At 49.4% G+C, this 230,686-nt stretch carries 178 protein-coding genes, 10 tRNA genes, 1 other RNA gene, 1 pseudogene and 1 riboswitch (1 of these 191 running past the window's edge); of the genes and pseudogenes, 112 read left to right on the top strand and 78 right to left on the bottom strand.

Going from position 1 to position 230,686, the window contains the following annotated elements; all coding sequences use genetic code 11:
- Window positions 1–223: the 5' end (the start) of a transposase gene (locus tag J7438_RS01165; protein WP_209275097.1), read on the bottom strand. The gene continues 758 nt to the left of window position 1, outside the view; the window shows 223 of its 981 coding nt (coding positions 1–223); it begins with the start codon at window positions 221–223; its stop codon lies off the left edge, out of view.
- Window positions 224–457: 234 nt separating this feature from the next.
- On the opposite strand from J7438_RS01165, the gene J7438_RS01160 reads away from it, so the two are divergent.
- Complete coding sequence (locus tag J7438_RS01160) at window positions 458–808, top strand: hypothetical protein (protein ID WP_209275096.1); 351 nt, start codon at window positions 458–460, stop codon at window positions 806–808.
- Between the two features lie 341 nt (window positions 809–1,149).
- Here the strand turns inward: J7438_RS01160 and J7438_RS01155 are convergent.
- Window positions 1,150–1,236, bottom strand: a tRNA-Leu gene (locus J7438_RS01155).
- A gap of 327 nt (window positions 1,237–1,563) precedes the next feature.
- On the opposite strand from J7438_RS01155, the gene queA reads away from it, so the two are divergent.
- From queA to J7438_RS01125, 6 genes are all read left to right on the top strand, one after another.
- Entirely contained in the window at window positions 1,564–2,592 is a 1,029-nt protein-coding gene (gene queA / locus J7438_RS01150) for a tRNA preQ1(34) S-adenosylmethionine ribosyltransferase-isomerase QueA (RefSeq protein WP_209275106.1), read from the top strand.
- Between the two features lie 175 nt (window positions 2,593–2,767).
- The gene (tgt, locus tag J7438_RS01145) at window positions 2,768–3,883 is read left to right on the top strand and encodes a tRNA guanosine(34) transglycosylase Tgt (protein WP_503003877.1); all 1,116 of its coding nucleotides are present in this window, start codon (window positions 2,768–2,770) and stop codon (window positions 3,881–3,883) included.
- A 187-nt stretch (window positions 3,884–4,070) separates the two neighbouring features.
- Entirely contained in the window at window positions 4,071–4,418 is a 348-nt protein-coding gene (gene yajC, locus J7438_RS01140) for a preprotein translocase subunit YajC (RefSeq protein ID WP_101746272.1), read from the top strand.
- A 144-nt stretch (window positions 4,419–4,562) separates the two neighbouring features.
- On the top strand, window positions 4,563–6,431 hold the full coding sequence (secD, locus tag J7438_RS01135; RefSeq protein WP_209275094.1) for a protein translocase subunit SecD: 1,869 nt from the start codon (window positions 4,563–4,565) through the stop codon (window positions 6,429–6,431).
- A 1-nt stretch (window position 6,432) separates the two neighbouring features.
- Complete coding sequence (secF, locus tag J7438_RS01130; RefSeq protein ID WP_503003876.1) at window positions 6,433–7,359, top strand: protein translocase subunit SecF; 927 nt, start codon at window positions 6,433–6,435, stop codon at window positions 7,357–7,359.
- Between the two features lie 108 nt (window positions 7,360–7,467).
- Window positions 7,468–9,816, top strand: a complete 2,349-nt coding sequence (locus tag J7438_RS01125; protein ID WP_209275093.1) for an AAA family ATPase — start codon at window positions 7,468–7,470, stop codon at window positions 9,814–9,816.
- Window positions 9,817–9,877: 61 nt separating this feature from the next.
- Here the strand turns inward: J7438_RS01125 and J7438_RS01120 are convergent, their stop codons facing one another.
- Window positions 9,878–10,696 carry an inositol monophosphatase family protein gene (locus J7438_RS01120; RefSeq protein WP_209275092.1) on the bottom strand — a complete coding sequence of 273 codons (819 nt, stop codon included), beginning with the start codon at window positions 10,694–10,696 and terminating at the stop codon, window positions 9,878–9,880.
- Between the two features lie 252 nt (window positions 10,697–10,948).
- On the opposite strand from J7438_RS01120, the gene J7438_RS01115 reads away from it, so the two are divergent.
- From J7438_RS01115 to J7438_RS01105, 3 genes are all read left to right on the top strand, one after another.
- Entirely contained in the window at window positions 10,949–11,722 is a 774-nt protein-coding gene (locus tag J7438_RS01115; protein WP_209199816.1) for an RNA methyltransferase, read from the top strand.
- Between the two features lie 34 nt (window positions 11,723–11,756).
- Window positions 11,757–12,575, top strand: coding sequence for a serine O-acetyltransferase (gene cysE / locus J7438_RS01110; RefSeq protein WP_286196282.1), 819 nt, complete (start codon window positions 11,757–11,759; stop codon window positions 12,573–12,575).
- A gap of 203 nt (window positions 12,576–12,778) precedes the next feature.
- Window positions 12,779–12,854 (top strand) — tRNA-Val (locus J7438_RS01105).
- Window positions 12,855–12,947: 93 nt separating this feature from the next.
- Here the strand turns inward: J7438_RS01105 and J7438_RS01100 are convergent.
- On the bottom strand, window positions 12,948–14,909 hold the full coding sequence (locus J7438_RS01100) for a hypothetical protein (protein WP_209275091.1): 1,962 nt from the start codon (window positions 14,907–14,909) through the stop codon (window positions 12,948–12,950).
- A gap of 450 nt (window positions 14,910–15,359) precedes the next feature.
- Between J7438_RS01100 and iscR the strand changes: the two genes are divergently transcribed.
- The 17 genes from iscR (at window position 15,360) to J7438_RS01015 (ending at window position 30,327) form a co-directional block, all read left to right on the top strand.
- Window positions 15,360–15,830 carry a Fe-S cluster assembly transcriptional regulator IscR gene (gene iscR / locus J7438_RS01095; RefSeq protein ID WP_209199586.1) on the top strand — a complete coding sequence of 157 codons (471 nt, stop codon included), beginning with the start codon at window positions 15,360–15,362 and terminating at the stop codon, window positions 15,828–15,830.
- 109 nt (window positions 15,831–15,939) lie between these two features.
- Complete coding sequence (locus J7438_RS01090) at window positions 15,940–17,154, top strand: IscS subfamily cysteine desulfurase (RefSeq protein ID WP_209199587.1); 1,215 nt, start codon at window positions 15,940–15,942, stop codon at window positions 17,152–17,154.
- A 46-nt stretch (window positions 17,155–17,200) separates the two neighbouring features.
- Window positions 17,201–17,605 carry a Fe-S cluster assembly scaffold IscU gene (gene iscU, locus J7438_RS01085; protein ID WP_066016291.1) on the top strand — a complete coding sequence of 135 codons (405 nt, stop codon included), beginning with the start codon at window positions 17,201–17,203 and terminating at the stop codon, window positions 17,603–17,605.
- Window positions 17,606–17,705: 100 nt separating this feature from the next.
- Entirely contained in the window at window positions 17,706–18,041 is a 336-nt protein-coding gene (iscA, locus tag J7438_RS01080) for an iron-sulfur cluster assembly protein IscA (RefSeq protein ID WP_101746263.1), read from the top strand.
- Window positions 18,042–18,219: 178 nt separating this feature from the next.
- Window positions 18,220–18,762 carry a Fe-S protein assembly co-chaperone HscB gene (hscB, locus tag J7438_RS01075; RefSeq protein WP_209275090.1) on the top strand — a complete coding sequence of 181 codons (543 nt, stop codon included), beginning with the start codon at window positions 18,220–18,222 and terminating at the stop codon, window positions 18,760–18,762.
- Window positions 18,763–18,783: 21 nt separating this feature from the next.
- A complete protein-coding gene (hscA, locus tag J7438_RS01070) occupies window positions 18,784–20,661 on the top strand; it encodes a Fe-S protein assembly chaperone HscA (RefSeq protein ID WP_209275089.1) in 1,878 nt (625 codons plus the stop codon).
- Window positions 20,662–21,000, top strand: a complete 339-nt coding sequence (gene fdx / locus J7438_RS01065; RefSeq protein ID WP_209199591.1) for an ISC system 2Fe-2S type ferredoxin — start codon at window positions 20,662–20,664, stop codon at window positions 20,998–21,000. It abuts the gene before it with no gap.
- Between the two features lie 65 nt (window positions 21,001–21,065).
- Window positions 21,066–21,269, top strand: coding sequence for a Fe-S cluster assembly protein IscX (gene iscX / locus J7438_RS01060; RefSeq protein WP_209199592.1), 204 nt, complete (start codon window positions 21,066–21,068; stop codon window positions 21,267–21,269).
- A 175-nt stretch (window positions 21,270–21,444) separates the two neighbouring features.
- Window positions 21,445–21,876, top strand: coding sequence for a nucleoside-diphosphate kinase (gene ndk / locus J7438_RS01055; RefSeq protein WP_209275088.1), 432 nt, complete (start codon window positions 21,445–21,447; stop codon window positions 21,874–21,876).
- A 117-nt stretch (window positions 21,877–21,993) separates the two neighbouring features.
- Window positions 21,994–23,157: a dual-specificity RNA methyltransferase RlmN gene (gene rlmN / locus J7438_RS01050; RefSeq protein WP_286196278.1), complete on the top strand. Its 1,164-nt coding sequence runs from the start codon at window positions 21,994–21,996 to the stop codon at window positions 23,155–23,157.
- A gap of 98 nt (window positions 23,158–23,255) precedes the next feature.
- The gene (pilW, locus tag J7438_RS01045) at window positions 23,256–24,017 is read left to right on the top strand and encodes a type IV pilus biogenesis/stability protein PilW (protein ID WP_209199595.1); all 762 of its coding nucleotides are present in this window, start codon (window positions 23,256–23,258) and stop codon (window positions 24,015–24,017) included.
- The gene (locus tag J7438_RS01040; RefSeq protein WP_209275087.1) at window positions 24,010–24,975 is read left to right on the top strand and encodes a RodZ domain-containing protein; all 966 of its coding nucleotides are present in this window, start codon (window positions 24,010–24,012) and stop codon (window positions 24,973–24,975) included. The genes pilW and J7438_RS01040 overlap by 8 nt, the downstream gene beginning before the upstream one ends.
- A gap of 202 nt (window positions 24,976–25,177) precedes the next feature.
- On the top strand, window positions 25,178–26,455 hold the full coding sequence (gene hisS / locus J7438_RS01035; RefSeq protein ID WP_209275086.1) for a histidine--tRNA ligase: 1,278 nt from the start codon (window positions 25,178–25,180) through the stop codon (window positions 26,453–26,455).
- 77 nt (window positions 26,456–26,532) lie between these two features.
- Window positions 26,533–27,234 (top strand): YfgM family protein, encoded by a 702-nt coding sequence (locus tag J7438_RS01030; RefSeq protein ID WP_209275085.1) that lies wholly within the window; start codon window positions 26,533–26,535, stop codon window positions 27,232–27,234.
- A 4-nt stretch (window positions 27,235–27,238) separates the two neighbouring features.
- A complete protein-coding gene (gene bamB / locus J7438_RS01025; RefSeq protein WP_209275084.1) occupies window positions 27,239–28,405 on the top strand; it encodes an outer membrane protein assembly factor BamB in 1,167 nt (388 codons plus the stop codon).
- A 153-nt stretch (window positions 28,406–28,558) separates the two neighbouring features.
- Window positions 28,559–29,983 carry a ribosome biogenesis GTPase Der gene (der, locus tag J7438_RS01020; protein WP_209275083.1) on the top strand — a complete coding sequence of 475 codons (1,425 nt, stop codon included), beginning with the start codon at window positions 28,559–28,561 and terminating at the stop codon, window positions 29,981–29,983.
- A gap of 20 nt (window positions 29,984–30,003) precedes the next feature.
- Window positions 30,004–30,327 carry a cupin domain-containing protein gene (locus tag J7438_RS01015; RefSeq protein ID WP_209275082.1) on the top strand — a complete coding sequence of 108 codons (324 nt, stop codon included), beginning with the start codon at window positions 30,004–30,006 and terminating at the stop codon, window positions 30,325–30,327.
- Here J7438_RS01015 and xseA read toward each other — a convergent pair.
- Window positions 30,317–31,678, bottom strand: a complete 1,362-nt coding sequence (gene xseA, locus J7438_RS01010; RefSeq protein ID WP_209275081.1) for an exodeoxyribonuclease VII large subunit — start codon at window positions 31,676–31,678, stop codon at window positions 30,317–30,319. The genes J7438_RS01015 and xseA overlap by 11 nt on opposite strands.
- Window positions 31,679–31,807: 129 nt before the next feature.
- On the opposite strand from xseA, the gene guaB reads away from it, so the two are divergent.
- The 5 genes from guaB (at window position 31,808) to J7438_RS00985 (ending at window position 40,987) form a co-directional block, all read left to right on the top strand.
- The gene (gene guaB, locus J7438_RS01005; RefSeq protein WP_209199603.1) at window positions 31,808–33,277 is read left to right on the top strand and encodes an IMP dehydrogenase; all 1,470 of its coding nucleotides are present in this window, start codon (window positions 31,808–31,810) and stop codon (window positions 33,275–33,277) included.
- Window positions 33,278–33,407: 130 nt separating this feature from the next.
- Entirely contained in the window at window positions 33,408–34,985 is a 1,578-nt protein-coding gene (gene guaA, locus J7438_RS01000; RefSeq protein ID WP_209275080.1) for a glutamine-hydrolyzing GMP synthase, read from the top strand.
- A gap of 144 nt (window positions 34,986–35,129) precedes the next feature.
- Window positions 35,130–35,300: riboswitch (Lysine riboswitch) on the top strand.
- Between the two features lie 138 nt (window positions 35,301–35,438).
- Window positions 35,439–37,031 carry a Na+/H+ antiporter NhaC family protein gene (locus tag J7438_RS00995; protein WP_209275079.1) on the top strand — a complete coding sequence of 531 codons (1,593 nt, stop codon included), beginning with the start codon at window positions 35,439–35,441 and terminating at the stop codon, window positions 37,029–37,031.
- Window positions 37,032–37,103: 72 nt separating this feature from the next.
- Window positions 37,104–37,526 carry a CesT family type III secretion system chaperone gene (locus tag J7438_RS00990; protein ID WP_209275078.1) on the top strand — a complete coding sequence of 141 codons (423 nt, stop codon included), beginning with the start codon at window positions 37,104–37,106 and terminating at the stop codon, window positions 37,524–37,526.
- Window positions 37,527–37,582: 56 nt separating this feature from the next.
- Window positions 37,583–40,987: a glycosyltransferase gene (locus J7438_RS00985; protein WP_209275077.1), complete on the top strand. Its 3,405-nt coding sequence runs from the start codon at window positions 37,583–37,585 to the stop codon at window positions 40,985–40,987.
- A 1-nt stretch (window position 40,988) separates the two neighbouring features.
- Here J7438_RS00985 and J7438_RS00980 read toward each other — a convergent pair whose 3' ends face one another.
- Genes J7438_RS00980 through sctD form a run of 4 tightly spaced genes read right to left on the bottom strand, consistent with a single transcriptional unit; the run spans window position 40,989 to window position 43,354 of the window.
- Entirely contained in the window at window positions 40,989–41,363 is a 375-nt protein-coding gene (locus J7438_RS00980) for a tetratricopeptide repeat protein (RefSeq protein WP_101746243.1), read from the bottom strand.
- Window positions 41,364–41,392: 29 nt separating this feature from the next.
- A complete protein-coding gene (locus tag J7438_RS00975; RefSeq protein ID WP_209199608.1) occupies window positions 41,393–41,662 on the bottom strand; it encodes an EscF/YscF/HrpA family type III secretion system needle major subunit in 270 nt (89 codons plus the stop codon).
- A gap of 14 nt (window positions 41,663–41,676) precedes the next feature.
- Window positions 41,677–41,949: a hypothetical protein gene (locus tag J7438_RS00970; RefSeq protein WP_209275076.1), complete on the bottom strand. Its 273-nt coding sequence runs from the start codon at window positions 41,947–41,949 to the stop codon at window positions 41,677–41,679.
- Window positions 41,915–43,354 carry a type III secretion system inner membrane ring subunit SctD gene (sctD, locus tag J7438_RS00965; RefSeq protein ID WP_209275075.1) on the bottom strand — a complete coding sequence of 480 codons (1,440 nt, stop codon included), beginning with the start codon at window positions 43,352–43,354 and terminating at the stop codon, window positions 41,915–41,917. The genes J7438_RS00970 and sctD overlap by 35 nt, the downstream gene beginning before the upstream one ends.
- Window positions 43,355–43,660: 306 nt before the next feature.
- On the opposite strand from sctD, the gene J7438_RS00960 reads away from it, so the two are divergent.
- Entirely contained in the window at window positions 43,661–45,343 is a 1,683-nt protein-coding gene (locus J7438_RS00960; protein ID WP_209275074.1) for an AMP-binding protein, read from the top strand.
- A 148-nt stretch (window positions 45,344–45,491) separates the two neighbouring features.
- On the opposite strand, the gene J7438_RS00955 is transcribed toward J7438_RS00960, so the two are convergent.
- The 9 genes from J7438_RS00955 to acs form a co-directional block, all read right to left on the bottom strand.
- The gene (locus J7438_RS00955) at window positions 45,492–45,890 is read right to left on the bottom strand and encodes a hypothetical protein (protein ID WP_209275073.1); all 399 of its coding nucleotides are present in this window, start codon (window positions 45,888–45,890) and stop codon (window positions 45,492–45,494) included.
- 134 nt (window positions 45,891–46,024) lie between these two features.
- Window positions 46,025–46,603, bottom strand: coding sequence for a DJ-1 family glyoxalase III (locus J7438_RS00950; RefSeq protein ID WP_209275072.1), 579 nt, complete (start codon window positions 46,601–46,603; stop codon window positions 46,025–46,027).
- A gap of 282 nt (window positions 46,604–46,885) precedes the next feature.
- Window positions 46,886–47,767, bottom strand: coding sequence for a patatin-like phospholipase family protein (locus J7438_RS00945; RefSeq protein WP_209275071.1), 882 nt, complete (start codon window positions 47,765–47,767; stop codon window positions 46,886–46,888).
- Window positions 47,768–47,801: 34 nt separating this feature from the next.
- Window positions 47,802–47,878 (bottom strand) — tRNA-Met (locus tag J7438_RS00940).
- A 54-nt stretch (window positions 47,879–47,932) separates the two neighbouring features.
- Window positions 47,933–48,009 (bottom strand) — tRNA-Met (locus J7438_RS00935).
- Between the two features lie 54 nt (window positions 48,010–48,063).
- Window positions 48,064–48,140, bottom strand: a tRNA-Met gene (locus J7438_RS00930).
- Window positions 48,141–48,196: 56 nt separating this feature from the next.
- Window positions 48,197–48,273: transfer RNA gene (locus tag J7438_RS00925), tRNA-Met, on the bottom strand.
- A gap of 56 nt (window positions 48,274–48,329) precedes the next feature.
- Window positions 48,330–48,406: transfer RNA gene (locus tag J7438_RS00920), tRNA-Met, on the bottom strand.
- A gap of 124 nt (window positions 48,407–48,530) precedes the next feature.
- Window positions 48,531–50,480: an acetate--CoA ligase gene (gene acs / locus J7438_RS00915; protein ID WP_209275070.1), complete on the bottom strand. Its 1,950-nt coding sequence runs from the start codon at window positions 50,478–50,480 to the stop codon at window positions 48,531–48,533.
- Between the two features lie 364 nt (window positions 50,481–50,844).
- Here acs and J7438_RS00910 point away from each other — a divergent pair, with 364 nt between their 5' ends.
- Window positions 50,845–54,348: a PAS domain-containing hybrid sensor histidine kinase/response regulator gene (locus J7438_RS00910; RefSeq protein WP_209275069.1), complete on the top strand. Its 3,504-nt coding sequence runs from the start codon at window positions 50,845–50,847 to the stop codon at window positions 54,346–54,348.
- Here the strand turns inward: J7438_RS00910 and J7438_RS00905 are convergent.
- Complete coding sequence (locus tag J7438_RS00905) at window positions 54,345–55,013, bottom strand: response regulator (RefSeq protein WP_209275068.1); 669 nt, start codon at window positions 55,011–55,013, stop codon at window positions 54,345–54,347. The two genes, J7438_RS00910 and J7438_RS00905, sit on opposite strands and share 4 nt — an antisense overlap.
- A gap of 168 nt (window positions 55,014–55,181) precedes the next feature.
- Here J7438_RS00905 and J7438_RS00900 point away from each other — a divergent pair, with 168 nt between their 5' ends.
- Window positions 55,182–55,910: a hypothetical protein gene (locus J7438_RS00900; RefSeq protein WP_209275067.1), complete on the top strand. Its 729-nt coding sequence runs from the start codon at window positions 55,182–55,184 to the stop codon at window positions 55,908–55,910.
- A gap of 90 nt (window positions 55,911–56,000) precedes the next feature.
- Here J7438_RS00900 and J7438_RS00895 read toward each other — a convergent pair whose 3' ends face one another.
- Window positions 56,001–56,660, bottom strand: coding sequence for a lysophospholipid acyltransferase family protein (locus J7438_RS00895; RefSeq protein WP_209199619.1), 660 nt, complete (start codon window positions 56,658–56,660; stop codon window positions 56,001–56,003).
- 246 nt (window positions 56,661–56,906) lie between these two features.
- On the opposite strand from J7438_RS00895, the gene dinB reads away from it, so the two are divergent.
- On the top strand, window positions 56,907–58,034 hold the full coding sequence (gene dinB / locus J7438_RS00890; protein WP_286196276.1) for a DNA polymerase IV: 1,128 nt from the start codon (window positions 56,907–56,909) through the stop codon (window positions 58,032–58,034).
- Here the strand turns inward: dinB and J7438_RS00885 are convergent.
- The 9 genes from J7438_RS00885 to nhaC all read right to left on the bottom strand — a co-directional run bounded on the left by J7438_RS00885 (window position 58,018) and on the right by nhaC (window position 69,035).
- Window positions 58,018–58,638 carry a paraquat-inducible protein A gene (locus J7438_RS00885; protein ID WP_209275066.1) on the bottom strand — a complete coding sequence of 207 codons (621 nt, stop codon included), beginning with the start codon at window positions 58,636–58,638 and terminating at the stop codon, window positions 58,018–58,020. The genes dinB and J7438_RS00885 overlap by 17 nt on opposite strands.
- A gap of 100 nt (window positions 58,639–58,738) precedes the next feature.
- Complete coding sequence (recJ, locus tag J7438_RS00880; RefSeq protein ID WP_209199622.1) at window positions 58,739–60,475, bottom strand: single-stranded-DNA-specific exonuclease RecJ; 1,737 nt, start codon at window positions 60,473–60,475, stop codon at window positions 58,739–58,741.
- 99 nt (window positions 60,476–60,574) lie between these two features.
- Window positions 60,575–61,813: a hypothetical protein gene (locus tag J7438_RS00875; RefSeq protein WP_209275065.1), complete on the bottom strand. Its 1,239-nt coding sequence runs from the start codon at window positions 61,811–61,813 to the stop codon at window positions 60,575–60,577.
- 101 nt (window positions 61,814–61,914) lie between these two features.
- Complete coding sequence (gene thrC, locus J7438_RS00870) at window positions 61,915–63,303, bottom strand: threonine synthase (RefSeq protein WP_209275064.1); 1,389 nt, start codon at window positions 63,301–63,303, stop codon at window positions 61,915–61,917.
- Between the two features lie 246 nt (window positions 63,304–63,549).
- Entirely contained in the window at window positions 63,550–64,854 is a 1,305-nt protein-coding gene (locus J7438_RS00865) for a homoserine dehydrogenase (protein ID WP_209275063.1), read from the bottom strand.
- Window positions 64,855–64,945: 91 nt separating this feature from the next.
- Window positions 64,946–65,206: a hypothetical protein gene (locus J7438_RS00860; RefSeq protein WP_209275062.1), complete on the bottom strand. Its 261-nt coding sequence runs from the start codon at window positions 65,204–65,206 to the stop codon at window positions 64,946–64,948.
- Between the two features lie 426 nt (window positions 65,207–65,632).
- Window positions 65,633–66,034, bottom strand: coding sequence for a hypothetical protein (locus J7438_RS00855; protein ID WP_209275061.1), 402 nt, complete (start codon window positions 66,032–66,034; stop codon window positions 65,633–65,635).
- A 375-nt stretch (window positions 66,035–66,409) separates the two neighbouring features.
- Window positions 66,410–67,423 carry a type I asparaginase gene (locus J7438_RS00850; RefSeq protein WP_209275060.1) on the bottom strand — a complete coding sequence of 338 codons (1,014 nt, stop codon included), beginning with the start codon at window positions 67,421–67,423 and terminating at the stop codon, window positions 66,410–66,412.
- Between the two features lie 181 nt (window positions 67,424–67,604).
- Window positions 67,605–69,035 (bottom strand): Na+/H+ antiporter NhaC, encoded by a 1,431-nt coding sequence (gene nhaC, locus J7438_RS00845; RefSeq protein WP_209275059.1) that lies wholly within the window; start codon window positions 69,033–69,035, stop codon window positions 67,605–67,607.
- A 281-nt stretch (window positions 69,036–69,316) separates the two neighbouring features.
- Here nhaC and J7438_RS00840 point away from each other — a divergent pair, with 281 nt between their 5' ends.
- A complete protein-coding gene (locus J7438_RS00840) occupies window positions 69,317–70,549 on the top strand; it encodes a cation:dicarboxylate symporter family transporter (protein WP_209199630.1) in 1,233 nt (410 codons plus the stop codon).
- Window positions 70,550–70,635: 86 nt separating this feature from the next.
- Here the strand turns inward: J7438_RS00840 and recD are convergent, their stop codons facing one another.
- The 4 genes from recD to J7438_RS00820 all read right to left on the bottom strand — a co-directional run bounded on the left by recD (window position 70,636) and on the right by J7438_RS00820 (window position 80,063).
- Window positions 70,636–72,639 carry an exodeoxyribonuclease V subunit alpha gene (gene recD, locus J7438_RS00835; protein ID WP_209275058.1) on the bottom strand — a complete coding sequence of 668 codons (2,004 nt, stop codon included), beginning with the start codon at window positions 72,637–72,639 and terminating at the stop codon, window positions 70,636–70,638.
- Entirely contained in the window at window positions 72,633–76,370 is a 3,738-nt protein-coding gene (gene recB / locus J7438_RS00830; protein WP_209275057.1) for an exodeoxyribonuclease V subunit beta, read from the bottom strand. The genes recD and recB overlap by 7 nt, the downstream gene beginning before the upstream one ends.
- Complete coding sequence (gene recC, locus J7438_RS00825) at window positions 76,367–79,696, bottom strand: exodeoxyribonuclease V subunit gamma (protein WP_209275056.1); 3,330 nt, start codon at window positions 79,694–79,696, stop codon at window positions 76,367–76,369. Before recC ends, recB begins: the two co-directional genes overlap by 4 nt.
- Before the next feature lie 79 nt (window positions 79,697–79,775).
- On the bottom strand, window positions 79,776–80,063 hold the full coding sequence (locus J7438_RS00820) for a hypothetical protein (protein WP_209199634.1): 288 nt from the start codon (window positions 80,061–80,063) through the stop codon (window positions 79,776–79,778).
- A 133-nt stretch (window positions 80,064–80,196) separates the two neighbouring features.
- Here J7438_RS00820 and J7438_RS00815 point away from each other — a divergent pair, with 133 nt between their 5' ends.
- Window positions 80,197–86,004, top strand: a complete 5,808-nt coding sequence (locus J7438_RS00815) for a transporter substrate-binding domain-containing protein (protein ID WP_209275055.1) — start codon at window positions 80,197–80,199, stop codon at window positions 86,002–86,004.
- A 61-nt stretch (window positions 86,005–86,065) separates the two neighbouring features.
- On the opposite strand, the gene ygfZ is transcribed toward J7438_RS00815, so the two are convergent.
- Window positions 86,066–87,112, bottom strand: a complete 1,047-nt coding sequence (ygfZ, locus tag J7438_RS00810) for a CAF17-like 4Fe-4S cluster assembly/insertion protein YgfZ (protein WP_209275054.1) — start codon at window positions 87,110–87,112, stop codon at window positions 86,066–86,068.
- 122 nt (window positions 87,113–87,234) lie between these two features.
- Here ygfZ and J7438_RS00805 point away from each other — a divergent pair, with 122 nt between their 5' ends.
- Together J7438_RS00805 and J7438_RS00800 are read left to right on the top strand one after the other, a co-directional pair.
- A complete protein-coding gene (locus J7438_RS00805) occupies window positions 87,235–87,501 on the top strand; it encodes an FAD assembly factor SdhE (protein ID WP_163370676.1) in 267 nt (88 codons plus the stop codon).
- Window positions 87,502–87,538: 37 nt separating this feature from the next.
- Entirely contained in the window at window positions 87,539–87,940 is a 402-nt protein-coding gene (locus J7438_RS00800) for a hypothetical protein (protein WP_209275053.1), read from the top strand.
- Between the two features lie 122 nt (window positions 87,941–88,062).
- Here the strand turns inward: J7438_RS00800 and nadB are convergent, their stop codons facing one another.
- Window positions 88,063–89,688 (bottom strand): L-aspartate oxidase, encoded by a 1,626-nt coding sequence (nadB, locus tag J7438_RS00795; protein ID WP_209275052.1) that lies wholly within the window; start codon window positions 89,686–89,688, stop codon window positions 88,063–88,065.
- Window positions 89,689–90,267: 579 nt separating this feature from the next.
- Between nadB and rpoE the strand changes: the two genes are divergently transcribed.
- From rpoE to acpS, 13 genes are all read left to right on the top strand, one after another.
- Window positions 90,268–90,855 (top strand): RNA polymerase sigma factor RpoE, encoded by a 588-nt coding sequence (gene rpoE, locus J7438_RS00790; protein ID WP_209199639.1) that lies wholly within the window; start codon window positions 90,268–90,270, stop codon window positions 90,853–90,855.
- Between the two features lie 59 nt (window positions 90,856–90,914).
- The gene (locus J7438_RS00785; RefSeq protein ID WP_209275051.1) at window positions 90,915–91,619 is read left to right on the top strand and encodes a sigma-E factor negative regulatory protein; all 705 of its coding nucleotides are present in this window, start codon (window positions 90,915–90,917) and stop codon (window positions 91,617–91,619) included.
- A gap of 4 nt (window positions 91,620–91,623) precedes the next feature.
- A complete protein-coding gene (locus J7438_RS00780) occupies window positions 91,624–92,625 on the top strand; it encodes a MucB/RseB C-terminal domain-containing protein (protein ID WP_209275050.1) in 1,002 nt (333 codons plus the stop codon).
- Window positions 92,626–92,711: 86 nt separating this feature from the next.
- Entirely contained in the window at window positions 92,712–93,200 is a 489-nt protein-coding gene (locus J7438_RS28145; RefSeq protein ID WP_209275049.1) for a SoxR reducing system RseC family protein, read from the top strand.
- Between the two features lie 228 nt (window positions 93,201–93,428).
- Window positions 93,429–94,766: a DegQ family serine endoprotease gene (locus J7438_RS00770; protein WP_286196273.1), complete on the top strand. Its 1,338-nt coding sequence runs from the start codon at window positions 93,429–93,431 to the stop codon at window positions 94,764–94,766.
- A gap of 270 nt (window positions 94,767–95,036) precedes the next feature.
- Entirely contained in the window at window positions 95,037–96,818 is a 1,782-nt protein-coding gene (gene lepA / locus J7438_RS00765) for a translation elongation factor 4 (RefSeq protein ID WP_503003879.1), read from the top strand.
- Between the two features lie 32 nt (window positions 96,819–96,850).
- A complete protein-coding gene (gene lepB, locus J7438_RS00760) occupies window positions 96,851–97,660 on the top strand; it encodes a signal peptidase I (protein WP_209275048.1) in 810 nt (269 codons plus the stop codon).
- Between the two features lie 21 nt (window positions 97,661–97,681).
- Window positions 97,682–98,056 carry a DUF4845 domain-containing protein gene (locus tag J7438_RS00755; protein ID WP_209199646.1) on the top strand — a complete coding sequence of 125 codons (375 nt, stop codon included), beginning with the start codon at window positions 97,682–97,684 and terminating at the stop codon, window positions 98,054–98,056.
- Window positions 98,053–98,739: a ribonuclease III gene (gene rnc / locus J7438_RS00750; RefSeq protein ID WP_209199647.1), complete on the top strand. Its 687-nt coding sequence runs from the start codon at window positions 98,053–98,055 to the stop codon at window positions 98,737–98,739. The genes J7438_RS00755 and rnc overlap by 4 nt, the downstream gene beginning before the upstream one ends.
- Window positions 98,740–98,754: 15 nt before the next feature.
- Window positions 98,755–99,726, top strand: a complete 972-nt coding sequence (gene era / locus J7438_RS00745; RefSeq protein WP_209275047.1) for a GTPase Era — start codon at window positions 98,755–98,757, stop codon at window positions 99,724–99,726.
- The gene (recO, locus tag J7438_RS00740) at window positions 99,723–100,493 is read left to right on the top strand and encodes a DNA repair protein RecO (RefSeq protein ID WP_209275046.1); all 771 of its coding nucleotides are present in this window, start codon (window positions 99,723–99,725) and stop codon (window positions 100,491–100,493) included. The genes era and recO overlap by 4 nt, the downstream gene beginning before the upstream one ends.
- Window positions 100,494–100,537: 44 nt before the next feature.
- Entirely contained in the window at window positions 100,538–101,287 is a 750-nt protein-coding gene (gene pdxJ, locus J7438_RS00735) for a pyridoxine 5'-phosphate synthase (RefSeq protein ID WP_209275045.1), read from the top strand.
- On the top strand, window positions 101,288–101,662 hold the full coding sequence (gene acpS, locus J7438_RS00730; protein WP_209199651.1) for a holo-ACP synthase: 375 nt from the start codon (window positions 101,288–101,290) through the stop codon (window positions 101,660–101,662). It abuts the gene before it with no gap.
- A gap of 66 nt (window positions 101,663–101,728) precedes the next feature.
- Here the strand turns inward: acpS and J7438_RS00725 are convergent, their stop codons facing one another.
- Window positions 101,729–104,530, bottom strand: coding sequence for a response regulator (locus tag J7438_RS00725; protein ID WP_209275044.1), 2,802 nt, complete (start codon window positions 104,528–104,530; stop codon window positions 101,729–101,731).
- 75 nt (window positions 104,531–104,605) lie between these two features.
- Between J7438_RS00725 and cysM the strand changes: the two genes are divergently transcribed.
- The 4 genes from cysM (at window position 104,606) to mazG (ending at window position 110,389) form a co-directional block, all read left to right on the top strand.
- Window positions 104,606–105,487, top strand: coding sequence for a cysteine synthase CysM (cysM, locus tag J7438_RS00720; protein ID WP_286196271.1), 882 nt, complete (start codon window positions 104,606–104,608; stop codon window positions 105,485–105,487).
- Window positions 105,488–105,636: 149 nt separating this feature from the next.
- Window positions 105,637–106,974: a 23S rRNA (uracil(1939)-C(5))-methyltransferase RlmD gene (gene rlmD, locus J7438_RS00715; RefSeq protein WP_209275043.1), complete on the top strand. Its 1,338-nt coding sequence runs from the start codon at window positions 105,637–105,639 to the stop codon at window positions 106,972–106,974.
- 278 nt (window positions 106,975–107,252) lie between these two features.
- Entirely contained in the window at window positions 107,253–109,505 is a 2,253-nt protein-coding gene (gene relA / locus J7438_RS00710) for a GTP diphosphokinase (protein WP_209199654.1), read from the top strand.
- Window positions 109,506–109,582: 77 nt separating this feature from the next.
- A complete protein-coding gene (mazG, locus tag J7438_RS00705; protein ID WP_209275042.1) occupies window positions 109,583–110,389 on the top strand; it encodes a nucleoside triphosphate pyrophosphohydrolase in 807 nt (268 codons plus the stop codon).
- Window positions 110,390–110,437: 48 nt separating this feature from the next.
- Here mazG and J7438_RS00700 read toward each other — a convergent pair whose 3' ends face one another.
- A complete protein-coding gene (locus J7438_RS00700) occupies window positions 110,438–111,187 on the bottom strand; it encodes a type IV pili methyl-accepting chemotaxis transducer N-terminal domain-containing protein (protein ID WP_209275041.1) in 750 nt (249 codons plus the stop codon).
- Between the two features lie 108 nt (window positions 111,188–111,295).
- On the opposite strand from J7438_RS00700, the gene J7438_RS00695 reads away from it, so the two are divergent.
- The gene (locus tag J7438_RS00695) at window positions 111,296–112,003 is read left to right on the top strand and encodes a pseudouridine synthase (protein WP_209275040.1); all 708 of its coding nucleotides are present in this window, start codon (window positions 111,296–111,298) and stop codon (window positions 112,001–112,003) included.
- On the opposite strand, the gene J7438_RS00690 is transcribed toward J7438_RS00695, so the two are convergent.
- A complete protein-coding gene (locus tag J7438_RS00690; protein WP_209275039.1) occupies window positions 111,971–112,417 on the bottom strand; it encodes a GNAT family N-acetyltransferase in 447 nt (148 codons plus the stop codon). The genes J7438_RS00695 and J7438_RS00690 overlap by 33 nt on opposite strands.
- Complete coding sequence (gene trmJ / locus J7438_RS00685; protein WP_209275038.1) at window positions 112,410–113,150, bottom strand: tRNA (cytosine(32)/uridine(32)-2'-O)-methyltransferase TrmJ; 741 nt, start codon at window positions 113,148–113,150, stop codon at window positions 112,410–112,412. Before trmJ ends, J7438_RS00690 begins: the two co-directional genes overlap by 8 nt.
- 194 nt (window positions 113,151–113,344) lie before the next feature.
- Between trmJ and cydD the strand changes: the two genes are divergently transcribed.
- Window positions 113,345–115,153 (top strand): heme ABC transporter permease/ATP-binding protein CydD, encoded by a 1,809-nt coding sequence (cydD, locus tag J7438_RS00680; protein ID WP_209275037.1) that lies wholly within the window; start codon window positions 113,345–113,347, stop codon window positions 115,151–115,153.
- Window positions 115,146–116,837, top strand: a complete 1,692-nt coding sequence (cydC, locus tag J7438_RS00675) for a heme ABC transporter ATP-binding protein/permease CydC (RefSeq protein WP_209275036.1) — start codon at window positions 115,146–115,148, stop codon at window positions 116,835–116,837. Before cydD ends, cydC begins: the two co-directional genes overlap by 8 nt.
- A gap of 86 nt (window positions 116,838–116,923) precedes the next feature.
- Here cydC and J7438_RS00670 read toward each other — a convergent pair whose 3' ends face one another.
- The 5 genes from J7438_RS00670 to J7438_RS00650 form a co-directional block, all read right to left on the bottom strand.
- Window positions 116,924–118,582 (bottom strand): HAD family acid phosphatase, encoded by a 1,659-nt coding sequence (locus J7438_RS00670; protein ID WP_209275035.1) that lies wholly within the window; start codon window positions 118,580–118,582, stop codon window positions 116,924–116,926.
- A gap of 218 nt (window positions 118,583–118,800) precedes the next feature.
- Window positions 118,801–119,544 carry a YciK family oxidoreductase gene (locus J7438_RS00665; protein ID WP_209199661.1) on the bottom strand — a complete coding sequence of 248 codons (744 nt, stop codon included), beginning with the start codon at window positions 119,542–119,544 and terminating at the stop codon, window positions 118,801–118,803.
- Window positions 119,545–119,593: 49 nt separating this feature from the next.
- On the bottom strand, window positions 119,594–120,304 hold the full coding sequence (locus tag J7438_RS00660) for an HAD family hydrolase (RefSeq protein WP_209199662.1): 711 nt from the start codon (window positions 120,302–120,304) through the stop codon (window positions 119,594–119,596).
- Between the two features lie 61 nt (window positions 120,305–120,365).
- Window positions 120,366–121,082: a bifunctional 2-polyprenyl-6-hydroxyphenol methylase/3-demethylubiquinol 3-O-methyltransferase UbiG gene (ubiG, locus tag J7438_RS00655; RefSeq protein WP_209275034.1), complete on the bottom strand. Its 717-nt coding sequence runs from the start codon at window positions 121,080–121,082 to the stop codon at window positions 120,366–120,368.
- Between the two features lie 497 nt (window positions 121,083–121,579).
- Window positions 121,580–121,978, bottom strand: a complete 399-nt coding sequence (locus J7438_RS00650) for a hypothetical protein (protein ID WP_209275033.1) — start codon at window positions 121,976–121,978, stop codon at window positions 121,580–121,582.
- A 382-nt stretch (window positions 121,979–122,360) separates the two neighbouring features.
- Between J7438_RS00650 and gyrA the strand changes: the two genes are divergently transcribed.
- The 3 genes from gyrA to pheA all read left to right on the top strand — a co-directional run bounded on the left by gyrA (window position 122,361) and on the right by pheA (window position 127,307).
- Window positions 122,361–124,964 (top strand): DNA gyrase subunit A, encoded by a 2,604-nt coding sequence (gyrA, locus tag J7438_RS00645; protein WP_209275032.1) that lies wholly within the window; start codon window positions 122,361–122,363, stop codon window positions 124,962–124,964.
- A gap of 127 nt (window positions 124,965–125,091) precedes the next feature.
- The gene (gene serC / locus J7438_RS00640; protein ID WP_353620080.1) at window positions 125,092–126,222 is read left to right on the top strand and encodes a 3-phosphoserine/phosphohydroxythreonine transaminase; all 1,131 of its coding nucleotides are present in this window, start codon (window positions 125,092–125,094) and stop codon (window positions 126,220–126,222) included.
- Window positions 126,222–127,307, top strand: coding sequence for a prephenate dehydratase (gene pheA / locus J7438_RS00635; RefSeq protein ID WP_209275031.1), 1,086 nt, complete (start codon window positions 126,222–126,224; stop codon window positions 127,305–127,307). Before serC ends, pheA begins: the two co-directional genes overlap by 1 nt.
- Before the next feature lie 180 nt (window positions 127,308–127,487).
- Here the strand turns inward: pheA and J7438_RS00630 are convergent, their stop codons facing one another.
- The gene (locus J7438_RS00630; protein WP_209275030.1) at window positions 127,488–130,946 is read right to left on the bottom strand and encodes a hypothetical protein; all 3,459 of its coding nucleotides are present in this window, start codon (window positions 130,944–130,946) and stop codon (window positions 127,488–127,490) included.
- A 361-nt stretch (window positions 130,947–131,307) separates the two neighbouring features.
- Between J7438_RS00630 and J7438_RS00625 the strand changes: the two genes are divergently transcribed.
- From J7438_RS00625 to J7438_RS00565, 13 genes are all read left to right on the top strand, one after another.
- Complete coding sequence (locus tag J7438_RS00625; protein ID WP_209275029.1) at window positions 131,308–132,432, top strand: ankyrin repeat and SOCS box protein; 1,125 nt, start codon at window positions 131,308–131,310, stop codon at window positions 132,430–132,432.
- Between the two features lie 81 nt (window positions 132,433–132,513).
- Window positions 132,514–133,947, top strand: a complete 1,434-nt coding sequence (locus J7438_RS00620; RefSeq protein ID WP_209275028.1) for an ankyrin repeat domain-containing protein — start codon at window positions 132,514–132,516, stop codon at window positions 133,945–133,947.
- A gap of 81 nt (window positions 133,948–134,028) precedes the next feature.
- On the top strand, window positions 134,029–135,366 hold the full coding sequence (locus tag J7438_RS00615; protein ID WP_209275027.1) for an ankyrin repeat and SOCS box protein: 1,338 nt from the start codon (window positions 134,029–134,031) through the stop codon (window positions 135,364–135,366).
- A gap of 81 nt (window positions 135,367–135,447) precedes the next feature.
- Entirely contained in the window at window positions 135,448–136,809 is a 1,362-nt protein-coding gene (locus tag J7438_RS00610) for an ankyrin repeat domain-containing protein (protein WP_209275026.1), read from the top strand.
- A 207-nt stretch (window positions 136,810–137,016) separates the two neighbouring features.
- Window positions 137,017–138,135, top strand: coding sequence for a histidinol-phosphate transaminase (gene hisC, locus J7438_RS00605; protein WP_353620081.1), 1,119 nt, complete (start codon window positions 137,017–137,019; stop codon window positions 138,133–138,135).
- An 11-nt stretch (window positions 138,136–138,146) separates the two neighbouring features.
- Window positions 138,147–140,507, top strand: a complete 2,361-nt coding sequence (locus tag J7438_RS00600; protein WP_209275024.1) for a bifunctional prephenate dehydrogenase/3-phosphoshikimate 1-carboxyvinyltransferase — start codon at window positions 138,147–138,149, stop codon at window positions 140,505–140,507.
- The gene (gene cmk / locus J7438_RS00595; RefSeq protein WP_353620079.1) at window positions 140,500–141,195 is read left to right on the top strand and encodes a (d)CMP kinase; all 696 of its coding nucleotides are present in this window, start codon (window positions 140,500–140,502) and stop codon (window positions 141,193–141,195) included. The genes J7438_RS00600 and cmk overlap by 8 nt, the downstream gene beginning before the upstream one ends.
- A 264-nt stretch (window positions 141,196–141,459) precedes the next feature.
- Complete coding sequence (rpsA, locus tag J7438_RS00590; RefSeq protein WP_101749090.1) at window positions 141,460–143,139, top strand: 30S ribosomal protein S1; 1,680 nt, start codon at window positions 141,460–141,462, stop codon at window positions 143,137–143,139.
- Between the two features lie 340 nt (window positions 143,140–143,479).
- Window positions 143,480–143,779: an integration host factor subunit beta gene (gene ihfB / locus J7438_RS00585; RefSeq protein ID WP_209275023.1), complete on the top strand. Its 300-nt coding sequence runs from the start codon at window positions 143,480–143,482 to the stop codon at window positions 143,777–143,779.
- Between the two features lie 15 nt (window positions 143,780–143,794).
- Window positions 143,795–144,154 (top strand): LapA family protein, encoded by a 360-nt coding sequence (locus J7438_RS00580; RefSeq protein ID WP_101749092.1) that lies wholly within the window; start codon window positions 143,795–143,797, stop codon window positions 144,152–144,154.
- Window positions 144,147–145,319 (top strand): lipopolysaccharide assembly protein LapB, encoded by a 1,173-nt coding sequence (lapB, locus tag J7438_RS00575; RefSeq protein ID WP_209275022.1) that lies wholly within the window; start codon window positions 144,147–144,149, stop codon window positions 145,317–145,319. The genes J7438_RS00580 and lapB overlap by 8 nt, the downstream gene beginning before the upstream one ends.
- A 282-nt stretch (window positions 145,320–145,601) precedes the next feature.
- Entirely contained in the window at window positions 145,602–146,258 is a 657-nt protein-coding gene (locus J7438_RS00570; protein ID WP_209199675.1) for a hypothetical protein, read from the top strand.
- A gap of 64 nt (window positions 146,259–146,322) precedes the next feature.
- A complete protein-coding gene (locus J7438_RS00565; protein ID WP_209275021.1) occupies window positions 146,323–147,726 on the top strand; it encodes a hypothetical protein in 1,404 nt (467 codons plus the stop codon).
- Between the two features lie 33 nt (window positions 147,727–147,759).
- Here J7438_RS00565 and J7438_RS00560 read toward each other — a convergent pair.
- Window positions 147,760–147,835 (bottom strand) — tRNA-Asn (locus J7438_RS00560).
- 86 nt (window positions 147,836–147,921) lie between these two features.
- Window positions 147,922–149,100, bottom strand: coding sequence for a pyridoxal phosphate-dependent aminotransferase (locus tag J7438_RS00555; protein WP_353620078.1), 1,179 nt, complete (start codon window positions 149,098–149,100; stop codon window positions 147,922–147,924).
- 279 nt (window positions 149,101–149,379) lie between these two features.
- Here J7438_RS00555 and uvrB point away from each other — a divergent pair, with 279 nt between their 5' ends.
- Window positions 149,380–151,392 (top strand): excinuclease ABC subunit UvrB, encoded by a 2,013-nt coding sequence (uvrB, locus tag J7438_RS00550; protein WP_209275020.1) that lies wholly within the window; start codon window positions 149,380–149,382, stop codon window positions 151,390–151,392.
- A gap of 81 nt (window positions 151,393–151,473) precedes the next feature.
- Window positions 151,474–151,549: transfer RNA gene (locus J7438_RS00545), tRNA-Val, on the top strand.
- A 50-nt stretch (window positions 151,550–151,599) separates the two neighbouring features.
- On the opposite strand, the gene J7438_RS00540 is transcribed toward J7438_RS00545, so the two are convergent.
- Together J7438_RS00540 and J7438_RS00535 are read right to left on the bottom strand one after the other, a co-directional pair.
- The gene (locus J7438_RS00540; protein WP_209199678.1) at window positions 151,600–151,824 is read right to left on the bottom strand and encodes a hypothetical protein; all 225 of its coding nucleotides are present in this window, start codon (window positions 151,822–151,824) and stop codon (window positions 151,600–151,602) included.
- Window positions 151,825–152,354: 530 nt separating this feature from the next.
- Window positions 152,355–152,984 (bottom strand): hypothetical protein, encoded by a 630-nt coding sequence (locus J7438_RS00535; protein WP_209275019.1) that lies wholly within the window; start codon window positions 152,982–152,984, stop codon window positions 152,355–152,357.
- Between the two features lie 299 nt (window positions 152,985–153,283).
- On the opposite strand from J7438_RS00535, the gene purE reads away from it, so the two are divergent.
- The 3 genes from purE to J7438_RS00520 all read left to right on the top strand — a co-directional run bounded on the left by purE (window position 153,284) and on the right by J7438_RS00520 (window position 158,105).
- A complete protein-coding gene (gene purE / locus J7438_RS00530) occupies window positions 153,284–153,766 on the top strand; it encodes a 5-(carboxyamino)imidazole ribonucleotide mutase (protein WP_209275018.1) in 483 nt (160 codons plus the stop codon).
- 11 nt (window positions 153,767–153,777) lie between these two features.
- Window positions 153,778–154,926: a 5-(carboxyamino)imidazole ribonucleotide synthase gene (locus J7438_RS00525; RefSeq protein WP_209275017.1), complete on the top strand. Its 1,149-nt coding sequence runs from the start codon at window positions 153,778–153,780 to the stop codon at window positions 154,924–154,926.
- Between the two features lie 329 nt (window positions 154,927–155,255).
- Window positions 155,256–158,105: an FAD-dependent monooxygenase family protein gene (locus J7438_RS00520; protein WP_209275016.1), complete on the top strand. Its 2,850-nt coding sequence runs from the start codon at window positions 155,256–155,258 to the stop codon at window positions 158,103–158,105.
- 66 nt (window positions 158,106–158,171) lie between these two features.
- Here the strand turns inward: J7438_RS00520 and J7438_RS00515 are convergent, their stop codons facing one another.
- The 4 genes from J7438_RS00515 to J7438_RS00500 form a co-directional block, all read right to left on the bottom strand.
- Window positions 158,172–159,284, bottom strand: a complete 1,113-nt coding sequence (locus J7438_RS00515; protein ID WP_209275015.1) for a serpin family protein — start codon at window positions 159,282–159,284, stop codon at window positions 158,172–158,174.
- A gap of 100 nt (window positions 159,285–159,384) precedes the next feature.
- On the bottom strand, window positions 159,385–160,647 hold the full coding sequence (gene yjeH / locus J7438_RS00510) for an L-methionine/branched-chain amino acid transporter (protein ID WP_209275014.1): 1,263 nt from the start codon (window positions 160,645–160,647) through the stop codon (window positions 159,385–159,387).
- A 249-nt stretch (window positions 160,648–160,896) separates the two neighbouring features.
- A complete protein-coding gene (locus J7438_RS00505) occupies window positions 160,897–161,412 on the bottom strand; it encodes a hypothetical protein (RefSeq protein ID WP_209275013.1) in 516 nt (171 codons plus the stop codon).
- A gap of 51 nt (window positions 161,413–161,463) precedes the next feature.
- Window positions 161,464–164,076, bottom strand: coding sequence for a hypothetical protein (locus tag J7438_RS00500; RefSeq protein WP_209275012.1), 2,613 nt, complete (start codon window positions 164,074–164,076; stop codon window positions 161,464–161,466).
- A 343-nt stretch (window positions 164,077–164,419) separates the two neighbouring features.
- On the opposite strand from J7438_RS00500, the gene fabV reads away from it, so the two are divergent.
- The gene (gene fabV / locus J7438_RS00495) at window positions 164,420–165,622 is read left to right on the top strand and encodes an enoyl-ACP reductase FabV (RefSeq protein ID WP_209275011.1); all 1,203 of its coding nucleotides are present in this window, start codon (window positions 164,420–164,422) and stop codon (window positions 165,620–165,622) included.
- Window positions 165,623–165,767: 145 nt separating this feature from the next.
- On the opposite strand, the gene speG is transcribed toward fabV, so the two are convergent.
- Entirely contained in the window at window positions 165,768–166,316 is a 549-nt protein-coding gene (gene speG, locus J7438_RS00490) for a spermidine N1-acetyltransferase (RefSeq protein WP_163371517.1), read from the bottom strand.
- 340 nt (window positions 166,317–166,656) lie between these two features.
- Between speG and J7438_RS00485 the strand changes: the two genes are divergently transcribed.
- The 6 genes from J7438_RS00485 to J7438_RS00460 all read left to right on the top strand — a co-directional run bounded on the left by J7438_RS00485 (window position 166,657) and on the right by J7438_RS00460 (window position 173,029).
- A complete protein-coding gene (locus J7438_RS00485) occupies window positions 166,657–167,844 on the top strand; it encodes a thiolase family protein (RefSeq protein ID WP_209275010.1) in 1,188 nt (395 codons plus the stop codon).
- 122 nt (window positions 167,845–167,966) lie between these two features.
- A complete protein-coding gene (locus J7438_RS00480) occupies window positions 167,967–169,136 on the top strand; it encodes an acyl-CoA dehydrogenase family protein (protein ID WP_209275009.1) in 1,170 nt (389 codons plus the stop codon).
- A gap of 2 nt (window positions 169,137–169,138) precedes the next feature.
- Window positions 169,139–169,945: an enoyl-CoA hydratase gene (locus J7438_RS00475; RefSeq protein ID WP_286196262.1), complete on the top strand. Its 807-nt coding sequence runs from the start codon at window positions 169,139–169,141 to the stop codon at window positions 169,943–169,945.
- Between the two features lie 175 nt (window positions 169,946–170,120).
- Window positions 170,121–171,011 carry a 3-hydroxyisobutyrate dehydrogenase gene (gene mmsB, locus J7438_RS00470; RefSeq protein WP_209275008.1) on the top strand — a complete coding sequence of 297 codons (891 nt, stop codon included), beginning with the start codon at window positions 170,121–170,123 and terminating at the stop codon, window positions 171,009–171,011.
- Window positions 171,012–171,269: 258 nt separating this feature from the next.
- Window positions 171,270–172,520 (top strand): NupC/NupG family nucleoside CNT transporter, encoded by a 1,251-nt coding sequence (locus tag J7438_RS00465; protein WP_209199692.1) that lies wholly within the window; start codon window positions 171,270–171,272, stop codon window positions 172,518–172,520.
- Window positions 172,521–172,699: 179 nt separating this feature from the next.
- Entirely contained in the window at window positions 172,700–173,029 is a 330-nt protein-coding gene (locus J7438_RS00460) for a helix-turn-helix domain-containing protein (RefSeq protein ID WP_209199693.1), read from the top strand.
- An 84-nt stretch (window positions 173,030–173,113) separates the two neighbouring features.
- Here J7438_RS00460 and J7438_RS00455 read toward each other — a convergent pair whose 3' ends face one another.
- Together J7438_RS00455 and J7438_RS00450 are read right to left on the bottom strand one after the other, a co-directional pair.
- The gene (locus tag J7438_RS00455) at window positions 173,114–173,386 is read right to left on the bottom strand and encodes an HU family DNA-binding protein (RefSeq protein WP_101746299.1); all 273 of its coding nucleotides are present in this window, start codon (window positions 173,384–173,386) and stop codon (window positions 173,114–173,116) included.
- Window positions 173,387–173,651: 265 nt separating this feature from the next.
- A complete protein-coding gene (locus J7438_RS00450) occupies window positions 173,652–174,512 on the bottom strand; it encodes a universal stress protein (protein ID WP_209199694.1) in 861 nt (286 codons plus the stop codon).
- Between the two features lie 270 nt (window positions 174,513–174,782).
- On the opposite strand from J7438_RS00450, the gene J7438_RS00445 reads away from it, so the two are divergent.
- Window positions 174,783–175,460 carry an OmpW/AlkL family protein gene (locus tag J7438_RS00445; RefSeq protein WP_209275007.1) on the top strand — a complete coding sequence of 226 codons (678 nt, stop codon included), beginning with the start codon at window positions 174,783–174,785 and terminating at the stop codon, window positions 175,458–175,460.
- A gap of 494 nt (window positions 175,461–175,954) precedes the next feature.
- Window positions 175,955–176,134: pseudogene (locus tag J7438_RS27540) on the top strand (transposase); the annotation flags it as partial.
- A gap of 791 nt (window positions 176,135–176,925) precedes the next feature.
- On the opposite strand, the gene J7438_RS00440 reads toward J7438_RS27540, so the two are convergent.
- Window positions 176,926–177,633: a hypothetical protein gene (locus J7438_RS00440; RefSeq protein ID WP_209275006.1), complete on the bottom strand. Its 708-nt coding sequence runs from the start codon at window positions 177,631–177,633 to the stop codon at window positions 176,926–176,928.
- Between the two features lie 568 nt (window positions 177,634–178,201).
- A complete protein-coding gene (locus tag J7438_RS00435; RefSeq protein ID WP_209275005.1) occupies window positions 178,202–178,528 on the bottom strand; it encodes a hypothetical protein in 327 nt (108 codons plus the stop codon).
- A gap of 500 nt (window positions 178,529–179,028) precedes the next feature.
- On the opposite strand from J7438_RS00435, the gene J7438_RS00430 reads away from it, so the two are divergent.
- The gene (locus J7438_RS00430) at window positions 179,029–181,665 is read left to right on the top strand and encodes a hypothetical protein (protein WP_209275004.1); all 2,637 of its coding nucleotides are present in this window, start codon (window positions 179,029–179,031) and stop codon (window positions 181,663–181,665) included.
- A gap of 113 nt (window positions 181,666–181,778) precedes the next feature.
- The gene (locus J7438_RS00425; RefSeq protein WP_209275003.1) at window positions 181,779–182,075 is read left to right on the top strand and encodes a hypothetical protein; all 297 of its coding nucleotides are present in this window, start codon (window positions 181,779–181,781) and stop codon (window positions 182,073–182,075) included.
- Here the strand turns inward: J7438_RS00425 and J7438_RS00420 are convergent.
- Both J7438_RS00420 and J7438_RS00415 read right to left on the bottom strand, forming a co-directional pair.
- Window positions 182,067–183,023 carry a hypothetical protein gene (locus J7438_RS00420; RefSeq protein ID WP_209275002.1) on the bottom strand — a complete coding sequence of 319 codons (957 nt, stop codon included), beginning with the start codon at window positions 183,021–183,023 and terminating at the stop codon, window positions 182,067–182,069. The two genes, J7438_RS00425 and J7438_RS00420, sit on opposite strands and share 9 nt — an antisense overlap.
- Window positions 183,024–183,648: 625 nt before the next feature.
- Window positions 183,649–184,407, bottom strand: coding sequence for a hypothetical protein (locus J7438_RS00415; protein ID WP_209275001.1), 759 nt, complete (start codon window positions 184,405–184,407; stop codon window positions 183,649–183,651).
- Window positions 184,408–184,944: 537 nt separating this feature from the next.
- Here J7438_RS00415 and J7438_RS00410 point away from each other — a divergent pair.
- Together J7438_RS00410 and J7438_RS00405 are read left to right on the top strand one after the other, a co-directional pair.
- Window positions 184,945–185,625 (top strand): MiaE family protein, encoded by a 681-nt coding sequence (locus J7438_RS00410; RefSeq protein ID WP_209199709.1) that lies wholly within the window; start codon window positions 184,945–184,947, stop codon window positions 185,623–185,625.
- Window positions 185,626–186,017: 392 nt separating this feature from the next.
- Window positions 186,018–188,027 (top strand): ankyrin repeat domain-containing protein, encoded by a 2,010-nt coding sequence (locus J7438_RS00405; RefSeq protein WP_209275000.1) that lies wholly within the window; start codon window positions 186,018–186,020, stop codon window positions 188,025–188,027.
- 618 nt (window positions 188,028–188,645) lie between these two features.
- Here the strand turns inward: J7438_RS00405 and J7438_RS00400 are convergent.
- Both J7438_RS00400 and J7438_RS00395 read right to left on the bottom strand, forming a co-directional pair.
- Window positions 188,646–189,377 (bottom strand): UDP-2,3-diacylglucosamine diphosphatase, encoded by a 732-nt coding sequence (locus tag J7438_RS00400; protein ID WP_209274999.1) that lies wholly within the window; start codon window positions 189,375–189,377, stop codon window positions 188,646–188,648.
- Window positions 189,377–189,886, bottom strand: coding sequence for a peptidylprolyl isomerase (locus tag J7438_RS00395; protein WP_209199825.1), 510 nt, complete (start codon window positions 189,884–189,886; stop codon window positions 189,377–189,379). The genes J7438_RS00400 and J7438_RS00395 overlap by 1 nt, the downstream gene beginning before the upstream one ends.
- A 304-nt stretch (window positions 189,887–190,190) precedes the next feature.
- On the opposite strand from J7438_RS00395, the gene J7438_RS00390 reads away from it, so the two are divergent.
- Both J7438_RS00390 and cysS read left to right on the top strand, forming a co-directional pair.
- Window positions 190,191–191,861 carry a glutamine--tRNA ligase/YqeY domain fusion protein gene (locus tag J7438_RS00390; RefSeq protein WP_209274998.1) on the top strand — a complete coding sequence of 557 codons (1,671 nt, stop codon included), beginning with the start codon at window positions 190,191–190,193 and terminating at the stop codon, window positions 191,859–191,861.
- Between the two features lie 41 nt (window positions 191,862–191,902).
- A complete protein-coding gene (gene cysS, locus J7438_RS00385; RefSeq protein ID WP_209274997.1) occupies window positions 191,903–193,285 on the top strand; it encodes a cysteine--tRNA ligase in 1,383 nt (460 codons plus the stop codon).
- A gap of 244 nt (window positions 193,286–193,529) precedes the next feature.
- Here cysS and J7438_RS00380 read toward each other — a convergent pair whose 3' ends face one another.
- The 3 genes from J7438_RS00380 to J7438_RS00370 all read right to left on the bottom strand — a co-directional run bounded on the left by J7438_RS00380 (window position 193,530) and on the right by J7438_RS00370 (window position 197,386).
- Complete coding sequence (locus J7438_RS00380) at window positions 193,530–194,807, bottom strand: hypothetical protein (RefSeq protein WP_209274996.1); 1,278 nt, start codon at window positions 194,805–194,807, stop codon at window positions 193,530–193,532.
- A gap of 273 nt (window positions 194,808–195,080) precedes the next feature.
- The gene (locus J7438_RS00375) at window positions 195,081–195,812 is read right to left on the bottom strand and encodes a hypothetical protein (RefSeq protein WP_209274995.1); all 732 of its coding nucleotides are present in this window, start codon (window positions 195,810–195,812) and stop codon (window positions 195,081–195,083) included.
- A gap of 755 nt (window positions 195,813–196,567) precedes the next feature.
- Complete coding sequence (locus J7438_RS00370) at window positions 196,568–197,386, bottom strand: NUDIX hydrolase (protein ID WP_209274994.1); 819 nt, start codon at window positions 197,384–197,386, stop codon at window positions 196,568–196,570.
- A 55-nt stretch (window positions 197,387–197,441) separates the two neighbouring features.
- Between J7438_RS00370 and J7438_RS00365 the strand changes: the two genes are divergently transcribed.
- Window positions 197,442–198,155, top strand: coding sequence for an isochorismatase family protein (locus tag J7438_RS00365; RefSeq protein ID WP_209199741.1), 714 nt, complete (start codon window positions 197,442–197,444; stop codon window positions 198,153–198,155).
- A gap of 11 nt (window positions 198,156–198,166) precedes the next feature.
- Window positions 198,167–199,357 carry a nicotinate phosphoribosyltransferase gene (gene pncB / locus J7438_RS00360; RefSeq protein ID WP_209274993.1) on the top strand — a complete coding sequence of 397 codons (1,191 nt, stop codon included), beginning with the start codon at window positions 198,167–198,169 and terminating at the stop codon, window positions 199,355–199,357.
- A 13-nt stretch (window positions 199,358–199,370) separates the two neighbouring features.
- On the opposite strand, the gene J7438_RS00355 is transcribed toward pncB, so the two are convergent.
- Entirely contained in the window at window positions 199,371–200,684 is a 1,314-nt protein-coding gene (locus J7438_RS00355; protein WP_209274992.1) for an RNA ligase family protein, read from the bottom strand.
- A 206-nt stretch (window positions 200,685–200,890) separates the two neighbouring features.
- Between J7438_RS00355 and J7438_RS00350 the strand changes: the two genes are divergently transcribed.
- The 7 genes from J7438_RS00350 to J7438_RS00320 all read left to right on the top strand — a co-directional run bounded on the left by J7438_RS00350 (window position 200,891) and on the right by J7438_RS00320 (window position 207,052).
- A complete protein-coding gene (locus J7438_RS00350; RefSeq protein ID WP_209199747.1) occupies window positions 200,891–201,460 on the top strand; it encodes a hypothetical protein in 570 nt (189 codons plus the stop codon).
- Window positions 201,461–201,686: 226 nt separating this feature from the next.
- The gene (locus tag J7438_RS00345; protein ID WP_209274991.1) at window positions 201,687–202,247 is read left to right on the top strand and encodes a TMEM165/GDT1 family protein; all 561 of its coding nucleotides are present in this window, start codon (window positions 201,687–201,689) and stop codon (window positions 202,245–202,247) included.
- Between the two features lie 149 nt (window positions 202,248–202,396).
- Window positions 202,397–202,493: signal recognition particle sRNA small type (gene ffs / locus J7438_RS00340), an RNA gene on the top strand.
- 151 nt (window positions 202,494–202,644) lie between these two features.
- Complete coding sequence (gene dnaX / locus J7438_RS00335; protein WP_209274990.1) at window positions 202,645–204,771, top strand: DNA polymerase III subunit gamma/tau; 2,127 nt, start codon at window positions 202,645–202,647, stop codon at window positions 204,769–204,771.
- Between the two features lie 68 nt (window positions 204,772–204,839).
- Complete coding sequence (locus tag J7438_RS00330; protein WP_101746317.1) at window positions 204,840–205,166, top strand: YbaB/EbfC family nucleoid-associated protein; 327 nt, start codon at window positions 204,840–204,842, stop codon at window positions 205,164–205,166.
- 414 nt (window positions 205,167–205,580) lie between these two features.
- Entirely contained in the window at window positions 205,581–206,180 is a 600-nt protein-coding gene (gene recR / locus J7438_RS00325; RefSeq protein ID WP_101746318.1) for a recombination mediator RecR, read from the top strand.
- A gap of 17 nt (window positions 206,181–206,197) precedes the next feature.
- Window positions 206,198–207,052: a DUF72 domain-containing protein gene (locus J7438_RS00320; protein ID WP_209274989.1), complete on the top strand. Its 855-nt coding sequence runs from the start codon at window positions 206,198–206,200 to the stop codon at window positions 207,050–207,052.
- Window positions 207,053–207,121: 69 nt separating this feature from the next.
- Here the strand turns inward: J7438_RS00320 and J7438_RS00315 are convergent.
- Window positions 207,122–207,198 (bottom strand) — tRNA-Pro (locus J7438_RS00315).
- A 381-nt stretch (window positions 207,199–207,579) separates the two neighbouring features.
- Between J7438_RS00315 and lon the strand changes: the two genes are divergently transcribed.
- The 6 genes from lon to J7438_RS00285 all read left to right on the top strand — a co-directional run bounded on the left by lon (window position 207,580) and on the right by J7438_RS00285 (window position 216,762).
- Complete coding sequence (gene lon / locus J7438_RS00310; RefSeq protein ID WP_209201295.1) at window positions 207,580–210,003, top strand: endopeptidase La; 2,424 nt, start codon at window positions 207,580–207,582, stop codon at window positions 210,001–210,003.
- A gap of 705 nt (window positions 210,004–210,708) precedes the next feature.
- Window positions 210,709–210,981, top strand: a complete 273-nt coding sequence (gene hupB / locus J7438_RS00305) for a nucleoid-associated protein HU-beta (protein WP_209274988.1) — start codon at window positions 210,709–210,711, stop codon at window positions 210,979–210,981.
- Window positions 210,982–211,206: 225 nt separating this feature from the next.
- On the top strand, window positions 211,207–213,108 hold the full coding sequence (locus tag J7438_RS00300; RefSeq protein ID WP_209274987.1) for a SurA N-terminal domain-containing protein: 1,902 nt from the start codon (window positions 211,207–211,209) through the stop codon (window positions 213,106–213,108).
- Window positions 213,109–213,430: 322 nt separating this feature from the next.
- Complete coding sequence (locus tag J7438_RS00295; protein ID WP_209274986.1) at window positions 213,431–214,561, top strand: S-(hydroxymethyl)glutathione dehydrogenase/class III alcohol dehydrogenase; 1,131 nt, start codon at window positions 213,431–213,433, stop codon at window positions 214,559–214,561.
- 97 nt (window positions 214,562–214,658) lie between these two features.
- Window positions 214,659–215,495 carry an S-formylglutathione hydrolase gene (gene fghA, locus J7438_RS00290; protein ID WP_209274985.1) on the top strand — a complete coding sequence of 279 codons (837 nt, stop codon included), beginning with the start codon at window positions 214,659–214,661 and terminating at the stop codon, window positions 215,493–215,495.
- A 25-nt stretch (window positions 215,496–215,520) separates the two neighbouring features.
- Window positions 215,521–216,762 carry a hypothetical protein gene (locus tag J7438_RS00285; protein WP_209274984.1) on the top strand — a complete coding sequence of 414 codons (1,242 nt, stop codon included), beginning with the start codon at window positions 215,521–215,523 and terminating at the stop codon, window positions 216,760–216,762.
- A gap of 164 nt (window positions 216,763–216,926) precedes the next feature.
- Here J7438_RS00285 and J7438_RS00280 read toward each other — a convergent pair whose 3' ends face one another.
- On the bottom strand, window positions 216,927–217,229 hold the full coding sequence (locus tag J7438_RS00280; protein WP_209274983.1) for a hypothetical protein: 303 nt from the start codon (window positions 217,227–217,229) through the stop codon (window positions 216,927–216,929).
- Here J7438_RS00280 and J7438_RS00275 point away from each other — a divergent pair.
- On the top strand, window positions 217,216–217,530 hold the full coding sequence (locus J7438_RS00275; protein ID WP_209274982.1) for a hypothetical protein: 315 nt from the start codon (window positions 217,216–217,218) through the stop codon (window positions 217,528–217,530). The genes J7438_RS00280 and J7438_RS00275 overlap by 14 nt on opposite strands.
- Window positions 217,531–218,137: 607 nt before the next feature.
- Here J7438_RS00275 and J7438_RS00270 read toward each other — a convergent pair.
- From J7438_RS00270 to J7438_RS00225, 10 genes are all read right to left on the bottom strand, one after another.
- On the bottom strand, window positions 218,138–218,752 hold the full coding sequence (locus J7438_RS00270; protein WP_209274981.1) for a hypothetical protein: 615 nt from the start codon (window positions 218,750–218,752) through the stop codon (window positions 218,138–218,140).
- Between the two features lie 346 nt (window positions 218,753–219,098).
- Complete coding sequence (locus J7438_RS00265) at window positions 219,099–219,686, bottom strand: hypothetical protein (protein ID WP_209274980.1); 588 nt, start codon at window positions 219,684–219,686, stop codon at window positions 219,099–219,101.
- Between the two features lie 840 nt (window positions 219,687–220,526).
- Window positions 220,527–221,054, bottom strand: coding sequence for a hypothetical protein (locus J7438_RS00260; RefSeq protein WP_209274979.1), 528 nt, complete (start codon window positions 221,052–221,054; stop codon window positions 220,527–220,529).
- 86 nt (window positions 221,055–221,140) lie between these two features.
- Window positions 221,141–221,458, bottom strand: coding sequence for a HigA family addiction module antitoxin (locus tag J7438_RS00255; RefSeq protein WP_209274978.1), 318 nt, complete (start codon window positions 221,456–221,458; stop codon window positions 221,141–221,143).
- A gap of 207 nt (window positions 221,459–221,665) precedes the next feature.
- The gene (gene darG, locus J7438_RS00250) at window positions 221,666–222,682 is read right to left on the bottom strand and encodes a type II toxin-antitoxin system antitoxin DNA ADP-ribosyl glycohydrolase DarG (protein WP_209274977.1); all 1,017 of its coding nucleotides are present in this window, start codon (window positions 222,680–222,682) and stop codon (window positions 221,666–221,668) included.
- 4 nt (window positions 222,683–222,686) lie between these two features.
- Window positions 222,687–223,337: a type II toxin-antitoxin system toxin DNA ADP-ribosyl transferase DarT gene (gene darT, locus J7438_RS00245; protein WP_209274976.1), complete on the bottom strand. Its 651-nt coding sequence runs from the start codon at window positions 223,335–223,337 to the stop codon at window positions 222,687–222,689.
- A gap of 30 nt (window positions 223,338–223,367) precedes the next feature.
- Window positions 223,368–224,069 carry a M48 family metallopeptidase gene (locus J7438_RS00240; protein ID WP_209274975.1) on the bottom strand — a complete coding sequence of 234 codons (702 nt, stop codon included), beginning with the start codon at window positions 224,067–224,069 and terminating at the stop codon, window positions 223,368–223,370.
- 16 nt (window positions 224,070–224,085) lie between these two features.
- Window positions 224,086–227,445: a type I restriction endonuclease subunit R gene (locus J7438_RS00235; RefSeq protein WP_209274974.1), complete on the bottom strand. Its 3,360-nt coding sequence runs from the start codon at window positions 227,443–227,445 to the stop codon at window positions 224,086–224,088.
- 2 nt (window positions 227,446–227,447) lie between these two features.
- The gene (locus J7438_RS00230) at window positions 227,448–228,764 is read right to left on the bottom strand and encodes a restriction endonuclease subunit S (RefSeq protein ID WP_209274973.1); all 1,317 of its coding nucleotides are present in this window, start codon (window positions 228,762–228,764) and stop codon (window positions 227,448–227,450) included.
- Window positions 228,764–230,389 carry a type I restriction-modification system subunit M gene (locus tag J7438_RS00225; protein WP_209274972.1) on the bottom strand — a complete coding sequence of 542 codons (1,626 nt, stop codon included), beginning with the start codon at window positions 230,387–230,389 and terminating at the stop codon, window positions 228,764–228,766. The genes J7438_RS00230 and J7438_RS00225 overlap by 1 nt, the downstream gene beginning before the upstream one ends.
- Between the last annotated feature and the right edge of the window lie 297 nt (window positions 230,390–230,686).

Below are 230,686 nucleotides of genomic sequence, written 5' to 3'. Positions count from 1 at the left end.
CCACATGATAATGATTCGACATCACCGCATAAGCACAGACTTCCAGAGCAAAAATACCAGAAAGCGCTTTCAACCGATCAACCACCCACTGCCTGCGATGCTCAAAGTTTTTGCCTGAGAAATTGTCTTTGCCGCATAGGAAGGCTCTGCGAACACAGCGTGCCATGCAGTGGTAGTAGGGCGTACTGGCTGGATCTATGAGGTTTTTTCGGGCGGTCGTCATGTCATTTTTTTGGGTTACTGGGTAGATTTCCTTAATGCCCTTAAGAGGCTCCAGAAGAAAAATAGACAGTGTGGTCGATTAGTCAAATTTTTGGGTGTCCTTTATTTTACCAGAAGAAAAATAGACAGTGTGGTCGATTAGTCAAATTTTTGGGTGTCCTTTATTTTTGGTTTTGCACCGCAGCTGACTGAGGCCAGATTAACTGTTCGAAAAGTGTTTAACTCGTCACTGGAGATGGAGGAGATTGAAAAACGACTGCAGACCTATGCTTTATCAGAAAAAATTACGCCATTGCCGGAAATTGCCAGCAAGCTGGAGGTGGGTGTTAGCTTTCTTTCTTATCACTTTCCTGAATTGACTCGTGTTGTGGTGCAAAAGAATCAGGGCTTGCGAAAGGTAGAGAGTGATAAACGATACTATCAATTTACTGACGAGATATCGAAGATCATTGTAGATCTCGAGAAGGAAGGAGCTGTGCCCAGTTATAATAAAGTCAGGTGTCGTATGGTTGAGTATCATGGATTTCGATACAAAGATTTCACTCGATTATGGGGGCAGGCCATGAAGGAGTGGCAAGCCAGCTAAGCTCATATCTCTCCTCTAAGCGTTTCTTTTCACCTACCTCAATTTTTTTAAAAAAATCTCATCAAGCATTCATATTTGAGTGCTTTTTTTGTGCACCTAAAATTTACATTGGTATCTCAGGGTAAAATTCATCACGGAAAAACCAGCATAAATATCGTGAAAGTTCCCAGCATAAAGTTTGGTAAAGTGCAGGTATGAGAAGATGATAGTTCAAGCGAACCAGCAAATAGTTACCGAAAGTTCAAGAAATCAGGAAGGAGATCTGGTGATTACCACCACAAAGACAAAATAAGAGAGAATTTTGTTAGAAGTCACACAACTAGGCTAGAGCTTAATTTAATTGGTACCAGTGGTCGGACTCGAACCGACACGCCCGCAAAGGCAACGGATTTTGAATCCGTCATGTCTACCAATTCCATCACACTGGCATTTGATAAGGCTGAGCTTATGTCATCTGTTCGCTGATTTCAAAACTTTTCTCATTGAGTGAAAAGCTGAGTCTGGCTGGCGAAGTGGCGCTTGCTCAAGTGCGGCGAAGTATATCAAAGAGATTATTGAGATCAAGCAGTTATTGAACAGTGGGAGCAAAAAAGTAAGTTAAGTCCGTAACGTGGCATGGGTTAGCCCTCCTGACACTTCCTTCGTTTTGCAGTATCCTTCGGTGCTTTTTTAATATGACTGGTTTTTCTGTGCTTTTTTCCCATAAGAGGCGTGGGCTGCTTTTGGAAATGAAGACATTAACCACCGGATTGTCCATGCAAGTCAGTGATTTTGATTTTGATCTGCCCGATGAGCAGATTGCCCGGTTTCCTGCAGAGGATCGTACCGGTAGCCGCCTTCTGTGCCTTGATGGCAACAGTGGTGAGGTTCGGCATCAGCAGTTTTCTGATATAGAAAGTCTGCTTGAGCCCGGTGACCTGTTGGTGCTGAATAATACCCGGGTGATTCCGGCCCGTTTGTATGGTCAGAAAGAGACGGGTGGCAAAATTGAGGTGCTGATTGAGCGAGTGGTGGAGGATAACCTGGCGCTGGCCCAGGTTAGGGCCAGCAAGTCGCCAAAGCCGGGCGCTGTGTTATTGCTGGCAGATGGTGCGGTGCGTGTTGTTGTGGAAGGGCGTCAGGATTTTCTGTTTATTCTCCGGTTTGTAACATCGGTTTTACCGCTGCTGCTGGAACACGGCCATATGCCATTGCCACCTTATATTGATCGTGAAGATGGTGATAGTGATCGTCTGCGCTATCAAACGGTGTTTGCGGCAAGGGATGGCGCGGTTGCGGCACCAACAGCAGGGCTCCATTTTGATGAAGCATTGCTGGCGCGTCTTGAGGCCAAAGGCGTTCAGAAAGTATTTGTGACGCTTCATGTGGGCTCAGGAACGTATCAGCCGGTTCGGGTTGAAAAGATTGAAGATCATGTGATGCACGCGGAGTATATCGAAGTTTCTGAAGCTGTCTGTCAGGCGGTGCGGGAAACCCGGGCCAGGGGTAACCGTGTTGTTGCGGTTGGTACCACGTCGGTGCGCAGCCTTGAGTCGGCCTCGGCATCCGGTGAGATTGCCCCGTTCCAGGGGGATTCCAGCATCTTTATTTATCCGGGTTATGAGTTTCGCAGTGTGGATTTGATGGTGACCAATTTTCATCTGCCGCAATCCACCTTGTTAATGCTGGTCAGTGCTTTTGCCGGTCGGGAAAATGTGCTGGCTGCCTATAAGGAAGCCGTTGAGCAAAAGTACCGTTTCTTCAGTTATGGCGATGCCATGTTGCTGACCCGTAAGGCTGACTGAGAATGGTACGGCAAGAGATATAAAAGAAGGGAACCACAAAGGCACAAAGACACAAAGGTTTTTTTGTTTTTTCACAGCACACAGGAAAACGCTTTCTTTGTGCCTTGGTGTCTTTGTGGTTCACAGCTTGTGTTTTACCAAGAGCTATACAACATTCATGACAAGAGAATGCTTTATGCAGTTTGAGCAGCTGGCTACCGATGGCAAAGCCCGTCGTGGTCGGCTGACCTTTCCCCGTGGCACGGTTGAAACACCATGCTTTATGCCGGTGGGAACCTATGGCACGGTAAAAGGCATGTTGCCAAGGGATATTAAAGAGATCGGTGCAGAAATTATTCTGGGTAATACCTTTCATTTGATGCTGCGTCCGGGCACCGAAATTATTCAGAAGCATGGCGACCTGCACGACTTTAACCAGTGGCACGGTCCGATTCTGACGGACTCCGGTGGCTTTCAGGTTTTCAGTCTGGGCAAGTTGCGCAAAATTACCGAAGAGGGCGTTTCTTTCCAGTCTCCGGTGGATGGTTCCAGGGTGTTCCTGAACCCGGAGATTTCCATGCAGGTTCAGCGTGAGCTGGGTTCGGACATCGTGATGATTTTTGATGAGTGTACGCCGGGTGATGCTAATGAAGAGCAGGCGCGTACCTCTATGGAGCTTTCTCTGCGTTGGGCGGCTCGCTCCAAAGCGGCTCACGGTGAAAGTCCTTCTGCCCTGTTTGGCATTATCCAGGGGGGCATGTTTGAAGAGTTGCGTGATGTGTCCCTTGCAGGTCTGACAGAGATTGGCTTTGATGGTTATGCCATTGGCGGTCTTTCCGTGGGTGAAAGCAAAGAGGATATGATGCGTATTCTCTCCCATATCACCCATAAAATTCCCGGGACCCATCCCCGTTACCTGATGGGTGTTGGCAAGCCGGAGGATATTGTCGAGGCGGTTCGTCGTGGTGTCGATATGTTCGACTGTGTTATGCCAACCCGTAACGCCCGCAATGGTCACCTGTTTGTCGATGAAGGGGTGATCAAGATCCGCAACTCGGTTCACAAGATGGACGAGCGTCCGCTGGAAGCGCATTGTGATTGCTATACTTGCCAGAATTTCAGTCGCTCATATCTGCATCATCTGGATAAGTGTGGTGAGATTCTCGGCTCCATGCTGAACACCATCCATAACCTGCGCTATTACCAGCGAGTGATGGCCGGTCTGAGAGGCGCTATCGAAGAAGGTAAGCTGGAAGCGTTTGTTGCCGAGTTCTATCGCAAGCGAGGGCAGGATGTGCCTGACTGGGGTTGATATTTTCTGGATAGTCCCAACTAACAGTCTGTTCATGTAAATCCGGACAGGCTCCTGGGATTGATGCTTTTGGAATTGGGCTCTGCCACCGCTTTTGCCCGCTTTCGGCGCAAGGGTGGGTTCCGGACTGGTTGTTTTTCAGGTAAATTGCTGCGTCAACGGTAATAATACGATTAGGAGTATTGGAATGATTCCTTTCATCAGTCAGGCACACGCTGCTGCAGAAGGTGGTGCGGCTGCTGCGGCAGCTGGACCGGGTATGATCGGTCAGCTGGTGATGCTGGGTGGTTTTGTGCTGATCTTCTGGCTGCTGATCTGGCGCCCCCAGAGCAAGCGTGCCAAAGAGCACAAAAACCTGATTGCCGGTCTGGCCAAGGGTGATGAGGTGGTCACCACTGGCGGTATTCTTGGCAAAGTCAGCAATGTAACGGACGAGTTTGTGACCCTGCAGGTTGCCGACAATATGGAACTGAACTTCCAGAAAGGTTCTGTGGCCGCTACCCTGCCCAAAGGTACCATCAAGGCCATCAAGTAACTTTTAGAAAAGCAGCCTTTTTTGGCTGCTTTCTTTTACCAAATGGACTGTGCCATAGGCCTATGCCGGAAAAGACTTTCCCGGCATAGGCCGTATAACAATGCCGCTATTGCGCATCACTATTAAATCAGGAACCGGTGAGCCATGCTCAATCGCTATCCATTGTGGAAGTACCTGCTGATTCTGGTCATCGTAGGTCTCGGGTTTATTTATGCCCTTCCCAATCTTTACCCCGCAGACCCGGCAGTGCAGGTGACTGGTGCCAGTTCGTCCAGAGTGATGGATGAGCGCGTTCAGCAACGTGCTGAAAAGGCTCTGGCAGCGGCCAATGTTGATATCAAGTCTGTTGAACTTGACGACAAGGCATTGCTGATTCGTCTGAACCGTGCCGATCAGCAGCAGTTGTCGAAATCGCTGATCAAAGAAGCGCTTGGGGATGACTATATTGTGGCCATCAATCTGGCCCAGACGACGCCGGAATGGTTAACTTCTATCGGGGCCTACCCCATGAAGCTCGGGCTTGACCTGTCAGGTGGTGTTCACTTCCTGCTGGAGGTGGACACGGCGAAAGCCCTGCAGCTGAAAATGGATATTGCCACCTCAGAAATTCGAACTTCCCTGCGTAAAGAAAAGCTCCGCTATCGCACCATGCCTGAGCGTGCCGATGGTGCACGACAGCTGGCATTTAATGACGTGTCATCCCGTGACCAGGCAGCCCGCCTGATCAGTACAGATTTTCCTGATTTGACGGTTGAGAACGCTGACGTTAATGGTCGCCCTGTGCTTTCTTATCGCTACTCTGAAACGGCCATTAAAGAGATTGAAGATTATGCGGTGCGTCAGAACCTGACCACGGTCCGTAACCGTGTCAATGAGCTGGGTGTGTCCGAGCCATTGGTTCAGCGTCAGGGTCGTAACGGTATCGTTGTTGAGTTGCCCGGTGTTCAGGATACGGCAGAAGCCAAGCGTATTCTGGGTAAGACTGCCAACCTGCAGTTCCGCCTTGAAGCGCTGCCCAATGCTTCCAGGGCCAGTACTGAGTCGTTCAGTTTCCGGGATGCCCGTCGTCCTGCGGTGGATCTTGAGCGGGATATCATCATTACCGGTGACCAGGTGTCCAGCGCCCAGTCCAACTTTGATGCCCAGACCGGTCAGCCACAGGTTAATATCAATCTGGACAGTCATGGCGGTGCTGTAATGAACCGTGCTACCCGTAATAACGTGGGGCGTGCCATGGCGGTTATCTTTATTGAGCAGAAGCCTGTGACCAAAGTGGTCACCAAAACAGTCGACGGTAAGCAGGTAAAGGAAACAATCCCAGGTTTCCAGCAGGAAGAGAGTATTATCAGTCTGGCAACCATTCAGAGTGCATTGGGTAACCAGTTCCGTATTACCGGTCTGAACTCCACAGCCGAGGCTTCTGAGCTGGCGTTGTTGTTGAGAGCGGGTTCCCTGGCTGCTCCGATGTATTTCGCTGAGGAAAGAACGGTGGGTCCAAGCCTTGGTGCGGAGAATATCCAGATGGGTATTCATTCCACCGTTATCGGTCTGATTCTGTTGCTGATCTTTATGGTTGTGGTTTACCGGGTGTTTGGCGTGCTGGCGAATCTTGCCCTGGCCATGAATCTGGTGCTGCTGATAGCGGTGATGAGCCTGTTTGGTGCCACACTGACGATGCCGGGTATCGCCGGTATTGTGTTGACGCTGGGGATGGCGGTGGATGCCAATGTGCTGATTTTTTCCCGTATTCGGGAAGAGATTCGCGGTGGTCGGCCGGTGCAGCGGGCGATCCATGACGGTTTTGACCGGGCGTTTGTCTCAATCTTCGACGGCAATATCACCACGCTGCTGGTGGGGATCATCCTGTTTGCCGTGGGAACCGGGCCAATCAAAGGTTTTGCGGTCACCCTGTGTATCGGTATTCTGACGTCTATGTTCACAGCCATTGTTCTGACACGTGCTCTGGTTAACCTGACCCATGGCGGTCGTAACCTGAAGAAACTGTATATTTGAGGTGGCAGTGATGAATGATTTGAAAGTCATCAATTTCATGCGGCTGCGCTCCTACGCTTCGGTGCTGTCGCTGTTGTTAATGCTGGGCTCTGTTGGTGCTCTTGCGGTTAAGGGGATTAACTGGGGGCTGGATTTTACCGGCGGCACGCTGATTGAGCTGGTGTATGATCAGCCGGTTAAAACGGCTGATATCCGTGATCAGTTGGCAACCGCTGGTTATGACAACGTTGTCGTTCAGGAGTTTGGTTCCGCCGAGGATATTCTGGTTCGTATTCCCGGCGATGATCCGAAAATGGGGGCATCAGTTGCCGGTCTTCTGGGGCAGAACTATGACGGCAATGTTGAGGCTGTGCGCGTTGAGTTTGTCGGGCCTCAGGTGGGTGAGAGGCTGAGGGAGCAGGGCGGCCTTGGTATGCTGTTCGCCATGTTGCTGATTACGCTCTACATCGCTTTCCGCTTCCAGTTCAAGTTCTCGGTTGGTGCGATTCTGTCCCTGGCTCACGATGTGATTTTCACCCTGGGCCTGTTTGCCCTGTTAGGGCTGCAGTTTGACCTGACGGTGATGGCGGCGCTGCTTGCAGTGATTGGTTACTCACTGAACGACACTATTATTGTTTATGATCGAATCCGTGAGAATTTCCGCAAGCTGAGAAAAGGGGATGCCGATGAGGTGATCAATGTGTCATTGACCCAGACCCTGGGTCGTACATTGGCCACTTCCGGTACCACCTTGATGGTGTTGCTGGCCTTGTTCCTGTTCGGTGGTGAAATGATTCATAACTTTGCCCTGGCATTGATTGTGGGGGTGGGTGTTGGTACTTACTCCTCCATCTATATCGCTTCCAATATGCTGATCTACATGAGGATTAGCAGGGAAGATCTGATTGTTCCGGTGAAGGAAAATGAAGACTCTGAGCAGATGCCATAACGCATCGGGTTGAAGAGGTTAAAAACCGGCAATTTTGCCGGTTTTTTTTGGTCTATAGTAAATTTCCTGCAAGGCAGGGCATCCTGAATACCAATTAAAGAGGTTGCTATGTTTACGGGAAATAATTTTCATCCATTTCGTCATGATGTAACCGTTAACCATCGCGAAACTGATTCGGGTGCCCAGGGAGGTGCAGATGGTTCTTTTGATAGCCGCTCTGTTAGTCCTTCACAAGGCTCTGCTTCGCAATATTTACAATACATGAAAGATCGGGAGGTGCTATTTGGACGACCGCAGGAGCATTGTACCGGGGAGGGTGGTGACCGTCTCAGGCGTCATGACAGCATTATGCCGATATTGTCGGATAAGTTTGAGGCTAAACTGAGTGGCGGCATTGAGGCAGCAACAACAGACGGTGGTAGCAGATTAAACACCGACAGGTACAGGGACGTATGGCTTTCCGGGCCAGAACCGAACAGTGTGATTGTGGCAAATGGAACACCACTTGATTCTACCTATGCGTGTTTGAATGGCAGAAATGGCTCCACCCAGGTGGTAAAAGTATTGAAACGAAATGATGTTGCGCCTGAAACAGCCTATTTAACGCAGGTGATGAGAAGTAACTGCCAACTGCCTTCCTCTGAGATGACGATTGATTTAACGCCAGTGGTTGTCACTGATGACTGCTGGGATTCAGTGGCGCTCCATATTCAGCTTCTCACGACTGTCAAAAGTGCTCCCCGGGGCCCCGGTGGGCGCGAGCCAGTAATTAAGTCCTGGCAGGCTATTTCAGGGGCATTTCTGCGAATGTGTCACCGTTCCGGTTGTCCACTGCAGGACTCACGATCCTATTTATTCAAGGATGGTAACCATCTTTTGGTTGCCAGTGTAACGCTCAGATCCTCTGGAGATGTCCGGGAGTCTACTGTTGGCCTGCTGGCCAGGGATGCCCGGGTTTCGAGTATTACCGTCAATGCCAGTTTAAGAAAAAAGCTGAACATTACTGATATTCCTGCGGCCATAGATATCAAGAAGCTTGCGGAAAAGTTTGACTATAATGGTGAAGCTTACGGTATTGGTGGTGCGAACGAGGCTATTCGACAGTTTATAGATGCGTTTATCAGTCCACGACTAGTGCCGGATAAGCTGAAAAATGCCATGAAATGTCAACTGACCAGGGGCGGTATTCTTTCGGGGCCTCCGGGTACGGGTAAGACGCTGTTTATCCGGGTTATTGAGTCCTTGCTCAGGGAAAACGGCTTTACTGTCTCGACCCAAATCATTTCCGGGCCGGAGGTTTTTACCAAGTATGTCGGTGATTCTGAGCAGCGCGTCAGGGCGATTTTTTCCGATGACGGCCTGGAAAATAAACAGAGTCTTCGTCTGGTGTTAATTGACGAAATTGATTCGATGCTACCGGCCAGGGGGAGGGCGGGCGATAATGGCATCGGGGATAAAGTCGTTAATCAGTTTTTGACCTGCATGGATGGCGTTAATGTGCAAAGTGGCCTGATTGTGTTCGGCACAACCAATCGGCCAGACCTGATTGACCCGGCCGTGATGCGCCCCGGGCGCATGGATATGCAGATGAAGTTTAATTTGCCAGAAGGCGACCAGCGTCTTCAGATTTTAAAGATTCAGACCAGGAATCTGTCGGATGGCGGGATGTTGAATCCGGATGTCTCTCTTGAAGAGCTGGCGAAAAATACCGTCGGCTTCAGTGGTGCTGAACTTGGATCCCTGGTGGAGAAGGCCATGCAATCGGCTCTGCGCAGGGGGCAGGGGTTGGCAGAGAGTGACACTTTTTTTTGTCCTCAGGCGCTCAGTCAATTAGCGACACTGGATGTCAGTATGGCTGATTTCAAATGGGCTTTTACCCGGGTTCAGCCGCAGTTTGGGAAAAGTAATTTCATGTCCCTGGCGGGGAAAACCTTCGACTATGAGTGTTATTCACCAGAAATGGTCAGTGAGCTTAAGATGACACTGGCTGATTTTAAGCAGGATGATTCCTGCTCTACCATGCGTATCCTTATCATAGGGCCTCCGGGTAGCGGTAAATCAACACTGGCTGCCCTGGCGAACCATGAGTTTGGTGCGTTTTGCAGCTACGTGTCGGCCGCCGATGTGGTCAAATCCAGGGATCGCACCAGGCCGCTGAATGATGTTTTTGCTGAGCGGCGCAATCATCAGGCCAAGCCGGATTGTCATTATGCGGTGATTGTTGACGATTTTGATACCATGATTAATTACGATGGTACGTTCTATGACCGCGCCATGGTATCTGTGCTGGATGCCCATACCAAGCAATCTCTGCGGGGGGTGGGAGAAGGAAAATTGCTCACGCTGGTCACGGCGACAGAGGACGAAGATGAAGATGAAGAGGGAGGGGCTGATTTTCTTCCCCGTCTGTTTCCCGTACATCTGGTGTTCAGGACGATGGATGAAACGGATATCTAGAAAAGTGAGGCGACTTAGCCTCACTCTGCTTTCAATTACAGATAGGGATTATGGGCAGGGTTCAGTAGCGAAACATACCTTCAGTTACGAAAGGTCTTATGCGCTTCAACACCTCTTTGAAACAGCCGCTGTTACCGGCAACGATCTGGTTGTTCTTCATGTAGGTGTGGCCACCTTTGAAGTCACCAACCAGTCCGCCAGCTTCCTGAATCATCAGTACGCCTGCTGCCATATCGTAGTCCTGCAGGCCGATTTCCCAGAACGCATCCAGACGACCGGCAGCCACATAAGCCAGGTCGAGAGCTGCAGAGCCAGCGCGACGGATACCAGCAGTATCCCCCAGCAGGCTTCTCATCATGTTCAGGTAGCTGTCCAGGTGGTTGATGCCCGGGTTCATGAATGGGATGCCGGTACCGATCAGTGCGCCGTCCAGATTTCTCCGGTTGCCAACGCGAATGCGTTTGCTGTTCAGGATGGCACCGTGGCCACGGCTGGCACAGTATTCTTCCTCTTTGAGCGGGTCGAGAATAACGGCGTGTTCAAGGCGTCCGCGGTATTGAACCGCAATGGAAACCGCAAAATGAGGGATGCCATTGATGAAGTTGGTGGTGCCGTCAAGCGGGTCGATGATCCAGAGGTAATCTTTACCTTCACCCTTGCCTTCACGGTGTCCGCTTTCTTCACCGTAGAAGCCATGGTCAGGGTAGGTTTTGCTCAGAGAGGCGATAATAGCCTTCTCAGCAGCCTTATCCACCTCAGTTACAAAGTCGTTACGGCTTTTGAATTCGATATTAACGTGATCAAGATCTTTGTAGGCGCGGGCTATGATTTCGCCAGCCTGGCGTGCTGCACGCAGCGCCATATTAACCATCGGTTGCATAGGCTTAATTACATCTGAAATGTGAAAGATCGTTTGGGAAAGGGATTGTACCGGATTCAACGAACCGATTGTATCCTGGGCTGTGAAAATGACTGTCTTTCAGAGAGTGGCAACATTTTCACGAAAAAGTGGGGGCGCATTCTGACAGGATGAACTTTAACTTGCAATGGAGTATGTGTGTCTGCCTGTCGGTAGTTTTACTATAAGCTTGGCATTGGCCGTAATTTGAGTACACTGACTGGCTGATACTACATGAAGCTAGAGATTCCTGCGGTGCTCGACAATTTTTCCGAGAACATTTCCATAGTGCTGGTCAATCCTTCCCATCCCGGTAACATCGGGGCTGCCGCCCGTGCCATGAAAACCATGGGGTTAAGCCAGTTGTGTCTGGTCGCGCCGGATGACTTTCCATCAGGCACTGCAACAGCGCTGGCTTCTGGCGCTGACGATCTCCTGAGAAATGCCAGGGTTTGTGCAACATTGGATGAGGCTCTGGCGGATTGTCAGTTTGTGGTGGGTACCAGCGCCAGGGTAAGAGGTGTTTCTCTCCCGCTGGTGGACCCCCGAACATGCGCCCGGAGTATTATTGACGAAGCAGTGACCCATAAGGTCGCCCTGATTTTTGGCCGGGAAGATAAAGGCCTGACCAATGAACAGTTGCGACGCTGTCATCTGCAGGTGCATATCCCAACCAATGAAGAATTCAGCTCTCTCAACCTCGGGGCGGCGGTACAGGTACTCTGTTACGAGTTGCGGATGATGCAGTTGCTCAGTGCCGATGCCCTTGAGATGCCCGAGCCCCGCAGCCATGAGTTGGCAAATATGGAGGATATGGAGCGTTACTATGATCATCTGTACCAGGTGTTGCTGGAGATTGGTTTTCTCGATCACAGCAGCCACGAGAAGATTATGGCCAAATTGCGTCGCCTTTATGGGCGGGTTCGTCCGGATCGTGTTGAGCTGAGTATTCTTCGGGGGGTTCTGTCAGAAACCCAGCGATGTCTTGCCTCGAAAGAAACAGAATGAGCAGGGCAGGGATAATAACAGACAGGCGCAGACCATGTTTGAGCGAATAAAAGAAGATATTAAAACAGTAATGGATCGGGATCCGGCGGCACGGAATACCTTCGAGGTGGTTACCAACTACCCCGGGTTGCACGCGTTATTGCTGCACAGGGTGTCGCACAAACTCTGGACGTCGGGGTTTTTCTGGCTGGGGCGCATGCTGTCAACATTTAATCGCTGGTTAACCGGTATTGAGATACATCCGGGCGCTACCATTGGTCGACGCTTTTTTATCGATCATGGTATGGGGGTTGTTATTGGTGAAACGGCGGTCATACACGATGATGTCACTCTTTATCATGGTGTGACGCTGGGAGGAACTTCTCCCAATAAGGGCAAGGAACATCCGGCTAACCAGGGTAAGCGGCACCCGACGTTGGCTAATGGCGTTGTTGTGGGAGCTGGCGCAAAAGTGCTTGGACCATTTGTGGTCGGAGAGGGAGCCAGGGTTGGATCAAATGCGGTGGTTGTGCGTGCAGTGCCACCGGGGGCAACCGTGGTTGGTATTCCCGGCAGGATTGTAAAGAAGCCGGAGGTGGCGGATGGCAGCGGTGAGCGCCGTCATGCCAATGCGGAAAAGATGGCGGAGAAAATGGGGTTTGATGCCTATGCCGTCACATCTGAAATGCCTGACCCTACCGCCCATGCCATCTCGGCCATGCTGGATCATCTCCATGAAGTGGATTCCCGCTTTGATACTTTGTGCCAGGTGTTAAAAGACCATGGTCTTGAGTGTAAGGTGCGGCCATTGCCAGAGTTAAAGAAAGAAGACTTTGCACCTGTGAAAGAGGAAATTACTTCATCGCTACCATAGCTGTGAGTTTAATCTGACTGGCTTTCCGGTGATGATCTGGCTTTTTTCCTGGTTTGAGCGGGTTGCAAGTGGTGCTTTGTTTCAGAATAATTGTTCCGGTCCCGTGAGCAGTTCCTGAAACATTGCCGCAGCATTTTCTGCTGAAATTGTTGCGGCAAAGGTATTGCATTTTTTAGAAGTATTGATAATATGCGCGGCACTTCAGTCGGTTAGCTCAGTTGGTAGAGCACCACCTTGACATGGTGGGGGTCGCTGGTTCAAGTCCAGTACCGACTACCAGATTTTTATCTTTCCTCAGTAATATCCCTGCATAGCCAGCGATAGCCATTTTGACGACTGGCGTTGTTAATCTTAACTTCGTGTTGACTATTCTCAATCCTTTTGGATTCGTATTCCAAATTTGCAGTCTGGGTCGATGAAGTACGCAATCATCGCTTGCACATTTGGAAATCTTTTTGGGTTGACACAACTGTCACTGAGTTCGGCTATTGATCCATCGGTTCGTTTTACCAGTGTGCAGAAATGTTTAGCATTCTGGTCGACACAGACAGCCGTCCAATTCTGTTGCAATACCTTTGCCATTGATGATTTGGGAATGATGTCATAATTTACGTTTAGCTCATTTGGAATACCAAATAACCATGCAGGGAAAGTGTTTCCACGATCAATGTGATTATTAAATTTCTCTGGAAGGTGTCTGGTGCGATTGTCTGTTTGTTTTGTTGATAGTTGGTATTTATAGAAGCTGCTCCAGTCATTGGCCAGGTTAATAGCTTTTGCACGTTCTTTGCTTTCTATATCTTTTATTCTTTCTTCCTCACGATGCAGTGTATCTTCCAACTTGGCTAAATCTTGTTCATGTCCCGGTAGGAGTAGTTCATTAAGAAAAATAGACTCTGCTTTTTCATCTATCTTTTTTTTATAGGCTACTGGGTCTTTCTTTTTTAGGTCTTCAATAGTGGCACGTTTTTCTTTATTGTCGATAGCTGTTTGTCTTATTAGACTTTCAAGATCTGCCAGTTCCTTACGAAGATTTCTAAGGCTATTTTGAATTCTACGTTTTTCTTTAATCTCTTCGTTCGGTATAGGGTGTGTTTCCGGGCAAAGAGCATCCTCGCCAATAAGCTGGTAGGCAGTGACGAAAAAGAGATAATTCTGGTTATGTATTTCACACTGATTTTGTGAGATTGGCAGGCAATCATAGTCTCTGTTTTTAATCCCTTTCAGGGGAAGGTCTTCTGGTTTTGCGTCGGGTGATCTGGCTGCATGGTACATGCTTCTTTGCATTTCTTTTAATTTGTCTAAATCATTCTGCAGTTTCTGAGTGGTATTGCACCATTGACCGCTTTTGAATTGCTCGCGGTAGAGAGCAAATGTATTTTTGAGTGCGCTGCGAATACGTGATTTTGTCTCGGGGTCCCAGCGAGAAGCATTATCAGGGCCGGGAATGTTTATCAGATCAATTTCAGCATCGATATTGTCCAGGAATTGTTGGATTTGCCATTGCACCTTCCCTGAAGGGGGTTGTGCAGCAGTCATTGTCGGTCGTGTCAGTTTTTTTTCGCTTTGATATTCACGCGGTTCAAGGGGCTTTTGTTTGATGAGTGAGGTTTTGCGTGTTGCAAGAGGTTTTTTGTGAGGCGTGTGCGGTATAGATGCTTTTAGCAAACCTGGTGTTGCCTTGGCATGTTTCTTGGGAAAGGTCTTATCTTTGCCCCGTAACGCAGATTTGTCCCATTGGGTGGCAGATGTTGCTGTTGCCCATTCAGTGTAATGTTCTTTTATGGCTCTGTAATATGGTAGTTTGGCACAGGTTAAATCTATTTTGAACTCACCGTTTTTTCCGGGCATGTAGTGAATTTGCCCATCCAGCGATGTGATGGCTTCGGCATCATCGTTAAAGTACGCACTATCTGTCTGGTTTTCCAGAAGGCTTTTAAGTCTTTTGTAGTGTTCATCCGTCAGCAGGTTTTCAGATCTGGATGATGCATTGGCTGATGCCGTTTGTGGGCCTGGAGTCGGGTATTTTTCTTTTAGTGTTGCATCATTGGCTGGCCTGATCAGGGATTTGCTGGCGTTGTGCGGTGCAACCCTGAGTTGCGCGAGGGTTTTAATCTGTGGAGGGAGTTTGTCGTAAAATGCCTTCGCAAGCGCTAGATTGAGTGGGCTGTTTTTGTGTTCGCCAATCTCTTCGTTGACAATGCAGATAACCTTTCTTCTATTGCTTATCAGGCATGTGTTTTCAGTGTCCAGTCGATATGTATCGTCTAAAAGGCGTTGCTCGAGTTGTGCAGAATAGCTTTGGATCAGGGCTGTGTAGAATTGAGTATCCATTGTTGCAATCCTTGGGTAAATAATGGTTCTCGGTTGATTCCTTTGTGCGGGAGTCTCAATTTTTGACAAGTATTTTCTCTAAAAGATCCCTGGTTAACGCTTTTGTCAGTGAAACTAACTCTGCTGGAGGGGAATTTGCTGGTCAATTGTGGTGTGCCGGCTACTGGGAAAAGTGTCTTTGAAAGTTGGAACTGCTTTCTATAAAATGCCGAAAAATTATATTAATTTGCTTTTTAACATCTTTTTTATCTCCGATTTATTTGACAATTCGTTTAAGTTTTATCGCTAATAGTTGACTATTTTGCTAAGGTATTTCATAATGCATCGCAAGTACCTTGAGTCTGTAAATATTCTTCTGTCCGGGGAGTCACAGTTAAGAATCATGGGCTTAAGGTGATCATGAACGGATAAAGAGTGATAACTCTGCCTGAATAGCAAGAGAGATGCTGTATGAGATTGACGACCAAAGGACGTTATGCGGTGACCGCCATGCTGGATCTGGCACTTCATTCCGATCAGGGGCCGGTTTCTCTCGCAGATATATCGGATCGTCAGGAAATCTCTCTCTCTTACCTGGAACAGCTGTTTTCCAAGCTACGTCGTGGTGATCTGGTTTGCAGTGTGCGGGGGCCCGGGGGAGGCTACCGACTCAGTCGTGGTGCTGAAGCTATTTATGTTGCCCAGGTGATCGATGCTGTTAATGAGTCCGTAGACGCTACAAAGTGCAAGGGAGCAGGCGGTTGCCAGAAAGGTGTAACCTGTCTGACCCATCACTTGTGGCAGGACCTGAGTGAGCAGATTCATTCGTTTCTTGGAGGGATCAGCCTCGCTGATCTTGTTGCGCGCAGGGAAGTGCAAAGTGTTGCTATTCGTCAGGATGAGCAGCAAGACAACAAAATTGCCGCTGACACCATCCTGTAAGGCATCTTTTTACAGAGCTTTTAAAAAGATGCGTGTGTAGTGGCATGATGATTTTAACCCTTTGCGAATCAAGGGTATTGAGCGTACTGACCGCCTGGAGATGTACCAGATGAAATTACCTATTTATCTCGATTATTCCGCAACAACGCCGGTTGACCCGCGAGTGGCTGAGAAGATGATTCAGTGCCTCTCTCTTGAAGGTAATTTCGGTAACCCGGCCTCCCGCTCCCATGTTTTCGGCTGGCGTGCTGAAGAGGTTGTTGAAGATGCCCGTCGTCAGGTTGCCGATCTTATTCATGCTGATCCAAGAGAGATTGTCTGGACGTCCGGCGCTACTGAATCCGATAATCTGGCCATCAAAGGTGTTGCTCATTTTTACAGCAAAAAGGGCAAGCACATTGTCACCTCCCGAATTGAACATAAGGCGGTACTGGACCCTTGCCGTCAGCTGGAGCGGGAAGGGTTTGAAGTCACCTACCTGGACCCTGACAGCGATGGCCTGATCACGCCTGAAATGGTGGAAAATGCCCTGCGTGATGACACCATTCTGGTGAGTTTGATGCACGTCAATAATGAGATTGGTGTGATCAACGATATTGAAGCCATTGGTGATCTGACCCGTTCACGCAAGATCGTCTTTCATGTGGATGCAGCACAAAGTGTTGGCAAAATTCCATTGAATATGGAAACGATGAAAGTTGATCTGTTGTCCATTTCTGCCCATAAACTCTATGGCCCTAAAGGTATTGGTGTCCTTTATGTGCGCCGCAAGCCCCGAATTCGCCTGGAAGCCCAGATGCACGGTGGCGGTCATGAGCGGGGTATGCGCTCCGGTACTCTGGCCACTCACCAGATCGTTGGTATGGGTGAGGCATGCCGTATTGCTGCTGCGGAGATGGATTCAGAAAGAGCGCGTCTGGCTGTGTTGAAAGATCGAGTGCTTTCCCAGCTGTCCGACCTGGAAGAGGTTCATGTTAATGGCTCTCTTGAGCAGCGGGTTCCGGGTATTTTGAATATCAGCTTTGCCTTTGTTGAAGGGGAGTCTCTGATGATGTCCCTGAAGGACCTTGCTATCTCCTCTGGCTCGGCATGTACCTCCGCCAGCCTTGAGCCATCTTATGTGCTGAGGGCTCTGGGCTTGAGTGATGAGCTGGCTCATAGTTCCCTGAGGATCAGTCTGGGGCGCTTTACTTCAGAGGCTGAAGTGGATCATGCCGTAGCAGAGATCAGAGAAGCGGTTGCAAAACTGAGAGAGCTGTCACCGCTATGGGATATGTACAAAGATGGCGTTGACCTCAGTCAGGTTGAATGGGTCGCACACTGATTTTTTATGAAGTTTTGTCACAAACAAAACTTCAGAGGAGAGAAAAATGGCATACAGCGAAAAGGTTATCGATCACTACGAGAATCCACGCAACGTAGGTAAGCTTGACCAGGATTCTCAAAGCGTGGGCACTGGAATGGTGGGTGCTCCAGCCTGTGGGGACGTTATGCGTCTTCAGATTCAGGTTAATGATGAAGGCGTTATCGAAGACGCGCGCTTCAAAACCTATGGGTGTGGCTCTGCTATTGCTTCCAGTTCTCTGGCAACCGAGTGGATGAAGGGCAAGACGCTGGATGAAGCGGCAACCATCAAGAATACAGATATTGCCGAAGAGCTGGCACTGCCACCGGTTAAAATTCACTGTTCTGTGCTGGCTGAAGATGCTATCAAGGCGGCAATCGATGACTATCGGGCCAAGCAGAAGCATGATGACGCAGCTCCAGCTGCCTGATGCGGTTCTGGGTATTCATGTGCAGAAGTACTGTCTTTAAATAGTGCAGGAATATAGCCGGTGGAGTCGTTTGGTTTCCCGGAAGTGGATGGAGTTTTAAATGGCAATTACCGTAACCATTGCGGCTGCCCGTCACATCAAAGGGCAGCTTTCCCGCAGAGGCAAGGGACTCGGCATAAGGCTGGGTGTACGTACTTCGGGATGCTCTGGTATGGCCTATGTCCTGGAATTTGTGGATGTAGTTGATGAGGATGATCTGGTTTTTGAAGATCACGAAGTCAAAGTGTTTGTTGACCCGAAAAGTCTGGTTTATCTGGATGGCACAGAGTTGGACCTGGTAAAGGAAGGGCTCAACGAAGGTTTGCAGTTTAACAATCCGAATGCTGCCAGTGAGTGTGGTTGCGGTGAAAGCTTTAATGTTGCTGATGCTGGCTGACGGTAATTTTTAAGCCTTCCGGCTTCGTTAATATTGTTACAGAAGTTGGCTGACACTTTTGATTTGCCTTCCGGCCCGGCTGGTTTCCACTGGTCGGGCCTTATTTGTTTAAGGGGTGTTCTTTTTTACAGTTGAATGCTCAGGGTTTGTCATTTCTGACTTGGGAATAGATTGCATTGTGGTTGATTTAACCAAAAACTATTTTGAGCTTTTTGAGTTGCCTGTTTCCTGCCAGGTTGATTTGCAACGCCTGTCCAGTCAGTACCGTGCGTTGCAGCGGGCAGTTCATCCTGACCGGTTTGCCGGGGATGATGAGCGTCAGCAGCGTATCTCTATCCAGTATGCTTCCCATGTTAATGAGGCTTTTAATACGCTGAAGCAGCCGTTGCCCAGGGCGATCTATTTGTTGAAGCTGGCAGGCCGTGATGTTGATATGGAGCGCAACACCATTATGGATTCCGGATTTCTGATGGAGCAGATGGAGTTGCGTGAGACTGTCGCGGATATCAGTTCTGCATCAAATCCTGAGCAGGAAGTTGAGAGGTTGGCCAGTCAGGTGGATGCAGATATTCTTCGATATCTTCAGCAGTTTGAAGGCTTCTGGGTATCTGGAACTGAGCAGGATCTTGAGCAGGCAGAAACGGTTGTCAGAAAGATGCAGTTCATGGTAAAGCTGGCGGCTGAACTGGAACAGCTGGAATCCGAGTTGTTGGACGATTAATCAGGAAGAGAAGAGGCAGATATGGCGTTACTGCAGATTTCCGAGCCGGGACAGGCTCCGGAACCTCATCAATACAAGCGTGCTGTAGGCATTGACCTGGGAACTACCAACTCCCTGGTTGCTGCTGTTCGATCAGGTGCTGCTGAGACGCTTCCTGATATCGATGGTCATCATACCTTGCCTTCTGTTGTTCACTATGGCGAACAGGGGGTTGATGTTGGCAGCAGCGCAAAAGCCAGTGCGCTGATTGACCCGGGCAATACCATTGTGTCTGCTAAGCGCATGATGGGGCGAGGGCTTGAGGATGTTGATGCCCTTGGCGGTGTGTTGCCTTACCGGTTTGTAACCGACGCTTTGGGAAAAAGCGAAGGAATGCCGTTTATCAGAACCCGGCGTGGTGACGTCAGCCCGGTTGAAGTGTCTGCCGAGATTCTCCGTTCCCTGGTTGGTCGTGCAGAAGAGACGCTGGGTGGTGATCTGGATGGTGCCGTGATTACTGTACCGGCGTATTTTGATGATGCCCAGCGACAGGCAACCAAAGATGCTGCCAGGCTTGCAGGGCTGAAGGTGTATCGTCTGCTGAATGAGCCCACTGCGGCAGCCGTTGCCTATGGTCTGGATCAGGGTGGTGAAGGCATTATCGCTGTCTACGACCTTGGTGGTGGCACTTTTGATATCTCGATTTTGCGTCTGGAAAAAGGCGTATTTGAAGTGATGGCCACCGGCGGGGATACTGCCCTGGGTGGTGACGACTTTGACCGTCTGGTGGCACGCTGGATGCTTCGTGAGGCGGGGGTTGATGAGTCCTCAATTAACCCATTGCAGCTTCGGGAAGCGATGGTTGAGGCTTGTCGGGTTAAGGAATCGTTGACCGCCGGATCTGAAGTGGAAGTCAACTTTGGTGAGTGGCGTGGCCGGCTGTCCCGTGCGCAGTTTAACGAACTGGTAGATCCCTTGATTGATCGTACTATTCGGGCATTCAAGCGATCCCTTCGGGATGCCGGGCTGAAGGCGAATGAGATTGATGAAGTGGTTATGGTGGGGGGGTCTACCCGCATGCCAAGGGTTCGAGAAAGGGTTGAGGAATTTTCCGGCAGGCAACCGTTGACCTCCATTGACCCTGATCGGGTCGTAGCCGTTGGTGCAGCTCTTCAGGCTAATGTTCTGGCTGGTAATAAATCGGCAGAAGATATGCTGCTGCTGGATGTTATTCCGCTCTCCCTGGGGCTGGAAACCATGGGCGGCCTGATGGAAAAGGTGATTCATCGCAATACCACTATTCCGGTCAGTCGGGCCCAGGAATTTACCACTTACAAGGATGGTCAGACGGCTATGGCTATTCATGTCTTCCAGGGGGAGCGAGAGTTGATTCGTGATAATCGCTCCCTTGCCCGGTTTGAGTTGCGTGGAATTCCCGCTATGCCTGCGGGCGGTGCTAAAATCCGTGTGACCTTTCAAGTGGATGCGGATGGTTTGCTCAGTGTTGCAGCAGAGGAGTTGTCCACCGGGGTTAAGAGCAGTATTCAGGTGAAACCTTCTTATGGTCTCAGTGATTCTGATATCTCCCGAATGCTGAAAGATTCGTTTGCCCATGCCGGTGATGATCGTGATGCAAGGGCGCTGCTTGAGCAGCAGGTTGAGGCTGACCGGGTTGTTGAGGCGCTGGTAGTTGCGCTGGATAAGGATGGTCAAACACTGCTTGATCAAGATGAATACAGTTCATTGCTGGCAGATGTTGAGTCGCTGAAACAGTGCCGTAAGATCGGTGATGCCAAGTCCATTGCCCGTGAAATTGAACGTATTGCCAAGTCCAGTGAAGAATTTGCTGCCCGTCGAATGAACCAGGGTATTCGTCAGGCTCTTTCCGGACAGAAGTTAGATGATTTGGAGGAGTTCTGAATGACTCGTATCGTTTTTCTACCTCACGATGAGTTGTGCCCGGAAGGTGCTGTTCTCGAAGTTGAGCCCGGAGTCACAGTGTGTGACGCAGCTTTACAGAATGGAATTGAAATTGAGCACGCCTGTGAAAAGTCCTGTGCCTGTACAACCTGCCATGTCATTGTCAGAGAGGGCTTCGACAGCATGGAAGAGCCGGATGAACTCGAAGAAGATATGCTGGACAAGGCCTGGGGACTTGAACCTGAGTCCCGACTGAGCTGTCAGGCTGTGGTGGGTGATGAGGAGTTGGTGGTAGAGATTCCCAAGTACACCATTAACCAGGTTTCTGAACGTCGTTGATGTCGGTTGCTGGTCTGTTTGCGGTTTTCCCGAACAGAACAGCGCAATGATCATGGAGTGAGACAATGAGTTTAAAGTGGGCAGATGTTTATGATATTGCCATTGAGCTTTATGAGGCTTATCCGGATGTGGATCCGCGGTATGTCAATTTTGTCGATCTGAGAAGCTGGGTTTTGGCGCTGGACAGTTTTGAAGATGATCCTGAACGTTGTGGTGAAAAGGTGCTTGAGGCCATACAGATGGCCTGGATTGAAGAGTCTGAAGAGTGATTTTTTGGCGTTGAGGCTGAAAGAACTGACACTATCGACTCTATTGTATACAATGCTGCCAGAACTCCTGCTACGGACAGCCTGAGCCAAGACATGGAAAGCTGAGAGAGTCGTACGTTTTTAATAAGTAATAACAATCCCGAAAGGGCACGAAAATGACAATCTGGAGATCGTAATGGCGGTAGAGCGCACTTTATCCATTATAAAACCTGATGCAGTAGCCAAGAGTGTCATCGGTAAAATTCTTGCTCGTTTTGAGCAGGCCGGTTTGCAGGTTGTAGCGACCAGGATGATTCATCTTACTGACGAGCAGGCGGGTGGTTTCTACGCTGAGCACAAAGAGCGTCCATTTTATCAGGACCTGGTTGCTTTTATGACGTCAGGGCCTGTTGTGGTATCCGTCCTTGAGGGCGAGAATGCTGTTGTCCTGAATCGTGAGCTGATGGGCGCTACTAACCCGAAGGAAGCTGCTGAAGGCACGATTCGGGCTGATTTTGCAGAGACCATCGATGAAAATGCGGTTCATGGATCTGACTCAGTAGCATCTGCTGAGCGTGAAGTGGCCTACTTCTTCGAAGGTTCGGAGATTTGCCCCAGAACACGTTAACGGAATCAGCCCGCTGGCAAATTGTCAGTTTGCCCTGGTCTGACCGTGTTCGGGGTGAACATGAGAATATAAGCCATCAGGAGGCAGCCCTTCTGATGGCTTTGAGGTATTAATAAGATGTCAGAATTGATCGAGCCATCCATCGATCAGGCCAGTGAACCGGCTGGCGAGCTGTCCACTCAGGCAGCCAAGGTCAATTTGCTGGGGCTTTCACGAAAAAAAATGGAAGCCTTCTTTCTTACTATTGGTGAGAAAAAATTCCGTGCTGAGCAGGTTTTGAAGTGGATTCATCATCATCGGGTTGATAATTTCGATGAGATGACCAACATCAGTAAATCCCTTCGTGAGCGGCTTAAGGCCAATGCTGAAATTCGCGGTCCTGAGGTGGTCAGCAGCCATTTTTCTGAGGATGGAACCTGTAAGTGGGTTGTGCGGGTGGCCAGTGGCAGCTGTGTTGAAACGGTATTTATTCCTGAAAATGGACGTGGAACGCTGTGCGTCTCCTCCCAGGCAGGCTGTTCCCTGGATTGCAGTTTCTGTTCTACGGGTAAGCAGGGCTTTAACTCTGACCTGACGGTGGCGGAAATCATTGGTCAGGTATGGGTTGCAGCCCGCCATTTTGGCAATGTGCCGGCCAGGATGGATCGATCCATTACCAATGTGGTTATGATGGGTATGGGCGAGCCATTGATGAACTTCGATAATGTCGTTGATGCCATGGACCTGATGATGGACGACCTTGGCTATGGACTTTCCAAACGGCGGGTGACGTTGAGCACATCCGGTGTTGTTCCTGCGCTGAGAAAGTTAAGTGAAGTGTCTAATGTCTCCCTGGCAGTGTCACTGCATGCACCAAATAATGAGCTGAGAAACCAGCTGGTGCCGATCAACCGGAAGTATCCGCTGGATCAGCTGCTGGATGCCATACATCATTACATGAACAGTTTGACGGACAGTAAGCGGGTCGTTACGATCGAGTATACGTTGCTTGCCGGCGTGAATGATCAACCTGAACAGGCGCAGCAGTTGATTGCTTTGCTGAAAGATCTGCCCTGTAAGATAAACCTTATTCCGTTCAATCCATTTCCTCATTCAGGGTATGAAAGACCCAGCAATAATGCAGTGAGACGGTTTCAGGAAAGTTTGCAGCTGGCTGGTTTTAATGTCACCGTAAGAAAGACAAGAGGTGATGACATTGACGCTGCCTGCGGTCAGTTAGTGGGCAATGTAATGGATAAGACCCGGCGCAGTGAGCGCTACATAGCAGCCAGACAGGTATAAGCTGTTCGGGATGTATCTGCCATCTGACAGGCTTCCGGAGGTTGCTACTCTCAACAGCGTCCCGGATATATTTATAAATTGCAAATGTGGGGGTCAGCATGGGAGTTAAATTGAGGCCCATTGCACTATTGTTTTCTGTATCTCTGGCACTGACAGGCTGTGTCACCACTGACAGTCGGCCTGTTAATGAGAACAGGGCAGTGGTGGACTATATGAATCTTGCCAGGGGTTATCTCCAGGAAGGTTATTCGGAGAAGGCAGTAAGGCCGCTGGAAAGAGCCCTTGAGATTGAACCTTATTCGGCCAGTGTTCATGGCATGCTGGGTATGGCTTATCAGCGTCAGGGGGAAGATCAGCTTGCCGAGCAGGCGTTCAACAAGGCGCTGGCCATTGACCCTGATGCCTCGGACATACGCAATAACTTCGGTGCTTTCCTGTTCTCCAAAAACCGGCTTCAGGACGCTTATCGCCAGTTTGAACTGGCTTCCGGAGATGTTGCTTATTCCCAGCGCAGCCGAACCTTTGAAAACCTCGGGATTGTTGCCTTGCGAATGGGCCGGTCTTCCCTGGCGGTTGATCACTTTACCCGGGCTCTTCGTCTGAACAATAACTTGCCAAGGGCTAATCTGGAGCTTGCCGCTATCTACAAAGAGCAAGGCAATCTCTACACAGGGTGGCAGCATTACCAGGCCTTTGCCGGGTCGGCTGAGCAGACTCCTCGCAGCTTGTTACTGGGTATTGAGTTGGCAAGGGCAAACCGGGATCAGGATAAAGCGGCAGGTTATGCTTTGCAGCTGGAAAGGTTGTATCCCGGCTCTGTAGAGCTGAAGCATTATCGGAGTCGATTGGGTTATGAGTGAACAGGATACTCAGCAGGAAGAAGCTATTCAGGCGTTTGCTCCCGGCGCTGTGCTTGCCCGGGCCCGTAACAGTCAGGGGCTATCTATCCTTGAAGTGGCTGAAAGCCTGAAGATTACTGAAAGTTATGTTAAGGCCATTGAGGAGAGCACGTTTGATATGCTGCCGCAGGCGGCATTTGTCCGTGGCTATATTCGTAATTATGCGAAACTGGTGGGGCTTAATGGCGAAGATCTGGTTAAGGACTTTGACCATTTTATGGGTGTTGATGGGCTGGAATCTCCGCGTTTACAAGGTTCCAGGAAGTTGAAGCCGCTGCGAGCTCACAGTGCGCCTTCTCCGGTATATGCGCTTGCGCTTTTGCTGCTTGTGTCGCTGGGAGGGTTTGGTTATTACCTTTGGAATAGCTGGCTGGGTATTGAGCCAGTGGTCGAGGTGGCCATTATCGAAGAGGTATCTGATGATGTGCCTGAGCCTCTGGTGACTGATGCCAGTGTTGTCTCTGTCCCCTCTGTTGCGGAAATTAGCGAAAGCGTGGGAGAAGAGGCTGTTCCAGCTGATGACACCGCAATTGTACAAGAAGAACCAGGCCTGGAAAAAGATGAGCCTGTTCTGAAAGAGGCCGGGCCAGAGGTTCTTCCAATTGCCATGGCCAGTTCTGAGGTTGTTAATACGGCAGATGAGCCCAATTCACCGATTGTTGATCCGATCAAACCTCTTGTTATTAATTTCTCAGAAGATTGCTGGGTTGAAATCAAGGATGCCACCGGTGAAGTGCTGATTTCAACCGTGCAGAAAGCCGGTTCTTCCATTAATCTTGATGTTTTTCCTCCAGTGAATTTGCGGTTCGGTAATACCCCTGGTGTGGACAGTATCCTGCTGGATGGCGAGCCGGTAGCCAAACCCAGCTCGAATACCCGGGTGGCCAGTGTCTTGTTAACAGGCAGTGATCAGGGTTAAACCAATAGTCCTTAAAACTATGTCCTTTCAGTGAAGAAACTCCCCGCAGCGATGGACATTCTCTAATGGGAGGGCTGTGGGATTGTCACACAAAGGCGTTAACGGTTATAGTTGCCTACTTTTTATTGCGAACCGCCAAATCTCCTGTTCCTGGCGAACCGGGTGAAGTTATGTGGTGTTTTTTGGTAGAGGACATTTGAACTTGGGCAAGCAGCTTCAAGCCATCCGTGGGATGAATGATATTCTTCCCGAACAGACCCCTGTCTGGCAGTACCTTGAGCAGCAGGTACGCTCTGTCCTGACCACTTATGGTTATCAGGAAATCCGGGTTCCGATTGTGGAAAGCTCTGCTCTGTTCAGTCGGGGCATTGGCTCTGGTACGGATATTGTTGAGAAAGAGATGTACACCTTTGAAGATCGCAATGGTGACAAGCTTTCCCTTCGTCCTGAGGCCACTGCCGGAGTTGTTCGCGCAGGTATTCAGCAGGGTCTGTTTTACAACCAGATTCAGCGGTTGTGGACTTCTGGCCCGATGTTCCGCTATGAGCGGCCGCAAAAAGGCCGTTATCGCCAGTTTCACCAGATCAGTGTTGAAGCCTATGGTATGACAGGTCCGGATATTGATGCGGAAATGATCATGATGACGGCACGGTTCTGGCAGAAGCTTGGTCTGTCAAAGCATGTCACGCTGGAGCTGAATACTCTGGGTACTCTGGAAGCCCGTATCCGTTATCGTGAAGCTCTGGTGACTTATCTCATGGATTATGAGTCAGAGCTGGATGATGACAGCCGTCGTCGCCTGACCATTAACCCGCTGAGAATTCTCGATAGTAAAGATCAAAACACGCAGAGAATTGTTGCCGGTGCCCCCGAGCTGTTCGACTATCTGGATGAAGAGTCACGGGAACACTTTGCGCAGTTAAAACAGATTCTGGATGAGGCGGGTGTTGCTTATCGTGTGAATCCCAGGCTGGTGCGCGGCCTTGATTATTATGGCAGAACCGTTTTTGAATGGGTGACAGAAAGCCTGGGTGCCCAGGGTACTGTGTGTGCCGGCGGTCGTTATGATGCGCTGGTTGAGATGTTGGGTGGCAAGACGACACCTGCCGTAGGCTTTGCTATGGGCATTGAGCGCCTGGTGTTGATGCTGGAAACGCTTCAGTTACTGCCGGAATCCGTTTCTAACCGGGTGGATATAGCGGTGGTAGCTGTCGGTGAGGGTGTTGGCCACAGAGCGCTTCCGTTAGTGGAAAGACTGCGTGATGGGTTGCCGGAACTGAAGATTCTGATGAATTGCGGTGGTGGCAGCTTTAAAGCACAAATGAAACGTGCAGATCGCAGTGGTGCTGCCTATGCTCTCATTCTGGGCGAAGATGAGTTGGGTGCCGGGATGGTTACTGTGAAATCCCTGAGGACGGACGATGCCCAACAGCAGCTGCCAATCGCCGATGTGGCCGGACATTTGCAAAAAGTACTATAGAATACTGCTGTTCAGTAAACTGCTCGTTGATGCGATCGTACTGTTAACGGCTTCAGGAAAGAAGTCAGGAGTAAAGGGTGAGTTACCAATCTGATGAAGAGCAGGTCCAACTGCTCAAGAATCTATGGAAAGACTATGGTCAGCCGGTTGTGCTGGGTGTTGCCATGACACTGGCAGCGGTTTCCGGTTATCAGTACTGGCAGAAGACGCAGCAGCAGGAAATTGCTGAAGCTTCATCGCTTTATCAGAACTTGCTGGATACTATTTCCAATGGGTCCTCTCTGGAGCAACAGGCCCCGTTTTCAGCGCCGCTGACTGAGGAGCAAAAAGCAACGGTAAGTCACGTTGTATCTTCATTGCAGAAGGATCATGGCAGCAGTCAGTATGCCGCGTTTGCAACGCTTTTTCTGGCTCAGCAGCAGGTGCAGGATAACCAGTTAAGTGCTGCCCGGGCTTCCCTGGAGTGGGTTCTGGCTCAGAAACCCGCAGCTGAAATTCAGACAATGGCCAGTGTCCGGCTGGCAAGGGTGCTGATCAGTGAGTCTTCCGGGAATGGTCAGCAGGCGCTTGATATCCTGACCAGACTGAATGCTGGCAAGTCCTATGAGTCAACCGTTGAGTCAGCAAAAGGCGATGCTTACCTTGCCGTTGGTGATCGTAAGCAGGCCGAGATGGCTTACCGTAAAGCGGTCGATGCCGCACAGGAGAATGGTCTGAATCGTCCGTTGCTGCAACTCAAATTGGACGACCTGGCCGCAATGGCACCTCAGGAGGGATAACAAAATGGAGAGGTTATTTAAAGGCTCTTTGATTCTTCTGCTGATGCTGGGACTTTCTGCATGCAGTCTTTTTTCATCGGATGAAGAGGAGGTGAGAACGGCCAAACCTCTCCAGACGATTACTGAGGAAAAGGTCAGGCTGGTTGAAGTGTGGTCCAGAGGTGTTGGCAAAGGGGTTGGCAAGCGATTCGAAAGCCTGAAGCCCGCGCTGGATGGCGATAAAGTCTTTGTTTCTGGCGCAGAAGGTACAGTTTTTGCCCTTGAGCGTGATACCGGAAAGGAAGTCTGGAAGAAAAAACTCAATACCCGTGTTGGTGGTGGTGTCAGTGCCGCAGCGGGTATGGTGCTGCTGGGGACACTGGATGGTGAAGTGATTGCCCTGAACCAGGAAAATGGCGATGAACTCTGGCGAGAGCGGGTCAGTAGCGAGATTCTCAGTGCGCCGGTTACTGATGGCTTTTATGTCGCTGTGCAGAGCATTGATGATCGTCTGACCGTGCTTGATGCTGAGAGCGGGCAGTATCTCTGGCGTCAGGAAGCGTTGCAGCCGGCACTGACGTTAAGAGGTTCAGCTGCTCCACTGATCTTCAGCGAAGCGGTGTTTGCCGGGTTTGCCAGCGGCGAAGCAAAAGCCTTCCGTCTGAAAAACGGTGCGCCGCTGTGGAGTTCCCGGGTTGCCGCTCCCAAGGGCAGTACTGAGCTGGAACGGATGGTTGATATCAAGGGGGCTCCGCTGATCCTTGGAGATTCGATTTTCTTTGTCAGCTTCCAGGGCAATGTTGCCGGGCTGGACCTATACAGTGGTCGGGTTCGCTGGGCAAAAGAGCTGTCCAGTTATGAATCCATGACAGAAGGGTTTGGTGCTATCTACCTGACCAGTGAAGAGAGTTATGTCAGCTCCATTGATCAGAGAACCGGTGCCGCTAACTGGCGACAGGAAGATTTTGAGTTCCGTCAGCTGTCAGCACCAGCGGCGTTCAGCAGTTATGTTGTGGTCGGTGATGGTGAGGGTTATGTACACCTGTTGTCACAGGTTGATGGCAGTCAGGCTGGGCGTTTCAAGGCTGACTCTTCTGCAATTAAAGCTCAGCCCCTGGTGGATGGTGACTTGATCCTGGTCTTGTCAGCTGATGGTGAGCTGGTTGCTCTGAAGGAAAAAGCTTCCGGGTAGAGGAAGCTGGTTTCTGACTTTTAAGAATGTTGTCGGGCTGAATCTTTAAAAGGATTCAGCCCGTTTTCAATTTCGGTCTGATGACCGATGCGCTGGGAAGGTCTTGTTCTGAATGATTTCCCCGCTGCGTAATTTGTAATTTTGGTAAATCTTATGGTTCCTGTAATTGCCCTGGTGGGTCGGCCAAATGTTGGCAAGTCCACCCTTTTTAACCGTCTGACCCGCTCCCGGGATGCTTTGGTGGCCAATGTGGCCGGGTTAACCCGCGACCGGAAATACGGTGAGGGCAAGATTGGTTCGCATCCCTATATTGTTGTCGATACCGGCGGTATTTCCGGTGATGAAGAGGGGATTGACTCTGCCATGGCAGAACAGTCGCTGGCGGCCATCAATGAGGCGGATGTTGTCCTGTTTCTGGTGGATGCCAAAGCCGGGTTGACAGCTGCTGATGAAATGATTGCTTTGCACCTTCGCAAGCAGGGCAAAAAGTATCATCTGGTGCTGAATAAGGTAGACAGGGTAGATGCTGAGCAGGCCGAGGCAGATTTTGCTTCCCTGGGTATCGGCGAAGCCTATCATATTGCTGCCGTGCATGGTCGGGGCGTAAGCAACATGATCAATGACGTGCTGCTGGAGTGTGCTGACGGTGAGGCAGAAGAGTCTGATGAACTGTCAACCAGGCCCAGAGGTATCAAGATTGGTATAGTTGGTCGTCCCAATGTGGGTAAATCTACCCTTGTTAACCGCTTGTTAGGCGAGGAGCGAGTGGTTGTTTACGACCAGGCGGGAACGACCCGTGACAGCGTTTACATTCCTTATGAGCGTTTTGGTCAGGACTATACGCTGATTGATACGGCGGGTGTCCGCAGAAGAGGCAAGGTGTCCGAATCCATCGAAAAGTTTTCGGTCATCAAGACGCTGCAGGCGATTGAGGATGCCAATGTGGTGGTTCTGGTGCTGGATGCCCGTGAAGGTATTGTGGAGCAGGATCTGCACCTGCTGGGCTTTGTTCTGGACGCGGGTCGTGCTGTGGTCATTGCACTGAACAAGTGGGATGGCATGGAAGAAGAGCAGAAAACCCGGGTAAAGGCAGAGCTGAAGCGTCGACTCGGGTTTATCAATTATGCCCGCATTCATATGATTTCGGCAAAACACGGCACCGGTGTCGGCAATCTGTATGACTCGATTGAAGAGGCGTATGAAGCGGCGACCAGTAAACTGTCCACCAATCGTCTGACGCGAATTCTGGAAGATGCCGTTAAGGAGCATCAGCCGCCCATGGTCAATAATCGCCGTATTAAGCTACGTTACTGCCATGCTGGTGCCATGAATCCGCCAACGATTATTATTCATGGCAATCAGACTGACCGGGTGCCGGCGGCTTACCGACGTTACCTGGAAAATACCTTCCGCAAAGTGCTGAAGATTATGGGGACACCTATTCGAATTGAATTCCGCTCAGGTGATAACCCTTATGCGGAAACCAAAGAGATTGATCAGAGGCAGGCTCACCGTAAGCGCAGAGTTGAAAAATCGGCACAGTTTGCCAAAGAAAAGCGTAAGACAAAACGTTCCTGACTGGTTCAGGTGAGTAGTCAATGAAAAACAACCTGTTCGAACACATACCTGAAGAATTACCTGAAGAGTTGTTTGAGACTCTGCAGGAATCCGGTGGCGTTAAGATAGAGCGGATTGTTTCCCGTGGTCATACGACGCCAACAGGGGAGTGGTATGACCAGCCTTGGGATGAGTGGGTGGTGCTGTTAAGTGGTTCAGCGGCACTGGAATTTGATGGGGAAAGAGCCGCTGTCACTCTCCATGCCGGTGATTATGTTATGTTGCCTTCCGGGTGCAGGCATCGGGTCGCATGGACTCAACCCGATGTGGATACCATCTGGTTAGCTGTTCATGTTAATTTGTGATTTTTTCCACTTTGCAGATCGCCTCGCCCTCAGAGAATCGTGTGGTCACCCGATCACCTTCCCGGAGCTGCTTGCTGCTTCTGATAATTGCATCGCCAGCCATGGTGATGGAATAGCCTCTTGAAAGTGTTGCCAGAGGACTCACGGCATTCAATTCGCCAGACACTTTCTCCAGCTTCAGTTGGCGTTTTTCCAGGCTATTGGATATGAGCTGAATCAGCTTTTGGCCCATATTTTTATTACGGTTTTTCAGTAGTTCCAATTTGCGTTGGGGGTTCTGTTGATTTGCCCGGTCTCTGATCCGGCTCAGGTTTGACTGAGCCCGTTCCAGTTTCAGGGTAATGGCCTGTCTTAACCGGATTTCCAGATCATCCAGACGCTGGCTATTGTCTCTCAGGCGATCTCCGGGGTGTCTTAACCGTTTTTGCAGGTTATCAAGCTCTCGCTGGCTTAACTGCAGCTTATGACGAGTCAGTGTCGTGAGCTTTCTGCTGATCAGGTTGAGCTGATTTAATAGGGCCTGGCGATCCGGGCTGAGGATTTCTGCCGCCGCTGATGGGGTTGCGGCCCGGTGGTCAGCCACAAAGTCTGCAATGGTAAAGTCAATTTCATGACCAACAGCGCTGACTATGGGGATAGGGCAGCCTGCTATGGCCCTGGCCACCAACTCTTCATTGAATGGCCATAAATCTTCCAGTGAGCCACCGCCACGACCAATAATCAGTACATCAAACCGGTTGGCACTTGCTGCCAGTTTTAACGCATTGACCAGATCGTGCTTCGCCTGCTCCCCCTGAACTGAGCTGGGAATAATGGTGACCGGTATGGCGGGAAAGCGTCTTTTCAGTACGGTTAAAATATCCCGAATGGCTGCGCCGGTGGGTGAGGTAATCACCCCGATATGCTCTGGATGAGCGGGCAGGGGTTGTTTGCGCGTGATGTCGAACAGGCCTTCAGCGGCCAGTTTTGCCTTGAGAACCTCAAAGGCTTTTTGCAGGTCACCGGTGCCGGCATTATCCATGTGTTCAACAATCAGTTGATAGTCACCTCTCCCTTCATACAGGCTCACACGTCCTCTGACCATCAGCAGCATGCCTTCAGTCGGGACAAACTTAAGCGTCTGGTTACGGTTGCGGAACATGGCACAGCGGATCTGTGACTGCTTGTCCTTCAAGGTGAAATACCAATGCCCGGAGCTGGGTCGGGCCAGTCCGGATATTTCGCCCTCAACACGGACATTATTGAAATTCATCTCCAGCAATCGCCTGGCTTTACCATTTAACTCCGTAACAGAAAGGGCTTTTGCGGATGCCTCAGCGTTTTGCGTCGGTGTATCTGTAAAGTGGTGCATGGATCAAGCCTGGCAGAAGGATTGTCGGTTTTTTGGTATTCTGCCTGAATAAGTGGTTTAGCTGAAGTTGAAATATAGGGTATACTTGTCCGAATTTTTTCCCATAAAATAAACTCTTGGTAACAGGCAATGCTGAGAATTGCACAAGATGCACTCACCTTCGATGATGTCCTCCTCCTGCCCGGCTACTCCGAAGTCCTCCCCAAAGATGTCTCCCTGAAAACCAAACTGACCCGCGGTATTGAGCTGAATATTCCGCTGATTTCTGCGGCGATGGATACCGTTACCGAAGCGTCTCTGGCTATTGCCATGGCCCAGGAAGGCGGGATCGGGATTATTCACAAGAATATGACGCCGGAGCAGCAGGCTGCTGAAGTGCGCAAGGTTAAGAAGCACGAAAGTGGTGTGGTCAAAGACCCGATTACCATTGATGCCAGTGCCACCGTCAGAGATCTTCTGGAGCTGACCTCCAGACATAATATCTCCGGTGTTCCCGTGCTTTCTGGCAGCGATCTGGTGGGTATTGTTACCAGTCGTGACGTCCGCTTTGTCTCGAATCTGGATAAAGCCGTTTCCGAGATCATGACCCGCAAAGAGCGTCTGGTGACGGTTCAGGAAGGCACTGATCCGGAGACCGTTCGCAAGCTCCTGCACAAGCATCGTATTGAAAAAGTGCTGGTGGTGGATGATCAGTTCAATCTCACCGGTATGATGACTGTTAAGGATATTAAAAAGGCCCAGCAGTACCCGAATGCATCGAAAGACAGCCAGGGACAGTTGCGAGTCGGGGCGGCTGTGGGTACTGGGGTGGAAACGCCTGATCGTGTTGCAGCCCTGGTGGCTGCCGGTGTTGATGTCATTATCGTCGACACTGCTCATGGCCACTCCCGTGGTGTGATAGAGCGAGTGAAGTGGGTGAAGGAAAATTACCCGCAGGTTCAGGTGATCGGCGGTAATATTGCCACCGCCGAGGCAGGTAGGGCCCTGGTCGAAGCGGGCGCTGATGGTGTTAAAGTGGGTATCGGTCCGGGCTCTATCTGTACTACCCGTATTGTGACCGGTATCGGTGTGCCTCAGATCACTGCGGTAGCCAATGTGGTTGAAGCGCTGAAAGATACCGGGGTTCCTGTTATTGCTGATGGCGGTATCCGTTTTTCCGGTGATATGGCAAAAGCGATTGTTGCCGGTGCCAGTACCGTCATGCTGGGCAGTATGCTGGCGGGTACTGAAGAGGCACCGGGTGAAGTGGAGCTTTACCAGGGGCGTAGCTATAAGGCTTATCGTGGCATGGGTTCTCTGGGGGCAATGTCCCAGGCTTCCGGTTCCAGTGACCGTTATTTCCAGAGTGCCGAAGCGGGTGCTGAAAAGCTGGTTCCGGAAGGTATTGAAGGGCGTGTGCCTTACAAGGGGCCTCTCCATGCCATTATCCATCAGATGGTGGGTGGCTTGCGCGCCGCGATGGGCTATACCGGTTCGGCTGATATGGAAACCATGCGCACCCGGCCACAGTTTGTTCGTGTAACCAATGCCGGTATGGCCGAATCCCATGTCCACGATGTAACGATTACCAAGGAAGCGCCTAACTACCGTGTTGGTTAAGACTGCTTCACAGCGTTGTTCATGTTGACACCCGCAGCCGGGCAGAAATGAGATAGCTTCTGACCGGCTGTTTACTTTCAGTAAGGGTAAGCCTCCCGGCCCTGCTGATCACAGGACTTAGAGATTAATCATGTCCCAGGATATCCATTCAGACCGCATTCTGATTCTTGATTTTGGTTCCCAGTACACTCAGCTTATTGCCCGAAGAGTGCGTGAGATCGGCGTTTATTGTGAACTTCATCCCTACGATATGGATGATGGCGCTATTCGGGAGTTCAGCCCAAAAGCGATCATTTTGTCCGGCGGCCCTGAATCCGTTACCGGTGATAACTCTCCAAAAGCATCTGATATTGTTTTTCAGCTCGGCGTTCCTGTGCTTGGCATCTGTTATGGCATGCAGGCTATGGCAGAGCAGATGGGTGGCAAGGTCAGTACCTCTGATCTGCGTGAGTTTGGCTATGCCCAGGTTCAGCTGGAAGCGAAAGTGCACCTTTTTGATGGCATTGAAGACCATGTCTGTGAAGGTGGCCGTCTGACACTGGATGTCTGGATGAGCCATGGTGATAAAGTGACCACCATACCTGAAGGCTTTGTGGTTGCTGCTTCCACCGGCTCCTGCCCGATTGCTGCTATGGCTTGCGAAGAAAAGCAGTATTACGGCGTCCAGTTCCACCCTGAAGTGACACATACCACCCAGGGATTACGAATTCTTGAGCGTTTTGTGGTTGATATTGCCGGGTGTCAGAAACTGTGGACGCCAGGCAAGATCATCGATGATGCCATTGCCCGTATTCGTGAGCAGGTGGGTGAGCAGAAGGTGTTGCTGGGGCTGTCCGGTGGTGTTGATTCCAGTGTCGTAGCGGCGCTGCTGCATAAGGCGATTGGTGATCAGCTGGTCTGCGTTTTTGTTGATAATGGTCTGCTCCGTCTCCATGAAGGCGATCAGGTGATGGCCATGTTTGCAGAAAATATGGGGGTTCGGGTTATTCGTGCGGACTCTGAAGCGTTGTTCCTGGGGCGTCTGAACGGTGTGCAGGACCCTGAAGACAAGCGCAAGATTATTGGCAATACCTTTATCGAAGTGTTTGATGAACATGCCAGTGCCCTGGACAATATTGCTTTTCTGGCCCAGGGCACCATCTATCCGGATGTTATTGAGTCCGCTGGTTCAACAACCGGTAAGGCCCATGTCATCAAGTCCCATCATAATGTGGGCGGGTTGCCGGAAGAGATGAAGATGGCGCTGGTTGAGCCGCTGCGTGAGCTGTTCAAGGATGAGGTTCGAACCATTGGTCTGGAGTTGGGTCTGCCTTATGACATGGTTTACCGTCACCCATTCCCGGGACCGGGCCTCGGCGTTCGTATCCTGGGCGAGGTCAAAAAGGAATATGCAGATATTCTCCGCCAGGCGGATGCTATTTTTATTGAAGAACTGCGTAAGGCCGACTGGTATCAAAAGACCAGTCAGGCTTTTGCTGTTTTCCTGCCGGTGAAATCCGTTGGCGTGGTGGGTGATGGTCGCCGCTATGAGTATGTGATTGCCCTGCGAGCGGTGGAAACCATAGACTTTATGACCGCTCGCTGGGCGCACCTGCCCTATGATCTGCTGGAAAAAGTCTCTAATCGGATCATCAATGAAATTGAGCATGTTTCCAGGGTGACCTATGATGTATCCAGTAAGCCACCGGCTACGATTGAGTGGGAGTGATACAGTCATTACTAAATGTGATAACTGATTCCTTTACTTATACTTGCTTTGGGTATTTATATCGGGAGCAATGGTGCATAATGCGCCCATTCAGGGGTGATGTAGTGAGGATCCTTTTACTACATTCCTGCCTGTGATCCTCTTTCCCTAGTTAGAGGCGCGCTGTTTATCAGTAAATCGGAATAGGGTGACGTCCGTAGTCCGATTGAAAGGAAATGGTGCCGAAGTGAGCCTGGTGGTCTACCAGCCTCACTGGTAGTGCATCGAACAGGTGTACTACTGTCACAGTTTTTACTGTGGAGAGCTAACGGGTACCAGAGAGCGCTGATGAGGTTTTCTTTATTCGCGCTTCCTCCATGTACGCTTGCCTCCTGATCTAATTACAACTGGTTCACTCATCCTGATAAGCATTGGAATAACGGGCATGGGTGATCAATAAACGAGATCAGTTTTATGGAATTAACCAGTTTCAGTGATTCGTCGTTATCGTTATTGGCTCCAGCCATCGCAATTATTCTGGCAGTAATAACCCGGAAAGTATTATGGTCTCTGGGTGCTGGTATTGTCACCGGTGCGTTACTGCTGACCGGCTTGAACCCGCTTATCACCATTCACCGTATTTTTGATGGGTTTGTTGGTGTGTTTTGGGATGAAGGCCTTAATTTCAGCAATCTCTATATTCTGTTGTTTTTGCTGGTCCTGGGTGTGATCACCAGTCTGATCAGTATTTCTGGTGGAGCCAGGGCCTTTGGTGAGTGGGCTCGTGAGCGTGTCAAGACCCGTCAGGGCTCACAGGTACTGACGGTGTTTCTCGGTGTTATCATTTTTATTGATGATTATTTCAACAGCCTTGCCGTGGGGAGTATCAGTAAGCCACTCACTGATCGGCACAAAGTCTCAAGAGCCAAGCTCGCTTATTTGATTGATTCGACCGCTGCCCCAATCTGCGTAATTATGCCAATTTCAAGCTGGGGTGCTTATATCATTGCCCTGGTGGGTACTATTATGGCGACCCACGGTGTTGGTGGCGATAGCCCGGTCTTTTCATTCCTGGCCATGGTTCCCATGAACCTTTATGCAATTTTTGCGCTGGCGCTGGTTTTCTTTACCGCCGCCATGGATCTTAATGTTGGCCCCATGGCCAGACACGAGAGCGCAGCGCTTGCTGGTACTCTGTTTGATGCCAATAAGGGTAACCCTCCGGGCGCTCCATCTCTGGAAGAAGATAAAAATGGCCGTGTGGCTGACCTGGTGTCACCGATTCTGGTGTTGGTACTGGCAACGATGGCTGCCATGATCTGGACGGGGTATACCGCTCTTGCTGGTGATAATCAGGCATTTTCCATCCTGGGTGCCTTTGAGAATACCGATGTTACGTTATCGCTGATCAGTGGAGGTATGATTGGTCTTCTGTTTGCGATTGCCCGGTTGCTGGGTCGAAATATTTCTGGAAACATCTGGAAGAAGGCGATCGCTGAGGGCAGCAGGTCAATGTTACCAGCTATCTATATTCTTGTGTTTGCCTGGGTTCTGACTGGAATAATTGGCCAGCTGGAGACCGGTAAGTATCTGGCTGGCCTGGTTAGTGGGAATATTTCCCCCAGCTTTCTACCCATGATGCTTTTTATTGTCTCTGGTGTGATGGCCTTTGCTACCGGAACCAGTTGGGGTACCTTTGGTATTATGCTGCCCATTGCCGGAGATATGGCGGCTGCCGCGGACATAGCTATGATGCTGCCCATGTTGGCCTCTGTACTGGCGGGTGCTGTGTTTGGTGATCACTGCTCCCCGATTTCTGATACCACAATCCTTTCGTCCACCGGGGCATCCTGTCACCATATGGATCACGTCAATACTCAGCTTCCTTACGCGCTTGCCATAGCGGCTGTAGCCATGTTCGGGTACCTGGTAATGGGGATTACTCACTCGATTTCGTTAGGCTTTGTTGCATCACTTGTGGCGTTTACAGGTCTTGTTATTCTGTTCAGAAGAATTTCTTTGAAATCCCGCTTGATGGCACCGGCTTCCGGTCATCTGGCCAAGTAATTCAGCTGCACTATGCTTAAGGAGAGGCAGGGACGCCTTTTTGAACTTATTTAAATCAAGGGCATGGATGCTATGAGCTTTGAACAATTGATGAATTCATACGCTGCTCGTCAACAGATGGGTGAGCTGGAGTATGAAAACGACAGATATTCTCTGTTGGTTAATGGTCGGATAGAGGTTGCCTGTTTTCAGGCCAATGGTCGCTTTTATGCTTATAGCATCATTGCTAGGCTGCCCGGGGAAAATAGTAAGCGTGAAGAATTGTTGATCAGGCTGTTGGGGAAAAACCTGGCTCTGATTGCCCATGAGCGTGTTTCATTGTGTATCGATCCTGATGCTGATGCACTGGCCCTATATGCTTCGGCTCCGATAAAGAGCCTGAATGTTGATGGTATTGAAGAGGTCATTGCAGCATTGGCCAATAATCATGCACTTTTTGTAAATTGGGTTGAGCAAAGTGCCCCCCCTGGCCCAGCCATGATGTTCATGTCCTAATAGAAGCTGCTGCCAGTTCGATATATAAGGTATGTCAATGATCAGAGTTGTTCGATATGCCTTCGAAAAAGCAGCAATCCACTGGTTCCTCAATATTTGGTTGCCTGGTTGCCAGTACTGAAGCTGCCTATTTCAATGGACTCCGGCGTGCCAATGACGGATTTCTGAAAGCCATCATTCGTTACAGTCGATTCAAAGAGATACATATATTTTCCCCTCAGTCGTTATTGCCGGAGTTGAGATCCGGCTGGGAATCTTTTCTTCAGCATTATGGCAGTGATAAAGCCATCCATTTCTTACCGGCTCATGAGTTAAGCCGGTCTTTTTCCCGGGTCAGGTACCAGGTTTTTCATCAGGGGGATCCCTGGGTTGGTCATCTCGCAGCGCTGCGTGATGCTTACTGTATAGAACCATTTCCTATTACGGGTCGGGCTCATACGTTGAGTACAGACTCAAATATGTCAAATACCCGTGATCTTCTGTTGTCACCGCTAAAAAGCTGTGACGCAATTTTATGCAGCAGTGAAGCGCAGAAAAAAGTGATGATGCGTCTGTTGTCTGCCGCGAGTTCCAGTATTTCAGATCATATTGGTGTGGCTATACCTTACAAGGGGAGTGTTGCGAAGCTGCCCCTGGGGATAGAGCCTGATGAGCGTTATGCAGGAAGTAAAGAGGAAGCCAGAGGGGTATTGGGTGTTGATCAGGAATCTTTTGTCATTTTAACCCTTGGCCGGATTGCTCCTTCTAACAAGATGGACCTCCATCCGGTATTGCTGGTAATGAATGATCTGGTAGAGGGTTATGGACACCGAAATATCAAGTGGATTATTGCGGGTGCAGGAGATGCTGGCAATCCAACTGTGCAGTCCCTGTTAAAACAAGCTTATGATTTAAACCTTGAAGGCAGTGTCCGCTTTGAGCTGGAAATTGCAGATGACCGTAAACACCAATGGCTGTCAGCCTGTGATCTGGTGCTGACGCTTTCGGATAATATTCAGGAAAGTTTTGGCATCGTACCTCTGGAAGCAATGGTAAATGGCAAGGCTGTAGTTTTATCCGACTGGAATGGCTATTCGGAATTGGTTGAGGATGGGGTCAGTGGCTGTTTGATTGAAACCGTGTCGACAGATTTGGATGATCTTGCCCGTCCGCTTGGTTCATTATTGACGGACCATGCCCATTTGCTACAAGCCCAGGGGACAGCGGTTAATTTGAGCCAATGTTCAGAGAAAATTCATCAGCTGATTCAGGAACCTGAGCTTCTGTCGCGCATCGGAGAGCAGGGAAGGCAGAGAGTATTTGAGAATTATCGATGGGAAGCCATTGTTGATGAATATCATCAGTTGGTGAGTGACCTGAATAAAGACGCTGATCAGATTTCCCGATTAAATAAAAGGCCAGTGGGGCTTCCTTATCATCAGATATTTGAGCATTACCCAGCCAGTCAGTTGGCAGATGACCAGTTCCTTACGACAACGGATCGAGGTGTTAGATTGTTGCTGAGATCCGAGCAGTTTGTTCACTATACCGAAATGGACTCATTGTTAAAAACGGACCTGATTGACCAGGTAGCCCGTCTTTGTCTATCCGGTTGCCATGTGATGGACTTGAGGGCGAATTTTCCTCAGGAACCGGCACTTCTGTTGAATATTATGTGGATGTGTAAATATCAACTGCTGGCCCTGACCGATAAACCGTTAACAAAGCAGGCTAACCATCAAAAAAGATGGTGGCCTGAAGAGCAAAGGCTACCGGCTGAGGTGATGCTGCATCTGGATTGTGTCGAGCCTCATCGGTTCAGACTTCTGGAGCCTTTGCTCTGCTGGCTGGATGTGCAGCTGGCGCTCTACCATAACCATTCAGAAAACCCTGAATTTCGAGCGAGCCTGCTCAAGCCCTTTGCTGCAAAGCTGGATGGCCAGCTGTTGCAGGCAATTGGCTGGGTTGCTGAGATGAAAGGGACTGTGCAATATACCGATGTGTTGGACTCTGTCGTTGAGCAGGGCGGGCTGGTATTCCTGAGTGCTGAATTTCCTTTGTGGTATCGTTTGAATCGCTTATGGATTATCCGGGCACTGAAAGACTTTAAACAATTATTTGCCCGGTTTTACCGAGATCTTGGGGGTATCAATCAGCTGTTTTCTGATCTTTGGCAACAGCCAGCGCAGAGTATTGCCCGCCTTGATTTTCCGTTAAGTACTTCGTCTTCTTGTATGATTGCCATTATCGTTTGTGATAATGGTGAGAAGCTGGTTTATAAAAACAGGGATCTGGCTGTCGAGCGTCAGATTATCGGGCACACTGCTGATAACAGTAATATCGCCGGAAAGCTTAACCAGTGGCTGGGTGGGCAGCCCGGGCTGGCAACCATAAGGATATTGTCAGGATCGTTTGATGGCGCTTACGGCTATTGTGAGTTTGTTGATAAAGGTCTCAATGAGGCGCTGGATGACCAGCAGATAAGCGATTATTACCAGCGCCTGGGAGTTATTGCTGGTTTATCGATTCTGTTGGGAATGGGAGATGTTCATAATCGGAATGTTGTATCCAGAAATGGCATACCTCATCTCGTGGATGTTAAAGCTGCCTTCTGCCCGGGTGTTATAAAAGCGTTCGAGTCTGAGTTGAATGATCCCCAGAAAGCCTTTTGTGGTACGGATAACAGCTTTATGCTCACGTCTCTCTGGAGTGTTTTTGAACAGTTTCACTTTAATGGTTATCGGGATTGCTTATTCCAGTTAGTCAATGGAGAGTTGATCGAGATGCCGTCGGTGGAAGAAAGTCTGGTGATCAATAATTTGGTTCGGACCGGTGAGAGTGACTCGTTATCAAGCATCAAGCCTTTCCTTTGCAGTCAATATGCCAGCGCTTTTGAAAAAGGCCTTGATGCTACGTTCAGAGTCGTTGTGGATCATCACGATGACTGGTGTGCGCTTCTGGAACGTTGTAATGGAATGACTGTTTGTCACTTACCGCGTTTAGATCAGGAGTTCTATTGGCAACAGAAAGTGAATCTATGGACCTTTCATGGCTTTCAGGCATTCTCAGGAAAGCGTCTCAGGGGTTATTTTGACAGGGTGATAAGTCGATTATGTCAGGGGGCAGAAGAGATTCAACGCTGGGGTGAGCCTGAGTGGTTTGAACCTGCAATGGTGCTGTCAGATGAGTTGGTGAAAAATTTGCTTTCTGGCTCAATTACTGAGTTCAGGCGTGAAGTTGGAGGGAAGGGGGTATTCAGTGAGTCTGGTTCCAGGCTATCTGAAAGAGTGATTTCTGAGCATTATTTTTCAGTTGATACGCTAAACAAGTCTGTCCGTCTGGTGCAGACTATGGCTGAGAACCCTCAGCAGCTGGAGCAATTTTTAATCTTTCTTACGGCGGTGGTCAAGCAGTGGATGATTGAGAAAGCGGTGCCGGGGAAGAACTTCCCGGAAGCTTTGCGAGCTAAGCTTCCGGAATAAGCTATTGGCCGTGGATGTTGGCAAGAAGTTCTCTGGCCATTTCAGCGGGTTCTGCCTCTTTTGAAGACAGCAGTGGTTTAAGATAGTCTTCACTTTCTTTATTACGTCCCTCAAACATCAAAGCTAATCCCAGAAAAGCCTTGATAGTAGGGTCTTCAGGGTGCTTTGCCAGACCTTCCTTATGCAACAGGTCAATAGCTTCCTGATGACGTTTTCGATTCATAAACTCAAGGGCAAAGCCAATGGTGCTAAGTGGGCTGTCAGGCCTGGCAGCTTCAATACCGTTGAAAATGCCAAAAGCATGTTTTGGCAGTCCGGTTCCGCTGGCCATAAAGCCAATATCCGCCAGAGTTTTTAAAAGCTTGTCATCAATCATTGCTGACTATCTCCATCCATAAAATTAGTTTAGAGCTTCTGAATAATACTCTGTATCGTATCCTTGATGGATTTGACGATACTTGAACGAAGACCTTCAACAATCATGTACTTGTTGAACTCTACCTGGAACTCAACCATATCCTTGGTACTGTTAGGATCCATATTGGCGACACGGTTTTTCAGTGCTGTATCGAGAGCTTCTGCCTGGCTTCCGAATGTTTCAGATACTTTGTCAAAGCTGAAACCGGCGCTTCCTGGCTGATTGTAATTCGGGTTGTAGGTATCCTGGTATGCCATGGCTGAGTTCCCTCTCAGGCTTTTGATTGACCGTGATGCTGTTTCCAGCTCTTATCAACGACCTCCATAGCCGCAACTACAGCGGTGAGCAGGCTGTCGATTTTTGAAAAATCTTCCGGAGCTGCGCCTTTATCTTTTAATCCTTTCAGGCGAGTCGCTTCAGAGAGTAAATGGTTAAGGATCTGATCCCGGTAAGAGCCGTCCTTATCTTGAATCAACTGTTCTTCAGTTGCTGAGAGAAGAATATTCTCTTCATTTTTCGGTTTGTCCGTCACGGTTCCCTCCAAGACGGTATTTGATTCTGTCAGTTCCGTTAGCTAATAAAAGATACTCAAGGTTGATATCTTCAATTATATACCCATTAGAAAGTTTTGCTCCTATGAGGTACTTGGAACCATCTATCAGTATCACGTAAGGCACTTTGCCCATACTGATACCGCGTATATTTAACGATAAAGGTGATTGACTGTCCGTTATTGTACCTCCTGCATACTTGGTGGCTAATTCAATGGATGGTTTGTTGGCGTATTTTTTCTGAAACTTGGCTACTACCGTTTGCAGGTCATAAACTTGTCCTTCATCCAGCAGGTGCCCTTTCAGGATCACCGTCTGATCCCGGGTGACGACGTGAATTCTTGGTATCAGCCCTTTTTCCCGGAGCATGGATTTGAGGGTATTGACCCGACTAATCTGGTTTTCAACCTGATCAACAACTGACGTAAGCCCATAAATCTCCTGTTTGAGCATGCTGATAATGTTATCAAGCTCATCAGAAGTTGAAACATATCCGGTTATCACCAGAGATCCGGGAGTGTTATCCAGCTCCAGCTCAAGTTTGTCATAACCACGATCTCTGAGGAGCAGTTCAGCGTTATCACGCATTTCATTCATAACAATGATCTGCAAATTAAAAGGAATTCCCTGCTTTCTGAGAAATTTTTGCAGCTCAAGTCTGTCCTGAAGCGTTGGTGTATAACCCGACACGAGTAATGATTTATCGGGCAACTGTTTGAACTTTACCTCTTTAAGTCCAAGCTGGTCCCTGGCCTTTGCCGAGATTTCGAGAACTCCCGGGATGTTTGTTACTTTTTGTACTTCTGTATCCGTGTTGGAAATCATCAGACTCACGCCGGCGATCACAATCAGCAGTATGACTGGAATAGCGGCAAGCCATCTTTTATCAATACTTGCTATAAAGGATGTATCATCAAAATCGTCATCATCTTCTTCTTCGTCATCCTCTTCATCCTCATCTGGCAGTGTCTGCTGGAAGTCAGATCCAGATAGATCTAGCTCATCTGCGTCAGTAGATGGCTGCTCTTCCTCACTGACAGTCAGTTCCTGTGTTGGGGGAGGGGCTATGTTCGGTAGTGCCAGAGATGGCCACTCCGCATCAGCGGGGCCGATAGCTATGAACAGGCTGCTTGAGGTAACAACATCAAAGTGGCGGTAGTGAATACTCGAGCCTGCGGGTTCGCCATTTACATATAAAGGAGTATCCGCTGTGCTTGATTGGATTTTTACCTGGCCATCATTAGAAATCTCAATAATGAGCTCGATATCATTCAGGTTGTCGTCGGTTAAGATCAGGTCACAACCATCATCTTTACCCAGGGAGTACCTGCCCGGCTCGATGGGGATCTCGGCACCAATATGGTTGCCGGAGAGTATTTTCAGGTAAAATTCAGTCATAAATGACCTCCTGCCATGGTAAAGCAGAAAATGATCTGACTGGGCCCGTAGACGGTTTTATGGTCAACATCCTGTTGATTCTGTCCGTAGTTATTACTGGTGTCTTTACGTGCTCTGACTATCTGCGTAAATTGAGTCTTAAAAAATAGATTAAGGTAAAAAAAACGTCATTGCCAGAGGTTACATGATAATTATTCGGCAAATTCGTCACTAATTAGATGCCTGTCGATAAAATGTTGGGTAAAATTTCCTGAAAAGGTTAAATAGCCCTGATAACAATAACCATAAAATAAGAGGCGCAGTGTTATGGATGCATCATTCTGGAATGGTAAAAGGCCTGCTGGGGTTGGTGATTCTGTTAACCCTGATGAATATTCCAGTGCTTTATCTGTGATCAATGCTTTTTTAAATGAGAATAGCTCGCTCCCTGCATTTACGGGCATTGGACATACACTGACTTATGCTGACATTGATCTTTACAGTCAGCAGTTTGCAGCATACATCCAAAGAAATACTGATCTGCAACCGGGGGATCGAATTGCGATTCAGATGCCCAATCTTCTACAGTACCCGATTGTCGTTTATGGCGCGTTGCGAGCAGGATTGGTTATCGTAAATACCAACCCGCTTTATACTGCCCGGGAAATGTTGCACCAGTTCAAAGACTCGGGAGCAAAGGCATTAGTATTTTTTGAAAACTTTGGTGATCTCGTTGAAGAGGTGGTTGGTCAGACAGATATCAAACATCTTTTTGTGACCCGGCTTGCTGATATGGTTCCGGCTCCGAAACGGCAGGTGGTTAATTTCCTGGTCAAATATGTTAAGAAGATGGTGCCACGGTATTCCTTACCCAAAGCAGTTCCGCTGCTTGACGCCTTCAGAGCTGCAAAAGCCTCTGACTATCAACCGATTCCAGAGGGTAAGCTCTCTGATCCGCTGGCGCTTCAATACACTGGTGGTACTACCGGGGTGGCCAAAGGTGCCATTCTGACTAACAGGAATTTGATAGCAAATATGCTTCAGTCCAAAGAGATGCTGTCTCAAGTGGATCAACAGGGGCAGAAAATCTTGAAAACAGGGCGCGAAACGCTTATCGCGCCATTGCCGCTCTATCACATATATGCCTTCACAGTGCACTTAATGTGTATGCCGTTTATGGGGAATCACAGTATTCTGATAGCTAACCCGAGAGATACAGATACATTTATTAAGTCGATTAAACCGTGGCGTTTTACTGCTTTTATTGGTCTGAATACCTTATTTGCCAGCTTGCTGAATCATCCCAAATTTAAAGAATGTGATCTCTCAGGTTTAAAGGTAACTTTATCGGGAGGGACTGCGCTGCAGGAGGCAACGGCTCAAAGGTGGCATAAAGAGACCGGGTGTATTATTTCTGAAGCTTATGGGTTAACAGAGTGTTCTCCCGCCGTTTGTATGAATCCAGCCGGTGATTTGTCACAGCCAGGCACTGCGGGCCTGCCAATACCTTCCACAGAGCTGAAAACCATAGACGAGAATGGTGATGAGACAGCGATAGGTGAGCCTGGTGAGCTTTGTGTCAGGGGGCCGCAGGTTATGTCCGGATACTGGCAGCGAGTTGAAGCAACAGCTGAAGTACTCAGTACGGATGGTTGGCTGAAAACCGGTGATGTCGCTGTGATCCAGGAAGATGGGTTTGTCAGAATTGTTGACCGCATCAAGGATATGATTCTGGTTTCCGGTTTTAATGTCTATCCGAATGAAATTGAGGATGTTGTTTCCGGCCATCCAAAGGTGGCAAACTGTGCGGCCATTGGGATTCCCGATGAGAACTCTGGGGAGAAGGTTAAGTTGTTTGTTATCAAGTCAGATGACAGTCTTACAGCTGACGAGTTACTAAGCTGGTGTCGTGATTATCTGACGGCCTATAAAGTGCCCAAGGTGTGTGAATTTCGTGATGAATTGCCGATGACACCTGTTGGCAAGATTTTGCGCAAAGACCTCCGGTAGTCAGAGGTTGTGAGTTAACCTGTTATGGTTTGGTGGGATCCATCCGGAAGGGTGGTCTCTTTATCACAAGTCCTGTAATCCCTGGTAATCAGGGTTACAGGATATTTTTTATATGTCGTTTATATTTTAAGGAGATTTTGACAGTCAGTTATGCTGACTGCTGGTCATGGTTTGAGAAATAACGATGCAGGATTTCAGGGTCGTCTTTCAAAGCATTAAATGCGTCTTTGGCATCGGTGGGTGTGATGCTGGTGCGATCCAGTTTCATGCGATGTATAGAGGCATCAAACCAGAACCAGTGATTGTCTTCGGTAAGACATAAGGCTCTTACTGAATAGCTGGTTGCTGGAATGAAGGGCAGGGGCATTCCACTGGTTAGTTGTTTTCTGACAATGGTGGAATTTTGACAAGAGTAGGTGGTGTTGTGGTAAATCCGCTCGAAACGGTTGAATTCGTGACCAAACATCTTGTTTGCCATAATGTCCTGTTTTTGACTCAGGTAATACAGTGCAAAAATGCCAGCCACAATCAGGATAAAGCTTTCCATTTTTCATACCTCGTGGGTTAATGCACTGGGCTTCCCTGCGGCTTCGGAAAACCCTTATATGTATTCTATACGCATTTGTACAACTATGTTCAATTAACATCGCTGATGAGATTGGGGTTTTTACTGGAGAAGGATCACAATGCCCAGTCAGCAATCATCTGTTTGGCTATCGGCCGAAAAGCATCTTTTCCATAGAGCGCATCAACTAATTTAAATGAAAATCCCATGGCATTGCCCGGGCCCTGGGCTGTTATAACCCGTTTTTTTTCGTCCACCACTACGGTGTTTCCGGGATGTGTCAGGGCACCTTCCATTTGCTCCATAAAGCTGGGATAGCAAGTCGCGTGGACGTTATCCAGTAAACCGTTGTGAGCAAGAACTACCGCAGGCGAGGCGCATATAGCCGCATACCATTTTCCTGCTTTTTGCTGATCATGCAGCAGTGTTATCAGCGTTTTGCAGTTCTTCAGGTTCTCGGCACCGGGCATACCACCAGGAAGGGCAATCAGGTGAAACGGCTTGCCTGTGCAGGCTTCTATATGCACATCTGCTGTGATCTGCATTTGGTGTGAGGTGGTGATGGTCTGCTTGCCATCAGGAAGACAGCTGGCTACAGTGACTTGTGCGCCCGCTCTCCTGAGTGTGTCTATGATGGTCACAGCTTCAATGTCTTCAGAGCCATCAGCAATTGGGATGAGAACCTGTCTTGGCATGGTAGACCCTCATTATGAAGGTGGGGTGTTAAGTAAGTGTCTGCAGCTTAAGGCCGTATAGGATCTTGTTGCGGGTAGTTAAAACTGAGAGATAAAGCTTCTGTATATTGGCTCTCTTCTGCACAGAATCAGACTACAAAATGAGAAAAAATGAATAACAGGATTGTTTTATCGTCGCTTTCAGTTCGCATTAAGATGTTTAAACAGGCTCTTATATGCCGACAGAATTTTAATCTAGCAGATAGTTAAGGCTGGTGAGATAAATTTGATAATGAATTGGTATTATGCCAGTTGCCCGGCAAGGTTGTAGCCGAGGTTGTAGCCACTGTGGTAATCAGACACAAGGTGATTTCTGTGTCTTGTTCCTCTGGAGGTGTTCAGTGGCTTCAGTGGCGAGATATGAACCAGATATATGCTTGAGTCTTGTGCAACTGATTCAGCAAGGTCTGCCGCCTGGTTGTAAATAGTGTTCTGATCTTTTATCAGCATTGACACGGCTGGCATTTGACGATTTTGCCAGGCATAAATTTTGGACCCGGTTGCCGAACTTTTACGAAAGTTTGCTTGCCTGGTTCTAAGTACAACAATCTGGTTATGGCCGTCATCAATCGCTTTTTGTATTGGCAAGGGGTCTGATAAACTGCCATCGGTCAGGGCGTGGTTATTAACCAATACCGGTTTTCGATAAATCATGGGTAAGGCGCTGCTTGCCTTCAATGTGTCGTTGATCACCTCATTTGGTGTGTTGCTGTCAATGCTGTGATAAACGGGTTTTCCGCTTTCAATACATGTGCTGACAACGGTAAAGCGTTGAGTGTTCAGCCTCTTTCTGAAACGGTCAAAGTTTAAAGCGTTTTGCTGTGAAAGCTTTTGGAAAAACCAGTCAAGATCAAACAGATCCCCACCCCTGATATGGCGCAGAATACTGATAAACTCAGAGTCAAGGCATAGTTTGGTATAGATATCCAGATTGCGTCCACGTTGACCCGCAATAAATGAACTGAGATTCAGCGCGCCAGACGATACGCCATAGTAGCCATCGAAAGCTTTGACTCTTTTATCAAGAAAAGCGTCCAGAATACCAGCAGTGAAAATACCACGCATACCTCCACCTTCAACAACCAGCGCTCTTTTTATGGATGAGGAGGGGGCGATGTGTTGCATGGTTGGAGTGTTGAGGTTATTGATTGAAATAAGATGGTTGCGGGAGCTGGATTCGAACCAACGACCTTCGGGTTATGAGCCCGACGAGCTACCAGACTGCTCCATCCCGCGACAAAACTGCTCAGCTGATTCTTTCAAAAAGAAACATCAACTGCTTTACAAAAGTGGTTGCGGGAGCCGGATTCGAACCAACGACCTTCGGGTTATGAGCCCGACGAGCTACCAGACTGCTCCATCCCGCGACAAAACTGCTCAGCTGATTCTTTCAAAAAGAAACATCAACTGCTTTATAAAAGTGGTTGCGGGAGCCGGATTCGAACCAACGACCTTCGGGTTATGAGCCCGACGAGCTACCAGACTGCTCCATCCCGCGACAAAACTGCTCAGCTGATTCTTTCAAAAAAAGAAACATCAACTGCTTTACAAAAGTGGTTGCGGGAGCCGGATTCGAACCAACGACCTTCGGGTTATGAGCCCGACGAGCTACCAGACTGCTCCATCCCGCGATAAAGCTGATCAGTTGATTCTTTCAAAAAAAGAAACATCAACTGCTTTACAAAAGTGGTTGCGGGAGCTGGATTCGAACCAACGACCTTCGGGTTATGAGCCCGACGAGCTACCAGACTGCTCCATCCCGCGTCGAAAGAGAGGCGAATTATAGGGACGCTGGTTATAATGTCAAGGATTACCTGCGGCAAAAGGAGAAGGTGAAAGTGAGTGCGGTATTGGTTATGCAGGAATACCGCACGACAATTGACAATTATTAGCTGGCCACCGCTTTATTCGCGATCAACTGGTTCACGACTTCAGGATCTGCCAGCGTTGATGTGTCGCCAAGGTTTTCGAACTCGTCAGCAGCTATTTTCCGGAGAATCCGCCTCATGATTTTTCCAGACCGGGTTTTGGGAAGTCCCGGGGCCCACTGAATAATATCCGGGGTAGCAATCGGCCCTATCTCTTTTCTTACCCAGTCCTTCAGGTTCTTTTTCAGGTCTTCACTGGTGTCTGTCCCGCTATTGAGCGTGACATAAACATAGATCCCCTGGCCCTTGATATGGTGTGGGAAACCGACAACTGCAGCTTCCGCCACCTGCTGATGGGCTACCATTGCCGATTCTATTTCTGCCGTTCCCATACGGTGGCCGGAAACATTAATGACATCATCCACACGACCGGTGATCCAGTAATAGCCATCTTCATCCCTTCGGGCTCCGTCACCTGTTGTATACATGCCTTTAAAAGATGAGAAGTAGGTTTGAACAAAACGTTCATGATCTCCATAGACGGTTCTCGCTTGTCCGGGCCAGCTATCCAGGATAACAAGATTGCCTTCTCCGGGGCCATGGATCAGACGACCCATATTGTCTACCAGGGCAGGTTGTACACCAAAGAATGGTCGTGTGGCTGAACCCGGCTTAAGGTCAGTAGCTCCCGGAAGTGGAGTGAGCATCGCAGCGCCTGTTTCGGTCTGCCACCAGGTGTCGACGATAGGGCAGCGCTCTTTACCAATGGTTGAGTAGTACCAGCTCCAGGCCTCGGGGTTAATGGGCTCACCTACAGAGCCCAGCAATCTGAGTGAGCTTCGATGAGTGTCTTTGATCACCGCATCGCCTTCTGCCATTAATGAGCGGATAGCCGTTGGTGCGATATAAAGAATATTCACACCGTGTTTATCGATGATTTTGCTGATGCGATTGGTTTCAGGATAGTTAGGCACTCCCTCATGCATCACAATGGTTGCGCCATTCAGCAAGGGGCCATAGGTGACGTATGAGTGTCCGGTAATCCAGCCAACGTCAGCATTGCACCAGAAGACTTCGCCGGGTTGATAGTCAAATACATATTGATGGGTCATGGAAGCGTATACCAGGTAGCCACCTGTGCTATGCATGACACCCTTTGGCTTTCCGGTAGAGCCTGAGGTATAGAGGATAAAGAGTGGGTCCTCGGCATTCATCTCCCTGGCTTCGCAGTGTGGAGAAGTGAGTGCCGTTAACTCCTGCCACCAGACGTCACGGTGACGATGCCAGGCAATATCAGCGCCTGTGTGCTTGAGAACAATGACCTTCTCAATGGTGTGTGTGTCGGGGTGTGTCAGTGCTTCATCGACGTTGCTTTTAAGAGGGACTGTGCGCCCGCCTCGAACACCTTCATCGGCCGTAACGACAATCTTAGCTTTTGAGTCAATGATTCTTCCTGCCAGTGATTCCGGTGAAAATCCGCCAAACACCACGGAATGAATGGCCCCTATACGGCTGCAGGCCAGCATCGCAACGGTGGCTTCGATGACCATGGGCATATAGATTGCTACCACATCACCTTTGCGAACACCCTGACTCTTCAATGCATTGGCAAAGCGGCACACAAGTTCATGCAGTTCCCGGTAGGTGACCTTTCTGGCTTCACCTTCATCATCCGGCTCCCAGATAATGGCCAGCTGGTCACCTCGCTCTTCCAGGTGCCGGTCAAGGCAGTTGTGGGACGCATTGGTGGTACCATCATAAAACCAGTTGATGCTGACAAAGTGGTCGTCAAAAGAGACTTTTCTCACTTTGGAGAAAGGCTGGAACCAGTGGATGCGTTGGCCATGTTCGCGCCAGAAGCCTTCAGGGTTAATGATGGATTGCTGATACATTTCCAGATACTGGTCGTTGTTAACCAGTGTGTTCTCAAGAGCAGCAGGTTTTACTGGATAAACGGACGTGTCAGACATATCACTTCCCTTAGTGTTGTTATTATTATTTAGTTCAAAATGACTCAGGGCGGTTTTTTATTTTGTTCAGGTTGAGTGATTGCTCACTAAAACGACTGTGAACGTATTTATTGAAGTATTCTCAGTTTAGGATTTGCAGGGATTTCTGGTATTAGACTTTGGTCTTAACTTCTATCAGATAAAGTATCCGGTCCCGATTTTGTGTAAACAATAACCCTATCACTATTTTGACTAATATCGAAAGTATCAGCCTTCCGACTGACGTACGATCAAGGGCGACATTCCACGGGCACCGGTGTATATTTCGCAGAGAAACGCCACAGAAAATTCTGCTTTGGCGGAATGACTTATAAGAATAATAGCTATGTCTGGATGGATACTGGCCCTTATTGCCACAGTGTACGTCGCCTGTCTTTTTATTGCGGCCTGGTTTGGTGATTATCGGGGGGCTGCTTTCAGAAAACGCTGGCAGCCCTTGATTTACAGCCTTTCTCTGGCTGTTTACTGTACTTCCTGGACTTTTTTCGGCGCTGTGGGGCAGGCCAGTGAAAATCTGTGGTCATTTCTTCCCATCTATCTTGGTCCCATCCTGGTTTTTGTTCTTTTCTGGAAGCTTCTGGTCAAGCTGATTACTGTCAGTAAACAGGAGAACATTACGTCAATTGCCGACTTTATCGCTTCCCGTCATGGTCGTTCCCACTTTATGGCGATTCTGGTGACCTTCATTCTGGTCATTGGTGTGCTTCCCTATATAGCGCTGCAGCTAAAAGCTATTGTGATGGGCTTTGCTCAGCTGACGGACGAAAATCCAGTATCCGGCCGATGGTCTCGGGAAGATCTGGCATTAGCCATCACCTTAACCCTGAGTGTTTTTGTCATTATGTTTGGTACCCGAAAGCTGGATGCTACCGAGCACCAGAATGGCATTATGACGGCTATTGCCTTTGAGTCTCTGGTCAAACTCTCGGTTTTCCTGCTGGTGGGAATCTGGGTTTCGTGGGCTGCTGTGGATCATATTAATCTTGATGCCATCATCCAGCCGGGTGACGGGAATGCCGGGGTCAGCTGGTTTGATAGTATTATCATGCCTACGGTAATGGCCATGGCAGCCATACTGTGTCTGCCCCGGCAGTTTCATGTCACGGTGGTAGAAAACAGCAGCATTGATGATTTCCATAAGGCTCGATGGCTGTTTCCCGCCTATTTGTTGTTACTGGCTCTGTTTGTGATACCACTGGCGCTGGCTGGCAATCAACTATTGGGCAGCGCTGTGCCCGGTGATGCCTATTTGATTGAACTGCCAAAGCTGATGGGCAACTTACCCATGGCTGTGCTGGCTTTTCTGGGGGGCGTGTCTGCTGCCATCAGCATGGTGATTGTGGCAACACTTGCTTTGACCACCATGGTATCCAACGAAATTTTAATGCCATTACTGCTGTGCAGAAATAATCACAGTTACCGGGACAGTAATGACTTTTACCGGTTCAGTGGCCTGTTGCTGACGGTAAGGCGTACGACGATTGTCATTTTATTGATGTTGTCATGGGTTGTTTATCGACTTCTGGAAGGCGCTGGTTCTCTGGCTGCTATCGGTCAGATGTCATTTTCGGCCGTTGCTCAACTCGCCCCGGTGTTGCTGGGTAGTCTCTACATCAGGGAAAGCAATGCCAGGGCAGCCGCCGGTGGCCTGTTAGTAGGTTTTATGGTCTGGCTTTTCTGTCTGGTGATACCTGTGCTGGTTGATGTTTCATGGCTGGGTACCAGTGTTGTTCAGCAAGGTGTTTTTGGTTATGAGTGGCTTAAGCCAGATAATCTTTTTGGTCTGGGGGTTACCGGTACGGTCACCGGAGCAACACTGGTTGCGCTGTCTCTGAATACCTTTGTCTATCTTTGTGGCTGTCTTTACCTGAGGCCGGGTATTGAAGAGAGAAGGCAGTCCCGGAAGTTTGTTGATGCGGTCCTTTCTGAAGATGGTGTTTTCCCGAATGCAGCCATTACGGTAGGAGAGCTTGAGCAGCTGGCCAGCCGCTTTGTCAGTAAAAACCGGGTGCAGGGTGTTATTCAGAGCTTTGAGTCCGGGGATAGAGGGCTGCTATTCGGAGCGCTGAATGGTCATAAGCAGGCAGGGCCAGAACTGGTGGCCGCGATTGAACGGTTGCTGGCAGGAACGCTGGGGGCGTCATCGGCCCGTATTGTGATGAAGTCTCTGGCGCATGGGAATGTCGCGCTTGAAGAAGTTCAGGCTATGGTGGATGAGGCCTCGGAAGTATTTCAGTTCAACCGGGAACTGCTGCAGGGAGCGATTGAGCATATCAGTATGGGGATCAGTGTGGTTGATCGTAACCTGGAGTTAGTTGCCTGGAATCAGCAATATCTGCAGTTGTTTGACTACCCGAATGACCTGATTAAGGTGGGTCGTCCTATTTCAGATATGATTCGGCATAATGCCCTGAATGGACTTTGCGGCACCGGGGATGTGGACCATCACGTCAATAAACGACTGTCATATATGAGGAATGGGACGGCCCATCGCTCAGAAAGGCGGCGACAGGATGGCAGGGTGATTCAGATTCAGGGGAATCCCATGCCCGGTGGTGGATTTGTTATGGCTTTCACCGATATCACCGGGTTCCGTCAGGTTGAGCAGGCCCTGAAAGAAGCAAATGAAAGTCTGGAGCATCGGGTGCAGGAGCGGACAAAAGAGCTGTCATTGTTAAATGTGCAACTTTTAGGGGCAAAGTCACAGGCCGAGAAAGCGAACCACTTGCGCTCGCGTTTTTTTGCGGCAATCAGTCATGACCTTATGCAGCCAATGAATGCGGCTCGACTATTTACTGCCTCGATGGAGCTGGAAGCAAAAGGCACCGTGCATGAAGAACTGGCGCAAAATATCAGCAATTCATTAAGGTCTGCGGAGCATTTGTTGACAGATCTGCTGGATATGTCGCGAATAGAAGCCGGTAAGGTGGCGGTGAATCTTCGGGATGTTCCTGTAATGGAGGTTTTAGAGCCCCTGAGGTCCGAATTTTCGCTGTTGTCGAAGGAAGGCAGGCTGATGTTCAGGGTGGTCAGTTCTGATCGGCGCATTAAAACCGATCCGGTGCTTCTGAGAAGAATCTTACAAAATTTCCTGACCAATGCGTTTCGTTATGTTGCCAACACCCATAGAACAGGAAAAGTGCTTCTGGGATGTCGTTTTATCAACAATCGACAGCTTAGACTTGAGGTAAGGGATAATGGGCAGGGCATCCCCCAAGACAAGCAGGCACTGATTTTTGCAGAATTTGAGCGTTTATCGACAGCCGTGAATGGGTTGGGGCTTGGGCTCTCCATTGCTAAAGGTATAGCTCAGATCCTTGAGGCAAAAATTTCCTTGTCATCGTCGCCGGGAGAGGGGGCTGTTTTTTCCGTTGTGGTTCCTTTGGTCTCTGGGAGTATTGTGGATCCCGCAGTGGTGTCTTGTGATCCTGATCAGGGGAAAATGGGGTTGAAGGTCCTGTGTGTGGATGATGAACCGGACATTATCAAAGGTATGGCCAGTCTGTTAACTCGTTGGGGGTGTCGGGTGGAGACTGCGCAAAGTCATCATGAAGCCATTCAGTCGCTTGAGATCATGACGCCTGATTTATTGATGGTGGATTACCAGATGGGGGATCAGGCCAGCGGTATTGAGTTAATAGAACGTATCCGTAAAAGATCAGGTTATCAAACAAGTGCTGTTCTGGTCACCGCTAATCAACAGGATGAACTGCGGCGGCAATGCCGGGAGCTGAATATCAGCTATTTGAAAAAGCCCGTCAAGCCAGCTGCCATGAGGGCCATTCTGAACCGTTATGATGTTGAAAAACACCAGTTAGAGACGGTTTAGTCTGCGGTTTTATGATCTTCCGGATCTTGACCGGGCATCTCAATTTCCAGCGCTTTGATGGCGATGACCGCCTGGGTCCTGCTTCTGACCCCCAGCTTTTTGAAAATGGCGGTCACATGAGCCTTGATCGTCGCTTCCGATACATTCAGGTCATAGGCAATCTGCTTATTCAACAGGCCTTCACTGATCATGCCCAGAACCCTGAACTGCTGTGGTGTCAGGGTTGCCAGTCTGGCTTCCATATCACTGCTTTGCCGGGATTCGACAGGTTGGAAGTTATCAGGCCACCAGTTTTCTCCATCCAGAACGTTGATAATGGCGGCTTTCAGCTCATCCAGCGGCGTAGATTTTGGAATGAAACCACTGGCTCCATGGTTTTTGGTTTTTTGTATGATCTGCTGGTCATCAGAAGCTGAAACAATGACAACAGGAACATCCGGATATTGCCCTCTGAGAAATATCAACCCGGACAGCCCGTGCGCTCCTGGCATATGCAGGTCCAGCAAGATCAGATCCGGTGAGGCATTGTTGTCCAGAAGCATTTGCAGTTCAGCGATTGAACCAGCTTCGTGGATCACAGGTTCCTTGAGCGCGTGACCAACAGAGGACTTGAGAGCAGTCCGGAATAAGGGGTGGTCATCGGCAATTATTATTGTGTAGTCCATTTTTTGAGATTGCCATTATCTGTTTGATCGGTCAATTAAATAACCTCTGTGAACCCGTCAAAGATTCAGAGGTTTATTAAAGTATAAGTAAATCGATTTCAGATGATGGAACTATTCTCTGTTGAGGCGGTCATATGTAGTGGATAAGTACTGAAATAAGGGCTCTAAATGGTTGGTTCGGTCAATTTTTCTTCAGTTCCAGTTGCTGTAGATCAGGGTAAATACACTAAGGAGTATTTTGAGGATTATGAATCAAAAGCTCAAAGCCTGGCTGAATTAAAAGAGGACCGGGAAAAGAGTCCAGGATGGAATACGGTCAAGACGGTTGCGGTTTCTTCCCTTGCGGCAGTTTCCCAGCTCGGACAACTGGTTGGTAGCATGTTTGGCCATACTGTCTTTGCCCTCCCATCTGCCCTGGTGGGTGGAATTTTCGGCTTTTGTGTTTATGCGCCCTTTATGAAGGCTGTGGATCATCTTTCGGGGAGAGAAAACACCAAGTCGTTCCTGGAATATACGATTACTCCAGCAAACATACTGAGTAATTTTATCTATAACCGGGTTACAGACCTTGCTTGTCGATATGTTGTGGGTTTCGGGCTTATGGTTGCGGTTGTGGAACCTGTTTATATCATCCTGGGCGGTCTGGCAGCAGGCACTTTATTGTCCCCATTAATTTACAATGACTTTAAAAATAATAACTCTAAAAATGTCGAGCATTTTATCGATGGTCCGGGAAATTTTTCAGTCAAGCTCAGTACACAGCACTATTTATGGCAAAAATTTGATGATTGGGCTGCGGGCATTAAAAGAACTCCTTTAACTCTTCATGATCGAATTGCAGCTCAAGTGAATGCCAGGCAGGTTTCTATCAAGGATTTGGCGGATCTGGTTGGCTGATGATAAAGGGCATTCGTTTCCCCTGCTGCTTTACAGGCGCTCAATAACGCCTGTTGTAAAGCACTACACCCATTCTCAGCAGGGCGAAAATTAATCACAGGCATTATGAAGTCGGTGCCTGGGATGACCCTGAAGGTTGCGCTTTATGCATTTTGGTGATACCGGACTAAAGCATTCCGGATGTTTACCATAAATGTCTGAGTAAAATGCCTGTATTTCTGAAAGGTCTTTTTCGATGTCCTCCCCAGGCTCGATAACAGGACCAAATCCTCCGGTTCTGTCCTTGAAATCCAGAAAGGCAAGTACAATGGGTATACCGGCATTTTTTGCCATATGGTAGAAGCCTGTGTGCCACCGCTCGCCACGTGCCCGGGTACCTTCAGGGCATATAACCAGGCCCAGCTTTCTGTGTTGCTTGAAAGTACAGACCGCCTGTTCTACCAGGCTGCCTCTTCTGCATCTGCCATTTCGATCCAGCGGAATCCCTCCCATCCAGCGCATAACCCAGTTGAACGGCCCCCAGAACAGGGTGTGTTTGCCCACCCAGTAACACTGTACACCGGTAGCAAGGCCAATCGCCATGCCATAGACAAAGTCCCAGTTACTGGTATGGGGAGCACCAACAAGCACGTACCTGGCCAGGCGTGGGGCTCTGCCCTGAATCCTCCAGCCCATCACTTTGAGAAACAGTTTTGCGAATAGAGAAAGGGTCTGGCTGACAATGGGTGTATTGAAAATTGTGATTTGCATAGTTCTGAGGGTGCCTTGCTATCCCGTTTACAGGAAGCGGTGTTGAAAGCTATCAAAAGAGCGATCGCTTTGAGCACAGCTTCATAACAGAAAATGAATGTATGCAGCCTTAACCAAAAGGATCCTTTTTTGTGGCAAGAAGTCTGCTGCAAAAAAGCCATCTGGGGACTGGTTAACAGGCAAGGAATTGCTTGCCAAAAGCATTCTGTATGTATATACAGTGCTTATCCCGGAGCTAATTGGAACATGATGGAAAGTAATGCCATTCTTGAGCAAAAGGTGGTCCAGAGAAAAATCATACATATCGATTTTGACGCCTTCTTTGCCAGTATTGAAATACGTGATAATCCGAGGTTGTCAGGAAAGGCGGTTGCTGTCGGGGGGGCTCCGGATCGTAGAGGGGTGATTGCCACTTGTAACTATGAGGCGCGTCGATTTGGTGTGCACTCAGCCATGTCTTCGGCCCAGGCGATGAGACTCTGCCCGGAGCTGAAGATCATTCCTCCCCGCTTTTCTGTTTATCGTGCCGCGTCTTCTGAAGCTCATGCCATTTTTCGCCAATATACTGATTTAATTGAACCTTTGTCCCTGGATGAGGCCTATCTCGATGTCACCGGAACGCATCTTTGTCAAGGCAGTGCCACCTTGATTGCCGAGGAAATCCGGCAGAAAATTTTTCAACAATTGCATGTCACCGTCTCTGCCGGCGTTGCCACGAATAAGTTTCTGGCCAAGATTGCCAGTGACTGGAATAAACCTAATGGCCTTTTTGTGATCACTCCGGAACAGGCGGATGATTTTATTTTCGATCTGCCCGTGAAAAAAATTCATGGGGTAGGGCGGGTGACCGCCGGGAAATTGCACAAAAAAGGCATCAATACCTGTGGGCAATTACGCCAGTATTCCATTCTTGAGTTAAGTCGCTGGTTTGGCAGTTTTGGTGAACGGTTGTGGGAGCTGTCCCGGGGGCGGGATGATCGTGAGGTGCAGACCAGTCGGCGCAGGAAGTCCCTTTCTGTTGAGCATACTTATGATAAAGACCTGGTGGGGCTTGCGGATATTACTGCACAGGTTATCCCGTTGCTTGAAGAACTTCAGGAACGTTACCAGCGTATTGAAAAGGAATACGAGGTGCATAAGCACTTTGTTAAGGTGAAGTTTGCTGATTTTACCCAGACCACCCTTGAGGAGAGTCTGCCGACAACCGGTGAAACTGTTATGGAACATTTTACTCAGTTGCTGGTAAGAGCCTGGGAGCGGGGAGGCCGCCCGGTCAGGCTTCTTGGCTTAGGGGTCAGGCTTGTGGATCTCCGTGAAGAAAGAGCGCTTGAGCAGCTGGAGCTTTTTGAAAAGAAAATCATGGGGCTGGTATAGTCTCCCGTTTTATTTCTGCCAGCTGTCCCATCACATTACTGACCAGACAATAAGCCACGAACCAATAAAAGCCAGAGTGCAGTGATGCATCAAATTGCACAATCTGCCTGGAATCGACATATCCAGCAGTTGTGGCATTGGCCGCCAGAAAGGCGATAAGCACACCAATGGCAAACACATCAGCCATGGACCATTTGCCCAGTAAACTGTTCAGCCTGAGCAGTCTCTGGTTTTCCCTGACAAAATTAGCCAGCAACAGGAAACCCAGTTTTGTCACCGGGATCACCAGGCTGAAGGTGACAATCAGTATTGCCACAAAATAATAGCCACTGTTCCAGAGATCTCCAGCGGTACCGAGAATGGAACGCTTCTTTTCATAAACAGTGGATGTTCCTTTAACATCCAGACGATTAAGGAACTGGGTAGCCAGACCCGCCATGGCAGGATGAAGGTTTTGCTGTTGAACGATATGCCTTGCCTCATTCAGCATTGCCTGACGATCAAGATCGGCCTTGATGGTCATCATGGGTTGAGTCACTCCCGGAATCAGCAGGCAAAGGGAGGTGATTATCATCAGCGTGAGTAGCCATCTGGAAGCTGTCATCAACGACCTCATTGTTCTTCTTAATAAGGAATAGATTCTGATAGCTCAGTTTGGTCTAAGTAGCTGCGTTTGTCAGCTTGCCAATCATGATGGGGCTATTTCATGCCGGTTCAAAATGTTCAACCATCAGTTGTAAGTTGTGCTGACCACGGAATTCATTAATATCGAGTTTATAGACAGCCTTGATCTGACGAATATTGGGATCAGGCCACACCCTGTTGTCAATATTAAAGGCAATGGCATCCAGCCAGAGTTCACTGCCGGGTATTTTGAGTACCATTTTGAGGTGCTTCTCTCCCACCAGTTTCTGCTGAATGATTTGAAATTGGCCATCAAAGCAGGGCTCAGGAAAACTTTGTCCCCATGGCCCCCCTTCGCGGAGGGTATAGGCGGTTGCCATGGTTACCTGGCCAGGCATCAGTTCACCGTCAGTGTGCACTTCTGCCTGAAGGTCTTCAGCGGTCAGTTGTTTTCTGACTTCAAGGTCAAAAGCCGTTTGAAATTCGTTGTATTTTGCTTTTGTTATGGATAGCCCCGCGGCCATGGCGTGACCACCAAATTTGATAATAAGCCCGGGGTTATCCCTGGCAATACTGTCCAGTGCATCACGCATATGCAGTCCCTGAATCGACCTGGCAGAGCCTTTCAGTTCTGGCTCTCCCACTGGATTATCTGCTTCAGCAAAAGCAATCACTGGACGGTTCAGTTTCTCTTTTACCCGGGAAGCCAGAATGCCAACCACGCCCTGGTGCCAGCTTTCCTGAAACAAACTGACGCCCCATGGCAGGTCTGTTTGCTGGTTAAAGCGGATTTTCTCCAGCTCTGCCATGGCCTGACTGTGCATACTGCCCTCAATGGCTTTTCGGTCACGGTTAAGACCGTCCAGCTCAACGGCTAACTCCCTTGCCCGGTTTATATCGTCGCAAAGGAGCAGTTCGATACCAATCGACATATCATCCAGGCGTCCAGCCGCATTAAGTCTTGGACCCAGGGCAAAGCCCAGGTCAGACGCGACCAGTTTTTCAGCATTTCTACCGGATACCTCAATCAGCGCTGTAATGCCCGGTCGACAGCGGCCAGAACGGATACGGGCAAGCCCCTGGAATACCAGTATGCGGTTATTGCTGTCCAGCTTGACCACATCAGCCACTGTGCCGAGGGCAACAAGGTCGAGAAGTTCAGCCAGATTGGGCTCTGTGTTCTCCTGAAAATAACCCCGTGACCGCAACAGGGTTCGCAAGGCACACATCAGGTAGAAAATAACGCCTACCCCGGCGGTATTTTTGCCGGGAAACGGGCAGTCTGGCTGATTAGGGTTAACAATCGCATCGGCTTCAGGCAGTTCGCGACCCGCCAGATGGTGGTCGGTAACCACAACTTTCATCCCTCTGCTTTTTGCTGCCAGTACACCGGTAAGGCTGGAGATGCCATTATCGACGGTGATTAATACATCCGGTTGAAAGGGCAGGGCGGCTTCAACAATTTCAGGGGTCAGGCCATAACCATAGTCAAAGCGGTTGGGCACCAGAAAATCGGCATGGCCACCCATGCTCCTCAGCGCCAGAACAGCGAGAGCACTGCTGGTGGCACCATCGCAGTCGAAGTCGCCAACAATTAACATGCGCTGCTGGTTGATAATAGCCTCAGCCAGAATGTCAGCGGCTTTATCAATATCCCTGAGTTGCCGGTAGTCGCTTAACTGTTGCAGCTGGCGAGGCAGTTCATCCTGAGTTTTAACGCCCCGGGCACTGTATATTCTGGCCAGCAGAGGATCCATCTCTGGCGTGAAGCAACAGGTTGAGAGGTCGTAGGTACGGCGGATTATATTCACAGGCATAAATGAAACAACAGGCGATGAAGCGAAAGGAAGTGTCAGGGTAACACAGTTTTCGTTTAGCGGGGGCGAAATAGAGAGCCTGCAAAGCACCGTAATGGATTACTTTGACGCGTTTATCTTCCGTCTCAGTTCAGCCATATAATGCACATGTGACCGACTATGACGGCCATACAATGTATTTTTCCCCGTGGCTTTATGAGCGTGAATTATGGTCCGTCGACCAAGGATGGTTGGAGCCAGGCGTTTATGCCATCGCTTATAGCCAAAGGGGGTGTTAATAAGGTCATGGTGAATCAGATAGTTGTCAATCAGTCCGTTTTTGGCCAGCTCCTTGTCATCTATTGTCAGATTTTTTATTGCTTTTCGGCCCAGTGCGACCGGGTTGAATGTTCGACCCGGAACCCTGTTTTTCGCGGCGCTGTATTGAACCAGGCCGCCGCCCAGAGAGTGCCCGACTAAAAACAGCATACCCAGAGAGTTATCAAGCCCCATGGCTTTCAGCGTTGCTTTGGAATGGGTCATACTCTTGATTAACTCCACCAGTCTGGATGCCTGGCGGTAGCAGTCCGGGATTTTATATCCCAACAGGTTTTGCCAGTCAGCCTTGAGTTGGGCGCGCAGCCGACCGGATTTTGTTCCTGTTTCCTGACCGTTTTCATCAAGCAGTTTGCTTGCACCATTGGCTGAATTGGTTCCACCAAAGACCAGTGTTATTTTATGGGTGACTTGATTAATCGCCATAACTGCAATTAGCCCTGTCGTATGATCAATGATCATGCCAGAGGGCAGCAGGGTTATATTCCGGAAGCATTCGCTGGTTGCCATGTCTTGCTGCTCAGGGGTAAGTGAACTCGTTTTTTGCTCCGGGCAATGGTCTTCTTTTGCACAACTGAGGATTTCTTCGAAAAAACGGGGCTCAATTTTATGGTGCAATGCTTCTGATCGATCGGTATCACTACTGTCCATCAGAATGTTTTCAGCTTCCCTGACTATTTCCCAGCAACGGACCGGGTCGTGGTTGAGTTTGTACGGGATTTGGGCAACGGCTGAGTCGATAGCCAGCTCTCTGAGTTGCTCCGGATTATTGGGCAAAGGCACTTGTTCCCAGTACAGCCCACTCATCAGTGGCGGGGTTATTGCAGGAATCTGGCGTATTGATCGATGCAATAATGCCATTCCTGCCTTGAAGTTCATCTTCAATGATGACATCCACCGGGTAAACTTCTGGCCAAGAGACCGTTTTACCTGGTGTCCCTGATGATGCCCTGTGGGCTCTTGCGTCGAAGTGTCTGATGACGAGGGTGAATTTGCGGAGGGGGGAATTTTATCAGGTTTCATTGGTGACAGTTTCCAGAACACTCCCTGTTCTGGATCGGCAGAATCACAACTGCTTGAAGGCGAAACCAGCATGCACTTTGCAGGCGTGATGGTTTTGAACGTCAGGTGCTTTGGATGAAAGTCTTGAGAGATGAAAGTTCGTTGTCAAGAATATCGTAACGCTCCTCCCGCTCAAACAAATCAGCCATATAAGCTGGCAGTGCTGGTGCGTCCAGGCCCGCTTTGACGATTGCGTCAGGGAATTTTACCGGGTGGGCGGTTGCCAGGGTTACCACTGGCGTTTCTCTGGCCAGCCTAACTTCTTCTGTTGCCCGGATACCGGTTGCTGTATGGGGGTCCGCAAGATACCCGGTGTTATTATACAGGGCACTGATCGTATCGCAGACCTGCTGATCATCAGAACGGCTGCTATCAAACAGTGCTCTGATGGCCTGCCATACATCATTATCAACACGGATATTTCCAGTTTCCCGAAAACCAGACATCAATTCCGCCAAAGTGTCGCCATTACGGTTATGCATATCAAACAGCAGGCGTTCAAAGTTACTGGAAACCATGATGTCCATACTGGGCGACAGCGTCTGCTGCAGTGCTTCCTTGCGGTAGTCATTGCTCTGGAAGAAACGGTGGAGAATGTCATTGTGATTGGTGGCAACAATCAGTTTTTCTATGGGCAGGCCCATTCCCCGGGCGATATAGCCTGCAAAGATATCGCCAAAGTTGCCGGTAGGCACTGCAAAGCTGACAGGTTGATCCGGCGCACCAAGGGCCAGGGCCGCGTGAAAATAATAGACAATCTGGGCCATGATTCTGGCCCAGTTGATGGAGTTAACGGCAACGAGCCGGGTGTTTTCCGGCAGGAACGACTGGTCGGCGAAACATCTTTTCACCATATCCTGACAGTCATCAAAATTGCCCTGAATGGCAATGTTGTGAACATTGCTGTCCAGAACCGTCGTCATCTGACGACGCTGAACTTCTGATACCCGTTGATAAGGATGAAGAATAAATATATCCAGATGATCGCTGTGGCGACAGCCTTCGATGGCTGCCGATCCGGTATCACCAGACGTTGCACCGAGTACTATGGCCTTTTCATTACGCTCTGTCAGTGTGTGGTCCAGAAGGCGACCCAGCAGTTGCAGTGCAAAGTCTTTGAAGGCCAGGGTTGGGCCGTGGAAAAGTTCCATAACCCACTGATTGGCACCCAGTTGCTGAAGTGGTGCGACAGCCTGATGGCTGAACCCGGCGTAACTGTCATCAATCATCTGCCTGAGTTTGTCATCCGGGATGGTTCCGCCGACAAAAGGCTGGATGATTTCAAAGGCGAGCTTATGGTAGGGGAGCCCCTTTAGTGACCGAATAGTCTCAGCGCTGAACTGTGGCAGGGTTTCTGGTACGTAAAGACCACCATCATCCGCCAGCCCGGCCAGCAGAACATCCTGAAAATCTTTGGTGTGTCCCTGTCCTCGGGTACTGATGTATTTCACTGGGAATTCCGTATATCTGTTTATGAAAACTCTGACAGCACCATTTACCAGCCATAGGAGGGTACTGCAAAAGGTATAAAAGCCTTGAACCACAAAGGCACGGAGGCACAAAGGAAGCCTTTTTTTGTTTGCCGAGCCTGGATCAGCCAATCCCGGAAAAGCTTTGTGTCTTTGTGCCTTTGTGGTTCCCTTCTCTTTAAGGCCTTTCGCAACACCCTCATAGGGTAAGTGGATGGATAAGTAGCTTCAGGCCATGGTTTCAACACGAATTCGGGTGATGGGGGATTTAATATCCTCCAACGCTTCGAGTTCAGAGATAGCTTTGTCCATGGTGCCTTCAAGAGTACGGTGGGTGAGGATAACGATATCCGCACAACCATCATCTTCACGAGTGACTTTCTGGGTAATGGCATCGATATTAATGCCGTGGCTGCTCAGCACCTGGGTAACGGCATTCATTACTCCGGGGTGATCGTCGGCATGGATGCGCAGATAAAAACTGCACACTGTGTCGGTAATCGGCAGTACCGGAAGGGTGTCGCTCAGGCTTTCCGCAGAGAAACCCAGGGCATTAACGGCAGCGTCAGGAGCGTCAATGGTTCTGGCAATATCAACGATATCGGCGATCACGGAAGATGCCGTGGGTTCAGCACCAGCCCCGGGGCCGCTGTACATGGTCTGGCCAACTCCATCCCCCTGAACCACAACTGAGTTCATCACACCATTGATGTTGGCCAGTGGGCGATCGGAAGGAATCAGGGTCGGGTGAACCCGCAGTTCAATGCCATTGGCAGCCTTGCGGGCAACACCAAGGTGTTTGATTCTAAAGCCAAGAGAAGCCGCATACTGGATGTCACTGGGCGTGATTTTGCTGATGCCTTCGGTATAGGCTTTGGTGAACTGCAAAGGAATACCAAAAGCGATGGAGGCCATAATAGTCAGCTTGTGACAGGCATCAATACCTTCGACATCAAACGTTGGATCTGCTTCAGCGTAGCCCAGCGCCTGTGCTTCTTTCAGAACATCGGCAAACGGACGGTTATGGTCGCCCATTTCCGTCAGGATATAGTTGCCGGTACCGTTAATAATACCCGCCAGCCAGCTAATGCTGTTCGCCGACAGCCCTTCCCTCAGACACTTGATGATGGGAATGCCACCGGCAACCGCCGCCTCATAGGCGACAATGACATTTTTATTACGGGCAGCCTGGAAGATCTCGTTACCATGTTCGGCAATCAGGGCCTTGTTGGCAGTGACCACATGTTTTCCCTGGTCGATTGCCGTCAGAATCAGCTCTTTGGCGACATCATAGCCACCAATAGTTTCTACCAGAATATCAATTTCAGGGTTGTGAGCGACTGCAAAAATATCCCGGGTAACGTTGGTGTACCCGGTGTCGCAGTCAGAATTATCCCGGCGGGCACCAACCTGCTCAACAATCACAGGACGGCCGGCCCGGGCAGTAATAATTCTGGCGTTACGTTGAAGTACATTGAAGGTGCCACCACCAACAGTACCAAGTCCACAGATACCTACTTTGACCGGTTTCAAGGTGTTCCCCATATTCATTGTTATGATCATTCCCGGTAATACCGGTAGGGATTATAACCTTAAACAGGTTTTTGATGCGATATGGACGGTGTCATTCGCGGGCACTGTCTCGCAGTAATGTCATGGCGTCTTCATAATTGGGGGGATCCGGGAACAGGTCTTTGTAGGATGGTGGAGCGTTAAGGGGATCCATTGAGTCCGAAGATGCACGCATATCAGCCTTGTCCGGCAAGGACTTCTTGTCAATCACCCCAGTGGCCGTAACCGGGGCTGTTGTTACCGGCTCTGTTGTTTCCTGATCTGTTGTGCCGGTAATGTCTCTGGCAGGCGTATCGTCCTGATCAGAAGGCAAATTGTCTTCCTCGGAGTCATTATTAGCAAGACATGATGATCCCTGTAGATGTTTTGCGCACAAATATCCCACACCACCGAAAGCCAACCCACTGACAATTGTTATTCCCAAGGTGGTTAGAGAACAGAAGGTTGTTGCAGCTAAACATTTGTTGCAATCAGTTACATTTCCATATTTCAAGCAGTACATGCAATCTTTGAAGTTCCAATTGGTGATTGTGGACCCCAGGTAACTACCAGCGCCAAGGCCAGCAGTGGCGCCGCAGACCGAACAATTACGACGGTTGACAGCCGGGTCGGTGATGGGGTCGGTGACGTATCTGGTGATGGTTTGTGCAGTGGGTGCATTAAGCATTTTGCGATTTACTCCGCTTAACGGATTTAAAAACAACAGGCAGTGTATGCGCTGTCACGTATGGCTATTGAATTATGCTACGTCGCGCACTGAGTTAATTGCCTCTTCATAAGCGGGAGGGGCGTGGCTCAGGTTGTCGTAGATTGGTGGATAGGGAGGGGAAGCCATTGAATCCGGAGATGCAGGCAAACGATTTTCGTGCAGCAAGGGTTCGACATCAATCACTGAAGAATCCTTACCTGGCGCTGTTTGCTCCTGATCTTCCGAACGAGTAGAGTGCCTGTCAGAGAAAGGGCCTTTCGGATGACACAGTGCCTTGGCCAGCCTGTAGCCATCTTTGGAAGAGTAGAGTGATCGCTGTTCCTGAGTTGCACATGTGTACCCCAAAGAGCCCAGAGTCAACGCCCCTGCCAGACCGCCGACTATTACCATTACTCCGGATATGCCGGCGATAGCGCACACTTTGCCGGTCATTACACAGCAATTGAAACAGCAGTCTGCTTTTTTCAGATTTCCAATACAGCAGCAACAGTCTTTGACAAAATTCGTGCAAGTACAGGAAGTGACTTTGACTCCTGTGAAAATGCCTAAACCCCCGCCAGTATCAAACCCGCAGAGGAAACCTCCATCCCAGCAGACTTTTGGCTCGGTCATTTGTCTGGTGATAGTTTGTGGAGTAGGTGCTGTCAGCATAACCCTGCTTCCTCATCGCAATTCTGAATTCAATGTCCATGTAGACAGAATTTTTTGGCAAGAGTTCACTGATATTTTTGAGTGGAGGCAGTTAGCTTAAAAGGCAGGAAGGAATAAGGGTGGTCTGGACACCCTTATCATAAGAAGAAATGGCAATCAGATAGAGACTTCACCAGCCAGACTGACACTGAGCATGGCTTTAACCGCGTCGGTGCCAAGACCCAGAGAGTAAAGGTGATGAAGTTTACAGAACATGGCTTCGGTAGTGGTATCCAGGCCTCCCACAATACCTGCTTTGGCCAGTGCTGAGCCTGCTGCATAGCTACCCTGGTGAACTGTGCCCCGGTGACACTGGGTCAGGTTAACAATCAATTTTCCTGAAGCGGTTGCCCTGGCAAAGGTGTCCAGCAGGGCATGGTCAGCGTCAGGGCCATTGCCTGTACCATAAGTACGCAGAATAAAGGCATCCATGGGTTGATTCAGCGCAGACTCCATCCACCGGGCAGTAATGCCAGGGAACAGCTGCAGAATGCCAACATGGGTTTCACCGTCGCAATCAAGCTGAAACTTTTCAGCTTCCTTTGGCTGCCACAGGAGCGTTTCATTGAGTTCTACATGGATATCTGCCCGGCCAAGCCAGGGGTAGTTGGGGCTGTCAAACGCATCAAAGAGATAGGCGTTCAGTTTACGGGAACGGTTGCCGCGCAAAAGGCGGCCGTTGAAATACAGGCAAACCTCTTTGATTCGGTCATCAGTCGCCACGGTCAGGGCACCAACCAGATTTTCCAGACCATCGGTGCGGGCTTCACACAGAGGAATCTGGGAGCCGGTAAAGATGACCGGCTTCTGCAGGTTTTGCAGCATAAAGGAGATCATGCTGCAGGAATAAGCCATGGTATCGGTACCGTGCAGGACGACAAAGCCATCAAACTGCTCATAGCGGCTGGCGATATCAGCGGCGATTTGCTCCCAGTTACCCGGGCGGATATTGCTGGAGTCGATCAGCTGAGGGTACTCAAACAGTTCGAACGCTGGCAGGCTGGCCATCACATCAGGAGAAAGCTTCTCTTCCAGCAGCCCCATCAGATTATCCCCGGGCGCATAGCCGGAATCTGAAGGGCGCATACCAATGGTTCCACCGGTGTAAGCAACGTAGATTTTCTTGCTCATGAATTTTCCTGATTAAGATCAGCCTCATAGTATAAACGGCGATTGTCATTGGGTGATGGGCTTTGATCAAGTCTATCACTTCAATGCATGGCCAGGTTGACCTGGGGCAGAGGCTGAAAAAAAACGCCGCCCTGTTGATAACAACCAGGGCGGCACTGGGAATGAATGATAAAGAGAGTAATCAGGCAGTAGCCATCTGGCCGTGGACTGAATGATCTTCCACTGGTTTCACATACTTGTTATCCACCGGGCGGAATTTACCCAGGTAAGCAAAGACAACAACCAGGCCGATGCTGATGAAGCTCATCCACATATAAGGCACGTAGGCGAAAGTAGATACCCCCAGCAGGCCCGCCATGAAGATACCGTTGTCAGACCATGGCACCATACCTGAAGTCAGAGTACCGCCAAATTCCGAGCTGCGGGAGAGCATACGACGGTCAACACCCATGCGGTCGTAGTTTCCGGACATGATCTTGGGTGTCAGAATCAGGGATACGTACATGGCAGAACCGAATACATTGGCCAGGAATGCCGTAGCCACAGTGTAGGCAGTCAGGTTGCCTTCATTGGTGATACGGTTTTCAAAGGTGCGGGCGATGGTTTCCAGGATGCCCACCTTATCCAGCAGGCCACCAAAGCCCAGGCCGAAGATAATAACCGCAACGGAACCCAGCATATTAACCATACCGCCCCGGTTCAGGATGTTGTCCAGAAAAGCGTTACCGGAATCAACCGTCAACGGTGCCCACAGGGCGTTCACGGCGTCGATGGGCGTGCGGTCCTGGAACAGAACTGCCCAGACCATACCCAGGCCAGCACCCAGCATGATAACCGGGTAGGATGGGAACTTTTTGGCCAGCAGGAAAAGAATGATAACGACCGGGACAAAAGCCATGACGGAGATGCTGAAGTTCTCATCCATCAGGTTCATAACTTCCTGCACCTGAGCCATATCTGCACTGCCGCCAAACTGGAAACCGTACACGGTGAAAGCGATGGCTGTCAGGACATAAGCAGTCAGGCTGATGGGCAGCATGCCCTTGATGTGGTCAACAATCTCAACCTCGGACATTGAGGAAGCAAGGATAACACTGTCAGACAGGGGAGAGAGTTTATCGCCGAAGTAAACACCGGACAGGATGGCACCGGCAGTAACCGGCGCAGGAACGCCGAGACCCTGACCAATGCCCATCATGGCGATACCCGCAGTACCGGCTGCACCCCATGAGGTGCCGGTTGCCAGGGCGGTCATGGAACAGATCACCATGGTGGCCAGCAGGAAGATGGAAGGATGAATAGTTTTCAGGCCGTAGTAAATGATCGATGGAACGATACCTCCGGCAATCCAGGTGCCCACCAGTGCGCCTACGGCAATCAGAATCAGGATCGCACCGGTGCCTTTGAAGATACCTTCCGCGGCAGCCGCTTCAAGATCTTTGTACTGGTGGCCCAGTTTGACACCCAGTCCCATGGCCAGGAACCAGCCGATGCAGAGTGCTAATTGAATAGGAAGGTTCAGTTTGGCGGTAAACGCAAAAGCGAGAACCAGAAAGGTACCTAATACCAGGGACACTTGTCCCATAGAAGGTAACTTGATCTTCTGCTCCATGAATGAACTCCGAGGGGTTATTAATTTAATCAATGCGGCATTGAACGCGCATATCCTAATGATTTGGCAAGTATATTTTTTGATCTGTGTCAGAGAATGACAGCGAATCCTTACAGTCCCTTCGGAAAAGCGAAAAATAATGAGCTGGGACAATTTTTTCTTAGAACTTATGTTCGGAATTGTGAGTTTTCAGGCTGAGAGAGCGGTCATATTTTGACGATGCAGAAAAAAAGTCTATGTTTTCATCACAGTCAGTTTTATTACCGGAAAAGAGGAGATTCGTGAATATTATTGAGCATCTTGCCAACATTAAGCTGCCGGCCACACTTCTGATGGTGTTGTTAATCCCTTTTCTGACAGATCCCTGGATGAGCTATGATGTTAAGTCATTTTTTTTCACCCTGAGCCTGACCATCAAGTCACTGCTGGTTTTTGTCCTGCCATTTATTGTGTTCAGCTTTGTGGTCTCCTGTCTCGCCAGAATGGGTAAGAATGCTCTGCTGTTTGCCCTGCTGTTGATCATGATGGTATTTGCTTCCAATATCACGGCCATTTTCACCGGGTATACCATTGGCAGTGTCATGGTGCCGCTGATATCCATGCCTATCACCCTTGATGATCTTGATGGCAGTGGTCTGGCAACCATGTGGGTGTTTGAATTACCCCCTCTGTTCACAAATATGAATGCCCTGATTGTGGGATTCATTGCAGGCCTGCTGGTGAACCTGCTGGATATGCAACCGCTAAGGGCGCTTTCTTTCAAAGCCGGTGATGTTTCCAGTTGGTTCCTGAAACATTTATTTATCCCGATACTTCCTTTCTTTATCCTCGGATTTGCTTACAAACTCCATGCTGATGGAATTTTGAGCCAGGCTATCTCGGCTTATGGCAGGATTTTGCTGCTGGTTATTGTTTCTCAGCTGGCCTACCTCTTTATCTACTTTTTTGTGGCAGCAAAGTGTTCATTCCGTGCTTTTATCACCTACGTGGGCAACGTATTTCCTGCATGGTTAACGGGTTTAAGTACGGTCTCCAGCGCAGCCACGATGCCGGTGTTAATAGACAGTACCGAAAAAAATATCGGTAATCCCATCATGGCTAGAACCATCGTACCTGCCACAGTCAATATTCACACCATTGGCAGTGCGATCGGTTTGACCATTCTGGCGCTGGTAACACTGAATACTTTCAATATGCCAATGCCTGATCTGGCAGGTTTTGCCATCTTTGGCTTTTATTACGCATTGGCCAAATTTTCGGTAGCGGCTGTGCCCGGGGGCGTCATCCTTGTGGTAGGACCAATCTTGCAGAGTTTGATGGGCTTTTCGGATGAGATGCTGGGTTTAATTACCGCCGTCTATATGATTTTTGATCCCTTTGGTACCGCCATGAATGTGAGCGGAAATGGGGCTTTCGCCATTGTGTTTTCAAGGCTGTGCCAGAGGCTTGGACTTAACGGCGGCGATGATGGCAATGAGGATGATAAGCAGGAGCCTGAAAGTAGTGTGGCTTGACGTAGCACAGAGATCATAATGCACACTGTGAAAAGCTTGTCTCTTGCTTATCGGGTTTTTTGATCTCTGTGGTTTTCGTCAGGTTGTTATTGAACCAGCCGCTGATAAAGGCCTGACTGCCTCTTGGTTGGTGACTTTGCTGCTTTGATCAGGATATCCATTTCGGCAAAGAGCGTGAGCCTGGATTTGGCCCGGGTAATTCCCGTATAGACAAGCTCACGGGTAATGATGGGGCTGTCTTTATCCGGTAACACCATGACAACATCCGCAAACTCAGAACCCTGGCTTTTGTGAATGGTCATGGCGAAAACGGTTTCATGCTCAGGAAGTCGGCTGGGTAGAAACTGCCGGACCTGTTTATCGGGCAACTGAAAAGCGATCCGAAGCTGGCCATCAGAGCCTCTGATGGTAATCCCGATATCACCATTGTACAGACCAAGTCCGTGATCATTGCGGGTGATCAAAACGGGGCGGCCTTCATACCATTGTCCAGTCACGTCAATCAGGCCTTGTTGTTGCAGGGCTTTTTGTATTGCTTCGTTCAGCCCTGAAATACCGTATGGGCCTTCCCGCAAGGCACATAACACCTGAAACTGGTTAAAGGCATCAAGAATATGGTGAGGTGCTGATGTCTGTTGAATGAGTTCCAGGTAGTGTCGGTAGGATTCAACAGACTGCTGTATCAGTTGCTGATAATCAGAGTCCCCGGCGATGGAAAAGCGCTCAATATCGTCAAAGCCTGAGGTAAATACCGACTTCAGAGATCGCAGATCATTGTTGTTTACGGCTTTGGCCAGACTCCCTATACCGGAATGGGCATCAAAGCGGTAGCTTTTGCGCAGCAGGCAAAGGCTGTCGGAAACGGCGAGGTTTGTCGTAGTTTGTGCAGGCTCTATTTTAGCAAGAACATGTCCGGTTAACCTTTCCAGCAGATGGCGTTGTTCATTTGAGTAACCAAAGCTGGCGGCTGCACAGATATCACCGAGGACACTGCCAGCTTCCACTGACGAAAGCTGATCACGGTCACCTAGCAGAATTAACCGGGCATGATCTGGCAGTGCTTCCAGCAGGTGGCTCATCAGTGGCAGGTCAATCATGGAGGCTTCATCTACTACCAGAATATCCAGGTGTAACCGATTGTTTTTATTGTGGATGAATCCAGTCTTTCCGGGAATGACGCCCAGTAAACGGTGCAGTGTTCCGGCTTGAGTCGGGATCTTTTCTCTTACTGTTTCACTGCAGTTTATTTTTGCCAGTGCGCCGCCAATGGACTCGGTTAAACGGGCTGCTGCCTTACCCGTTGGGGCAACCAGTTTGATGTCCGGAGGGGATTGGCGTTTCAGGCCCAGCTCTGTAAGCAGGGCAAGCAGTCGGGTAACGGTTGTGGTTTTGCCGGTTCCCGGGCCACCACTGATCACGGAAAATGAGCGACTGGCGGCCAGTGCCGCAGCAATTTTCTGCCAGTTCAGGCACGCCGACTCGGGAATCAGTGAATTAAGGGTATCGTTATCAGTGCCGTGGGTAACCGAATTTAGAATGGCTTGCCAGTCAAGCGTATCAACGGACTCAATATCCAGCCATTTGATAAGTTCAGTTTTCTGAGCGGCTTCGGACTTCCCTTTACACTGTTGGAGTACAAAGTGGTAATCCCTGTTAAAGAGTCTCTGCAAAATCGACAGGGCTTCATCGATATCCAGTGTTTCGGTGCTTCTGCTCTTGAGAAAACCGGCGACACTGCGTTCGTATTGCCAGTACCGATAAAGGTATAGACGCCCATCATCCAGAACCAGGGGCGTTGGTTCACTGCCTTCACCCACAACCTGAGTCCGTTTGAGGCGGGTTAGCCACTGGTCTTTTGGAATGGCAACGGTATCCATCAGTTCGGAACTTTCCTGCCCATCCAGACCAAAAAGGCTGAAGTCCGATGCCAGAGACATGCAGACATTGCCCTGGCCCAGCTCAAAGCTGACATTGGCAGCGGCCAGAGTCAGCAATGGATCGGGATTCAAGGAGTGGATCAGTTTGGCGAACTGGTAATCCAGGGCTCGAATAGTCCCCTGTTGTTCCAGTATCTGTAGCTGATTTAACATCTTATCAGCTCCTCTTTTTGATTATCTTTACCATCTTCACCACGGAACAGCTGGTCCAGACCATTGATGAGCTGAAAAGAGGGTTTATGGCTGAATATGCCGTGTTGCTCAGGGTCATTCATCTGCACGCCGCGCAGAAACAGATAGATAACGCCACCGAAATGCTGGTCATAGTCATAATCCGGTAAACGTTGTTTGAGCAATCGGTGCAATGCCAGAGAGTACAGCTGGTATTGCAGATCGTATCGATGCTCTATCATGACTTTCTCCATGGCTTCCCTGGAATAATCACTGATGCTATTTCCCAGCCAGTTTGATTTGTAATCGAGCACATACCAGCGCCCCTGATATTCAAAGGTCAGGTCAATAAAACCTTTCAGCATGCCTTTCATACGGTGGAACTGCAGCTCCCCGGCCCTGGCACTCAGTGAATCGTGTTGGGCAATCAGCCGGTTAAGGCTCTGGGGGTTAAGCTGTTCGATAGGCAGGTAAAACTCCATTTCAACCCGTCGAGCGGAATCTGGCAGATTTATAAGACGAAGATTGTCTTTATCCAGCGGCGAGTTGAGGCAAGTTAACAACATACCTTTGGTGGCGGGCAGCCACTCTTCGCCATAACCGGCCCGGGCGTGGCTATCCACCAGAAAGCTGTCGAGATAGGCGTCATTGTCTGCACAGCGCAATGCGTTCATATCCAGCTCTTCAAACAGGCTGTGCATAAACGTTCCCGGTTGAGCACCCTTAGGAAAGTTGAACAGGCTTAAAGGGGCGGCTTCAGACTGCGGGTTATCCTGGGCCGTATGTTGTTCATTGATGGCATCAGTATCAAATCCCGGCGATTCATTACTGGCAACGGCCGGTGTCTCAGCGCGATGTGATGCATGCCGTGAAAGCGCCGAGTAGCTGGTGGTCCACCAGTTTCTTTCAATATTTCCTGTGAAATTCCGTGAGCTTAACGACGCTTCTTGTGTATTCACTGGAGCATAGGGTGGGAGAGTGTCGGCTGGTGGTGCAGAAATCACGATCTGTTGATGAGCACATTGCCCGGCCACTTGCTCCAGCAACAGGTTCAGATCCTGACTGACGATCTCTGAGCCCTGGTTGAGCAAGTAACCAATCGCGCTCTGGTGCAGGTCAGTTTTACCCTCTTTACCGGCTTTTCCCGATTTGTAGGGAGTCATGCCCAGATAGCAGCAGTAGACCGAGCGGGTCAGAGCAACATAGAGCAGGCGCAGGTCTTCTGCCAGACGCTCTTTTTCTGACAGCACGGAGGCTTGCTCCGAGGGTGTTAATGCCAGCCAGGTTTCACTGGTTTGCGGGTCATGGTACAGGGGAGAATCCGCTTTGCGCAGATGGCATGGAAAGGGGATAAAGACCACCTTGTACTCCAGCCCCTTGGATTTATGAATGGTAATGATCTTGACCAGGTTCCGCTCGCTCTCCAGATGCAGCTGTTGATCATCGGCGTTTTGATCAGGTCTGATGACCTGTTCGGAAAACCAGCGAGCCAGGGCGGATGCTCCCTGCTGTTCCAGGCTGGCGGCCGCCAGCAGTTCGCCCAGGTGCAAAATGTCAGTAAGACGCCGTTCCCCATCCTGGAATGAGAGCAGTCGTTCGGCGATTTTTCGTTGGAAGATAAGCTGGCGTAACATGGGCAGGATGCCTTTTTTCTGCCAGAGTTCGCCATAGTGAGTGAACTCTTCTACCGCGCTTTCCCAGGCTTGCTCATCCACATTGAGTGCATCCAGGGCCCGGGCATTAAGATGGAAAAGCGTGGTGGCCAGCGCCGCTTTCAACACCCGTTCGCTGGTGGGTTGCAGGCAGGCCTGAAGGACTTTTTCCAGGTCAGACGCTTCCCGTGCAGCAAATACCGAGTCCTGGTTGCTCAGGTAGATACTGGCGATATTCTGTGCGGCCAGGGCCTCGCGAATCTTCTGGCCATGTCGGCCACTGCGAACCAGTACGGCAATATCACCGGGCTGTAGAGGTGTTTGCCGGTCGCCGTTGTGAATCTGGCAGTTTTCCCGGTCTGCGGCTGAGAGCAGGCGATTGATCTCGGTGGCGGTTGCCTGGCTCATGGTATCCAGATAGTTCTCGGCATTGACAGTTGGCCCGTCAATGGGCTGCTGCAGCCACAGGGTCATTGCCGGTAGTGCTTCTCCCTCATGATAAAGACGCTTCTGCGCGGCACCCGGTGATGGGTGAACCGGTTCAAAAGGGATGCTGTCGTTGTAGATAAAGGGGGTCTCTGAATGCTGGAATACCGTATTCACCGCAGACACCATGGCATCGCTTGAACGCCAGTTGGTAGTCAGCGTGTAATGGCTGTGTACCTGTTGCCTGGCCTGCATGTAGGTGAAGATATCGGCACCACGGAAGGCATAGATGGCCTGTTTCGGATCACCGATCATAAACAGGCCGACGCCGGGGTCACCGCCTTCCATGTAGATCTTGTTGAAAATGCGATACTGGAGAGGGTCGGTATCCTGAAACTCATCAATCATGGCAATGCGATACTGGCTGCGAATTGCCTGGGCCAGCAGTTCGCCGTCACCGGCCTTCTCTTCGCAATTTCCTTCAAGATTGCCTTCAGGGAACAACGCACTGGCCAGGTTGGTCAGCAGGTCATCAAAGGAGAGTTGATAGCGGCTGGCTTTCAATTGTGTTAGCTGGGATTTGATATGCTGCAGTGCATCCCGGGTGATCAGGCCCTGAAGTGCCTCCTTGAGGGAGAGTGGTAAATCCAGGAATTCATCAATTTTCCGGAAAATGGGGTGCTCGGGCAGCTTGCCGGTTTTTAACAAGCTCTTCTGTAATATTTCTGTGCCGTAGATCTCCCAGCTGTCTTTTTCCAGATTGGGAATCAGATCGTCAGAGGCAAGAAAACTGTCCATATAGCCAAGACGTTTCAGGGGTTTGCGGTCTTTACGCAGGCCACAGTTACGCAACAGGTCTGCGATGGTGTCCTGATCGTTTTGCCAGAGTGTCTTCAATTCTCTGGCGGCTGACAGATAGACCCTGTTGAACTCCTCCATGGATTCCGGCACCTGGTCTCCGGCCAGTTTCAGATCTGACAGGGGCAGCCAGCTGCGCAAATGACTCAGCAGGTCGTAGGGTGTTTTCCAGAGGTTGCGGATCAGTTTTACCAGCGGTTTTTCCAGGGGATAGAAATTCCGGCGCCAGTAGTCCGCAGCACTCAGCTGCAACATGGGCTCGGTATCTGTAATCAGTTCACTGGAGAAGAGTGTGCCACTTTCAAACGCATGCTGTTTCAGCATACGCTGGCAGAAGCCGTGGATGGTGAAAATCGCCGCCTCATCCATCTGCTGTTCTGCGGCCAGCAGCAGTGCCTGACACTGTTCTGGCTGATCCATATCCTCAATCAGCTGCTGAATAAACGGGTCGCTGGATTTTCCCGCAATAAAGTCATCCCGGGTCTGGTGAATTCTGGCCCGGATACGATCCCGCAATTCGCCGGTGGCCGCTTCGGTAAAGGTAACCACCAGTATCTGATCAACGGTTAACGGGGTTTCATGTTGTGTTTTATCGCTGCCATGGCCCAGCAGTATGCGAAGATAGAGATTCGCAATGGTATAGGTTTTGCCCGTGCCGGCACTGGCTTCGATCAGGCGGACGCCGTGCAGGGGCAGGGCGTGTGGGTTGAGTGTTTCCGGAACCAGGCGGTTCTGGTCAGTGGCTGTTAACTGGCTCATGGCTGTTGACTGGCTCATGGCTGTTCCTCCTGCAAACAGTCAAACGCAGGAGCCATAATCTCTCTGGTAAGGCTGGTCATTTCAGTGAATATAGGCGTCAGCTCAGGGTAGACCCGCTGTATATAGTCATCACTGCACTCTCCCCACACATGGAAATCATCCCCGGCAAAGGCTTTTTCGGCGGCTTTTTCTGCCTTGTCCGGGTTATCATCCGGATCGGCCTTCAACCAGCTATAGGCCGTTTCCGGGAACCAGGGCAGCGGCAGGTTCTGACCCATCTGGAAATAATGGATCAGTGTGGACAGGTGTTGTTCTGCTTCCTGTTTTGGGATGACCGGCAACAGGCGCTCTTTCTCCAGGTCATGAATCCGGGTTACGGTTGGATTTCCGGTCATGCACTGACACAGGTGCTCAATCCAGCTCCTGATCAGATCTTTACCTTTAAAACTGGCAGGGCGGTAGCGAAGCATACCGGACGCAGAAAAGCCTTTTAGCCAGCCGGTCAGATGCACTGGAGGGTGCTGACGTTCGAGGTGAGGGAGTTGCAGGTTCACTTCCCGGTCTTCAGCGCTATTTTCCAGCTGTAGGCTTAACCTGTCTGCCATTGGGGTAAGGTCTTTTATCTGCTCATCCAGCAGAATCTGGCCAAAAGCGGAGTGCGGCAGCTTGCCGGAAGAGTGCAGTCGGCTGACCAGGCGTTCGGGTGCTTCTTTGCTAATCAGACTGTCAAGAATCCCGACTTTCAGCTGGTAGTTCTCCAGCGGCTCCATGGCGAATGTTTCGGTCTCCTCCAGAGTCTGGTCCTGAACGGAGAAATAGACTTTCAGGCGGCGGTTAAAAAAGTAGCGACTGGGGTTGCTGTAAAATCTCAACAGCTCGGCAAGCTCCACGTCATTGAGGTTAACTCCCTCTTCATCCGGCAGGCGCGTCTGAATAAACTGGCCTGGCCTTTCTTCAGTGCGACTGGCTGCCGGTAACCACTCTTTAATGTAGCTGTGAAAAGTGTGCCCTCTCTGGTCTGGCTCAGGCTGATTCAAGAAGTTTCTGTGGCTGAACGGCTGCAAAGGGTGTTCGATAACCAGCTGCTCTGATTTCAGGTCAAAACCCTGTTCGCAGTAGTTGAGCAGTTCGGTGACCAGCACAGAAGGTATGCGTTCACTGTTATCCTGTATCCGTCGGCCAACATAGCTGATGTAAAGGGTATCCTGGGCAGACAGCAGAGCTTCGAGGAACAGGTAGCGGTCGTCTACCCGACGTGAGCGGTCACCACGCCTGCCATGGCGGGCGATCAGGTCAAATCCGGCCGGGGCAATGCTGCGGGGGTAGGCACCGTCATTCATACCCAGCAGGCAGACAACCCTGAACGGGATGGAGCGCATGGGCATTAATGTGCAGAAATTGACCTGGCCTGCCAGGAAGCGCTGACTGCTGCGCTCCTGAGTCAATCGTTCGGTCAGATAACTGATGAAGACACTGCGTGATAATGGTTGCTGGTACCCTGCTTCCAGCAGCTGTTCGTAGAGGTGAGACAGGGTATCCCTGACCAGTGTGAGCGCTGCTTCATCCTCTTCAGAGCGGGTAAGGAAAAAGCGATCCAGTAGTTGATGAGTGAACTGGATCCACTGTTCAATGGTTCGTGTGTTATCCAGTTCATTCAGTAATTGCTCACTGCTATCAATAAAACTGGCCAGATAGCCTGCCAGTGTTGCATTCATGCCCTGAACCGCGTCCATCGGCAAAATATCATCGTAAACGCCGGTATTTTCCGGCATGGCATAGCCCAGCAGCATCCTTCTGAGCCCGAATGACCAGGAGTTGGCCTGCAGTTCTGGCAGGTCAAACCGGGTTTGGTGGGCAGGGGTTAACCCCCAGCGTATACCAGACTCATGGGTCCATTGTCTCAGAATGTCCAGATCACCGGTGGTCAGGTTGAAACGGTATTGAATGGCGGGCACTTCCAACAGCTCCATAAGCTCCGGAGCGGAGCAGCGGCTTTTGTCCAGCTCCAGCAGTTTAAGGAGTGCTGATAGGACAGGGTGCTCGTTTTTTGCACTGACATCTGAAATGGCAAAGGGGATACGGCGCTGGTCATCCATGCTGCCAAATACGGCTTGAATCCACGGGGTATAGCTGTCGATATCCGGCAGCATGATGACAATGTCTTTGGGTGTCAGTTCCGGGTTCTGTTCAAACATATCAAGCAGATGGTCATACAGTATTTCCACCTCTCTGAGTGGGCTATGGCAGCTATGGAATTGCAGGGACTGGTCATTTTGCATTGCCGTTTTCTGACCCTGGGCTGTCCGGTCGTGCAGCTCGAAGATGTCCTTTTGCAGATTGCCCAGCAGGGTATCCTTGTGATCGCTGACAAAGACATCGATATCAAAAGCATCCAGGCCGTGGAGCTGGTGGAAGTAGTCTCTGCCAAGCTTGCCCATTGAGCCCAGCAGCGGATTGCCAATGGAGTCCAGGTTGCCAAAAGCGTCAGGAGAGTCCAGAGAGAGTCCCTCCTTACTGAACCAGCCTTTATCCTGCTTCTTCTTTTGATCCAGCAGTTTACGGGCTGCCAGCTTGCGCAGGTATTTTGGATCCCGCTCATCTCCCCAGTAGTGCTGGCAGGGGTTAGCGACCATTAAATGCACATCGCACTGGCTGGACATTGCCTCGATGGATTCGACAAAATGCGGTGGCAGGGCAGAAATACCAAAGACAAACAACCGCCGTGGCAGCTGTGAGCTGCAATCATTATCGGCCATAGCCTCAAGAAAGCGGTGATGCATATTGGCCCTGTGCCAGGGGGATTGTTCCAGTTCAGCCGTTCTTGAGACCAGGGCACGCCATAGTTTGGGCTGCCAAGGCTGGTCAGAGGTGACTGTGCTGGAATCATCCCCCTGTTCCCAGTCCAGAATCCAGTCAGGGCGATAGACAAGATATTGGTCAAAAATATCAGCGATTTTTCCGGACAACTGAAACTTCCGAATGTCGTCATCATCGCTTGCCAGGTATTGGGTTAATGAATAGAAGTCAGGGTCGTGTTTCAGGGAGTCAAGGAGATCCATCAGCTTCCAGGTCATTGACTCCTTATTGAACGCAGATCGGCGTGGAACGTCCGGCAGGATGCGGGTATATATTTGCCAGAGGAAACTGGCCGGCAGGGGGAAATTGACACCGGCGGCTATACCCAGTCCTTTCGCCAGTTCCAGTCTGAGCCACTGGGCCATTCCGGGGCTTTGTACCAGAATCTGTTCATCTTCCAGGGGGTTGCTCGGAGGGGTTTGGCGAAAAAGCTCGACCAGAAGGTCTTTAAGCACATCCAGATGATTGGAATGGTATATGGTCAGCACAGGGAAACGTCGTCATTAACCGATAGATAAGGCTACTGTCGGCGCTATCCACCATGCTGTCAACCGAATTGGTGGAAACTCAGGCCTGTCCCCTGCGGAGAATATTGTTTAACAACCCCGTTTTATTTTTTTTGCTGGTCTGCTGACTATTTCCGGGTTTGCCGCTGTAGGATTCTTTAATCTCCTGTTCGGCTTTTTGTAACAGCGCGAGGTCAGGGTTGGTCTTTTGCAGGAAGCGTTGCCCGCAGCCTTCACTGAGATGCAGTTTTTTCTTCAGCATTTTCATTGAATCCATTAATGATTCAGCCCGGGCAATGGCTTTTTTACTGGCATCAAGTTGTTCGTTGGAAAATTGTTCGGTTGCCATGGTATTTACCTGATAGTTATTCTCACGATTATTTTAGCAAATAACCGAATTTACCTTTTCTTTGATAGGTGATTGTCTTGATACAGGGTAAGATAAGCCCGCTTTCCGGTTCCCTGACTTATCCCGAATTACTATGCCCTTCGCACTGAGCCGTTATTCCCGAACGATTTTCTGGACTTTGATATTACTCCTGCTGTTTTTCCTGACGTTGCCTGTCAGTACGGGGCTTTATGCAGAGGGTAATAAAAAACCGATCAAAATTGCTTATTTTGCCGATGATGCCCCCTGGATGTTTACCAATAATGAGGGAGAGGCTGACGGTGTGCTTCATGACCTTTGGGAACTATGGTCAGAAAAAAGCAACGTTGATATACAGTTTGTGGTGTCTTCTCCGGAAAAAATTGAGGCACAGCTTAAGGGTTCCGAAGTTGATGTTCTGGCTTACTCGCCACCGGGCATGCAGGATCAGTTGCGCAAGAATGGTCTGGAGAGTGTACCGATTCACTCGTTTGTTCCTGTTCTGTTTGTAAGAAAAAGCAGTCAGATAAGTAGCTTTGAGGAGGTACTTGCGAAACTCCGGGTTGGCTATATCAAAGGTTATAGCTGTCAGCCCTGTCTCAAAAGCTTTAATGCAGACGCTGTTATTGTGCCCTTCACTTCAAACTCATCAATGGCCAGAGCGGCATCCAAACTTGAGGTCGACGCGATACTTGGCGGCCGTACAAGCTTGAGCTACTACTTGCATAATGTGGGTGTTAAAGATGAATATCAGGTGGTGCAAACGCCTTTGCCACCCGTTGAAGTCAAGGCCATTGTTGCCCCGGGGCGAACGGATCTTGTGCGTGTTATTGAACATGGGGTGGCGGCAATTTCTGATCAGGACAGAGCAGATCTTATTGAAGAGCTGTTCAGGTTTATGCATTGTCACCCTGAAAGTCTGGTCGTTGCCCTGGAGACCGACCTTTCTCCGCTGTCTTTTATCAATGCACTGGGTAAACCCTCAGGCCTGTTTGTTGATATCTGGAATTTATGGTCAGAAAAAACAGGAACACCGATTAAATTCAGAATGGGCCCTATCGGTGAAAACATAGCGGCTTTGCAAAAAGGTAAGGTCGACGTTATTGCTGCCGTGTCTCCGACGATGGAACGAAGCCAGTGGATGGCGCTGTCAAATCCTTACTATGGATTGAATACCCGAATTTACTTTCGCCCTGACAGCAACCTGGGTGATCCCGGGTCGGAGTTGAATGGTAAAAAGCTGGGTGTGATCGGTTCTTCAAGCCCTGAGGAATTCGTTCGCCGCTGGTTGCCGGATGCGTATCCCATTGAACATAGCAGTGTCTCCGAGATGATTGGGAGCCTTTTCTCTGGAGAAATAGATGCCTTTCTTGGTGAGCCTGTGATTGTCCAGTCTGCCCTGAATCGCCATGGTCTGGTGGGTGAGGTGAACTCCAGCGAGTACTTTAATCTGAATGAGGCGGTTGGGGCTGGTCTTTTGCTGAACAGGTCGGCGGACTTATTGCCGGAGTTGAATAATGGCTTTCGGGCAATTACTCCGGATGAGTATCGTGCCATTGAAAACCGTTGGATTATCAGTAGTCGAGATCGCTATTTTCGCAGAAGTGGTTCAGTGGTTGAACTGAGTGATTCTGAGCGCCGCTGGTTAGGTGAAAATCCGGTAATCAGTGTTCTGGTTGATAATAATAAACCGCCATTTTCTTATATTGATAGAAGGGGGCAATGGCAGGGAATGGCCATAGCTTATCTCAGGTTGTTGGAAGACAGGCTGGGCATCACCTTTCAGCTTCATCAGGATCCTGTATGGACCAATGCCTTGATTCAGGCTTATCGGCATGATGTTGATGCCGTTGCGATGTTACAGAAAACGGAAGAGCGCAGTCGTTATCTGAATTTTACCAAGCCATTTGTCAGTGTGCCGGCTGTGATCCTCGCCCGTGTTTCCGACAAAAGCATCCGCTCTCCGGGGCATTTAAATGGGAAAAGGGTTGGCTTTACGCCAGGTTATGTCACTTATGAAATTTTCCGGCAGAACTACCCGGGCATCAATTTTGTCAAGATGCCGGATATTGCCACAGGCTTGAATCAGGTTGCCAGCGGCGTTCTTGATGCCATGGTGGTCAACCTGGCTTCTGCAAGTTATGAAATAGAGCGCATGAAAATAACCAACTTGCAGGTGGTTGCTGAAGCGGGTTTTAACTATGACTTCAGTATGGCATCGAGAAACAACTCTCCTGAACTGGCCTCTATCCTGGAAAAAGCGGTTGATACAATTACTCCGGAAGACCGGGAGGCTCTTGAAAGCAGCTGGCTGTCGATTCAGGGAGGCATGTGGCGGCCTAATAAAGAGTTGTTTATTGGTCTGGTATTGATTCTGGTGACATTGATTCTCATTGTTTACTGGAATCGTCGTTTAACCATCGAGATTGCTGACCGTGAAAAAGCAGAGGAAGGGCTGCGGGTTCGCTCCGAACTGGACCGCCTGTTGAGTGATATTTCCAGGCATTTCATGGACCAGCCGTTGCATCGGGCCAATGACTATTTTCTGAGTCGGCTTGGGCGCTATCTCAACGCTGAAGCCGTCTGCATCTTCTCCTGGGAGCCCCGGGCCCGTATTGAGCATTACTGGTCATGTCGGCCTGGTCCTGATCCCGCAGCTTTTGAGCCACTGTTTGACCATGATTTTTCCAGTGTTTATGGCGAGATGAAAAAGGATCAGGGCAACATTCTGATTCGTGATGAAATATTGCAGAAGGGAGACCTTGAAGGTGCTGCCATTCTGGATGATTTGGGTGTTTCCATAGCGGTCTATGCGCCTATGTTGCTGTTTGGTCGTGTGGTTGGTGGTATTGGATTGATCAATACGCCGGAAAAATATCAGGTTTATATCAATGAAATGGATTTGCTGCATCGAATGGGTGAGCTGGTGGCGGTCGCCCGTGATCGTCAACATGCGGAAGATGCCTTAAGAGTCAGTGAGGAACGTTACCAGCTGGCAATGGATGCGGCTTCCGATGGTCTCTGGGACTGGGATGTCCCCGGGGATAACATGTATTTAAGCCCCCGGTATCAAACCATGCTGGGTTACCAGCCCGGAGAACTGTTGGGCAATATCCGGACCTGGCGACGGCAGCTTCATCCAGAGGATAAAATTTCCACCATTCATTTTTTTGAACAACAGCTGGAGACTTCCGATAACTCGTTCCAGTTTGTTTACCGTATCCGCAGGAAAGACGGCAGTTATTGTAATGTTCGCAGCAAAGGGAAGGTGGTGTTCAGGGATGAGCTGGGGAAACCCCTGCGGGTCATTGGTACAACGGTGGATATTACTCACCAGATTGAACGGGAACGTGAGCTGTCGATGGCCCGTTTCTCCCTCGATAGTGCCGGTGATCATATTCACTGGTTCAGAAGGGATGGTCACCACAATTATGTCAATGAGTCTGCCTGTAAGGCCCTGGGATTTTCTCAGGAAGAGTTAATGAAACTGTCCATCATGGACATTAACCCGGCAGTTACCCGGAGTTCCTGGAAAAAACTCTGGGAGCAGCTGGTGCTGAGAAAAGGTATGACCTATGAAACGCTGCGAAAAACATCCGATGGTACTGTTTTTCCAGTGGAGGTCACTGCGAACTATATGGAGTATGAGGGAGAAGGGTACCTCTTTGCTTCCGGGCGCAATATTACTGATCGAAAACAGACTGAAGAAGCGTTACGCAAGGCGAAAGAAGTGGCTGATCAGGCCAATCAGGCAAAAAGTAATTTTCTGGCCAATATGAGCCATGAGATCCGTACGCCGATGAATGCCATTATTGGCTTGAGTCATCTGGTTCAGGAAACCAGGCTCTCTTATCAACAGCGGGATTACGTCAGTAAAATTCAGACATCTGCCCATGACCTTCTGGGTATCATCAACGATATTCTTGACTTCTCAAGAATTGAGGCAGGCAAACTCAATATGGAAAATATTGAATTTGACCTTGGGGGCGTTTTTGACAACGTCTATAACCTCAGCAGTATCAAGGCCAGGGAAAAGGGCCTGACACTGACTTACGATATTCAGTCGGATGTGCCCAGACATCTGCGGGGTGATCCGCTCCGGCTTGGGCAGATACTGATCAACCTGACCCATAATGCCCTCAAGTTCACCAGTGAAGGCGAAGTCAATGTGTCTGTCAGGCTGGTCAGCAGCAGGCAGGATGTGGTCAGACTTCAGTTCTCGGTGACCGATACGGGTATTGGTATCAGTAAACAGCAGCAGAATAAGTTGTTTCAGTCATTTTCTCAGGTTGATGGGTCAACAACCCGGAAGTTTGGTGGTACCGGGCTGGGGCTGGCTATCTGTAAGAACCTTGTGTACATGATGAACGGGGATATCTCTGTTGATTCAGAACCCGGCAAGGGCAGTACTTTTTGCTTTACCGTTGAACTGGGTGTTGCCCATCAGGTTCAGGTACTGGAACAGTCCCTTGTCGGGACTCGTGTGCTTGTGGTGGATGATAACCCGGAAGCAAGAGCACTTCTGATCAGTCATTTGCAAACATCCGGATGCGAAACCCTGGAAAGTGACCATGGTGACGAAGCGCTGGCGTTGCTGAAAGAGAAGAATTCTGGTGCTGATAAGGCTATTTCCCTGGTGCTGCTTGACTGGAGAATGCCGGATATGGATGGCATCGAACTGGCAGAACGCATTCATAAACTCAATCTTGCTCCGGAACCCAAACTGATGATGGTTTCGGCCTATGGTCGGGAAGAGCTAATGGCAAAAGCCTCAGGTACAGTGGATGCTTTTCTGATTAAACCGGTCAATCACAGCGTTTTGGTAGAGACTATTCTGCGCCTGTTGCAGTGTCAGAAAAATCCGAAAACTGAAATCATCGAAGAGGCTCGATTTTGCGAGATTATGCCTAAAGGCCGCATACTGCTTGCTGAGGATAATGAAATCAACCGCCAGGTTGCCCGTGAGCTGTTACAGGGCATGGGGCTTGAGGTCGTCATGGTCACGAACGGTGCCGAAGCGGTGGAGCGGGTGAAGCACGAAGACTTTGATCTGGTCTTTATGGACATTCAGATGCCTGAAATGGATGGGTATCAGGCAACACGGAAGATCAGGCGAAAACTTGGCAAAGATAAGCTGGTTATTATTGCCATGACCGCACATGCCATGACCGGAGATCGGGAGCGCTGTTTGCAGGCTGGAATGAATGATCATATTTCCAAGCCATTAAGTCCTGATGCCCTCAAGCAGATGGTGCGTCACTGGTTGCAGGCAGGAGAAACCGATGTGCTTCAGGCTGTTGCTTTGCCACAGGCATCAGAGAATATATCCTGCCTGAAACTGCCGGGAATAGATGTAGACGATGGTTTGCAGAGACTTCAGGGCAACCAGGCGCTTTATGAAAAGCTGTTGACAGACTTCTATCATGGCCAGCGGGAAGATCTGATCCAATTGCAAGGGCTTCTGGAAACCGGTAAATGGCATGAGGCTTGCCAGTTGGTGCATGCATTGAAAGGGGTTGCCGGTAATTTAGGGGCAAGCAGCCTGCATGATCAGGCTGCTCAACTTGAGCACAGTTTACGCAGACAATTTGAAATGCCTGACAATAGCTTGATGGATTCGTTTGTGCTGGCCTTTGAGCAGGTGATGGAAGGCCTAGAACATTTGCCTCCGGTTAAAGAAGGTTTGGAACCCGCCGGGGAAGGATCTATTGCCGTTGGTGAACTGAATGAACTGCTTGATGAGATGGAGCAAAAGCTCAGTGCAGGTGATGTGGATGTGGTTTCTCTCCTGCCAACGCTTATTCAGGGACTGAAAGATCAAATTGACCATAAAGAGCTGACGTTATTTCAGGATGCTGTTATCAGTTACGACTTTGACGAAGCCTATGGTGTGCTGGTGGAAATCAAAAAGAATATCAGCTGATAGCTTGCTAATCACCCAGGGGTCAGTAATGACCCTGGGTGAGTAGCATTGACTGGGGCGACTATTTTTGCAGTTCGGCCTTTGGATCTATTGCATAGGGTATTTTATGAACCTGCAGCTGATGGCTTTTTTCTGTATCCAGAAAGACATCGTTGGCTTCAGCCGCTTCAATCCTGATAACAGCCAGTAATTCAATGTTGTCGTTTTCGACATTACGGGCACGCTGAATGACTTCACCCACCGGCTTACCATCACTGTTGTAAAGTCGGGTGTTAATGTCAGGCTCTTCGACGCTTTCCAGGCTCAACCAGTAACACCGGCTTTTCTGCTGCCCAAGGTTTTGCATTCGGGTCACAATTTCCTGCCCGGTATAGCACCCTTTTCTGAAACTGACTCCGCCAAGGGAGGGTTGATTGAGATGTTGGGGAATGTATTTATCGATGGTTTCCTGACAAAGCTCTGGAATGACTGACTCAATATTCAGTAACGCCCAGAAATCTTCCGTTGCAGGTGTAAGCTCTTTGGTCAGTTCTGGCCATAAAAGAGGAAGGTCATCCTGACGAAGCCAAAGCTCATAGCGAGTCCTGATACCAGAGACTTTTATAAGGTAGCCATTGCCGGAGACTTTGATGACTTCGTTTTGCCCTGGAAGTGATGAGTCGGGGAAAATATTGGTCAGCAGGGTGTCGATATTGGCTCCAGACAGGCCGAGAACCACGTGCTCTGGTTGACTGGTGAGATTAACCTTAAAAAAAACCGCATACTTTTTCAGAGTGTCGAGAGTGGTTTCAGTCAGACCTGAGTTCATGGTCAACAGGTAGTCTTCACCATTGTCCATGATTTTGAAACTGGTATACATCCGTCCTTTAGGGGAGCATGCCACCCCGGTGCTGTATTGATGAGCGGCCAGCTGAAGCATATGTGTTGAAATCTGTCCCTGCAAAAACTTCTGGCGATCGGTGCCGTCGATTTTGACAAAGCTGTGGCCAGAGAGTACTGAGACAGAATTTTCATCCAGTGCCTGTGGTGTTTTGGCAAAGCCTGTCAACCGCTCTTCTTTATAAACAGCGCCCTGAGTTGTTAAGTAGGTCTTCCAGTCGGTGGCCATCTGATTACCTTGTTATCTGGTTGCCGCAATTGCATTTGATAGATGCTGGCATAATAGAAGATTATTGCTGCGAATTTAAAGGTATAATAACCGGCAAAATCCATAATAGGAGTTATTCTAAGATGCTGGGTGAAAATGAGCTGAAATGCCTGCAGTGGCGAAGTCGTCGTGGGATGCTTGAGCTTGACGTGCTTTTGGAACCTTTTACCAGGGAGGCGCTGTCTGAGCTCAGTGAAGCTGATCAGCTAACCTATGTTCGCCTGTTGGAGTGTGAAGATCCGGACCTCTTCAGTTGGTTTATGAGTGGTACAAGGCCTGAAGATCAGGCTCTTAGCCGCATGGTTGACAGAGTATTGGAGCGTGGGCGCTACAAAGGCGAGTCTTTGTGAAGTTAATGTAAGAAGTTCCCGTTACCACCTTGCTTTGATGCTTATCAGCCACGGTGCCGCTTGTGTTGCGCTGTGGCTTTGTTCAGTCTGGCCTGTGGTCAAGTTTGCCCTGGCCATGGTTCTCGCCTTGCATTTCTATCGACACTACCTTCAGTTTATTGCTCAGAGTCTTCCGACCAGTATTTCTGTCATTCGGTTGCTGGAAGATCAGTGGCGGGTGAATCTTGGCGGTGCGTGGTATCGCGCCTGGCCTGAGGGTGAAATTGTTGTCACCTCAATATTGATTTGCTTTAAGTTGAGAGTTGAGGGTAAGCGGCATCCTTCCCGCCTGATTTTGTTTCCAGACAGCGCTGACCCGGTTGAGCTGCATGGTTTCAGGCTGAGGCTGATGCTTGAGTCTCACTCTCTGTTCGGTGGCAAGGGCGAGGGGCACGTATAGTTCATGCCCATCGTATTCGTTCTGTATGTCTTCGTTGTGGCATTACTGCCTTTATCCACCAAGGCCTTTGTAATACCTGAAGGTATTCAACAGGGTTGGATACGCTGAGCACCCACAAAACGTCAACAGCCCCTGAAGTTCTCTGGAGCCAGAATCGTGTCTTCAGGAACAGGATTTGTATGAGGGTAATCCAGCGTGTAGTGCAAACCGCGGGACTCTTTCCTGGCCATGGCGCATTGAATAATCAGCTCAGATACCTGGGCAAGGTTGCGCAGCTCTATCAGGTCATTGCTGACTTTGAAATTGCTGTAGAACTCATGAATTTCAGATTGGAGCAACTCAACGCGATTCATTGCTCTTTGCAGACGTTTTGTGGTGCGGACAATACCCACGTAATCCCACATAAAGCGGCGAAGTTCATCCCAATTGTGAGAGATAACCACATTTTCATCGGAATCTGTTACCTGGCTTTCATCCCAGTTCGGCAGAGAGGGTGGTTGTGGGTATTGATCAATGGTATTGCGTATCATCCGGGCGCAGCTTTTGGCAGTGACAAAGCACTCCAGCAGTGAATTACTGGCCAGCCGATTAGCGCCATGCAGGCCGGTAAAACTGCACTCACCAACGGCAAAAAGGCCTTGTACATCGGTTTGACCGTTTTTATCAACCAGTATTCCACCACAGGTATAATGGGCAGCAGGAACAATAGGGATTGGGTCTCTGGTGATGTCGATATCGTAGCTGAGGCAGCGTTCGTAAATGGTTGGAAAATGAGAGCGAATAAACTCCGCCGGCTTATGGCTGATATCCAGGTAAAGGCAGTCTGACCCCAAACGCTTCATTTCATGGTCAATGGCCCGTGCCACAATATCTCTGGGAGCCAGCTCTTCCCTATGGTCGTAGTCTGGCATGAACCGGCTGCCATCGGCCCGTTTGAGCAGGCCGCCTTCGCCCCGAACGGCTTCTGAAATCAGAAACGACTTGGCATTTGGGTGGTATAGGCAGGTCGGGTGAAATTGATTAAACTCCATATTGGCAACCCGGCAGCCCGCCCGCCAGGCCATGGCAATGCCGTCTCCGGACGCACCATCGGTGTTACTGGTATAAAGGTAGGTTTTACTGGCACCTCCGGAGGCAAGCACGGTACAACGGCTCTTGAAGGCATGCACCTGGTCTGACACCAGGTCGAGTATGTAAACACCAACACAGCGCGGTTCATGGTGGTGAATGTGAGGTTTCAGTTTGCTGGTGGTGATCAGGTCTACAGCCAGGTGATGGTCGTAAAGGTCTATGTTCGGCTTTAACCTTGCCTGTTCCAGTAAGGTATCTGAAATAGCCCGGCCAGTAGCGTCTGCGGAGTGAATGATTCTGCGGGAGCTGTGCCCGCCTTCCCGTGTCAGATGGTAGTCGAAGGGCCGGTCAACGGTATGATCCGGTGTGAATGGTACGCCCTGGCTTATCAGCCACTCAATACTCTCTCTGCCATTCTCCACGATATGTCGAACAGCCGACTCGTTACACAGGCCGGCACCCGCGGTGAGGGTATCTTTCACATGCTGGTCAATATTGTCGCCGGTCTGGTCCAATACCGCCGCCACGCCCCCCTGCGCCCAATAGGTTGAGCCAGCGCTTAATGAGTCTTTGCTGAAAATGGCTATTCTGGCATCATCAGGCAGCTGCAGTGCAGTGGTCAGTCCGGCTGCGCCAGAGCCAATGATGATTACATCGTAATTGTAGGGCTGTTGCATAAGGCTCCCCAGTCATCAAGTCACTCTGACATCTTTTATCCTTCCTATAATCCATAGGAAAATGAATGCAGTGTGGTTTAATGTGCTAGCCTGTGGAACTGTACATGTCTGGATAAGTAACATGATGAGTTCTTTATTGAGTGGCTTAGCTATTTATCGGTATGATCAATGACAGTCACTGGTTATGTGCATCGGGCTAAAGAGGCTATTTTACGGGTCGATGTTAAAATTGCTGCTGACCTGAATCAAGAGGCCCGACTAAACTTGTCTGACCTGTGTATTTTGTGAACCGGGCCAGCCAGTTGACTGGAATATTCATTGTCAGGGCATTATATAGAATGTCTGGAAGTTACTGTAGTGTCGTTGAAGTGCTAAAAATAACCTGTCGGTTTTCCAATATAATTACAACACTCGGATAAACCGGGTTGTGGTGGACAGATACCTTTGAAGTAAAAAATTGAAAATATCAGGAACTTTTCTTCATTTTGATGGTCTATATACTTGCTGCTGAGCTAAACCCTTTATTGCACGATGGTGCCTTTTATGGTGTTCCTGCCATGCATGGGTGGAGATGCCTGAATGGTTGATAGTCCGGATACTGATCAGCAGTTGGTTGATCGTGTAAAGCAGGGTGACAAAAGAGCTTATGATATGTTGGTTATTAAATATCAACACCGTATTCTTGGGCTGGTCGGCGGTTATGTCAGTGACTTTCAGGAAGTTCAGGATGTTACGCAAGAGGCTTTTATAAAAGCGTACCGTGCACTGGATAAGTTTCGTGGTGACAGTTCTTTTTATACCTGGCTGTACCGTATTGCTGTCAATACAGCCAAAAATCATCTGGTATCCAAGGGGCGAAGATTGCCAGAGTCTGATATTGATGTTCATGATGCAGACTTTCTGGAAACAGCGACAACCTTGAGGGTCGTTGATACCCCTGAGCGCAACCTGTACTGTAATGAAATCGAGCAGGTCATCCATGATGTCATTCAGCGTTTACCCGATGAACTGAGAACAGCGGTAATGTTGAGGGAGTTTGATGGCCTCAGCTATGAAGAAATTGCCGATGTTATGGACTGCCCGGTAGGTACTGTACGGTCCAGAATTTTCAGGGCTCGTGAAGCCATTGATCGTGAGATCAGACCGTTATTAGGGCAAAGTGGTTAAACAAGGTTTAACTCATGTGCGACAGAGTGAAGGTCGGCATGAACACCAGAGGTTTGTCTATGAGTGAAAAGAGTTCTCAAAACAGTGCCAGAGAACATTTGAAAGAATCTTTATCGGTTTCTCTGGATGGACAGGCCAGTGAGCTGGAATTGCGTCGAGTGATTGATAATATCGGCAAGGACGATGACCTTCGTTCACTTGCGGGTCGTTATCAGCTGATTGGTGAGACACTGCGTGGTAATAGCAGTAAATTTGCCAATGTCGATATTTCCAGGGGCGTGATGAATGCCCTGGAGCAGGAAGAGGTCGATAATACCGGTGCGCAGAATGCCTCTGGAGCAGAAGGTTCTTCTGCGATCAGTCCCGTATCCGGCCGCTTTTTTGAGGATGTATGGGCTTCATTGGGTAAGGTTGCGGTTGCAGCCTCAGTGGCTTTTGCCATTGTTGTCGGGGTCAGAAACAGTAATCCGTCTCCTGATTTGCAGGTTCTGGCTGAAAATGAACCGGTTACCCTGACTCAGCCAGTGCAGCTGGCGCAATCGGGTCATAACGATTATGGTGCATTGGGTATTCGTGCCGGGTACAACTCAAGGCAGCATGACGGTATTACCCCTGAACAACTTGCCTATGCCCAGAGTCTTGCTGACAGGGCAACCAGGGAACGTTTTCATGCCTATGCACTTCAGCATGCAGAGCTTTCTGCAATGGGAAGTGGCCAGAGTATTTTGTCATTTGCCCGATTGACCAGTTTTGACAACCAATAAATTTATGAAACAGAAGCAAGGGATTACCAGAAAGCTGCTGATTATATGTTTTTTCGTCAGTGGCTTTGTGTCTGCAGAAACATCATCCGATGCAGGCTACCTGCTTGAAAGAATGGCTGCTTCCGCCAAACGTCTTAGCTTTCAGGGAGAGTTTGTTTATCAGCAGGGAGCGCAGCTGCAGACATTAAGTGTTATTCATCAGGCTGAAGCTGAGAACATATCGGAAAAAGAACGTATCCTCTATCTGGATGGCGCTCCCCGGGAAGTCATACGCTCCGGGCATGAACTTTTCTTTTCCAGTTACAACGAAGGGGTGACCAGGTTTCAGCATGGCTCATTGATGCCGGTACTAAACAAGTTTCAGTCGGGTGTTTCTGAACATTTCTATGACTTGAAAATTGTAGGTATTGACCGCGTTGCTGGTCGCGAAGCCGTGCTGTTGCTTGTGCTGCCGAAAGATCGTTTCCGTTACGGCTATCAGTTATGGCTTGATCGGGTATCCTCATTGTTGTTGAAATCAGTGCTGGTTGATGATCAGGGTAAAATCATTGAGCGACTGCAGTTCACTTCCCTGAGTATTGGTCAGCTACCAGATGATGTTCTGGCACTCCTGGACCGCAAACCCTCCAGTGTTGATGAAACTATTCAGATAAGAAACAATCCAGAACACTCGGAGAAACCTGATGTACCCCCGGAATGGGAAACGGGCTGGCTGCCTGATGGCTTTGTGCTGGAAAACAGCACTGTGCGCCCTTCTCCAGTTAGCAAGCACGATGTGGATGCTTTGATTTTTTCTGATGGAATTGCCAATTTCTCTGTTTTTGTTGAGCAGGATGATACTCGGGTACTAAGTCAGGCTTCTGAACAAATTGGTGCTCTTTCGGCGGTTTCAAAGATTTACAGAGAGGGTAATCAGTACTTCCATGTGACGGTTGTTGGTGATGTCCCTCTGGGTACGGCAGAGAGAGTAGCTGTATCTGTTCGTCCGGTAAAAATGAAGCCTTGATGTAATGATCAAGTAAGTTTGCTGGACTTGAAGACTGGTTTTTTTTGTATTATTTCGTTACCGATCTATATCAGGTTTTCAGGAATATGATAGAAGAGCAGGGACGAGTTGTGGCTGTAGAGCGTGATTTTGTCTGGGTTGAAACAATCAGACAGTCCGGTTGTTCAAGCTGTAGTGCCCGAAATGGTTGTGGGCAGCATCTCTTTGAAAAGTACAGGGTCGGCTCATCCTTTTCATATATCAAAGCGCTTTGTCCCTGGGTAGTGAAAGAGGGTGACATGGTTGTGGTCGGTATTCCGGAAGGCTCGTTGCTAAAGGCTTCTTTTCTGATTTATCTCTTCCCGCTTCTGCTTATGATGGCTGGCATCTGGTTGTCCTCAGTAATGGGGGCAGCAGATTGGCTGCTGCTTGTCTCAGCTGGCTTGCTCCTGGCATGTGGCTTTGGCGCAATAAGGTTATTTGGGAAGAGATCAGCTGATATGTGCCGTGTTGATGTGGTAAGGGTATTACCCTCTGACAATTTGTCGTTATCAGGCAGTTCCTTCGGGCGAACGCTTTCTTCCAGGCAGGGTTGAATGTTCTTGCTTTATTTCTGATGCTGCCGGGTCGCCTTTTTATCACGTAATTATAAATAATATCGCAGGAGCCTATGGCTGCGGTGAATCTTTTCAATAGTTGAATACTGGAGAAAACATAATATGAGTAGGGTGTTTTTTCTCTGCAAAAAGTCACTTTATAACGTTGGGTTTTCCCTGCTTTTGTTTTACGCAACACTGGCAAATGCTTCAGTCAGGGGTTCAGGCTTGCCAGATTTTGCGGCATTGTTTGAACAGGCATCACCAGCGGTAGTGAATATCAGTACTCTGGCCTCACCAAAAGCGAGACCGTCAATATATGGGCCGGGCGGGGAGGAGATTCCTGAAATTTTCCGCCGTTACTTTGGTATCCCGCTGCCTGATGAAAGCCCTTCCGGACGTTCTCAACCGATGTCGCTCGGTTCTGGCTTTATTATCTCGTCAGACGGTTACATTCTGACCAATAACCATGTTATCGAAGGTGCTGATCAGATTATTGTCAGACTCAGCGACAGGAGTGAGCGTGCTGCAGAACTTATCGGTGCCGATAAGCGTTCAGATCTGGCGCTGTTAAAAATTAATAATGACCGCAGTCTGCCCGTCGTTAAGCTTGGTGATTCCGAGAGTGTTAAGTCTGGTCAATGGGTAGCAGCGATTGGGTCTCCGTTTAATTTTGAATATTCGATTACCAAAGGCATTATCAGCGCTCTGAATAGAAGCCTGCCCAGCGACTCCTATGTCCCGTTTATTCAAACCGATGTCCCTATCAATCCGGGTAATTCGGGTGGTCCGCTGTTTAATATGAACGGCGAAGTCATCGGAATTAACTCCCAGATTTTTACCCGCTCTGGCGGTTTTATGGGGCTGTCATTCGCCATACCGGTTGATCATGTTATGTGGGCGGTTGATCAGCTGAAAGAGAAGGGGTATGTCACCCGGGGATGGCTGGGGGTCGCCATTCAGGATGTGGATCGGGATCTTGCCGAATCGTTTGGTCTGGAAAAACCCATGGGGGCATTGATCAGTCAGGTGGTTCCCGGTGGTCCGGCTGATAAGGCAAGGCTTCATCCCGGCGACATTATTGTCAGATTTAATGAAAGAGTTATCAGCAGCTCAGGCGTGTTGCCAATGTCGGTGGGTGTGATAAAGCCCGGCGAAAAAGCCAGGCTGGAATATATCCGTAATGGCAAGCGCAAGACCGCAGATGTTGTAGTGGGTGAGCTGCCGGATGAAAATAGTGGTGCCCCTGAACACAGAGGAGATAAGACGCCTTCTGATAAGAACCCTCTGGGTGTTCAGGTAGCAGAGCTTGATGAGAATTATCGCAATAAGCTGCGCCTGGATGAGGATGTTCAGGGGCTGGTGGTGATCGGGGTTAACCGGGGAGCTGGACGTTCTATTGGATTGCGCCAGGGCGATGTTATCACGGACCTGAACAACATCAGTGTGACAACGGTAACGGAATTCAAAAAAGTGGTTGCCAAACTGCCCAGGAACCGCTCGATTTCGATGCGGGTTATTCGCGGTGGAAATCCCGGCTACATCACCTTCCGGTTACAGGAGTGATCAAATGTGGATAGCACGGTATATGACCATGGAGTAGTGTGCTGACATGTTATAGAATATTATGGAATCATTTATGCAGATCAGACACTTGTTAATTGCTACCGGAGCTTTAGCCACAGGCATGAATAGAATCAATTCATGCTGTTTAACAGCCGGTAAGTCAGTTTGATCCGCAGGTCAATTCCCTAATTCAAGACGGTCCCCGCGATTGCGGGGATCGCTTTTTGTGACGTTTTTATAGTAGATACTATCGTGAGCGACCTAAGCTTAATCAGGAACTTTTCCATCATTGCCCATATTGATCATGGGAAATCAACCCTGGCTGACCGTTTTATCCAAACCTGTGGTGGGCTCAGTGATCGTGAAATGCAGGCCCAGGTGCTTGATTCCATGGAGCTTGAGCGCGAGCGTGGCATCACCATCAAGGCCCAGAGTGTGACGCTGGATTATCATGCCAAAGATGGTAATACCTATCAGCTGAATTTTATCGATACACCAGGACACGTTGACTTTTCCTATGAAGTTTCACGTTCCCTGGCGGCCTGTGAAGGTGCGCTTCTGGTGGTGGATGCGGCCCAGGGTGTTGAGGCACAATCCGTTGCTAACTGCTACACCGCCATAGAGCAGGGGCTGGAAGTTATGCCCGTGCTGAATAAAATGGATTTGCCCCAGGCTGAGCCAGACCGGGTCTCCCAGGAAATTGAAGAGATTATCGGTATTGACGCAACCGATGCTGTCCGCTGCTCTGCCAAGAGTGGTTTGGGCATTGAAGACGTTCTTGAGCGACTGGTGTCCACTATTCCTGCCCCTGAAGGTGATATTAATGGGCCATTGCAGGCACTGATCATCGATTCCTGGTTCGATAACTATCTGGGTGTGGTGTCTCTTGTGCGGGTGAAAAACGGTACGTTGCGCAAGGGAGAAAAGATCGTCGTTAAATCCACCAAACAGTCTCATGTTGTGGATAATGTCGGTATTTTTACGCCCAAGCGGACGCCCACCGGAGTTCTTAAAGCCGGTGAGGTTGGTTATGTGGTTGCCGGTATCAAGGACATTCACGGTGCTCCCGTCGGTGACACCCTGACTCATCTGAAAACCCGGGATGTTGAAGCGCTGCCAGGCTTTAAGCATGTTAAGCCGCAGGTCTATGCCGGCTTGTTCCCGGTCAGTGCGGATGATTTTGAAGATTTTCGTGATGCGCTGGAAAAATTGAGTCTCAATGACGCTTCCCTGTTTTACGAGCCGGAGAGCAGTGACGCGCTGGGCTTTGGTTTCCGCTGTGGCTTTCTGGGCATGCTGCATATGGAGATTATCCAGGAGCGACTTGAGCGGGAATATGACCTGGATCTGATTACCACGGCTCCCACGGTAATCTATGAGTGTCATATGAAAAATGGCAGTGTGGTGGAAGTCGATAACCCTTCCAGACTGCCTGACCCCGCGGGTATTGACGAAATTCGTGAACCCATCTCCCGGGCCAATATTCTGGTACCCCAGGAATATCTCGGTAATGTGATTTCTCTCTGCGTTGAAAAGCGCGGCGTACAGAAAGATATGCAGTTCACGGGTGGTCAGGTCTCACTGACCTACGATATTCCGATGAGCGAGGTGGTGCTGGATTTCTTTGACCGACTGAAATCGGTGAGCAGGGGTTTTGCTTCTCTGGATTACTCTTTTGATCGTTTTGAAACCGCTAAAATGGTTCGGGTGGATATTCTGATCAATGGTGAAAAGGTCGATGCACTGGCGGTTATTGTGCACAAAGATCACGCAGTTTCCCGTGGACGGGTTCTGACGGAAAAAATGAAAGAGATCATTCACCGTCAGATGTTTGATGTTGCCATTCAGGCGGCCATTGGTGGGCAGATTATTGCCCGGACCACGGTAAAAGCGCTCAGAAAGAACGTCACTGCGAAATGCTATGGTGGTGACGTGAGTCGTAAGCGTAAACTGCTGGAAAAACAGAAGGCCGGTAAGAAACGGATGAAGCAGGTTGGACGTGTGGAAATTCCTCAGGAGGCTTTCCTGGCAGTTCTAAAGGTCGACAAATAATTCACCATTGATTATATAAGAGAAAAACAGCCATGGATTTTAACTTTCCACTGCTATTGGTACTGTCGGTTGTTATTACAGGTATCATCGCACTTATTGACCGACTTTTTTTGTTACCAAGGCGAAAGGCTGCTGTTGCCAGGCTCGGTGCCGAGGGCGGAGATGATGACGCCCTTGAGAAGCTGGCCAGGGAGCCGGCCGTGGTTGAGACCTCCAAGTCTATCTTCCCGGTTTTGCTGTTTGTTCTGGTGATTCGATCCTTTTTGTTCGAACCTTTTCAAATTCCGTCTGGCTCCATGATTCCGACCCTGGAAGTGGGTGATTTTATTCTGGTTAATAAATACAGTTACGGATTGCGTTTGCCCGTGTCAGGCACCAAGGTGCTTGCCATCGGTGAGCCTGATCGTGGTGATGTGATGGTGTTTAAACAGCCAGGGAAAGAAAATATCAACTTTATCAAGCGTGTGATCGGTTTACCTGGGGACGTTGTGCGATATATGGACAAGCGGCTGACGGTGAACGGCCAGGCGGTTCCTGAAGAGTTTGTGGCACAACTCAGTGATGCCCGATCCATTTATCGTCTCTATAACGAAGGTGATGAAGGCAAGCGCTACCAGGTTCGAAAAGAGCTGACCAGTCATGATTTTCGGGCTGAAGGAGAGTGGGTTGTGCCTGACGGCATGTACTTCGTCATGGGGGATAACCGTGACCGAAGTAATGACAGCCGGTATTGGGGCTATGTTCCTGAACAGAATATTGTCGGTAAGGCGGTTTACATCTGGATGCACTGGCCAAGCTGGACTCAACTTCCCGGCTTTAAGAACAACGGGGTGATTGAGTAAGCTGTCTAAGGAGAGAGTCTTATGTATGGTATGAAGAGCCGGCAACGAGGCAGTAGTGCAGTCAGTTGGCTGTTTTACCTGTTAATTGGTGGACTATTGTTGTCTTTTGCGGTTAAGGTTGTGCCCTTTTATGTGGATGACCACTCTGTTAAGCAGGTGGTATCTTCATTAACTGACCGGCCAGGCTCTGCCACTGCATCCGTTACCCAGGTGAGAACCTGGATAAATAAAGGGTTGCAGCTAAACCTGATCAAGCTTGATCGCAATGAGGTTAAGGTCACCCGCGAAAACGGTGTTGTCGCTGTCGATATTGACTACGAGCGACGGATTCATTTTTTCCATAACGTTGATCTGGTATTAACGTTTGAACATAACTGGAAAGCTGGAACTCAGTGAAAACGCTTGAACTTGCCCGACTGCAGAAAAAGTTAGGGCATGAATTTTCCAATCAGAGCCTGTTGGCGCTGGCGCTCACCCATCGCAGCTTTGGCAGTCGTAACAATGAGCGATTGGAGTTCCTGGGCGACTCGATTGTCAACTTTGTTATTGCTGAAGCCCTCTATGAGCGTTTTCCCGATGCCAAAGAAGGGCAGTTAAGCCGCCTGCGGGCTCGAATGGTGCGTGGTGTTACCCTGGCCGAGCTTGGCCGGGAGTTTGAGCTTGGTGACTTTCTTCGTCTTGGCTCCGGTGAGTTGAAAAGTGGTGGCTTCAGGCGGGAGTCCATTCTTGCGGATGCGGTTGAGGCCATTATTGGTGCGATTTACCTGGATGCCGGGATGGCCGTTTGTCACCAGCGAATTCGCACCTGGTTTACCACTCGTCTGGATCAACTGACCACGACGGATGAACAGAATAAAGACCCGAAGACCCGCTTGCAGGAATATTTGCAGGCGCGGCAGCAGTCATTGCCAAAATATCAAGTGACAGATATTCAGGGGGAAGCTCATGACCAGCACTTTTCAGTGATTTGTGAACTGGAAGGTCTGGATGAGCCGTCAAAGGGGGAAGGGTCGAGTCGTCGTGGTGCTGAACAGCAGGCGGCTCGCAATGCATTGAAGTTGCTTGGCGTTGATCATTAAGAGCGCAGAAAACAGATGACATCTGATGTAAATCGTGAAGAGCCCGCTGCTCATGAACTAAGCCTTTCCGATCCGGCTTCGGAACACAGCCGTTGTGGTTACGTCGCCATTGTTGGCAGACCCAATGTTGGTAAATCAACCCTGTTAAATCACCTTCTCGGCCAGAAGCTTTCCATTACCTCCCGCCGCCCCCAGACTACCCGCCATCAGGTTCTGGGTATCAAGACGGAGCAGGGGATTCAGACGGTCTATGTTGATACGCCGGGCATGCACAAGGTGCAGAAAAAAGCGATCAACCGCTATATGAACAAAGCGGCCAGCAGTGCCCTGGCGGGTATTGATGCCATTGTTTTTGTGGTTGACCGCCTGACCTGGAATGAAGAGGATCAGATGGTCCTTGACAAGGTACAGGGTGCCCGTTGTCCGGTTATTCTTGCGATTAATAAAGTGGACAAGATCACGGATAAGGCTCAATTGATCCCGCACCTTGAGTCTCTGTCAACAAAAATGGATTTTCATGGGGTGATGCCCATCTCTGCGCAGCACGGCCATAACCTGAAACAGCTGGATGAAATGATTACCCGGCTGATTCCGGAAGGCGTCCATCATTTTCCTGAAGATCAGCTGACGGACCGCAGTTCCCGTTTTCTTGCCGCTGAGCTGGTGCGGGAGAAGGTCATGCGTCAGCTGGGTGATGAATTGCCTTATGAAGTGACGGTGGAGATTGAAGAGTTCAAGCATGAGTTGCGGCCGAAAGGTCCACTGTTGACCATCAGTGCCTTGATTCTTGTGGAAAGAGCGGGCCAGAAAGCCATTGTTATTGGTGACCGGGGAGCACGACTGAAAAAAATCGGACAGGAGGCCCGCAAAGATATGGAGCACATGTTTGACTCAAAAGTTATGCTGAACCTTTGGGTTAAGGTCAAGGCAGGCTGGTCTGACGATGAGCGTGCCCTGAAAAGTCTGGGGTATGATCACAACCTGTGATTGGTAATGAATTCCATAAAGCCTGGTTGCTGCATCGGCGCTCTTATAAAGAGCGCTCAGTGATTGCTGAGTTTTTAGTGGAAGGCCATGGCCGTGTGGCCATGGTGGTTAGGGGAGTACGGCAGTCAAAATCCCGGCTGGCTTCGCTGTTACAGCCTTTTCATCAGGTACTGGTGCGCTGGAAAGGGCGAAGTGAGCTGAAAACACTGGTTGACCTGGAGCTTGATCGCTTCACCTTTCTGACCGGTGAACGGCTTTATTGTGGGTTCTATGCCAATGAGTTGTTGATGAGATCAATGATTCCGGGGCAGCTGGTGGATGGCGTGACGGATTTATACCGGGACATACTGGCCCATCTTAATCAAAACGCGCCTCTTGAACCGTTGCTCCGCTCCTTTGAGCTGGATTTGTTGGAACTCTGCGGCTATGCCCCACCGCTTGACTGGGACGTGGTCAGTGGTACGCCTTTAAAAGAAGGTATGGTTTACCGCTTTGAACCTGAGCATGGGCTGGTACCGACCAATGGACAAGTCAGCTACCATGAGAGACCGTTTTGCTACACCGCAGAGTTGCTTCAGGCACTCTCGGCCAGGGATTTCACCAATGCTGATTTCTATCCGGGTTTTAAGCGTTTTACCAGGCAGGCCATGAAACCGCTTATCGGAGACAGGCCTATGCAGAGCCGCATGCTGTTCACTAACAGAAAACCTCAATCGCCACCGGAGAGGCCATTAGTAGAAAATGGCGCACTCTCTAAATCCCGATAACGGTCGCACAATTCAATGTGCCATTTTCTACAACAGGTGTATTTATGATTCCTCATCAGCGTATTTTGCTGGGTGTCAACATTGATCATATTGCAACCATCAGGCAGGCCAGGGGGATTCGCTACCCTGATCCTGTTCAGGCGGCAATTGAAGCTGAAGAGGCCGGGGCAGATGGCATCACATTGCACCTGCGCGAAGACCGCCGACATATGCAGGACCATGATGTATTCCGCATTCGTGATGTCTTACAGACACGAATGAATCTGGAGATGGCAGTGACCGATGAAATGGTTGGCATTGCTGAAAAGCTCAAACCTGAACATGTTTGCATGGTTCCGGAGAAGCGGGAAGAAGTCACCACGGAAGGCGGGCTGGATGTGAAAGGCCTGTTTGACAGTGTGGCTCCCGCCTGTGAGCGTCTGGGAAAACAGGGGATTGAAGTCTCGCTGTTTATTGATCCTGATATGGATCAGATTGAGGCCGCTGTCAGGGCCGGGGCGCCTGCCATTGAACTGCATACTGGTGCTTATGCTGACGCTTCGAAAGCTGAAGCAATGCAGGATGAGCTTGACCGTCTCAGAAATGCGGTTGTATTTGGTCTGGAACAGGGGCTGATCGTCAATGCCGGCCATGGACTTAATTATCAGAATGTTGAGCCTGTTGCGTTGATCGCCGGTATCAATGAGCTGAATATTGGTCACTCGATCATTGCCCGTTCCCTGTTTACGGGATTGAAACCAGCGGTGCGAGAGATGAAAGCCCTTATGTTGGCAGCTGCACGGACTGCGTTTTAAGTGATTGTTGGAATAGGGACAGATATTGTCCGTATCGATCGGATTGAGCGCTCACTCAGTCGTCTGGGCGAGTCGTTTGCCAGAAGAATCCTCACTGACCATGAGCTGTCGCAATGGCAGCAACGTTCATCCTCACCGGCCTGGCTGGCCAAGCGCTTTGCAGCGAAAGAGGCCGTTGCCAAAGCGTTTGGTACAGGAATCGGAAAGCTGTCATTCCGGCACATAGAGGTAAGAAATAATACTTCAGGCGCTCCTGAGTTGTTTTTATCGGATTATGGCCTTGAATTGCAGCAGCAAAGAGGGGTTAAACGGCTCCACCTCAGTCTTTCTGATGAGCAGGATAATGCGATTGCCTTTGTAGTAATGGAGAGCTGAATCAGCTCTCTTGCTCATCGCAATAGCGCCCGACTCACTACCCTCATAAACGGCTTGGAACTGGTATTATGACTCAGCCGTTTCCAGACTCTCTATTTCCCATTGATTGAGACGGGTGATGGACTGAAGCAATAATTGAAAGTCTTCGGAGACTTTATTATGGTCCAGGGTGTTGTATTTCTTCAGTCGTGTTTCCAGTCGGTTGCAAATACGCTCCAGTTCTGGCACTCCACAATAACGACAGGCACCGTGTAATCGGTGTACCCGTTCCAGTACAGCCGAATAATTATTGGCAGCCCAGCCATCTCTGAGAGTTACAAGATCGTCATCAAGTCCCTCTTTCATCATCACCAGCATCTCCTGAGCCAGTTCCCGGTTTCCGGCAGCCAGTTGCGTCGCCAGGTTGATATCCACAGGACTTTCCTGTTGATCCATTGCCGGATGTAAAGAGATGCCGGGCTTTGATGGTGGACAATATTCTCTATGCTCTATTATCTCGGTAGGGTTCTTTGCCCACTGGTTGATCATGCTGATGACGTGTTTTTCACTGACCGGTTTACTCAGGTAGTCATCAAAGCCACTTTGCAGCAGCACCTTTTTCTCCTCGGGTAGCGCATGGGCAGTTACTGCAATAATAGGGGTGCGCTGGTGGTTCGGGATTTCACTGCGAATTCGTTTTGTGGCTTCGAGTCCATCAATGACCGGCATATGAACATCCATAAAAATAATGTCGAAAGTGAACTGCCTGCACAGTTCAATGGCATCAAAACCATTTTCTGCGGTTTGCAAATCTTGCCCCAGATTGCCAAGAATGGTTTTCAGCAACTTCAGGTTTACCGGGTTGTCATCAACGGCCAGAATACTCAGGGATTTGTTGATCTGTTGTTGATGATGAATCTCTTTGCCTTCCTGATCCGTATTTATACGCGCCAACAGTGCTTTCAGCCTGTTCAGTCCAACGGGCTTCAGAAGAGTATCAGTACCGTCCGGAAGAGCAGGATCCATAGCACCTGTTATTCCTGTCGAACTGAGTACAATAATGCGGGCGTTGCTATAGGAGGCTGTTAACTGCGTGATTCCCTGAACCGGTTCGATATTATCAGGATTGATGAAAATATAGTCGTAGGAGATATTTGTCTTGTTTGCTGACATTCCCTGCTGGATGCTGGCTGCTGCGGTGATATTTGCACCCAGTTTATCCAGTAAGTGAAAAATCGATAGCCGGGTCAGCTCATGGGTTTCGATAAGTAGTACTTTCTGGCCGTGCAGCAGTGTTGGTGCCAAGTCTTCCTGCTCACAACCATCAGCAACAGCCGGTTCACCATTTTTGTTATTCAGGGTGGTTTTAAAGGTAAACCAGAAGGTTGCTCCCTGACCCAGATCGGACTCCAGGCCAATTTCTCCACCCATTTGCTCAACCAGGTTTTTGCAAATCGACAGCCCAAGCCCGGTTCCCCCGGATTTGCGTGTTTTACTGGAGTCTGCCTGGGAAAAAGCCTGGAACAGTTTGTGGTGTTGCTCCCGGGTAAGGCCAATGCCGGTATCCGCCACTGAAACTCTCAGGGTCAGGGGCTCATTACGTTCTTGCTGATAAGGCTTGCCTTCCTGATCCAGCATTACTCGCACAGCAACGGAACCATAACTGGTGAATTTAATGGCGTTGCTGATCAGGTTGGTGAGGATCTGCTTCAACCGCAGTCCATCAATGATGATATGTTCAGGAACATCGTCGTAGATAAAGTGGACAATTTCCAACGATTTACCATAGGCAACAGGTGCCATAAACGTCATAACATCCTCAACGATCTCCCGCAGGCAGACGGGTTGGGGGTCCAGCACCAGCTTTCCGGCTTCCATACGGGAAAAATCAAGAATATCATTCAACATCGTCAGCAGTCCCTGAGAGGATTTCTCAATGGTACTGACATAGTCGTATTGTTGCGGTGTGAGCCTTGAGCTCAGCATCAGGTTGGAGAAACCAATAATGCCATTCAGCGGTGTTCTGATTTCGTGGCTCATATTGGCCAGAAATTCGCTCTTGCTCCTGCTTGCTTCAAGTGCTTCCTTTCTGGCGAGGTCCAGCTCGACATTTTGAATTTCAATGGTTTCCAGTGTTTCCTGTAGTTCATCATTGTACTGGGCAATATGACTGGTCATCTTCTGATGTTTGCTCTGCAGGCCATTGAGCATAATGTTGATAGACGATTCCAGTTCATACATCAGGCTGCCAGGGTTGTCTGGCAGTCGGGTATCGAAGAAGCCATCCTTGATGCGATCAATGACCCTTGCCATACGGTCCAGGGGGCGGGTAACACCACTGCCCAGCTTCAGGCTAATGATCAATGCAACCAATAACCCCATGGAGACAACAATAATGCTGAACGCCAGAGAGCGAAATTGGGTCAGATGAGTTTCTGCGTAGGCGTAATCGGTAATCAGCCAGCCAGTAATTTTGGTCGTATCCGGGCTGATGATTGGGTCGGCAACCTGGATGACCTGATCGTTCCGGAACCAGCGCTGGCCAGGTTCCAGCAGCGAGGATAAATTTCCGGTGGCCGTGAGCTTTGGGCCGGCATGAAGAATCTCCCTGCCTTGCTCATCGACCAGGCTTACCGCACGAATATCCCTGTCATCCAGCAGCATGCTGATCAGTGCTTGCAGCTCTTCATGTCGGGGGTTATCCAGCAGCAGTGAGGCAACGGCTGCCTGCCGTTCAGACTGAATCAATGCCTTGGCCATGAGCTGGTTGTCCAGTTCCTGATACCGCTTAACCAGATAGACACCGCCCATCAGCAGGGAAACAACAATGCCGGGAAGAAAAGCGAGCAGAAGAATCCGTTGGCGGAATGCCGTAAGGTGCTGTTTCATGGTACTGCCTTTCCCTGTTTGGCTTTTGTTCTGTATTATTGCCGGAATAATAAAGTCTACGTAAGTTATATGTCCATGGAATATCCGACAATAGAGTCGATTATTGGCAACACCCCGCTGGTTCGTCTGCAGCGTATGCAGGGGAAGAGTTCAAATACCATACTACTGAAACTGGAAGGACAAAATCCGGCCGGTTCCGTGAAAGATCGACCAGCCCTGTCCATGATCGCCGAGGCTGAACGCCGCAATGCCATCAGCCCGGGGGACACATTAATTGAAGCTACCAGTGGCAATACCGGTATAGCACTTGCCATGGCAGCGGCCGTTCGCGGTTATCGAATGATCCTTATTATGCCGGACAATATGAGCGCCGAGCGTCGTGCAGCAATGAGTGCTTATGGAGCAGAATTGATTCTGGTCAGTAATGGCATGGAAGGTGCCCGGGATAAAGCGCTGGAAATGCAGCAACAGGGGCAGGGCAAGGTGCTTAACCAGTTTGCCAATCCGGATAATCCCCTGGCGCATTATGGGACCACCGGGCCTGAAATCTGGCAGCAGACCCAGGGTGCGGTCACGCATTTTATCAGCTCCATGGGCACTACCGGGACGATAATGGGGACCTCCCGTTATCTGAAAGCGAAAAATCCTGCCATTCAGATCGTTGGTCTGCAGCCGGAAGAGGGGGCTCAGATACCAGGCATACGTCGTTGGAGTCCTGAATACCTGCCTGCAATTTTTGACCGTTCTGCCGTTGATGAGGTGATGGATATTGGTCAGACAGAAGCTGAAGAATGCATGAGGCGGCTGGCCCGGGAAGAAGGCATATTCTGCGGTGTTTCTTCCGGGGGAGCCGTTGCTGCTGCCCTGAGACTGTCAAAAAGCGTAGAGCATGCCACCATTGTGGCGATTATCTGTGATCGTGGTGATCGTTATCTTTCCACGGGCGTATTTCTGTAGGAAAACCATCCACTGGTTTCTCTGGCCATGATTGAATGTCAATGTATGCAGGTATGAATCCGGGTTTGTTGTACTCGATATCCAAGGTAAAATTGCGCTTTTAAACGGCCATGAGCTGTTCATGTTCAAGAGAATGTTGGAAGTACTCTATGCGCTTTAAACGTGCTGCCTCAACCCCTGTTATTATTCATGAGGATGTGCGTATTGACGGGCTTTCCCATGATGGTCGCGGGATTGCCCGTTACCATGGGAAGACCCTCTTTATTGACGGGGCACTGCCGGGCGAAACCGTTCGTGTCCGGGTTCTGGAAGACAAACGTCGTTTTATCAATGCCCGTGTAACAGAAGTGCTGTCGGCATCACCCGAGCGCCGTGAGCATACCTGTGCCCATTTTCGTCAGTGCGGAGGCTGCAGCCGGCAGTACTGGTCCCATGAAGGGCAGCTTGACAGCAAGCAGCACATCGTTCTCGATCAGTTAAGGCGATTTGCCCATGTTGTGCCTGAACACATTGAGGAACCACTGGTTTCTCCACCCTATGGCTATCGCCACCGTTGTCGTTTTGCCATCCGCTGGCGCAAAGGCAGACTGAGCCTTGGCTTTCGGGAAAAGGGCAGTAATGCTATCTGTGACATTAATGAATGCCCCATACTGGCAGAGCCTTTGCAGGAGATGCCCTTACTGCTGAAGTCATTTTTGCCAACGTTAACAGGCCGGGAAGCCATTTCCCATGTGGAGTGCTTTCTGGCAGAGCAGGGGCGAGGGTTACTGCTGCGTCATATTCGTCCTCTGTCGCAAGAAGACCAAACCCTGTTGGCAGCGTTTGCTTCTGCCCATCAGCTGTTGCTGTACCTGCAGGGTAGTCCGGAGAACATTCGGCTTTTATATCCTGCCAGATCTGACGACGATGCCGCAGCCGCATTGCATTACTCGCTGCCTGAATCAGGAGTACAGCTGTACTTCCGGCCACAGGACTTTACCCAGGTCAACCGGGTGATTAATCAGGCGATGGTTGAGCAGGCTATCCAGTGGCTTTCTCCGCAGGCATCCGATAAAGTGCTTGACCTGTTCTGTGGCCTGGGTAATTTCTCTCTGCCACTGGCGAAAAAGTCAGGCCATGTGACGGGGGTTGAGGGTTCACCGGGTTCGGTTGCCCAGGCGGCAAAAAATGCCGGTCTGAATGGTTTGAGTAATGTAAGTTTTCACTGCGCAGACCTGTCCAGTGATTTCACCACTGAGTCCTGGGCAAAAGAGCATTACGATATAGTGGTTCTGGACCCCCCCAGGGCCGGTGCGGATTTTATGATTGAGCAACTGGCCTGTTTATTGCCTGACCGACTGTTGTATATTTCCTGCAATCCGGCAACCCTTGCCAGGGATGCCGGAAGTCTGGTCTCCCATGGTTTCAGGCTTGAGCGTTTGTGTGTAATGGATATGTTTCCGCAAACTTCTCATGTTGAGTCCATGGCGCTTTTTGTCAGGTCATAGATTATCAAACAGTAATTTATTGGAAAGTAGCCTGTTAATGGCTGCTTTGGGGTAGTAGTCTAGGAGCCTGTCCGAGAATAGACTGCCCTACTGCGGTGGCAGCAAATTGGTCTAAAAATCCGCTTTTGTTCGGCAAATAGCCCCGCTATTCACCTCACAAAACCGAATTTTTATCCTCAATTTTCTGCCATCCTCGCTACGGGCGCTATTCTCGGTCAGCCTCCTAGCCCGACGCCTGACAGGGCATCATTTTTACAGAAAGAGATGGAATGGAATAGATGGTCAAGGTCAGAGAGGATCAGCCCCAGCTCTTCGACGGCAGTGTCGACCTGGATGCCTGGCTGAATCGCCTGCAGGAACGTTACGGCGTTGGTGATACGGATAGTCTGAGGGAGGCCTGTGAGCTGGCCCAACAGGCTGAACTGCTGGCATTGCAGCGGTCTCTCGAATCTGAAGAAACAGTCTGGCCTACTGGAAAAGGGTGTTTCCGGACCGGTCTGGAAATGGCCGAGATCCTGGCCGAGCTGAAACTGGATATGGATACCCTGGTTGCTGCGGTCCTCTATCGGGCTGTTCGTGAAACCAAACTCTCTCTTGACCAGGTGGAAGAGAATTTTGGCAAGGTAGTTGCCGGTCTGATCAAAGACGTTCAGGGCATGGCGGCCATCAGCAATATCCAGAACCCCAGAAAGCAGGTTCTCGATCATCGTCAGGACCAGCTGGAAAAAGTTCGTAAGATGCTGGTGTCCATTATTGACGATGTCCGTGTTGCCCTGATCAAACTGGCTGAGCGAACCTGCGCTATCCGGGCTGTTCAGCATGCCAGTAAGGAGAAACGTCAGCGGGTTGCCAGGGAGGTGTTTGAAATTTATGCGCCGCTGGCCCATCGGCTGGGTATTGGTTATATCAAGTGGGAGCTGGAAGATCTCTCCTTCCGCTACCTTAAACCCCAGGACTATAAGAAAATTGCCAGGTTACTGGATGGCAAACGACTGGATCGCCAGAAATACATTACCAACGTCGTAGATGCCCTGAAAGCATCACTGTCGGATGCACGGATTGAGGGGGATGTCAGTGGTCGGGTGAAGCATATCTACAGCATCTGGCGGAAGATGAAACGGAAAAACGTCGATTTCCGTGATCTCTACGATATTCGTGCGGTCCGTATTCTCACCCATGAAGTCCGCGATTGTTATGCGGCACTGGGGGTGGTGCACTCGCTCTGGAATCATATTCCCAAGGAATTTGATGATTACATTGCCACTCCGAAAGAGAATGGCTACCGCTCCCTGCACACGGCGGTGTTTGGCCCTGAAGGCAAAACCCTTGAAGTCCAGATACGTACCCATGATATGCATGAGGAAGCAGAGCTGGGTGTTTGCGCACACTGGAAGTACAAGGGCACTGACGTTAATAGCCGCAGTGACAGCTACGAGGAAAAAATTTCCTGGCTGCGTCAGGTGATGGAATGGCATGAAGACCTTGGTGATCTGGGCGAGCTGGGTGGTCAGTGGCGTGCGGATGTCGAGCCAGACCGAATCTATGTGTTTACCAAAGATGGGCATGTGGTTGATCTGTCGGTGGGAGCCACCCCGATCGATTTTGCCTACCGGATTCACTCAGAAGTGGGCAGCCGCTGCAGAGGCGCAAAAGTTGCCGGTCGTATTGTCCCGTTAACCCATAAACTCAAAACCGGCGATCAGGTGGAAATCCTCACTGCCCCTAATGCCCATCCCAGCCGGGACTGGCTGAATCCTGATCTTGGCTATGTCACCACCAGTCGAGCCAGGGCCAAGATCACCAGCTGGTTCAAAAAACAGGATCGGGACGCCAATATCGCCGATGGTCAGAGCCTGCTGGAATTGGAGCTTAAACGTCAGGCGTTGCAGAGTGTTAATTACCCGGAGCTTGCCCAGGCAGTTAACTGCCTGTCACCGGATGATATGTTTGCCGGTATTGGTGCCGGTGACATAAAGCTTCGCCATGTGGTTTCCCTGGCGCAGAAGCAGGTTGCGCCGGAAGAGGAGAAGACGTTTGAAATTCGCACCAAGCCACAACAGGAACGGTTATCGGACAGCACCATTACCATTGATGGTGTCGGTAATCTGCTGACTCAGATGGCGGGTTGCTGCCAGCCGGTGCCGGGGGATCCGATTATCGGCTATATCACCGTTGGTCGTGGTGTAACCATTCACCGGGAAGACTGTAACACGGCGCTCTCTTTGCGCAGTCGTGAGCCGGAGCGCCTGATAGAAGTTAACTGGGGAACTCGTCCGGACTACAGTTACCCGGTTGATGTTATCATTACGGCTTATGACCGCCCGGGCCTGTTAAGAGATATTACCGTGGTATTGGCTAACGATAAGGTGAATGTTCTGTCTATGCAGACCCGGACCAGCAAGGAAGAGCATTTAGCCAGCATGCTGCTGACTATGGAAGTTCCGAGTCTGGAGAGCCTGGGGCGTATCCTTGCCAAGGTTAGTCAGTTGCCCAATGTTATCGATGCTGTTCGCCATCGTAAAATGAGTTAAGTTATCCTGCTGATTCTCACGCCTTGCGTGGGAATCCCCTCCTTTTTCATCCGTTTACATTCTTTCAGGAGCCGGGTTTGTCACATTCCATTGATGATCTGATTACTTTGATGGCCAGACTCAGAGATAGAGAACATGGTTGTCCATGGGATCTGAAACAGACCTTCGCCACCATCGCCCCCTACACACTGGAAGAGGCCTGCGAAGTTGCCGAAGCCATTGAGCGGGAAGATTACGACAACCTGAAAGAAGAGCTGGGTGACCTGTTATTTCAGGTGATTTTCCATGCCCAGATGGCCAGAGAAAGCGGCTTTTTTGACTTTGCCGATATTAGTGAGGGGTTATTGGCAAAATTGCTGCGCCGACATCCCCATGTCTTTCCTGATGGAAGTCTTGAGTCGTTTTCTACCGAACAACAGCTGACGTCTGAACAGGTCAAGCAGAAGTGGCAGGAAATAAAGGCCGAAGAAAAAAAACAGAAAGGCCCCAAAAAGAGTGACTCAGCCATGCCTGATGATTTGCCAGCCATGTTGCCAACCTTGCAGCGTGCCGAAAAAATTCAGGCGGCAGCGGCCAGAGTCGGTTTTGACTGGCTGGAGCCAGAGCCGGTATTTGACAAGATTCACGAAGAGCTGGATGAAATCCGTGCCGCCAGAAGTGAAAGTCAGGAGCGGATTTCGGAAGAGGTGGGTGACCTGTTATTTGCCTGTGTCAATCTTGCCCGGCACCTCGGTGTTGATGCCGATATGGCATTGCGCAAGGCCTGCCATAAATTTGACCATCGGTTCCGGAAAATGGAAGCCCTCGCTACCGAACATGAAGAACGTTTTGAACAGCTCACGCTGGAAGAGATGGAGAGCTACTGGCAGCAGTGTAAACAATGACTCTGCAGAAAGTGCCTCCATTGTTAACCGGAGGCAGGTTATGTTCTGTCAGCCATTGGATTTTATCATTAGCTGTTCATAGTCGTAGGTCAGGTCGTTCATTTTTTTCAAAATCGATTCGGTTGTTACTGAGACCACGGTAGGAACAAAATGGCCCTGGTGGCTGATTTTGAATCCGGCATTGGTAAAATCCCACTGACTCTGGACTTTCGCCAGCTTTTGTTTGATATCGCTGGAGTTTAGTTCTGACTGGCGGAGGGTTGTCAGTGCGCTGCCAAACTCACCAATGGCCAGATCCAATGATTGATCAACCGACGGATCCTTAACACCCCACGCCCGGGTAATATAGAGTTTGGCGATACGCTGACTGAGCATTCGCTGTCGGCCGGAAATATTCACCAGTTGACCGGCTTTATGTCCGGCGTGTTCGGTGATCGCTTTAACCACGGTTTCACTGCGAGCCAGAAGCTCATCACTCAGTGCCAGAATGGTCAACGCTTTTTCGCGCGTTGGTGTTTCAAGGACTTTTAAACGGAACGCCTGCCAGGTGATGGCGGCATCATTCAAGCTGTTGCGAATCTCATCGTTAGGGGCGTAATCCATAAGTTCAAGAAATTGCTGCTCGAACAGGGCCATACTGGTATCCAGGTCAGCTGTCGCTTGATCCGGATTTACATCGGAGCCAATCATAATGTAACTTTTAGCGATCCTCTGACTGAGCATTCGCTGACGACCCGCTTTGTTAATGGCTTCTGCATCATTGATGGTTGCCGCTGCAGGCAGTGAAGTTATAAGCATAGTGAACAGGATGCTGAGTAGGCCTGAAATTTTGAAAATCTGTTTTAACATATCCGTATCTATGAATTGTTATTGATTTAAAAGGCGGATAATACCTGAAAATTGTTTATGATTCGCCTTTCCAAATTTATTGCGGACGCTGGTTATTGCTCACGGCGGCAGGCTTCACGACTGATTGACAGTGGTTGTGTGCTGGTTAATGGCAGGCCGGGATTGCATATTGATCGAATAACAGACAGTGACTGTGTAATGGTCAATGGTCACGAACTAAAATCAGTAACTGAAAAACTATACTTTCTATACAACAAACCAGTGGGCGTTGACTCAGTTTGTGATGTCGAGGATCCGGCCAGTATTGTTCACCATTTACCTGCCCTGAATGACAATTTGCGGATTTTTCCCGTTGGCAGGCTGGACAAGGATTCCCACGGTTTGATGCTGCTGACCAACCAAGGTGAACTGTGCCAGGCCCTGCTGCATCCGGATTATTACCATGAAAAAGAGTATCGGGTGAATGTCGACAAGCCAGTTGATGAAGCATTTCTTTTGTCCATGGCGGCGGGTGTCAGCTACGGCGATGTCACAACAAAGCCCTGTGTGGTGGAGAAAGTCGCCAGTGATACCTTTACGATTGTCCTGACCCAGGGACTTAATCGTCAGATACGTCGAATGTGCCAGGCGCTGGGTTATCGGGTCATGGATTTACAACGTATTCGTATGGTGAACTTACTGCTGGACGGTATCGAACCGAATCACCATCGATTGCTTCGGGCCGAAGAAATTTCAGGCCTGCTTCGGGCAACGGGCCATCAATAAAAAAGTGTGCCCCTGTTGCCGGTACCTCAGGTAAGGGGCCAGGATATCAGAAGGTACACTGTCCGGCTCCGGGCTGAAAAAGCCTGCTCTCTGGTAAAAAAGTTCAAGGTGAACGTAGGGATAGCACCAGCAGTTGACAGCGTTTAGATTTTTCAGGACTTCGCTCAAAAAGAACGAGCCAATACCCTTTCTTTGGGCATTGCTGGCTACCTGGACGCTTCTCAGCAAATAACCATCGGATTTTGGACTGGCCCTCAGGCCAGCGATAATGTTTCCCTTTGCGCAGCGGGCGACCCAGACCCGCTCCTCACTCGACGCTTTTCCCTTGTGCCCGTTCTCTTTAAAAAAGCGGTTAATCAGGGGAAAGGCAATGGGGTTGAGTTCCTCAACGGTATGCACAGCACCCTCAGTCACGGCTTTTTCCGGAGGCTTTCTGGGCGGCTCCCAGAATGCCCCGCAACATATTCAGCTCTTTGGCTTCGGGGCGGGCACGGTTGAACAAGCGACGCAGCCGGGTCATGACCAGCCCCGGGTGTTGTTGAATAATAAAATTGATGTCAGTCAATGTGGTTTCCAGGTGCTCGTAGAACTTTTCCAGCTCCTGATTCAGCGGGTATTCCTGTTCCGGTGTTTCACCGTGCCAGTGGTTCTCTTTATTCAGTGACGCCTTGAAGATCTCATAACAGAGAATCTGAATGGCTGATGCAACATTAAGCACCGGGTACTCCGGATTCGCATCAATACTGGTATGGAAGTGGCACTTTTCCAGCTCGCTGTTGGTCAGACCCATGGTTTCCTGGCCAAATACCAGGGCAACCGGCGATTGGCGTGATTCACAGAGCAGTTTCTCAGCGCACGCTTCAGCCCCCAGCATCGGGCGTGAAAACGAATGGGTGCGTGTTCTGGCACTGGTGCCAATGACCAGGGCGCAATCGGCAATGGCTTCATCCAGTGAGTCAAATACCCGGGCGTTCTCCAGCACATCCAGGGCACCGGCCGCCATGGAGTCCGCCTCCGGCGCGGGAAATCGTTGCGGTGTCACCAGGCAGAGGTCACTCAGGCCCATGGTTTTCATGGCCCGGGCAGCGGAGCCTATGTTGCCGGGGTGGAAGGTATTGATAAGGATGATGCGAATATTTTGAAGCATGGTGACCAATGGTTGAATGACGGAAGAAGCTGTCCTTTTGGACACTCTTTTAGCAAGAGCTGAATCACAAAATAAATTTGACCCGTAATTATAGGGGGCGGAAGTACTTGAAAACCAGTCCTCGTGGTGAGTACCGATCAAGTTATGTACAATGCACTGCAAGTGGTCAGTAGTCCGGGAAATACATTGAAAAGATGAGTCAAAGTACACAGAAGCAGGCCTATCGCTGGTTGTTACGGCAGATAGGGTCGGCCCGGCACTGGCTACTGATCTCCATGGGCCTTGGTCTGCTCAATGGTGTCTTGCTGATTATTCAGGCTTCGATCATGGCAGGAATGATCCATCAGCTGGTGATGGAGGGAGCCACCCGGGAGGTGCTGACGGACGATTTTTTCCGGGTTCTGGTGTTGGTTGTTGCCCGTGGAGCCTGCACCTGGGGGCGTGAGTTTTGTGGTTTTCGGGCAGGTGCCTGTGTTCGGGTAGAAGTGCGTAAACTATTGCTGGATAAGTTACGTCGCCTTGGGCCATTGGTGATTGCTGAGCGGCCTGCCGGTAGCTGGTCGGCGATTGTTGTCGAGCAGGTGGAAGAGCTTCAGGAATTTATTGCCAAATACCTGCCGCAGATGGCTCTGGCGGTGATGTTACCGGCCATTATGCTGGTGGTTGCTTTCCCCCGGAGTTGGGTGGTGGGCATTATTTTCCTGGGAACAGCGCCACTGATTCCTGTTTTTATGGTTCTGGTAGGAATGAAAGCCGCACAGGCTAACCGAAAAAACTTTCAGGCACTCTCACGCTTGGGGGGCTTCTTTCTGGATCGGCTGCAAGGGTTGGAAACGCTGAAACTCTTTCAGCGAACCAGCTTTGCACAAACACAGTTGGCCGATGCCAGTGAAGACTTTCGGATAAAAACCATGCAGGTACTCCGTCTGGCTTTTCTGTCATCTACGGTGCTGGAGTTTTTTGCTTCGGTGTCCATTGCGCTGGTGGCGGTGTTTCTGGGGATGAGTTTTCTGGGTCATATTACTTTTGGTGGTGAAGTGACACTGTATACCGGGCTGTTTCTGTTGCTGCTGGCGCCTGAGTATTATCAGCCACTGCGGGAGCTGGGAACCTATTATCACGCCAGGGCCAAAGCGGTTGGTGCGACGGAAGAGATTCTGGACGTATTATCCCGGAAAGAATCGGAAGCACACCATGGCGGGTTGTCTTTGCCAGAGGCAATGCCGCTGACTCTGGAGGTAAAAGAGCTATCCGTGTCGGCAACCATCAGGTCCGCAGTTAACCCGCTGACAACGGATGCTTCAGGCAATAAACAGCCGCTTTTGCTTGATCGTCTGTCGTTTAAGATCGAACCCGGAACCCGGGTCGGTATTGTTGGCAGCAGCGGTGCCGGTAAAACAACGCTGATTAATACGCTGATGGGCTTTTGGAACTACCAGGGTGAAATAAAGGCAGGCGGGCAATCGCTGGCGGATACCCGGCTCGACAGCTGGCGTAAAGGGATTGCCTGGTTGGGTCAGCAGCCATTGATTATCCATGGCTCTGTTTATGACAATATCGCCTTTGGGCGCGCAGTTTCCCGTGAGCAGTGCCTCGACGCGCTGGGCAAAGCTCAGGGTATGGATATTCTGGCAAACCTGCCGGGTGGCCTGGACAGCGTGCTTAAGGAGCAGGGCGGTAACCTGTCGGTTGGTCAGGCCCAGCGGATTGCCCTGGCAAGGGCTCTGGTATTGCCGGTGCGGTTATTAATTCTGGATGAACCGACAGCCAGCCTGGATTCTGTCAGTGAGAGCCTGGTGCTGGATGCCCTGGATGCCATACCTGAAGACTGTACGGTCATTACCATTACCCATCGAATCAGTCAGCTCAAGGCCATGGATCAGATCCTGATGCTGGAAAAAGGAAAGCTGGTGGCTGACGGTGCTCCGGCAACGCTGGCGAGGGAAAGTTCTCTGTATCAGCAGTTCATCCACATGAACAGTGGGAGTATGGACGATGAATGACCTGTGGCCTTTCCTGAAATTGTACCGTCAGCATCTGGGGATGCTGTCATTAGGTGTGTTGCTGGCAATGGTTACCCTGCTGGCGAGTCTCAGCCTGCTCTCACTGTCCGGCTGGTTTATTACCGCCACCGCCATCGCCGGGTTGACCTTTACCACGGCCCAGACCTTTAACTTCTTTACCCCAGGGGCGGGCGTTCGAGGCTTTTCCATTGCCCGTACTGCTGCCCGCTATGCAGAACGTCTGGTCAGCCATGATGCCACTTTCCGGCTGTTGTCAGGCCTGCGCAGCTGGTTTTTCAGTAAACTGATTCCACTCTCCCAAGAGCAGCTCGGACAGTACCGTAAAGGCGAGCTGCTTGATCGGCTGGTGGCTGATATTGATGCCCTGGATCAACTCTATCTGAGGCTGGTCAGCCCATTGCTGTCTGCTGTTAGTGTTGCTTTGTTGTTTTCACTGTTTATCTCTTTTTTCAGTGCTGCGGTGGCTATGGTGGTATTGCTGGTGATGATGCTCTGGATTATCGCCATGCCGTTGTTGTTTTATGTCCTGGGTCGCAGGACCGGGGAGTCAATGGGTGTCAGGCAGGCGCGTTTGCGCCAGGAGGTGCTGGATTATCTGCAGGGCATGGCGGAACAGCAGATCTACGGCAGTGATGCCAATAGTCGTGCCTCGATGGCTGAATCAGAACAGAAACTGGTTGCCGACCAGTCCCGCATGGCTGTGATGGAAGGCTTTGGCTCCGCCCTGTTTGTTTCCGGCTCCGGTGCGGCGGCATTACTGGTGTTGTATATCGCCAGTGGTGAGATGAGTGCAGACCTGTTCAGTGGGCCGGTAATGGTTATGATGGTGTTTGGGATGCTGGCCAGTTTTGAAGCGCTGATGCCGTTACCCGTTGCTTTTCAGTTTCTCAGTCATACACGACAGGCGGCGAGTCGTTTGCGCCAGGTGGTGGATTCACCGGTGGTTGCATTTCCAGAAAAGGCAACAGGAGAAGTATTAAAGGGTGAGATTCAGTTTACTGAGGTCTCCTGTCACTATTCCAATAACAGCGATGCCAATAACCAGCCAGTCATTAATCAGCTATCACTCCACATTCCTGCAGGCAGCCATATTGCTCTGCTCGGTAAAACCGGATGCGGTAAATCAACGCTGATCAAGCTATTGAGTCGTGGATTGGAGCCCTCTGGTGGCAGGATTTTACTGGATGGACAGCTGATTCAGGAATTATCAGAACAGGCACTTTACCGGGCCATCACGTTTGTTCCTCAGAAAACCCATGTGTTCAGTGCCACGCTCAGGGAGAATCTGCTGTTGGCCGCACCAGCGGCAAGTGATGAGGCTCTGTTAGCAGTCGTTAACGATTCAGGTCTGAATAGGCTTGCTGCTGCCAGGGAAAACGATGGTGATCTGCTGGATATCTGGCTGGGGCAGGGTGGCATTGCCTTATCCGGCGGAGAGCAGCGTCGTCTGGCCATTGCCCGTGCTTTGCTGAAAGCGGCCCCGATACTGGTGATGGATGAGCCGGGGGAAGGGCTGGATGTTCACAGCGAACAGGCATTGATGGATACCGTTTTGGGTCAATTCAAAGACAGCACCATCATTATGATCACCCATAAGCGGACTGCCCTGGAAAACATGGATCAGGTCTTGCGAATGGAAAATGGCAGTTTGATCAAATGGTAATAGGCCGCCTGTTGGGCGACACTGTTATACTTTGCCAATCACCCTTGGACTTCGCTCAAGGTGAAAGGAGACTGTACACATCAAACTTATTGAAATGATGTGCTGGCCTGGGCCGCTTTGTATAGATCCTTTTCAGGCCAATCTTCTATTAGGCTTCTGCGAATGTCAGAACGTTCCTGATCACTCAACTGGCAAATATCTTTTCCTGCAATCTGTGAATAGTACTGCCGCATCCAGGTTTTGTTGACCGGATTGGGAATAATAAAATATTTTCTTCCGTACAGGTTTCTGGTTTTTTCAACGGAAGCCCGATCGAAAGGGGATAACCCTTGCTCTTTTAAATCAAAGTCATCCAGAAGGTCACCGACAAACAGCCTGACATCGTATTTTTTTTCGTTGATCCTTCCGGACATAATGGCTTTTCTCTGGTGCTCTTTATCACAGCTTTTTTTATTGACCGGACAATATTTGGAGCGGTTCAGCAGGTTGGTCTGCGTAACTTTGGGGAATCCATTGGCAGCAAGTTGTTTTAAAGTAAAGTTTTCTACGTCCCCATTATGGCCCGGGCGGCCGGAAGAGTGCTCCCGGGCTGTTAGATAAAAGATTTCATAACCCAGGGCGGCCGCTTTGTTTAAAAACTCTCTGGCACCGGGAATAGAGGTAGATTGAAGCTGTTTTTCGTAGTTCCTCATCTTCTCTTCAGGTTCAGGGAATGCTTTACAAAGAGGTGGGATTAAATGATTCGGAGGATAGTCTATTAGCGTGCCATCAATATCAACAATAATTGCCCGATCAGTGGCGTAGCGGTTTTCAGGGGCTTCAAGAGCCTTGCTGGCCAGGTTATAAGTCTGAATAGCGGTGGCATTGAAATCTGCAGATTTCCTGACCCAGAGATCGGCCATGATAATATGCTGCCGGTAGCTCTCGGGAATAGGCACTGGTAACTCTGTGTCGTTAACTTGCCGGATGCGAACCCGGTGTTTTTCTGCTGGGCTCAGTGTTCGGTAGTCTTTGCTGATGGCTTCTTCCCAGAATCCATAAACGGTATTTGGCAAAATAAACCACTGGCTGCCAAGTTTATCCTGATGCTGACTTACCCACTTTTTCTTTTCCGGATACAGACCTTTAACAACCTCACCAAGATCGTCCAGCTGGTCACCAAACAGCATGATCGGGTAGTAGCCCGCTTTTATGATGTGCTGTCGCTTGTCTTCTTTGCTGAGGGTAATGTTTTTTTCTGCCTGGAGAATCACATGACTTTCACCGTTAACCGGATAACCCAATTGCTTAAGTTTATTAATAGTAATGGTTTTTACATCGTTAAAACGGCCGCTGATATAGAATATTTCAATGCCCATACTATTGGCCCTTTGCAGGAATTCAACGGACCCTGGCAGTGCTTTCGTCTCTTGATGATTCCACCAGAACCTGGATCGCTCAATACTTCGGGACTCATGAGTGTCAACCATACTGGTAAAATAACGGGTGCCTGATATCAGAGTATCATCAATATCGGTGATTATTGCAGGCTTTTTACCTTCAGGTGCCTTTGTCAAAAGAGCTTCCAGTTGATCGGTTGCGCCGTTAAAACTCTGATAAAAGTAAGCGCAGTATTCCCCGGAATGCTGTTGCCAGTTTGCGGCAATGATAACTTCGTTGTTTAAAGCTTTCTGATCAAAGCTATTGGCAAAGAGGGGCTGTGAGCTGAGTAATGGTGAAAGTAATAGAGCGGCCAAAACTTTCATGTCCGCTTTCTTTTCTATAAAACGTCGAATTTTCATAATTCTGATTGTGATAATTCTATTTGAGATAAGAGTGACCGCATCAGAATAGACGAAAAGAAATAAAGTCTATGGAAGTGTTTGTTCTCAGTGTAGTGATAAATAAGTTCTTTTTTGTTGACAACGCCGTTGAAACAGTCGTTTGCCGCCCCGACTTTCAGTCAGGGCCAGTGACTGCATTTTTACTGCTGGGCATGAAAAGCCAGGCCATTGATATCCTGGCTTTCGTCCCCCATCAGGTAAAGGTAAACCGGCATTATGTCTTCCGGTGTGGGTAGTGTTTCCGGGTCTTCTCCCGGAAAGGCCGCTGCCCTCATTGCGGTACGGGTGCCACCGGGGTTAATGCTGTTGGCACGCACAGGGCTGATACCGTCTTCCTCATCCGCCACGATTTGCATCAGACCCTCAGTGGCAAATTTTGACACGCTATAGGCTCCCCAGTGCGCCCGTCCCTGGTGACCCACTCCGGACGAAGTAAAAATTATCGATGCTTTTTCTGACAGCCGGAGCAGGGGCAGCAGTTCCCGGGTCATCATAAAGGCGGAATTCAGATTAACCTGCATGATGCGCAGCCAGGTTTCTGTGGGAAACTGGCTGATGGGTTTCAGCTCACCTAGAATGCTGGCGTTGTGTAACAGACCATCAAGCCGACCGAATTCGTTCTCAATGGTTTCTGCAAGATTACTGAAATCGATATCACCCGCGCTTTCCAGGTTTAGTGGATAGATGGCTGGCTGAGGCCACTGATTGCGTTCAATTTCATCGTACACCGCTTCCAGCTTTTCAATGCTTCTGCCTAGTAGAATGACGGTGGCACCGTGGCGGGCGTAGGTAAGGGCGGCGACCCGGCCGATGCCACTGCCGGCTCCGGTTACCAGTATGACTTTATCCTTCAGCAGGTCTTTCGGAGCCTGGTAGGTAAACATGATGTTACTCCCTGGTTTTTGGTTTGCTGCGCAATTTTCAAACAGCCTGTCAGGCATGGGACCTGTCTTTAATGATTTGCCAGTTGTGCTGTTCAAACCAGCGGTGCAGCTGCTGGATATGGTCGATATTCAGGTCCGCACCCCACTGTGCAGGATCTTCACCTTCAGCAATGTAGCCATAATGCGCGGCAACGGTGATCATGCCCGCTTGTTTTCCAGCTTCGATATCACGAATATGGTCGCCAATATAGACGCTGAACCGGGGTGAACTTCCGGACTGTCGGCAGGCAAGAAAGAGGGCCTCCGGGTCTGGTTTCGGCTTTTTGACATCCTCCGGGCAGACAATGGCATGACTTCGTTCCAGCAGGCCAATTTGCCGGATCAATGAGATGGCATAGGGTCTGGGTTTATTGGTGACAATACCCCAGGCAATATCCCGGCGTTCAAGTTCCCCGATCAGTGACAGTATGCCAGGGTAGGGCCGGGCAAATGATGAACGACTGTGGTCCTGGATATGCCGGTCATAGTATTGCAGAAACAGAGCCCTTTTCTGTTCCAGCTCATCGCCGGGCGCAAGATTGAAGGCAAGCTTCATCAGCGCCCGTGAGCCGGCAGAAACATTCTGCCGAATCAAATGGCTATCCATTGCCGGGTGCTGGTGATCTGCCAGCATTTGATTCACTGTAATCACGAAATCTTCTGCGGTGTCCAGCAGGGTGCCGTCCAGATCAAAAAAAACGCCTTCAATGGCTTTCATCATCGTTACTCTTGGTTATTTCCCGGATGGCAGTGGTTCTCGTTGCCAGAAACTGAGCCATCAGTTAAGAGGTGGCTGACTTTGAGCCATAAATCAGGTAATTGACGTCTACATCCTTCGGGTTAAGCCGGTACACTTTCGTCAAAGGGTTGTAGGTCATCCCGGTCATGTCATGAATATTCAGTCCCGCTTTTCTCATGTCCCGGGTTAATTCACTGGGCTTGATAAATTTCTTGTGCTCGTGAGTGCCTTTTGGCAGCAGTTTGAGTATGTATTCCGCACCGACAATGGCAAACAGGAATGACTTGGGGTTGCGGTTGATAGTGGCAAAAAAGATCTGTCCACCGGGTTTCAGGAGTTTGCTGCAGGCTTTGATGACGGAAGCCGGGTCGGGAACGTGCTCCAGCATTTCCAGGCAGGTCACCACATCGAACTGGCCGGGCATCTCTTCGGCCAGCTCCTCAGCGGTAATTCGGCGATAGTTCACCTCAACGCCACTTTCCATACTGTGCAGCCGGGCAACAGACAGGGGGGCTTCGCCCATATCAATACCAGTGACCCGGGCTCCCCGTTGCGCCATGGACTCACTCAGAATGCCGCCACCGCAGCCAATATCAATCACTTGTTTTCCGGCCAGTCCAACACGTTCATCAATATAATTCAGACGCAGGGGATTGATCTCATGAAGTGGTCTGAACTCACTGTCCGGGTCCCACCAGCGGCTGGCCAGTTCTTCAAACTTGGCGATTTCTCCGAGGTCCACATTTTGGGCTGAGCGCATGTCGGGCATTGTTCTGATCCGTCAAAGCAGTGTAATTGAGGCAGTCAGGGCTGCCATATCTGCGGATTATACCGTTAATCCTGCAGCCGATCACACTGTTGAGTTTTGGAGTTGTCCGGGAGTGAAAAATTGAACTTCAGTACTGAAGTTAATGTGATTAAGAAGAGATAAGGCTGAACCTTCAAGTACAGCCTTCATGCCGCGTCCAGTGTTTTACCGGCCTGTCCACTGCCTTCAGCACCCATTCTATCCAGTCCGGTGCCGTGGCCCCGATAATGGTGGATGGAACCAGTCCACGTTATAAACGGCAGTGACCGACCCGTTGATCAGTAGGTGGTTCACCTGCTTCATGGTGAGCCGTACACCGCCTTGTACGGGCTGACATAGACTTGCACGTTAAACTCTCCTGAGGCCTGTGGGGGGGGAGATTTCTCCATCAATCCTCTCAACTGGCCTGGTTTCATAAAAAACGTTCAGGCTGTCAAAAGTCAACGCTGTTATTTTTTTTCGTAGGGGGCGAGACGACTGGGGTCCAGCTTTCCGGGATTACCTGGTTTTACCGGTTTAGTTGCTACAACGGCAGGCTCATTTTTTTCATCAGGCGCTGTTTTAGTTGTTTCTGTTTTGTTACTTAGCTCCTCAGCCTTCTGAAGGGCACGGTCGGCAAGTGCTTTTCTGACATCCTCTTTTACTTCTGTACCATCGTCAATTGCAGAAGCTAGATAATTGACAAGGTTCCTTAATTCTTTTTTGGTTTCGACAGACCATTTATTCTCAAACCATGCCTGCTTTACTTCGCGTGAACAAGCAGCAGCCAAGTCTAAGTGCTCAGAAACTTTGTTAAATTTCTCCGGGTCAATATTCATTTCGCGGAGAAATTCTGCTCCTATCTTCATGGCAACAATCCTTTGTTGAGTTTAAGTATCAAGCGTCAGTGCTTACTTCCAATCTAGTCCGGTTCAGGAAAAAACACAGGTTTACTCTGTTGGTACTTTTTTGACGATTTCCTGAAAGCGGTTATCCGCCCTGTGCCATTGATGGACCGGCAAAAAACATATTCCCAAAATGGTTGATGTATCTCGCGGATAAGGCATGAATTGTGGTAACATCGCGGTTTTGAAAATCAATTACCTTAGGCGATCATTCCATTGAGATGCTCTGGGAAAGAGCATTTTTTCTGTTTGGATAAGACTTTATTATCGGTGTCCTGATCCACAGAACTGGGATGGATGCTGACCGCTATCTGTTGGCCGTAAGCAAAAGGACGACTGGGTTTCCATGACTGAAATTGCCAAAGAGATTCTCCCGGTAAATATTGAAGATGAACTCAAGCAGTCCTATCTGGACTACGCCATGAGTGTCATCGTTGGTCGTGCCCTGCCTGATGTACGTGACGGGCTCAAGCCCGTGCACCGGCGCGTACTGTTCGCCATGAGCGAACTGGGCAACGACTGGAACAAGCCTTACAAAAAATCTGCCCGTGTGGTCGGGGATGTGATCGGTAAATACCATCCCCACGGCGACTCTGCAGTCTATGACACCATTGTCCGGATGGCGCAGCCATTTTCCCTGCGCTACATGCTGGTGGATGGTCAGGGTAACTTTGGCTCCATTGACGGTGACTCCGCCGCAGCGATGCGTTATACGGAAATCCGGATGGACAAGATTGCCCATCAGCTGCTGGCGGATCTCGACAAGGAAACCGTAGACTATGTGCCTAACTACGATGGCACAGAGCAGATTCCTGCCGTTTTACCCACCCGTGTCCCTAACCTGCTGGTGAATGGCTCGGCCGGTATCGCGGTGGGCATGGCCACCAATATCCCGCCTCACAATATGACCGAGGTGGTCAATGGCTGTCTGGCGCTACTGGACGATGAAGCGCTGACGGTTGATGACCTGATGGAGTACATCCCGGGTCCTGACTTTCCTACGGCTGCGATTATCAATGGCCGGGCTGGTATCCTTCAGGCCTATCGCTCTGGTCGTGGTCGCATTTACATTCGTGCCAGGGCCGATATCGAGCACGATGAAAAGAAAAACAAAAGCACCATTATCGTTACCGAAATCCCTTATCAGCTGAATAAGGCACGTCTTATTGAGAAGATTGCCGAGCTGGTAAAAGACCGCAAGATCGAGGGTATTTCCGAGCTGCGCGATGAGTCTGACAAAGACGGCCTGCGTGTGGTTATTGAGCTTCGCCGTGGTGAAAATGCCGAGGTGGTACTCAATAACCTTTATGCCCAGACCCAGCTTGAGTCCGTTTTTGGCATCAACCTGGTGGCTCTGGTGGATGGTCAGCCCAAACTGCTCAACCTGAAAGAGTTCCTGGAAGCCTTTATTCGCCATCGCCGTGAGGTGGTCACCCGACGCACTGTCTATGAGCTGAGAAAGGCCCGTGAGCGTGGTCATATTCTGGAAGGTCTGGCGGTTGCCCTGTCCAATATCGATCCGGTTATCCAGCTGATCAAAGACTCGCCAACACCGGCAGAGGCTAAAGAAAAGCTGATCGCCAAAGGTTGGAATCCCGGCCATATGATGGAGATGGCCGAACGTGCCGGTGCCGATGCCTGTCGTCCGGATGATCTGCCTGAGGCTTATGGTCTCAGGGATGGGCTTTATTACCTGTCGCCAGTTCAGGCCCAGGCCATTCTGGAAATGCGACTGCACCGACTGACCGGTCTTGAGCATGAGAAGCTGCTGTCTGAATACCGTGAGCTGCTGGAGAAAATTGCCGAGCTGATTCTGATCCTCTGTGATCCAATGAAGCTGCGTGCCGTCATCAGGGAAGAGCTTGAGCAGGTGCGGGATGAGTTTGGCGATGAGCGTCGTACCGAGATCACCAGCTCCCGTCGTGATTTGACCGTAGAAGATCTGATTGATGAAGAGGATATGGTGGTCACCCTGTCCCACGGTGGCTATGCCAAGACCACGCCCCTGGATACCTACCAGGCGCAGCGTCGTGGTGGCCGTGGCAAGTCAGCGGCTTCCGTTAAGGAAGAGGACTACGTCGAGCACATGCTGGTGGCTAACACCCATACCCAGATCCTCTGCTTTTCCAGCAAGGGTAAGGTCTATTGGTTGAAGGTCTATCAGATCCCCCAGGCTGGCAGAACCTCCCGTGGTCGACCGATCGTTAATATTCTGCCGCTGGAGCAGAATGAGAAAATCACTGCCATGCTGCCGGTGGAAGAGTTTGCCGAAGGTCATTTCGTCTTTATGGCGACGCTCAATGGTACCGTTAAGAAGACGCCTCTGGAGCAGTTTGCCCGCCCACGCTCCTCCGGCCTGATCGCCCTGGGTCTGGATGAAGGGGATACCCTGGTGGGGGCTGAAATTACTACCGGAGAAAAGCAGGTGATGCTGTTGTCTAATGGTGGTAAGGCGGTTCGTTTCGAGGAGACTGATGTTCGCGCCATGGGGCGGACAGCCCGTGGTGTCCGTGGTATGAAACTGCCTGAAGGTCAGCGGATTATCTCTCTGATTATTCCGGAGGAAGATACTCAGATTCTGACGGCCAGTGCCAAAGGTTACGGTAAGCGAACTGCCGTTGATGAGTTCCGACTCACCAGTCGTGGTGGTCAGGGGGTTATCTCCATGCAGTGCACGGAGCGTAACGGTGAAATCGTAGGTGCTATCCAGGTGAAGAGCGGCGAGCAGATTATGCTGATTTCTGACCAGGGTACACTGGTGCGGACCGGGGTTGATGGCGTCTCTTCACTGAGCCGTAATACCCAGGGGGTTACGCTGATCCGTGTCTCTGAGGGTGAAAAACTGGTGGGTGTTGCCCGCGTTGAGGAGCCAGAGGCTGTGGATGCGCCTGAGCTTGAGACTGAAGGGCAGGATGATCCCATTGCCAGCGAAGGGACGCTAGAATCCTGATAGTTTGAAAAAACGCCAGCCCAGTGCTGGCGTTTTTCATCGTAATACAGTCACTCACCCGGAGTGAATTAGAGAGTTTGTCGGTAATGACCGGGGTAAACCGCCGTTAAGTGGCGAGGGAGTCATTGTGAAGCCTTGTGTAACAGATGGTGTAAATGATGTTCTGGCGCAGCTGGATAATCGGGTTTACAACTTTTCAGCCGGACCTGCACCGATTCCCTATGAGGTGCTGCAGCAGGCCCGGGATGAGATGATGAACTGGCAGGATGTGGGCGCTTCGGTGATGGAGGTGAGTCATCGGGGCAAGGAATTTCTTACGGTTGCCCATGGGGCCGAAAAAGACCTGCGTGATCTGTTGAAGATCCCTGATAACTACAAGGTGCTTTTTCTGCAAGGGGGAGCCCGGGGGCAGTTTGCGGCGGTGCCACTGAACCTTAAGAGAGACAAGGTTTTTGCTGACTATGTCAACAGTGGTTACTGGGCCCAGTCAGCTATTAAAGAAGCCCAGCGCTACCTGGATGTGAATATTGTCGCTGATGGCAAGGACAGAGCCTTTAATGCCATGCCCGCCGAAGACCAGTGGCGGATAAGTCAAGATGCCGCTTATTTGCACTACACGCCCAATGAGACCATCGGTGGTCTTGAGTTTTCATTTATACCGGAGACGGGGGATGTGCCGCTGGTGGCGGATATGTCTTCCAATATCTTGTCCGGCCCGATTGATGTCAGCAAGTTTGGTGTTATTTATGCGGGCGCTCAGAAGAATATTGGCCCGGCCGGTCTTACCGTAGTGATTGTTCGTGACGACCTGTTGGAGCGCGGTTCATTGATGTGTCCTGCGGTGCTGGACTATAAGCTGCAGGCGGGCAATGATTCCATGTATAACACACCGCCTACTTTTGCCTGGTATCTTGCCGGTCTGGTCTTTAAATGGCTGAAAAAACAGGGCGGGCTTGCAGCGATTAATGCGCTCAATGAGCGCAAGGCCAACAAGCTGTACGCTCAGATTGATGGCTCCGGTTTTTATCAGAACCCGGTGGACCCAAAGTGGCGCTCCCGCATGAATGTGCCGTTTACACTGATCAAACCGGAACTGGATGCAACGTTCCTTGCCGAGTCCGAACAGGCAGGCTTTCGTTACCTGAAAGGGCACAAGGCAGTAGGCGGTATGCGGGCAAGTATCTATAATGCAGTGCCAGAGCAGCATGTGGATGCTCTTATTGACTTCATGAAAGAATTTGAACGGCGGTATGGATAATGGCAGAAGAGAAATTGGGGCAGTTGCGAACTCAAATTGATTCGCTGGATCAGCAAATCCTTGATCTGATCAGCGAACGTGCGCGATGTGCCCAGGAAGTGGCCCGTGTAAAAACAGAAGCTGATCCCTCTGCTGTGTTTTACCGACCTGAGCGCGAAGCCCAGGTACTTCGTAAGATCATGAAGAAAAATGACGGGCCTTTGCATGACGAAGAGATGGCCCGTCTGTTCCGTGAAATCATGTCAGCCTGTTTGGCTTTGGAAGATCCGGTCAAGGTGGCTTTTCTGGGGCCGGAAGGCACATTTACCCAGCAGGCTTCCCTGAAGCACTTCGGCCACTCTGCGGTTTGCGTGCCTATGGCTGCCATTGATGAGGTATTCCGGGAAGTGGCTGCCGGTGCAGTCAGCTATGGTGTGGTGCCGGTGGAAAACTCCACGGAAGGTGTGGTCAGTCATACCCTGGACAGCTTTCTGGACTCTTCACTGAAGATCTGTGGTGAAGTGGTACTGCGCATCCATCAACACATGATGATTTCAGAAAACACCCGGCGGGATCATATTACCCGCATCTACTCCCATGCCCAGTCGTTTGCCCAGTGTCGCAAGTGGCTGGACTCCCACTGGCCCATGGCTGAGCGGGTGGCGGTCAGCTCCAACGCAGAAGCAGCGAAGCGGGTCAAGGGTGAGTGGAATTCGGCCGCGATTGCCGGTGATATGGCTGCAGAAATGTATGGTCTGGAAAAGATTGCTGAAAAAATTGAAGACCGCCCGGATAACTCAACCCGGTTTTTGATCATTGGTAATCAGCCGGTTCCACCCAGTGGCGATGACAAGACGTCGGTAGTTATCAGCATGCGTAACCAGCCCGGTGCGCTCCATGCGATTCTTGAGCCTTTCCATGTTCACAATGTTGACCTGACACGGGTTGAGACCCGCCCATCCAGAACCGGAATCTGGAACTATGTGTTCTTTGTGGATTTTGAAGGTCATCAGGATGACCCTGTTGTTGGCAAGGTGCTGGAGAAGCTGGGTGAGCGTGCCAATGACCTCCGTGTGCTTGGTTCTTATCCCAAGGGTGTTCTCTGATCGTTGTTGTATTAAGCGGACAGGAATTATGATGGTTAAATGTCCAAGGGCTCATGGCCGGTGATGAGCCTTTTAAGCTGACTTTTCTACCACCCTGCACAATGAATATGCTTGGCGGTCAAAGTGCAGGGCAGTTGCTACCTGCCTTATGTGGGAATTTCCACGGGAGGCATTTGCGGCCTATATCCAGAACTCTTGTTTCATCTGATCGTAACGATTGTAGCCAGACAGAATTTTTTCCAACTCTTTTTGATCAACTGTGTTGAACAACTTGAGTATCAGTTTTGCCTGTTCCATGGCGTTAGTGATGTCCTTTGGTAATGCTTTTTCAGGTTGAGCTGACAGATGCTCCGGAAAATAATGCAGAGCCACCTGATCATCCAAATTGTGCAATACCCGAAAGAGATGACCTGTTTCCACGCCTCTCTTACCCAGCTCTGCAAGTTTATGGGATAGATAACAGGCTGCAAGGCTCTGCTTCGCTTGCTTAACCTCATTATTTTTATCTCTGGTCTTTTGGTCCATTTCCCGTAACTCATCCACGGGTAAGCCCATGGCTAAACCAATCAAAAACCAGTTATGGCTCAATGGTAAACGGCGCAGAAAATCCGGGGTTAGCGGTAGTGAACTGGTCGTGGTGACAGAGCTGTCATCATCCTGGCGATAGAGTGGTTTGATGGCAGGGGGCTGTTCAGAACCAGGCTCCAGAAATAAAGACAATTTCTTTGTGTTAATTGCAATGTAGCGATTTAACTTTCCTTCCAGTCTGGGTCCGGCAGCTTCGCGTAGAGCATATAAGATATGAGCCGGAGTCAGCACCCCGGGCTGACAACGAGTTGCTGCAAGCAGTAGTTCGTATATCTGCTCATGGTCGGCTTCATCAACAAATGATTCCTTGAGAATGCTCTGGATTATTGGCAATGACACCCCAAGGGCATTACCAATGGCGTCAGCAGGTATCTTGATCTTTGCAATTCCGTCAGCCAAACAAAACATTTGTTTACACAAATTGCCTTCATTTACAAGGCTAAAAGGTACTGGATGACCTCTTAAGGTCTCTATGAAACGATATGCGCAACGGATGGCCATAATCTCAGGGTGGCTCATTATTTTTACCAGCTCATTTGTGGTCATGACCCCCCCTTGTTTATCCAGAATCCTCTTCAGCAAAATCATGGTTGAAAATCGCTTGACTCTAATTGGGATAGATTGCAGATCCTGATCCATCATCAGTTCCGGATATCCGGCCGCAAAGGCAATTGTTGCCATCGGAACTGTGTGAGCCAGATACTCATCTTTTTCGACGATCTGATGTAACTTGAAGAAATCCAGCTGATAATCCAGCTCAGCATTGGCATCAACAGTCTCTACAATGGGAGGCGATTGAGTCCCGAGCCGACTCTGGTCAAATACAATACCAAAATTTTTACAGTGCAAATTAACCAGATCAAATCTTGAAATACCCAACAGCATTGTATGCAGTTTTTTATGGGTTATCAGCAGTTTTTCCCGGATTGCCTTATCTTGTCGATTGACGACAGGCAGGGATAAATAGTTAGCCTGTGCATATTGCTGATGACTTGCAGTTTCTAAAATGTTGGCAATATCGGCTATTGGAAATCCCAGATATATGGCAAACACTGTCTGGTCCACAGGTGATACGCCCCGGGTAAATTTATAGCCCAAATCATTCCAGTATACAGTGCCGTCCAGTGGTGTTTCTGGTAACCGGGAGCATTCAGTGCCGGAGATGACACTCCGTTCAGGCATCGGGGTGACGTTGTTTGCATTAACAATGGAAGGCTCTGTTTTTACTGACTTCGGGGGGGGCGATTCAGTAGCTGGATTGTCAGTGAGTGGCCTTTTCAATGATTTGAAAGTAATTCGACTTGTTGCAACTGTGCTCATCATAGCGCTGAGAAATTTTATGCTTTCCGAACCGAAATAAGGAACAACCCGGGCCATTAATTGTCCCTGTCTGGTGGCTTTAGCGATCTTCCCGGGTAATTTTTTTTCAGGTTGGTCATCCGAATGCTTTGGAAAGTAAGCCAGTGTTGCCTGATCATCCAGAATCTTCAGTGCCTGGTAAAGGTGACCTGTTTCCAGCCTCTTTAGAACCAGTGTTCGGGATAATTCCGGAGCTGCAAGGCTCAGCCTTTTTTTGTCTGGCGCACCGTTTTCAAAGATCGTTCTGGAACCAATCCTTTCCAGCTCATCCCCTGACAGCCCCATGGTTAAACCAATCAAAAACCAGTTATGGCTTAATGGCAGGTTACGCAAAAAATCCAGGGTCAACGGTTGCGAACTGACAATCTCGTTAGAGTTGTCATCTTCCGGCCGATAGAGTGGTTTGAGTTCAGGTAACTCTTCAGGAGTGAATTCGTTTAGCCAGGGTAAACATGTATTCCTTTTGTCTGATTTTTTATCCTTTTCTATCCATTTTTCTAACTCTTCGCGACAACCACTGGCACTGCCTGCTTCCCGCAGTGCATGGATAATGTGCCCGGGTGTGAGTCGGGGGGAGCAAAGGATTGCTTGATTGAATAAATCATCGAACATTTCTTGATTGCTTACCAAGTTATAATCTCTATCAACAATTTTCTGGATGATATGCAACGGTACCCCCAGTGCCCGGCCCAAATGTTCAGCGTTTATCCCAAGCACTGAAACCTGGAATGTCAGATCGACAATCTGCTTATTCCAGCTTAAGTTATGGCTGCGGAAAAAAGGTATGGTGTTGCCTTTCAGCGATTCAATGAGGCGGTACGCGCAGCTGATAATCATAATCTCAGGATTGTGCATTATTTTAACTATTTCATTTGTGCTAATGCTCCCACCGTGTTTATCCAGGATTTTCTTAAACAGGAGTGTGTTTACATAAAAGTTTGCTACGTCAAAGCATTGTTTAATATCCTGATCATCCATCAGGTCCGGGTATCCGGCAGCATAGGCTAATGTTGCCGTCGGAATATTATAAAAAAAAGGGCGTTTTTCTATTTGAAAGATCTTGATCAGCTTGAAAATATTCAGCTTGTGATTTAGCGCAGCATCATTATCAGCAGCCTGTACACAGGCAGGCCAGCCAGACAGGAACTGACTCTGGTCAATGGCAACACCCGACTTTTCACAATACAATTTCACCAGTTCTGGTCTTGAGGTATTCGCCAGCACTATGAGCCATTGTTCATAGGTTAACTTATGATTTGCCTCAGTTAAAAAATCTTCCAGCAGATGAAAAGGTGTAGTTGCATCATGCTGATTCGGAAATTTTTGCTCGAGTTTAAATAATTGATTTAACGGAAGATCCAGATAAATAGCGAACACATACACATTGAAGAACGTTAGGCTTTCTCTGATTTGCTGGTCCAACTCTCCCCATTTCACAAAGTCACCCGGTTGTTTTTCAGGCAGTGGGTCAGAGGCAAAGCCGGATTCAACAATCCGTGCAGATATGGCAATTGCAGAGGTTGATGATTCCGGCTCAATGGGTTCAGAGCCGCCCCTGGTAACGGCGACACACTTTCCGGCAAAAGGGGGCATTGGCGAATCACTGCTTGATGGCCCGTGGTCTGCCAATCCCGGGAGCCTGGCAGTTGGATCAGATGGAGGGATCGGTTGATGACCGGTTGAATTAATCATGAAACTGTCTCCATAATTTTCATTGTTAAATGTCCAACTTCACATGACTGTTAATGAGGATTGGTAATCCGTGTTTTTGGTCACCCTGCATAATGAATATGCCAAACTCTCCGGGAGGCTGTCCGGTAATAATCTGTGCTGTGCAGCAATTGCTCCTGCATTAAATTGTTATGCCTGGCTTGGAGAATTAGCACTGAAAAAGCCGTACGACTGATTTAGACGATCGGACAGAAAAAAGTTCAGTCGTCATCACTTAAACGCCTCACGAGACTGTCTTTCTGGCAGTAATAGCTGGAGCTGACGATCCAGAAAGCAGTCTTGTCCCGGCGTTGACCAAACACTGGACGATGTGGAAGTCGTTATGATTACACTGTTGAGAGTCATTACAAATGCTCTGTTTGGCGCAGCAGACGAACTGTCCCCGGAGGACAAAAATCTGCTCAAGGCAGCCGGGGATGGCGACCTGGGATCGGTGAAGGCGTTGTTGGAACAGGGGGCTGATATTGAGGCCAGGGACTGGTCTGGCAGAACCCCGCTATTTCGTGCGGTAATGTCGGAAAACCCGGAAGTTCTCAATGTTATTCTTGCTGCAGGTGCTTGCCTTAATGCCCGCGATTGTTATGGTCGGACTCCGTTGCACAAAGCCCGTAGCCAGAAGGCTGTGAAAGAACTTCTGGCTTGGGGTGCCGATATTGAGGCCAGGGATAATACCGGAGAAACTCCACTATTTTCGGCTGATCATCGAGACAGTCTGGAGAAGCGAAAGGTACTTTTGGCCGCAGGTGCCTGCGTTAATGCCCGGGATGTTTTAGGCCAGACTCCGTTGCATCAGGCCTGGAGCCGTGAGATTGTGAACGAGCTGCTGGCCTGGGGAGCCGATATTGAGGCCAAGGATAATAATAAAGCAACGCCACTAATTTGTGCGATTACACATCGTGATGACAGACTGGAGGCGGCCAGGGCGCTTCTGTTCGCAGGTGCCAATATTGAGGCTGCTGATGAATTTCAACGGACACCATTGCATCTTGCGGCTAGCAATAAGAGCCACGACTTGCGGTATATGGAGGTACTTCTGTCCGAGGGAGCCAATCTTGAAGCCAGGGAAAGAACTACACAATATACCCCGTTGCATAAAGCAGTTTTGAGTGGTTCGGGTAAGAAAGTACAAGTATTGGTGGCTGAGGGTGCCAACTGTAAGGCGCTAGATTGGCATAGGGGTACACCGTTGCAAGTGGCCAATGTCATTGGCAAAATGGACGAATTGTTGGCTGCGACTGGCAGATTTGACAACATTGACTCGGATAATGAGCCAGTTAGTTTTCAGCCCCAATCACTTCAGGCCTGTGCCCGTACCGCTATCCGCTCGCGCCTGGTTAAACACCGGAAAAATACCGGACAACCGTTGTCAGAATCGGTGCAGGATCTGCCGCTGGATCCGACGCTGAAAGCCTATCTCTATAAGCCCCTCATGGGAACTTATCTATAATCAGCGGCTACTTGTTTTAATCGTCGGTATTTAAACTCCCCCCGGGATTATCTTTTTGACAATAATTTGTTGGAGCTATTGATGAATACCCCATCAAGCAGGTCTGAACCAGGCGATAAGCAAACACTGGAACCATTGCAAGTTAGCGAAATATTAAACGACAGTAATTTTAATTTGCTTGATGCAGCCAGCCAAGGAAATCTGGCATCGGTGAAGGCTTTGCTGGAGCAGGGGGCTGATATTGAGTCCGAGGACCAGTGTGGCAGAACTCCGCTGTGTCTGGCGGTAAAGTCGGAAAACCTGGACGTTGTCAACGTTCTTCTGGACGCTGGGGCCAGAGTTAATGCCTGCGATTGTTTGCATCTGGCGGTAAAGTCGGAAAACCTGGACGTTGTCAACGTTCTTCTGGACGCAGGGGCCAGAGTTAATGCCTGCGATTGTTTGCATCGAACTCCGTTGCATGAGGCCCGTAGCCAGGAGGTTGTGAAAGCACTTTTGGCCAGGGGAGCTGATATTGAGGCCAGGAATTATGCTGAAGAAACTCCACTGATGTCTGTGGTTTGCACAAGAGGTAGAGTTAAGGCGGTAAAGGCACTTAAGGCGGTAAAGACACTTCTGGCCGCAGGTGCCAGCATAAATGCCCGCAATCGTGATGGTCAAACTCCGTTGCATAGAGCCCATAGCCAGGTTGCGAAAGAACTTCTGGCTTGGGGAGCCGATATTGAGGCCAGGGATAATACCGGAGGAACTCCACTGTTTTCGGCTTATCATCAATGCAGACTGGAGGAGTTAAAGGTACTTTTGGCCGCAGGTGCTTGCGTTAATGCCCGGGATGATTTAGGCCGGACTCCGTTGCATTATGCCTGGAGCAGTGAGATTGTGAACGAGCTGCTGGCCTGGGGAGCCGATATTGAGGCCAGGGATAATGATAAAGCAACGCCACTAATTTGTGCGATTACACATCATGACAGACTGGAGTCGGCCAAGGCGCTTCTGTTCGCAGGTGCCAATACTGAGGCTGCTGATAAGTTTCAACGGACACCATTGCATCTTGCGGCTAGCTCTAAGTGCTACGATTTGCGGTATATGGAGGTACTTCTGTCCGAGGGGGCCAATCTTGAAGCCAGGGAAGAAAGTACAGGATATACCCCGTTGCATGAAGCAGTATTTAGTGGTTCGGGCAAGAAAGTACAAGTATTGGTGGCTGAGGGTGCCAACTATAAGGCGCTAGATTGGAATAGGAGTACACCGTTGCATGTGGCCATGGGCAGAATTGACAAATTGGATGACCTGCTGGCAGCGGCTGGCAGGTTTGACAGCATCGATTCGGATAATGAGCCGGTTAGTTTTCAGCCCCAGTCACTTCAGGCCTGCGCCCGTACCGCTATCCGCTCGCGCCTGGTTAAACACCGGAAAAATACCGGACAACCGTTGTCAGAATCGGTGCTGGATCTGCCGCTGGATCCGACGCTGAAAGCCTATCTCTATAAGCCCCTTATGGGAACTTATCTATAATCAGCGGCTACTTGTTTTAATCGTCGGTATTTAAACTCCTCCCGGGATTATCTTTTTGACAATAATTTGTTGGAGCTATTGATGAATACCCCATCAGGCAGGTCTGAACCAGGCGATAAGCAAACACTGGAAGCGTTGCAAGTTAGCGAATTATTAAACGACAGTAATTTTAATTTGCTTGATGCAGCCAGCCATGGAGATCTGGCATCGGTGAAGGCTTTGCTGGAGAAGGGGGCTGATATTGAATCCGTGGATCAGGCTGGCAGAACCCCGCTGTTTCTGGCGGTAATGTTGGAAAACCCGGAAGTTTTCAACGTTCTTCTCGGCTCAGGTGCCAGTATTAATGCCCGCGATTATTCTGGTGAAACTCTGCTGCATCAGGCTGTTAGCCAAGAGGCAGTGAAATTGCTGCTGGACAGGGGAACTTATATTGAGGCCAGAAGTGATTATGAAGAAACTCCACTGATATCTGTGGTTTCTAAAAGAGGTAGCTTTAAGGCGGTAAAGACACTTCTGGAAGAAGGTGCCAACATAAATGCCCGCAATCGTCATGGTCAAACTCCGTTGCATAAAGCCCGTAGCCAGGAGGTTGTGAAAGAACTTCTGGCTTGGGGAGCCGATATTGAGGCCAGGAATCATATCGGAGAAACTCCACTGTTTTCTTCGACTTATCATCAAGACAGACTGGAGGAGTTAAAGGTACTTTTGGCCGCAGGTGCTTGCGTTAATGCCCGGGATGATTCAGGCCGGACTCCGTTGCATAACGCCAGGAGCAGTGAGATTGTGAACGAGCTGCTGGCCTGGGGGGGCGATATTGAAGCCAGGGATAATGATGAAGCAACGCCACTAATTCTTGCGATTACTCTTTATGGCAGATTTGAGGCGGTCAAGGCGCTTCTGTTCGCAGGTGCCAATATTGAGGCTGCGGATAAATTTCAACGGACACCATTGCACCTTGTGGCTGGTGATATGCGTCACGACTTGCGGTATATGGAGGTACTTCTGTCCGAGGGGGCCAATCTTGAAGCCAGGGAAGAAATTGCACGACATACCCCGTTGCATGAAGCAGCTTTCACTCTTTCGGGCAAGAAAGTACAAGTATTGGTGGCTGAGGGTGCCAACTATAAGGCGCGAGATTGTTATGGAAATACAGCGCTGGAAGTGGCCGTGGGCAGAATTGGCAACATGGAAGCCCTGTTGGCAGCGACTGGCAGATTTGACAGCATCAATCAGGATTTTGAGCCAGGTAATTTTCAGCCCCAATCACTTCAGGCCTGCGCCCGTGCCGCTATCCGCTCGCGCCTGGTTAAACACCGGAAAAATACCGGACAACCGTTGTCGAAATCGGTGCAGGATCTGCCTCTGGATCGAACGCTGAAAGCTTATCTCTATAAGCCCCTCATGGGAACTTATCTATAATCAGCGGCTACTTGTTTTAATCGTCGGTATTTAAACTCCTCCCGGGATTATCTTTTTGACAATAATTTGTTGGAGCTATTGATGAATACCCCATCAAGCAGGTCTGAACCAGGCGATAAGCAAACACTGGAAGCGTTGCAAGTTAGCGAATTATTAAACGACAGTGATTTTAATTTGCTTGATGCAGCCAGCCATGGAGATCTGGCATCGGTGAAGGCTTTGCTGGAACAGGGGGCTGATATTGAGTCCAGGGACCAGGCGGGCAGAACCCCGCTGTTTCTGGCGGTAATGTCGGAAATTCCGGACGTTGTCAACATTCTTCTGGACGCAGGGGCCAGAGTCAATACCTGCGATCGTGATTATCGAACTCCGTTGCATGAGGCCCGTAGCCAGGCGATTGTGAAAGCGCTTTTGGCCAGGGGAGCTGATCTTGAGGCCAAAGGCAGGCGAGAAGAAACTCCACTGATATCTGTGGTTTCTGATCCAGACAGCTTTGGGGCTGTAAAGGCACTTCTGGACGCAGGTGCCAGCGTTAATGCCCGCAATCGTTTTGGTCAAACTCCGTTGCATATTGCCCGTAGCCAGGCGGCTGTGAAAGAGCTTCTGGCCCGGGGTGCCGATATTGAGGCCAGGGATAATGACGGAAACACGCCACTGGCGGTTCAATACAATCTGGAAGAGTTAAAGGCGCTTCTGGTCGCAGGTGCCAGTGTTAAAGCCCGCAATAACTATGGCCGGACTCCGCTGCATGAGGCACATAGCCATGGGGCTGTGAAAGAGCTTCTGGCCCGGGGAGCCGATATTGAGGCCAGGGATAATTATCAGGCGACGCCATTACTTTTTGCGGTTTCAGAAGCTTATGAGCCGAAGGTGATCAAGGCACTATTGGCCGCGGGTGCCGATCTTGAGGCTACTGATCAATTCGGCCGGACGCCATTGCACCATGCGGCTGGTAATGGTGGATGCCACCTGCAGCATATCAGTGTGCTGCTGTCTGAGGGGGCCAACCTTGAAGCCAGAGATAGTAACAGGCAAAATACCCCGTTGCATAAAGCGGCAATGAGGGCTTTCGGCAAGAAAGTAAGAGTGCTGCTGGCTGAGGGGGCCAACTATAACGCAAAAAACAGCAGGGGCCAGACACCGTTGGACGTTATAGGCTGCAGCAACGAAGGCTCAAAAGCTCTGTTGGATTCAGGTGCCAGGTGTAATCGCAGACTGACTGGCAGGAGGAGTTGCCTTATTCCGTGTAATTTTCAGCCCCACTCACTTCAGGCCTGCGCTCGCACCGCTATCCGATCGCGCCTGGTTGAACACCGGAAAAAAACCGGACAACCGTTGTCGGAATCGGTGCAGGATCTGCCGCTGGATCCGACACTGAAAGCCTATCTCTATAAGCCCCTGATGTGGGAATTTATCTATAACCAGGGACTGTATTCGTCTTAGTCGTCAGTACTTGAATTCCCCCCGGGATTATCTTCTTGACAATAGTTGAAGCTGATAACAACATTTTCAGGCTGTATTTGCCCGAAAAGCGTATAACCGCTGAAATTTTCCATAATCAATAAAAATTGCCACGAGTTGGAAATGGCTTTTTCATCGTCTTAAGTGAGTGAGCCCGTTTTCAAGTTTCATAACCCAACTGAAGGTCAAATTATGTCCTGTGATTTTCTGCAGCTGGCGGTACCCGGAGTAAGAGGAATGAGTCCTTATCAACCTGGCAAGCCTATTGAGGAGCTTGCCAGGGAGCAGGGCTTGAAGGTTGAGGATATTGTCAAACTGGCCAGTAATGAAAACCCTCTGGGGCCACCACCTTCTGCGCTGAAAGCAATGGCCGAATCCCTGGCAGAGCTGGCCCGTTATCCCGATGGCAGCAGTTATCAGTTAAAACAGGCGCTGGCAGAAAAACTGAAGGTGGCACCGGAGCAATTAACCCTGGGCAATGGGTCCAATGATGTGCTGGTGCTTCTGGCGGAGTCGTTTCTGGATACCAGCAGTTCTGCGGTTTTTTCTCAGTATGCTTTTGTTGTTTATCCTCTGGCTGTGAAGGCCGTCGGTGCTGAGAGTATTGTGGTTCCAGCGCTTAACTATGGTCATGATCTGGATGCCATGGCGGCAGCGATCCAGGCCAATACCCGGATTGTCTTCCTGGCAAACCCTAATAATCCCACCGGTACCAGCTTCAGTGAACAGGATCTGCTGTGTTTTCTTGGCAAGGTGCCGGAAGAGGTGATCGTTGTCCTTGATGAGGCCTATTTTGAGTATGGGGTGGGTGGTGACCTGCCTGATGGTATCGATCTGCTTGACCGCTATCCCAATCTGGTGGTGACCCGAACCTTTTCCAAGGCTTATGGGCTGGCGGGGGCCCGGGTCGGTTATTCGATATCCAATCCTGAAATAGCCGATGTGCTGAACCGTTTGAGGCAGCCATTTAACCTGAATCTTCCTGCTCAGTTCGGTGCTGTTGCCGCGCTGAAGGATGAAGCTTATCTGCAGCAGTCCATTGAGATTAATCAGCAGGGGATGGCATTCCTGGAGCAGGGGTTTGCCGGCCTTGGGCTGCACTGGATCCCTTCATCGGGTAATTTCATCACCGTCGATCTAAAGCGTGATGCCATGCCGGTCTATGAAGGGTTGTTGTCCAAAGGCATTATTGTTCGGCCAGTGGCCAATTACGGCATGCCTGAGCACCTTCGTATTTCCATTGGTTTGCCGGAAGAGAATCGTCGTTGTCTGGAAGCGCTGAGCCAGGTTCTTGGTCAGTCGTCGTAAGGAGTGCGTTTGTGAAAACAGTTGATACACTGCTGGTGGTTGGGTTGGGCCTGATCGGGGGATCTTTTGCAGCGGCGGTAAAATCTGCCGGAGCGTGTCGGCAAGTGTATGGTTATGACCAGAATAAAGCCTCACTGGAAGAGGCTGAGGCGCTCGGGATCATTGATTATGGCTGCGAAAGCCTCTCCGACGGTGTTGCCGCTGCTGATGTGATTATGCTGGCTGTGCCCATGCTGGCAATGAAGCCCGTTCTTGCGCAGCTATCTTCCTGCTTGCCCGATGGCGTTCCTGCTGAAAAAGTGATTACCGATGCCGGGTCCAGTAAAAAAGCGCTGCTGGATGCCGCCCATGAGGTCTTTGGCAAAGTTCCCTCCTGGCTGGTACCCGGCCATCCAATTGCAGGGTCGGAAAAAAGTGGTGTCGGTGCCGCAAAAGCTTCCCTGTTTCAGGCCCATGATGTCATCCTCACCCCATTGGCAAATACTGACTCTGTGGCACTGGCAAAGGTCAAGATGCTTTGGGAGGCCTGTGGGGCAGTGGTCACCAGTATGGATCCCTATCATCATGATGAGGTTCTGGCAAAGACCAGCCACCTTCCCCATTTCCTGGCATTCTCACTGGTGGATACGCTGGCCGGGAATCCGGATAATCAGGATATTTTCCGCTTTGCTGCGGGCGGCTTTCGGGATTTTACCCGGATCGCTGGCAGCGACCCTATTATGTGGCATGATGTGGCACTGGGTAATCATCAGGCGGTGCTGGAAGCACTGGATGAATTTACCGAGGGCCTTCAGGTACTCCGGGAAGCGATTTTGCAGAAAAACAGTCAGTCGCTGCTGGGAATATTCAGTCGTGCACAATCAGCGCGTCAGCATTTCTCTTCTCTGCTGGAGAGCAGAAAGCAGCGGGTGAAGTCATTGCCTGATTCTGTCATAGCTACTGGTTTTTCGGGCTCTGTGTTGATTGAAGGTGAAGATTCAGTTAAAGAAGTTAGGGACACTATGAAAGAAAGTACCCAGACATTTATTGCCAGCCCGGGAGGGGCTATCTCCGGTGAGTTACGTGTTCCCGGAGATAAGTCTATCTCTCATCGTTCCATCATGCTGGGTGCCCTGGCGGAAGGGGAAACAGTGATTGAAGGGTTTCTCGAAGGCGAGGATGCCCTGGCAACCCTGAAGGCATTTCGGGATATGGGGGTTCAGATTGATGGCCCCTATCTTGGCAAGGTCACTATTCAGGGAGTTGGCATGCATGGCCTCAAGCCGCCGGAAGGGCCGCTTTATCTCGGTAATGCCGGCACTGCCATGCGCTTGATGGCCGGGTTGATGGCAGCCCAGTCCTTTGATGTAACATTAACCGGTGATCACTCCCTGTCCGGTCGCCCCATGAATCGGGTGGTGGACCCTCTTGGCCAGATGGGTGCCGCCATCGAGACCTCAGAAGGTGGTCGCCCACCTCTGAAGATCAAAGGCGGCACACGGTTGCAGGGTATTGAGTATCATCTGCCAATGGCTTCGGCCCAGGTGCAGTCCTGCCTGTTACTGGCGGGCATGTACGCAGATGGTGAAACGGTGACGGTTGCTCCGGGTATTGTTCGTGACCACACCAACCGTATGCTGAATGGCTTTGGTTATAAGGTCTCTGTCGATGGTGAGAATGGCAGCAGGGTCGCGATTAAAGGAGGAGGCAAGCTGACGGCTACCCGAATCGATGTGCCTTCCGATGTGTCTTCAGCGGCGTTCTTTATGGTGGCAGCCTCAATCGCCGAGGGGTCAGAGGTCCGTCTTTGCCATGTTGGCATGAACCCGACCCGTTCTGGTGTGGTTGAGATCCTGCAGCTGATGGGGGCAGATATTACCCTTGAAAACGAGTCCGTTGTGGGTGGCGAGCCTGTGGCCGACCTGGTAGTGCGTTCTGCGCCGCTGAAGGGTATTGATATTCCTGAGCGTCTGGTGCCCATCGCCATTGATGAATTTCCGGTGCTTTTTGTTGCAGCAGCCTGTGCAGAAGGCAGAACGCTGCTCACTGGTGCCCGTGAGCTTCGGGTGAAAGAGAGTGACCGGATTCAGGCCATGGCCGATGGCTTGATTGCCCTGGGTATTGATGCACAACCACTGCCTGATGGTATGATGATCAATGGTTCCGGTAATGCTGCTTCTGAAAAGAAGGGGAAGCCTGTATTTAACGGTGGCACTATTGACAGCCATGGCGATCACCGGATTGCCATGTCATTCGCAGTAGCTGCACTGCGGGCAAAGGACGATATTCGCATTCTTGACTGTGCAAATGTGGCGACTTCATTCCCGGATTTTGCAGGCCTGGCCAATCGAGCCGGTATGCGTATTGTGGTAAAGGTAAATACCAGTGAGTGAGTCTCAGACACCAGTGACAGTGGTCACCATTGATGGTCCCAGCGGGTCTGGCAAGGGAACGATTGCAGCCCTGCTGGCCAGAGAGCTTGGCTGGAGGTTGCTGGACAGTGGGGCGTTGTATCGGTTAACCGCTCTGGCAGCGATGAATCATGGGGTTGATTTTGCCGATGAATCATCGCTGGAGGTTTTGGCAGGCCACCTTGATGTTCAGTTCTTGCCATCAGAATCAGGCGCAGGTCTGACCATTATTCTCGAAGGTGAGCGGGTGGGTGCCAGTCTGCGGACGGAAGAGGTGGGTGCCATGGCTTCCGGGGTTGCGGCACTGCCGGGTGTTCGGGCGGCGCTGTTGCAACGGCAGCGCGACTTTGCCGAGCTGCCGGGTCTGGTGGCTGATGGCCGCGATATGGGGACGGTTGTGTTTCCCGATGCGGCGCTGAAAGTCTTCCTGACCGCCAGCGCCGAAGAGCGGGCCAAAAGACGTTATGTCCAGTTGCATCAAAAAGGGATTGATGCTAGTTTTGATCGCCTTTTGGCAGATATTCAGGCCAGAGATGAGCGAGATAGCCAGAGAGCAGTAGCGCCGCTCAAGCCTGCCGATGATGCCATCATTCTTGACAGTACCCGCATGAGTATCCAGGAGGTATTCAACAAGGTGCTGGAACAGATGCGCCTGAGAGGGCTGGTTTAGGGATTTTCCTGACAGCCTTCCAGGTTGCAGGGAAGTGGGTTCTCCACTTCAGTAAGCCTGAGTGCGCCACAGGTTGCACTCAACATTATCTGGAGGTTCGTTTCTGGCGTAAAGCCAGCATTGCAGATTCGAACCTGATTAAAGTAACCCACTCCGGCTGGCGGTGTGGATGACAACCAGTGTACGTTATCCGGTTATCATTGGCTGGTTTTTTGCTGATAAGGCAGAGACTTTGCAGATGCGTACACTGTCACAGGAAAAATCATGAGCGAAAGCTTTGCAGAACTGTTTGAAGAGAGCCTGAAAGAAATCGAAATGAAGCCAGGCGCCATTGTCAGTGGTGTTGTGGTCGATATCGACAGTGACTGGGTAACTGTTCATGCTGGTCTGAAGTCTGAAGGTGTTATTCCCAAGGCTCAGTTCCAGGATGAGAACGGTGAACTGACCATCGCTATTGGTGATGAAGTCCAGGTAGCTCTGGACGCGGTGGAAGACGGTTTCGGTGAGACTCGTCTGTCCCGTGAAAAAGCCAAGCGTATGGAAGCCTGGAAGGAACTGGAAAAAGCCTTCGAAGCTGAAGACGTTGTTAAGGGGGTTATCAGTGGCAAGGTCAAGGGTGGCTTCACTGTTGACGTGGCGACTATCCGTGCGTTCCTGCCAGGCTCTCTGGTAGACGTTCGTCCGGTTCGTGACACGGCGCACCTGGAAGGCAAAGAGCTTGAGTTCAAGGTTATCAAGCTGGACCAGAAGCGTAACAACGTGGTGGTTTCCCGTCGCAGCGTTCTGGAAGCTGAAAACAGTGCTGAGCGTGAGCAGCTGCTGGGCTCTCTGCAGGAAGGTCTGGAAGTTAAGGGTATCGTCAAGAACCTGACTGACTACGGTGCCTTCGTTGACCTGGGCGGCGTCGACGGCCTGCTGCACATTACTGACATGGCCTGGAAGCGCATCAAGCATCCTAGCGAAATCGTTAACGTTGGTGACGAAATCAACGTTAAGGTCCTGAAGTTTGACCGTGACCGTAACCGTGTATCCCTGGGTCTCAAGCAGCTGGGTGAAGATCCATGGGTTGCTATCACCAAGCGCTTCCCTGAAGGTGCCCGTGCTTCTGGCCGCGTAACCAACCTGACTGACTACGGCTGCTTCGTTGAGCTGGAAGAAGGTGTTGAAGGTCTGGTACACGTTTCTGAAATGGACTGGACCAACAAGAACATTCACCCATCCAAGGTTGTCAACCTGGGTGACGAAGTTGAAGTTCAGGTTCTGGACATTGATGAAGAGCGTCGTCGTATTTCTCTGGGTATCAAGCAGTGCAAGACCAACCCATGGGAAGACTTCTCCGGCTCCTTCAACAAGGGCGACAAGCTGGCTGGCAAGATCAAGTCTATCACTGACTTCGGTATCTTTATCGGTCTGGACGGTGGTATCGATGGTCTGGTTCACCTGTCTGATATCTCCTGGAACGAAACCGGTGAAGAAGCTGTTCGTCAGTACCGTAAGGGCGACGAAGTAGAAGCGGTTATCCTGGCGATTGATGCTGAGCGTGAGCGTATCTCTCTGGGTATCAAGCAACTGTCCGAAGACCCATTCAATGCCTATGCTGGCCTGAATGAAAAAGGTTCTGTTGTTAAGGGTATCGTTAAGGAAGTGACTGCCAAAGCGGCTGTTGTAGAGCTGGCGGAAGACGTTCTGGCTACCCTGAAAGCTTCTGAAATCAGTGTTGACCGCGTTGAAGACGCAACTAACGTCCTGAAAGAAGGTGAAGAAGTCGAAGCTCGTATCATCAGCATCGACCGCAAGAACCGCAACATCAGTCTGTCGATCAAAGCGAAAGATCAGGCCGATGAAAAAGCAGCGATGAAAGAGCTGCGTACCAAGCAGGACGAAGAAGCTGCCGGTCCGACCACCATTGGTGATCTGATCAAGGCTCAGATGGAAAACAAGTAATCCATCCTGTTCCTGATTGCTCAAGGGGTGCTTTTGTTTGAAAAGTTGCCGCTAAGAGCAAAGAAAACCGCGAGTGCTTTTGCCTCGCGGTTTTTTTTGATCAAAAGGTTTTGTGAGATTTAGCCAATGTATTGCTTCGCTATCTGCCGGGAGCAGAGAGTGGCAGGTATTCTTATGAAATGTGCGTGCTAATCAAAGGGTTGCTTGATTTCTCGGTGTGGGTTAGCTAGTGTAGAAACAGTCTGGTTATTTAAGGCGCTTTTGAACAATAAGCGGTGTCTATCAAGGTCTGCAGGATCTTTTAGGCATTCCGGGAATGGCAGGGAAAGGAAAAACGAAGATGACCCGGTCTGAACTGATTGAGCGGATTGCCGAGTTGCAACCGCAGCTCTCTATCAAGGATATTGAGTTAGCTGTAAAGGCTATCATTGAGCAAATGTCCGATTCGCTGGCCAATGGCGAGCGGGTTGAGATCAGGGGGTTTGGTAGCTTCTCCCTTCATTATCGTGCCCCCAGAATCGGGCGTAACCCTAAAACCGGTGAAGCTGTGAGCCTTGATGGCAAATATGTTCCCCATTTCAAGCCGGGCAAAGAGCTGCGGGAAAGGGTGAATCGTGGCTTACAGGCAGAAATGGATTGATCGTGAATTAAGTTTATGGCGAACTACGAGTTGCCTCTTGTCAAGAGCAGTTTTACGACAATAGTCGTTTGGGTCAAGCGTCTTCTGGTTTTGGCGTTGTTTGTTGTCCTACTGGTGTTTTTCGTCAACTTTACCCTCTCCAATACCGAGCAGATCAGCCTTGAAATGGGCGGGTTAATGATGCCGGCCGTAAGCAGTTCCACGCTGGTTATGGTGCCCTTTGTACTGGGTGGCTTTGCCGGTTTGCTGGTATCCCTTATGCTGGTTATCCGTTTGCGACTGGCTAATGCCAGCCTGAGAAGAAAGCTGGCGCGGCGTGACGCCGAACTCCAGAAGTTGAGATCCAGTGCCCTGAAAGGCTTTACGGATGCCTGATATTGCGTTATTGGGCCTTATTCTAGCTGCAATCGTCATTGGTTATTTTCTGGGCTGGCGTGATCAGAAGAGAAGGCGGGTGAATAGCTCTGGCCAGTTGTCTAAGGACTATTTTGTCGGTCTGAATTATCTGATTAATGAGCAGACGGATGAAGCTATTGATGTCTTTATCAAAGCCCTGGATATCAATAATGACACCGTTGATACCTATCTGGCGCTGGGAAACCTGTTTAGCAAGCGCGGAGAAGTAGAAAAATCCATCCGGGTTCATCAGGATTTGCTGGCGCGCCCAAGCCTGACTTCCATCCAGTCTTTTCAAGTTCAGCTTGCACTTGCTCATAACTACTCTTCAGCTGGTCTGCTGGATCGTGCTGAATCCATTCTGATTGACCTCAGTCGTCAGAATCATGAGCTGAGAGACCAGGCTTTGCAGCAATTATTGCGTGTCTACGAACAGGAGCGGGAGTGGGTTAAGGCAGCAGAAGTAGCAGAAAGGTTGAGGCCGGGCCGGGGAGAGCACTTTGCTGTCATTCTGGCACATTATTACTGCGAGCAGAGCGAAATAGCCCTTAAGCAGAATGATCGGGTGAATGCGCGCCGTCTGATACGTCAGGCGTTTTCCCGGGATAAAAACAGTGTCAGGGCCAGTCTTTTACTGGGTCAAATGGAATTTGACGAAGGTGGCTACAAAGAGGCAATTAAAGTGTTGCAGAGAATATCGGTTCAGGATATCAGCTTCATGCCCCTCTCGCTGCCATTATTGGAGAAATCTTTTGAGCATACGGGAAGTTTGCGAGGGTTTGGCGCTTACCTTGGTCGTTGCCTGAATGAGCGTCCCGGTACTGCGGTTATCATTGCAATGACTCATCTTTTGCTCAGGGAGTCAGGGGAGTCTCAGGCTGTTAACTTTTTAACAGCACAGCTTGAGCGTCATCCTACATTGAGAGGCTTGAATGAGCTGATTGATCTTCGTCGTCAGTTTCAGTGTGACTTGTCGGATAATGTACTGGAATTGATTCACCATCTTACGGACCGGATGCTTGAGTTTAAACCTGTTTTCTCCTGTGGTCGATGTGGCTTTTCCGGGAAAGAAATGCACTGGCAATGTCCCCGGTGTCATCATTGGGGTTCAGTGAAACCGATTCAGGGTTTTGAGGGGGAGTAGTCTAAGTAATTTGATTGAAATTAAAGGTAAGATTGAAAATAGAGCCGGGCTTTCTATTTGAATAAATTATATCAGGCTCGATTTAAACTGCTACTTTCTAATCTTGTGCTTCGAGTATATTTCAATAATTTTCCATACTTACAATAATGGCCAGATCGTTGATGACTTTGGATTCAGCTGTTCCATAGTCTTTATAATCTGGTTTTTTAATGGTCTGATTTTGCCTCTTTGGAATTGCTAATAATGACCTCTTACTTCTTGTGTTATTCCTAAGAATTATCTTTGGCAAAGGTAGCGAGAAATTATATGAATTTTTATGAGGCTTATTTTTCTTTCTCCCAAGGAGATATCCTGGGCAGTCGAGTAGAAGGAAACTCCAAGTCTGCTTACGGAGCTTGTCATGCTTTTTCACTTCACTGGCTTCGACTGATTTTAACAAGCGTCAGTCGTCAACTAGCGCCCGCACAGAGAATGGCAGAACTTAATAAGAACAAAGGTGGATCCAATCCTTTGTTACAATATACGTTGGATATGCGCTATGAACCGGAGGAGCTGATGGTATTTGATCAAATGTTAATGCGGCTTCGTGGCTTGAAATACACGAAAAAAGTGCCGATAAGGTATACACCTTATTGCTTTATTACCCTTTTTAATCAACTTTCATGGGAAGAAGGGGCTTATTTCTATGGATTCTGGTATAGGCAATATCCGGGTGCCCAACAAGTATATGGGCATGCCATGGCATTTTACCGTACCAAAAGTACTGCTGGTCATAGCGGCTTTATTATCGTTTATGATTCCAATCTTGGTGAGTTTTATGTGTTGCCAAGTAAATTTCTCTCTTTTTGGTTGGGACATGCGGCCTCCTATGGTTGCATTGAGCACCACATATTAAGGAGTGTTGAAATTGACGGTAAGGATAGCGTGGATGGTTATTGACCTGCCTCTTTAATTACCAGCTCGATTGAACATCTCAGATTAACTGTTTGAGAGGGTTTGATGTATGTCACCTGGCAAAGTCACTTCTACCAATGTCATCAGAACTAATGAGCTTGTAACTACATTTTTAACTACAGCGGAGCCTGCCAAAAACAGAGTTAAGCAAGTTGAAGGTCGTAAACTCACCAGCGGGGATGCAGGTGGTGCTATTTCCTGCTCATTGGCGGATTCTTTTACGAAACTCCTTAATGCAGGAGGTGAATCCGAGTCATTGGAAGTTGTTCAAAATACATCGCCAAAGCTAAAGCTAATTCATTCTGAATCCAGCGGGGCTTGCGGGCAAACATCCAAGGTTTCAGCTCTTGTGAAGAAGGATGATTCGTTACAGTCGAGCAGGGTTGTTACCGCTGAAAGATTCATAGAACTGATGCGTAACAATCAATTCGTAGCAGATATCCATTATGTTGTTGATTCATCTCTTGATCTAAGAGGGCTTGAAAACGTTATTCTACCTGCCAGTCTTCACATCAAGGGGGATATCCGAATAGGGCCAAAGCATATTAATGTATTGCCTGAAAATCTGCTGGGATATGATATTCAGGCGGCAAAAAGGAATCAGGCGTTTATCCTGGCGAGTGGTCCCGGTTCAGACAGTTCTGAATCTATAGTCGATGTGCCTGATGATACTGATATTGGTTATCTGTCTGATAACTTAATTGTGGATGGAATGTTTGTTGCCTCAAATTGTTCCAAGTGGCTTGGCTTTGGTAATAAGACGTTGATTATGGGGGATTGTAAAATATCCGATTGTAAAAACCTTGAGTCGCCTGGAAAGCAGTTTGAAGTACGAAATGGTAGTTTATCAGTCAGGAGGTGTCCCGGGTTTAAGTTGCTGCCTGAGACCTTGTCGGTGCAATTTTCGGTTACTATGAATAAAACGGGCCTGGTCCATATCCCGGAAAATATGAAGTTTAACGGCTCTCTGAATCTGATTGACTGTGATGATTTCAAATCTATTGGTTCTGGTGTTTCTGTGGGTAGTGTGATTATTGAAAACTGTAAAAGTTTTACGCAATGGCCCATAGATATGACGGTGCAGAAATCTATTTACCTGACCGGCCTTCCAGGCGTGATGGTTTTCCCTGAAGTGCTCAAGCTGGATAGGGATTTCAAACTGTCAGAAATTAGTGTGAAACTGCCCCATGACCTGAGTGTCGGAAGAGATTTGATGATGACTGCAACTGAGATTATAAATCTGGATGATGATATCAAGGTGAAAGTTAAATCGCATATCGATTTAGAAAATACTTACATGAAACAGGTTCCATCCTGGTTGAATAATTGCTTTGAACCAGATCCGAAACTGCTAATGCCGCATCAAGTGTATTTGCAGGGTACCGGGTTGACCAGGGCAGGGAGCAAACTGGAGGACTCTAATGAGATAAATTTCCATTTTGATAAGACATGATAATCTGCGGGGATGATTTTTCATTGAAGTGCCTGGCTCCCCGAGCTGGACTCGAACCAGCGACCCAATGATTAACAGTCATTTGCTCTACCAACTGAGCTATCGGGGATCAAAAGGTAAGGTAAATAATACCTTTCTTAATGAGTCTGTCAAGTTGCTGAGTACCAGAAGCTGGTACTCAGCGCATATCGTTTATCAGGCCAGCGCTTCCTGAAGCCTGTCCAGAGCCTTTTCTAACGCCTCATCGCTGGTCGCAAACGATAGTCTCATGCAGCCATCAGAACCAAAGGCAGAGCCGGGCACCAGGGCAACGCCTTTTTCCAGGAAGAGAGCTGCCAGATCCGTATCTTTGGTAAAGCCCAGCTTTTTCATTGCTTCACTGAAATCAGCAAAAGCGTAGAAAGTACCGTCACCCTCAATAGCGCTGACGCCCGGCAGCTGATTCAATCGGCCGACAACGTAGTCATGGCGCTTTTTAAACACCTTGACCATCTCTTTCACGCAATCCTGTGACCCATTCAGTGCCTCAACGGCAGCAGCCTGGGCGATAGAGCAGGGGTTGGAGGTGCTCTGGGACTGGATCTTCTTCATGTTTTTGATCAGCCATTCTGGCCCGCCCGCATAACCAATCCGCCAGCCGGTCATGGAGTAAGCCTTGGAAACGCCGTTCAGAACAATCGTGCGGTCATAGAGTTCAGGGCAAACCATCAGGATGTTGCAGAAAGGCTCTTCAGTCCAGAGGATATGCTCATACATATCATCGGTGGCGATCATTACCTCCGGGTACTTTTTCAGCACATTGCCCAGTGCTTCGAGCTCTTTGCGGTTATAAGCGGTTCCGGTCGGGTTTGAGGGGCTGTTGAGTACCACCAGCCTGGTTTTGTCAGTGATGGCGGCTTCCAGTTGCTCAGGTGTGATTTTGAAGCGGTTTTCCAGACCGGCTTCGACGATAACCGGCACACCCTCGGCGATGACAACCATATCCGGGTAAGATACCCAGTAAGGGGCTGGAATAATGACCTCATCACCTTTGTTCAGCAGTGCCAGGGCCAGGTTGAAGAAGCTCTGTTTGCCGCCGCAGGAAACCAGAATCTGGCTTTGCCCGTATTCAAAGCCATTATCCCGCTTGAACTTATCAATAATGGCCTGTTTCAGCTCGGTGGTTCCATCCACGGCAGTGTATTTTGTTTTCCCTTCAGCGATGGCTTTGACCGCTGCGGCCTTAATATGCTCCGGAGTGTCGAAATCGGGCTCTCCGGCACCAAGGCCAATAATGTCATGTCCGGCAGCTCTCAGTTCGGCAGCCTTGGCGGTGACTGCCAGAGTTGGAGATGGCTTGACCATTTGCACGCGTTGGGATGGATGACCAGTCACAGTTTTCCTCGTTTATGGTTGTAACACTGAGAATTATAATGCTGTTTGTCTTCCGCTATTGGCCGGAGAAATTCGCCTGGAGTCTGTGTAAGCTCTCTGCTGGTTTGGTCAGTCTCCCTATGGGGAAACTATCTACCAATAGCTGTATTATAACGGTGGTGAGTAGCGAGTATCCGTCATGCGACCAACAGAAGGCATCATACACAATACGATGTAACGTTGATATGCGTTTGTCGGTTACCGTTGGCAAATTTTTTCTGCTCCATATGGAAGGGTAGCATGAGTCGATCGTTTAAAGTTTCTTCCCGCTTCGGTCCCGCTGGTGATCAACCGGTTGCTATTGAGCAGTTGGTCAAGGGCATTGATGCTGGCCTTGCCTGCCAGACATTGCTGGGGGTAACAGGCTCTGGCAAGACCTTCACGGTGGCCAATGTGATTGAGAAAATACAGCGGCCGACGATCATCATGGCCCATAACAAGACACTGGCCGCACAACTCTACGGTGAGTTCAAGGAGTTCTTTCCAGACAATGCCGTGGAGTATTTTGTCTCCTACTACGACTATTACCAGCCAGAAGCTTACGTACCCACGTCAGATACCTATATCGAGAAAGATGCATCGGTTAATGAGCATATTGAACAAATGCGTCTCTCTGCCACCAAGGCCCTGATGGAAAGACAGGATGCGATTATTGTGGCAACGGTCTCCGCCATTTATGGTCTGGGTGATCCACAGTCTTATCTGAAAATGATGATGCATCTGGACCGTGGTGACAGGGTGGATCAGCGAACCATTCTGCGTCGCCTGGCGGAATTGCAGTACACGCGCAACGATGCGGATTTTAGGCGGGCCACTTACCGTGTTCGTGGTGATGTTATTGATATTTTTCCCGCTGAATCGGAAAAAGAGGCGGTCCGTTTGGAGCTGTTTGACGATGAACTGGAAGCCATCAGCGAGTTTGATCCGTTGACTGGCGAGGTTCTGAGAAAATTGCCCAGGGCGACCATTTATCCAAAAACTCACTATGTGACCCCCAGACAGACCATTCTTGATGCAGTGGAAGCCATTAAGGTAGAACTGGTGGATAGGCTCAATGTCTTGCGCGATAACAACAAGCTGGTGGAAGCTCAGCGACTTGAACAGCGTACGCAGTTTGATCTGGAAATGATGATTGAACTGGGTTACTGCACCGGCATTGAAAACTATTCCCGCTACCTCTCCGGCAATAAACCCGGCGAGCCACCGCCAACCCTGTTTGACTACATCCCGGATAATGCATTGCTGGTGATTGATGAATCCCATGTGACTGTGCCGCAGATCGGTGCCATGTATAAAGGGGATCGCTCTCGAAAAGAGACACTGGTGGAATATGGTTTTCGCCTGCCTTCTGCCCTGGATAACCGTCCTATGAAATTTGAAGAGTGGGAAGGACGACGACCGCAGACTATTTTTGTCTCTGCGACACCGGGGAAGTATGAGGAAGAGAACCAGGGGCAGGTGGTTGATCAGGTGGTCAGGCCTACTGGTCTGGTGGACCCGGAAATTGAGGTCCGACCGGCCTCCTCCCAGGTGGATGATCTGCTGATGGAGATTAATAAAACCGTTGCCAAAGAGGAGCGGGTGCTGGTCACGGTGCTCACCAAGCGTATGGCCGAGGACTTAACTGAGTTTTTGCATGAGCAGGGTGTGCGGGTACGCTATCTGCACTCTGATATTGATACGGTGGAACGGGTAGAGATTATCCGTGACTTGCGTATTGGTGCCTTTGATGTGCTGGTGGGTATCAATCTGCTGCGGGAAGGCCTTGATATGCCCGAGGTCTCTCTGGTCGCTATTCTGGACGCCGATAAGGAAGGCTTTCTCCGTTCCGACCGTTCATTGATTCAGACCATTGGCCGTGCCGCCCGAAACATTAATGGCCGGGCGATTCTCTATGGTGATCGGATGACCGGCTCCATGGAGCGGGCAATCAGCGAGACCAAACGGCGTCGCAAAAAGCAGATGGCCTACAACAAGAAACACAATATTACGCCAAAAGGTGTGGTCAAATCGGTGGCGGATATTCTTGAAGGCGCTGTTGTGCCCGGACGGAAGAAAGGCAGTAAAGCCCAGAAGGCAGTGGCAGAGCCGGGAACTGAGTATCAGGTTCCCATGACCCCGGAGGTCATGGCCGCGACCATCAAGAAGCTGGAAGCAAAAATGATGGAGCACTCCCGTAACCTGGAGTTTGAACAGGCTGCTGCTGTCAGGGATGAAATTGCCTTGCTCAGAGAGCAGGTTTTAAAACACTGAGAGTAGGTATTTACCCTGTTAGAATTAAGCTGATTGAAGTGTTGCATTTTTTAGCTGCATTGATAATATACGCACCACTTCAGTCGGTTAGCTCAGTTGGTAGAGCACCACCTTGACATGGTGGGGGTCGCTGGTTCAAGTCCAGTACCGACTACCATTTCTTGCTGCATTCCTGCTCCCTCGTTCACTACTAAACAATTCTTTTTGCTATCGGGTGGTCTCTGGCTCAGGTGCCTCTTCCATTTCTATTAGCTGATACCACTTCGCATCCAGTGCTTTCAACAGTTTCCCACTGTCGTCTTTTGTATCAACCAGCCAGCCAGATGGGCAGTCAATAGAACGATAGCAGCGGATGACGGTTCTGCGGCGGTTTTTCTGGACCGGATAAAAATGAGTGGTCACCTGGTCTCCAGGCTGAAAAGGCATTTTCATGGCAGACTTCTGATATTTACCTGGTTTAGTAATCGACTTCGCACGTTGCTGTATTGCCTGTAAGGCTGACTGCTGAGACTATAAATAATATATCGGGTTTCTCAAAGCGGTTTCATTGGCGTTAAACAAGCTATTACATTCCTCGGGAACTATTCATATTTAGACTATCCAGCCTGTTTGCGCTGAACAGTTTACATCGGCTTATCAGGAATGGACTTTACCAGGCTAACGGGACTGAACCGCCTTCGACTGCAGGCCAGCCTGACTTCGCCAGAAGATAGCACAGCAGACATTGGGGGGAGACTTTGCGTTAACGCGATCGGCTGCATCTGATCAAGATGGTTCATCAGTGAAGATGGGATCTATGTCAATAATGGCTCTTTGGAGTGTGCCATGGGATTGATTGATGGATAGTAAATGAAGATTGTATGCTGCCCCGGGTTTAAGGCAGCATTTCATGCTTTTTTTACGACAGTAAACTTATATTTTCCTGAAAAGGATTTAAATTTTTCAGTCTGATAAGCATCAGTTTAAACACGTGCCCACCAGCTTTCAATTCGACCTTTTCCTGCTTTAAAAGCAGCTTCACTAGTAGCCACGGCTCTCTTGGCTGCCTTTAAGTATTGCCTATCCTCTAGCTCTTCCTTCATCTTTGAGGTATTTGTCTTCATGGCTTCTTCGTTTGTAAGGATAGCCAACTCTGATTTTGATTCATCTCTGGATTTTTTAAGAGCTGCTCGTGCTTCCTGACCACGATAAAAGTGAAGTTTTAAACTCACTTTGCAAGCAAATATGTTCAAGTGATGTTTAAACTTTTCTAGCCAGACAATTTTACGCTTGGAAAGATCTTTTCCGCCAATTTCAACCTTGCCTGGTTGAGGTGCTCTTTCAGCATTTACTTCTTCAGTCTTTCGGTGAAATGCTTTACCTCTATTACCTCTTTTAGCTTTTTGAGTGTATTTATTTTTTTCGGCTTTTCCAGCTTTTTCAGATTTTCCAGTGATTTTAGTGTTAAGTTCACTAGCGATTTGAGCAAATGTCGCAGCGCTATTTTTTAATTCGTCAGATTGTTTATTTGTTTCTCCGAGTCTAGCCCCACGATTTTCTAATGGAGGCTGCGTCTGTGGTGTATGCCCTATTCCCTTAAAAAAACCAAACATAGTCCGTACTCCTATCTAGACCAATTTTTCGTCAATATATGGAATAATGAGTAAATGTAAAATTATACTTTAGTATCATTTCTCTATAGAAAAAAAGCTAATCTATTGATCTTTATAGAATTATATTGAATCAGATGGTTGTTTTCAGCTTGAAAAGTGACAGACGGCTGCCAGGTTGCCTTGTCTGTAAATTGCTGAGCCATTCTTATGCAAGCCTGCTGGCCACGACTTGGTCTGTTTTCCCTGAAGGCAAACGGGTTATATGTGCTATTATTGCCGCTCAGAATAAAGGAGTGGTTATGACCGTTGCTATTATAATGGGGTCCAGGTCCGACTGGCCCACGATGCAGCATGCAGCTGAAATGTTGGAAAATTTCGGCATTGACTACGAAACAAGGGTTGTTTCTGCCCATCGCACTCCACAACTACTGGCAGATTATGCCTCTCAGGCTGCTGCCCGGGGAATCAAAGTGATTATTGCCGGTGCCGGGGGGGCTGCACACCTGCCGGGAATGGCTGCCGCCTTTACCAGTCTGCCGGTACTGGGGGTTCCTGTTAAATCCAAAGCATTGAACGGTATTGATTCTTTATTGTCTATATGTCAAATGCCCAAAGGTGTTGCAGTCGGTACTCTGGCCATTGGCGATGCCGGGGCGGCCAATGCTGGCCTGTTGGCAGCACAGATCCTTGGTTGTCAGCAGCCAGAGTTGCAGGCCAGAATTGATGAGTTCAGAAAGCTGCAAACCGAAACTGTATTAGCGAATCCTGATCCTGCCGAGTGATAAAAAGCAGTATGAATATTCTAGTGTTAGGCGCGGGCCAGCTTGCACGCATGATGAGTCTTGCGGGCGCACCGCTGAATATCAATATCCTCTCCTATGATGTTGGCTCCACAAAGCTGATGCACCCCCTGACGCTTCAGGTCAGCGATCAAACCCTTTCGGAGGCTATTGCTGAATGTGACGCCATCACCGCTGAGTTTGAGCATATTCCTGACGATGTGCTGACTCTGTGTGCTGCGTCCGGAAAGTTTTATCCTGGCAAGCAGGCTATTAAAGTCGGTGGTGACCGCAGTATGGAGAAAGCGTTACTGGATAAAACCGGCGTACCCTGTGCACCTTACCAGCTGATCACTGACCGTTCTCACTTTGATGCAGCCATCGGGAAACTGGGGCTGCCACTGGTCATTAAAACCTGTCAGGCAGGCTATGACGGTAAAGGGCAGTGGCGGGTCAGGTCAGACAGTGATATTGAGCAGATCTGGTCGGAAATGTCAGACTTCCTGGCTGCTGGCAGTGAACATTCACCCCACTCGATTATTGCTGAAAAAATGATTCCCTTTCAGCGCGAGGTGTCAGTTATCGGTGCCCGGGACAAACAGGGCAATATGGCTATTTATCCGGTCACTGAGAATGAGCATACCAATGGGGTTCTGACGTTATCTATTGCTAAATCCATCTCTACCGGGATTCATCAACAGGCGGTGGACGCCTTCAGTAAGCTGGCTGCTGAAATGGACTATGTCGGGGTCCTGGCCATCGAGTTTTTTGATGTGGATGGCCAGCTGATGGTAAATGAGATAGCCCCCCGGGTTCATAACTCCGGCCATTGGACCCAGCAGGGAACCCTGTGCAGTCAATTTGAAAACCATCTCAGGGCCATTGCCGGTTTACCCCTTGGCACCACTGAAGCCATTGGCCCCAGTGCCATGATTAACGTTCTGGGTCAGCCTGATATTCCCGCTGAAGTGTTGTCAGTGGCCAATGTCACCAGCCATTGGTACGGCAAAACCCAGCGCCCTGGTCGTAAAATGGGGCATATCAATCTGGTGGCTGAGTCAGAAGAGGCGCTGGGTGAAATGCTGGTGGCTCTCTCTGCGTTTTTACCTGAAGATGACTATCCCGGGGTTGCCCGGCGAGGTCTGGATTTATCCCTGGACTAATTCAAAGATTTTCCTTTCAAACCGGGGGCGATGTAACTGAATGGTTATGTCGTCTTCTCTATTGTCTGCCGGGTCAGGAAGCTTGGCATGACTCTCTCTTATCATTCTTTGTTCAAGTAAGGTGCTTTTGATCAGGAGCTGCGATCAAGCATAACGTCAACCCATTCTCCATTAATATCGAAACAGAACAACTTCCACAGGGCGGTAAGGCATAGGGTGTCATCGTAACTGACTATTCGGTTAGTGATTTATATAAAAGCACATTGTTAACTAGCCAATGATCTGAATAGGACCTGTCCGACAGTTTTTAACATACAAGGAGTAATGGAATGGATACCGGCAGACCCTCAGGGTTATTAAATAATGAACCCTATGCTTATATCAAAAACACGCTGGCAGAACTTGAAGCAATTCATCAGAATCATCAACTGGCAGAACTGAACATTTCCCTTGAATTGAAACACGCTGGCGATGCTCGTCAGGGCGCGGTATGGCATCGAAAAGTTAAGGTAGTCCAATCCAATACCTCTTTGCTTCAACGTTTTTTAAGCCTTTTCACGACAGAGGGTCGCAAGCAACGAAGACAAAATTATGAAGCGGCTGCTTTATTCCGTGGTCAGTTATGGGAATTGCTCCAAACTGAAAAGGCACCTTACAGTCTAAAAAAACAGGTCATACAGGCCGTGGAAAATGGCGTTCTGCCTTTTCTTAAAGAATCAGAGTGTGAAGCGATAGTCAGTAGTAAGGATACAATTCTAAGTAATACGAAAGAACGTAAAATTATCCGTGAAGCCGCTGGGTTTCTGAAAAAAGGGCTTTCCGGATTGCTGTCTCGCCTCCCCCGGGTGACTTTGGAAGATACCAGAGAAGTGCTGAAAGCCTATTATCAACTTATTATTCTGTCACCGGAATTGTTACCGGATGAGCATAAAGCTCACGAAGCTATCAGCAAGTTGGAAAAGCACTTTCGTAATACCCGGCAATCTGGTGGTTTTATTGACCTGGAAGATACCATCACCCTGTCCGTTTTACATAACATTCGGGAGGCGCTGTCTCTTGAAGAGTATCAACAATTAACGAAACGAATCGGTAATGTATTTATCTATCCATACTCCCGGCGTCAGCGGGCCTTGCGGTATGCGCTCAATCGGATTTTTGATAATGGCCTGGGCAGTTCGTCTGTGCAGGGCCATCCCCGGGAGTTGGTGTCTGCCAGAGATCTGGCCTTGGTTAAAGATAGCTATCAGGGGCTATTTTTTCGTTACTCGCGAGTACACCGGCTAGAGGAAAATCTGTTTGCAGACGGTTGTGCTGTAGCGGCCAGAATAAGTCGATTACCCAGTGAATTGAGAACGCTTGATCTGGACCGGGTTAAAAAAGATTTTCAGCAGTATGAGTCCTTAAGGAGCACTTTGTCCGCAGAAAATCAGGATCAAGACCAGGAATTTAAAGAACTCGAAGCCCGTTGCAAAACACATCGGGCCTTGATAGCAGAAGGTCGGGCGGCATTGTTGCATGTTCAGCTGACTCAAGGGCGGCGTTGGGAGTTAAATCTGTTATTAGAAGGTATAGGAAAGGCCAATATCTATGGTACTGATTCTGAACACAATCAGCAGATGTTCAAAAAGCTGCTGGATTTGGCTCAGTTAAGAGGACCGCAAGTGGATTTAGCCCAGCTGGACTGGATCATAGCGCAGAACAATAAAGCAAACAGACATCCGAATGTTGCCATTGAAGGGGCTGGGCCAACAGGGCTGATGCTGGCTTTCACCCAGTTTCAGGAGGGGGCCAATGTCTCAGTGTTTGAGAAACGGAGCACTGAATATAACCGGTTGCAAGTGGTTCGACTGGATCCTAAATGGATGGATATGCTGAAGTTTTATCTTGGAGAGCATTACTACGACCTGTTCGGTGAGAATGGACAGGCTGGAAAGGGTATTGTTCGTGTGGATGGTTTGGGAGAAATGGCAGGAGAAATTGCCACTCATCGGTTGGAAGAAGCTTTGAATCATAGACTGGCTGAACTGATGGCACGCAATTACGATCATACTTCCCAGCGTGATGACCCGCAGAAAAATCGATTGGAGCGGTTGGCTGCCTATGAAGTGACCAAAGTAGAGGCCGGTGAACAAGGCTATACAGTACAGGCTGAATATCACCCCGGGAATGATCCCTCTCCCTTTGCCAACGGCAAGAAAAAGCCGCCTGCCGGTTATCAGAAACCTGAAGCAACGTTAACCCGTCCCGTGGATTTAGTGATTTGCGCCGGGGGTAAACATAGCAAAATTCGTAATAAATATATGAGGGACAGGGCCGTAACGTCTGCCCGAAGCTATGGTGTCTGTTCCTGGGAAGGACCAAAAGACCAGCCCCTGCAAAATGATCGGCTGAAAACTTTTCCGGATTTTCGCGGGTTGGTGGTACTTGATCAACAGTTTCAGCAGTTTTTCCAGGAGCAGATGCTATCTCAGGTGGAAAGGATTGAGGGGCTGAGTTCAGATGAACGAAGATTGCTTGCCCGGCAAATCCATGAGCAGTCAAGCGGTGTTCGCAGCTTGCAGGCATCCACCCGTGGAAGTGTGATGCAGACCCGGTGTTTTGACAATAAAAACCTGGTCTATATCGGGATGGAGTTGCCTGAAGCATTTACTCAATTCTGCCAGAAGGTTAAGAAAAAGTTAGCAGCATTACCGGTGCCAGATCTGGATCAAAATGGCAAAAAACGATCAACAGCCGACCAGAAAGCATGGCGTAATCAGCGCGTAGCCAGGGTACAAAAAGCGCTTTCCAGGGCATGGTTTCAATCAGTGGCACACAGCTATGGTATTGACCAGTCGCTGGGTGTTACCCCGGAAAAGATTAATGACTCATCTGCGGCGGTATTCTCTTTGCAGCAACGCCGGGTTTGGAGAAATGTGATAAAGAAAAAATCAGGCTCCCGTCAAGTAGTGATCACTGCTGCTGGTGATGCTGCTGCCAGTCCCCATTTTATGACCGCCAGCGGCCTGACTGGAGCCAGGGAGAATGTGCTGTATCTGCAAAACTACACGAGGGATGTGTGGAACGGTCCAAGAATATTTCACGAGTATGGGCTGGAGCAAAGGCAGGACAGGCTTGAGCGAGCACAACAGGATACGGCGGACTTTGTGATTCGGCAAGGACTGAATTTCCTGATTTAATCGAGATTAAAACGGTTATTAGAATAATTAATAACCGTTGGGGATTAAATAGTTAACCATCGCTCACTATCCCCATGGTTCTTTAATATAGGCGGCACCCACTAACCTTCGTTTATCACCCTGATCATTAATCATGGCAAAATAAAAGGGGCGATTGATGTACATCAGATTAGGTATTCCACCGCCAAGAATTTGGAATGAAGCCGCAACATGGGCACCTGCCTCATTGATGCTAAGATTTGTCTTATGTTTTCCTGAACCGAGCAGCTCAGGGTAATCTGTCTCATAGACATAATCGAATTGATATTTGGGTAAATACAGTGAGACGTGTCCTTGATCAAATTCAGGTTCAGGGGCAAAAAATGAGTTCAAGCCTTTTGTAAGGATATGGCTGACTTCGTCAGTGTGTTCTTGTTGCGCCGCTTTGGGAGGCATTATGAAAACAGCGTCCAACCCGGATTCCTTAACAGGCAAGGCAATGAACTCAAAGCCTGAAATATTTTTATAACCAATTAAGTTTGTCCCTTTGCCGCTTTCCATCCAGACGATCTCCGGCTGCTTCTGACCGTTCCAGGTCATGTGTGTTCGATACCCCTGGGGTATCTCCATGAAAGGTTGTTCCCACGACACATTTTGAAACAACCAGCTTACTAACACGAAAGCTGTTTTTGGGTCTTTCAGCGTACCAGGGTTGAGCAGGTTGGTAATCACTCCGTTAGTATCTTTGGCAATCTGTTCATTGAGCCTTTGAGTGGCGTTATCGTACCCTTGTTGTCTCAGTTCAAGATTGCTGGTACAGGGGACGCCCAACTGTTTCAGCGTCCTGTCAATGGTTGTGGTTTTAGAGAACAAATGGATTTTCTCCGGTGAACTGTGATCTGCTGGTTTATCAGGTTTATCAGGTTTATCACTTATGTCATCGGGCTGTAGTAGTCCCAGTAACTTGTTGGCTACCTTTTCTGTTTCAGAAACCAGAAACGGTGAAGCCGCAATATTTCGATCACGAATGTTTTTTTTCGCTATCTCCATAAAAAGCCTGACATCCGACCCCAGATTGCTCATCTCTTCGAGAGAGTGAAAAACCTTAGAGTACGACGAGTCCGTTAATGGTTGTGCGCTTGCTGATGCAGCGGTGGGTGAGTATTGTGCTGAGGGTGAAAAAGCAGGAGGAATATTCATTTCATGGACTCCTGAGTCAAATGAGTTCTCATTATCGCCCTCAGAGCCTAGCTGCTTATTTGCGTTTATCCACACTGTAGTGATGATGGATAACTTGAATTCAAGTAATACCAGTATCCATACAAGCCGACTTTTGCTTTTGCATTTGCCTTTGCCACCATAGCAATGGTGAGGCAATCGCCAGCATGCCAGCGGCATAAGCCATTTTCCACCCGAGGCCCCAGGCAAGCATAAAGCAGAACAGGCAGCCAAGTATGTTCATCCAGTGGTATTTAGCAGGCAGCAGTCGGAAAGCTGCCAGCATGGATGCCAGGTAAATAATAACGAAAACCCCATTGACCCAGGAAACCAGATCTTCCAGATCCTGGTCTGTAAAGTGAGTAAAGATCAGAATCGCCGCAATGATGAGTAGTAAGGTTGCCAGGGCGCGTTCGGAAATACCGTAACGATTCTGTTTACTGAACCAGGCTGGCAATACGCCTTCCTGGCTGAAACTCAGTGTCAGACGGATCAGACTGGCGATGTAGACATTGACGGTTGCAATACCACCTGCCAGCCCGAGAGTCCCGATGATTGGTGAACCCAGTCCGCCCACCAGCTGATCAAAGACACCCGCCATGGCCAGGGGAGCAGTCACCGGTATGGACAGTATCAACCATGTACAGGCCATATAAATACAGCCAACGATGGTAACGCCGATCATGATGGCCGGTTTCAGGTCTTTTTCGGGGTTTCGGAAGTCACCTGCCAGATGGGACATGGCCTCCATGCCCAGGAAACTCCAGAAAGCAAGCCCGGCGGCTTTAAGAATCATGCTGCTGCTAACGGCAGTTTTCTCCGGGGTGGCTGGTACATCAACTAACCCCCAGGCCATGATCATCAGGATCAGTACCGCCATGATAGAAAAAGTCAGTATTAGCTGAAGGGTGGCAGAAATATGTATGCCCCGAAAATTCAGACCATAAAGCAAAACCAGAAACGCTAATTGAATGGCAATGGTTATTGAGCCCGGCACCATAAACAGAGCATCAATAAACTGGTAGGTCATAATGATGGCTGCGGGTGCACCCAGGGGGACAGCGCAAAGAAAAATGATGCCAATGGTTCTTCCGGCGATAGAGCCAAAGGCCTTTTCCACGAAATAGGCCGGTCCGGCTGCATGGGGGAACCGGCTGGCCAGACTGGCAAACACCAATGCCACTGGAATAATGGTCAGGGTAAGCAGCGCCCAGGCCCAAAGGGCACCGTAGCCTGCCAGTTCAATGGTTAACTGGGGAAGAATAAATACGCTGGTACCCAACAGGGTAGTGGCGAGCAGCCCTGCTCCCTGCCAGCATCCGATTCCGGAAGTTGGTAACTGCACTGTGATGACTACCTCTGGGATATCATTTGCCGTGAAAAATATTTTGCGTAACCATTTTTCATCCCTGAGGGTGGTGCAAAATATTTTCACGCGCCATGGGCATTTGTTATTTGTTTCTATGGCAACGGATTAAGGCATTTACTATAGGCCAGATTAACTTAATATTCTGTCAAACTTAGCGCTCTTCTGGTTATTTATTCCGTCGAATTGTCGGATACCGGGGGGGGAAATAAAACGGTCGGTTTTCAACTATAAAATGGCCAGGGCATGTTCAATGGCGCTGTCCACTTCATGCTGCCAGTTTAACTGTCCATTCTGGAATTTGCCTATTCGGCCATAGAGAATATCGGAGTCAACAACCACCAGTTGATCCTCGCATGAATCCAGGGCTGGATGGCAACTGAGTTCTATGGTCTGCTGCATTAAGTGCGTGAGCTGCCCGGGTTGTAATGCAGATGATGACAGTACTGGCATAGAACGTTGTACGAACAGGGCGCACCGGTCTGTTACCAGGTAGTAATGCACAGCCCTGGAGTTAAATCCGTGGCCACTTAAACCATACATAACATAATCAGATGGCCATTGGTTCAGCAACTGACCGAGATGAGCTTCAAGGTGATACAGGGGGATTTCCGTCAGACATGAACCAAAGGCGTAGTCTGAAAGTGGCATTAAATACTCAGAGAGTGCTTTGGGTACCGGAGGGAAAGGAACACCAAGCGCTTCCAGGTTCACGGCAATATCAGCAAGTGAGAGGGTAGCCATTGGGTTTTGTGCATTCATAGATGATCCCCGTCGTTCATGGATGCTACCTTATTAATATATGGTCGTGTAAAAATAGCTTCGGCTGGTAGCATACCTCTGATTCACTTCATCATTACTCAGCAGTTTATTTCTCCATAAATAACTTCTGACAATATTGCTTTCCCGATCAGACAGTGGTTCATTTGACTGATATTTACTGAGAATAGGCTGGATACGACTCTCTTCTTCCTTAAGGGCCTTCCGCTCTTTGTTGACAATGTCGTGCATTGGCAGAGTGAGAAACCCGATAGCGGGTTCGTTAGTCGTAGGGTCACGCCACGATTCCCAATCATCGACTATCCGCCCGGCAAAGAATAATGCCTGACTGTGTTGCTGAATCAGGAATATTCGCTGCCTCAGAGCGTTTTTAACATTCAGATCGAAGCAGGCTGGTAGTGATTCACACAACAATTCTACATCAAGCTTCTGTAAACGATCATAAGACTTGCGGGTCATCAGCCGGGGATAACCGACGCGGCATCCTTTACGCCATTCAGCGTTTCTACTGTCAGCGGATGGCGCAATGATGTCTCTGAACGGGTAAAGACAGGTATCGTTATCAATACCCGTTACCCGGCCAGTCCCATAGTCTATGAAGTAATTACCATCATGTCGGTCTGGTTGGGCACAAATGGCATCTAGCAGCTCAAGGTCAGCCAGGCCACTGAATATTTTGTTTTTGATTTCCCAGTTGTCCTGCTTATCAATCAGTTCCTGATGGCCCAGTTTTTTCTCTTGTTTAGGACCGGTACTGGCACGTACACTGGTCTCGGCTGATGTTCCGGAAGCCAGTTCCATCTCCAGTCCAATCTGGTGGTTATGTTCGCAAAATGACATATCGGGCATCACGTTCATGCCCAGCAGGCGGGCAATCTCGCCGGTGGCCAGATTTCTGGCCGTAAGATTTGGATGATCCCTATCGTGGTACAACTCCGGGGAGATGATTTTTCTCCAGTCTGAGGTGTCAACGGCCTGTTCAGGTTTGAACACCCGCTTTACTGTGTCATTTCCGGTTTTATAGGATAACAGGTATACCGTATTCTCCTTCCCACTACCCAGTTTCCGGGGAGGGTTGTCACGATCCAGAAGTCGGTCAGTCCATCGACCGGGAAGGGTGAGTTCATCGTTCAGATCATAGCCAACCCGCTTGAACTCCATTGCCGCCTGCCAGCTGATTTTTCCGGCAATAGACGTTAATGCCGGTGAGTCTAATACCTGAAAAAGCAGCAGTTGGTCATTTCTGAGCTCGGTGATTTTATGTTCTAAAATCATGGGTTCTGACTGGTCTGGATGATGACGGTGCTTATGGGTTATTTTGCTTATTTCATTTCGGATTTTTTTATTACTGGTTAGAATCTGCTTCGCTTCCTGTTCTGCTGCTGTCTGTTCAGTGGGTATTTCCCGGGTTAACTGCAGCTCATAGCGACTGATCATGTGGTAAGCTCGCAGCTCTCCAGCATCATTCTTTTTTTCAGGTAATGGTCTGGTTACTTGATTATGGGCAGATAAATAGAGCAGTTGTTTCTGGGTAACAGCGGGTTGGTTGAAACGTTCTGTGACCCGTTCTTGAATAGCCTGTTTCCTTATGGCCAGCTGCTTTGGTGTTAACTGACCTGGGTTAACTGACTGGTTATAGGCTGACAGTTGCTCACGGGCGTGGATGATCTCCCGCCTGATGCAATCAGGTTTTACCAGTTCCAGTTCGCCACGCTTTTGCAGGTTTCGGATATGGCTGTGAAGCAAGGCAAGATCTTTGGGAACCCCTCTGGCTATATCAGCCTCTGCCTGGTGCCACTCTTTTTTTACCAGAGCCTCCAGGCGATTCGCATAATACTTGCTCTGTGGTTCGTCTCTGCGTTGGGCAATAATGGTTACACCCTGACCAAATGGGTTGGTCAATACCCTGGTATCCAGACCGGGAAATAACTCAGCCGAACCAATCCCGGGGTCCAGGGTCGATGGATATTCAAGAACAGCAGCAGGTCTTTTTCCCTGATATACACTGAGCACCTGCTGTTCTGGGGATCGTAGTTCGGACCGATCAAGCCATTGGTAATCGCAACTTTTTGAAACCGGGTGTCTTGTCTGCTCTGCAATGATGGTTTTATAAGCCTGGCTGGGTTTCACGACCGCTACGATTGGAAGCAGGGGATTAAGCCCGGGCGTTTGCCCCTTAACCCGGGGACAAGCCTTACCTTCTTGAATTAATACGACATCAACCCACTGTTGATCCTCTTTGCTCAGGAATTGATCGAGCCATGCATTATCATTCAATGTATCGGTATCGACCTCTATCCATGATGGCAGCGGCTTGATGCAGGCACCCTTAAATGCATTACTGAGTCTTAATGTGATAACAGTTTGATCTATGTGCTTGCTTACCGCTGTGCGTGGGGCGTTAGAGAAACCCGCAGAGGTTAACTGTTCGGGCCTTGTCGCTGGCTTTGTCAGACAGTTATCAGTGACCACTTGACCGATAGTGCGTTGTTCAAGACTGGTAAAACAGGTATCAGGTTCAGAGACCATAGAGCTGAGTGTTTGCGGCGCAACCGGAGGTGCCTTTGCAAAGTCTTTTTTAACCTCGACCGGGGGCTGTTTCTCTGAAGGGTAACCTGGAGGTATCACAGGAGTCTCCATGACCTATGACTGACAAATCCACCTATCGGCTGTTAACCCGGATATTTCATAAAGGCAGTAAAAGGTACTTTAGTATTACTTCCAGACGCGACACAGGACGTTATTCTTTTTTACTGAAAATCCTGCTTTATCGGCGTTATCGAGAACCGCTCACCTCGCCTGCTCTTTACAAATCCTAACAAACCGATCCATAACGCTACCGACTTATACGCGCTATCTCTTTTCCGGGCTTTGGCTTTTGGATAAGCTACTCCGTTATTCATACAGACGGGCTCATGACTGGTACTAAGCCCCTGGTTTTCGAAGCGGATTTCACTTGTTGGGGACAACGATGATCATTAAACCAAGGATTCGTGGATTTATCTGCACAACCACTCACCCGGTAGGTTGTGAAGCCAATGTAAAGGAACAGATTGCTTACACCCGGTCACTGGGTCCCGTAGCCAATGGCCCCAAAAAAGTGCTGGTGATCGGTGCTTCCAGCGGTTATGGGCTGGCTTCCCGTATCACCGCAGCTTTTGGTTCCGGTGCGGCCACCATTGGCGTGTTCTTTGAAAAGCCGGCCACTGAAAGCAAGCCGGGAACAGCGGGCTGGCACAATTCTGCGGCCTTCGATCGGCTGGCCCACGAAGCTGGCCTCTATGCCAAAAGTCTGAATGGCGATGCCTTCAGCCACGCAGCAAAAGAAAAGACCATTGAGTTGATCAGGCAGGATCTTGGCCAGGTGGATATGGTGGTTTACTCGCTGGCATCACCCGTGCGAAAACTGCCGGATACTGGCGAGGTGATTCGCTCGGTACTGAAGCCGATGGGTGAGCCATATCGCGCTACCGCAGTGGATACCAACAAAGATGCATTGTTTGAAGCGACGGTGGAACCGGCCACTGACGCAGAGGTGGCAGCAACGGTTACGGTCATGGGGGGGCAGGACTGGGAACTGTGGATGAATGCGCTGTCTGCTGCGGGCGTTCTGGCAGAAGGCTGCAAAACAGTGGCCTACAGCTATATTGGTACGGAACTGACCTGGCCGATCTATTGGGATGGTGCCCTGGGTGAAGCCAAGAAAGACCTGGACCGTACAGCCCATGACATCGATGATTCGATGAAATCAATCCACGGTTCCGCCAATATCGCGGTACTGAAGAGTGTGGTCACTCAGGCCAGTTCAGCGATTCCTGTTATGCCCCTTTATATCTCCATGGTTTTCAAGAAAATGCGGGAAGAGGGCGTTCACGAAGGGTGTATCGAACAAATCAACCGTATGTTCCGTGAGCGCCTTTACCGTAGTGATGGTGCGGCTCCGGCAGTGGATGACAGTAACCGGCTTCGCCTTGATGACCTGGAGCTGAGAGAAGATATTCAGAAGCATTGCCAGGAGATCTGGCCACAGCTGACCAATGACAATCTGGCTGAGCTGACCGATTACACCCTCTATAAAGAGGAGTTTCTGAAGTTGTTTGGTTTCGGTGTTGAGGGTGTGGATTATGATGCTGATGTGAATCCCCTGGTGCCTTTTGAGGTGATTGATATCTGACAGTCGATAGGCAGGGATGCCTCTGCTTTAGAATACCTGAGATATCAGTGCATAAGTTATATGGGGATGTCCGTCAAGGGTGCCACTACTTCAGACTGCGCCGGAAAGCTCCGGCGTGTGCGTTGTTAAAAACCAGCCGCATCTATCAAGGGGTTAAGGGACGTGTTTTGTCCAGATAGTCCCTCTGCAGAATGTACATTCTTAATACATCACAGTATTGGCCATTGGTGAAATATTCCTGAATCATTCGACCTTCTTCAATAAAGCCGGTTTGTTGATAAAGGTGAATGGCTTTCTCATTATCAACGGCCACTACCAGATACACTTTGTTCAGGTTGAGTATGGTAAAGGCGTAGTCCAGGGCCGATTTGATCAAGACACGGGCATGACCTTTCCCCTGATGCCCTGGCGCAATAATGATCTGGAATTCTGCCTTGCGATGCACATAGTCCATTTCGATCAGCTCTACCAGGCCGATGGATTCTGCTTCGTTATTTTCAGTGGCCGTAAGCTCAGCAACAAAACGGCGTTCGGTATTGTCATGGATATGCTTGCCATAAAGGTCTTCCAGTTCATCAAAAGACTCATAGGGCTCTTCAAACCAGTAGGACATAATACTGCGGTTATTATTAAGAGAGTGCACAAACCGCAGGTCTTTCTTTTCCAGTGCTCTCAGTCGGATACTGCTTTTCATCCGGTAATTCCATCAGTCAGAGATCGACTCTGTATATCAATAAGACTTCTATCCCCTGTATCAGAGTGCAGAAGTCTCGGTATTCTACGTGAGCGTAAGGGTAAATGACTATCTTATTTTTTTAATGAGTTGTGCGTTTAAGCAGTTATTTCATGCCATCTGTTTGCTGGAGTCATCATCGTCCCTGGCTATTAATAGTCGGTAAAGAATTGCCTGTTTCAGTTTTGCCCTGATGTCGTTTTCTGCTATCAATAAAGCTATGATGCAAAGAGACAGTAAAAACAGTGACCACTGTCCTGCAAATCAGAAAGAATAAATTACAGAAAAAGCGAGTTTCACTATGTCTTCTGCACCTGACCCGTCACAGGAAAACATTGTTATTGTTTCCGCTGCCCGCACCCCAATGGGTGGCTTTCAGGGTAACCTGTCGTCTATGACAGCGGTTGACCTGGGTACTATTGCGATCCAGTCAGCACTGGAGCGGGCAAGTGTTGCTCCAGAGGATGTATCAGAGGTACTGATGGGCTGTGTATTGCCAGCAGGTACCGGCCAGGGGCCTGCCCGTCAGTCGGCACTGCATGCCGGTATTCCAGACCATGTTCCAGCCACTACAGTGAACAAAATCTGTGGTTCCGGTATGAAAACGGTGATGCTGGGAGCAACCCAGCTGAAAACCGGTGAAGCCGATCTGGTGGTGGCCGGTGGTATGGAAAGTATGACCAATGCCCCTTATCTGCTGGATAAAGCCAGGGGAGGGATGCGACTGGGTCACGGCCAGGTCAAGGATCATATGTTCACCGATGGTCTGGAGGATGCTTACCAGGGCGTGGCCATGGGGGCCTTTGCCCAGGCAACCGCTGATCGCTTTGGCCTGAGCCGTGAGGCTATGGACGACTACGCTCTTGCTTCTCTGGAGCGGGCCAGCAAAGCGATCAGTTCTGGTGCGTTTGCTGAAGAAATTGTGCCGGTTGAAACCCGTAAAGGGCTGGTTGATATTGATGAACAGCCGGGCAAAGCCAGGCCGGAGAAAATCCGTCAGTTACGTCCGGCCTTTAGCAAAGACGGCACAGTTACAGCGGCAAACTCCAGCTCTATTTCTGATGGTGCAGCGGCGCTCGTGTTAATGCGTGAAAGTGATGCAACAGCTCAGGGCTTGCAACCTATCGCAAGAATTATTGGCTACCAAAGCCATGCTCAGAAGCCTGAAGAATTTACCATTGCTCCGGTAGACTGCATCCGTAAGCTGCTGGAAAAAATTAACTGGCAGGCCAGTGATGTAGACCTGTTTGAAGTGAATGAGGCGTTTGCCGTAGTGGCCATGATGGCCATTCGTGAACTGCGCCTGGATCATGATAAGGTCAACATTCATGGTGGTGCCTGCGCACTTGGTCATCCCCTGGGTGCCAGCGGTGCCCGCATTCTGGTAACGCTGTTGCATGCCCTGAAAAAGGCCGGCGGTACCAAAGGGATTGCTTCACTCTGTATTGGTGGAGGAGAAGCTACCGCTATTGCAGTTGAAATGTTATAAAAAATACTTGTCGATACCTTTCGTGTGCATCAACCTGGCGAGCAATGCGCTAACCATTAATAAAAATGCCGCATGCCCCCAGGCCTCACAAATAATATAAAAACAAGAGGCGGCATTTTTATATGGATTATAATCTTTCTGAACAGCAGATCGCTTTTCGTGATCTGGCCCGGCAATTTGCCGAGGCCGAATTGACCCCCCATGCAGCGCAGTGGGATATTGATTGTCATTTTCCGGTTGATGTGATCAGGGCAGCGGGTGACCTCGGGTTCTGTTCCCTGTATACCCATGAGTCCATGGGAGGGCTGGGCCTGTCCAGGTTGGATTCCCATATTGTTTTTGAACAGTTGGCCATGGGATGTACGGCTACCACCGCCTATATGACTATTCATAATATGGTTACCTGGATGATCAGTGAGTTTGCCACAGATCGGGTAAAGTCAGATTGGGGGGAAGGTCTGGTCAGTGGCAGCAAGCTGTCGTCCTATTGCCTTACCGAGCCCGGAGCAGGCAGTGATGCCGCATCGTTGACGACCAGCGCCGGGCGGGATGGCGATGAGTATGTGCTCAATGGCTCGAAAATGTTTATTTCCGGGGCAGGAAGTACCGATCTGCTGCTGGTGATGGCAAGAACTGGGGAAGAAGGTCCGAAAGGCATTTCGGCCTTTGCCGTTCCCGCCAACCTGGCAGGTATTCAGTACGGCAAGAAGGAGGAAAAGATGGGCTGGAATGCCCAGCCAACCCGACTGATTTCATTTGACAGTGTTCGTATACCTGCAGACCACCTGCTGGGAGCGGAAGGCCAGGGTTTCTCTTTCGCGATGAAGGGCCTGGATGGTGGTCGAATCAATATCGCCACCTGCTCCGTAGGTACAGCGCAGCAGGCACTGAACACGGCACGTGCCTATATGAAAGAGCGGAAGCAGTTTGGTCGTGAACTGGCCGGTTTCCAGGCCTTGCAGTTCAAACTGGCGGATATGAATACGGAGCTGGTGGCTGCCCGGCAGATGGTTCGACTGGCAGCCTTCAAGCTGGATCATAAGGATCCGGAAGCAACGGCATACTGTGCCATGGCTAAGCGTTTTGCTACGGATATCGGGTTCCGGGTCTGTAACGAAGCCCTGCAGATTCATGGCGGTTATGGTTATATCAGGGAGTACCCCCTGGAGCGACATGTGCGGGATACCAGGGTCCACCAGATTCTGGAGGGAACCAATGAAATTATGCGCTTGATTGTCGCCCGTCGTTTACTTTCCGAGAGCATTTCTCATACCGGTATGGAGTTACAGTGATTATGTCTGAGCTTATGTCTGAAAAGTTACGTCTCGCCTGTGAAGAACGTACCGCCATTCTCACCCTGGACAATCCACCGGCAAATACCTGGACGCCAGAAAGTCTGGATGAGCTGGAGCAGATTATTCACCGGTTGAACCGCCAGTCTGATGTGATTGCCCTGGTGATCACGTCGGCTTCGGAGAAGTTCTTCAGTGCAGGCGCTGATTTAAAGCGCTTCGATAACCTGACCCCGGAGGAAGCTCGCCCATTTGCTGAAAGCTTTGGCAGGGCTTTTGAAGCCCTAAGTAACTTTTCGGGGCTCAGCATTGCGGCCATCAACGGTTATGCCATGGGTGGTGGGCTGGAAGTGGCACTGGCCTGTGACCTGCGCATCGCTGAACAGGGTGCCATTATGGCCCTGCCTGAAGCAGCGGTGGGTTTATTACCCTGTGCCGGCGGAACTCAGAACCTTACCCTGCTGGTGGGCGAAGCCTGGGCCAAGCGTATGATCCTCTGCGGCGAGAAAGTGACTGCAGAAAAAGCATTGGCGATTGGGCTGGTAGAGGAAATAGTGGACAGTGGTAAGAGTCTTGAACGGGCGAAAGCGCTTGCGACCAATGCCGGAAACCAGAGTCCGGATGCCTTGAGGGCCTGTAAAAAGCTGATCCAGATGGGGCGTTCCGGATTTTCCAGAGATGCCTTGCCAGAGGAAAGGGAACAGTTCCTGACGTTGTTCAATGGCAGGAATCAGCAGGAAGGCGTCAGTGCATTTCTTGAGAAGCGCAAACCTGAGTGGCATTACGACCAGGAGGCTGTCCGAGAATAGACTGCCCTACTGCGGTGGCAGCAAATTGGTCTAAAAATTCCGTTTTGTTCGGCAAATAGCCCCGCTATTCACCTCACAAAACGGAATTTTTATCCTCAATTTTCTGCCATCCTCGCTACGGGCGCTATTCTCGGACAGCCTCCTGGTCCGGCTATTTTGAATAAGGATGATATTAATGACAAAAATTGCATTTATCGGCCTTGGCAATATGGGTGGTCCCATGGCTCAGAACCTGGTGAAAGCCGGGCATGATGTCTGTGGTTTCGATCTGGTTCCTGAGGCGCTTGATCAATTGGAACAAGCCGGAGGCTCAAAGGCCGAATCCGTGACTGAGGCTGCACAGGGTGCCAGTGTGGTGATCAGTATGTTACCGTCTGGTAAACAGGTCGAATCACTCTACCTGGGAGATGATGGACTCTTCAAAACCATGGGTAACCGTTGTCTGGTGATTGATTGCAGCACTATAGAAGCTGAAGTTGCCAGAAAAGTCGGGCAGCAGGCAAAAGAGCAGGGTATCGACTTTGTTGATGCACCGGTGTCCGGTGGTACCGCCGGAGCTGCTGCTGGAACACTGACGTTTATGGTGGGGGGCAGTGCCGGGACCGTAGAGCAGGCCAGGCCCTATCTTGAGATAATGGGGCAGACTGTTTTTCATGCTGGCGATACGGGTGCAGGGCAGCTGGCCAAGATCTGCAACAATATGCTGCTGGCTATTGTTATGACAGGCACATCGGAAGCTCTTAAACTGGGTATCGATAATGGCCTTGATCCGGCAGTACTTTCAGAAATCATGAAGAGCAGTTCAGGTGGGAACTGGGTACTGGAAAAGTACAACCCGGTGCCGGGCGTCATGCCCCAGACTCCGGCCAGTAATGGTTATCAGGGCGGTTTTATGGTGGCACTGATGGCCAAGGATCTTGGTTTGGCTCTGAATACGGCTGCCAGCAGCCATACCGCAACGCCCATGGCTTCGCTGGCTGACAATCTGTATAAAATGCATGCAATTCGCTCCGGCAGTCACCAGGACTTTTCAAGCATTATTCAGCTGTATGAGTCAGCAGATTAGATGGTTATTGGCTGCTATTTCTTTGAATGCATGATCAATTTTATTATTCAATAGATAGATGCCGATTATCGTTCAGTTTATTTTTCTTCTGTTGATATGACTCAATGTTTTGCTCAGAAACTGTTCTAATTTTGAGCAGTTGTGTCAGATAATGGTTCTGTTTTTGTAAATCAGGTTATACAATCCACCCGGATTTATCTAAAGTTCTGGCCGGGTAACCGGTCGGCACCGATCATCCATCTGAGGTAACCTGTTCCCATGCAAATACTTATGAGTCTGGTGGGCATTGCCAGCCTTCTGGCACTTGCCTTTTTACTGTCCGATAACCGAAAAGCGATCAACCTGCGAACGGTGGGTGGTGCCTTTGCCATCCAGGCCGGACTGGGAGCCTTGGTTCTTTATGTTCCCCTGGGCCAGGAAATTCTTGGTGGTGTCTCCAACGCGGTAAGTAATGTGATCAGCTACGCCAATCAGGGTATCGGCTTCCTGTTTGGTGACCTGGGTAACTTCAAGGTCGGCTTTATTTTTGCTATCAACGTATTGCCGATTATTATTTTCTTCTCCTCCCTGGTTGCTGTTCTTTACTATCTGGGCGTTATGCAGAAGGTGGTTACCTTCCTGGGCGGTGCGTTACAGAAAGTACTGGGTACCAGTCGTACAGAGTCACTGTCGGCAACGGCAAATATTTTCGTTGGCCAGACGGAAGCTCCTCTTGTGGTAAGACCCTATATTGGTCGCATGACTAATTCTGAGCTGTTTGCCATCATGGTGGGTGGTCTGGCTTCTGTTGCTGGTTCTGTTCTGGCCGGTTATGCAGGCATGGGTGTCGAGCTTAAGTACCTGATCGCAGCAAGCTTCATGGCGGCACCTGGTGGTCTGTTGATGGCCAAGATGATCAAACCGGAAACCGATACTCCGGATAATTCTGAGCTGGTTGATGACGAAGGTGATAATGAAAAGCCTGCCAACGTAATAGACGCAGCCGCTTCTGGTGCCTCTTCCGGTATGAAGCTGGCCGCTAACGTTGGTGCCATGCTGCTCGCTTTCATTGCCCTGATTGCCATGATTAACGGTATCATGGGCTGGATTGGTGGCTTCTTTGACTATCCAGACCTGAGCCTTGAAGTCATTCTGGGCTACCTGTTCAGTCCGCTGGCCTTCCTGATTGGTGTGCCAATGAATGAAATCGTGACAGCGGGCAGTTTCATTGGCCAGAAGCTGGTGGTGAACGAATTCGTTGCCTACATGGATTTCGTCAATTACCTGAACCCTGAAGCGGCTGCGGCGGCTGGTGTTGAAGTGTTGTCACAGCGTACGCAGATCATCATCACCTTTGCACTGTGTGGTTTTGCCAACCTGTCTTCTATTGCGATTCTCCTGGGTGGTCTGGGCGTCATGGCACCACACCGTCGTCAGGATATTGCCCGCATGGGTATCAAGGCAGTGGCTGCTGGTACTCTGTCTAATCTTATGAGTGCTACAATCGCCGGTCTGATGTTGTCTTTGTAATGTTTTTTTCGGGCCACGGTCTGACTGTGGCCTGCTTTCCTTCCTGTATTTTCCCTTCATCAGCTGAATCTAACGCTTTTCAGTAAATGGCCGAATGACATAGTGAAATAATTATGTCGGAGTATCTGTGTGCATTGCTGGCATGGATATCTTTCTGAACCTGTCGTGAGTGTGCAAGGATGAACCTGACAACAAGGATTTTATGCTCCCGTAAAGACAAGAAATTTTCACAGCAGGCCCTGGCGGATTTGATTGGTGTATCCAGAAGTGCACTGGCCCAGTGGGAAACCAGTATGAGCAGTCCCAGCCTCGATAATCTGCGGAAAATGGCTGAGATTCTTGAGGTGTCTTTCGAGTGGCTGGCCACCGGGCGTGGAAATCAGTACCTGATCAGCTCTGATGAGGTAATCAGTGACTCGGAAGTGGATGGGGAGATTATCGGTCAATTACATCGAATGAATCTGATGAAGAAAAGAGCCATTCTGAATGTGATGAGAGCGATGGCATAAAGTAGCGAAAAACGCTCAGACAAAAGCGCCTTACCGGCGCTTTTTCGCTTTTTGCAGAACAGTTTCAGTAAATGCAGTGAGCCTCTATTTGATCATTTCCCGGAACTTATTGCCCGGCTTGAACTGAGGCAGTTTGCAGGCGGGGATATGAATTTCTTCACCGGTTTGTGGATTGCGCCCCTTCCTGGCCGCCCGATCTGCTACCGAAAATGTGCCAAAACCAATAAGTTGAACGATGTCGCCGCTTGCCAGTGTCTCCTGTGTGTTGCTGATAAAGGCATTGACAACCAGCTCGGCCTTGCTTCGGGACAGGTTAGCTTGTTCAGCGACTTGCTCAACCAGTTCTTTCTTGTTCATATCCAGTCTCAGGGAATTACCAGTTATGTGGAAAGAAAATACCAGAAGATGGGTGATCCGCCTCTGGCTTCGCTTGGCTCAGGGAAAAACCTGGGCAGGTGGTGAAACACAATCAGCCTGACGTGTATCTCTTGCTGGAAAAACAGATGATGGGAGAAAAACCTTGCTAGAACAATATAGAAGTTTTTAGGCGCTTTATCCGGTTTCGTGACTGGATTATTTTGAGGTGGCTGCCAGGATGGGGGCTGGCAGCTATTGTGTGGGCTTATTTCCCCAGTTCGCGTTCAAGTGGGATCATGTGATGTTTTGGCTGCAGTACCAGAATATCGGTTTTGACCTCGGAGATCAGCTGTTCGGCGGTATTGCCAATAGCCAGGGCGCTGATACCGGTTCTTGCGTGAGTGCCAAGAATCAGCAGTTTGGCATCAATGTCTTGCAGCAGCGCGGGGATCATGGTTTCGGTTGGACCGGGTTCAATATGGAAATAGTCTTCATTGAGATTGAACTCCCGGGCATATTCCTGACAATGCTTTTCGTAATAGTCCTTGTCAGTCCGTCCATCACCGTGATCCTGAATCGCCAGCATCGTTGTCGGGTACGCGGTGGCCAGATGCAGCTCTGATGAGAACTCACTGGCGATGTCCGTCGCGTATTGCAGGATCGCCTGGTTAAGAATGCTGTGATAATGGTCTCTCGGGTCGGCATTAATGGCCGCGAGGATTTTGCCTTTGGTCCAGTTGCTATTATCCTGAACCAGCAGGACAGGAACCCGGCAGCGACGGAGGAGGCTCCAGTCTTCAGGCGTAGAAAAGGCTTTCTTAAGTGCGGTGATTAGCTTGGCATCTTTGACTATCAGGTGGCAGCGTTCCATCTGACGCACATGGATAATGGTTTCAATAACAGAGCCATTCCACGTTTCATGCAGATAAACCTCCTGACCTTCAGCCATCAGTGGCTTAGCCAGTGCTTCCAGGCGAACCATTGATTCACCATCGGCCCTGGGGTTTGGCGCAAGAATATGCAGGGCAGCGCCGGTTATCCGGCAGATCTGACTGGCCCGTTCAAGGGCAAGCTGCTGGTCCTTTCTGGTATCAACAACGGCCAGAACCTTGGTAATTCCACGCATGGTTTTTCCTCTCTTGCTGAATATTCTGTTTGTTATAGTTCCATCATGCATGAGCATAACTGATGTTTTTATGATCTGGGTCAATAAAATGCTGTGCTGTTAGGAGTATGTGGATGTTATTCCATGAAAATCTGCATTAATAAAAGAGATTTTTCGACATTAATTGGTTCTTTTGGAGATTTGATCTGTGTCAATAAATTTATTGGTTGATGTTTATACACTTACCATCAACTTACATTTCCCGTGAATCAATAACAAAAAGGACAAGGAATGAAGATCAAATCCCTTTCTCTTGCAATAATCAGCGCAGCTGTATTGCTGTCAGGTGCTGCCCAGGGCTATGAAGCAGGCGACATTATTGTTCGTGGTGGTCTGGCCAGTGTGAACCCTGATGTGGATAGCGGTAACCTCAATGTAAATGGCTTCCCGCTATCTCAAAATGCGAAAGTTGATGTCAATAATGAGACTCAGCTCGGTCTATCACTGACCTACATGGTCCGGGATAACATTGGGGTTGAGTTGCTTGCTGCTACTCCTTTCTCCCACAAGCTTCAGGGCAAAGGTGATCTTTCCTTTTTGAGTGATTTCGCTGAAGTAAAGCACTTACCACCTACTTTGAGTGTTCAGTATTATCCAATGGGCAATGCGTCAGCTTTCCAGCCTTATTTTGGCGCTGGCTTGAATTACACTATCTTTTTCAGTGAACAGTTTGTTGGTGCTGGTTCGGATGCTGGTTTTCGAAATCTGAAACTGGATGACTCCCTTGGTCTGGCGGCTCAGATCGGTTTTGATTACCTGGTTGCTGATAACTGGAGTGTGAATGCTGCCGTCTGGTATATGGATATAGATACAACGGGTACTTTCAAAGATGGCTCAAATAACGATTACAAAATTGATGTATCTCTGGATCCCTGGGTATATATGGCCGGTGTAGCTTACCTTTTTTAAAATCCCCTGACTATTAAGTTGAATATATAACCGCTGTCAGTTGCCTGGCAGCGTTTTTTCTTACTGCTGAATTAAGTCTGACGTTAACACAGGGTATGAAAACTTTGTCTCCAAAATTGACCTGAATGAGAACTCTGCGAAGCTCAGCCGGCTGGGTAAAATTGATGCAGGCTCGCGGCTCTATTCTTTCTAAACATTCCCGGTAAATTTCTTTCGTTCTACACCACAAAGTTTCAAAATAACCTTACTGATAACTTATACGGTGAGTGTAAATGACAATTTCTAATAAAGAATTCTATGAACTGATTGGTGCTCCACTCAAAAATTACCGTTGGTCATGGGGAGCTGTACGTCCTGATAATTCTATCATGCTGACCTGCTGGAACGAAGAACGTCGGACTATCAACGGTAAGACATATACCCTGACCATTTGGTCGGGTAATAGGTTGAATTGACCCCCTCTCAGGAATCAGTCCGATTTTGATAAAGAGTAAATCAAAAATATTCAGGAAGCTCGCTGCGTTCGTCGAGCTTTTCTCTGTGGTAAAGATTCGTTATCCGACAAACACTACGAACACCGTCGCCAATGGGTGGAAGACCGAATTCAGAAGCTATCGTCCATCTTTGCATTGGAAGTTTGTGCTTATGTGGTCATATCCAATCATTACCACATTTGATTTTGGCAGACTCACTATCTTTTACTTAACTTAAGTACGCTGGAATTTGCTGTATTTGAGTGTCACAGAGTGATGTAATGGTTCTTTGGAGTTCATATCCCCCGATAAATTCCCTTTTGAATAACGCTTTAAAAAAGCATCAGAACACTCCCGCGTAACTTTTAAAAAGTTCAAGTTAAACAAATTCCAGTTTGATTGGCATGGAGCTGGTTTGAATCCTTCCGGATTGCTGATCTAATGGGATCTATCACACGCTGGAGCCTCCTAGGAGGCTGACCGAGAATAGACTGCCCTACTGCGGTGGCAGCAAATTGGTCTAAAAAGTCGGAAATTTTTAGCAAATAGAACCACTATTCACTAAAAATTTCCGACTTTTTATCCTCAATTTTCTGCCATCCTCGCTACGGGCGTTATTCTCGGTCAGCCTCCTGGGTATAAGTCTTGTATTGGTTGATACCTTCATTCCAGGTTGCCCTTCCGTGGCGAAAGCCGCCTCGATAACCCCTGAGGCTATTGGAAGATTGTACGACAAATATTCATCATAGCCCACGCTTACTGGCCAGAGCCCTGATGGACCTTTCTCTGGATTTGGCACTGTACTCACCATAGCAGAGGTCGAGCAATGTGTTCAGGTACTCCGTAGAGTAGTAAGCTAACTGCTGGATTGCGTGGCAGGAAAGTTGGCAGCTTCAGTCAGAGCCAGACATACTTTCACCGGTGTAGTCTTTGACTGGAGCAGAGTTGGCAACAATAAAACAGCGTGATGGCTGTATTGATCTCTTTCTCACTTAACCCTTAATGATATTATCACCTACAAAGTCGATAATTTTTCTGCTCTCTTCCATTATTTTATTTTGTGCATCTTGCAACACTTTTTTAAGTTCCTGAGGTTTTGTGTTTTCTGATTCAATCTGCTGACTTGTTTCACTGATTGTTTTTTCAAGTGGTGCTATTTTGCTATCGATATGATCGAAAATCTTATCTGCTTTTTCACGCAGCGAGCCACTACCAAATTTGTCACTTTTATTCTTCAGTTCATCAGCCAGGTTATCAAGAAGGTTTTCATATTTCATAACTTCCTGATTAATAGGTCTGCCTGCCTCTGCAAATAGTTCTTCTATCATATTATTTCTTTCAGTCAGTCTTTCGATAAGCATTGTTTTCAATTTATCAAGGGACTGATTTAACGAATGAATCAGTTCGTAGTTTTTTCCTGCGTCAGGATCGAGTTCAAACTTATTCAGTGCATCCTGAATGGTTTGTATCCCGATTTTATTGCCTATAAGGAGACTGCTCACCTGATCCACAGAAAGAGCGGTAATCTCAAAATCCTGTATTGACTTATTACCAGGTCCCTCTCCTTTTGCCTCCGGAAGCTGATTGGGAACATCCGCCTTCGTGACCGAGACTCCTTTAAAGTCCCCCTTAATATCAGCAACGGGAGCCTGAGTCGTTAAATTATTAACAGCTACAGCATTAGAATTATTAACATTCATCGATATCTGCTCTCTCTGCGAACGATTAATGAATAACTCTTCAGAGTTTAGATCATTGAATAACCACAACATTAACGAGACTTGCAGCCCTCACAAAATGGGCTTACGCAATGAGATAGTAATGTGCTACCTCGATAAATCGCTGACTAATGACAGAATTTTGACAAGAACATTTCCTGCCGTTGTCTGATTGTTGTCATTTCAATAGGAAAAGGGTGCAAGGTTAGCTCCTGAACCTCTGGGGTTACCCCTTAGCCACAGGAATGGTGGGTGAAGGCATGGTTGCTTGTGCAAGCGTTGTCTTGGGTCCCGTCGTTGTTGTTGGTGCAAGGGGTGTGGTTTGTGTAGAGTTTCTTACAGGGTTGCATAACTCCGCCCGCTCATCTGAGTTATCGTAACAATCTTTTTCTCCATCACATTGCCAATCAGCGGGAATACATATGCCGCCGTCACAGATAAAGCGTCCTAACCTGCTACATGTGTTCTGGGTACAGTTCTCATCAGAGCCATCTCTACAATTTACATACACATTACATCGCTCATAGTCGAGCTTGCATTTGTCTTTATCTCAGCGGAATTGACCGGACCAACATGCCGCCTGAGTCGGCTGCAACTGATTATTTATAACCGCCAGTGTAAATAGCAGTGTTTCTTTAAGACCTGGCATCATTGCACCGATATACGGTGAACTCACCATCTGATTGAAAGCATAACCCGCTGCAGCGCGCCCCAGTCTCTTTCCGACCTGCAAGGCACAATCGGCCAGCGATCTTATTCCATGGGCAGCAATCGGTTTGGGCTTCGGCTTTTGCGCCAGGTCATTAGGACACTGGGTGCGTGCCTGGCAAAAAGTTATACCTCCACCCTTGTCAGGCTCCTGTTGGTAGAAAGCCATTGTATGTGAGCTGGATCTGTATGATGTAATTTGCGTGAACCAGAGTTTTGCGACACCCTCCTTTGCGGGAATGACGACTGCTTTCACGGGAATGACGACCTCCTACTCTTTTCCCGGTTTCACTCCCGTCATTCCCGCGAAGGAGGGAATCCACACTGACTCACCACCAGAACCCTACTGCACGGTGCCCCCAGTAGGCTGACCGAGAATAGGCTGCCCTACGCGGCAACTGCTCCTGCGTTTAGGAGGCTGTCCGAGAATAGACTGCCCTACTGCGGCGGCAGCAAATTGGTCTAGTCATCCCCGAGAGGGCGGAGACCCGCTGTTGACGCTGGATTCCCACCTTCCCGGGAAAGATGGAACTAATAACTGGATTAACAGTCAGATACAGTATTATTCGGTTTGATTCAATCAGACCGGTACTGTAAGGACCGCCCACAATAGAGCTAGGTAAATTGGATTCTTGTCAATCAAATGGTTTGGGTCAACAGTTGCGTGATTTGAACATACAGCCACCCATTGACTTTTCAGAAGAAGCGGTAGGTGACTCCGTTCAGTACTTGGGCAGGCAGGTAAAGCGACAGGATGGCAACACCGATTGCTCAGAGAAAACGGCTCGAAAAAGACCAACAACTGCAACAGACGACCCTTTACTGCCCGGTAAACTTCGTAAAATAATGCCAGAAACTGAAGTTTTACCTATCAAAAATGAGCAGTTAATGTCAGAGGGATTCTTCATTACTACCGGGAGTAAACCGCTATCTGAACGGCAGGTTAATCTTGAGATACAACCCTTTGATTCAAGAGCTGAAGCTATACAGATGGCCGCCAGGAATCTGGTGGGTCAATTTCAATTTGAGGCAATAGAAAAGTCACCAACCAATGAAGTGAAATATGCCGTTTTCCTTGAGTGCCTGAAACTTGATGTTGAGAATACGCTGATAAGGCTAAACACAACAACATCTTTAAATGGGGCTCAAAAGCTCCTGATTTTGTTGGCAGCTGAAGAAGAGGAGAAACAACAGAATAAACGTCCACTTGCTGAGGGCTACTGGATACTTGCGAGTATTCCGTTATCCATCGGTTTTGAGAAGGCAAAGAACCTGTTTCAGCGCCTACCTGAAACGCCTTCTCTGCCAGAGGTGGACAATGTCATTAATGAGCAGTTGACAGCATTAAGAGCTGATAACATGCTCAGGGACAGACTTTTGGAGGTCAGGCAACCCCTTAAATCGGAAAACAACGAACTTTCCAGACAGCTGTTGTGTGAAGTTGACAATATTGAAAAAAAATTTATCCCAAAAGTTGGATGGAACGGCCGTTTTTCAGACGCTGAGGATTATAGAAATTTCCAGATCTATGCAAGAAGATTGCTGTATCTCTATGCAGCCTGTTCCGGTTTTTCACAGCAGGCTGATATTGCTGAGTTAATGTCGTACATTAAGTCTGTTCTTTATATCATCGAGCCAAATAACAACCATCCAGCTAACATCTGGCATATTGCTAAAGAGCTGGCCTATTTGTCGAAACAACCCGGCTCCATCGATTATTGCCGCTATATTAGTACCCTGGCCAATTGTTTGAAAACACCGGCACCTGTCGCCTTACAGTTTAAAAAGCTCAAACAACTCAGTGATATCAAAGGGTTCGCTTTACTTGAAAGCAAACCGCTGGACAAGTATCTAACTGTACTCAGAGCAAACATTGATAAAATGGCTCCGGAATATTCACGGGTATTGCTCGATGCAGTTGACGATCTGGAAAAAGAGTGTGCTGGTATATCACTACCGGAAGGCAAGCCCGATATCAAAGCGAAAGTGCATCGACTTTTAATGATCATTGCCGCCTGCAAATCATCCAGAGAAATAATGGCTACTTCACTATTGGAACACTTTGTCACGGCCATTATGGAACATGGCAATAAAAAAAATATTCCCTATCTGATTGCCGGGCTGGCCCGTCTGGTTCAGAGTACCCCGAAAATACAGAAAATACTGGGTGAGCCCGTAATCAAGGGTGGGGAGCATTTGCGAATGGCACCGCTGCAATGGCTGGCATTTGTACCCAATGTACTCTCAGAAGGTGACATTGAGGAACTCTGTAAATCTTTGCAAGCTTCCAGCGCCAGCAGGCGAAAGATGAAAGATGGCAAGGTTTTCCACTTGTGGCTGGCTACTATGGAGCAGGCAATGGCCAGCGAGGTTATCAATAAGGCCATGGTAATGCCGATTCTGAAAAAGCTTACCCAAAGTCTGACTTATGAAAAACTGGGCTGGCTTTATATGGTTTTCAGCATGGGAGACAGGTTTAATCTATTTCTGGACATCATGGGTTTCAGCTGTCAAAAGGAAGGATTACCATTGTTGATCGCAGAAAAAGGGGCGGACGCTTTGGTGGGCGTCAATAAAGAGTTCTCACAATGGCTGATGAAACAACGACATCACCATCTCCTGCCTTTTTACATGGCATCAATGATAGAAGAGGGGAATGCAGCAGTCATAAACCTTACCCATCAGTTTATAGAGACAAGCGTTAACAATACTTTTGTTCAGAGCAGGCAGTCACCGCTGCACAATCCACACCTGCAGGCCATTTACAAGAAATATCCCCGATTGGAAGCAGGTTGGGGAGCGAACTTCAGAGGTTTCAGCGAGGAAACCCGAAACAAGCTCTTGTCCGAGGGAGAAACCCTGAAGCTGACAGAGGACCCCTGGGATCTTTTTATCAGTGGGCTTGAAGTTAAAAGCTGTTTATCACCTGACGCCCTGAGTTTTAGAAGTGGACTGATGAGTTATGTGATGGATGGACGCAATGCCATGATTGTCATAAAGAACCAAAAAGGAAATATTCTCAGCAGAAGTGTGATTCGCATGGTGCTGGATCAGGATGATTGCCCTGCGTTATTGCTTGAAAAAGGCTATCCCGATAAGCGTAATTTATTGTTCATTGATGCCGCACGGGACATTGCTGACGAGATGGGCCTGCCCCTTTACCACTTCGTGGATGCTAAAACATGTACAAAAGGTATGATAAAACTTCTGGAAGGGAGAGCACCTCTCGATTATTTTGACGCTTTTCCTTTATTAAAGGAGAGACAGAAACTTACGATTACCGACGTACAACGTGATGTAAGGTAATCATAACGGATGCTTGCAGGCTCCTCAGGTGGCAGACCTTTCTTTGTGCAAGGCAAAGATTAAAGATCTGACCTCTGATTTTTACCTTCGATGTGTCTGGCATCAGTCGTTGGATGAATGAGACAGCGAAAAATGCTGCCTATATCAAAAGTCAGTACCTGGAGCAGAAGATCGCCCTCGAAGAACTGTTAGAGAGTTATGAACTCGGCGGTTCTACATCGAGAAGTTTTATCCGTCAGGGCGAGCGAGCCGCTGATTCGATGAATCTTCTGAACAATCAGGACTTAGACCGACTCAATAATGCTGTTCGCTCGGTAGAGCAGAACATGGCGAGCTTGGGCGACAGTTCCCGTAATACCCTGAACAGCTTGCAAGATGAACTGGATGAGCAGGGCAGGCAATCAGACTGAATTTTTACTGGAACTCTGGTTTGTTCCAACTGAATTAGAAGTCAATGTTAATCCACCGGAGTTTCGAGCTGAATGGATTGACTGGAGATACTGCTCTTTTGCGATTTTTGCCTGCTTTGAAGCTTCTTCCTTGTTGGCAGTTTGTCTTTTGATTCTGTTGTAAGTATTCATATAGATTCTGTGCCCCTCTACGAAGAGGGGATCTTTGCGACGCTCCCTTTTGCGCTCCCTTTCGCGTTCCTTTTGGCGCTCTGCGAAAGTTGGATCTTTGCGACGCTCCTTCTGGTGCTCCCTTTGGTACTTCCTTTTGCGCTCCCTTTCGCGCTCTGCAAAAGCGGGATCTTTGCGAAGCTCTCTTTGGCGCTCCCTTTGGCGCTCTGCAAAAGCGGGATCTGTACGGTAGCGCTCCCTTTTGCGCTCCCTTTCGCGCTCTGCGAAAGCTGGATCTTTGCGAAGCCCTCTTTGGTACTCCCTTTGGCGCTCTGCGAAAGCGGGATCTTTGCGACGCTCCCTTTGGTACTCCCTGTGGTACTCCCTTTTGCGCTCTGCGAAAGTGGGATCTTTGTGACGCTCCCTTTGGTACTCCCTTTGGTACTCCCTTTCGCGCTGGACGTAAGCGGGATCTTTGCGACGCTCCCTTCGGCGCTCCCTTCGGCGCTCCAACTGAGAGGCTTTGTTGTCAGTTATTTTTTCTGGTGGGTTTGAAACAGACTTATTACTCAAGTTATCAGCGTGAATTATCGGACTGATTTTCTCCACCACGTTAGAATAGTGATGGCTGTTATTAACAGAGTGAGAACCGCCTTCTTCAGCCATACTCCAAGCTTGCACAATTTTTATTTCTGATTCAGTGTCACTACCGGCTTTCTGAAATGTTTCTGGTCTTACGGTTAATTCAAAAGACTGGTCCAGGCAGATCTCTTTAGCATCAAGAATAGTGATTGACATTTGTTTAATTCTTGAATCATTGAGTCGGTTATGGAGTCTATCCTCATCGGGTATTGAGGTGTTATTGATTGGGGCCGTTTGTTCCACTTTCTGACCGAATGCTATAGCATTTTTTGGTGTATGGCGATTGGAAAGTGACTTACCGTCGGACATAACAGCGTCATATGCAGTAAGAAAATTCGAATAACAGCCTTGTAAGTTACAATCTGGATCAGTCATTAATTCATAAATTCATTAAGTTATTGAATCACAGCATAAGACTCCCGCTTCGTTACACAAGTTCCTTCCTGACACAACCCATTCACCATTTACATCAAAAAAAACATAAGGATTTGATATGACTATTAACCATGATGATGTAAAACTCTTCAAAAGCCAGCGATTTACGGCTGAGAAAGACGGTGGCGGTCGTGTGACTGGGCGGCTAATAAAACCATGACCTTGACGCTTCAGGATAACCGACAGTTCTCTGTAATTTTTGATCGCTCTAACGGCGCTCCCGTAGATGCAAAGCAGGTTTTACCGTTTGCTTATCCAGAGGACAGAGACCAATACCTTCTTACTCTTGGATTGCTGACTGTTCACTCAGGTTGAGACAGGCTCAATCAGGACGGTAAATATTCCTTCAGCTTGAAGACTGAAAAATGGCAGGGGGAGTGCCATCTGAATTTTTACTGGAACTCTGGTTTGTTTCAACTGAGTTAGAAATCAGTATTAATTCTCTGGAGTTTCCAGCTGAATGGATTGTCTGGAGATACTGCTCTTTTGCAATTTTTGCCTGCTTTGAAGCTTCTTCCTTGTTGGCGGTTTGTCTTTTGATTCTGTTGTAAGTATTCATATAGATTCTGTGCCCCTCTACGAAGACGGGATCTTTGCGACGCTCCCTTTTGCGCTCCCTATCGAGCTTCCTTTTGTGCTCTGCGAAAGCGGGATCTTTGCGACGCTCCCTTTGGCGCTCCCTTTGGCGCTCCCTTTCGCGCTCTGCGAGAATGGGATCTTTGCGACGCTCCCTTTGGTACTTCCTTTGGTACTCCCTTTTGCGCTCTCTTTCGCGCTCTGCGAAAGCGGGATCTTTGCGACGCTCCCTTCGGCGCTCCAACCGAGAGGCTTTGTTGTCAGTTATTTTTTCTGGTGGGTTTGAAACAGACTTATTACTCAAGTTATCAGCGTGAATTATCGGACTGATTTGCTCCATCACGTTAGAATGCTGATGGCTGTTATTAACAGACTGAGAACCGTCTTCTTCAGCCATACTCCAAACTCGCACAATTTTTAATTCTGATTCAGTATCACTATCAGCTTTCTGAAATGTTTCTGGTCTTACGGATAATTCAAAGGACCGGTCCAGGCAGATCTCTTTAGAATCAAGAGTAGTGATTGACATTTGTTTAATTCTTGAATCATTGAATCGGTTATGGGGTCTATCCCCATCGGGTATTGAGGTGCTATTGATTGGGGCCGTTTGTTCCACTTTCTGACCGAATGCTATAGCATTTTTTGGTGTATGGCGATTGGAAAGTGACTTACCGCCGGACATAACAGCGTCATATGCAGTAAGAAAATTCGAATAACAGCTTTGTAAGTTACAATCTGGATCAGTCATTAATTCATAAATTCATTAAGTTATTGAATCACAGCTTAAGACTCTCGCCTCGTTACACAAGTTCCTTCCTGACACAACCCATTCACCATTTACATCAAAAAAGCAGTCACTCCCGATGAATACTCGTCAACTGCCGCAACTTGAAAATTGACGTATTTATAATTTCTGAAAACAATGCATATAGTAAACACCCTGCAACACCTGACCTCCAGCGTATCGCCATCACGCCCTAATCCAGACACAGCCTGTAACCAACCACACGAACCACTGTTACCAATCGAATTAACCACATATCATAACTTCCAGACTGGAGGCCATATGATCGTAGACATTTTCCATATCTTGGATTTCTTACCCTGTCCCACCCCTCAAGAGTGGATTGAAGCAGCGTGTAAGCCTGAAAACTTACCTCTAATCCTTACAGATCATGCAAACAATGAACTGAAGGCTGCTCAATCAGCGATGGCGATCATGAGCCGTTATCGCACCGGGACGTTCAGCCGGGGTAACGGCCGCCGTGAACAGCAGAAAGGTGGGCTGCAACTGAGAATAGAAGATCAGTTAAGCCTGCTGAACAAAATGTCCAGACTGGCCCGTGAAGAGCTGCGGCACTATGAGCAGGTTCTGGCCATTATGGCTCGCCGGGATATTCCCTATGTTTACCTGGAAGCCGGTCGCTATGCGGGGCAGTTATGTGCTGCCATCAGAACGTTTGAACCATTCAGGCTGGTCGATACCCTGGTGATGGGGGCGTTTATTGAAGCCCGTTCCTGTGAGCGTTTTGCGGCACTCTCGCCCTGGCTGGATGATGAGTTGAAGAAGTTTTATCAGTCATTATTGAAGTCTGAAAGTCGACATTTTCAGGACTATCTGGCATTGGCAGAGGCCATTAATGGCGGGTCAGTGGCTGACCGGGTGGCGATATTCGCCGGGATTGAGCAGGATGCCATTGAGTCTCCAGACAAACTATTCCGTTTTCACAGTGGTGTGCCTGTCTGAGAATATTGGTGCCAGGGTCTTCGCTGCTGTGACGACTGTCCGTAAAACGTGATAGACCGGCTCTGCATTGTCGTGGTTTTAAAATTTCCAGGAGGCTGTCCGAGAATAGCGCCCGTAGCGAGGACGACAGAAAATTGAGGATAAAAATTTCTGCTTCTGAGGAGAATAGCGGGGCTATTTGACGAGGAAGCAGGAATTTTTAGACCAATTTATCGCAACCGCACGACTGCATGGATGCAGGAGCTAGAGCAACGCAGGAGCAGTTGCCGTGTAGGACAGTCTTAAGTTCGACAGGCTCCTGGCTGTCTTTTCTTTTAAATAAACGTCCGGGGGATAAAAAAAGGGAAATAAATGTCCAACAGGGTTATCAAAAACTGAATTGGAATGACAAAATGTATAGTGCAGTTTCCAGTCCTGATAGCCAGAGCACATTCACCGGTACAACGCTCTCTGGCCCTGATGCCAGGGATAAGTCGTCAGCCTCTCTTTTTCCTGCCTTGCCAAAAGCTCCTGCCCACAACCGCCCTGTCCCCGTCACTTCCCTGACGAAAAGAGCCATTGCACCATCATGGAATAATAACCCACGCGCCTTGCCGGAAAACTGGCAAAGACAATTTGTCACTGGAATCCTGAATGGAAAAATCCTCGCCATTTCAGGATTGCTTCAACGGGGGGCCGATGTTAATGGTGACCTCTCCGGGCAGATTGCAAAATTGGATCAACAACCTGTCAACATTCACGGGACGTCCTCTTATCTTATAGCCCGTCTGGGCAGGACTATTAAGATGGGGGCTCAGTGCACCCCGCTCTGGCTGGCAGTCGGGGCTGGCAAGCTTGAAGTGGTAAAACTTCTGCTGTCTAAGGGGGCATTCCCTGACGCAAAGGGCTCTTTCTATGGACCTCTTGTGATGGCGGCTGTTTCAGGGCATCTGGAGATAGTCAAGGTTCTGCTGGAATATAACGCAGACATACAGGCTGGCAGTACCACAGGTTTTATTTCTCCACTGTACTGGGCCATTCATGCTGGCCATCAGGATGTGGTGGCGTTTCTGAAAAAGAAAGGTGCCCGTTTGCAAGTCGGTTGCCCGGGCATGGATGCTCTGATTTACCAATCAGCCAGAATGGGATCGACCAATTTAATCGAGTATCTGCTCAATCTCGGCGAGGACATTGATAACCACAGTACCGGCCAGAGTACCCCGGTTCATGCCGCGGCAATCAATGGCCATTTCGAGCAGGTCAAGTTACTGCTCGAGCGAGGTGCAAACAATAGCCATGGCGAAACCGGTAGTAAAACCCTGATCTGGGCTGCCTGTCGCAGCGGCAACCTGCAAATGGTCAAATATCTGCTTGATCAGGGGGCAGATATCAACGCCGGCTGCGGTCATACATACTCCAATACAAACCCACACCCCGTTGAGGCAGCTGCTTATTCTGGTAATTTGCAACTGTTGATGTTCCTGCTGGAGCGCCTGAATCTGAATATTGACACTCCCCACCTCAGCGCTACTCTGTTCCGCCAAGCTGCTGAGGGTGGCAAAGTGGTGATGATGGATTACATTGCCAACAGGGCAACCATCAACATTAATGAGACGGGTTACAATTCCCCGATCTCTGCTGCGGCCCGCAGTGGTTCAATCGGAGCCGTAACGTGGCTACTTGGCAGGGGGGCCAGCGTCAATGCCAATACTTCAGGTTTTGGTACCCCTATCTATATAGCGGCGGGGAAGGGGCTTGTGGAAATGATGGAATACCTGTTGGAAAAAGGCGCAGATATTAATGCCAACGCCAGGCTCGATACGCCTATCGTTGAGGCTGCATCGAAGGGGCACCTTGAGCTGGTCAAGCGTCTGGTTCATAAATCCGCAGCAATTGATGCGCATTCTTTGCTTTTTGTCGCCGCTCTGGGGGGGCGCTGCCACGTACTGGAATACCTGTTTGAAGAGTACACAATACTGCAGCGTATCCAACCGTCACACGTTTCATCGGCGCTCATTCATGCGTCAACACAAGGCCACCTGAACGCAGTAAAGTATCTGCTCAGCGCATTCGATACCCATTTTAATGTACCCAAGCCTGACATTTCTGAATCGCTCTGTATGGCGGCCCAACGTGGGCATATTGATGTGGTGAAGTATCTGGTTGCACAGGAGGATGACGTTAATGTGAAAAGCCAGAACTTTGGCAGCGCGATCTGGGCTGCATCACAATATGGTCATCTGGATACCGTCATGTACCTGCATCAACAGGGTGCCGACATTCGCTACTCAAACCCTGCCAACAATACGGATGTACTTTCCATTGCTGAGAAAATGGGGCATTTGGATGTTGTTCAATACCTGCAGCAATTTAATATGGCCAGCAGTCTCGGTCGGAAACCTTGGGGCGCTTTCCATCGATGAGTCAAAATTGAGTGACATCCGATGTCACAGTGGTACCTGATTTTTTGTCAGACTATTTTTGAGCGTTTATTCGCGATGATAAGGTTTGCAGCGGATTGACTCTGTGCAGGCTGGTTTTCAGTATTAGAAGGGGTAGGTGGAGCTGACGTTTGAGTGGGAAGAAAATTGTTCATAAACACATGGGCAGCCAATGTGATGGATCCTGAAATCAATGCCTGGGCAAAGAAAGACAGAGTTTGATGTTCGTCACGTAGTTCATGATAATTGATCCATTGATGAGTATCGTTAGCAAAGTAGTGTTGGTCTAAAAAATCTGCGGCAGGCTAGTTGAAGTATGATTGGACCCTATCGGTCGCCAAGATAGTCAAGCAACCATAACTAAACGCCAAAGAACTATACGCAGCGAACTTAAATGCCTTGGCAGCCGGTGTTGATTCTAAGGACCGAGGCTCTTGGGAATTAACTGGCTGTCTTGTCTCAGGAGTTCTGGTGATGTTACTGGGGAGCATGATCAAATCCTCTTAATTAATGTAAAATTAATTCTTTTGACAATATCAGATGACAATATCAGAGGATCATTTGTTCAATTTTTGAAAAAAATTATGGTTTTTATGCCGATCATTGATGTTTTATCGGGAAAGCATCCAGCGTTATGCCATTGCTGTCCAGCTCAATCTCCCAGCCCTTATCAGTCCAGTCACCCAATACATAGCGTTTGCCGACTCCATGTTTCAAGGCGACTTCATGGATGTCCGGGCGGTGCGTATGGCCGTGGATCAAGGTATCTACCCCGAACCTTTCCATCGCCTCAACAACTTCGGATCGCGTAACATCCATAATGTCCAGCGCTTTTCCGATTTTGGCCGCTTTGCTTTTTTGCCGGATTTTACGACCCAGATTCTTGCGGTAAGACAAAGGAGTCATACGCAGTAAAGCCATAACCAGGGGGTTACGGATAATTTTTCGGTAGCGCTGATACTGCTTGTCTGCAGTGCAGAGTGAGTCGCCGTGCATCAGCAGAATTTTCTGGTTATTAATGGTGATCAGTGTCGGGTCTTTTAGCCACTGTGCGTCGGTTGCCTGCAAGAAGCTTTTCCCGATGGCGAAATCCCGGTTGCCGGGCATCAGGTACAGGGCCTTGCCGCTGTTGGTATACTGTCTGAGTCGCTGGGCAATATCGTGTTGAAAGTCATCCATGGCATCATCCCCGACCCAGTACTCAAAGAAGTCACCCAGAATATAAAGGGCATCAGCCTGCGGGGCCCGATCAGCCAGGTAATGGCAGAACGCCCGGGCAACCGCCGGGCATTCTGGTGTCAGGTGAAGGTCTGAAATAAACAGCGCCTTCATCAGGCGGTTTCCACGTTCTCAAGCACTTCTGCGGACTCAATCATCACGTCTTCTACCGGAACATCCTGGTGGCCCGCACGGAAAGTGGTTTTAACCCCTTTGATCTTGTTGACGATATCCATGCCTTCAGTCACTTTGCCGAAGACACAGTAACCCCAGCCATCACTGGTTTTGCCGCTGTGGTTAAGGAAGTGGTTGTCTTTGACATTAATAAAGAACTGGGCAGATGCCGAGTGCGGGTCCATGGTTCTGGCCATGGCAATAGTCCCGGTTTCATTCTTCAGGCCGTTATCGGCCTCATTGTCGATGGGCATCCTGGTTGATTTTTGCACCATGCCGGGCTCAAAGCCGCCGCCCTGGATCATAAAACCATCGATAACACGGTGGAAAATGGTGCCATTAAAATGGCCGCTATTCGTATACTCAATGAAATTGGCAACGGTTTTTGGTGCTTTTTCAGCATCCAGGTCCAGTTTGATATCACCGAAATTGGTGTGTAATACGACCATCATGTGGGTCACCACTCTTGTTAGATAACTCTGGGAGCGTCAGGAAAACCAGGGATTCTAGGTGTTTCTCGTACCTGTGTAAAACCTATTCGTTAAACCAGGGGCTGAATACTGATAGTCAATACAGTCTATTATTGCCTGTTCAGCCTATCTGTCGGTAAAAAGCGAAACCATGCCTGGTAAATTCTCCTGGCAGGGTAATGAGTTATTTTCCAGCATTGGCAGATATGGTAGTCTCAGCCGATTATGGCGTAGGTATATAAACCCTGTTCGCCAGTAACCTCTCATAGATGCATCAGTGACAATGACTGCTACCGAAAAAGCCAGAAACTTTCTGGAACAGATTATTGAAAAAGACCTGGCAGAAGGCCGGGTCAGCCGTATTCATACCCGTTTTCCTCCAGAGCCGAATGGTTTTCTCCATGTTGGCCACGCTACTTCTATATGTCTGAACTTTGGTCTTGCAGAAAAGTATCAGGGTGAGTGCAATCTCCGTTTTGACGATACCAACCCGGAGAAAGAAGAACAGGTTTATGTGGATGCCATCCAGGAAGATATCCGCTGGCTGGGCTTCCAGTGGTCCGGTGAGGTTCGTTATGCATCCAGCTATTTTGACCAGTTTTATGATTGGGCCCTGCACCTGATTCGTGAAGGCAAGGCCTACGTCGATCATCAGGACGCTGAAGCCATGCGCGTTAACCGGGGTGATTTCAATAAACCCGGTGTTGAGAGCCCGGACAGAAACAAGTCTGTCGAAGAAAACCTGGCTGAATTTGCCAAAATGCGGGCCGGTGAATATGAAGAAGGCAAAGCGTCCCTGCGGGCTAAAATCGATATGCAGAGCCCCAATATGAACATGCGGGACCCGGTTCTCTATCGGATTCGCAAGGTGCCTCACCATCAGACCGGCGACAAGTGGTGCATTTACCCCAGCTATGACTTTGCTCATGGCCAGGAAGATGCTATTGAGCATATTACCCACTCTATCTGCACCCTGGAGTTTCAGGATCACCGTCCTCTCTATGAATGGTTCCTGGATAACCTGCCGGTTCCGGCCAGACCCCGGCAGTATGAGTTTGCCCGTACCAACCTGAATTACACGGTGACTTCCAAACGCAAGTTGAAGAAGCTGGTGGATGAAGGTGTGGTGAATGGTTGGGACGACCCCCGAATGCCAACCATCTCCGGTATGCGTCGTCGTGGTTATACCCCGAATGCCATCCGCCGCTTTTCCGAGATGGTGGGTGTCAGCCGATCCGATGGCACCGCTGATGTGTCCATGCTGGAACATGCCATTCGTGATGACCTGAACACCAATGCCGCCCGAGCCATGGCGGTACTCTCGCCTTTGAAACTGGTGATTCAGAACCTGCCGGAAGGCGAGGTGCAGGAGATGGCGGCGGCGGCGCATCCAAATCGTCCGGAGCTGGGGCAGAGAACCCTGCCGTTTACCCGGGAAATCTATATCGATCAGGAAGACTTCACCGAAGATACCACCTTATCCCGCAAAAAGTTCAAGCGTCTGGTGATTGGTGATTATGTTCGTCTCAGAAGTGCTTATGTTATTAAGGCAGAAGCAGTGATCCGTGATGAGAGTGGCAATATTGTTGAAGTTCATGCCTCTTATGTGCCGGGTACGGTAGGGGAAGATCCACCGGAAGGTATTCGTCCTCGTGGTGTTATTCACTGGGTTTCGGCGACTCACGGCCAGCAGGCTGAATTGAGAATGTATGATCGTCTGTTCAGCCATCCGGCACCGGATCGTGGTGAAGAGGACTTTCTGAGTCATGTGAATCCGGAGTCCCTGAAGGTGACTCAGGCATGGGTTGAGCCATCGCTGGTCAATGCGGCACCGGAACAGTCCTTCCAGTTTGAGCGTGAAGGTTACTTTGTTGCAGACCGCCGTGACCATTGTGCCGAATACCCGGTGTTTAACCTGACCATTGGTTTGAAAGATACCTGGGCCAATAAGTAGTTGGTTAACTACTTAATGCCTGAAGAAAGGATACCGATAAAGTGCTGCAGATTTATAACAGCCTGACCCGCAAGAAAGAGCCGTTTACCCCACTGGATGGCAATCACGTGCGCATGTACGTTTGTGGTATGACGGTATACGACTACTGTCATATTGGTCACGCCCGTACAGTAACGGCGTTTGATGTGGTGGCTCGTTATCTCCGTGCCCGTGGTTATGATTTGACCTATGTTCGCAATATCACGGATGTGGATGACAAGATTATTCGCCGGGCGGCCGAAAACGGTGAGGATTTTATGACCCTGACCGGTCGTATGATCGCCGCCATGCAGGAAGACTTCCAGCGATTGGGTAACCTGCCACCAGACCAGGAGCCCAAGGCCACCGAATTTGTACCGGGTATGGTGGCAATGATCGAGCAGCTGATCGGGAAGGGCTTTGCCTACGCACCGGGTAATGGGGATGTCTATTACCGTGTTCATAAGTTTGCAGATTACGGCAAGCTGTCCGGCAAGGTGCTTGAAGAGCTGGAAGCGGGTGCCCGAATTGAGGTGGAAGAGCAAAAAGAAGATCCTCTGGATTTTGTTTTGTGGAAAGCTGCCAAGCCCGGTGAGCCCAGCTGGCCGTCGCCCTGGGGTGAGGGGCGTCCGGGCTGGCATATTGAGTGCTCTGTTATGGGTAAATGCTGCCTGGGCGATACCTTTGATATTCATGGTGGCGGTTCAGATCTGAAGTTCCCTCATCATGAGAATGAGATTGCCCAGAGCGAAGCATGTAACGACGCCAGGTTTGTGAATACCTGGATGCACTCTGGCGCAATCCGCATTGATAATGTGAAGATGTCCAAGAGCCTTGGTAACTTCTTTACCATCCGTGAAGTGCTGGATAAGTACGATGAAGAAGTGGTTCGCTACTTTATGATCTCCAGTCACTACCGCAGCCCGATCAATTATTCCGAAGATAGCCTGAAAGAGGCGGGTGTGCGCCTTGAGCGTCTGTACACCGCGTTGCAAGGGCTTGACCTGGAAGGTGTGTCCGCAGCAGAAAATAATGAGTTCGAGCAGCGGTTCTTCAAGGTTATGGACGATGACTTCAATACCGCAGAAGGGCTTGCCGTATTGTTTGAGTTGGTGCGTCACCTCAATACCGTGCGCAGTCAGGACGAATCTGCCGCTCTGCCACTGGCTGCCCTGCTGGTTAAGCTTGGTGGGGTTCTGGGTATTCTGCAGAGGGATCCGGAAGTGTTTCTGAAATCCGGTGCGGATGTGGATGAAGCCATGATTGAAAGCATGATTGAGCAACGCAACAATGCCAAGAGGCATCGTGATTTTGCTGAAGCAGATCGTATCCGTGATGAACTTGCTGCCCGGGGAGTTATTCTTCAGGACAGCAGAGAAGGTACAACATGGCGGATTGAGCGTTAAGGTCATTTTATACGGCTGGCGGCCTATCCCGGATATTTCATAAACGTGCTCCCGCTCTCGCTTGTCCTTTACCGCTCTAAGGGAGTTTTGTTCAGTCGACCGTACTTCCCGGTATGGCGCTCCCTCACAAAATCCCTTAGAGCGCAAAGTCCTCGGCTTTGGCATCCTGCGTCGCCCTATCTCCCACATCCATGTGGTCGTGCGCGAGATTCGGGGCAGTTTATGAAATACCGGGCTATTGCTGTCAGCTCCCTTTCGGAAGGAGAGAAACCTCGCTGGAGCGCAGTTTTATTTTATTTATATTAAAGTCTCTCATAAAGGCTTCAGCCCCAAAGCCAAGAACATAGCTTATTAATTTTTCATCATCGATTGGTTTTATTTTTGCCTGCAATTTACGGTATTTATTCGACAATTCTGCGATCGGCACACTTTTTAATTCTTGATCAGGCAGTCTGAAAAGGAAGCGGGTACTGATGCCACTTGCTTCATCATAATGGCAGGCAATACCTCCCTGATGCTTGCTAAAAAACATCAGGATATCTGCAGTGATCGGCTGTCCGAAAAGTGATTTAATATGAGTCAGCACCTGTTGGGATTCAGGTGTAATTCTTCTACTGGCTTCATCAATCAAGGCGGTAGTTATCAAATAGATGGGAATTTCTTTTGCATGCTTCACATTCTGAAGCCGTGGGTCGTAAAAAGCCCCTTCAGAATGTTTTTTGACATACGCTGTCACTTCGCTCTGATTAAATTTCAGGTTCCCTTCTACCTTCATTGCCTTGATTTGTTGGTTGGGCAGTGCTTTAAACGCCTCAGGGAACCAAATGCGGAATTTAATGTGTAGCGGGTAGATTTTAGCTATGCCAAGACCAGCGGATTTATAGCCTGTTACATGAATGATATCGCCATATATACGTTGGTTTCGATAAAGGTTTAAACATTCTATTACATCAAGGCATTGCTGGCTGTGGGAAGGCATCCAGTTCGCGGTTGGCTGATTGAAAGTAGTCGGATTAGGCAGCAAGGGTGCCTTATAATTTTGGTTTTGCTGTAAAAATAAATGAAAAGCTCTTGCCAGCAAGGTGTTAGAGGGCGGGATCCCAAAAGTATTTTCATAATTGAGGGTGGCTGCCCATAATTCGGCCATAAGCACTTGTACATGGGGATTACTTTGCAGGCTGGAATGAGGATCGATTGAGCTGCCAGCGAATGCTCCGGGTAACATTCCGTTGTCTTCTGATAACGATGCTTCAGCACTTTCAGCGGATTCATTAATCCCGGATGATGTTTGAGAAAAACTATCAGTGTATCTTTTTCCATCGTCGGGGCAGTGCTCAGATTTTCTGGGGTGGGGCCGATTCGGATTGCCTGTTGTTGTAGATTTGGGGGTATGTTCTGAAGTATGGGGTGTTGGGATATGTACGGGTGCCGACTTTTTCCTTTGTCGCATGCGCGGTTGCACATCGGCAATGCTGGTGCTGCCAGGACCGGTGAAACCCGGGTTTAAATAAGAGGTGAACATCTGCCCCTGTTGATCTGGAAAGTATGGGAGTTGAAGTCGCTGTGCCAGATGAGCTGTGTGACTTATATTCCGCCCATGCCAATGGGGCATTCCTGTAAAGGAGGGCTGTCGATAAGGAGAAGTCAGTTGAGTTGATACTGGCTCATCGTATCTGGGGTATCCTTGTGCAGTGGCGTTTGTTGTGTATGGATTGTTGTTCATTGTGAGTCACTTTGCCTGATTAAGTTGTTAAATAGCTGGATTAAGAAGCGTGATGTCTTATTATCTCCCGGACTAATCATCTGATAGAAAACTAACAGTGTGAGAAAATAACTGTATGCTCCCCCTTCTGCGAATGCCTCGTCTAAGAAAGCTGCCTACACCCAAAGATTCAATATAATCTGATAACTCACTGTCATTCATGGAATGCTGTATGGTAGCTTCCAGTTCGTAAAACAGCCCCCTGAGCGATGATACTGACAGTGGCGTATACACTGTAGGTGTGTTAAACATAAAATAGGTAAGATAGCCTGTTGTCGGATCTCTATGGCAGGCTATTCCGCCAACTTGTTTGGAGTCAAAGAATACTATTCTGGCATTGACTCTTTTCTCATTCAGGGATTTCAGGTGATCGATAATTTTTGGTATTTCCTGCTCTGCCTTCAATGGGTCAATGCTCTCCTGAGTGATTGCCAGCTGAGTAGATGAAGATAATTTCATTTCATCACATTTCAGGAAAATAGGGATTCTGCTGACGGGCTCTCTTTGCTGGTCTTTGTTATAAAAGCAGCCGGCGGGTTGTCTGGATAAGTATTGGGTCAGAGCCTGCCATGATGAGAAGCATAGCTTTCCCTGTATTGGTGACGAGATCATATCGCTGGCTATTAGATCTGATGGAAAGCGCAGGCCAACCTTCAGATTAAAAATCCCCAGTTGTATATTGCCAGTACCAGCTCTTTGATGGTAGGCAATGTCGTCAATGGTTGAAGTTAAGTATCTTCCCCGGTTTAGGGTAATGAGTTCCATGACTTCCGGGGCTTCAGATGCTTTTGCTGGTGCTGTTCCTGCTGAGCCTGCCGGAACACGGGGCAAAAATTGAATCGCAGTGTCTGGGCAAGCCGGTTGGGGGATGTAGCAGGGTGTCAGGCTGGCCTGGAATGGACTAAAAGGGGTAGGAGGAGCGCAAAAGGTTGGTCGACAAAAGTAAAGCGCTTGCTCTTGCGCGGGGATGAAAGCAGGCATTCTTTGACGTGTTGACACAACAGCAATGGGGCAGGTGTCACTCTGTGCAGATACCGTTGGTAGTGGTGCTGCTGCAACTCGGAGCGGTACCGGGTAAAAAACCGTCTGAGCAGGTGGGTTGAGCGCCTGTGAATAATAAACTTTTTGTTCTGTTGGCTGGTCTGGCAGGGCAACCTCTCTGTGCCGCCATATTTTTACTGGTTTTACCAGTAATGGGTTATTTGCTGTTGGTTGTATGATGATATTGTTGGTATCTGTACCAGGTCGAAGCGAATTGACATGCATCTTTGAAAATTGCTCTCTTGGAGTAAGTGGACTATTAAAATTACTTTTTAATGGATGGCGCATTCACAGGGGAAGGCTTTATCTGAGTAAATTAATAGAAAGATGATTCAATATTTCATTATTATTCCTGCGACTTGTCATTTAGTGCACTTTTGTAACTGTTAATCAGTTTTGGCAATCAATTTTGCTGATCAATTTGCAGGGGTTAATATGTGACAATTCAGATGTAATATGAATTCTCACCAGAAGATTTTTCAAACTTTAGTTGTTAAATAGAGCCTGTCAAATAACCAGTTTTCTGACTGTCGGTTTGTTTGGTAAAGCGTAGCGGGCCGGTTGCTTCCATAGCGCTTTTTGCCGGTATCCTCAAGCAGATTGTAATTCAGGAATCGGTTGCGGATCGAGCGCATGGGTGGGGCTTTGCCAAGAATAACAGAAAAGACATGTTGAATATCGGATAACGTGAACTCTGTTGGAAGCAGGTAAACAGGCAGCGCACTGTACTGTATTTTATTTTTCAGTCTGTCCAGCGCTTCCATAACCAGTTGGTTATGGTCATAGGCCAATGTGGTTACCGGTTGATCATTCACAACATCAACCCATACCGCCTGGGCCTGTAATGACTGTTCATTACCCGGACGAAGGAGTGCGTAGTAAACGACGGTTAATGACCAGCCCCTGGAGTCTCTCTGATTATCGCCAATGGTGACGACCTGCTCGAAATAAGTGGCAGGTTCTGACGTCAGTCGGCTCAGTTGTCGTTTTGCCGTATCTTCAAGGCAGTGATCAAATTCAGGCTCTATTCTGCCTGCCGGGAGCTGGGGGCACTTATTTTCCGGTAACTGATGAACAAGTACCTGGAGGCTGTTGTTGGCGCTGAGCTGAAACACGACCAGATCGACAGAGATAAGTGCCGTGTTCAGGCTCTTGATTGTCTTAAGGCTTTTAATCGGCTGATGGCTCTTGGTTGGCTGATGGCTCTTGGTTGGCTGATGGCTCTTGGTTGGCTGATGGCTCTTGGTTGGCTGATGGCTCTTGGTTGGCTGAAGGCTCTTGGTCGGCTTGGGGCCCATGGACAAATCCTGATGGCAGATACTCTGGTTGACAGGTTAGGGAACATAATTCACTATGTTAGTGAATCAGATTCCTTTTGTCACGGTGAAAATAATGTATGCCATTGGGTCGAGGGAGACTATTGCTGCTTTTGATGTGGATGCCCAGAACTGTTTCACCCCGTTGTGTCCAGATGAGCTACCGGTTCCGGATGGTCATAATATCGCTGCTGAGTTAAATCGCCAGGCCCGGCTGGCTGGTGTTCGTGTGGGGTCCAAGGATGCGCATCCGGCCAATGCAGTATGGGTGGCTGGGGCAGAGTATCCGCAGTTGACGCCGGTAACCGGCCATAAAAATGTTGATCTGCGCTGGAATCGACATGCTGTCCCCGGCACACAGGGGTTTGAGCTGGTGAGTGGGCTTCCCGACGTGACGGATTATGATTATTTTGTCTGGAAGGGGGTCGAGATGGATATTCATCCTTATGGTGCCTGTTTTCATGACCTGGTAGAACGGTTGAGTACAGGCGTTATCGAATTTTTAACCAATAAAGGCATTACCACCGTATTGGTTGGTGGTCTGGCGCTTGATTTCTGTGTAAAAACCACGGCACTGCAACTGCAGCGGGCTGGTTTTCAGGTGTATGTCAATCTTGCTGCCACCCGTGGCCTGGCTGAATCATCAGTGGCTGATGCTATTGCCGAACTGAATGCCGGCGGAGTTATTTTGGTAGAGAGTGCCAGCGATCTGATCATTGCTGATGCGGTCAGTGATGCCGACGCTCTCTGAAGGAAAGAAGTATGGATAGCCCGATTATACCAACCCTCCTCGACACCGACCTGTATAAATACACCATGCAGCAGTCCATGGTGCACCGCTATCCGGATGCCTGGGCTCGCATGGAGTTTCATTGCCGTAGTGACCAGCCGTTAGCCCTGTCAAAAAAGCAACTGAAAAGGCAGTGTGAATTTCTGGGAGAGCTGCGCCTGGGTTCGGAAGAACTTGAGTGGCTGTCTACTCTGCCGTTTATTGCGGATGATTTTATCGAGTATCTTGAGGGTTTCCGGCTTGACCCCCATGCGGTTGCCATTGAACAGACCAGTGGTCAACTGTCGTTGGTGATTGAGGGGCTCTGGAGTGAAATTACCCACTTTGAAATTTTCCTGCTGGCAATTGTCAGTGAGCTTCATGGTCATAGCTTTTATGGTCAGGGAGCTCAGGATGATGTGATTACTCAAGGCCAGCGTCGCCTTGATGAGAAGCTGAGCCAGCTTCCGGGCGATAGTGGTATTACTCTGGTCGATTTTGGTACGCGTCGGCGGTTTTCAAGGGACTGGCATTACCACGTCGTGGAAAGCCTGAAGCACCGCTTGCCAGATAACTTTGTGGGCACCAGCAACCTGAATCTGGCAAGAACCCTTGGCTTGAAACCGGTAGGCACCATGGCCCATGAGTGGCTGCAGTCCCATCAGGTTCTCGGTCAGAGTCTGCGGACCAGTCAGAAAGATGCGTTAAGGGTATGGCTGGATGAGTATCAAGGTCAGCTCGGCATAGCGCTTACGGATACCATCAACATGGCTGCGTTTCTGAAGGACTTTGATGTTGAGCTGGCCAGGGCCTACCAGGGGATGCGCCATGATTCCGGTGACCCTTTCGTCTGGGGGGAATTGGCCCTTGATCATTATCGCCGACTGGGCATTGACCCGCGCAGCAAAAGTCTGGTGTTCAGTGATAAGCTGAACTTTGATAAAGCGTTGGCTATTTACCAATGGTTCGCTGGTAAAATTAATGTCAGCTTTGGGATTGGTACCTATCTCACCAACGATATGGGCTTTAATGCGCCCAATATTGTTCTGAAATTAACCGAGCTGAATGGGGCTCCCGTTGCCAAACTCTCAGACAGCCCGGGTAAAACACTATGCCGTGATAAGGACTATATTGAGCGGTTAAAGAAAACGTTTGGCTATCAGTCAGGTTACGGATACTCATGACCAATCATGCCGGTCATGGGGATTTAACTGGAAAAAGCTGGGGGTTGGCCTGTTTTATCAGTTCAACCAGCCTTTTGTTAATGTGTCCTTTCATTTTCCCCCACGTCAGGATCTCCTCACTCCCCGGGTGGGTGTTGACCAGCTCATCCCTTGCCATATCGAAAACTGCTGTTATTTTCCGGCTCAATTCCTTTCGAGTATTCAGCGTGCCCTGTTCTTTAATCAGGTCCCTCCGCTCAATAATGTCAAGTAACTGGTTAGCCAGTTTCTTTCTCACCTGATCTTCAACTTTTCCGCCAGCAGACGATGCCCCGGCTTCCCCGGCAACCCAGTCTGCCAGGAGTTTATAACAAAAGCGTCGTCTGGTGTCTGTTCCTTCAACAAAGCTGGGTAGCGGCTCATTGTTTCTCTTTTTTTCCTGAATGGCGTTGCTGGCTTCCGTATCCCTGAAAGTGGGCACATACAATAATTCACGCTCGGGCTGAATCACTACCCCTTCAATATCCGTAGTCAGTTCTGAAGGCATGATCTCGATGTTATTCACTTTACTGGCAAGCATCGCAGCCGATGTTCCGGGGACATGATTAACCTTGAAATTACAGAGTTCCTTGAATGTTCCTTCTGCCAGCACATTGACCTTTTGCATGTTTGGAGGACGAATTTCCTCATCCCACAACTGACTGAAGCGATCGAAAGGGAGTTGTTCCCCCTCTATATCCAAGGCAAATGCAATCAGGTGATGACTCAAGCCGTAATTCTGTCTGTTTTGAATATTAAAGCCCACCATTTCACAGCGGAGGAAGACAGTATCGATGTTATTTTTATTCATCCAACGATTAACAGCAAAAATATCTTCAGTGTATTTATTTTCGATAAGCCCTGCCAAAGGATCACTTTTGTTATGTACCTTGGTCAGTCTTTTGTATAAACAAACGTTACCATTCCTGTCGACTTTAATGGTGGTGTTAATGCCATCGTGCTTTTCTGTTGCTACACATTTAAGTGCATCCACATCCACTTCATTGATTGATCGCAATTCAGACATGAACCTGTTGTGTTTTTCCTGATCCGTTCTGGAACCGATGATCGAGTTAAAATACCTGAAACCGAGCTGGCTTCCTTCGGCCTCATAATTTACCGTTATTCCATAATCACCAAGGCATTTTTTATCAGGTGTTGTCGTATATGTCCCTTCATTGATTTTTACCTGAGTTTCTGGTTTTACTACTTGTGCTTTGCTGTCATCAAACTCTGTTGAGCATTCGTTCGATAATTGGTGTGTCAGTGTAGTTGCTGTTGGTGGTGAAATTGTTGATGGTGTAAACATTATTCAATACCTGTCAAATAATGGCTGTCCGGAAAAAACAAATGTTTCAGGAAATCATAGGCCTTTGAATCGATACGAGTTGAACTTTTTTTTGGAAAGAAAGTCATAAAATTGTGAGTTGGCATTTGTTCTTCAGAAAATCGTTTTCATATGAGCTGACCCGGCAGCATCAACTTATTTTCCATACTGGTAACAGGAATTGAATTATGCAGTCTACATCATGTCCAAGTGCGCCGTCCTGCCATCTGAAAGACTACCTTTTGAACGAAGAGGTATTAATTACCTCATGTTCTTGCGGTCACATTGGCTCACTTTTATGTTATGCGGTATCGGCTCTCCCTAAAGCTGCTCCTATCGGTTTTGTTTCATTTTGCACAGCTTCAGCCATTGGTCTCGCCATGGAGCAACGCAATATTGTCCGGCACGACTATGAAACCAAACTGTTGCTGATAAGCAACAAAGAGTTAAAAAGAGAGTTAAAGGAAAAGCTTGAACGATTATCCGTGAGGCAATGTGCTACTTTTCTTGGATGTAAAAAAAATCGGGAGGCAATTGCTGATCTTAAAAAATTGATTAAAGGAAATGATGAAGCGCTGTATAAAAAGCTTGAGCGAATATCCAGTAAGCAAACCGTAAATAATCATACATGCACAATGAATAGCGAGAAAATGGAGGGCCTCCATGAACTGATAAACAACATGTCAACGGTAATAACTGAACAGCCCGGGGTATTAAATCAACTACCCACAGACTGTCATCGGCAAAAAAACAGGTAGTTGCCCTTGATATCTACCTTCTCCCAAAGTGGCATAGAGTCTGACGGATATCTCCTGGTTTGTAAGAAATGTAAAGCGCAGGATTTGTTCCATATCAGCACCGGCTTTCAATGTTTTCTGTATTCTCCGGTCTGTTGTGTTCAACACTGTGGTTCAGTAGAGTCTGGCCAATACTGGTTCCGATCCGGTTCAAGAGCCAATCATTCATCGCCTCCCCGGATTTGTTATGGAAACCTTTTCCCTTTCCGCACTGGTGGTTTTTCTCGCTGAAATCGGTGACAAGACCCAGCTGCTGTCGCTGATGCTGGCGTTGCGGTTTCGCGCTCCCTGGCTGATCTCTCTGGCTATTTTGCTGGCGACTCTGTTGAACCATGCCGTTGCCGTCTGGTTTGGCAGTTGGGTGGTTGCCTGGATTTCCCCTGATATTCTTCAATATCTGATTGCCGCTTCCTTTTTTGCTGTTGCTGTATGGACCCTGATCCCGGATAAGCTGAGTGACAATGATGGGGCAACGACGGGTTATGGCGTTTTTCTAACGACACTGGCTCTGTTTTTTGTGGCCGAGATGGGCGATAAGACCCAGGTCGCGACTGTGCTTCTGGCGGCTGAATGTTCTGCCACGATCATGGTGATTGCCGGCACTACGCTGGGCATGCTGCTGGCCAATATACCCGTGGTCTTCTTTGGTGAGAATTTGGCAAAGAGGCTGCCACTGCAATGGATTCGCCGTGGGGCTGCGTTGTTGTTTGCCGGGTTGGGCGTGATGGCGCTGGTGAATCCATCATAATATTGTTTCCGGGCTTACCAGCCGGAAAAAAGCGGGCCTGATTGTGAATAAAATGATGGCCAGATGTGCGCTGGCAGTTGACGTCAGATCGGGTTTTATGCAGAATGCCCTGCATCGGGACGCGATGCCCCGATCCTTATGGTGGACCTTGCCGGTCCCCCCGCAATAATCAGCTACGAACCCCGCCAGGCCCGGAAGGGAGCAACGGTAGTAGTGACATTATGTGCCGGGGTGTGGCTGGCAGGGTTCGCCTCCATTATTCCGGGTTCTCCGGATTTTCCTCACTCCCAAACTCGCTTTCAAATACTTCTCTAACGTTTCCTGATCGTGCAATTTCAAGGCTTCTTGGTTAGCATAGATACTCTTTAATTCCCACATCAGGTATTGACGCTACTCAATGAGCTATCAGGTTCTTGCACGCAAATGGCGACCCCGTTCTTTCAAAGAGCTGGTAGGGCAGTCCCATGTTCTTCAGGCGCTGGTTAATGCCCTGGACCAGGATCGTCTTCACCATGCCTACCTGTTTACCGGTACCCGGGGTGTGGGTAAGACCACCATTGCCCGTATTTTTGCCAGGTGTCTGAATTGTGAGCAGGGTGTCAGCTCGACCCCCTGTGGCCAGTGTTCAGCCTGTAAAGAGATTGATGATGGCCGGTTTGTGGACCTGATTGAAGTGGATGCGGCCTCCAGAACCAAGGTAGAAGATACCCGGGAACTGTTGGATAACGTCCAGTATGCGCCAACCCGTGGGCGTTATAAGGTGTATCTGATCGATGAGGTGCACATGCTCTCGGCGCACAGTTTTAACGCGCTGTTGAAAACACTGGAAGAGCCGCCTCCCCATGTGAAATTCCTGCTGGCAACCACGGATCCTCAGAAGCTGCCGGTGACCATTTTGTCCCGCTGTCTACAGTTCAGCCTGAAGAATATGACGCCAGAGCGAATTGTCGGTCATCTGGAGAATATTCTTGGACAGGAACAGATCCCCTGCGAAGTGGCGGCCCTGTGGCAGCTGGCCCGTGCTGCCGATGGCAGTATGCGTGATGCTCTCAGTTTGACGGATCAGGCCATTGCTTTTGGCAATGGGCGGGTCAGTGAGGCTGAGGTGGGGGCGATGCTGGGTACCATTGACCAGGGGCAGGTGATGAAGATGGTGGTGGCGCTGTCGACCGCCAATGCGGCTCATATCCTGGGTTCGGTGTCATCCCTGGCAGAACATTCGCCGGATTATCTGGCAGTACTGGATGATATGCTGTCCCTGCTGCATCGGGTGGCCATTGCCCAGGCTGTGCCCGATGCCGTTGATAACAGTCAGGGTGATCGTGAGCAGGTTATCGCGCTGGCATCATCAATGACGGCTGAGGATGTGCAGCTTTATTACCAGATTGGTCTTGTGGGCAAGAAAGATCTGCCCCTGGCACCGGATCCCCGGGGTGGTTTTGAGATGGCCTTGCTGCGTATGCTGGCGTTCCGGCCCGATGGTGCGCCAGCGGCTGGCAGGCCGCTTGAGATTTCTGGTGCAAAACAGGGTGTGATGGCGGTTGCAGTGCCGCCGACAAACAGTGTCGCCTCTTCATCTGCGGAAAGCTTTTCATCAGCTGAAGGCTCTTCATCAGCTGAAGGCTCTTCATCTCACAACAGCACTTCTGATGAGGAAGATGCTTCTGATCCGGAGCCTGAGCCTGCTACCCAACAAGTTGATGCGCCTGCTGTTATTCATGAAACTGCTCTGGAAATAATTGAGCAAGAAAACCCTTCGCTCCAGAGCAGTGGTCACAGGGATACCTTTGAGCCTCCTGTTATTGCTGATGAGCCACCAAAAACACTACCAGAGGAAATAACCTCCCGGGCTGTGGTCAGTGAAGATGCACCGCCAATCCCGGAGGTCGTGCCACTGTCAGCGTATGACCAGGCTGCCTTTGAGTCGCCGGTTTATGATGAACGTGATAGTGCTCTGGATGATATGCAGGCACACTGGTCGTCCGGAGTCGATTCTCAGGAAATCGCCACTGTAGCGGATACCTCTGCTCACCAGTCTCTGAGTCTGCCATCGGTTGTTGCCCCTGAAGCCCCGGTCAGGGCTGTGGTGGAATTACCGGCAAAAGAAGATCGGGTGCCATTTACGCAGATGGATGCTGTGAGCTGGATTCAGGTTTTTCGCGGTCTTCCCCTGGGAGGGGTGACAGGCACCATTGGTTCCCATTGTGAGTTTGTTGACAGTGAACAGGGTGCTGTCCGGTTGCGACTTGATGAACAGCGCAGCACGCTTTACAACGACACCCATCGTCAGCGTGTGGAAAAGGCACTGTGTGATTATTTTGAACAGTCCGTTAAACTGTCAATTGACACTGGTCGTATTGTTAATGAAACTCCTGCTGCCTGGCGCGAACGGAAAATTGCCGAGCGTCTCCAGGAAGCGAAAGAGAGTATTTATTCCGATGCCAGGGTAAAGGGGGTGATTGAGACCTTTTCGGCCATGGTTCTGGATGACTCGATTCAACCAGTTGGTAATATTATCAAGTAAAAAGCCCGGGCGTGATGATCGGTGAATTCCGGTGGTCTTTGTTTGGTGTTTTTTGTGCAGAGGTCAATATGTTTAAAGGTGGTATGGGCAATCTGATGAAGCAGGCCCAGAAAATGCAGGAAGATATGGAGAAACTCCAGGAGGAGTTGGCCAATGCAGTAGTCACTGGTGAAGCCGGTGCCGGGCTGGTTAAGGTCATCATGACCGGTCGTTATGATGTTCGTAAGGTGGAGATCGATCCAAGCCTGTTTGCGGAAGACAAGGAGATGTTGGAAGATCTGGTGGCTGCAGCAATTAATGATGCAGTGCGTAAAGTAGAAGAGAACAACAAGGAAAAAATGGGTGAGCTGACCTCAGGGCTCGGTCTTCCAGCCGGTATAAAACTGCCATTCTAGGAGGCTGTCCGAGAATAGCGCCCGTAGCGAGGATGGCAGAAAATTGAGGATAAAAAGTCGGAAATTTTTAGTGAATAGTGGTTCTATTTACTAAAAATTTCCGACTTTTTAGACCAATTTGCTGCCACCACAGTAGGGCAGTCTATTCTCGGTCAGCCTCCTAGCCCGGATATTTCATAAACTGCCCCGAATCTCGCGCAGGACTTTGTCGCTCTAAGGGATTTTGTGAGGGAGCGCCGTACCGGGGAGTACGGTCGACTGAACAAAACTCCCTTAGAGCGGCAAAGGACAAGCGAGAACGGGAGCATGTTTATGAAATATCCGGGCTAGACTCCTTACGCCCGACACGCTTGCTATGTTACTTAGAGCTAATGGGTGTCGGGCAGCGATATCATTGTTAATCAGGTTTTGTTTATGTTCAGCCCCATGATCAGGGAATTGATGGAGTCATTGCGCTGTCTGCCAGGCGTGGGGCCGCGTTCGGCCCAGAGAATGGCGTTGCACCTGCTGGAAAGGGATCGTGACGGGGCTGTGCGCTTGTCGGCTGCTCTCAGACAGGCTGCCGAAGGGGTGGGGCGATGCGGGCATTGCCGTACACTGACGGAAGAGCCTGTCTGTCAGATCTGTGCCAATCCCGGCAGAGATGAAAAACTGTTGTGTATTGTCGAGAATCCTTCGGATGTTATGGCCTTTGAGCAGGCCGGTGGCTTTTCAGGACGTTATTTTGTGTTAATGGGGCATTTGTCGCCTATTGATGGTATCGGGCCAGAAGATATTGGCATTGAACACCTGTTGAAAACGGTGGCTGATAATCAGGTAGAAGAGGTTATCCTGGCAACCAACCCGACGGTGGAAGGTGAGGCCACGGCGCACTATATTGCTGAAGAGTTGAAAACCCTCGGGGTGACGGCCACTCGCATTGCTCATGGTGTTCCCCTGGGTGGTGAGCTTGAGTTTGTGGATGGTGGTACCCTGGCCCATGCCCTGGCAGGCCGCAAGAAGGTTGAAATCTGACCAGAGGTTGATCAACGATGTCACAGCCTCCCTTTTTTCTTGGACTGCCCATGTGGAGTAACCGGGATTGGTTGGGAGGCCTCTTCCCGCAGCATGCGTCCAGTAAAGATTTTTTGCACCATTACAGCGGCGCATTTAATACGGTGGAAGGCAATACCACCTTTTACGCCTTGCCCGGCGAAGAAACCGTTGCCAGTTGGCAGGCGCAATTGAACCCCGGCTTTCGTTTCTGTTTTAAATTCCCAAAAACAATCACTCATGGTGGGCATTTATCCAATAGTGATGCGTTGCAGCAGTTTTTTGAGCGGTTGGGTGTGTTGAAGGCCTCACTTGGCCCTTTTATGATTCAGCTACCGGCTTCGTTCTGTCCTTCCCGGTTGGCTGAACTTGGGCGTTTTTTACGATCATTACCACAAGGTTATAGTTACGCCGTTGAAGTCCGTCACCCGACTTTTTTCACCAAAGGTGATGAGGAGCGCGAACTCAACCGGTTGCTGATGGATCTGGCTATTGACCGTGTCTGTTTTGATAGCCGTTCTCTGTTCAGCAGGCCTGCACGCAATGAAGAAGAGCGGGATGCTCAGGCTAAAAAGCCCCGTCTTCCAGTGCATGCAATTGCTACCGGACAGTTTCCAATGATTCGTTTTATTGGCCTGGGGGATATGGCCTGTGATGAAGAGTACCTTATACCCTGGCAGCACAAGTTGAGGGAATGGCTATCAGCAGGAAAACAGCCTTACTTTTTCATGCATAGCCCAAGTAATCGCGAGGTTCCTCTTCTGGCCAAGAGCTTTCATGACAGTTTTCAGGATTTGCCCGGATGGTATCCGCTGAAGATTGAGGCTCAAACCGATCAGCTGGATATTTTCTAAAGATGGGAGATTTTAAGGCTTGGGTAATACCAGGGAGTAGGTAAATCTGAGAGATAAGTAAAAACGATTTGGTCGGAGCGAGAGGATTTGAACCTCCGACCCCCACAACCCCATTGTGGTGCGCTACCAGGCTGCGCTACGCTCCGACTCTCCTGAAGAGTCGATGCGACGTCTCTTCCGAATGACTGTTATGTTACCTGAACGAAGTTCTTTTGCAAGTTCTTGATGTTGCAAGATTCTTTATCCCGGGCTTGAGTGCTGATCAAGCGTCCCTTAGCCGTTTTCAGGAGACGGAAAGACGTGGCTATTGTAATTTAGCCGGAAAAGCCCCATCTTAGAGACAATGGCCGGTTTTACAGATGCCTGAGACTGTATTTCAGGTACTTCTGCTGTAGGCTGACCATTGATTAAACACGTAATAGATCGTGTCCTGAATGCCTGCCAGGTTTTCATTTTCCAGTTTTCAGCCAGCCAACAGGCTGGTGGATGGCAGGCTTTATTGATATTGAACATATAGGGGCTGAGCTATGGATAATAAAGATACCCTGCAACCATCAGAGCACTATGAATTGCCGTTGTTGCCCCTCCGTGATGTGGTGGTCTACCCGCATATGGTGATCCCGCTGTTTGTCGGCCGGGAAAAATCCATCCAGGCGCTGGACCTGGCAATGTCTGGTGACAAGAGAATTCTGCTGGTAGCCCAGAAAAGTGCCCAGACCGATGACCCTCAGGTGGAAGACCTGTTTTCTGTGGGCACCGTTGCCAGCATCCTGCAATTACTGAAGTTACCAGACGGTACGGTAAAAGTTCTGGTGGAAGGTGAGACTCGGGTAACGATTGACTCGATCTTTGAAGACGATGGGCTGGTTAAGGCGAAAGTTCATGAGCAGCTGTCAGAGCAGATCAGCGACCGGGAAGGTGAGCTGCTGGTTCGTTCTGTAATGTCTCAGTTTGAGCAGTATGTGCAATTGAGCAAGAAAGTACCGAATGAGGTGCTTAGCTCATTATCCGGTATCAAAGACCCGGCCAAGCTGGTGGATACCATCAGTGCTCATATGCCCATGAAGATCGAAGACAAGCAGAAAATGCTTGAGATTATCGATCTGGGCGACCGGTTGGAGTATCTGATTGGTATTATGCAGGGTGAGATGGATTTTCTGCAGGTGGAAAAGAAAATCCGTGGTCGCGTCAAGAAACAGATGGAGCGCAGCCAGCGTGAGTATTACCTGAATGAGCAGATGAAAGCCATTCAGAAAGAGTTGGGAGATATGGACGATGCGCCCAACGAGCTGGAAGAGCTGAAAGCGAAAATTGATCAGGCGGGTATGACCCTGGAGGCCAGGGAAAAGACCCTGGCGGAACTGGCCAAGCTGAAAATGATGTCGCCGATGTCCGCAGAGGCAACGGTGGTCAGGGGCTATATTGACTGGATGCTCAGTGTTCCCTGGAAAAAGCGCAGCAAAGTCCGCCATGATATGAAGCGTGCCCAGGATATTCTTGAGGCTGATCACTACGGGCTGGAAGAGGTCAAGGAACGTATCCTTGAATATCTTGCCGTGCAGAAGCGGGTTCGTAAACTGAAGGGGCCTGTGCTCTGTCTGGTGGGACCTCCCGGGGTTGGTAAAACGTCACTGGGTGAGTCACTGGCCAGGGCGACGAATCGCAAGTTTGTCCGTATGGCGCTGGGTGGCGTTCGTGATGAAGCGGAAATCCGCGGTCACCGCAGGACTTACATTGGCTCCATGCCGGGTAAACTGATCCAGAAGATGGCGAAGGTTGAAGTGAAAAACCCGCTTATCCTGCTGGATGAGATCGACAAAATGGGCTCTGATATGCGTGGTGATCCGGCTTCAGCGTTGCTGGAGGTGCTGGACCCTGAGCAGAACAACTCATTCAATGATCATTATCTGGAAGTGGATTACGATCTTTCCGATGTTATGTTTGTCTGTACCTCCAACTCCATGGATATTCCCGGACCGTTGCTGGACCGTATGGAGGTAATCCGTATTCCGGGTTACACCGAGGATGAGAAACTCAATATTGCCAAGCGTTATCTGGTACCCAAGCAAATCAAGCGCAGTGGCCTCCGTAAGGGTGAGCTGTCCTTTGCTGATGATGCAGTGCTGGATATCATCCGCTACTACACCAAAGAAGCGGGTGTCCGTGGACTTGAGCGGGAAATTGCCAAGGTCTGTCGCCGGGCGGTAAAACAGGAAGCGCTGTCTGAAAAGGACCGCAAGAGCGCGGTTACCACGGAAGTGCTTGAAGACTTCCTGGGGGTTCGCAAGTTCACCTATGGTCGGGCAGAAGATCAGGATCAGATCGGTCAGGTAACCGGCCTGGCCTGGACATCGGTTGGCGGCGAGTTGCTGACCATTGAGTCGGTAGCGGTTCCTGGCAAAGGGCAGATTATCAAAACCGGCTCCCTGGGCGATGTGATGCAGGAGTCAATCCAGGCGGCATTAACGGTGGTTCGCTCCCGTTCCGCCGCCATGGGTATTGAGCCTGATTTTCATCAGAAGAACGATCTGCACATTCACGTTCCTGAAGGCGCAACGCCAAAAGATGGTCCAAGTGCGGGTATCGGTATGTGTACCGCCCTTGTGTCCATTCTGACCGGGATTCCGGTTCGGGCAGATGTTGCCATGACCGGTGAGATTACCCTCCGGGGGCAAGTCCTTGCCATCGGAGGTCTGAAAGAGAAACTTCTGGCAGCCCATCGTGGTGGTATCAAGAAGGTGCTGATTCCTGAAGAGAACCGTCGCGACCTGAAAGAGATTCCTGACAATATCAAGGATGACCTGGAGATTATTCCGGTTCAGTGGATTGATGAAGTTCTGGAAGTGGCTCTGTCGTATATGCCCGAAGCCCTGCCAGAAAAAGCACTGGAAGTTACCGATTCCGAGCAGAAAACCGGCCAGAAAAGTGATGAACGTGTCAATACCCACTGACCGTTGACTGTGAAGACCGCCCTGTATTGGGCGGTCGTTCAGTAATGACGGGGCTTTCCGGTGGATTCTTCAGTTGACATGACAGCCGGACGATTGGTATAAATTGCCGCTACTTCGGATCAGGAGTTAGGTCGAAGCCATAGCGTCAGGTTGTCAGCTCAATTGTTAGACAACTTTATACTAATGCGGATAAAAGTAGACTTCTTTTACCGGAATTACCGAACAGGTACAGGCTGTAACCGGTTATTTGCTTTCATATGACCCTCCCGACAAGAAACGCAGGAATTATTCTGCTTCCCCGATTTGATGTGCCTTCGGGTTACTGTCTTTTCAGTACCTCCGGGGGAAGCGGGTTTCCCGCCAGACTTCTTGAATCCAGTCAGACAATTTGCTTGACGGCAGATTATCAGACTTCATACTGCCCCGGTGTTATCGTTCGCTGTGAGTGTTCGATGGTTGTCATTGGCACAATGAGTTCTGGTGATTATTTTCAGTGGTTTTAGATCAAATTGGCTGGTTGGCAGGCTATTAATGACGAAGGTGCATGTATGGTGCTTGTTTTTCACAGGAAAATACAGCAGCATATCGGTCGCACCTGATAGGGTAGATGACAGAAGACCGGTAAATTACTCAGTTGCCAGCACGCTTTCTGTGTCTATCCTCTGTTAATGATTGAAAACGCATCCTACTTAGAAGGGGAATAGAGTGAACAAGTCCGAGCTTATTGATGCTATCGCTGCATCTGCAGACATTTCTAAGGCTGCCGCTGGTCGAGCCCTGGACGCCGTGATTAGCTCTGTCACTGGTGCACTGAAAAATGGTGAGCAGGTTGTTCTGGTAGGTTTTGGCACATTTTCTGTGAAAGAGCGTGCCGCTCGTACCGGCCGTAACCCACAGACTGGTGAGCCGATTGAAATCGCCGCTGCCAGAATTCCAAGCTTCAAAGCTGGTAAGGCTCTTAAGGATGCCGTGAACTGATCTGGTACGGTTCACTGTTACTGGTATAGCGCTTTAATCGGTTCTATTTCATCAGGTGGACAAGGCAGGGTTCCACATGAATTATTCCAGGGGAGTTGTCTGCCGGTTCACCAGAAAGCGCATCCGATGATGCGCTTTTTTTTTAAACCCGGTCTTCGCCAGGCTGGGTGAGAAGAACAAGGGATATGCTCTGCTGTCTCAGCGGCCCTGGTACCTGAGGTTATTATGCTGCAATCGATGAGGGACAAAGCGAAGAGTTGGGTGACATTTGTTGTCGTCGGCATCATCGCTTTTATGATGGCCATTACTGGTCTGGAAACGCTTGCGCCCAATCCAAACAACCCGGAAGTGGCGTCAGTCAATGGTAAGGATATAACCCGGGCAGAGCTGGCTCAGGCTGTTGACCAGCAGCGGCGGGTTTTGATTCAGCAAATGGGCGGTCAGTTTGATCCTGCCATGCTGGACGATCAGTTACTGCAAAGCTCGGTTCTTGAAGCCCTGATTGATCGTCAGTTGCTACTGCAGAACGCTGAAGATCAGAAAATGGATATTGGCAAAGCCCAGATTGATAAGCTGATCGTATCCATGCCGCAGTTTCAGCAAAACGGCCGCTTTGATGCCGACCGTTTTCAAATGATGGTTCGCAGTTATGGCATGACACCATTGCAGTTCCGCGACGCCATCCGTGAAGAAACGCTCTTACAGCAATTACGCGCCGGGGTTGCCAATACCGAATTTGTGACGGCAGAAGAACTCAAACGACTGCAGAGTCTTGAAGGTCAGACCCGGGACCTCACCTGGGTTGTGCTGTCGGCGGAACCGGTTCGTCAGGCCATTACGCCTGCCGATGAAGAGATCACTAATTATTATGAAGCTAACTCGAATCAGTTTATGACGCCCGAGCAGGTTGTCGTAAACTACGTGGTTCTGCACAAGGGTGATATTGCCAGGGGCATCGAAGTCTCTGCTGAAGATATTGAAGCTGAATACCAGTATCGTATCGAGCAGTTGCAGCAACAGGCTGGCAATAATGCCCATGTCTCAGTCATCCTGATTCAGACCGGTGAAGATCGCACCCTTGATGAAGCGAAAGCCCGGGCTAATGAAGTGGTTGCCAAACTGCAGGCCGGAACCGGGTTTGCCGAGTTAGCCAGGTCCTATTCTGATGATCCGATGACCGCTGAGAACGGCGGTGATCTGGGGGCTGTTGAGCCGGGCTTTTTTGGCGATGTTTTTGACAATACCGTTGCGGGTTTGAACGTTGGTCAGGTATCTGAGCCCATCGAAACGGACTTCGGTATACAGATCCTGAAAGTAACTTCCCGTGATGAAGCAGATGTACCATCGCTGAATGAGATGCGCGCAGATATTGAAGCAGCACTCAAGCAGAATGAAGTTGACTCTCTGTTTATTGAACAATCCAGACAGCTCGCGGATATCAGCTTTGAGGCTTCCGACCTGGCTCAGCCAGCAGAGCAGCTGGGCCTGACCGTAATGACCAGTGAGCCCTTTGGTCGAAACGGTGCTGAATCGGGTATTGCCGCCGATCCCCGGGTATCGGCAGCGGCTTTCAGTGATGATGTATTGGATCTTGGTGCCAATAGTGAGCTGATAGAGATTACTCCGGAACAGGCTGTCGTGGTCAGGGTCAAGGAACACAAAAAACCTGAGCTTATACCCCTTGCTGATGTGCAAGAAACCATCGTTAATGCCCTGAAGAACAGCCGCGCACGGCAACAGCTGGCCAGCCGTGCAGAACAGATGGTGACGACCCTGCAGTCCGGCACAGCGCTGAACGTGCTGGCTGATGAACAGAAGCTGGACGTGGTTGAGAGTCCTGCAACCAGCAGGAATATGCCCGGTGTGCCTGCACAGCTCTTGCAGGAAGCCTTTAAAATGCCGCATCCTGGAAACAGTGTCGCCTATCGTTCAGTCACTCTGGCAAATGGTGATTATGCAGTGGTTGGCCTGAGCGCCATCTACCCCGGTGAGGCCGTGGCAAATCCTGAGCAGCTCAAAGGGCTGGGTCAGTTTATTGCTGCAGGCAATGGGCGCGTCATGTTTGATGACTACCTTGCCAGTCTGAAGGAGAGAGGTAAGGTAAAAATCCTTCTTGATAATCAGTAATGAATTGAGTTTGGATTCAACGTCCCGGAGGCCACCGAAAGGTGGCCTTTGTCGTTAAGAAGAAACAGAAATAATTGTCCTGATGGTTTTCCTGTAATCAGGTTGAGAGTAGCCATAGTCTTTACGGTCATCTTCCTGCAGGCAAGTCAACAAACACTCGGTTATCCAGTCCGCGATGGCGAGCATATCGACATGCTCACCCTGAGCCGCCGTAGCCGTGATCCTGATCTCCCCTTGCAGCGTCTCCTGCCATTGTTAAACTGTTGGTTTCAGCTACGGTAATCGGTGTTGTTCTAAAAATAAGTGATATTGGGGAATAGTAATGTCCGATCAATTTATTAAATCAAAAGCGGCCATTGCCTGGGGACCAGGCCAACCGTTGTCGGTCGAAGAAGTCGATGTGATGTTACCAAAGGCTGGCGAGGTGCTGGTTCGCATCGTTGCTACCGGTGTTTGCCATACCGATGCCTTTACCTTGTCCGGTGATGACCCGGAGGGGGTATTTCCTGCCATTCTTGGTCATGAGGGTGGCGGGATTGTCGAACAGGTGGGTGAGGGCGTGACCAGCGTTGCCGTTGGTGATCATGTCATTCCACTCTACACGCCGGAGTGTGGTGAGTGTAAATTTTGCCGTTCGGGTAAGACCAACCTCTGCCAGAAAATACGTGAAACCCAGGGAAGGGGGCTGATGCCCGACGGTACGACCCGATTTTATCAGGATGGTCAGCCCATTTATCACTACATGGGCTGTTCGACATTTTCCGAGTATACCGTGTTACCCGAGATTTCACTGGCAAAAGTCAGCCCTGATGCACCGCTGGAAGAAGTCTGTCTGCTGGGTTGCGGGGTCACTACCGGTATGGGGGCCGTATTAAAGACCGCAAAGGTACAGCCCGGGGACACCGTTGCAGTCTTTGGTCTTGGCGGTATTGGTCTATCGGCCATCATTGGTGCCAGAATGGCCGGTGCTGGCAGGATTATCGGGATTGATATTAATGAGAAAAAATTTGAACTGGCCAGCAAGTTGGGAGCCACTGACTGTGTCAATTCAACGTTGGTTGAGAAACCGATTCAGGACGTGATCGTCGAGATGACCGATGGTGGTGTTGACTTTTCCTTTGAGTGTATCGGGAATGTTAACGTTATGCGTTCTGCACTTGAGTGCTGTCACAAAGGCTGGGGTGAGTCGGTTATCATCGGTGTCGCGGGTGCTGGTCAGGAAATAGCCACCCGTCCATTCCAGCTGGTGACCGGGCGTGTATGGCGTGGATCCGCATTTGGAGGAGTGAAAGGCCGCTCTGAGCTGCCGGGCATTGTAGAGCAATATTTGGCGGGTGAATTCAGGCTTGACGATTTTATCACCCATACCATGGCATTAGAGGAGATCAACAGGGCGTTTGATCTGATGCACAAGGGCGAGAGTATTCGCTCTGTGATCCATTACCGGCAATAAGTAGTTGGTTAACTACTTAACTGCACCATCGGTTATTTTTTTCACCGGGGCTTTACGGTTTTTTTCAGTAAAGCCTGTCCCGTATTGAGCAAGGTCTATGTCTTTGGAGAATATCAGCAGTAATAAGCTGTTTGGTGGCTGGCATAAACAGTACACCCACGACTCACAAACCCTTAACTGCAACATGCGTTTTGCCATCTACCTGCCTCCTGAAAGCCAGAGCAAAACGGTTCCCGTTCTTTACTGGTTGTCCGGGCTGACCTGTACCGATGAGAATTTTATGCAGAAGTCAGGAGCCCAGCGGGTAGCTTCAGAGTTGGGCATTGCGATTGTTGCACCGGATACCAGTCCCAGGGGGGATGATGTTCCGGATGATCCTGATGCTGCCTACGACTTCGGGCTTGGTGCCGGGTTTTATGTGAATGCTACCCGGCAGCCATGGTGTCAACACTATCAAATGTATGATTATGTGGTTTCTGAGCTGCCAGAACTTATTGAACAACAGTTTCCTGTTAATGATAAACGGAGTATTGCCGGTCATTCCATGGGCGGTCACGGTGCACTGGTGATTGCTTTGCACAACCCTGATCGTTACTCATCGGTGTCTGCTTTCAGTCCGATCTGCAATCCGGTCAATGCGCCATGGGGACAAAAAGCATTTATGGGCTATCTTGGTAATGATCGCGAGCAATGGAAACACTATGATGCCTGCGAGCTGCTGAAAATATCACCTGAAGCGGTTCCAGCACTTGTGGATCAGGGCAGCAGGGATACTTTTTTGCACGGACAGTTGCATCTGGATGCATTAAAAAAAGCAGTTGCAGACACAGGGTATCCAATGACCATAAGGATGCAGGAGGGATATGATCATTCCTATCATTTTATTGCCACATTTATTGAGGATCACTTAAGATTTCACTCACAAAAGTTTTGAAAATTAATATGACAGGGTGACAATAATGCTTGGTAATATAGCTTATCGAGATTGTATGCAGGGAATATTGTATAAAGAGTTAGCCAAAGATGGTGATGATATAACTCCAGAATTATCTAAATATCTTATTGATGAAATAAAAAAAATAAATGTTAAATCGCTTGAGGAGTATTCGATTACTTACATTAATAAAAAGCTCGATGCTATTACCAATTGTCAATATATTCCTGTTTCTCTAATAGATGATCTGGAATTGCCGGGCGTATTAAAAATGATGCTTAATGGTTCAGGGCTGCATGGTTTGGATATTCAACGCAAGATAAATAATGGCTTGAAACGAGAGTTTGATAAAGATCCTCCAAATCCATTTCATATGAAAGTATGGCTGGATATTGGGGCGAAAATAGATACTGAAGTTAAAAATAAACTGGATTCAGGCCTGAAAAGAATGATAGAGAGCAATAACCCCTTTTTTGCCAGAGGCTGGTTGTCTCTGGGGGCGATGATACCCGACTTTCAACAGAAACTTAATGAAGGTTTGCAAAAAGCTACTACAGTGACTAAAGCTAAACAATGGTGCGATCTGGGAGCCTCGGTAGATAGTGACGTCCAACTGAAATTAAATGAATGGTTAAAACAATCCCTGAAACAGAAGCTTGCATCTGACGTACTAGATTGTGTGGCAATGGGGGCAACCCTGGAAAATCTTCAGCAACAACTTGATGGTTTTCTGTCCAGTATGCTTCGTGAAAATAGACCTGATCCGACAGATGCTGTCTATTTAAAAGAAGCTGGGGCGAAAATTAAACCTGAGTTTCAAACGATTCTTGATTCAAATCTGGAAAGGGCTGCCCAGGAAAATAGTATTACGCAATTTAAGCATTGGCTGAAACTGGGTGCCAAAAAAACCGATAAAACGAGGCATTTCATAAATCTTGCCGCCCAGTATTATGCAGAAGATAATAATACCCCAGGTGTAAAAGAATGGATAGGTTTAGGTGCAAACAACCCTTACAGTCAGGACAATCTTAATGCAATGCTTCAGGCAAAACTCCAGGATAATCAACCTAATTCTGCTGCATATCTCCTCGAACTGGGTGCAGAGGTTTATTTTGATATACAAGCTGAGCTGAACGATGGATTACTCAGGGCAATAAATGAGGATGGCAGACCTTCTTTAATAAGAGAGTGGTTGGATATGGGGGCAAGATTGAGTCGCAGGCAGTTTTGTAAGCGAGTAGAAAAAGCAGATGTATCATCTAATTGATGCTTCCATTCAACTCTTATTACAAATGCCCATGGCGCGTGAAAATATTTTGCGCCACCCTCAGGAATGAAAAATGGTTACGCAAAATATTTTTCACGGCAAAAGTCGCTGCCTGAGCAGTCAATATTTATGTCAATGTGAACGTAATATAGATGTTGTCAGTTTTATGGATTTTGCGGAATTCCCATGCAAGTCTGGTTTGACCAAATATCCAGAAGACTGAGACCAACAGCTTCATGTCCTGAAATAGTTGATCGTTTATGCAGGGGATAATGTTGTTCAATCTGGGCTGTATGTATTTCATCATCTTTTTGACTGACAGGTAAAGAGGGGGACGTTGTTGAAAATTCTGCCAACTTTTTATTAGCTGCTGACTTTGCCACTTTTAATGCCAATGCTTCGCTCATGCCTTTTTTTATTGCCGATTGATAGGCTCTATACCTTGCCAGCTTTATGGCACTCTTCATCTTGTATCTATCGGATGCGGCGTACCTGGCTCTGGTTTCTCTTCCTTTTGCCGATTTTTCGTATTTGGCACTGGCTCTGGCATTGGTTTCCTTGCCTTTATCGGATTTTTTATACTTTGTACTGGCCTTGGCCATGCATACCTTTCCTTTATCAGTTGCAAGGTATCTGGCCTTGCTTGCCTTGCCTTTAGCGGATGCGATGTATCTGGCCTGGCATGCCTTGCCTTTAGCGGATGCGGCGTATCTGGCCCGGCTGGCTTTAACAGATGCTTTTGTTCTTCCTGGTTTATTAATTTCGTAAGCGTAAGTCTCTTCAGGTGCAGGGAGTATCAGTTCACCGGATCCGCAATATGCAGTTGCATTATACTGCATCGGTTCAGTGAAAACTTGCTGGTCAGTGCTTTTATCTAACGCCCCAACTATAGCAACGGGATGCAATGACTGCTGAGGAAAAGTAACTGATGAATAGACCGGAGGTAATTGCTGGAAGCCTGTTGAGGTTGAATTCGTGGAGAAAAAACGATCATCTAAAAATTCACAAGGGGGGGAGGTATCAAGGTTATCTTGTGAATAAAACCCGGAAGGCCCTAATGTATTTTCAATCAGTGGTAAAGTAGAAATTGAGAAATCGTCCAGCGCTCTTGCAGAACAGGGAATGCCCTGGTTTGTGAATTGCCGATTTAATTCTCCAGATTGATAAGGGGCCGGTGTTTGCAAAAAATACCCATGCCAGTTCAAGTGTGAATCTGGAGCAGCAGTTGTTGGTAAGTAATTTACCGGTAACTCCTGAAAACAGGAAAGTCCGGAAATATTATTTGGGTCTGTGTTAAATATGTTCATTGAATCATTGAATTATCGAATTATCGAATTATAGGCTAAGACCGCTTCATCCTGTTAAAGTTCCTTATTTATCGAACACCCTTCGGTGAGTCCTTCAGTGCTCTACGTAAACGGGATTTTTTACGAAACAGCCTTCTGTGCACTCTTTGGCGCTCAGCGAAATCAGGATCATTCTGAATACGCTGCCTTTTGTGTTCTCTTTCCAGCTCTGCGTAAATTGGATCTTTGCGAAGCTCCCTTTTACGGTTCCTTTGCTGAGCCCTTTTGCGATCCCTTTGACGTTGCCTTTGTTGTTCGTTCAGGTGCTGTTTTTGTCGCTCTTTTTTGTGATGCTTATGCTGCCTGGCGTACGTGTGATCTTTGTAAAACGCTCTCTGTCGTTCAACTATTGAAGAGTTACCTTCGGCAATGTCTTCTGCCCTTGATGCCCGCTTCAGGTTTGGCCGGTTAACTTCACCAACTGGTTGTACATCTTTTGGCTCAGAGCTTTTGGCAAGATTTGTTAACTGGTCTCCCTGATTCGATTGGTCCGCTGGTGTTGGTTTACTGATTTCAAACTTGTTCTCCGGTAACCATAACGGCTGAGTCATGCTGATGTCTGACATTGGTGATGGCAGATTATTAGTGGGCTCATTACCAGGATTCCATAGTATATATTCATCAGGAATTGATTGCGCTTTCATGGGATTGTCAGTGTCAGGAAAGGCTGTTTTCCCGATTAGCACTGAAGGTTCGATTTTATAATCATGCAGTAGATTAAGAGGCTTAACGTTATTTCTCTGAATGTTTGAAGAGCTATGGTAAACAGAAAGAGGTGTGTCCATAGCCTGAACAGGCATACCTTGATAGGCAGGCTCTTGTTCACGTTTGCAAAATTGATCTTCTTGATTAAATAAATCCCATGAACCAAAATAAAGGTCGTAAAAGTCAAGGTTAAATGTAGGCGAGTTGTTGTAGTTGTCCATTGAGTTATTGAATTATTGAGTTAAGTCTTCGGACTACTCCCTCTTATAAAAGCTCCTCTCTTCATCAAGAGTCCTTTTGAAGTTTATTTTCAAGCGCCTCTTGCCGCTTCCTCAGGTGCATCAGGATGCTCACTCTGTTGCGACGATCCTTTGCCAACTCCATGCGGCGTTTCCTTTCGCGCTCTACATTGGCGGGATCTTTTCGATACTCCCTTGACCACTGCCTTGCCTTCTTCCTTTCGTGCTCTACATAAGCGGGATCTTTCCGACGCTCCCTTGCCTTCTCCCTTGCCCTCTCCCTTGCCTTCACCCTTTGGCGCTCTGCATAGGCGGGATCTTTCCGAAGCTCCCTTGCCCGCTCCCTTGCCTTCTCCCTTTGGCGCTCTGCATAAACAGGATCTTTGCGACGCTCCCTTGCCCGCTCCCTTACCTGCTTCCTGCGGTGCTCTGCATAAGCGGGATCTTTCCGACGCTCCCTTGCCTGCTCCCTTTGGCGCTCCAGATAAGCAGGATCTTTGCGACGCTCTCTTACCCACTCCCTTTTGCGCTTCCTGAGCTGCTTCATGTAATTGGGATCTTTGCGACGCTCCTTTTGGCAAGGCCTTTTGCACACACTTTGGCAGTCAACTATTGAAGCATTAGTATCAGTCACTGCTTCTGCTGGGGTACTCTGGTTATCACTTGTCGTTTGGTGTAGGTTTAGCGGGTTAACTACAGCATCTGCTGGTAAATCTTGCAGATTAGAGAGTATGGCTGGAAAATCAGTTAACTGATAACCCGGATTTGAATGGTGCGCTGGCATGGGTTTCTCAATCTCAGGCTCGGTCCCCGTTAAGAAAGGTTGAATGGAATTGGTGTGTGGTATTGATGATGGTTCATCGTTAACGTTTTTATTACCAGAATTCCAGGGTCTACATTCACTGGAAGTATATTTTGTCATCTCAAACATATCGTTTAATAATGAGTCTGATGAATCATCTGGTGATAGTGTTTCAATATTATATGCACTCAATGGATTAAAACCGAGAGCCTCATTCTGGTCTATATCTGACTGACTATTGAAAACAGAATAAGTGGGTAGCACCTGAACAGATATACCTTGATGCGTAAATTGTTTTTCATGTCTACTGTCTTGATACTGCGGTTCAACTAAAATGTTATGATAAAGTTCTTCAAAAGCAATATCAAAAAAAGACAGGTTATTATGGAGATTCATCAATTTATTGAAGTATGTAATTGTTGAATTACAGATTAAGACTTTCTGATTTTAGAAAAGTTCATTATTGGCAATACTTTCTTTCAGGCTGATTTCTGTTTCACCGCCTGCAGTGCTCTTTGGAACGATTGTCACATTTGTGTCGAGTTTAATGGGTTCAGGATTTCCCGTTTTTCGATTTTTTCCCATCCTGTTGTTTTATCTGCACCAGGCTTGCGGATAGCGGACGATCACTTCCTGTCAATACTCATAATTTAAAGCTCTGCCTTTTGTCCATCAGTGACGGCCAGGATTGCGGGTAGGGGGTCTGCGATGTTGCGGGCGAACTTTTATTTTGTCGCGCGCAGCCTGGTGATTAAGCCTTTCCACCCCGCCGGGTATAAGTTTGTCGTCTGCGGATTCAGACTGTTTCGTTATTTTCTCTGGTTCCGTAACAGACGCTTCCTGATTGTCTTCTTTTGTACCGGCAGAATCATATTCAGTCTCGAACTCGCTGTCACTGCCTTGCGATTCCCCGGTTAACGCTCTTTTTGCAAATACCGCTTGTAATTCACCCTGCATATCTAAGGGGGCTGCGGTGCGCTCTGTGATTTTTGTCTTTACCAGCGCCTCTGGCTCCTGACCTGTGGAAGCCTGAGAAATAGTGGCTGTATTCGATTCTTGCCAGTTTTGCACTTTCCGACTGTTGAGGAAGCAATTCGCAGCACCGGCCAGAGCGATCAAGGTTTTCAGAGGGCCTTTGTGAGACTGTAAAGTTTCCGCGTAGACTCCTCTGGCGGCTTCGGTTCTTTCTGTTATTTTCATTATCTCTATTCCATGAGGTTTGATAGTCTTTCATCGTACGATCGAACAGTAATCTTTAGTGGTTCTCAGGTATAAAGACGAAAATTTCAGGCCTGTTTCTGCCGTTGGACGGGCTCTATACGCTCAATGTCATCCTGCTCTGCCTGCTGCACCTTGAACAGGTCCCATCGCTGTTGCAGGTTCAGCCAGAAGCCTGCGGACATGCAAAAAAAGCGGGCAAGCCGAAGGGCGGTGCTGGGAGTGAGTCTCCGTTTGCCATTGACCAGCTCATTGACCCGCTGATAAGGGACATGAATCGCCATAGCCAGCTCTTGCTGGGTTATGTTCATTGGTAGCAGGAACTCTTCCCGCAGCATTTCGCCAGGGTGAGTGGGAGTTCGGTTAGTTGGAATTCTTGTCATCATATCCTGCTAATGGTAATCCGTGATTTCAAGATCAGCCGGGCCAGAGTTACTCCATACAAAACAAATCCGGTATTGATTAGTATGTCAGAAACTGTATTGGCCTTTACGATCTTCGGGCAGCGCTTCCAGTCAAATGATATATCTGTATGCCTATAAAATTTAACGGGCCAGAATTTTAGCCCGTTAAAAACCAGCCCCCGAATAGCCTTAGTGCCCCAGATGTGTCAACACCACCTCAATATGAGCAGGCTTAAACATCTGCCCCTTACGTTTTGACCAGTTCTGGATGCGTGCCATAACATCCTGCGAGTCCACAATACCTTCACGCCGGTTAATCCAGTGGACGGAGGTCAGGAGCTCCATGCCATAGGGCGTTTCATAACCATCAATCAGCCTGGAGACTTCTTCCAGCCGTGAAAGGGCATCAGGATCAGTGCCAATATAAGCTTCAGCTTCATCGACGGCCCCAGACAGTAACTCTATTTCCCGTTCCGGGTTCTCATCGTCGCCTATACCGGAAATAAAGTGACCTTCCATTTTCTGCAGCAGAAAGCGCAGGTTGGTGGCATAGGGACCATAGTGAAAGGCTTCATACTTCAGCTTCAGGTCTTCACCCTGCTGTTGCAGAAGATAGGCCAGCTTATGAATTTCCAGCAGGGTAAGCCGGTAATCAAACCGATGGTAACGCTGCATCAGCAGAATCAGTAATGCCTGGGCGCGGGTCATCGCTGGCCTGCGGGTGCTGATGGGCTGGTCTCCTGCTGCCGGTGCCTCTGCCGGTTCATACAGTTGCACCTCCACATCGGGCAGGGCGGCAAAGGCTGCTTCAATTCTGGGCTTTATCTCCGACCATTGCAGGCCTCCCAGTCCACAACCAAGGGGCGGGATGGCGATGCTGCGAATGCCCCGGGACTGTACTTCTTCAATCAGTGCCGCCAGGCCGGATACCACATCTTCCATCCGGGAATTGTGCCGCCAGTGTCTTTTGGTTGGAAAGTTGATAATGGTCTTATGGTTGAGCATGTCATCATACTCAAATACAAACATCTGCCCGGGGACCACCTGGTTTTGCCTGCAGGCTTTCTGGTAGGCCGCAAAGTTTTCCGGAAAGGCTTTTTTGAACTGAAGGGCGATACCTTTGCCCATATAACCAACACAGTTCACCGTATTAACCAGTGCCTCAGCATCAGACTTCAGCAAATTTCCTTTGGTAAGCTTGATCATATTGTTAACTCTGGTAATACCACTGTGGCACGACCCGAACAGGGGGAGAATAGGTATCGGGGAACCGATTAAGCATTTCCCTGACCCTGCCAGCCATCTCATCATTAATCACTGCGATGCCCTTGACCATCGACCAGGGTAAGGATCGATGGATAAGAAACTCAGCCTGTTTCCGTCGTTTACGGTCGTTGTCTTCCAGTGTATCGGCCCACTCACGGTTCAATATCAAAGGCCAGTCTAGCTGATTCAACTGGGTCAGGTCATCATACCACTGGGTAAAGGCGGCAATGCCGTGGCCATCAGTAAAAACAAAGCGGGCACCGGCATCAGCAATTTCATGAGCCCAGCAGACCAGGTAGATCAGTGGTGCCTGTCCTTCACGGTAATCCCCGACACCGCTTTTACTCAGCTTATAAAGCATGGGAGACAGCGGCCCAAGATAGAAGGGCAGGTAGTCATGAACCACTCCACCCGGACCACAGGGCACTATCTTGTGATGGCGGCGTTCCTGGATGGCAGCATCATGGATGGTTTTGTATGTCAGCCCGTCTTCCGGGGCAAAGTTGGGTGCATGGAGGGCCTGTCGCTGCAGCAGCGTAGCCAGACAGTCAATATGAACCAACCGGTAAAGCCGAACCGGGTCAGGTATGGTCATCCCTTACTCCTTTGATAGTGCCATCCATCATTACACCTCAACCCCCAACCGTTCAATCTCCCCATGGCACCGTTGCCAGTCCGGGTAATGTTTTTCCACCAGGTTCCAGAATGCCGGATTGTGGTTCTTCTCAACCGTATGGCACAGTTCATGGACAATCACGTAGTCCAGCACCGACGGGGCCAACTTCATACAGCGGGGGTGGAATTCGAGGATATTTTCATCGCTGCAACTGGCCCACCGCCCCTTGAACTTGAACAAACCCACCGAGACTGCCTGCAAGCCCGTTTCACGCTGCCAGTGGCGAACCCGGGGCATCAGCTTCTCTTTCGCTTTAATCCGGTAAAACGCATCAAGCGCCGTTTTCAGTGCTGATCGGGACAGGCTGTTACCTTCCGGCGACTGAATAAAGAAACGGCTGTTACGAAAGCTGATCATCGGCTTGCTGAGTTCCGGAGCAGGCTGCACCTCGCAGTACCAGGTTTTGCCACGATAGAGAACCCGGCTGCCGGTGACGAACGTCTCCTTGCGGGGCTGGTTCACCTCTTTCAGCCGCTCCCGAATCCAGCGGGCACGCTGGCGGATTAACTGCCGCTGCTGGTCTTCGTGAATGGGTTTGCCCCGCAACAACACCGGCCTGCCACGTTCCACCGTAATGTAGTGTCGCTTCAACCCGGGTTCGGCCTGAAAAACCCATTCGATGGTCGTCGTCCCGTAATCAAACACCGGCATTGTTTTTGGCGTCCCATCAGTTATTCAGCAATATATGTAGCAGTTCGGTGGCGTGCTGACGAGCCACGGTCATATCCCAACCGGCCAGGGTACGCAGTTTTTTGCGAATACAGGTTTGCAGCGGTTTGTGAATCTCCGATTTCTCCTGCCATACCGGGCTGGCGATGGTCTGGCTGATCTCCTGATCGGCAAACAGTGCCTGCGTCCACACGGCGGCGGTTTCACTATCATCGTTCAGTTGGCTGCGCAGGTAATCAAATACCGCCACCTCGGCCGGGGTATTGAACCCGGCCTGCTCACCGCCCGCTGCTTTCTCCCGCACCTGCTGGCAGAACAGCTCCAGTTGCAGCAAAAACTCCGCCTGTTCAATGCGGTTGGCCTTTTCGTCCGCCAGCAGTTGCTCCAGCGCCTCCTGCAATTTTCCGAAGAAGCCGGGGTTCTTTCGCATGCCCACGGCGATGGTGTGCCTGAGCTGGTTTTTCATCACCAGCGCCTGACTGCCTGCGGCCTTGAGCTTGCGCAGGCGTTCCATATCACCGGCATCCAGAATGGAGACCTCCCGCCCGATCAGGCTGCGTACCTCATCAGCGGCGATGTAATCGTCCAGCAGTTGTTGCAGCAGGGCCGACTCTAGCTGGCTCATTGGACCCTGATAGGCGTCATCGGGCAGGCTTTGGCGCACGGCATCCTTGATCGCTGCCAGCACCTGAAAGAACGGTTTGTAGCGGGCACCCCGTTCATCGGGGAGCACTGTGTCGAGGTGGGCATTAAACGCCTTGAAGGCTGCGAGGAAGTCATCCACCACATCCAGTCGTACGTCTGGGTCAAGGTATTGCTCAGCGTCGCGCTTGAAGGGTTCCGGCTGGTGGATCGGGTCGTGCTTTTTCGGCAACAGGTTCAGCACCTTTTGCAGCGCCGCTTCCAGCTTGGGTAGCTCGCTGTTGATATCGGTCCAGATTTGCTCTGGTTGCACGTCGCCGCTGTAGATTTTCAGGGCTTCGTCCAGGTACTCGACGACGCCGTAATAGTCGACAATGTACCCGGCATTCTTGCCTTTCCGGGTGCGGTTCACCCGGGCGATGGCTTGCAGCAGGGTGTGCTCTTTGAGGGGTTTGTCCAGGTACAGGGTGCTGACAATGGGGGCATCCCAGCCGGTCAGCAGCATATCAGAGACGATCAGCAGGCCAATATTACAAAACCGGATGCCCTGGCCATCGGGGGCATTGTCGTCATTCTGGCTTTCATCGCCGTAGGGTTTCTTAAACAGAGTGTTGACCAGCGCCGGAATCTTATCGCTGGGGACCGCCACAGGCTCTATCCCGGCACTGCATTCTGCCCGGATGCGCTCCTCAATGGTTTGCAGCTGTTTATCCAGTTGGTACTTACCGACAGCTTCCTGCACCTGATCGGCACCGGTGCGGCTGTCGGTGATATTGCCCAGGGAGATCACCACCCGGCTCTCGAAGGTCTCTTCGCCATTGGCGGCCCGCTGGGCCATGATCCGGTCAAGGGTGTCTTTGTAGCGCACCGCCATCTCCCGACCGTTGCACACCAGCAACCCCTTGAACCCCCGGGCTTTCACCGACGACAGAAAATGACCGATCAAATGCCGGGTATTGGCCTCGATACGATTACTTGCCGTGCGTCGTTTCTTTAGCAGCGCCTGTTTGAGTTTCGCCTGCCGACCTTCGTCTTCCTGCCCGAAGGTGTCGGTAAAGGCGCTGTCGAGCCCGGTATCGGTGGTCAGCTCAGTCATGCCCTCCTGGTATTTGATGGGCAGGGTGGCACCATCGGCCACGGCTTCGTCCAGGCGGTAGGTGTCGATATAGTCCCCGGCACCAAACTCCCGCAGGGTGTCCTTGTCGGTTTTGGCAATGGGGGTGCCGGTGAAGGCGATAAATCTGGCATTGGGCAGGCTGGCCCGCATAAATGCCGCCAGAAAGCCGTACTGACTGCGGTGCGCCTCATCCACCAGAACATAAAAGTTGGGCTTGGTGGAGAGCACCAGAAAATCGACCTTTTCCCGGCTGATCTCCTGCCAGAGCGGGGGCAGCGGTGTTCCGGTGTCGTCCAGTTTGGCAAAGTTGGTGTTGCTGTCTTCGCAGATAAAATAGTCGCCACCGTCTTCTACCCGGCGGATGCGGGTTTTGTGGTCGGCGCTGTCTTCTTCCGGGTCGTGCCGGGCGGCTTTGATCGGTTTGCCGTCGCGCTCCTGAAACTTCTGCACAGTGCTGGTGAAAATACTGCCGTAGTCGTTGCCCAGCATCTGCTGTAACCCCGCCACCGACGGTGCCTTGAGCGGGTGCAGGCCGATATTGGTGAAGGTGTTGAAAATCTGCCGGTCCAGGTCGGTGCGGTCAGTTAATACCAGAATGCTGGGGTTATTCAGGCCCACACTTTCGGCGCGCAGGTAGCGGGCCAGATAAGCCATGGTCAGGGACTTGCCGCTGCCCTGGGTGTGCCAGACCACGCCGCCGCTGCCAGCAGCGCCCACCACACCGTTGCCGTCAGCCTTGGTGAGCCGTGCCAGCGTCTTACGCACCGCCCGCCACTGCTGGTAACGGGGCAGCTTCTTAAGGGTGCGACCGTCTTCCACTTCAAACAGCACAAACTGGCAGACCAGCTCCACAAAGCGGGTCGGCTCAAACAGCGCCCACAGCAGGCGATCCTGTTCGCTGGGTTCCGTGCCAAGCCGTTGTCGTACGATGGCTTCTTCGGCATCGTCCAGCCGGTAGCGAAAGTAGAAGGCTTCCGGCGTGTAGATGGCACCGTAATGGGCCTGATTGCGGTTAATGGCCGCACAGACCTGGTTAAAGACAAAGTGGCGCGGGTGGCTGTTCTGGTAGGCGAGCAGCTGGTTAATGCCCTTGCTCAGTTTGATATGGCTGGCCTTGCACTCGATCATGGCCAGGGGCAGGCCGTTGATAAACAGCAGCAGGTCCGGCCGGAACTCATCACCCTCGCTGTTGCTGCCAATATACTGATCAACCACATGGAAGCGGTTGGTGGTGGGGGTGTTCTGGTCCATAAAGCGGACGCTATGGGCGCGGCCACGGGCATCCTTGAGCTGGATATTGCTGCCGTGGATCACCGATTCCCAGGCGTTCTGGTTCGCTTCCAGAAGGTTCTCCTGCCAGAACTTGCGCAGCTCCCGCAGGACGGTGGCGGTGGTGCTGTTGCCGCTCTCTTTTTGCAGTGTTGCCAGCCATGGGTTAAGGCGCAGCAACTGTTCAGCCAGCACATCCTCTAGAATGGGAGCCATATGGCGGTGCGCCTGCTGGCGACCAACGTCGGCACCGCTGAGATGGGTGTAACCAAGTTTGACCAGCCAGGCAATGGCGGGTTTTTCCACGCCTTCCAGTTCCGGGTTATCCATGGTTAGGTATCCTGCGGGTCGGGCTGTACACGGATTTGGCCGGTCAGAAGCTTTTGCATCAGGCCTTTTTTTAGTTGCTGGGTTTGGGTTTTTTGGGTTTGCAGGTGTTCCAGTTTGCGGTCAACAGTTGTAAGGATACGGGCGATTTCTTTTTGCTCGTTAAACGGTGCTAATGGAATCATGAATGACTTGATAATTGCAGCATTCAGGTTTTTCTGAGAGCCTTCATTGCCAGACTGTCGATTCTTTTGATAGGTCATCTCTAAATAAAGGTAAAGATAATTAGAGTCGCAGCCCTTATGAGGCATGATTGCAGCACAAGCCTGGTTGGTAGTTGCCTCAACACCTAGCTTCGCCACCTGTCCCCGAGTTTTTCCTTGACCATACATTGCCATCAGGACTGTTCCTACGGGAAATAACTTTGCTGATGAGTTTTCCTGCCCAGAAACGGTAATATTTTCTTTGGTTTTGAAAATAGTGTTAAAGAATATCTCACCGGTTGTTACCCAGGGTATTTCGCCGTTCCAGTAACTTGGTTCACTTCGAGCTGGAGTTCCACCAGAAGAAATCCTTGCGACCTTTGATAATGGCAAGCATTTCCACCCTACCGGAATACGCCCCAACTCCGTTTCTTGAAACTCCGTATGCAACTGCCACCGGCCATCAGCATCCTGGGTGCCGACACCCTGGGTAAACAGCTTCTGCATCAACCCCTTTTTCAGGGTTTGGGTGGTGGTGATCTGCTGGTCGATCAGGGCCAGCTTGCTATCGACGGACGACAGGATACGGGCGATTTTTTTCTGTTCGGGGAGTGGAGGCACAGCGATAACGTAACTTCTTATGAAATCAGCAGGCACACGACGTTGTCCTGCTGAACCTACCATATTCCGTTCGCCGAGAGCTCGAAATGGCTCTGTATAGACAGTACGATAAACAAAACTGGCATCAGCAGAATCAGGTTTGACTCTTAAAACATGGAATTCTGTACTACCAAACCCTGTGCCATTTTCCAGTTCGGATACATGCGCTCCTTTACCGTTTTCAAAGCACGGTGTGATCTTTGCGACCAATACGTCATTATCTGCAAATGATGTAAATCCGCTTGATACTTCTGAGTAAAGTTTGGTTACCCCTCCAATAACCTTACCGTCCTCAGACACATCTGCCATCCCCAAAAAGGTGACAGCTTCGTTATCACCAAGTTGGGGTTTAGAGGGGTTGATAGTCGCCAGCTCTCCTAAAGTTTGAGTTTTCCAGTCATTGGGTATCAGGCCAATAGAACTTTGTTTGTATCCATCAGGAGCTTTGTCATTAATCATCAAACCACCTCCACATCAGGAAAAACAAACGTAAGTCCCAATTCCGACAAATACCCATCCAACTCCGCATCCACCTCTGCCAACTGCCCGCTAATCACTGACAACTGACTCAGCACCGCGGCAATATCCACCGGCACCTCCACCTCCGAAGTATCGATATACCGCGCAATATTCAGGTTGTAATCATTACCAGCAATCTCACCCATCGACACCAGACGACAGTATTTATCCTCCTCCACACCATTATGAAAAGCAGCACTGTGCGCCTCATGAATATGGTCAATATCCTGCGCCCGCAAACGGTTCTGATTCTTGCCCTCGGCAAACTCACCGCTGGCATCAATAAAGATCACCTTGTCCTTAAGGTTGGCGGGCTTCTGCTTATTGATAACCAACACGCAGGCGGGAATGCCGGTGTTATAGAACAGCGCCTCCGGCAGACCAATCACCGCCTCAATACGGTCACCGGGCTGCTCGCTGGTGCCCTTAAGCAGGCCCTGACGAATCTTGCCCTCTTCGCCGCCACGGAACAGCACGCCGTGGGGCAGTACTACCGCCATACGACCATCGTCTTTCAGGCTGGCCAGCATATGCTGGACAAAGGCCAGGTCGGCATAGCCACGGGGCGGGATGCCGTAACCGAAGCGTCCGTAGCTGTCGTAGACCTCTTTCTTGTAGTTGGGGGCTACCTCTTTCTCTTTGCCATCTTTGCCCACTTTGGTTTTCAGGTTGACTTCCAGCGGCGTCCACCACTGTTTGGCGGAAAACGGCGGGTTGGCAATCACCCGGTCGAATACACGCACACTGTCCTGTTCCAGGTGCAGCGGCTCCACCAGGGTATTACCCCGGCGCAGGTCGGCGTTCATATTGTGCAGGTAGAGGTTCAGCTTACCGATGGCCCAGGTGCCCAGGTTGCGCTCCTGACCATAAAGCGCCACATTCGGCCGACCCATAATCTGGCCGCCGGGCAGTTCGGCCACATGGTGGGCGCTCTCCACCAACATACCGCCACTGCCAAAGGTGGGGTCGTACACCGTGTGGCCGGGCTGCGGGTCCAGCAGCCGTACCAGCAGCTGCACCACCGGCTTCGGGGTATAGAACTCGCCGCCTTTTTTACCCGCGTCGTCGGCAAACTGTTTGATCAGGTATTCGTAGGCATCGCCGAGCATATCGGCCTTGTACAGGTGCTGGTTGCCGAGGTTGTAGCGGTTAAAATGGCGCAGCAGACGGGCCAGCAGGTCATCGCCCAGTTTGGCTTTATCGCCGAACTGAATGGCGGTGAGTACGCCTTCCAGATAGCTGTTGCGGGCTTCAATATCGCCAAAGGCTTCGTCAATCACCTCGCCGATGTTCTCGGTGCGCTGAATAATGTAATCCCAGCGGGCATTGAGCGGCACAAAGTAGTCACCGTCTTCCTTTTCAATGTCCATGGCCTCGGCACGGGTGCACTGTTCATCGTCCATGATAGCGACGACACGTTCCTCAAACACGTCGTTCAGCCGCTTGAGAAAGATCAGGCCGAAGATGTAGTTCTTGAAGTCGGAGCTATCGATGGAGCCGCGCATGATATTGGCGGACTCCCAGAGCCAGGATTCGAGGGTTTCGAGGGTGAGTTTTTGCGACATAAAGGGTAACCGGTGGCGGGGCGGGAAAGCGGGGTGTCTGGTGCTTCTGTCGGCCCATTAGTAGTAAATGGTCGTTAGGTTACCGTAAAGGGGACTGCAGTGGTATAGGTGGGTGAGGCATAGACCGGGCTATGGTGGTGTACAGTGATGGCTGGTGAAGAGGTCTTACAGTGGATTTTTAAGAATTCTCATCAAGCTAAGCATCTACCAAGTTACATCAACCCGGTCTGGCCGCCATTCACGGCTCAAAAGGCTTAGGAAAAATAAGCATTCTCTATTTCAAACGTCGGTCAGTTG

The organism is Thalassotalea sp. G20_0, assembly GCF_017744175.1.
Classification (GTDB): domain Bacteria; phylum Pseudomonadota; class Gammaproteobacteria; order Pseudomonadales; family Endozoicomonadaceae; genus Endozoicomonas.
The sequence above is the reverse complement of the archived record's forward strand: the minus strand, read 5'-3'. Positions and strand labels throughout refer to the sequence as shown.

What these genes read in the sequence shown, in the direction of transcription:
- J7438_RS00945 (WP_209275071.1), bottom strand. Translation starts at nt 47,767, where the DNA reads ATGCAACACATCGCCCCCTCCTCATCCATAAAAAGAGCGCTGGTTGTT.
- J7438_RS00330 (WP_101746317.1), top strand. Translation starts at nt 204,840, where the DNA reads ATGTTTAAAGGTGGTATGGGCAATCTGATGAAGCAGGCCCAGAAAATG.
- gyrA (WP_209275032.1), top strand. Translation starts at nt 122,361, where the DNA reads ATGACTGAAATTGCCAAAGAGATTCTCCCGGTAAATATTGAAGATGAA.
- J7438_RS00980 (WP_101746243.1), bottom strand. Translation starts at nt 41,363, where the DNA reads ATGATTGATGACAAGCTTTTAAAAACTCTGGCGGATATTGGCTTTATG.
- ubiG (WP_209275034.1), bottom strand. Translation starts at nt 121,082, where the DNA reads ATGCGCTCAGCCCAAAATGTGGACCTCGGAGAAATCGCCAAGTTTGAA.
- J7438_RS00535 (WP_209275019.1), bottom strand. Translation starts at nt 152,984, where the DNA reads ATGTTTGGTTTTTTTAAGGGAATAGGGCATACACCACAGACGCAGCCT.
- J7438_RS00700 (WP_209275041.1), bottom strand. Translation starts at nt 111,187, where the DNA reads ATGCTTATAACTTCACTGCCTGCAGCGGCAACCATCAATGATGCAGAA.
- J7438_RS00905 (WP_209275068.1), bottom strand. Translation starts at nt 55,013, where the DNA reads ATGGACTACACAATAATAATTGCCGATGACCACCCCTTATTCCGGACT.
- J7438_RS01015 (WP_209275082.1), top strand. Translation starts at nt 30,004, where the DNA reads ATGAAAAACAACCTGTTCGAACACATACCTGAAGAATTACCTGAAGAG.
- rlmD (WP_209275043.1), top strand. Translation starts at nt 105,637, where the DNA reads ATGCGCTTTAAACGTGCTGCCTCAACCCCTGTTATTATTCATGAGGAT.
- J7438_RS01040 (WP_209275087.1), top strand. Translation starts at nt 24,010, where the DNA reads ATGAGTGAACAGGATACTCAGCAGGAAGAAGCTATTCAGGCGTTTGCT.
- J7438_RS00475 (WP_286196262.1), top strand. Translation starts at nt 169,139, where the DNA reads ATGTCTGAGCTTATGTCTGAAAAGTTACGTCTCGCCTGTGAAGAACGT.
- J7438_RS01100 (WP_209275091.1), bottom strand. Translation starts at nt 14,909, where the DNA reads ATGGATACTCAATTCTACACAGCCCTGATCCAAAGCTATTCTGCACAA.
- J7438_RS00820 (WP_209199634.1), bottom strand. Translation starts at nt 80,063, where the DNA reads ATGGCAACCGAACAATTTTCCAACGAACAACTTGATGCCAGTAAAAAA.
- J7438_RS01090 (WP_209199587.1), top strand. Translation starts at nt 15,940, where the DNA reads ATGAAATTACCTATTTATCTCGATTATTCCGCAACAACGCCGGTTGAC.
- J7438_RS00995 (WP_209275079.1), top strand. Translation starts at nt 35,439, where the DNA reads ATGGAATTAACCAGTTTCAGTGATTCGTCGTTATCGTTATTGGCTCCA.
- J7438_RS00850 (WP_209275060.1), bottom strand. Translation starts at nt 67,423, where the DNA reads ATGAGCAAGAAAATCTACGTTGCTTACACCGGTGGAACCATTGGTATG.
- J7438_RS01120 (WP_209275092.1), bottom strand. Translation starts at nt 10,696, where the DNA reads ATGCAACCGATGGTTAATATGGCGCTGCGTGCAGCACGCCAGGCTGGC.
- J7438_RS00800 (WP_209275053.1), top strand. Translation starts at nt 87,539, where the DNA reads ATGCTTATCAGCCACGGTGCCGCTTGTGTTGCGCTGTGGCTTTGTTCA.
- xseA (WP_209275081.1), bottom strand. Translation starts at nt 31,678, where the DNA reads ATGCACCACTTTACAGATACACCGACGCAAAACGCTGAGGCATCCGCA.
- hscA (WP_209275089.1), top strand. Translation starts at nt 18,784, where the DNA reads ATGGCGTTACTGCAGATTTCCGAGCCGGGACAGGCTCCGGAACCTCAT.
- ygfZ (WP_209275054.1), bottom strand. Translation starts at nt 87,112, where the DNA reads ATGGCCACCGACTGGAAGACCTACTTAACAACTCAGGGCGCTGTTTAT.
- yajC (WP_101746272.1), top strand. Translation starts at nt 4,071, where the DNA reads ATGATTCCTTTCATCAGTCAGGCACACGCTGCTGCAGAAGGTGGTGCG.
- rpoE (WP_209199639.1), top strand. Translation starts at nt 90,268, where the DNA reads ATGGTTGATAGTCCGGATACTGATCAGCAGTTGGTTGATCGTGTAAAG.
- J7438_RS00695 (WP_209275040.1), top strand. Translation starts at nt 111,296, where the DNA reads ATGATTCGCCTTTCCAAATTTATTGCGGACGCTGGTTATTGCTCACGG.
- J7438_RS00785 (WP_209275051.1), top strand. Translation starts at nt 90,915, where the DNA reads ATGAGTGAAAAGAGTTCTCAAAACAGTGCCAGAGAACATTTGAAAGAA.
- J7438_RS00485 (WP_209275010.1), top strand. Translation starts at nt 166,657, where the DNA reads ATGTCTTCTGCACCTGACCCGTCACAGGAAAACATTGTTATTGTTTCC.
- J7438_RS00875 (WP_209275065.1), bottom strand. Translation starts at nt 61,813, where the DNA reads ATGAAACCTGATAAAATTCCCCCCTCCGCAAATTCACCCTCGTCATCA.
- J7438_RS00505 (WP_209275013.1), bottom strand. Translation starts at nt 161,412, where the DNA reads ATGGCTACCCTCTCACTTGCTGATATTGCCGTGAACCTGGAAGCGCTT.
- lon (WP_209201295.1), top strand. Translation starts at nt 207,580, where the DNA reads ATGGATAATAAAGATACCCTGCAACCATCAGAGCACTATGAATTGCCG.
- J7438_RS00275 (WP_209274982.1), top strand. Translation starts at nt 217,216, where the DNA reads ATGGCACTCTTCATCTTGTATCTATCGGATGCGGCGTACCTGGCTCTG.
- J7438_RS00395 (WP_209199825.1), bottom strand. Translation starts at nt 189,886, where the DNA reads ATGGTCGTATTACACACCAATTTCGGTGATATCAAACTGGACCTGGAT.
- J7438_RS00630 (WP_209275030.1), bottom strand. Translation starts at nt 130,946, where the DNA reads ATGATTAATTCAACCGGTCATCAACCGATCCCTCCATCTGATCCAACT.
- J7438_RS00450 (WP_209199694.1), bottom strand. Translation starts at nt 174,512, where the DNA reads ATGCGTGGAATTACCAAGGTTCTGGCCGTTGTTGATACCAGAAAGGAC.
- rlmN (WP_286196278.1), top strand. Translation starts at nt 21,994, where the DNA reads ATGTCAGAATTGATCGAGCCATCCATCGATCAGGCCAGTGAACCGGCT.
- J7438_RS00270 (WP_209274981.1), bottom strand. Translation starts at nt 218,752, where the DNA reads ATGAAAGCGCAATCAATTCCTGATGAATATATACTATGGAATCCTGGT.
- J7438_RS00975 (WP_209199608.1), bottom strand. Translation starts at nt 41,662, where the DNA reads ATGGCATACCAGGATACCTACAACCCGAATTACAATCAGCCAGGAAGC.
- J7438_RS00780 (WP_209275050.1), top strand. Translation starts at nt 91,624, where the DNA reads ATGAAACAGAAGCAAGGGATTACCAGAAAGCTGCTGATTATATGTTTT.
- rpsA (WP_101749090.1), top strand. Translation starts at nt 141,460, where the DNA reads ATGAGCGAAAGCTTTGCAGAACTGTTTGAAGAGAGCCTGAAAGAAATC.
- guaA (WP_209275080.1), top strand. Translation starts at nt 33,408, where the DNA reads ATGTCCCAGGATATCCATTCAGACCGCATTCTGATTCTTGATTTTGGT.
- J7438_RS00345 (WP_209274991.1), top strand. Translation starts at nt 201,687, where the DNA reads ATGGAAACCTTTTCCCTTTCCGCACTGGTGGTTTTTCTCGCTGAAATC.
- ihfB (WP_209275023.1), top strand. Translation starts at nt 143,480, where the DNA reads ATGACCCGGTCTGAACTGATTGAGCGGATTGCCGAGTTGCAACCGCAG.
- J7438_RS01160 (WP_209275096.1), top strand. Translation starts at nt 458, where the DNA reads ATGGAGGAGATTGAAAAACGACTGCAGACCTATGCTTTATCAGAAAAA.
- J7438_RS00445 (WP_209275007.1), top strand. Translation starts at nt 174,783, where the DNA reads ATGAAGATCAAATCCCTTTCTCTTGCAATAATCAGCGCAGCTGTATTG.
- recD (WP_209275058.1), bottom strand. Translation starts at nt 72,639, where the DNA reads ATGTTAAATCAGCTACAGATACTGGAACAACAGGGGACTATTCGAGCC.
- J7438_RS00515 (WP_209275015.1), bottom strand. Translation starts at nt 159,284, where the DNA reads ATGAATATTCCTCCTGCTTTTTCACCCTCAGCACAATACTCACCCACC.
- J7438_RS00990 (WP_209275078.1), top strand. Translation starts at nt 37,104, where the DNA reads ATGAGCTTTGAACAATTGATGAATTCATACGCTGCTCGTCAACAGATG.
- bamB (WP_209275084.1), top strand. Translation starts at nt 27,239, where the DNA reads ATGGAGAGGTTATTTAAAGGCTCTTTGATTCTTCTGCTGATGCTGGGA.
- purE (WP_209275018.1), top strand. Translation starts at nt 153,284, where the DNA reads ATGACCGTTGCTATTATAATGGGGTCCAGGTCCGACTGGCCCACGATG.
- speG (WP_163371517.1), bottom strand. Translation starts at nt 166,316, where the DNA reads ATGAAAAGCAGTATCCGACTGAGAGCACTGGAAAAGAAAGACCTGCGG.
- J7438_RS00350 (WP_209199747.1), top strand. Translation starts at nt 200,891, where the DNA reads ATGCAGTCTACATCATGTCCAAGTGCGCCGTCCTGCCATCTGAAAGAC.
- dnaX (WP_209274990.1), top strand. Translation starts at nt 202,645, where the DNA reads ATGAGCTATCAGGTTCTTGCACGCAAATGGCGACCCCGTTCTTTCAAA.
- J7438_RS00370 (WP_209274994.1), bottom strand. Translation starts at nt 197,386, where the DNA reads ATGGGCCCCAAGCCGACCAAGAGCCTTCAGCCAACCAAGAGCCATCAG.
- J7438_RS00240 (WP_209274975.1), bottom strand. Translation starts at nt 224,069, where the DNA reads ATGCCGGTGTTTGATTACGGGACGACGACCATCGAATGGGTTTTTCAG.
- fdx (WP_209199591.1), top strand. Translation starts at nt 20,662, where the DNA reads ATGACTCGTATCGTTTTTCTACCTCACGATGAGTTGTGCCCGGAAGGT.
- J7438_RS00625 (WP_209275029.1), top strand. Translation starts at nt 131,308, where the DNA reads ATGATTACACTGTTGAGAGTCATTACAAATGCTCTGTTTGGCGCAGCA.
- cydC (WP_209275036.1), top strand. Translation starts at nt 115,146, where the DNA reads ATGAATGACCTGTGGCCTTTCCTGAAATTGTACCGTCAGCATCTGGGG.
- J7438_RS00610 (WP_209275026.1), top strand. Translation starts at nt 135,448, where the DNA reads ATGAATACCCCATCAAGCAGGTCTGAACCAGGCGATAAGCAAACACTG.
- J7438_RS00725 (WP_209275044.1), bottom strand. Translation starts at nt 104,530, where the DNA reads ATGAAACAGCACCTTACGGCATTCCGCCAACGGATTCTTCTGCTCGCT.
- J7438_RS00855 (WP_209275061.1), bottom strand. Translation starts at nt 66,034, where the DNA reads ATGACCGGCAAAGTGTGCGCTATCGCCGGCATATCCGGAGTAATGGTA.
- queA (WP_209275106.1), top strand. Translation starts at nt 1,564, where the DNA reads ATGCAAGTCAGTGATTTTGATTTTGATCTGCCCGATGAGCAGATTGCC.
- J7438_RS00375 (WP_209274995.1), bottom strand. Translation starts at nt 195,812, where the DNA reads ATGGAACTCATTACCCTAAACCGGGGAAGATACTTAACTTCAACCATT.
- J7438_RS00885 (WP_209275066.1), bottom strand. Translation starts at nt 58,638, where the DNA reads ATGACAGCTTCCAGATGGCTACTCACGCTGATGATAATCACCTCCCTT.
- J7438_RS00225 (WP_209274972.1), bottom strand. Translation starts at nt 230,389, where the DNA reads ATGTCGCAAAAACTCACCCTCGAAACCCTCGAATCCTGGCTCTGGGAG.
- J7438_RS00365 (WP_209199741.1), top strand. Translation starts at nt 197,442, where the DNA reads ATGTTAGTGAATCAGATTCCTTTTGTCACGGTGAAAATAATGTATGCC.
- J7438_RS00355 (WP_209274992.1), bottom strand. Translation starts at nt 200,684, where the DNA reads ATGTTTACACCATCAACAATTTCACCACCAACAGCAACTACACTGACA.
- lepB (WP_209275048.1), top strand. Translation starts at nt 96,851, where the DNA reads ATGGATTTTAACTTTCCACTGCTATTGGTACTGTCGGTTGTTATTACA.
- J7438_RS00665 (WP_209199661.1), bottom strand. Translation starts at nt 119,544, where the DNA reads ATGTTTACCTACCAGGCTCCGAAAGACCTGCTGAAGGATAAAGTCATA.
- uvrB (WP_209275020.1), top strand. Translation starts at nt 149,380, where the DNA reads ATGAGTCGATCGTTTAAAGTTTCTTCCCGCTTCGGTCCCGCTGGTGAT.
- J7438_RS00320 (WP_209274989.1), top strand. Translation starts at nt 206,198, where the DNA reads ATGTCACAGCCTCCCTTTTTTCTTGGACTGCCCATGTGGAGTAACCGG.
- J7438_RS00455 (WP_101746299.1), bottom strand. Translation starts at nt 173,386, where the DNA reads ATGAACAAGAAAGAACTGGTTGAGCAAGTCGCTGAACAAGCTAACCTG.
- J7438_RS00815 (WP_209275055.1), top strand. Translation starts at nt 80,197, where the DNA reads ATGCCCTTCGCACTGAGCCGTTATTCCCGAACGATTTTCTGGACTTTG.
- darG (WP_209274977.1), bottom strand. Translation starts at nt 222,682, where the DNA reads ATGATCAAGCTTACCAAAGGAAATTTGCTGAAGTCTGATGCTGAGGCA.
- J7438_RS00425 (WP_209275003.1), top strand. Translation starts at nt 181,779, where the DNA reads ATGAATGAGACAGCGAAAAATGCTGCCTATATCAAAAGTCAGTACCTG.
- J7438_RS00900 (WP_209275067.1), top strand. Translation starts at nt 55,182, where the DNA reads ATGGTTGGTTCGGTCAATTTTTCTTCAGTTCCAGTTGCTGTAGATCAG.
- J7438_RS00670 (WP_209275035.1), bottom strand. Translation starts at nt 118,582, where the DNA reads ATGAAAGTTTTGGCCGCTCTATTACTTTCACCATTACTCAGCTCACAG.
- J7438_RS00460 (WP_209199693.1), top strand. Translation starts at nt 172,700, where the DNA reads ATGAACCTGACAACAAGGATTTTATGCTCCCGTAAAGACAAGAAATTT.
- recB (WP_209275057.1), bottom strand. Translation starts at nt 76,370, where the DNA reads ATGAGCCAGTCAACAGCCATGAGCCAGTTAACAGCCACTGACCAGAAC.
- J7438_RS00955 (WP_209275073.1), bottom strand. Translation starts at nt 45,890, where the DNA reads ATGGAAAGCTTTATCCTGATTGTGGCTGGCATTTTTGCACTGTATTAC.
- recJ (WP_209199622.1), bottom strand. Translation starts at nt 60,475, where the DNA reads ATGCCTGTGAATATAATCCGCCGTACCTACGACCTCTCAACCTGTTGC.
- J7438_RS00895 (WP_209199619.1), bottom strand. Translation starts at nt 56,660, where the DNA reads ATGCAAATCACAATTTTCAATACACCCATTGTCAGCCAGACCCTTTCT.
- sctD (WP_209275075.1), bottom strand. Translation starts at nt 43,354, where the DNA reads ATGACTGAATTTTACCTGAAAATACTCTCCGGCAACCATATTGGTGCC.
- J7438_RS00255 (WP_209274978.1), bottom strand. Translation starts at nt 221,458, where the DNA reads ATGATGACAAGAATTCCAACTAACCGAACTCCCACTCACCCTGGCGAA.
- J7438_RS00300 (WP_209274987.1), top strand. Translation starts at nt 211,207, where the DNA reads ATGCTGCAATCGATGAGGGACAAAGCGAAGAGTTGGGTGACATTTGTT.
- iscX (WP_209199592.1), top strand. Translation starts at nt 21,066, where the DNA reads ATGAGTTTAAAGTGGGCAGATGTTTATGATATTGCCATTGAGCTTTAT.
- J7438_RS00565 (WP_209275021.1), top strand. Translation starts at nt 146,323, where the DNA reads ATGTCACCTGGCAAAGTCACTTCTACCAATGTCATCAGAACTAATGAG.
- fabV (WP_209275011.1), top strand. Translation starts at nt 164,420, where the DNA reads ATGATCATTAAACCAAGGATTCGTGGATTTATCTGCACAACCACTCAC.
- J7438_RS00480 (WP_209275009.1), top strand. Translation starts at nt 167,967, where the DNA reads ATGGATTATAATCTTTCTGAACAGCAGATCGCTTTTCGTGATCTGGCC.
- pdxJ (WP_209275045.1), top strand. Translation starts at nt 100,538, where the DNA reads ATGATTCCTCATCAGCGTATTTTGCTGGGTGTCAACATTGATCATATT.
- J7438_RS00950 (WP_209275072.1), bottom strand. Translation starts at nt 46,603, where the DNA reads ATGCCAAGACAGGTTCTCATCCCAATTGCTGATGGCTCTGAAGACATT.
- tgt (WP_503003877.1), top strand. Translation starts at nt 2,768, where the DNA reads ATGCAGTTTGAGCAGCTGGCTACCGATGGCAAAGCCCGTCGTGGTCGG.
- lapB (WP_209275022.1), top strand. Translation starts at nt 144,147, where the DNA reads ATGCCTGATATTGCGTTATTGGGCCTTATTCTAGCTGCAATCGTCATT.
- recR (WP_101746318.1), top strand. Translation starts at nt 205,581, where the DNA reads ATGTTCAGCCCCATGATCAGGGAATTGATGGAGTCATTGCGCTGTCTG.
- J7438_RS00230 (WP_209274973.1), bottom strand. Translation starts at nt 228,764, where the DNA reads ATGATTAATGACAAAGCTCCTGATGGATACAAACAAAGTTCTATTGGC.
- J7438_RS00420 (WP_209275002.1), bottom strand. Translation starts at nt 183,023, where the DNA reads ATGTCAATCACTATTCTTGATGCTAAAGAGATCTGCCTGGACCAGTCT.
- J7438_RS00650 (WP_209275033.1), bottom strand. Translation starts at nt 121,978, where the DNA reads ATGAAGATAGGAGCAGAATTTCTCCGCGAAATGAATATTGACCCGGAG.
- J7438_RS00620 (WP_209275028.1), top strand. Translation starts at nt 132,514, where the DNA reads ATGAATACCCCATCAAGCAGGTCTGAACCAGGCGATAAGCAAACACTG.
- darT (WP_209274976.1), bottom strand. Translation starts at nt 223,337, where the DNA reads ATGACCATACCTGACCCGGTTCGGCTTTACCGGTTGGTTCATATTGAC.
- J7438_RS00405 (WP_209275000.1), top strand. Translation starts at nt 186,018, where the DNA reads ATGTATAGTGCAGTTTCCAGTCCTGATAGCCAGAGCACATTCACCGGT.
- pheA (WP_209275031.1), top strand. Translation starts at nt 126,222, where the DNA reads ATGGCAGAAGAGAAATTGGGGCAGTTGCGAACTCAAATTGATTCGCTG.
- trmJ (WP_209275038.1), bottom strand. Translation starts at nt 113,150, where the DNA reads ATGCTTCAAAATATTCGCATCATCCTTATCAATACCTTCCACCCCGGC.
- iscA (WP_101746263.1), top strand. Translation starts at nt 17,706, where the DNA reads ATGGCAATTACCGTAACCATTGCGGCTGCCCGTCACATCAAAGGGCAG.
- J7438_RS00390 (WP_209274998.1), top strand. Translation starts at nt 190,191, where the DNA reads ATGACTGCTACCGAAAAAGCCAGAAACTTTCTGGAACAGATTATTGAA.
- J7438_RS00285 (WP_209274984.1), top strand. Translation starts at nt 215,521, where the DNA reads ATGCTTGGTAATATAGCTTATCGAGATTGTATGCAGGGAATATTGTAT.
- J7438_RS01125 (WP_209275093.1), top strand. Translation starts at nt 7,468, where the DNA reads ATGTTTACGGGAAATAATTTTCATCCATTTCGTCATGATGTAACCGTT.
- cydD (WP_209275037.1), top strand. Translation starts at nt 113,345, where the DNA reads ATGAGTCAAAGTACACAGAAGCAGGCCTATCGCTGGTTGTTACGGCAG.
- mmsB (WP_209275008.1), top strand. Translation starts at nt 170,121, where the DNA reads ATGACAAAAATTGCATTTATCGGCCTTGGCAATATGGGTGGTCCCATG.
- J7438_RS00380 (WP_209274996.1), bottom strand. Translation starts at nt 194,807, where the DNA reads ATGTTCACCTCTTATTTAAACCCGGGTTTCACCGGTCCTGGCAGCACC.
- J7438_RS00755 (WP_209199646.1), top strand. Translation starts at nt 97,682, where the DNA reads ATGTATGGTATGAAGAGCCGGCAACGAGGCAGTAGTGCAGTCAGTTGG.
- nhaC (WP_209275059.1), bottom strand. Translation starts at nt 69,035, where the DNA reads ATGGAGCAGAAGATCAAGTTACCTTCTATGGGACAAGTGTCCCTGGTA.
- J7438_RS01115 (WP_209199816.1), top strand. Translation starts at nt 10,949, where the DNA reads ATGAAGCTAGAGATTCCTGCGGTGCTCGACAATTTTTCCGAGAACATT.
- J7438_RS00520 (WP_209275016.1), top strand. Translation starts at nt 155,256, where the DNA reads ATGGATACCGGCAGACCCTCAGGGTTATTAAATAATGAACCCTATGCT.
- J7438_RS00435 (WP_209275005.1), bottom strand. Translation starts at nt 178,528, where the DNA reads ATGGCTTTCTACCAACAGGAGCCTGACAAGGGTGGAGGTATAACTTTT.
- J7438_RS00400 (WP_209274999.1), bottom strand. Translation starts at nt 189,377, where the DNA reads ATGAAGGCGCTGTTTATTTCAGACCTTCACCTGACACCAGAATGCCCG.
- J7438_RS00260 (WP_209274979.1), bottom strand. Translation starts at nt 221,054, where the DNA reads ATGAAAATAACAGAAAGAACCGAAGCCGCCAGAGGAGTCTACGCGGAA.
- era (WP_209275047.1), top strand. Translation starts at nt 98,755, where the DNA reads ATGACATCTGATGTAAATCGTGAAGAGCCCGCTGCTCATGAACTAAGC.
- J7438_RS00580 (WP_101749092.1), top strand. Translation starts at nt 143,795, where the DNA reads ATGGCGAACTACGAGTTGCCTCTTGTCAAGAGCAGTTTTACGACAATA.
- J7438_RS00615 (WP_209275027.1), top strand. Translation starts at nt 134,029, where the DNA reads ATGAATACCCCATCAGGCAGGTCTGAACCAGGCGATAAGCAAACACTG.
- relA (WP_209199654.1), top strand. Translation starts at nt 107,253, where the DNA reads ATGGTCAAGGTCAGAGAGGATCAGCCCCAGCTCTTCGACGGCAGTGTC.
- cysM (WP_286196271.1), top strand. Translation starts at nt 104,606, where the DNA reads ATGGAATATCCGACAATAGAGTCGATTATTGGCAACACCCCGCTGGTT.
- J7438_RS00525 (WP_209275017.1), top strand. Translation starts at nt 153,778, where the DNA reads ATGAATATTCTAGTGTTAGGCGCGGGCCAGCTTGCACGCATGATGAGT.
- J7438_RS00985 (WP_209275077.1), top strand. Translation starts at nt 37,583, where the DNA reads ATGCCTTCGAAAAAGCAGCAATCCACTGGTTCCTCAATATTTGGTTGC.
- ndk (WP_209275088.1), top strand. Translation starts at nt 21,445, where the DNA reads ATGGCGGTAGAGCGCACTTTATCCATTATAAAACCTGATGCAGTAGCC.
- der (WP_209275083.1), top strand. Translation starts at nt 28,559, where the DNA reads ATGGTTCCTGTAATTGCCCTGGTGGGTCGGCCAAATGTTGGCAAGTCC.
- J7438_RS00235 (WP_209274974.1), bottom strand. Translation starts at nt 227,445, where the DNA reads ATGGATAACCCGGAACTGGAAGGCGTGGAAAAACCCGCCATTGCCTGG.
- J7438_RS00540 (WP_209199678.1), bottom strand. Translation starts at nt 151,824, where the DNA reads ATGAAAATGCCTTTTCAGCCTGGAGACCAGGTGACCACTCATTTTTAT.
- J7438_RS00805 (WP_163370676.1), top strand. Translation starts at nt 87,235, where the DNA reads ATGCTGGGTGAAAATGAGCTGAAATGCCTGCAGTGGCGAAGTCGTCGT.
- J7438_RS00415 (WP_209275001.1), bottom strand. Translation starts at nt 184,407, where the DNA reads ATGTCAATCACTACTCTTGATTCTAAAGAGATCTGCCTGGACCGGTCC.
- fghA (WP_209274985.1), top strand. Translation starts at nt 214,659, where the DNA reads ATGTCTTTGGAGAATATCAGCAGTAATAAGCTGTTTGGTGGCTGGCAT.
- J7438_RS28145 (WP_209275049.1), top strand. Translation starts at nt 92,712, where the DNA reads ATGATAGAAGAGCAGGGACGAGTTGTGGCTGTAGAGCGTGATTTTGTC.
- J7438_RS00910 (WP_209275069.1), top strand. Translation starts at nt 50,845, where the DNA reads ATGTCTGGATGGATACTGGCCCTTATTGCCACAGTGTACGTCGCCTGT.
- J7438_RS00660 (WP_209199662.1), bottom strand. Translation starts at nt 120,304, where the DNA reads ATGATGAAAGCCATTGAAGGCGTTTTTTTTGATCTGGACGGCACCCTG.
- J7438_RS00465 (WP_209199692.1), top strand. Translation starts at nt 171,270, where the DNA reads ATGCAAATACTTATGAGTCTGGTGGGCATTGCCAGCCTTCTGGCACTT.
- pilW (WP_209199595.1), top strand. Translation starts at nt 23,256, where the DNA reads ATGGGAGTTAAATTGAGGCCCATTGCACTATTGTTTTCTGTATCTCTG.
- iscR (WP_209199586.1), top strand. Translation starts at nt 15,360, where the DNA reads ATGAGATTGACGACCAAAGGACGTTATGCGGTGACCGCCATGCTGGAT.
- J7438_RS00410 (WP_209199709.1), top strand. Translation starts at nt 184,945, where the DNA reads ATGATCGTAGACATTTTCCATATCTTGGATTTCTTACCCTGTCCCACC.
- guaB (WP_209199603.1), top strand. Translation starts at nt 31,808, where the DNA reads ATGCTGAGAATTGCACAAGATGCACTCACCTTCGATGATGTCCTCCTC.
- iscU (WP_066016291.1), top strand. Translation starts at nt 17,201, where the DNA reads ATGGCATACAGCGAAAAGGTTATCGATCACTACGAGAATCCACGCAAC.
- acs (WP_209275070.1), bottom strand. Translation starts at nt 50,480, where the DNA reads ATGTCTGACACGTCCGTTTATCCAGTAAAACCTGCTGCTCTTGAGAAC.
- J7438_RS00440 (WP_209275006.1), bottom strand. Translation starts at nt 177,633, where the DNA reads ATGAATGTTAATAATTCTAATGCTGTAGCTGTTAATAATTTAACGACT.
- pncB (WP_209274993.1), top strand. Translation starts at nt 198,167, where the DNA reads ATGGATAGCCCGATTATACCAACCCTCCTCGACACCGACCTGTATAAA.
- J7438_RS00960 (WP_209275074.1), top strand. Translation starts at nt 43,661, where the DNA reads ATGGATGCATCATTCTGGAATGGTAAAAGGCCTGCTGGGGTTGGTGAT.
- dinB (WP_286196276.1), top strand. Translation starts at nt 56,907, where the DNA reads ATGATGGAAAGTAATGCCATTCTTGAGCAAAAGGTGGTCCAGAGAAAA.
- J7438_RS00295 (WP_209274986.1), top strand. Translation starts at nt 213,431, where the DNA reads ATGTCCGATCAATTTATTAAATCAAAAGCGGCCATTGCCTGGGGACCA.
- cysE (WP_286196282.1), top strand. Translation starts at nt 11,757, where the DNA reads ATGTTTGAGCGAATAAAAGAAGATATTAAAACAGTAATGGATCGGGAT.
- secD (WP_209275094.1), top strand. Translation starts at nt 4,563, where the DNA reads ATGCTCAATCGCTATCCATTGTGGAAGTACCTGCTGATTCTGGTCATC.
- nadB (WP_209275052.1), bottom strand. Translation starts at nt 89,688, where the DNA reads ATGCAACAGCCCTACAATTACGATGTAATCATCATTGGCTCTGGCGCA.
- J7438_RS00280 (WP_209274983.1), bottom strand. Translation starts at nt 217,229, where the DNA reads ATGAAGAGTGCCATAAAGCTGGCAAGGTATAGAGCCTATCAATCGGCA.